At 72.6% G+C, this 225963-nt stretch carries 206 protein-coding genes, 1 tRNA gene and 3 pseudogenes (2 of these 210 cut by a window edge); 120 read left to right on the top strand and 90 right to left on the bottom strand.

What is annotated here, in order from left to right; all coding sequences use genetic code 11:
* From OHT74_RS05885 to OHT74_RS05785, 21 genes are all read right to left on the bottom strand, one after another.
* Window positions 1-1287: the 5' portion of a SulP family inorganic anion transporter gene (locus tag OHT74_RS05885; RefSeq protein WP_328619590.1), read on the bottom strand. The gene continues 519 nt to the left of window position 1, outside the view; only the first 1287 of its 1806 coding nucleotides appear in the window; the start codon lies at window positions 1285-1287; its stop codon lies off the left edge, out of view.
* Between the two features lie 7 nt (window positions 1288-1294).
* On the bottom strand, window positions 1295-4024 hold the full coding sequence (locus tag OHT74_RS05880; protein ID WP_328619589.1) for a cation-translocating P-type ATPase: 2730 nt from the start codon (window positions 4022-4024) through the stop codon (window positions 1295-1297).
* Between the two features lie 63 nt (window positions 4025-4087).
* Window positions 4088-5101 carry a polyphosphate kinase 2 family protein gene (locus OHT74_RS05875; RefSeq protein WP_328619588.1) on the bottom strand — a complete coding sequence of 338 codons (1014 nt, stop codon included), beginning with the start codon at window positions 5099-5101 and terminating at the stop codon, window positions 4088-4090.
* Between the two features lie 34 nt (window positions 5102-5135).
* Window positions 5136-6548, bottom strand: a complete 1413-nt coding sequence (locus OHT74_RS05870; protein WP_328619587.1) for an MFS transporter — start codon at window positions 6546-6548, stop codon at window positions 5136-5138.
* A gap of 137 nt (window positions 6549-6685) precedes the next feature.
* Window positions 6686-8089 (bottom strand): HAMP domain-containing sensor histidine kinase, encoded by a 1404-nt coding sequence (locus OHT74_RS05865; protein ID WP_328619586.1) that lies wholly within the window; start codon window positions 8087-8089, stop codon window positions 6686-6688.
* Window positions 8086-8796, bottom strand: a complete 711-nt coding sequence (locus OHT74_RS05860) for a response regulator transcription factor (RefSeq protein WP_328619585.1) — start codon at window positions 8794-8796, stop codon at window positions 8086-8088. The genes OHT74_RS05865 and OHT74_RS05860 overlap by 4 nt, the downstream gene beginning before the upstream one ends.
* Window positions 8797-8805: 9 nt before the next feature.
* Window positions 8806-9393, bottom strand: a complete 588-nt coding sequence (locus tag OHT74_RS05855) for a hypothetical protein (protein ID WP_328619584.1) — start codon at window positions 9391-9393, stop codon at window positions 8806-8808.
* Between the two features lie 64 nt (window positions 9394-9457).
* On the bottom strand, window positions 9458-10240 hold the full coding sequence (locus OHT74_RS05850; protein WP_266661328.1) for a cytochrome c biogenesis CcdA family protein: 783 nt from the start codon (window positions 10238-10240) through the stop codon (window positions 9458-9460).
* Entirely contained in the window at window positions 10237-10860 is a 624-nt protein-coding gene (locus OHT74_RS05845; protein WP_328619583.1) for a TlpA family protein disulfide reductase, read from the bottom strand. The genes OHT74_RS05850 and OHT74_RS05845 overlap by 4 nt, the downstream gene beginning before the upstream one ends.
* Window positions 10857-11624, bottom strand: a complete 768-nt coding sequence (locus OHT74_RS05840; RefSeq protein ID WP_328619582.1) for a thioredoxin family protein — start codon at window positions 11622-11624, stop codon at window positions 10857-10859. Before OHT74_RS05840 ends, OHT74_RS05845 begins: the two co-directional genes overlap by 4 nt.
* A gap of 336 nt (window positions 11625-11960) precedes the next feature.
* The gene (locus OHT74_RS05835; RefSeq protein WP_328619581.1) at window positions 11961-12509 is read right to left on the bottom strand and encodes a hypothetical protein; all 549 of its coding nucleotides are present in this window, start codon (window positions 12507-12509) and stop codon (window positions 11961-11963) included.
* Window positions 12510-12710: 201 nt separating this feature from the next.
* Window positions 12711-13517: a CAP domain-containing protein gene (locus tag OHT74_RS05830; protein ID WP_328619580.1), complete on the bottom strand. Its 807-nt coding sequence runs from the start codon at window positions 13515-13517 to the stop codon at window positions 12711-12713.
* Between the two features lie 380 nt (window positions 13518-13897).
* On the bottom strand, window positions 13898-14689 hold the full coding sequence (locus OHT74_RS05825; RefSeq protein WP_328619579.1) for an ABC transporter permease: 792 nt from the start codon (window positions 14687-14689) through the stop codon (window positions 13898-13900).
* Window positions 14686-15684: an ATP-binding cassette domain-containing protein gene (locus OHT74_RS05820; protein ID WP_328619578.1), complete on the bottom strand. Its 999-nt coding sequence runs from the start codon at window positions 15682-15684 to the stop codon at window positions 14686-14688. The genes OHT74_RS05825 and OHT74_RS05820 overlap by 4 nt, the downstream gene beginning before the upstream one ends.
* Window positions 15685-15798: 114 nt before the next feature.
* Complete coding sequence (locus OHT74_RS05815) at window positions 15799-16638, bottom strand: DUF4097 family beta strand repeat-containing protein (protein WP_328619577.1); 840 nt, start codon at window positions 16636-16638, stop codon at window positions 15799-15801.
* Between the two features lie 85 nt (window positions 16639-16723).
* Window positions 16724-17266, bottom strand: a complete 543-nt coding sequence (locus OHT74_RS05810; RefSeq protein WP_328619576.1) for a hypothetical protein — start codon at window positions 17264-17266, stop codon at window positions 16724-16726.
* Window positions 17267-17407: 141 nt separating this feature from the next.
* A complete protein-coding gene (locus OHT74_RS05805; RefSeq protein ID WP_266661315.1) occupies window positions 17408-17764 on the bottom strand; it encodes a UBP-type zinc finger domain-containing protein in 357 nt (118 codons plus the stop codon).
* Window positions 17761-19227: an ATP-binding protein gene (locus OHT74_RS05800; RefSeq protein ID WP_443047689.1), complete on the bottom strand. Its 1467-nt coding sequence runs from the start codon at window positions 19225-19227 to the stop codon at window positions 17761-17763. The genes OHT74_RS05805 and OHT74_RS05800 overlap by 4 nt, the downstream gene beginning before the upstream one ends.
* Window positions 19228-19241: 14 nt before the next feature.
* The gene (locus OHT74_RS05795; RefSeq protein WP_266661311.1) at window positions 19242-20918 is read right to left on the bottom strand and encodes an FAD-dependent oxidoreductase; all 1677 of its coding nucleotides are present in this window, start codon (window positions 20916-20918) and stop codon (window positions 19242-19244) included.
* 115 nt (window positions 20919-21033) lie between these two features.
* Window positions 21034-21795, bottom strand: a complete 762-nt coding sequence (locus OHT74_RS05790; RefSeq protein ID WP_266661309.1) for an SDR family NAD(P)-dependent oxidoreductase — start codon at window positions 21793-21795, stop codon at window positions 21034-21036.
* 149 nt (window positions 21796-21944) lie between these two features.
* Window positions 21945-22847 carry an AraC family transcriptional regulator gene (locus tag OHT74_RS05785; protein ID WP_328619575.1) on the bottom strand — a complete coding sequence of 301 codons (903 nt, stop codon included), beginning with the start codon at window positions 22845-22847 and terminating at the stop codon, window positions 21945-21947.
* 273 nt (window positions 22848-23120) lie between these two features.
* Here OHT74_RS05785 and OHT74_RS05780 point away from each other — a divergent pair, with 273 nt between their 5' ends.
* Together OHT74_RS05780 and OHT74_RS05775 are read left to right on the top strand one after the other, a co-directional pair.
* Window positions 23121-25241: a PIG-L family deacetylase gene (locus tag OHT74_RS05780; RefSeq protein ID WP_328619574.1), complete on the top strand. Its 2121-nt coding sequence runs from the start codon at window positions 23121-23123 to the stop codon at window positions 25239-25241.
* A 249-nt stretch (window positions 25242-25490) separates the two neighbouring features.
* Window positions 25491-25925, top strand: a complete 435-nt coding sequence (locus OHT74_RS05775) for a hypothetical protein (protein WP_328619573.1) — start codon at window positions 25491-25493, stop codon at window positions 25923-25925.
* A gap of 30 nt (window positions 25926-25955) precedes the next feature.
* On the opposite strand, the gene OHT74_RS05770 is transcribed toward OHT74_RS05775, so the two are convergent.
* The gene (locus tag OHT74_RS05770) at window positions 25956-27437 is read right to left on the bottom strand and encodes a hypothetical protein (RefSeq protein WP_328619572.1); all 1482 of its coding nucleotides are present in this window, start codon (window positions 27435-27437) and stop codon (window positions 25956-25958) included.
* A 213-nt stretch (window positions 27438-27650) separates the two neighbouring features.
* Between OHT74_RS05770 and OHT74_RS05765 the strand changes: the two genes are divergently transcribed.
* The gene (locus OHT74_RS05765) at window positions 27651-29204 is read left to right on the top strand and encodes a hypothetical protein (RefSeq protein ID WP_328619571.1); all 1554 of its coding nucleotides are present in this window, start codon (window positions 27651-27653) and stop codon (window positions 29202-29204) included.
* Window positions 29205-29339: 135 nt separating this feature from the next.
* Complete coding sequence (locus tag OHT74_RS05760) at window positions 29340-29900, top strand: hypothetical protein (RefSeq protein ID WP_266661297.1); 561 nt, start codon at window positions 29340-29342, stop codon at window positions 29898-29900.
* Here OHT74_RS05760 and OHT74_RS05755 read toward each other — a convergent pair.
* Window positions 29897-30851, bottom strand: a pseudogene (locus OHT74_RS05755) (amidohydrolase family protein). The gene OHT74_RS05760 and the pseudogene OHT74_RS05755 overlap by 4 nt on opposite strands.
* A 320-nt stretch (window positions 30852-31171) precedes the next feature.
* On the bottom strand, window positions 31172-32743 hold the full coding sequence (locus tag OHT74_RS05750; RefSeq protein WP_266661293.1) for an MFS transporter: 1572 nt from the start codon (window positions 32741-32743) through the stop codon (window positions 31172-31174).
* Window positions 32744-32822: 79 nt separating this feature from the next.
* Between OHT74_RS05750 and OHT74_RS05745 the strand changes: the two genes are divergently transcribed.
* The 9 genes from OHT74_RS05745 (at window position 32823) to OHT74_RS05705 (ending at window position 40101) form a co-directional block, all read left to right on the top strand.
* Window positions 32823-32993, top strand: coding sequence for a CopG family transcriptional regulator (locus tag OHT74_RS05745; RefSeq protein ID WP_030301855.1), 171 nt, complete (start codon window positions 32823-32825; stop codon window positions 32991-32993).
* A complete protein-coding gene (locus OHT74_RS05740) occupies window positions 32990-33334 on the top strand; it encodes a VOC family protein (protein WP_053788046.1) in 345 nt (114 codons plus the stop codon). The genes OHT74_RS05745 and OHT74_RS05740 overlap by 4 nt, the downstream gene beginning before the upstream one ends.
* A 245-nt stretch (window positions 33335-33579) precedes the next feature.
* On the top strand, window positions 33580-34683 hold the full coding sequence (locus OHT74_RS05735; protein WP_328619570.1) for an NAD(P)/FAD-dependent oxidoreductase: 1104 nt from the start codon (window positions 33580-33582) through the stop codon (window positions 34681-34683).
* A 299-nt stretch (window positions 34684-34982) separates the two neighbouring features.
* Window positions 34983-35948 (top strand): hypothetical protein, encoded by a 966-nt coding sequence (locus OHT74_RS05730; RefSeq protein WP_266998624.1) that lies wholly within the window; start codon window positions 34983-34985, stop codon window positions 35946-35948.
* Window positions 35941-37068 carry an NAD(P)/FAD-dependent oxidoreductase gene (locus tag OHT74_RS05725; protein WP_328619569.1) on the top strand — a complete coding sequence of 376 codons (1128 nt, stop codon included), beginning with the start codon at window positions 35941-35943 and terminating at the stop codon, window positions 37066-37068. Before OHT74_RS05730 ends, OHT74_RS05725 begins: the two co-directional genes overlap by 8 nt.
* Before the next feature lie 67 nt (window positions 37069-37135).
* A complete protein-coding gene (locus tag OHT74_RS05720) occupies window positions 37136-38173 on the top strand; it encodes a class I SAM-dependent methyltransferase (RefSeq protein ID WP_266661280.1) in 1038 nt (345 codons plus the stop codon).
* Window positions 38170-38550 (top strand): cupin domain-containing protein, encoded by a 381-nt coding sequence (locus OHT74_RS05715; RefSeq protein WP_266661278.1) that lies wholly within the window; start codon window positions 38170-38172, stop codon window positions 38548-38550. The genes OHT74_RS05720 and OHT74_RS05715 overlap by 4 nt, the downstream gene beginning before the upstream one ends.
* A complete protein-coding gene (locus OHT74_RS05710) occupies window positions 38547-39611 on the top strand; it encodes a pyridoxal phosphate-dependent aminotransferase (protein ID WP_328619568.1) in 1065 nt (354 codons plus the stop codon). The genes OHT74_RS05715 and OHT74_RS05710 overlap by 4 nt, the downstream gene beginning before the upstream one ends.
* 22 nt (window positions 39612-39633) lie before the next feature.
* Window positions 39634-40101 (top strand): VOC family protein, encoded by a 468-nt coding sequence (locus tag OHT74_RS05705; protein ID WP_266635560.1) that lies wholly within the window; start codon window positions 39634-39636, stop codon window positions 40099-40101.
* Window positions 40102-40161: 60 nt separating this feature from the next.
* Here the strand turns inward: OHT74_RS05705 and OHT74_RS05700 are convergent, their stop codons facing one another.
* From OHT74_RS05700 to OHT74_RS05685, 4 genes are all read right to left on the bottom strand, one after another.
* On the bottom strand, window positions 40162-41568 hold the full coding sequence (locus tag OHT74_RS05700; RefSeq protein WP_266661274.1) for a M1 family metallopeptidase: 1407 nt from the start codon (window positions 41566-41568) through the stop codon (window positions 40162-40164).
* A gap of 37 nt (window positions 41569-41605) precedes the next feature.
* Entirely contained in the window at window positions 41606-45511 is a 3906-nt protein-coding gene (locus OHT74_RS05695; RefSeq protein ID WP_328619567.1) for a Pls/PosA family non-ribosomal peptide synthetase, read from the bottom strand.
* A 482-nt stretch (window positions 45512-45993) separates the two neighbouring features.
* The gene (locus OHT74_RS05690) at window positions 45994-46590 is read right to left on the bottom strand and encodes a sigma-70 family RNA polymerase sigma factor (protein ID WP_266672506.1); all 597 of its coding nucleotides are present in this window, start codon (window positions 46588-46590) and stop codon (window positions 45994-45996) included.
* A gap of 198 nt (window positions 46591-46788) precedes the next feature.
* Entirely contained in the window at window positions 46789-47565 is a 777-nt protein-coding gene (locus OHT74_RS05685) for a hypothetical protein (RefSeq protein ID WP_328619566.1), read from the bottom strand.
* Between the two features lie 251 nt (window positions 47566-47816).
* Between OHT74_RS05685 and OHT74_RS05680 the strand changes: the two genes are divergently transcribed.
* Window positions 47817-48947: an MFS transporter gene (locus OHT74_RS05680; RefSeq protein ID WP_328623261.1), complete on the top strand. Its 1131-nt coding sequence runs from the start codon at window positions 47817-47819 to the stop codon at window positions 48945-48947.
* A complete protein-coding gene (locus OHT74_RS05675; protein WP_328619565.1) occupies window positions 48944-50053 on the top strand; it encodes a sugar ABC transporter permease in 1110 nt (369 codons plus the stop codon). Before OHT74_RS05680 ends, OHT74_RS05675 begins: the two co-directional genes overlap by 4 nt.
* On the opposite strand, the gene OHT74_RS05670 is transcribed toward OHT74_RS05675, so the two are convergent.
* Entirely contained in the window at window positions 50050-51255 is a 1206-nt protein-coding gene (locus OHT74_RS05670; protein WP_328619564.1) for an acyl-CoA dehydrogenase family protein, read from the bottom strand. The genes OHT74_RS05675 and OHT74_RS05670 overlap by 4 nt on opposite strands.
* Before the next feature lie 151 nt (window positions 51256-51406).
* On the opposite strand from OHT74_RS05670, the gene OHT74_RS05665 reads away from it, so the two are divergent.
* From OHT74_RS05665 to OHT74_RS05655, 3 genes are read left to right on the top strand one after another with little or no spacing between them, the layout of a single operon-like run.
* Window positions 51407-53227, top strand: coding sequence for a CoA transferase (locus OHT74_RS05665; protein WP_328619563.1), 1821 nt, complete (start codon window positions 51407-51409; stop codon window positions 53225-53227).
* Complete coding sequence (locus tag OHT74_RS05660; protein WP_328619562.1) at window positions 53224-54903, top strand: class I adenylate-forming enzyme family protein; 1680 nt, start codon at window positions 53224-53226, stop codon at window positions 54901-54903. The genes OHT74_RS05665 and OHT74_RS05660 overlap by 4 nt, the downstream gene beginning before the upstream one ends.
* Window positions 54904-54954: 51 nt before the next feature.
* Window positions 54955-55698, top strand: coding sequence for a DJ-1/PfpI family protein (locus OHT74_RS05655; RefSeq protein WP_328619561.1), 744 nt, complete (start codon window positions 54955-54957; stop codon window positions 55696-55698).
* Between the two features lie 57 nt (window positions 55699-55755).
* Here the strand turns inward: OHT74_RS05655 and OHT74_RS05650 are convergent, their stop codons facing one another.
* From OHT74_RS05650 to OHT74_RS05635, 4 genes are all read right to left on the bottom strand, one after another.
* Window positions 55756-56559: a metal ABC transporter solute-binding protein, Zn/Mn family gene (locus OHT74_RS05650; protein ID WP_328619560.1), complete on the bottom strand. Its 804-nt coding sequence runs from the start codon at window positions 56557-56559 to the stop codon at window positions 55756-55758.
* The gene (locus OHT74_RS05645) at window positions 56517-57383 is read right to left on the bottom strand and encodes a metal ABC transporter permease (RefSeq protein WP_266661258.1); all 867 of its coding nucleotides are present in this window, start codon (window positions 57381-57383) and stop codon (window positions 56517-56519) included. The genes OHT74_RS05650 and OHT74_RS05645 overlap by 43 nt, the downstream gene beginning before the upstream one ends.
* Window positions 57380-58015 (bottom strand): metal ABC transporter ATP-binding protein, encoded by a 636-nt coding sequence (locus OHT74_RS05640; protein WP_266661256.1) that lies wholly within the window; start codon window positions 58013-58015, stop codon window positions 57380-57382. Before OHT74_RS05640 ends, OHT74_RS05645 begins: the two co-directional genes overlap by 4 nt.
* A gap of 100 nt (window positions 58016-58115) precedes the next feature.
* Entirely contained in the window at window positions 58116-58802 is a 687-nt protein-coding gene (locus tag OHT74_RS05635) for a DUF4389 domain-containing protein (RefSeq protein ID WP_328619559.1), read from the bottom strand.
* A 161-nt stretch (window positions 58803-58963) separates the two neighbouring features.
* On the opposite strand from OHT74_RS05635, the gene OHT74_RS05630 reads away from it, so the two are divergent.
* Both OHT74_RS05630 and OHT74_RS05625 read left to right on the top strand, forming a co-directional pair.
* Window positions 58964-59944 (top strand): GlxA family transcriptional regulator, encoded by a 981-nt coding sequence (locus OHT74_RS05630; RefSeq protein WP_328619558.1) that lies wholly within the window; start codon window positions 58964-58966, stop codon window positions 59942-59944.
* 70 nt (window positions 59945-60014) lie between these two features.
* Window positions 60015-60644: an isochorismatase family protein gene (locus OHT74_RS05625; RefSeq protein WP_328619557.1), complete on the top strand. Its 630-nt coding sequence runs from the start codon at window positions 60015-60017 to the stop codon at window positions 60642-60644.
* A gap of 58 nt (window positions 60645-60702) precedes the next feature.
* On the opposite strand, the gene OHT74_RS05620 is transcribed toward OHT74_RS05625, so the two are convergent.
* Window positions 60703-61179 carry a hypothetical protein gene (locus OHT74_RS05620; RefSeq protein ID WP_328619556.1) on the bottom strand — a complete coding sequence of 159 codons (477 nt, stop codon included), beginning with the start codon at window positions 61177-61179 and terminating at the stop codon, window positions 60703-60705.
* Between the two features lie 38 nt (window positions 61180-61217).
* Window positions 61218-61640 (bottom strand): ALF repeat-containing protein, encoded by a 423-nt coding sequence (locus OHT74_RS05615; protein WP_328619555.1) that lies wholly within the window; start codon window positions 61638-61640, stop codon window positions 61218-61220.
* A 534-nt stretch (window positions 61641-62174) separates the two neighbouring features.
* Between OHT74_RS05615 and OHT74_RS05610 the strand changes: the two genes are divergently transcribed.
* Window positions 62175-62606 (top strand): VOC family protein, encoded by a 432-nt coding sequence (locus OHT74_RS05610; RefSeq protein ID WP_301891303.1) that lies wholly within the window; start codon window positions 62175-62177, stop codon window positions 62604-62606.
* A gap of 71 nt (window positions 62607-62677) precedes the next feature.
* On the opposite strand, the pseudogene OHT74_RS05605 reads toward OHT74_RS05610, so the two are convergent.
* Window positions 62678-63442 (bottom strand): annotated as a pseudogene (locus OHT74_RS05605) (transposase); the annotation flags it as partial.
* A 222-nt stretch (window positions 63443-63664) separates the two neighbouring features.
* On the opposite strand from OHT74_RS05605, the gene OHT74_RS05600 reads away from it, so the two are divergent.
* The 3 genes from OHT74_RS05600 (at window position 63665) to OHT74_RS05590 (ending at window position 65615) form a co-directional block, all read left to right on the top strand.
* Window positions 63665-64129, top strand: a complete 465-nt coding sequence (locus OHT74_RS05600) for a hypothetical protein (protein WP_266661247.1) — start codon at window positions 63665-63667, stop codon at window positions 64127-64129.
* A gap of 164 nt (window positions 64130-64293) precedes the next feature.
* The gene (locus OHT74_RS05595) at window positions 64294-64758 is read left to right on the top strand and encodes a hypothetical protein (RefSeq protein WP_328619554.1); all 465 of its coding nucleotides are present in this window, start codon (window positions 64294-64296) and stop codon (window positions 64756-64758) included.
* Window positions 64755-65615, top strand: a complete 861-nt coding sequence (locus OHT74_RS05590) for a trypsin-like serine protease (protein ID WP_328619553.1) — start codon at window positions 64755-64757, stop codon at window positions 65613-65615. The genes OHT74_RS05595 and OHT74_RS05590 overlap by 4 nt, the downstream gene beginning before the upstream one ends.
* A 230-nt stretch (window positions 65616-65845) precedes the next feature.
* Here OHT74_RS05590 and OHT74_RS05585 read toward each other — a convergent pair whose 3' ends face one another.
* The gene (locus OHT74_RS05585; protein ID WP_266998646.1) at window positions 65846-66196 is read right to left on the bottom strand and encodes a hypothetical protein; all 351 of its coding nucleotides are present in this window, start codon (window positions 66194-66196) and stop codon (window positions 65846-65848) included.
* Window positions 66197-66319: 123 nt separating this feature from the next.
* Between OHT74_RS05585 and OHT74_RS05580 the strand changes: the two genes are divergently transcribed.
* Complete coding sequence (locus tag OHT74_RS05580; RefSeq protein WP_266661243.1) at window positions 66320-67516, top strand: Gfo/Idh/MocA family protein; 1197 nt, start codon at window positions 66320-66322, stop codon at window positions 67514-67516.
* A 115-nt stretch (window positions 67517-67631) separates the two neighbouring features.
* Window positions 67632-68375, top strand: coding sequence for a carbonic anhydrase (locus tag OHT74_RS05575; protein WP_266661241.1), 744 nt, complete (start codon window positions 67632-67634; stop codon window positions 68373-68375).
* 42 nt (window positions 68376-68417) lie between these two features.
* Here OHT74_RS05575 and OHT74_RS05570 read toward each other — a convergent pair whose 3' ends face one another.
* Together OHT74_RS05570 and OHT74_RS05565 are read right to left on the bottom strand one after the other, a co-directional pair.
* Window positions 68418-71117 carry a SpoIIE family protein phosphatase gene (locus OHT74_RS05570; RefSeq protein ID WP_266661239.1) on the bottom strand — a complete coding sequence of 900 codons (2700 nt, stop codon included), beginning with the start codon at window positions 71115-71117 and terminating at the stop codon, window positions 68418-68420.
* A gap of 59 nt (window positions 71118-71176) precedes the next feature.
* The gene (locus OHT74_RS05565; RefSeq protein WP_328619552.1) at window positions 71177-71578 is read right to left on the bottom strand and encodes a J-domain-containing protein; all 402 of its coding nucleotides are present in this window, start codon (window positions 71576-71578) and stop codon (window positions 71177-71179) included.
* Between the two features lie 174 nt (window positions 71579-71752).
* Here OHT74_RS05565 and OHT74_RS05560 point away from each other — a divergent pair, with 174 nt between their 5' ends.
* The 16 genes from OHT74_RS05560 (at window position 71753) to OHT74_RS05485 (ending at window position 90356) form a co-directional block, all read left to right on the top strand.
* Window positions 71753-73114: an MFS transporter gene (locus OHT74_RS05560; protein WP_328619551.1), complete on the top strand. Its 1362-nt coding sequence runs from the start codon at window positions 71753-71755 to the stop codon at window positions 73112-73114.
* A gap of 169 nt (window positions 73115-73283) precedes the next feature.
* The gene (locus OHT74_RS05555; RefSeq protein ID WP_328619550.1) at window positions 73284-74564 is read left to right on the top strand and encodes a lysine N(6)-hydroxylase/L-ornithine N(5)-oxygenase family protein; all 1281 of its coding nucleotides are present in this window, start codon (window positions 73284-73286) and stop codon (window positions 74562-74564) included.
* Complete coding sequence (locus OHT74_RS05550; RefSeq protein WP_328619549.1) at window positions 74564-76099, top strand: class I tRNA ligase family protein; 1536 nt, start codon at window positions 74564-74566, stop codon at window positions 76097-76099. The genes OHT74_RS05555 and OHT74_RS05550 overlap by 1 nt, the downstream gene beginning before the upstream one ends.
* Window positions 76096-77181 carry an NAD(P)/FAD-dependent oxidoreductase gene (locus tag OHT74_RS05545; RefSeq protein WP_328619548.1) on the top strand — a complete coding sequence of 362 codons (1086 nt, stop codon included), beginning with the start codon at window positions 76096-76098 and terminating at the stop codon, window positions 77179-77181. Before OHT74_RS05550 ends, OHT74_RS05545 begins: the two co-directional genes overlap by 4 nt.
* On the top strand, window positions 77178-78488 hold the full coding sequence (locus OHT74_RS05540) for an MFS transporter (RefSeq protein ID WP_328619547.1): 1311 nt from the start codon (window positions 77178-77180) through the stop codon (window positions 78486-78488). The genes OHT74_RS05545 and OHT74_RS05540 overlap by 4 nt, the downstream gene beginning before the upstream one ends.
* Entirely contained in the window at window positions 78485-79762 is a 1278-nt protein-coding gene (locus OHT74_RS05535; RefSeq protein WP_328619546.1) for an ATP-grasp domain-containing protein, read from the top strand. Before OHT74_RS05540 ends, OHT74_RS05535 begins: the two co-directional genes overlap by 4 nt.
* On the top strand, window positions 79759-81045 hold the full coding sequence (locus tag OHT74_RS05530) for a lysine N(6)-hydroxylase/L-ornithine N(5)-oxygenase family protein (protein WP_328619545.1): 1287 nt from the start codon (window positions 79759-79761) through the stop codon (window positions 81043-81045). Before OHT74_RS05535 ends, OHT74_RS05530 begins: the two co-directional genes overlap by 4 nt.
* Entirely contained in the window at window positions 81042-82340 is a 1299-nt protein-coding gene (locus OHT74_RS05525) for an ATP-grasp domain-containing protein (RefSeq protein ID WP_266661218.1), read from the top strand. Before OHT74_RS05530 ends, OHT74_RS05525 begins: the two co-directional genes overlap by 4 nt.
* A gap of 31 nt (window positions 82341-82371) precedes the next feature.
* The gene (locus tag OHT74_RS05520; protein WP_328619544.1) at window positions 82372-83586 is read left to right on the top strand and encodes an acyl-CoA dehydrogenase family protein; all 1215 of its coding nucleotides are present in this window, start codon (window positions 82372-82374) and stop codon (window positions 83584-83586) included.
* Window positions 83587-83607: 21 nt separating this feature from the next.
* Entirely contained in the window at window positions 83608-84819 is a 1212-nt protein-coding gene (locus OHT74_RS05515) for an acyl-CoA dehydrogenase family protein (RefSeq protein ID WP_328619543.1), read from the top strand.
* 40 nt (window positions 84820-84859) lie between these two features.
* Window positions 84860-86581: a tryptophan 2-C-methyltransferase gene (gene tsrT, locus OHT74_RS05510; protein WP_266661212.1), complete on the top strand. Its 1722-nt coding sequence runs from the start codon at window positions 84860-84862 to the stop codon at window positions 86579-86581.
* Between the two features lie 151 nt (window positions 86582-86732).
* Window positions 86733-87500: a response regulator transcription factor gene (locus OHT74_RS05505; RefSeq protein WP_328619542.1), complete on the top strand. Its 768-nt coding sequence runs from the start codon at window positions 86733-86735 to the stop codon at window positions 87498-87500.
* A 170-nt stretch (window positions 87501-87670) separates the two neighbouring features.
* The gene (locus OHT74_RS05500) at window positions 87671-88081 is read left to right on the top strand and encodes a cupin domain-containing protein (RefSeq protein WP_266661208.1); all 411 of its coding nucleotides are present in this window, start codon (window positions 87671-87673) and stop codon (window positions 88079-88081) included.
* Window positions 88078-88401, top strand: a complete 324-nt coding sequence (locus tag OHT74_RS05495) for a hypothetical protein (protein ID WP_266661206.1) — start codon at window positions 88078-88080, stop codon at window positions 88399-88401. Before OHT74_RS05500 ends, OHT74_RS05495 begins: the two co-directional genes overlap by 4 nt.
* Window positions 88398-89771, top strand: coding sequence for an FAD-binding oxidoreductase (locus OHT74_RS05490; RefSeq protein ID WP_328619541.1), 1374 nt, complete (start codon window positions 88398-88400; stop codon window positions 89769-89771). Before OHT74_RS05495 ends, OHT74_RS05490 begins: the two co-directional genes overlap by 4 nt.
* A 75-nt stretch (window positions 89772-89846) precedes the next feature.
* Entirely contained in the window at window positions 89847-90356 is a 510-nt protein-coding gene (locus OHT74_RS05485) for an ATP-binding protein (RefSeq protein ID WP_266661202.1), read from the top strand.
* Here the strand turns inward: OHT74_RS05485 and OHT74_RS05480 are convergent.
* Both OHT74_RS05480 and OHT74_RS05475 read right to left on the bottom strand, forming a co-directional pair.
* Window positions 90295-91128 (bottom strand): RNA polymerase sigma factor SigF, encoded by an 834-nt coding sequence (locus OHT74_RS05480; RefSeq protein WP_266661200.1) that lies wholly within the window; start codon window positions 91126-91128, stop codon window positions 90295-90297. The genes OHT74_RS05485 and OHT74_RS05480 overlap by 62 nt on opposite strands.
* A gap of 121 nt (window positions 91129-91249) precedes the next feature.
* Window positions 91250-92446 carry an AI-2E family transporter gene (locus OHT74_RS05475; RefSeq protein WP_328619540.1) on the bottom strand — a complete coding sequence of 399 codons (1197 nt, stop codon included), beginning with the start codon at window positions 92444-92446 and terminating at the stop codon, window positions 91250-91252.
* A 309-nt stretch (window positions 92447-92755) separates the two neighbouring features.
* Between OHT74_RS05475 and OHT74_RS05470 the strand changes: the two genes are divergently transcribed.
* Window positions 92756-93856, top strand: a complete 1101-nt coding sequence (locus OHT74_RS05470) for a carboxylate-amine ligase (RefSeq protein WP_266998666.1) — start codon at window positions 92756-92758, stop codon at window positions 93854-93856.
* A gap of 137 nt (window positions 93857-93993) precedes the next feature.
* Window positions 93994-94743 carry a VOC family protein gene (locus tag OHT74_RS05465; protein WP_328623260.1) on the top strand — a complete coding sequence of 250 codons (750 nt, stop codon included), beginning with the start codon at window positions 93994-93996 and terminating at the stop codon, window positions 94741-94743.
* A gap of 31 nt (window positions 94744-94774) precedes the next feature.
* On the opposite strand, the gene OHT74_RS05460 is transcribed toward OHT74_RS05465, so the two are convergent.
* On the bottom strand, window positions 94775-95506 hold the full coding sequence (locus tag OHT74_RS05460; RefSeq protein ID WP_328619539.1) for an SDR family NAD(P)-dependent oxidoreductase: 732 nt from the start codon (window positions 95504-95506) through the stop codon (window positions 94775-94777).
* A gap of 146 nt (window positions 95507-95652) precedes the next feature.
* Here OHT74_RS05460 and OHT74_RS05455 point away from each other — a divergent pair, with 146 nt between their 5' ends.
* Window positions 95653-96606 carry a tellurite resistance/C4-dicarboxylate transporter family protein gene (locus tag OHT74_RS05455; RefSeq protein WP_328619538.1) on the top strand — a complete coding sequence of 318 codons (954 nt, stop codon included), beginning with the start codon at window positions 95653-95655 and terminating at the stop codon, window positions 96604-96606.
* On the opposite strand, the gene OHT74_RS05450 is transcribed toward OHT74_RS05455, so the two are convergent.
* A complete protein-coding gene (locus OHT74_RS05450) occupies window positions 96603-97322 on the bottom strand; it encodes a YoaK family protein (protein WP_328619537.1) in 720 nt (239 codons plus the stop codon). The genes OHT74_RS05455 and OHT74_RS05450 overlap by 4 nt on opposite strands.
* On the bottom strand, window positions 97319-98005 hold the full coding sequence (locus OHT74_RS05445) for a response regulator transcription factor (RefSeq protein ID WP_328619536.1): 687 nt from the start codon (window positions 98003-98005) through the stop codon (window positions 97319-97321). The genes OHT74_RS05450 and OHT74_RS05445 overlap by 4 nt, the downstream gene beginning before the upstream one ends.
* A 131-nt stretch (window positions 98006-98136) precedes the next feature.
* On the opposite strand from OHT74_RS05445, the gene OHT74_RS05440 reads away from it, so the two are divergent.
* The 5 genes from OHT74_RS05440 to OHT74_RS05420 all read left to right on the top strand — a co-directional run bounded on the left by OHT74_RS05440 (window position 98137) and on the right by OHT74_RS05420 (window position 102098).
* Entirely contained in the window at window positions 98137-98571 is a 435-nt protein-coding gene (locus OHT74_RS05440) for a VOC family protein (RefSeq protein ID WP_266661181.1), read from the top strand.
* 180 nt (window positions 98572-98751) lie between these two features.
* On the top strand, window positions 98752-99438 hold the full coding sequence (locus OHT74_RS05435) for an epimerase (protein WP_328619535.1): 687 nt from the start codon (window positions 98752-98754) through the stop codon (window positions 99436-99438).
* A 62-nt stretch (window positions 99439-99500) separates the two neighbouring features.
* Entirely contained in the window at window positions 99501-100715 is a 1215-nt protein-coding gene (locus OHT74_RS05430; RefSeq protein WP_328619534.1) for an RNA ligase, read from the top strand.
* Window positions 100716-100718: 3 nt separating this feature from the next.
* Window positions 100719-101651, top strand: a complete 933-nt coding sequence (locus OHT74_RS05425; protein ID WP_328619533.1) for a phosphatase domain-containing protein — start codon at window positions 100719-100721, stop codon at window positions 101649-101651.
* A 66-nt stretch (window positions 101652-101717) separates the two neighbouring features.
* Entirely contained in the window at window positions 101718-102098 is a 381-nt protein-coding gene (locus OHT74_RS05420) for an NTP pyrophosphohydrolase (RefSeq protein ID WP_266661173.1), read from the top strand.
* Between the two features lie 9 nt (window positions 102099-102107).
* On the opposite strand, the gene OHT74_RS05415 is transcribed toward OHT74_RS05420, so the two are convergent.
* Entirely contained in the window at window positions 102108-102788 is a 681-nt protein-coding gene (locus OHT74_RS05415; RefSeq protein WP_328619532.1) for an SH3 domain-containing protein, read from the bottom strand.
* A gap of 313 nt (window positions 102789-103101) precedes the next feature.
* On the opposite strand from OHT74_RS05415, the gene OHT74_RS05410 reads away from it, so the two are divergent.
* Window positions 103102-103335: a DUF397 domain-containing protein gene (locus OHT74_RS05410; RefSeq protein ID WP_266661169.1), complete on the top strand. Its 234-nt coding sequence runs from the start codon at window positions 103102-103104 to the stop codon at window positions 103333-103335.
* Window positions 103336-103421: 86 nt separating this feature from the next.
* Window positions 103422-104354 (top strand): helix-turn-helix domain-containing protein, encoded by a 933-nt coding sequence (locus tag OHT74_RS05405; protein WP_328619531.1) that lies wholly within the window; start codon window positions 103422-103424, stop codon window positions 104352-104354.
* A gap of 40 nt (window positions 104355-104394) precedes the next feature.
* Here the strand turns inward: OHT74_RS05405 and OHT74_RS05400 are convergent, their stop codons facing one another.
* A complete protein-coding gene (locus tag OHT74_RS05400; RefSeq protein WP_266998677.1) occupies window positions 104395-105237 on the bottom strand; it encodes an SAM-dependent methyltransferase in 843 nt (280 codons plus the stop codon).
* A 273-nt stretch (window positions 105238-105510) separates the two neighbouring features.
* On the opposite strand from OHT74_RS05400, the gene OHT74_RS05395 reads away from it, so the two are divergent.
* The 4 genes from OHT74_RS05395 to OHT74_RS05380 all read left to right on the top strand — a co-directional run bounded on the left by OHT74_RS05395 (window position 105511) and on the right by OHT74_RS05380 (window position 111529).
* Window positions 105511-106722 carry a sensor histidine kinase gene (locus tag OHT74_RS05395; protein ID WP_328619530.1) on the top strand — a complete coding sequence of 404 codons (1212 nt, stop codon included), beginning with the start codon at window positions 105511-105513 and terminating at the stop codon, window positions 106720-106722.
* Between the two features lie 13 nt (window positions 106723-106735).
* A complete protein-coding gene (locus OHT74_RS05390; protein WP_328619529.1) occupies window positions 106736-107452 on the top strand; it encodes a response regulator transcription factor in 717 nt (238 codons plus the stop codon).
* 72 nt (window positions 107453-107524) lie between these two features.
* A complete protein-coding gene (locus OHT74_RS05385) occupies window positions 107525-107899 on the top strand; it encodes a YbjQ family protein (RefSeq protein ID WP_266661159.1) in 375 nt (124 codons plus the stop codon).
* A gap of 153 nt (window positions 107900-108052) precedes the next feature.
* Window positions 108053-111529: an endo-alpha-N-acetylgalactosaminidase family protein gene (locus tag OHT74_RS05380; protein ID WP_328619528.1), complete on the top strand. Its 3477-nt coding sequence runs from the start codon at window positions 108053-108055 to the stop codon at window positions 111527-111529.
* On the opposite strand, the gene OHT74_RS05375 is transcribed toward OHT74_RS05380, so the two are convergent.
* The 3 genes from OHT74_RS05375 to OHT74_RS05365 form a co-directional block, all read right to left on the bottom strand.
* The gene (locus OHT74_RS05375; RefSeq protein ID WP_328619527.1) at window positions 111501-113321 is read right to left on the bottom strand and encodes a serine/threonine-protein kinase; all 1821 of its coding nucleotides are present in this window, start codon (window positions 113319-113321) and stop codon (window positions 111501-111503) included. The genes OHT74_RS05380 and OHT74_RS05375 overlap by 29 nt on opposite strands.
* A gap of 67 nt (window positions 113322-113388) precedes the next feature.
* On the bottom strand, window positions 113389-114261 hold the full coding sequence (locus OHT74_RS05370; RefSeq protein WP_328619526.1) for a helix-turn-helix domain-containing protein: 873 nt from the start codon (window positions 114259-114261) through the stop codon (window positions 113389-113391).
* A 52-nt stretch (window positions 114262-114313) separates the two neighbouring features.
* Window positions 114314-115264: an EamA family transporter gene (locus OHT74_RS05365; protein WP_328619525.1), complete on the bottom strand. Its 951-nt coding sequence runs from the start codon at window positions 115262-115264 to the stop codon at window positions 114314-114316.
* Between the two features lie 29 nt (window positions 115265-115293).
* Between OHT74_RS05365 and pdxR the strand changes: the two genes are divergently transcribed.
* The 5 genes from pdxR (at window position 115294) to OHT74_RS05340 (ending at window position 120295) form a co-directional block, all read left to right on the top strand.
* Window positions 115294-116844, top strand: a complete 1551-nt coding sequence (gene pdxR / locus OHT74_RS05360) for a MocR-like pyridoxine biosynthesis transcription factor PdxR (RefSeq protein WP_328619524.1) — start codon at window positions 115294-115296, stop codon at window positions 116842-116844.
* A 69-nt stretch (window positions 116845-116913) separates the two neighbouring features.
* Complete coding sequence (locus OHT74_RS05355) at window positions 116914-118515, top strand: glycosyltransferase family 2 protein (RefSeq protein ID WP_328619523.1); 1602 nt, start codon at window positions 116914-116916, stop codon at window positions 118513-118515.
* A 131-nt stretch (window positions 118516-118646) separates the two neighbouring features.
* On the top strand, window positions 118647-119078 hold the full coding sequence (locus OHT74_RS05350) for an LAETG motif-containing sortase-dependent surface protein (protein ID WP_328619522.1): 432 nt from the start codon (window positions 118647-118649) through the stop codon (window positions 119076-119078).
* 15 nt (window positions 119079-119093) lie between these two features.
* Window positions 119094-119783 carry an RNA polymerase sigma factor gene (locus tag OHT74_RS05345; protein WP_328619521.1) on the top strand — a complete coding sequence of 230 codons (690 nt, stop codon included), beginning with the start codon at window positions 119094-119096 and terminating at the stop codon, window positions 119781-119783.
* The gene (locus OHT74_RS05340) at window positions 119780-120295 is read left to right on the top strand and encodes a hypothetical protein (RefSeq protein ID WP_328619520.1); all 516 of its coding nucleotides are present in this window, start codon (window positions 119780-119782) and stop codon (window positions 120293-120295) included. The genes OHT74_RS05345 and OHT74_RS05340 overlap by 4 nt, the downstream gene beginning before the upstream one ends.
* Here the strand turns inward: OHT74_RS05340 and OHT74_RS05335 are convergent.
* On the bottom strand, window positions 120292-120741 hold the full coding sequence (locus OHT74_RS05335; RefSeq protein ID WP_266661139.1) for a MarR family winged helix-turn-helix transcriptional regulator: 450 nt from the start codon (window positions 120739-120741) through the stop codon (window positions 120292-120294). The two genes, OHT74_RS05340 and OHT74_RS05335, sit on opposite strands and share 4 nt — an antisense overlap.
* A gap of 209 nt (window positions 120742-120950) precedes the next feature.
* Here OHT74_RS05335 and OHT74_RS05330 point away from each other — a divergent pair, with 209 nt between their 5' ends.
* The 4 genes from OHT74_RS05330 (at window position 120951) to OHT74_RS05315 (ending at window position 124913) form a co-directional block, all read left to right on the top strand.
* Window positions 120951-122168: an MFS transporter gene (locus OHT74_RS05330; protein WP_266661137.1), complete on the top strand. Its 1218-nt coding sequence runs from the start codon at window positions 120951-120953 to the stop codon at window positions 122166-122168.
* 64 nt (window positions 122169-122232) lie between these two features.
* Window positions 122233-122670: a GlcG/HbpS family heme-binding protein gene (locus OHT74_RS05325; RefSeq protein ID WP_266998691.1), complete on the top strand. Its 438-nt coding sequence runs from the start codon at window positions 122233-122235 to the stop codon at window positions 122668-122670.
* 84 nt (window positions 122671-122754) lie between these two features.
* A complete protein-coding gene (locus tag OHT74_RS05320; RefSeq protein ID WP_328619519.1) occupies window positions 122755-124422 on the top strand; it encodes a beta-N-acetylhexosaminidase in 1668 nt (555 codons plus the stop codon).
* Window positions 124423-124481: 59 nt separating this feature from the next.
* On the top strand, window positions 124482-124913 hold the full coding sequence (locus OHT74_RS05315) for a GNAT family N-acetyltransferase (RefSeq protein WP_328619518.1): 432 nt from the start codon (window positions 124482-124484) through the stop codon (window positions 124911-124913).
* A 1-nt stretch (window position 124914) separates the two neighbouring features.
* On the opposite strand, the gene OHT74_RS05310 is transcribed toward OHT74_RS05315, so the two are convergent.
* Together OHT74_RS05310 and OHT74_RS05305 are read right to left on the bottom strand one after the other, a co-directional pair.
* The gene (locus OHT74_RS05310; protein WP_328619517.1) at window positions 124915-125217 is read right to left on the bottom strand and encodes a DUF3040 domain-containing protein; all 303 of its coding nucleotides are present in this window, start codon (window positions 125215-125217) and stop codon (window positions 124915-124917) included.
* Window positions 125218-125356: 139 nt separating this feature from the next.
* A complete protein-coding gene (locus tag OHT74_RS05305) occupies window positions 125357-126190 on the bottom strand; it encodes an endonuclease I family protein (RefSeq protein ID WP_266998696.1) in 834 nt (277 codons plus the stop codon).
* Between the two features lie 263 nt (window positions 126191-126453).
* Between OHT74_RS05305 and OHT74_RS05300 the strand changes: the two genes are divergently transcribed.
* The gene (locus tag OHT74_RS05300; RefSeq protein ID WP_266661125.1) at window positions 126454-127020 is read left to right on the top strand and encodes a DJ-1/PfpI family protein; all 567 of its coding nucleotides are present in this window, start codon (window positions 126454-126456) and stop codon (window positions 127018-127020) included.
* A gap of 183 nt (window positions 127021-127203) precedes the next feature.
* The gene (locus OHT74_RS05295; protein WP_328619516.1) at window positions 127204-128160 is read left to right on the top strand and encodes an SMP-30/gluconolactonase/LRE family protein; all 957 of its coding nucleotides are present in this window, start codon (window positions 127204-127206) and stop codon (window positions 128158-128160) included.
* Here OHT74_RS05295 and OHT74_RS05290 read toward each other — a convergent pair.
* Complete coding sequence (locus OHT74_RS05290) at window positions 128144-128959, bottom strand: glutamate ABC transporter substrate-binding protein (RefSeq protein ID WP_266661121.1); 816 nt, start codon at window positions 128957-128959, stop codon at window positions 128144-128146. The two genes, OHT74_RS05295 and OHT74_RS05290, sit on opposite strands and share 17 nt — an antisense overlap.
* Before the next feature lie 471 nt (window positions 128960-129430).
* Here OHT74_RS05290 and OHT74_RS05285 point away from each other — a divergent pair, with 471 nt between their 5' ends.
* Window positions 129431-129988 (top strand): TerD family protein, encoded by a 558-nt coding sequence (locus OHT74_RS05285; protein ID WP_266661119.1) that lies wholly within the window; start codon window positions 129431-129433, stop codon window positions 129986-129988.
* Window positions 129989-130178: 190 nt separating this feature from the next.
* Here the strand turns inward: OHT74_RS05285 and OHT74_RS05280 are convergent, their stop codons facing one another.
* Window positions 130179-130811, bottom strand: coding sequence for a TetR/AcrR family transcriptional regulator (locus tag OHT74_RS05280; RefSeq protein ID WP_328619515.1), 633 nt, complete (start codon window positions 130809-130811; stop codon window positions 130179-130181).
* A 232-nt stretch (window positions 130812-131043) separates the two neighbouring features.
* Here OHT74_RS05280 and OHT74_RS05275 point away from each other — a divergent pair, with 232 nt between their 5' ends.
* The 14 genes from OHT74_RS05275 to OHT74_RS05210 all read left to right on the top strand — a co-directional run bounded on the left by OHT74_RS05275 (window position 131044) and on the right by OHT74_RS05210 (window position 143597).
* Window positions 131044-131904 carry a phosphatase PAP2 family protein gene (locus OHT74_RS05275; protein ID WP_328619514.1) on the top strand — a complete coding sequence of 287 codons (861 nt, stop codon included), beginning with the start codon at window positions 131044-131046 and terminating at the stop codon, window positions 131902-131904.
* Window positions 131901-132800 (top strand): hypothetical protein, encoded by a 900-nt coding sequence (locus OHT74_RS05270; protein ID WP_328619513.1) that lies wholly within the window; start codon window positions 131901-131903, stop codon window positions 132798-132800. The genes OHT74_RS05275 and OHT74_RS05270 overlap by 4 nt, the downstream gene beginning before the upstream one ends.
* Window positions 132801-132805: 5 nt before the next feature.
* Window positions 132806-133123 (top strand): hypothetical protein, encoded by a 318-nt coding sequence (locus OHT74_RS05265; RefSeq protein WP_328619512.1) that lies wholly within the window; start codon window positions 132806-132808, stop codon window positions 133121-133123.
* 86 nt (window positions 133124-133209) lie between these two features.
* Window positions 133210-133476 carry a GlsB/YeaQ/YmgE family stress response membrane protein gene (locus tag OHT74_RS05260; protein WP_266661109.1) on the top strand — a complete coding sequence of 89 codons (267 nt, stop codon included), beginning with the start codon at window positions 133210-133212 and terminating at the stop codon, window positions 133474-133476.
* A 72-nt stretch (window positions 133477-133548) separates the two neighbouring features.
* Entirely contained in the window at window positions 133549-134049 is a 501-nt protein-coding gene (gene rraA, locus OHT74_RS05255; protein ID WP_266998703.1) for a ribonuclease E activity regulator RraA, read from the top strand.
* A gap of 95 nt (window positions 134050-134144) precedes the next feature.
* Window positions 134145-135881 (top strand): peptide-N4-asparagine amidase, encoded by a 1737-nt coding sequence (locus OHT74_RS05250; RefSeq protein ID WP_443047283.1) that lies wholly within the window; start codon window positions 134145-134147, stop codon window positions 135879-135881.
* A gap of 27 nt (window positions 135882-135908) precedes the next feature.
* Window positions 135909-137615, top strand: a complete 1707-nt coding sequence (locus tag OHT74_RS05245) for a serine/threonine-protein kinase (protein ID WP_266661103.1) — start codon at window positions 135909-135911, stop codon at window positions 137613-137615.
* A 66-nt stretch (window positions 137616-137681) separates the two neighbouring features.
* The gene (locus OHT74_RS05240; RefSeq protein WP_328619511.1) at window positions 137682-138596 is read left to right on the top strand and encodes a squalene/phytoene synthase family protein; all 915 of its coding nucleotides are present in this window, start codon (window positions 137682-137684) and stop codon (window positions 138594-138596) included.
* 10 nt (window positions 138597-138606) lie between these two features.
* Window positions 138607-139434 carry a nucleotidyltransferase domain-containing protein gene (locus tag OHT74_RS05235; protein ID WP_328619510.1) on the top strand — a complete coding sequence of 276 codons (828 nt, stop codon included), beginning with the start codon at window positions 138607-138609 and terminating at the stop codon, window positions 139432-139434.
* A gap of 138 nt (window positions 139435-139572) precedes the next feature.
* Window positions 139573-140505, top strand: coding sequence for an ABC transporter ATP-binding protein (locus OHT74_RS05230; RefSeq protein WP_266672498.1), 933 nt, complete (start codon window positions 139573-139575; stop codon window positions 140503-140505).
* The gene (locus tag OHT74_RS05225; RefSeq protein ID WP_266672496.1) at window positions 140505-141227 is read left to right on the top strand and encodes an ABC transporter permease; all 723 of its coding nucleotides are present in this window, start codon (window positions 140505-140507) and stop codon (window positions 141225-141227) included. Before OHT74_RS05230 ends, OHT74_RS05225 begins: the two co-directional genes overlap by 1 nt.
* Before the next feature lie 3 nt (window positions 141228-141230).
* The gene (locus OHT74_RS05220; RefSeq protein WP_443047282.1) at window positions 141231-142523 is read left to right on the top strand and encodes a sensor histidine kinase; all 1293 of its coding nucleotides are present in this window, start codon (window positions 141231-141233) and stop codon (window positions 142521-142523) included.
* Window positions 142520-143125: a response regulator transcription factor gene (locus OHT74_RS05215; protein ID WP_328619509.1), complete on the top strand. Its 606-nt coding sequence runs from the start codon at window positions 142520-142522 to the stop codon at window positions 143123-143125. Before OHT74_RS05220 ends, OHT74_RS05215 begins: the two co-directional genes overlap by 4 nt.
* Window positions 143126-143138: 13 nt before the next feature.
* Window positions 143139-143597, top strand: coding sequence for a 5-carboxymethyl-2-hydroxymuconate Delta-isomerase (locus OHT74_RS05210; RefSeq protein WP_328619508.1), 459 nt, complete (start codon window positions 143139-143141; stop codon window positions 143595-143597).
* 29 nt (window positions 143598-143626) lie between these two features.
* Here the strand turns inward: OHT74_RS05210 and OHT74_RS05205 are convergent, their stop codons facing one another.
* Window positions 143627-144388: a LysM peptidoglycan-binding domain-containing protein gene (locus OHT74_RS05205; protein ID WP_266661093.1), complete on the bottom strand. Its 762-nt coding sequence runs from the start codon at window positions 144386-144388 to the stop codon at window positions 143627-143629.
* A gap of 393 nt (window positions 144389-144781) precedes the next feature.
* Window positions 144782-145684 (bottom strand): dihydrodipicolinate synthase family protein, encoded by a 903-nt coding sequence (locus OHT74_RS05200; RefSeq protein WP_328619507.1) that lies wholly within the window; start codon window positions 145682-145684, stop codon window positions 144782-144784.
* 71 nt (window positions 145685-145755) lie between these two features.
* Here OHT74_RS05200 and OHT74_RS05195 point away from each other — a divergent pair, with 71 nt between their 5' ends.
* The 5 genes from OHT74_RS05195 to OHT74_RS05175 all read left to right on the top strand — a co-directional run bounded on the left by OHT74_RS05195 (window position 145756) and on the right by OHT74_RS05175 (window position 151164).
* On the top strand, window positions 145756-146757 hold the full coding sequence (locus tag OHT74_RS05195; protein WP_328619506.1) for a LysR family transcriptional regulator: 1002 nt from the start codon (window positions 145756-145758) through the stop codon (window positions 146755-146757).
* A 73-nt stretch (window positions 146758-146830) separates the two neighbouring features.
* The gene (locus tag OHT74_RS05190; RefSeq protein ID WP_266661087.1) at window positions 146831-147916 is read left to right on the top strand and encodes an S-(hydroxymethyl)mycothiol dehydrogenase; all 1086 of its coding nucleotides are present in this window, start codon (window positions 146831-146833) and stop codon (window positions 147914-147916) included.
* 239 nt (window positions 147917-148155) lie between these two features.
* A complete protein-coding gene (locus tag OHT74_RS05185) occupies window positions 148156-149466 on the top strand; it encodes an alpha/beta fold hydrolase (RefSeq protein WP_328619505.1) in 1311 nt (436 codons plus the stop codon).
* A 42-nt stretch (window positions 149467-149508) separates the two neighbouring features.
* Window positions 149509-150273 carry a PIG-L deacetylase family protein gene (locus OHT74_RS05180; RefSeq protein ID WP_053789870.1) on the top strand — a complete coding sequence of 255 codons (765 nt, stop codon included), beginning with the start codon at window positions 149509-149511 and terminating at the stop codon, window positions 150271-150273.
* Between the two features lie 57 nt (window positions 150274-150330).
* Window positions 150331-151164, top strand: a complete 834-nt coding sequence (locus OHT74_RS05175) for an enoyl-CoA hydratase/isomerase family protein (protein ID WP_328619504.1) — start codon at window positions 150331-150333, stop codon at window positions 151162-151164.
* Here the strand turns inward: OHT74_RS05175 and OHT74_RS05170 are convergent.
* The 3 genes from OHT74_RS05170 to OHT74_RS05160 are packed head-to-tail and all read right to left on the bottom strand — an operon-like array spanning window position 151151 to window position 154088.
* Window positions 151151-151951, bottom strand: coding sequence for a hypothetical protein (locus tag OHT74_RS05170; RefSeq protein WP_266998714.1), 801 nt, complete (start codon window positions 151949-151951; stop codon window positions 151151-151153). The two genes, OHT74_RS05175 and OHT74_RS05170, sit on opposite strands and share 14 nt — an antisense overlap.
* 36 nt (window positions 151952-151987) lie before the next feature.
* Window positions 151988-152887, bottom strand: coding sequence for an SDR family oxidoreductase (locus OHT74_RS05165; protein ID WP_328619503.1), 900 nt, complete (start codon window positions 152885-152887; stop codon window positions 151988-151990).
* A gap of 49 nt (window positions 152888-152936) precedes the next feature.
* Window positions 152937-154088 carry a hypothetical protein gene (locus tag OHT74_RS05160; protein WP_328619502.1) on the bottom strand — a complete coding sequence of 384 codons (1152 nt, stop codon included), beginning with the start codon at window positions 154086-154088 and terminating at the stop codon, window positions 152937-152939.
* A gap of 211 nt (window positions 154089-154299) precedes the next feature.
* On the opposite strand from OHT74_RS05160, the gene OHT74_RS05155 reads away from it, so the two are divergent.
* The 7 genes from OHT74_RS05155 (at window position 154300) to OHT74_RS05120 (ending at window position 161787) form a co-directional block, all read left to right on the top strand.
* Entirely contained in the window at window positions 154300-155277 is a 978-nt protein-coding gene (locus tag OHT74_RS05155) for an NADPH:quinone oxidoreductase family protein (protein WP_328619501.1), read from the top strand.
* Window positions 155274-156467: an acyl-CoA dehydrogenase family protein gene (locus OHT74_RS05150; protein WP_266661072.1), complete on the top strand. Its 1194-nt coding sequence runs from the start codon at window positions 155274-155276 to the stop codon at window positions 156465-156467. The genes OHT74_RS05155 and OHT74_RS05150 overlap by 4 nt, the downstream gene beginning before the upstream one ends.
* Window positions 156464-157576: an acyl-CoA dehydrogenase family protein gene (locus OHT74_RS05145; RefSeq protein WP_328619500.1), complete on the top strand. Its 1113-nt coding sequence runs from the start codon at window positions 156464-156466 to the stop codon at window positions 157574-157576. Before OHT74_RS05150 ends, OHT74_RS05145 begins: the two co-directional genes overlap by 4 nt.
* Window positions 157577-157741: 165 nt before the next feature.
* Window positions 157742-158974, top strand: coding sequence for an FAD-dependent oxidoreductase (locus OHT74_RS05140; protein WP_266661068.1), 1233 nt, complete (start codon window positions 157742-157744; stop codon window positions 158972-158974).
* A gap of 71 nt (window positions 158975-159045) precedes the next feature.
* A complete protein-coding gene (locus tag OHT74_RS05135) occupies window positions 159046-160287 on the top strand; it encodes a cytochrome P450 family protein (protein ID WP_266661066.1) in 1242 nt (413 codons plus the stop codon).
* A gap of 227 nt (window positions 160288-160514) precedes the next feature.
* On the top strand, window positions 160515-160880 hold the full coding sequence (locus OHT74_RS05125) for a tyrosinase family oxidase copper chaperone (RefSeq protein WP_266661064.1): 366 nt from the start codon (window positions 160515-160517) through the stop codon (window positions 160878-160880).
* A 43-nt stretch (window positions 160881-160923) separates the two neighbouring features.
* Complete coding sequence (locus OHT74_RS05120; RefSeq protein WP_328619499.1) at window positions 160924-161787, top strand: tyrosinase family protein; 864 nt, start codon at window positions 160924-160926, stop codon at window positions 161785-161787.
* A 137-nt stretch (window positions 161788-161924) separates the two neighbouring features.
* Here OHT74_RS05120 and OHT74_RS05115 read toward each other — a convergent pair whose 3' ends face one another.
* Window positions 161925-162203, bottom strand: a complete 279-nt coding sequence (locus OHT74_RS05115; protein WP_266661060.1) for a chaplin — start codon at window positions 162201-162203, stop codon at window positions 161925-161927.
* Between the two features lie 81 nt (window positions 162204-162284).
* A complete protein-coding gene (locus OHT74_RS05110) occupies window positions 162285-162626 on the bottom strand; it encodes a hypothetical protein (protein ID WP_328619498.1) in 342 nt (113 codons plus the stop codon).
* A 178-nt stretch (window positions 162627-162804) separates the two neighbouring features.
* On the opposite strand from OHT74_RS05110, the pseudogene OHT74_RS05105 reads away from it, so the two are divergent.
* Window positions 162805-164259 (top strand): annotated as a pseudogene (locus OHT74_RS05105) (carboxylesterase/lipase family protein).
* On the opposite strand, the gene OHT74_RS05100 reads toward OHT74_RS05105, so the two are convergent.
* On the bottom strand, window positions 164237-165481 hold the full coding sequence (locus OHT74_RS05100; protein ID WP_328619497.1) for an alpha/beta hydrolase: 1245 nt from the start codon (window positions 165479-165481) through the stop codon (window positions 164237-164239). The pseudogene OHT74_RS05105 and the gene OHT74_RS05100 overlap by 23 nt on opposite strands.
* A gap of 259 nt (window positions 165482-165740) precedes the next feature.
* On the opposite strand from OHT74_RS05100, the gene OHT74_RS05095 reads away from it, so the two are divergent.
* From OHT74_RS05095 to OHT74_RS05085, 3 genes are read left to right on the top strand one after another with little or no spacing between them, the layout of a single operon-like run.
* Window positions 165741-166622: an alkaline phosphatase family protein gene (locus tag OHT74_RS05095; protein ID WP_328619496.1), complete on the top strand. Its 882-nt coding sequence runs from the start codon at window positions 165741-165743 to the stop codon at window positions 166620-166622.
* Between the two features lie 2 nt (window positions 166623-166624).
* A complete protein-coding gene (locus tag OHT74_RS05090; protein WP_328619495.1) occupies window positions 166625-167935 on the top strand; it encodes an MFS transporter in 1311 nt (436 codons plus the stop codon).
* A gap of 47 nt (window positions 167936-167982) precedes the next feature.
* The gene (locus OHT74_RS05085; protein WP_328619494.1) at window positions 167983-169011 is read left to right on the top strand and encodes a TolB family protein; all 1029 of its coding nucleotides are present in this window, start codon (window positions 167983-167985) and stop codon (window positions 169009-169011) included.
* 83 nt (window positions 169012-169094) lie between these two features.
* Here the strand turns inward: OHT74_RS05085 and OHT74_RS05080 are convergent, their stop codons facing one another.
* Window positions 169095-169781, bottom strand: a complete 687-nt coding sequence (locus tag OHT74_RS05080) for a GNAT family N-acetyltransferase (protein ID WP_266661044.1) — start codon at window positions 169779-169781, stop codon at window positions 169095-169097.
* Between the two features lie 1024 nt (window positions 169782-170805).
* Here OHT74_RS05080 and OHT74_RS05075 point away from each other — a divergent pair.
* The 4 genes from OHT74_RS05075 to OHT74_RS05060 all read left to right on the top strand — a co-directional run bounded on the left by OHT74_RS05075 (window position 170806) and on the right by OHT74_RS05060 (window position 174629).
* Entirely contained in the window at window positions 170806-171876 is a 1071-nt protein-coding gene (locus tag OHT74_RS05075) for an SIS domain-containing protein (protein WP_328619493.1), read from the top strand.
* Window positions 171877-171911: 35 nt separating this feature from the next.
* Window positions 171912-172460 carry a hypothetical protein gene (locus OHT74_RS05070; RefSeq protein WP_328619492.1) on the top strand — a complete coding sequence of 183 codons (549 nt, stop codon included), beginning with the start codon at window positions 171912-171914 and terminating at the stop codon, window positions 172458-172460.
* Between the two features lies 1 nt (window position 172461).
* A complete protein-coding gene (locus tag OHT74_RS05065) occupies window positions 172462-173136 on the top strand; it encodes a (2Fe-2S)-binding protein (protein ID WP_266661038.1) in 675 nt (224 codons plus the stop codon).
* Between the two features lie 77 nt (window positions 173137-173213).
* Window positions 173214-174629 carry an alpha/beta hydrolase family protein gene (locus tag OHT74_RS05060; RefSeq protein WP_328619491.1) on the top strand — a complete coding sequence of 472 codons (1416 nt, stop codon included), beginning with the start codon at window positions 173214-173216 and terminating at the stop codon, window positions 174627-174629.
* Between the two features lie 76 nt (window positions 174630-174705).
* Here the strand turns inward: OHT74_RS05060 and OHT74_RS05055 are convergent, their stop codons facing one another.
* Both OHT74_RS05055 and OHT74_RS05050 read right to left on the bottom strand, forming a co-directional pair.
* Complete coding sequence (locus OHT74_RS05055; RefSeq protein WP_266672490.1) at window positions 174706-176472, bottom strand: S8 family peptidase; 1767 nt, start codon at window positions 176470-176472, stop codon at window positions 174706-174708.
* A 269-nt stretch (window positions 176473-176741) separates the two neighbouring features.
* Window positions 176742-178100 carry a cation:dicarboxylate symporter family transporter gene (locus OHT74_RS05050; RefSeq protein ID WP_328619490.1) on the bottom strand — a complete coding sequence of 453 codons (1359 nt, stop codon included), beginning with the start codon at window positions 178098-178100 and terminating at the stop codon, window positions 176742-176744.
* 108 nt (window positions 178101-178208) lie between these two features.
* Between OHT74_RS05050 and OHT74_RS05045 the strand changes: the two genes are divergently transcribed.
* Entirely contained in the window at window positions 178209-179813 is a 1605-nt protein-coding gene (locus OHT74_RS05045) for a sensor histidine kinase (protein ID WP_328619489.1), read from the top strand.
* Window positions 179810-180547 (top strand): response regulator, encoded by a 738-nt coding sequence (locus OHT74_RS05040; RefSeq protein ID WP_266661030.1) that lies wholly within the window; start codon window positions 179810-179812, stop codon window positions 180545-180547. The genes OHT74_RS05045 and OHT74_RS05040 overlap by 4 nt, the downstream gene beginning before the upstream one ends.
* On the opposite strand, the gene melC2 is transcribed toward OHT74_RS05040, so the two are convergent.
* Both melC2 and melC1 read right to left on the bottom strand, forming a co-directional pair.
* The gene (melC2, locus tag OHT74_RS05035) at window positions 180499-181350 is read right to left on the bottom strand and encodes a tyrosinase MelC2 (protein ID WP_328619488.1); all 852 of its coding nucleotides are present in this window, start codon (window positions 181348-181350) and stop codon (window positions 180499-180501) included. The genes OHT74_RS05040 and melC2 overlap by 49 nt on opposite strands.
* Window positions 181347-181745 (bottom strand): apotyrosinase chaperone MelC1, encoded by a 399-nt coding sequence (gene melC1, locus OHT74_RS05030; RefSeq protein WP_266661026.1) that lies wholly within the window; start codon window positions 181743-181745, stop codon window positions 181347-181349. The genes melC2 and melC1 overlap by 4 nt, the downstream gene beginning before the upstream one ends.
* A 292-nt stretch (window positions 181746-182037) precedes the next feature.
* On the opposite strand from melC1, the gene OHT74_RS05025 reads away from it, so the two are divergent.
* Window positions 182038-183429, top strand: a complete 1392-nt coding sequence (locus tag OHT74_RS05025) for a glutamate decarboxylase (protein ID WP_328619487.1) — start codon at window positions 182038-182040, stop codon at window positions 183427-183429.
* Here the strand turns inward: OHT74_RS05025 and OHT74_RS05020 are convergent.
* The 5 genes from OHT74_RS05020 to OHT74_RS05000 all read right to left on the bottom strand — a co-directional run bounded on the left by OHT74_RS05020 (window position 183426) and on the right by OHT74_RS05000 (window position 190481).
* Window positions 183426-184649, bottom strand: coding sequence for an NAD(P)/FAD-dependent oxidoreductase (locus tag OHT74_RS05020; RefSeq protein WP_328619486.1), 1224 nt, complete (start codon window positions 184647-184649; stop codon window positions 183426-183428). The two genes, OHT74_RS05025 and OHT74_RS05020, sit on opposite strands and share 4 nt — an antisense overlap.
* A 117-nt stretch (window positions 184650-184766) precedes the next feature.
* Window positions 184767-185639, bottom strand: coding sequence for an RNA polymerase sigma factor SigJ (sigJ, locus tag OHT74_RS05015; protein ID WP_328619485.1), 873 nt, complete (start codon window positions 185637-185639; stop codon window positions 184767-184769).
* Window positions 185640-185737: 98 nt separating this feature from the next.
* Window positions 185738-188242: a DEAD/DEAH box helicase gene (locus tag OHT74_RS05010; protein WP_328619484.1), complete on the bottom strand. Its 2505-nt coding sequence runs from the start codon at window positions 188240-188242 to the stop codon at window positions 185738-185740.
* Window positions 188243-188341: 99 nt separating this feature from the next.
* On the bottom strand, window positions 188342-190117 hold the full coding sequence (locus OHT74_RS05005) for a sigma-70 family RNA polymerase sigma factor (RefSeq protein ID WP_328619483.1): 1776 nt from the start codon (window positions 190115-190117) through the stop codon (window positions 188342-188344).
* A 76-nt stretch (window positions 190118-190193) separates the two neighbouring features.
* Window positions 190194-190481, bottom strand: coding sequence for a hypothetical protein (locus OHT74_RS05000; RefSeq protein WP_328619482.1), 288 nt, complete (start codon window positions 190479-190481; stop codon window positions 190194-190196).
* A gap of 27 nt (window positions 190482-190508) precedes the next feature.
* On the opposite strand from OHT74_RS05000, the gene OHT74_RS04995 reads away from it, so the two are divergent.
* A complete protein-coding gene (locus OHT74_RS04995) occupies window positions 190509-190751 on the top strand; it encodes a hypothetical protein (protein ID WP_323139532.1) in 243 nt (80 codons plus the stop codon).
* A 77-nt stretch (window positions 190752-190828) separates the two neighbouring features.
* Here the strand turns inward: OHT74_RS04995 and OHT74_RS04990 are convergent, their stop codons facing one another.
* Window positions 190829-191626: an IclR family transcriptional regulator gene (locus OHT74_RS04990; protein ID WP_266661014.1), complete on the bottom strand. Its 798-nt coding sequence runs from the start codon at window positions 191624-191626 to the stop codon at window positions 190829-190831.
* 135 nt (window positions 191627-191761) lie between these two features.
* Between OHT74_RS04990 and OHT74_RS04985 the strand changes: the two genes are divergently transcribed.
* Window positions 191762-192400 (top strand): bifunctional 4-hydroxy-2-oxoglutarate aldolase/2-dehydro-3-deoxy-phosphogluconate aldolase, encoded by a 639-nt coding sequence (locus OHT74_RS04985; protein WP_328619481.1) that lies wholly within the window; start codon window positions 191762-191764, stop codon window positions 192398-192400.
* A 2-nt stretch (window positions 192401-192402) separates the two neighbouring features.
* The gene (locus OHT74_RS04980; protein WP_328619480.1) at window positions 192403-193380 is read left to right on the top strand and encodes a PfkB family carbohydrate kinase; all 978 of its coding nucleotides are present in this window, start codon (window positions 192403-192405) and stop codon (window positions 193378-193380) included.
* Here the strand turns inward: OHT74_RS04980 and OHT74_RS04975 are convergent.
* The 3 genes from OHT74_RS04975 to OHT74_RS04965 all read right to left on the bottom strand — a co-directional run bounded on the left by OHT74_RS04975 (window position 193363) and on the right by OHT74_RS04965 (window position 196834).
* Entirely contained in the window at window positions 193363-194247 is an 885-nt protein-coding gene (locus OHT74_RS04975; protein WP_328619479.1) for an aldo/keto reductase, read from the bottom strand. The genes OHT74_RS04980 and OHT74_RS04975 overlap by 18 nt on opposite strands.
* The gene (locus OHT74_RS04970; RefSeq protein ID WP_328619478.1) at window positions 194244-195428 is read right to left on the bottom strand and encodes a serpin family protein; all 1185 of its coding nucleotides are present in this window, start codon (window positions 195426-195428) and stop codon (window positions 194244-194246) included. The genes OHT74_RS04975 and OHT74_RS04970 overlap by 4 nt, the downstream gene beginning before the upstream one ends.
* 77 nt (window positions 195429-195505) lie before the next feature.
* Window positions 195506-196834: a glycoside hydrolase family 18 protein gene (locus OHT74_RS04965; protein ID WP_328619477.1), complete on the bottom strand. Its 1329-nt coding sequence runs from the start codon at window positions 196832-196834 to the stop codon at window positions 195506-195508.
* Between the two features lie 262 nt (window positions 196835-197096).
* Here OHT74_RS04965 and OHT74_RS04960 point away from each other — a divergent pair, with 262 nt between their 5' ends.
* Together OHT74_RS04960 and OHT74_RS04955 are read left to right on the top strand one after the other, a co-directional pair.
* Window positions 197097-197480, top strand: a complete 384-nt coding sequence (locus OHT74_RS04960) for an ankyrin repeat domain-containing protein (RefSeq protein WP_328619476.1) — start codon at window positions 197097-197099, stop codon at window positions 197478-197480.
* 103 nt (window positions 197481-197583) lie between these two features.
* A tRNA-Trp gene (locus OHT74_RS04955) sits at window positions 197584-197657 on the top strand.
* Window positions 197658-197790: 133 nt separating this feature from the next.
* On the opposite strand, the gene OHT74_RS04950 is transcribed toward OHT74_RS04955, so the two are convergent.
* The 6 genes from OHT74_RS04950 to OHT74_RS04925 form a co-directional block, all read right to left on the bottom strand.
* Window positions 197791-198186, bottom strand: a complete 396-nt coding sequence (locus OHT74_RS04950; RefSeq protein ID WP_328619475.1) for a VOC family protein — start codon at window positions 198184-198186, stop codon at window positions 197791-197793.
* Window positions 198187-198309: 123 nt separating this feature from the next.
* The gene (locus OHT74_RS04945; protein ID WP_266660982.1) at window positions 198310-199938 is read right to left on the bottom strand and encodes a N,N-dimethylformamidase beta subunit family domain-containing protein; all 1629 of its coding nucleotides are present in this window, start codon (window positions 199936-199938) and stop codon (window positions 198310-198312) included.
* Between the two features lie 85 nt (window positions 199939-200023).
* The gene (locus OHT74_RS04940; RefSeq protein WP_328619474.1) at window positions 200024-202417 is read right to left on the bottom strand and encodes a polysaccharide lyase 8 family protein; all 2394 of its coding nucleotides are present in this window, start codon (window positions 202415-202417) and stop codon (window positions 200024-200026) included.
* A 78-nt stretch (window positions 202418-202495) separates the two neighbouring features.
* Window positions 202496-203335, bottom strand: coding sequence for a sugar phosphate isomerase/epimerase family protein (locus tag OHT74_RS04935; RefSeq protein WP_266660978.1), 840 nt, complete (start codon window positions 203333-203335; stop codon window positions 202496-202498).
* The gene (locus OHT74_RS04930; RefSeq protein WP_328619473.1) at window positions 203332-204495 is read right to left on the bottom strand and encodes a dihydrodipicolinate synthase family protein; all 1164 of its coding nucleotides are present in this window, start codon (window positions 204493-204495) and stop codon (window positions 203332-203334) included. Before OHT74_RS04930 ends, OHT74_RS04935 begins: the two co-directional genes overlap by 4 nt.
* Window positions 204492-205616 carry a Gfo/Idh/MocA family protein gene (locus OHT74_RS04925; RefSeq protein ID WP_443047688.1) on the bottom strand — a complete coding sequence of 375 codons (1125 nt, stop codon included), beginning with the start codon at window positions 205614-205616 and terminating at the stop codon, window positions 204492-204494. The genes OHT74_RS04930 and OHT74_RS04925 overlap by 4 nt, the downstream gene beginning before the upstream one ends.
* 251 nt (window positions 205617-205867) lie before the next feature.
* Here OHT74_RS04925 and OHT74_RS04920 point away from each other — a divergent pair, with 251 nt between their 5' ends.
* Window positions 205868-206944 (top strand): LacI family DNA-binding transcriptional regulator, encoded by a 1077-nt coding sequence (locus OHT74_RS04920; RefSeq protein ID WP_328619471.1) that lies wholly within the window; start codon window positions 205868-205870, stop codon window positions 206942-206944.
* A complete protein-coding gene (locus OHT74_RS04915; RefSeq protein WP_328619470.1) occupies window positions 206941-207756 on the top strand; it encodes a sugar phosphate isomerase/epimerase family protein in 816 nt (271 codons plus the stop codon). The genes OHT74_RS04920 and OHT74_RS04915 overlap by 4 nt, the downstream gene beginning before the upstream one ends.
* Here the strand turns inward: OHT74_RS04915 and OHT74_RS04910 are convergent.
* From OHT74_RS04910 to OHT74_RS04890, 5 genes are all read right to left on the bottom strand, one after another.
* Window positions 207744-208730 carry a hydroxyacid dehydrogenase gene (locus OHT74_RS04910; protein WP_328623259.1) on the bottom strand — a complete coding sequence of 329 codons (987 nt, stop codon included), beginning with the start codon at window positions 208728-208730 and terminating at the stop codon, window positions 207744-207746. The two genes, OHT74_RS04915 and OHT74_RS04910, sit on opposite strands and share 13 nt — an antisense overlap.
* Window positions 208731-208774: 44 nt before the next feature.
* Window positions 208775-209707, bottom strand: a complete 933-nt coding sequence (locus OHT74_RS04905; protein ID WP_328619469.1) for a carbohydrate ABC transporter permease — start codon at window positions 209705-209707, stop codon at window positions 208775-208777.
* Window positions 209704-210552, bottom strand: coding sequence for a carbohydrate ABC transporter permease (locus OHT74_RS04900; protein WP_328623258.1), 849 nt, complete (start codon window positions 210550-210552; stop codon window positions 209704-209706). Before OHT74_RS04900 ends, OHT74_RS04905 begins: the two co-directional genes overlap by 4 nt.
* Before the next feature lie 191 nt (window positions 210553-210743).
* Window positions 210744-212069 carry an ABC transporter substrate-binding protein gene (locus OHT74_RS04895; protein ID WP_328619468.1) on the bottom strand — a complete coding sequence of 442 codons (1326 nt, stop codon included), beginning with the start codon at window positions 212067-212069 and terminating at the stop codon, window positions 210744-210746.
* 131 nt (window positions 212070-212200) lie between these two features.
* On the bottom strand, window positions 212201-213346 hold the full coding sequence (locus OHT74_RS04890) for a substrate-binding domain-containing protein (RefSeq protein ID WP_328619467.1): 1146 nt from the start codon (window positions 213344-213346) through the stop codon (window positions 212201-212203).
* Between the two features lie 193 nt (window positions 213347-213539).
* Between OHT74_RS04890 and OHT74_RS04885 the strand changes: the two genes are divergently transcribed.
* The 4 genes from OHT74_RS04885 to OHT74_RS04870 all read left to right on the top strand — a co-directional run bounded on the left by OHT74_RS04885 (window position 213540) and on the right by OHT74_RS04870 (window position 218696).
* Complete coding sequence (locus tag OHT74_RS04885) at window positions 213540-215345, top strand: glycoside hydrolase family 35 protein (protein WP_328619466.1); 1806 nt, start codon at window positions 213540-213542, stop codon at window positions 215343-215345.
* An 82-nt stretch (window positions 215346-215427) separates the two neighbouring features.
* Window positions 215428-216468, top strand: coding sequence for a galactose-1-phosphate uridylyltransferase (galT, locus tag OHT74_RS04880; RefSeq protein ID WP_328619465.1), 1041 nt, complete (start codon window positions 215428-215430; stop codon window positions 216466-216468).
* A gap of 14 nt (window positions 216469-216482) precedes the next feature.
* Window positions 216483-217661 carry a galactokinase gene (galK, locus tag OHT74_RS04875; RefSeq protein ID WP_328619464.1) on the top strand — a complete coding sequence of 393 codons (1179 nt, stop codon included), beginning with the start codon at window positions 216483-216485 and terminating at the stop codon, window positions 217659-217661.
* A gap of 93 nt (window positions 217662-217754) precedes the next feature.
* The gene (locus OHT74_RS04870) at window positions 217755-218696 is read left to right on the top strand and encodes an aldo/keto reductase (protein WP_328619463.1); all 942 of its coding nucleotides are present in this window, start codon (window positions 217755-217757) and stop codon (window positions 218694-218696) included.
* A gap of 34 nt (window positions 218697-218730) precedes the next feature.
* Here the strand turns inward: OHT74_RS04870 and OHT74_RS04865 are convergent, their stop codons facing one another.
* The 3 genes from OHT74_RS04865 to OHT74_RS04855 form a co-directional block, all read right to left on the bottom strand.
* Window positions 218731-219360 carry a carbonic anhydrase gene (locus OHT74_RS04865; protein ID WP_266660948.1) on the bottom strand — a complete coding sequence of 210 codons (630 nt, stop codon included), beginning with the start codon at window positions 219358-219360 and terminating at the stop codon, window positions 218731-218733.
* Between the two features lie 244 nt (window positions 219361-219604).
* On the bottom strand, window positions 219605-220483 hold the full coding sequence (locus OHT74_RS04860; RefSeq protein WP_266660946.1) for an ABC transporter permease: 879 nt from the start codon (window positions 220481-220483) through the stop codon (window positions 219605-219607).
* Window positions 220480-223218: an alpha/beta fold hydrolase gene (locus OHT74_RS04855; protein ID WP_328619462.1), complete on the bottom strand. Its 2739-nt coding sequence runs from the start codon at window positions 223216-223218 to the stop codon at window positions 220480-220482. The genes OHT74_RS04860 and OHT74_RS04855 overlap by 4 nt, the downstream gene beginning before the upstream one ends.
* Window positions 223219-223370: 152 nt before the next feature.
* Between OHT74_RS04855 and OHT74_RS04850 the strand changes: the two genes are divergently transcribed.
* The 4 genes from OHT74_RS04850 to OHT74_RS04835 all read left to right on the top strand — a co-directional run.
* Window positions 223371-224897, top strand: a complete 1527-nt coding sequence (locus OHT74_RS04850) for an ATP-dependent DNA ligase (protein ID WP_328619461.1) — start codon at window positions 223371-223373, stop codon at window positions 224895-224897.
* Window positions 224898-224976: 79 nt separating this feature from the next.
* The gene (locus tag OHT74_RS04845) at window positions 224977-225657 is read left to right on the top strand and encodes a helix-turn-helix domain-containing protein (RefSeq protein ID WP_266998768.1); all 681 of its coding nucleotides are present in this window, start codon (window positions 224977-224979) and stop codon (window positions 225655-225657) included.
* 15 nt (window positions 225658-225672) lie between these two features.
* Window positions 225673-225795: a DUF6126 family protein gene (locus OHT74_RS04840; RefSeq protein WP_037635127.1), complete on the top strand. Its 123-nt coding sequence runs from the start codon at window positions 225673-225675 to the stop codon at window positions 225793-225795.
* Window positions 225796-225853: 58 nt separating this feature from the next.
* Window positions 225854-225963, top strand: the 5' portion of a protein-coding gene (locus tag OHT74_RS04835; RefSeq protein WP_266660938.1) for an NAD(P)H-dependent amine dehydrogenase family protein. It continues 973 nt past the right edge of the window; the window shows 110 of its 1083 coding nt (coding positions 1-110); the start codon lies at window positions 225854-225856; its stop codon lies off the right edge, out of view.

Genomic DNA, 225963 nt, shown 5'->3' with positions numbered 1-225963 from the left:
GAAGACGTTGAGGACCGACAGGCCCACGGCGATGGCGATCCCGGGCAGCACGCCGAGCAGGGCCACGCCGGCGAAGGCCGCGAAGCACAGCAGGAACTCCGCCCGGCCCTGCCGCCACAGCCGTACGGCTCCCGGTACGTCGGTCAGGGACAGCGACGCGGTGATGACCACGGCGGCCAGGGCCGGCTGGGGGAGGTTGCGGAACAGGCCCGGAGCCAGCACGAGCATGAGGACGATGAGCACGGCTCCGACGACCCCGGTGAGCTGGCTCCTGGCCCCCGCGCGCTCCGCCACTGCCGTCCGGGACCCGCTGGTGCTGACGGGGAAGCCCTGGAAGAGGGCGGCCGCCAGGTTGGCCGCACCGACGCCCGCCATCTCCTGGTTGCCGCGGACCTCCTGCCCCGTACGGGCTGCGAAGGCGGACGCGTTGGAGATCGTGTCGGCCAGGGACACCAGGGCGATGCCCAGCGCACCGCCGAGCAGCGGCGCGAGGTCGGCGAGCCGCACGTCGGGGATCGTGAACGGCGGGAAGCCCTCGGGCAGGACCCCGACCAGGCCGACGCCGTGCTCGTCCAGGTCGAAGGCGGCTGCCGCGGCGATCGCCAGGACCACCATCACGAGCACCGCGGGGACCTTCGGCAGGAAGCGCTGCAGGACCAGGATCAGGGCGATCCCGCCGAGGCCCACGGCGGCGGCGGCCGGCACCGTCGCCCCGTCGGCGATCTTCTGCACGAGACCGGCACACTCGCCGATCAGGTTGTCCGCCTCGACCTTGAAGCCGAGCAGCTTGGGCAGCTGACCGATCAGGATGGTCAGGGCCAGGCCGTTCATGTAGCCGATCATCGTCGGTTTGGATACCAGGTCGGCGATGAAGCCGAGCTTCGCCACCGAGGCCAGGATCATGATGGCCGCCACCATGACCGCGAGCATCGACGCCAGTGCGACGGCCCGGTCGGGATCCCCGCCGGCGGCCACCAGGGGCAGCACCGTGGCGGCGATCATCGGCCCGAGCGAGGAATCCGGGCCCAGCACCAGGATCCGGGACGGGCCGAACACGGCGTATCCGAGCATGCAGAGGATCGTCGTGTACAGGCCGGTGATGGCCGGCAGGCCCGCCAGCTCCGCGTACGCCATGCCCTGCGGTACCAGCAGCGTGGTCAGGACGATTCCCGCGACCAGGTCCTTGGCGAGCCACTCGCGCCGGTAGGTCGAGGCCGCGCGGATGCCGGGAACCGCCCGGAAGCGGGAGAGCACCCCGTGGCCGTCGCGCCGGGTGGTCACGGGCATGCCTTCCTCAGGCGGCCTTCGACCGGCGGGCCACGAGCTTGCCCAGTTCCCATACGAGCAGGAGCGCGACGGCGGCCAGCAGCGCCCAGCCGAACTGCCGCGCGTCGATGTCGGTCGTCCCGAGGATGCGCTGGAAGCCGTCCATCTGGGTCACCAGCACCGAGAGCACGAACTGGGCCAGGGCGACCCAGTTCATCTGCTTGCTGTCGAACGTCGAGGTCGTGAGCACGGATTGCGTCTCGCTGCGGCATTCGAAGGCGGCGACGATCAGACAGAGCGAGAAGGCCGTGAACGCGATCGACTGGCCCGTCGCGACGCTGTCGTAGCGCGTCCGGCCGAGCTGGATCAGTCCGAGCAGGAGGACGGTGATCGCCAGCCCGCCCAGTCCGACCGTGATGAGTACGGGCCGCGTGAGCACCGATTCCCCGCGCGGACGCGGCCTGCGCCGCATGAGCCCGGCGCTCTCCCGGTCGAAGCCGAGCGCGAAGCCGAAGGAGGCGTTGACGACGAAGTGGATCCACAGAACCTGCGGCGGGGTGAAGGGCTCACCGGCGGCGATGTTGAAGACCGTCGCGCCCAGGAACGTCAACACGAACGTGACCAGCAGGAGCAGTACGAACCGGATGTACTTGGTGAGGTTGTCGTAGATCGTCCGGCCCTGCTCGACGGCGTAGACGATGGTGGCGAAGTTGTCGTCGGAGAGGATCATGCGTCCGGCGTTCTTCGCCACGTCCGTGCCGCTGCCCATGGCGATCCCGATGTCGGCGGCCTTGATGGCGGGAGCGTCGTTGACGCCGTCCCCGGTCATCGCCACGACCTCGCCCTTCTTCTTGAGCGTGTTCGCGAGCAGTACCTTGTGCTCCGGCGCGACCCGCCCCACCACGCCGATCCCCTCGATGCGGGAGAGCTGCTCGTCCTCGCTCATGGCGGCGAAGTCGGCGCCGAGGACGGCCTCGCCGGGGATGCCGATCTGCCGGGCGATCGCCGCCCCGGTGGTGACGTCGTCCCCGGTCACCAGACGGACCCGGATGTGCGCCGCCTGTGCGTCGGCCACCGCGGCCTTGGCCTCCTCACGGGGCGGATCGACCATGCCGACGAGACTGGTCATCCGCAGATCGGTGACGTACGAGAGCAGGTCGCCGTCCGGATCGAAGCCGGCCGGGTCCAGGTCACGGCCGGCCGCGGCCATCACGCGGCGGCCCTCGCCGCCCATCCGCTCGCTCGCCGCCTCGGCCCGGCCGAGCAGTTCGGCGTCCCACGGCACGGTTTCGCCCGCCGCGAGCGCGGTGGCGGCCCGCGCCATCACCGCCGGGGCCGCTCCTTTGACGAAGCAGCGTACGACCTGCCGCCCGGAGGCGTCGGCCGCCGAGTGGAAGGTGGCCATCAGCTTGTACTCGGGGTCGAACGGGAGGGTGGCGAGCCGGGGAAGGGCGTCCCTGGTGGCGTCGGTGTCCAGGCTGGCCTTGTGCGCGAGCACCAGAAGCGCGCCCTCGGTGGGGTCGCCCACCACCTCGCCGCCCACCAGCTTGGCGTCGCTGGCCACCACGTACGGGAGGATCGCGTCCTCGATCTCCGCGGCGGACCGGGCGGACCCGGCGGCGTGGTGGATCTTCCCTTCGAGTCCGTAGCCCGTGCCCGACACGGTGTACCGGTCGGTGGGGCTCAGCACTTCGACGGCGGTCATCTGGTTCATCGTCAGGGTGCCGGTCTTGTCCGAGTTGATCGCCGACGTGAACGCGAGCGTCTCGACCGAGGGCAGTTCCTTCACGATGGCGTGCCGCTTCGCCAGGTTCAGGCTTCCGACGGAAAGGATCGCCTGGGTCACGGTCGGCAGGGCCTCGGGGATGGCGGCGATGGCCAGCGAGACCGCGCTGACGAACAGGACGTCCCAGGCCTGGTCCCTTTGCCGTCCCAGGGCGAACATCACGATCATGGTGAGGCCCGCCGCGCCCGTGATCCACAGGGTCAGCCGGTCGAGCTCCTTGGTGAGCGGCGGCACCTCCTTCTCGGTGGCCGACAGCATTCCGGAGATCTTGCCGAGCTCGGTGTCCGAGCCGGTCGCGGTGACGATCATGACGCCGCTGCCGTGGGTGACCGGCGTGTTCATGAACGCCGTATTGGTCTGGTCGCCCGGCGACAGCCGGCTGCCGGCCAGCGGGCCGGTGTCCTTCGCGGCGGGAACGCTCTCACCGGTGAGCGCCGACTCGTCGATCTGCAGGGCGCTGGCCTCGATGAGACGTCCGTCCGCCGGCACCTGGTCCCCGGCGGAGATGAGCACGACATCGCCGTCGACGAGCCGTTCGGCGGGGATCTCGGCCTCCGTGCCGTCCCTGCGCACCCGCGCCGTCGCCTTCATCATCGACTTCAGCGCGTTCATGGCGCTCTCGGCCTTGCCCTCCTGTCGCAGGCCCACGACCGCGTTCAGCAGCGTCAGGGCGACCAGCAGGATCGCGGTGGTCCACTCCTGGATGACCAGCGAGACGATCGCCGCGGCCACGAGGACGATCTGCATGTAACTGCGGTACTGCGCGAGGAACCGGCGCCACGCCGGAGTCCGCTCCTCCTCGGGCAGCGCGTTCGGGCCGTGCGCGGTCAGGAGTTCCGCGGCCCGCGCCGTGGACAGGCCGACCGCAGGATCGACACCGAACGCCGCCACGACCTGCGCGGGAGAGCGCGTGTACCAGCCGTCCCCGGCAGCCCGGGGCTGTTCTGCCACGGAATCCGACCGCACCGTCATGGTTGTGCCTCCGATCCGGGGCCGCGGACTCATCCGGGCCGGTCGCGCGCCGTACGAGGGTCGCTAGCCGCGCTTCCTTCTCCGCTTCTTCCCGTGACCGTGACCGTGACCGTGACCGTGCCCGTGGGCCTTGGACGCCGACGGGTGCTGAGCGGCGTAGGGATCGGCCGGGGCCCCGGCAGGGGCCTCCCGCTCCAGCCCCCGTTTGGTGACGAGGAGATCCTTGCGGGCCTGCTCCCCCACATCGGGGTACTGCGGATCGATCTCCATCAGGGTGTGCGCGAGGACCGCCGCCGCGCAGATCCGCGCGAACCACTTCCGGTCCGCCGGTACGACGTACCACGGGGCCCAGCGGGTACTCGTGGCGGACAGCATCTCGGAGAACGCGTGCTGGTACTCGTCCCACCGGCGCCGTTCCCGGACATCGGCGGCGGAGAACTTCCAGTTCTTCTCCGGCAGGTCGATCCGCTTCAGGAAGCGGGTGCGCTGTTCCTCTTTCGACAGGTTCAGGAAGATCTTCACCACCTTGAACCCGTTGTCCGTGAGATAGCGCTCCCAGCGGTTGATCTCCCGGTAGCGCCGCTCCCATATGCCCGCGCCGAGCCCGTGCTCGGGGAGCTTCTGCCGGAGGAGGATCTCGGGGTGGACCCGTACGACGAGGACCTCCTCGTAGTGCGAGCGGTTGAAGATGGCGATCTCGCCGCGCGAGGGCAGCCGCTGGGCGTAACGCCACAGGTAGTCGTGGTCGAGTTCCTCGGAGGACGGCACCTTGAAGCTGCTGACCCGTACGCCCTGGGGGTTGACGCCGCTCATGACGTGGCGGATCGTCCCGTCCTTGCCCCCGGCGTCGAGTGCCTGGAGACAGAGCACCACCCCGTACGTGTCCTGGGCGGCCAGCCGCTCCTGGTACTCGGCGAGCAATGACACCCCGGTCTGCAGCAGCTCGACTCCGTCCCGCTTCTTCATGCCGGCCTTGTAGCGGGGGTCGAAGTCCCGCTCCAGGTGCACCTTCGACCCCGGTCGCACCCGTAGCGGCTCGATGAAATCCGCGATGCGTTCGGCTCTCTCGTCCGACATCAGCCGTCACCTCACCTGAGGGTGTCCGTCGTGGTCATTCTCTGCTCGGCCGGGCATGATCGCCCTCCAGGCGCGGTTTTCTGGGAAGGAGTACCGAGGCGGTGAGTCCGGCGAGTCCGATCACGGCCAGTGTGATCATCGCGGCGGCGTAGGCACCGCTGGTCAGGCCGGCGACGAGGATGGTGCCGGCGACTGCCGTGCCGAGGGAGGAGCCGAGGTTCGACACGCTGCGGGAGAGGCCGGATATCTCGCCTTGCCGCTCTTCGGGGAAGCTCGACTGGACGACGTTGACCGAGGGGGTCAGCATCACGCCGAGACCCAGTCCGATCAGCAGGAGTCCGGGGGTGAGGGCCCACGGGTTCGGGGAGCCGCCGGCCATCGCGATCAGGACGACGATGCCGGCGATGGTGACGATGAAGCCGGTGATGATGAGGGTCCGCTGGGGCCGCCGCTCGGCGAGCCGTTCGGCGGCGAGCGACGACGCGAGCAGGCCGACCGTGGCGGCCGTGAAGATGACGCCGGTCTGGATGGCGTCGTAGCCGCGCACGACCTGGAGGTACGTCGCGACGGTGAACGAGGAACCCATCAGCAGCAGCCACTGGACGTTCTGCGTGACGAGGCCCAGGTTGGAGGTGCGGTCGCGGAACAGGCTGGTGGACAGCAGAGGTTCCTTGCCGGCCCGTTCCTTGGCCCGTACGGACCGGAAGAACAAGAAGAGCACGAGGGCGCCCGCGGCGAGCAGGCCGATCATGAGCCAGACGTTGTTGTCGGCCGCGAGGATGCCCATGACGACGAGGATGAGGCCGGCGGCCGAAAGGACCGCTCCGGTGGTGTCGAAGGTGCGCGTCGGGTCGGCCGGCAGCGGGTCCTCGAGGTTCCGGCTCAGCACGATGATCACGACGATGACCAGGGCCTGGAACACGAAGGCCGCACGCCAGCTCAGCCACGAGGTGATGAGCCCGCCGATCAGCGGCCCGGCGGCGGCGCCGATGCCGCCCAGCGCCATGATGACGCCGAAGGCGCGGGCCCGGGAGGTCAGGTCCGTGAAGATGAGCGTGGTGAGGATGTAGACGGGCGGGATGAGCAGCGCCGTTCCGACGCCTTCCAGGATCGAGTTCCCGAGGATCAGTACGCCCAGACCCGGGGCGGCGGCGCTCATCAGGGCGCCGACGCCGTAGACGACGAGGCCGACCAGGAAACAGCGCTTGCGGCCGTAGCGGTCGGTCAGCTTGCCGCCGGGGATCATCAGCGCGGCCATGACCAGGAGGAAGATCGTGATGGCGATCTGCACTCCCTGGACGGTGGTGTCCAGGTCCTCGCTGATGTCGTTGATCATCACGTTCATGTTGGACCCGGCGAAGCTGCAGATGAACTGCGCGAGCGCCAGCGGGGCGAGGATGCGCCGCTGTGCGCTCGACGGCCGCTGCGGGGTTCGTGTGCCGGCCACCGGTATCACCTCCGCACGTCGGTCCGCCGGCCACCGGTCGACCGTGCCTCCGGAGGACACCCACGCTCCAGAGTGCGCCGCATCAGGGCCCGGCGCATGCCGGAGCAGGAAGGGCGTCGGCGATCGGGCGGACTGCGCTACCGTCCGCGCGGGCGGGTGGGGCGGCGGCGGGAGATACGGGGCCTGCGGGCGGACGGGGCCGGTGGGGCCAGGGAGAACGTCACGGTGATGTGCGCGCCTCCCAGGGCGCCGCGGCCGATGCGCATGGAGCCGCCCGTGGCGCTCGCGGCCCGTTGAGCGATGTCGAGACCAAGCCCCGTGGAACCGGTGCTGCTCCCGCGGGAGAGGGCCCGGTCCGGGTCGGGGATGCCCGGTCCGCCGTCCTCCACCACCAGCTCCACGGCCTGTGCCGTGCGTACGACGCGGACGGCGAACGGGGTCCCGGGCGCGGTGTGGCGGAAGATGTTGCCGATCAGCGCGTCCACCACGGCGGCGATGTCGTCGTCGGAGAGGCCGATGGCCGTGGGTTCCTGGGTGAGGTCGAGGGAGCAGGAGCGGTTCTGCTGCTCGGCCAGGACCGTCCAGAAGGCGGTGCGGCGCCGGACGACGTCGGCCGTCTCGCAGCGGGGGCCGGACGCCCCCGCGCCGACGGCGCGACGGTCTCCGGGCGGTTCCGTGCCGAGCAGGCCCTGGGCCATCGGGCCCACGGCGAGCGGGGTGCGCGCTGCCGCGATGATGGCCCGGAGTTCGGCCTCCAGTTCACCGACCGCCGCCTCCACCCTGTCCGACTCCGGTGTGCCGGCCATGCGCTCGGACGCCAGGTGCAGGGCGGTCAGCGGGGTGCGCAGCCGGTGGGACAGGTCGGCGACGAGTTCGCGTTCGACGGCGAGCAGCTCCGTCATCCGGTGGGCCATCGCGTTGAAGGCGACGCCCGCGTCGCGCAGTTCCCTGGGACCCATGGGGTCCACGCGGGTGTCCAGGTCGCCCTGGCCGAGGGCGCGCGATGCCCGCGCGAGCGTCTTCGAGGACCTGACGACCTTGGCGCCGAGGCGGTCGGCGACCAGTACGGAACCGCCGACCAGTCCCACGGCGAGGAAGGCCATGACCGCCCACGACTCCTTGACCCCGCGGGTCAGTTCCGCCTCGGGGACGAAGTTCTCGATGACGGCGACCCGGTCGCCGGGGAGCACCACCGGCTGAAGGCATATCCAGCCGCCCGGGATCGCCTGGGAGATGGACTCACGTGCCTGCTGGGCCCGTTCGAGCAGGTTCGCGGGGGCCTTCGAGCTGCCGAGGGGCCCCGCGTCCGGCAGATGCACGACCAGGTGCTCGGACGCGTCCAGGCTCGCGGCGGACTCCTGCAGGGCGGAGGGATCCGTGGTCAGGGTGAGGACGGGGGCCAGGGCGGCGGCACGCTGCTGGGCCGCGGTGACGCCCTGCTCCTTGACGAGCGACATCACCAGTGCGGCCAGCGGTATGAGGAAGGAGAGGGCGACCATGGAGGTCACGGCGAGCGCCACTCCGGCCAGCGAGCGTCTCAACGCGGTGCCACCAGCTTGATGCCGACGCCCCGGACGGTCAGCAGGTAGCGCGGGGCCGCCGCACGTTCGCCGAGCTTGCGGCGCAGGGACGACAGGTGCACGTCGACGGTCTGGTCGTCCACGTACGGCTCGCGCCAGACCTCGGTCAGCAGCCGGCGTTTGGAGACGACCTGGCCGCAGTGGTGGGCGAGGAACGCCAGGAGGTCGAACTCCCGGCGGGTGAGACGGAGCTCCTGGCCCGCCAGGTACGCGGTGCGCGCGCCCGGGTCCACCGCCAGCTCGCCCACGGTGGTGGGGCGCAGCGGCTCGGTCGCCGCCGCCACCGGTGCACCCGCCGGGGGGACGTGGCTGGTGCGCCGCAGGACGGCGGAGAGGCGCGCGATGAGCTGCCCCCCGGAGAAGGGCTTGACCAGGTAGTCGTCTGCGCCCGCGTTGAGGAGCTTGATGATCTCCCTCTCGTCGTCGCGGGCGGTGGCCACCAGTACGGGTACGGAGGAAATGCCCCGGATCATGCGCAGGGCGTCGCCTCCGTCCAGATCGGGCAGTCCCAGGTCGAGGACCACGGCGTCGACGGGGGCCTGGGTGACCTCTCGCAGCGCGCCGAACCCGTCGGCAGCGCTGCGTACGGCATACCCGTGCTCCGTCAGGACCTCGATCAGTGACTGGCGGATGCTGGGGTCGTCTTCCACGATCAGGACGCTCGGCATGGGGACACCTTAGGGGGCGTCGAACGCCGGGCCGTCGCCGGTGACGCGCAGGTGCACGGGGTGGTCGGACACCGGGATGGTGCAGCCGTCCTGTGTGCTGCAACTCGCATAGCCGAGGAGTACCGTCGCCTCGCCGTCGGTATCGGCGCGGACGGGCAGGGTGGCGGTGACCGGGCCGTCCGGGTAGACGGGGACCGGGGCGTCGACACCGGGCACGCTGATCGACCGTACGTCCGCCGCTGCCGTCAGCTTGCCCTGTGCCTTCAGGGTCCCGGTGACGGCCATCGCGGTCGGCCTGCCCACGCCCTCGATGCCGGTGGGCGGCAGATCGGTGCTGTAGAGGTGGAACCCCTTGGCCTCGGGCGTGAAGACCGCGGTCAGGGTGCCCTGCGAGGCGTGCCAGTCGGACACCGAGAGGGTGACGGTGACCCCGTTCTCGGTGAAGCGCGTCGTGCGCGTCGCGGGTGGCGGGGAGCCGCCGGTGTCCTTGGCGGGCTGCCCGCCGCAGGCCGCGAGTGCGGCAAGGGAGACGAAGGAGAGCAGGGCGGCCGCGACAGGGGCGATCCGGGAAGGCCTTGTATGCGTGGAAAGGTTCATATGCGCCTCTGTGTCACGTGTCGGGGAGAGAAGGGGGCTTTGGCCCTGGGGGCGAACAGCGGCCCTAGAAGGCGGTGGTGGAGTTCGCGCTCCACAACTGCATGCGGTACACCAGGTCGTTCCACACGCCGGTGGCCAGCAGCACGCCGACGAGTACGAGCATGCCTCCGCCGAGCCGCAGGACCGCCGGGTAGTGGCGTTTGACCAGGCCGAAGGCGCCCAGTGCCCGCCGGAAGGCCAGCGCGGCCAGGATGAACGGCAGACCCAGCCCGAGGCAGTAGGCGGCCATCAGCAGGGCTCCGCGGGCCGCGCTCGCCTCGGTCCAGGCCAGCGCCTGGACGGCGGCCAGAGTCGGGCCGATGCACGGGGTCCAGCCGACCGCGAACACCGCACCGAGCAGAGGCGCCCCGGCGAGCCCCAGCGCGGGACGCCGGTGGCTGCGGAACTCCCGCTGTGCGAAGCCCGGCAGGAACCCCATGAAGGACAGCCCCATGAGCACGGTGAAGACCCCGAGCACCTGGGTGACCGCCTCCTGGTGGGCCACGAAGAGACGGCCGGCATGGCCGAACAGGGCGCCTCCGGAGACGAGGACCGCCGTGAAGCCCAGGACGAACAGCAGCGCCCCCGCCGCCATCCGGCTGCGGCGCCCGCCGTGCGCGTCCGCGAGGTCGGCGACCGACAGACTGGTCACGTAGCTGAGGTAGCCCGGTACGAGCGGCAGCACGCAGGGCGAGAGGAAGGAGACGAGCCCCGCGGCGAACGCCACGGGAGCTGCGATCGCAAGGGTTCCGTTCACGAGCGAAGGGGCGTCCGCGGCGGCGAGCGCCCAGTCCGTGGCCGTCGTCATGACTCCTCCTCCACCACGCGCGTGAGCAGGGGCCGCAGCTGTTCCTCTGTGACGGGGCCCCCGATGCCGACGGCGATGCGTCCGCGGCGGTCGATGACGAGGGTCGAGGGAATCGCCTGCGGGTTGAGCAGCGCGGGAGAGAAGCGGAGCAGGAGTTCGCCGGTGGGGTCGTGGAGGCTGGGAAAGCTCAGGCCGTGCGCCCGGACGAAGGACCGGGCCGCGGCCCGGTCCCGGTCCCGGGTGTTGATGCCGACGAACCGGACCCCCTCGTCCCGGGTCTGCCGGCTGAGCCGCTCCAGGTCGTCGGCCTCCGCCCGGCAGGGGCCGCACCAGGAACCCCAGACGTTGAGGACGACGACCTGGCCCCGGAAGTCGGTGAGGCCGACAGGCTGTCCGTCCAGGTCGTCACCGGCCAGTGCGGGCGCCTCCTGCCGGGCACCGGGATCCACGACCGTCGCCCCGGCCGCGGCCCGGACGGCGCTCACCCGCCCGTCCGGCGCCCCGGAGTCCGTACCGCCGACGGCGAGGACACCGCCGACCGCGACCGCGAGGCCGGCCCCGGCGAGGACGACGGCGGATAGCCGCCCATGCCCCGCGACCTGCGGGGCGGGTCGTCTCACGACGCCCACTTGCGCAGGAAGGAGTTGATGCCCTCCGAGGTCAGGGACGGATTGCCGGTGACGTGGGTATCGGTGCGCACCGCGCCGGACGGGGAGACCACGACCAGTACGGGCATCGTGTAGGTCCCGCCCGAGGGGCTGTACTTGCGCAGCAGCGCGGAATTGGCGGAGCTGTTGCCGCCGATGTCCACCTTGACGAGGTGGTACGAGGCCCCCAGGATCGCGGCCGTCTGCGACTGGCCGAACACCTTGTCGGCGGCCTTGCAGTTGCCGCACCAGTTCGCGCCGAAGTCGAGCAGCACCGTCCGCCCGTCCGACTTGGCCGCGCGCAGCGCCGCGTCGATCTGCTTCTGGGCATCGGCCGAACTGTCGTAGCCGGGACCGGGTATCCGGGCCGGTTCGGGCGCGGTGGACGTACGGGGCGGCTTGGCGGGCGTCCCGGCGGGGGCGGCGGAACCGCTCCGGGCGCTCGAGGGAGTCGGCGAGGAGCCGGGCACGGCGGTGGCGGACGCGGTCGGCGAGGCCGACGCGGTCGGCGACGCCTCGGGGGACCCGGTCGCGGACTCCGTCCCCGAGAGGAGGGCCTGCGAGGACTGTCCGGGCGCGGACGGCGCCGCGGATCCGGCGGGCTGGGAGGACGGCCCGCAGGCGGCGGTCAGGCCCGCCGCGACCACGGCCGCGGCAACCAGCGGCAGCCGCGTCCCCAGGGGCGCGGGGGAGCGGCGCGGGGTCGTACGGCGGTCGGCAGGGACGGGTCGGAGCATGTGAGGACGCATGGCGAGGACACCCCAAGGCACGGTTCGGACTGCGGGAGGGCAGAGTGCCCCCTCGGCTCGGTGAAGCCGGCGGCCCGACGGTCCGCCGGGGTGTCACGCCCCGGCGCCGAAGGCCGCTCGGCTGACGCGAGCATAGGACCGCTGCGGGCGGCCGGAAACGTATCGGCGTGATCTTGAGGTTGCCCTAAGGTGCCCTAAGGAACAGCTCACCTTCCGCTTTGCCGGAACCCGGTCCATCAGCCCGTACAACGTGGTGAATTACGCGAAAGGGACCAGAACGGTCCAGTGGTGCGGACCGGCCGGGACGGCTGAGGAGACCGGGCCTCAGAACGACGACTCGCGGACGGTGGCCTTCGCCCCCGGGTCGACCGTCGCCGTGATGACCGATCGGTGGTCGGCGCTGGTGAACGTGACCGTGAGGGTGTCGTCCGCGGTCTGCGAGGTGGTGGCCTTGAAGCCGAGGGCGGGGATCGCGGAGATGAGGCACACGCCCCGGCTCCCGTACCGCACGGTGGCCTTGCCGCCCTGCGAGGGGACGGTGTGCAGGCCCGCGCCGTCCTCGCAGTCGACGGCGGGTTTCGGCGCGGTGGGCCGGGGGGTCTTCGACGAGGCCTTGGCGGGGGTGGGGGCCGCGGAGGAAGGGGAGGGCCGCGGCGACACCGTGGGCGAGGGGCTCGTGGACGCGGTCGGGGACGGCGTGCTCTGGCTCGCTTGCCAGGCCGGCGGCGTTTCGATGACCGTCGGGGCGGACCGCGCGACCGGGGGCGTGTGCCTGGTCGTGCCGACCACGAACTGGACCGTGACGAGTACGGCAGTCACGCTGGTGGCCGTGCACGACAGCCATATGAACAGGTAGCGCGGAATTCGAGGCACGGCCCCATAGTGGCCGACGCTCCGGCCGGCCTGTCACCCCTCCCCCCCCGGAGGAGCGGCCGGGAGACGCACCCTCGCGGGGCAACGCCGACGTCCTCCGCACCCGCGTACGGGGTCGGAGGACGTGGACGCCCGCTCGGCGGCCGGTGGGGGGTTCGTTCGTTCGGCGCCGGTGGGGGTCTGTTCGCAACGCGGGGTCGGCTACCTCGGGGTCCCGAAGTCCTGCGTCCACCACGGGCCGCCGTCGCCCTTGTGGACGCCGATGCCGATCTCCTTGAACGAGCAGTTGAGGATGTTCGCCCGGTGGCCGGAGCTGTTCATCCACGCGTTCATGACCGCGTCGGCGTCGGACTGGCCGCGGGCTATGTTCTCGCCCAGGCCGGACCATGCGTATCCGGCGGCCTCCACCCGGCTGGTCATGGTCGACCCGTCGGGTCCGGTGTGGGACATGACGCCGCTGCGGGCCATCGTGTCGCTGTACGTCCGCGCCGCGGCGCTCAGCTTGGCGTTCGTGGTCAGCGGGCCGCATCCGGCAGCGGCCCGCTCCTTGTTGACCAGGGCCAGAACCGCCGACTCGGAATTGCCGTCGACGGTGCCGGAACCGCCGGAACCGCCGGAGCCACCGGACCCGCCGGACCCACCTGAGCCGCCGCCCGTCGTGGTGGTGGGCTTGCGCGTGGCCTTGCCGGCATCGCCCGGCGCCGACTTGGCCGCAATGCTGCTCTCCGCTGCCCCGGGCTTCGTCGGAGTGGCGGATGCCGCGGCACTGGCGTCGGGGGTCCCGGACGGACTCGGGCTCGCCGTGGCCGAGGCGTCGCCGGTGGGTGTGGGGACGGCAGGGGTGGAGGTTCCCGTCCCGTCACCGTTGCCCGCTGTCGGGGACGCCGTACCGGCCGCGCCGTCGGCCCGCCGGTCCGCGCGCGCATCGCCGCCGGAGTCGGCCACCGCGACGCCGACCGCCACCGCCGCGGCCGCCGCGGTGACGGACAGCACGATGCGCGTACGCACCGTCTTCCTCCGCCGAGCCTCGACGCGGGACGGCGTTTCGGGACCGGGAGTTCGGCTGCGGCTCATGCCGGTAACACCTCACAGGAGAGGGGGAAGAGGGGAGTCCGCTCGAGCGTAGGCCGGTGATCAGCGAAAAGGGCCACCTGGAGGGGTTCTTCAAGTTCCCTTAAGGAAGCCCGCAGGGTCAACACAGGGACGAGCCCGGCATTCCCCCCAACTCGACCGACCCGGCCCGGCGGGGGAGCCGCCGGGCCGGGGGGAGTTCGGGGGGCAGGCTACGAGGTGTTCTTGCGGGGAGGTCTTCGAGGGCGTTCCGTGCTGTTGCGTCAGCTTCTCGCCTTCGACGCGGTAAGGGGGAGACGGGTGGGGTGGAGCCGCGCTCACTGCCCGGCGGTGCGGCCGAAGGCGGAACGTGCCCAGAAGTAGCCGACCAGCGTGAGGCCGGTGCACCAGGCGAGCGCGACGTATCCGCTGTTGCCGATCCCGGTGCCCGTCAGCAGGCCGCGCAGGGTCTCGATGACCGGGGTGAAGGGCTGGTACTCGGCGAACCAGCGCAGCCCCGTCGGCATCGAGTCGGTCGGCACGATGGCGCTGCCGAGGAAGGGCAGGAAGGTCAGCGGCATCGGTGTGTTGCTCGCGGACTCGGGGGTCTTGGCCACCAGTCCGATGCCGGCCGACAGCCAGGTCAGGGCCACGGTGAGCAGAGTGAGGAGGCCGATCGCGGCGAACCACTCGACGGCGGTGGCGTCGGGGCGGAAGCCGATGGCGAGCGCGACGCCGATCACCAGGGCGATGGCGACCAGAGTCTGGATGGCGCTGCCGACGACGTGCCCGGTGAGGAACGCGGCGCGCGAGATCGACATCGTACGGAACCGGTTGACGATGCCCTCGGTCATGTCGACGCAGACGCCGACCGCAGTGGCCACCGCCCCGGCCGTCGCGGCCATGAGGATGATGCCGGGGGCGACGTAGTCGATGTACGTGCCGCCGCCGGTGGGCGCGCCGGAGATTCCGGTGCCGAGGGCGCCGCCGAACGCGTAGTTGAACAGCAGCAGCATCATCACGGGCATGGCGACGACGGAGAGGGTCATCGCGGGGTACCGCAGTGCGCGCTTGAGGTTGCGCCGCAGCATGGTCATCGAGTCGCCGACGGCATACGCAAGGGTGCTCATCGGGCCATCTCCGTAGCGTTGCCGGGGGTGCTGTGACCGGTGAGGGTGAGGAACACGTCGTCGAGGTCCGGCGTGTGCACGGTCAGCGACTCGGCCTGTACCGCCGCTCCGTCCAGGACGTCGAGCACGGCCCGCAGGGTCGGGATGCTTCCGTCGCTCGGGATGCGCAGCGTGAGCTCTTCGGGGTCGCGCGCCGCCGCGCCGAAGTGGCGTGCCGCGGTGTCGAGTTCGCCGGTGGTGGCGAACCGGAGGCGGATGTGCCCGCCGGGGATGAGGCGCTTGAGCTCGTCGGACGTGCCCTCGGCGACCAGCCGGCCCTGGTCGAGGACGGCGATGCGGTCGGCGAGCTGGTCGGCCTCCTCCAGGTACTGCGTGGTGAGGAAGACGGTCACGCCGTCCTCGACGACCAGCCCGCGGATGATCTCCCACATGGTGCGGCGGCTGCGGGGATCGAGCCCGGTGGTCGGTTCGTCGAGGAAGATGATCCGCGGGTCGCAGACCAGGGTCATCGCCAGATCGAGCTTGCGGCGCATGCCGCCGGAGAAGGTTCTGACGGGCTTGCGGGCGGCTTCGGTCAGGTCGAACCGGTGCAGGAGCCCGATGGCGCGCCGCCTGCCCTCGGGGCGGGGCAGATGCCGGAGGTCCGCCATCAGCATCAGGTTCTCCTCGGCGGTGAGCAGGTTGTCGACGGCGGAGAACTGGCCGGTCACGCCGATGGCGGAGCGCACGCCCTCGGGCCGCAGGGCGAGGTCGTGACCGGCGATCCGGGCCTGGCCGGCGTCGGGGGCGACCAGGGTGGAGAGGATCTGGACGGTGGTGGTCTTGCCGGCGCCGTTGGGGCCGAGCAGGGCGAAGACCGTGCCCTCGGGGATGCTCAGGTCGATGCCGTCCAGGACGGCCTTGTCGCCGTACGACTTGCGCAGGCCGTGGGCCGAGATCGCCGGCGCGGAGCTGGTGAGGGCGGTGGGTGCTGTGGGTGCTGTGGGTGTCGTCATGAGGTCACGACTCCTAGAGGTGTGACATGTCAACTGTGAAATGGCGTAGCGGAGTCTCTGGCGGCCTTTCTGCCGGCCGCCAGGAGAGGTGTGAGGGGGAGGAGTGACGAGAGGTCAGGCAGCGCGACGGATCACGACGTCGCCGGCCCCGGTGCGGGCGTGGATCTCGACGGTGGCGTCGGAGGTGCCGGGGCCCTCGGCGGCGCCGAGCGAGTTGCGGACGGTGCCGAACCGGGAGCTGACGTCCAGCCAGGCCGAAGTGGACTGGCGGATGCCGACCTCCAGGTCGCCGACGGCGGTCTGGAGCTGGACCACGCCCCGGGCCACCTCGTCGATGCGGATGCCGCCGTTGGCGGACTTGGCCTCCACGGAGGCGTGTGCGACGCCGACCGTGATGCGGCCGTTGGAGGAGTTGGCCTTCAGGTCACCGGTGATCTCGCCGATCACGGTCTCGCCGTTGCCGTTCTTGACGGTGGCCGTGCCCGCGATCTCCCCGATGTCGATCCGGCCCGCGCCGTAGATCTCGGCGTTGCCGACGGCCCGGTCGATGCCGATGTCCCCGTGGTCCGTGCGCAGGTTCGTGTCGCCCGCCTCGGCGAGCCGGATGTCGCCGAGCGAGATCTTGACCCGGCATTCCCCGAGCGGCCCCTCGCAGGTGTAGTCCGCCATGGGGGAGGTCCCCCGCAGGTGCGAGCCAGCGGGCACTTCGACGGTGACGTCGATCGACCCCTGCCTGCCGAACAGGGACCGCTTCTTGGGCCCCTTCACGGTCAGGACGCCGTTGGAGTAGGTGACCTTGGTCTGCTGCACCGCCCGTACGTCGGCCTCCTCGGCCCCGTTGCTCGGCAGGACCTCGACGACCGTGCTCGTCCGCTTGCTCGCGGTGATCCGTACGTTGCCGACCTCGAACTCGAGGACCGCGGTGATGGGTTCGGGCGTGTCGTAAGAAGGCATGGCTGTCCCGTCCTCTTGGCTCTGGTGGGTGTTGTCGCAGGTGGGAAGTTGGTGCCGGGGCCGGCGGACCCGGCACGGGCCGGGGCTAGCGGACCCAGCCCCGCAGGCTCTGGCCGTGGCGCGGGGCGCGGGTGGCGGGCTGGGCCGCCGGGCCGGCGCCCGGTTCGAGGGCCAGGGACACCGCCCGGACGAGCCAGGCGTTGACCGACAGGCCCTCCTGGCCCGCCGCGTCCTCCACGCGGGCCTTGAGGTGCGCCGGGAGCCGGAAATTGATGCGGGCCGTACCGCCCTCGTCGCCGTCCCCCGCGAATGGCGCCACCGGTGCCACCGATGGCGCCATCGGTGCTGTCATCTGGGCCGCGCCCTCGCCGGGCGCCTCCGGGGCGGGCGCCGCCGTCACCACGAACTCGGGGTCGAGCCCCCGCAGCCGCACGTCCACCGAACCCGGCGCCAGCTCACGGGTGATCTCGTCCGAGGCGGCGGACAGGGCGTTGAGCAGCGTCAGCCGGGCGGCCGACTCCAGAGGTGCGGTCAGCCGCTCGGCCAGGGCGCGGGCTTCGTCCCCGCCAGCGTTCGCGGCGACCGCGAGCTCATGGCGGAGGTGATCGACGTAGGGGGTCAGGTCCATGCAGCCACTTGGCGCCGCGTGGCGTCATGTGGTGCCACGGAGGCGCCGTGGTGACGCAGTCAAGGCGGGCGACGCCCACATCGCGGGTCGTCTCGTGCCGATGTCCGCGACGACGGTCCGCGACGACGGTCCGCCGTACGGTTAGCCGTGCAGCAGTCTCGTCCAGTCCTGCGGAACTCGGCCGGCCGGTCCCGGGACCGACTGGTCCCCAGGGTGGGCGGCCGGCGGCGTCAGCTCGGGCCCGGACTCGTACAGCTCGTTGGTGTCGTAGTCCCAGAACCACTCCTCGCCCGGCTCGAAGCTCTGCACCAGGGGATGACCGGCGGACTTCCAGTGGGCGGTGGCGTGCTGCGCCGGCGAGGAGTCGCAGCAGCCGATGTGGCCGCACTGGGCGCAGCGCCGCAGGTGGAACCACCACCCGCCCACCGCGTCGCAGTCGGCGCAGCCGGTGCCGGTGGGCGGGACGCTCGGGTCGATTCCGTTGATGTCGTCGGTCATGCCGGCTCCTCGGCGGTCTCGGATTCGGGGGAGGGATCGGGGTCGGGGTCCGGGTCGGTCAGCGGCAGCAGCACCTGGAACCGGGTGTCGCCCGGTGCGGACTCGACCTGGAGGCTGCCGTGGTGCTTGTTGACGACGATGCGCCAGGAGATGTCGAGGCCGAGACCGGTGCCCTCGCCGACCGGCTTGGTGGTGAAGAAGGGGTCGAAGATACGGCTGCGGATGTCCGCCGGGATGCCGGGCCCGGTGTCGCGGAACTCCACCAGCAGCCGGTCGCCCTCGCGTGCCGTGCGGACCGTCAGCGTGCCCTCGCCACCCGTGCTCCCGATGGCGAAGACGGCGTTGTCGATGATGTTCGTCCACACCTGGTTGAGCTCCGCCGGATAGGCGGGTACGTCCGGCAGGGAGCGGTCGTAGTCCTTGACCACCCGGACCCCCCGGCCGATCTTGCCGGACAGCATCAGCAGGGTGCTGTCGAGGAGTTCGTGGACGTCGACGACCCGGTGCGGGGCGCGGTCGAGCTGCGAATACTGCTTCGCCGCGTCCACGAGGTGGGAGATGCGGGTGGCGGAGTCATTGATCTCGTCCATCAACAGCTCGGTCTCGACCGTGTAGTTGAGCCAGCCGATGGCACCCGGCAGGATGTCCTCGGCCACGGTCGCCGCGACCTGCTCCAGCCAGTCCGTGTCCAGCCCGGCCTGTACGAAGGTCGGCGCGATCCGCCAGCCCTCCTGGATGCCGTGGTCGTCGAGCCAGTCGGCGAGCTCGTCCTCCCGGTCGGAGGCCTCCATCGGACTCAACACCGGCGCCTTGGCGACCCGTTCGGCGGTGCGCTCCTGGATCTCGATGAGCTCGGCGAGCGCCTCGCGCGAGTAGGGGCCCTGGGCGATGACGGCCAGCTTGTGCCGCATCTTGCCCACCCGTTCCCGCAGCGTCGCGGTGGCTCGTACGGCCGCCGCGGCCGGGTTGTTGAGCTCGTGGGTGAGACCGGCGGACAACGATCCCAGCGCCAGCAGCCGTTCGCGCTGGCCGATGGCCCGCTGCGTGTTCCTCGAACCGAAGAACAGCCCTTCCAGCAGGTGCGCGGCCATCGGGAACCAGTCCCGCATGACGGCCGCGAACGACTCGGCGGGAAGGACGAAGAACCGCGTCGGCTCCGTCACCCGCATCGAATTGTTGTACGTCTGCGGCACCTGGTCGCCCAAGTACGCCTGCATGGCCCCCGCGTACACGCCGCGCTGCGAGGTCCGGCTCACCTCGACGTCGTCGCCGCCGACTCGGCGGGACAGCACGACGGTGCCCTCGACCATCACGTAGAAGCAGGTGGCCGGGTCGCCCTCGGTGTACACCGGGCCGACGTCGAACCGCTCCACGCGCCCCTCGGCGCACAGTCGCCCGAGCTGCTCCGGGGAGAGCTTCTCGAACAGGAACAGCGAGGAGATCTCCTGCGGGCTGCACGGCATGAGCCGGCCGCCGCTCATGACTGCTCCAGGTACCGGTGGACGAGCATCACGGCCATGGCTCCCTCTCCTACGGCGGACGCGACGCGCTTCGCGGACTGGGCGCGCGCGTCGCCCGCCACGAACACGCCGGGGATGTTGGTCTCCAAGTGGTAGGGCGGCCGGTCCAGTTCCCATTCGGCGGGCGGCCGCCCGTCCGCAGTGAGGTCCGGCCCGGCCAGGATGAAGCCGTGCTCGTCGCGCAGCACCGTACCGTCCAGCCAGTCCGTCAGCGGGGCCGCGCCGATGAACACGAACATCCACTGGCAGTCGACGAGTTCGGTCGCACCGCTGTCCACGTCCCGCAGTGTCAGCTGCTCCAGGTGTCCGTCGCCGTGCGCCTCCTCGACGACGGTCCGGGTCCGCACCGTGATGTTCGCCGTCTCCTCGATCTGCTGGATCAGGTAGTACGACATCGACGCCTTCAGGGACTCCCCGCGTACCAGCAGCGTCACCGACTTCGCGCCGCGCGCCAGGTACATCGCCGCCTGCCCGGCGGAGTTGGCGCCGCCCACGATGTACACGTCCTGCCCCTGGCAGGCGGCCGCCTCGGTGAGCGAGGAGCCGTAGTACACCCCGCAGCCGGTCAGGGAATCGCAGCCCGGTGCATGGAGCTGCCGGTACGACACCCCGGTCGCCAGGATGACGCTGTGCGCGGCGACCGCCGAGCCGTCGGAGAAGCGGACGACGCGGGCCGCGCCGTTGACCTCCAGCCCCGTGACCTCGCGCGCCGTGAGGATCTCCGCGCCGAACCGGCCGGCCTGGCGGCGGGCGCGGTCCGTGAGCTGCGCGCCCGAGACTCCGTCGGGGAAGCCGAGGTAGTTCTCGATGCGGGAGCTCTGGCCGGCCTGCCCGCCGGTCGCCGAGCGCTCGACCAGTACGGTACGCAGCCCCTCGGAGGCCCCGTACACCGCCGAGCCGAGCCCGGCCGGTCCGCCGCCGATGACGACGAGGTCGTAGAAATCGGCGGTCGGCGTCGTCGCGAGTCCCACGTGGGCGGCCAGCTCGGCAGCCTCCGGCTCGATCAGCACGGTGCAGTCCGGCGTGACCACCAGGGGCAGCCGCTGCCCGTCCGCCCCGGCGGCCTCCAGCAGCCGCTGTCCCTCGGGCTCGTCGGAGGAGTACCAGCGGTACGGCACCTGGTTGCGGGCCAGGAACTCCCGTACGCGCGAGGAGCCCGCCGACCAGCGGTGCCCGACCACCTTGGTGGCGGGTACCGGCCGGTAGTCGCTGGAGCGCCAGGCCGTGAGCAGGTCGTCCAGGACCGGGTAGAGCTTCTCCTCCGGCGGGTCCCAGGGCTTGAGGAGGTAGTGGTCGAGGTCGACGACGTTGATCGCGTCGATCGCCGCGTTGGTGTCGGCGTACGCGGTCAGCAGCACGCGCCGCGCGCCCGGGTACACGCCGAGGGCCTGTTCGAGGAACTCGATGCCGTTCATCTGCGGCATGCGGTAGTCGGCGAGGATCACCGCCACGAGGTCGCCCCGCAGCTTCAGCTCGTGCAGCGCCTCCAGCGCGGACTCGCCCGACTCGGCGCGCACGATCCGGTACCCGGCGCCGTAGTGGCGCCGCAGGTCACGGGCGATGGCCCGGGAGACCCCCGGGTCGTCGTCCACGGTCAGGATGACGGTCCGCGCTGTGTCGGCGGGCTGTGCCATACGTCTCCACCCCGAGTGCTCTGGGCGGGCAGCCCGGCGAGGCGCCCGCGCCGGTTCCCGCCCATCGTATGTTCGATCGTCCGGGACCGCCCCGGGACGCCGCGGGAATCGGTGATCAGAGGTTCTGTCCTCCGGAGACCTCGATGTTCTGGGCGGTGATCCAGCGGCTTTCCTCGGAGACCAGGGTGGCGATGACCATGCCGATGTCGTCCGGCTCACCGATCCGTCCGAGCGCGAACGTACGCGCCAGCTCCGGGATGATCTCCGGGTGCCGTTCGAAGGCATCGTCGGCGAAGCGGGTGCGGGTGGCGCCGGGAGCGACGGAGTTGACGCGGATGCCCCGCGGGCTGAACTCCTTGGCCATGTAGCGCGTCAGCACGGTCAGGGCGCCCTTCAGCGACGCGTAGACGGAGTACCCGGGCGCGGTCACCGTGGGCAGTGCGGAGTTGCTGGTGGTGTTGACGATGGCACCGCCGTCGGCCATCAGAGGCAGCAGCGTCCGGGTGAGGAAGAAGGGTCCCTTGAGCAGGCCCCGGGTGAGCGTGTCGAAGGACTCCTCGGTGGTGTCCTCGATCATCGACGAGCCCGCGAAGCCGGCGTTGTTCACGAGGTGGTCGAAGGTGTCGCGCTGCCAGGTGGTGCGCAGCGCGTCGACCACGGCGTCGCGGAACGCGGGGAAGCCGGCGGTGTCGGCGATGTCCAGGGGCAGGGCCACGGCGGTGCCGCCCTGCTTCTCGATCTCGGTGACGGCGTCCTGTGCGCCCTGCCGGTTGGAGCTGTAGGTGAGGATGACCCCGGCGCCCCGTTCGGCGATCCGGACGGCCGCGCTCCGGCCGATACCGGAGCTGGCGCCCGTGACCACGGCTACCTGCTGCATGGTGTGCCTCCCGTGCACGCGGTGGAGCACGCAATCTCCACGCGGAATGTGACACATCCAGGCAACCAGCCGGCAGCGCACCGCCGAAAGCAAGATCCTCCCGCGTCCTTGCCCATTCCTGCTGCCCGGGCCTCAGGGCAGGTCGGGCCTCAGGGCAGGGCACCCGCCCGGGCCCGTGCGGAGGGGCCCAGGTGGGCGGCGTCCTGGCTGGGCGGCGTGCCGAACTGCCGGCGGTACTCGCGGCTGAACTGAGACGGGCTCTCGTAGCCGACGAGGATGCTGACCCCCGTCACGTCGGCGGCCCGTGTCGCCAGCATCAGCCGTGCTTCCTGCAGGCGGATCTGCTTCTGGAACTGGATGGGGCTCATCGCCGTCACCGTCTGGAAATTGCGGTGGAACGCGGAGACGCTCATGCCGGCGAGCCGGGCCAGGTCCTCGACGCGGAACGGCTCGGCGTAGTGTTCCCGGATCCATCGCACCGCCCGCGCGACGTGGCTGAGGCTGCTGTCGGCGAGGCCGAGCTGGCGCACGATCTCGCCCTGGTCGCCGGTGATCAGCCGCCACAGGATCTCGCGTTTGACCAGCGGGGCGAGCACTTCCCGGTCGCGGGGCCGGTCCAGCAGGCGCAGCAGCCGGACCACCGCGTCGAGCAGCTCCGGCGGGGCGTCGCTGACGGCGATGGCCGGGAGCGGTCCGCCCGGGACGCGCTCGGCGTCCTGCGACGAGGCCAGGAGCAGATCGGCGACGGCGGAGGGTTCCAGAGCCAGCCCGAACCCGAGGGCGGGCTCCTCCGGGCCGGCCTCGGTGAAGTTGCCGGTGATCGGCAGGTCCACCGACGCGACGAGGTACTGGCCCGCCCGGTACTCGTACACCTGCTCGCCCAGCGCCAGCCGCTTGGTCCCCTGGGCGATGAGGGCCATGACCGTGCCGGACGTCGTCGGCGTGGGCGGGTAGGGGCTCTCGAATTTCGAAACGCGGACACCCTCGATGTCCGTGCTCCAGTCCGGCCGCGCATGCCGGGCGAGCAGCTCGCGGAGTTCGCCAAGGTGCATACACCGATTGCAGCACGCCCGGCCCGGGGTCAGGGCTGCTCGGTACGTGTCCCGGCCAGGGAGCGCGAAAGACCCCATAGGCAACAAAACGGGCAAGTGGTGCATTGTTCGCATTCAACTCGGTTCCGTTCATATGCCTCTTGAGGGTGTGTCAGTCGCAAACCTGCGAGGCATAATCGGCCCCGGTCGTCTCCGGAAGCAGTGGAGCCATCGGGACATCGACCGACCTCCCAGGCGGAATTCCGCACCGGACCGACCCTCAAGGTGCTGTACATGTCCCTGGCCAGCCGCACCCGCATCGCGGCCCTGCTCGCCGCGGTCTCCGTCGGCGTCGCCGGCGTGACGACGTGGGCCTACGGATACGGGACCGACCGACAGCCGGCGGCCCTCGAGGCGGTCGTCAGGCCGAGTGTGACCGAGGGCTCGGCCCTCCAGGTCGTCGCACACCCCGACGACGACCTCTTCTTCATGAACCCCGACCTGAGCCGCTCCATATCGACGGGCATCAAGGTCACCACCGTCTACCTGACCTCCGGCGAGTCCGACGGCAGGAACGAGGCCCACAGCCCACACCTCGAGGACGCCGCGGGGCCCGCCGACCGCGCCGCCTACGCGGAGGCCCGGCAGAACGGCATCCGGGGCGCCTACGCCCAGATGGCCACCGGCGACCGCACCAGCGCCTGGCAGCGGACGTCCGTACCCACCGCCGGCGGGGGCAGCGCCGAGGTGGACGTCCTCGTCGCCAGGCCCGAGGTCAACCTGGTGTGGATGGAGCTCCGCGAGGCCCGCAGCATCTCCGGCGACAATCCGGACAGCCTGCGCGGCCTGTGGGACGGCCGGATACCCGCCCTGGGCGCCCAGCTGACCTCCGGGACGCCGGTCAAGCACGCGTTCTCGTACACCAAGGACCAGGCGATAGCCGCCATCGCGGACGTGTTCGCGCTCTACCGGCCGACGACGATACGGACGCAGGACCCGACCCCCGGCAGGTCGGAAGGCGGCGCCTTCCTCGACCACCAGGACCACATGTACGGCGCCCGCTTCGTCCAGGCCGCCGCCGAACGCTACGCGCAGTCCACGGACCGGCCGCACTTCTCGGTCCAGAACTACATGAGCTACCCGAACAGCTCGCTGCCGCCGACCCTCGACCCGCAGACGGCCGAGGAGAAGCTCGGCTACCTCAAGACCTACGCCTGGATCGACCACGACGACTGGTGCGGCAGCCCCGCGGGCTGCGGCGACCGCAAGACCGCGACCAGGCCCACCGGCGCCGGCTGGAGCCAGACCATCCGCTACAGCCGGGGTGACGGCACCTCCTGGATGACCGAGGGCGTCTCCGGACGGCTCTGGGCCTTCGCCGTGCTGGACAACCGGATGGCGTACTGGTCGCGCAGCGGCCCGCAGGCCTCCTGGCAGGGCCCCCGGTTCCTGCCCGAAGCCGGCCCCGGCACCGGAATCGACGCCGGCGCGACGGCGGTCCGGCTCCCCGACGGCAGGATCGCGGTGTTCGCCACCCGCACCACCCTGGGCACGACCCCCCAGGGCTACGGCCGGGACATCGTGTACGCCGTCCAGACCACGGCCGACGGCGCATTCGGCCCGTGGCAGTCGCTGGGCACCCCGGACACCACCGACAGGTCCGTCACCTCGGCGATCAGCGGACCGGCCGTCGCCGTGGACCCGGCCGGCCGGATGACGGTGTGCGTGCGCGATTCCAGGCGTACGCTCCGCGCCCGGACCCAGACGACCCCGGACGGCGCGTTCGGCGCATGGCAGGCCCTGGGCGGCGCCGGCCTCCTGGGCGATCCGGTCACCGCGACCGACGGCTCGGGGCGGCGGCACGTGTACGCGGCGACGGCCGGCTCCGTACTGGCCTGGGTCCAGCCGACGCCGGGTGCCCCGTTCGGCGGCCCCTTCCCGACCGGGCTGCCGCAGACGACGGGCGTGCTCTCGGTGCGCCCGGAGGGCGACGGGGTCCGGCTGTTCTTCCGCCGGCCCGGCACGGGCTCCGTCGGTACGAGCCTGGCCGCCGCGGGCGGGCCCGCGCCGCAGTTCTCCCCGGTCGCCGCGGCCGGCGGTCTCGGCGGTTACGGCGCAGTGGGCGTCGCGGGCCATCTGCTCGCGGGCCGCGCGGGCGCGGGCACGGTCGGCGTGGCGGGCACGGGCGGTCCGGAGTCCTGGCAGGAGTCCCAGATGCTGTACACGGGGGCCCCGGCAGGCGTGGCCGACGCGGGGGCCGGTACGGCCGTCGCGGCGGCCCTCGGCCTGGACGCCGATCTGCACATCGTGACGACGGTTCCTGCGGCCGGATCCGAGCAGGTGGCCGACCGGACCCCCACCCCGTGGCACCGTGCGGTCCCGCCCCGGACGCTCGCGCAGGCCGGGGGCCGGTAGCGGTGGTGACCTGCGCCGCACCGTGCGCCCGCGGCCCCTGGGCCGCCGGGTGGCAGCGCGTATGGGGGCGGGCGAGGATGGCGGGCAAGGCCACCTCGCCGGGCGGTGGCGGGGATACCACCTCGCCGGCGACGGCAGCCGGACTCTGACCCTCGGGCGATCGGGGCTCCCATGACCCCTCCCTTCCTCTCGTGCCGACGCGCACGCATACGCATACGCGTGCGCCGGGGAGCGGGAACGGTCCGCGCCGTGGCCGCCTTCGCGGCCCTCACGGCCCTCGCGACGGGATGCAGGAACGACACTGCGCCCGCCTGGGAGTACCCGGAGCTCGGCACGACCCTGAGATCGCTTTCCCACCACCTGGACGAGGGCTGCGCCGAGCCGGCTCCTGCGAGCTGCGTGGACGGACTCGACCGGCTCGGCGTGCTGGCGGAGCGGGCCTTCGCCGAGGTCCTCGACCGCAAGCTTCTCGCCGGCGGATACGTGGCTGCGATGAACGACCTGGCCGGAGCGAGGGAGCTCCGCCTCGCCGCCGCGCAGGAGGCCCGGGCACGCCATGATCCGCACTACCTCCCGTTCAGGCATGCGGTGCAGGCGGAGCGGCGCGCGTACCGGCGCCTCCTCGCCGAGCTGGAGAGCCTCCGCACCGCTCCGCCCGCAGGTGACGGGACGGAGCCCGTCTGAGGCGGTGCCCGCAGCGCGTGACGCCAGGACCTACCGGGACCGCAAGGGCGGGGTGGGGAGGGGCTTGCCGTCGAGTGCCACCAGGGCGAGGACGGTGATCGAGCCCGTCCAGGCCAGCGGTGCGACCGACGAGGGCCCGCCCGCTCGGTTCACCTTCTCGGGCAGCTCCCCGAGCGAGTTCCGCTTGGAGAGGACCCAGTCCAGGACCTGCCTCGCCTTCGCCGTCTTCCCCGTCCCGGCCCATGCGAGGGCGAAGAACGAGGTACTGGGCGTCCAGGCGTTCCCGCCCCAGGGCGCCGTCGGATCGTTGCCGGGCGTCAGACCCCCGTTGGGCAGGAGCAGCGCCCTGTGCGTGGTGTCGAGTGCCCGGGGCAGGTCGGCGGGCGCTGCGTTGAAGGGCGGCGCCATGAACGCCACCGCGCTGTCGTGTCCGTGCTGCCCGTCGACGGTGCGCTGGTAGCCGAGGGGAGCGAACCTCTTGGATATCCCGGCCGAGAGCCGCCCGGCGGCAGAGCTCCAGCGCGCCGCATCGTCCGGCCGGTTCACCGCCCGGGCGAGGTCCGCGGAGGCGTTGAGCCCGGCGAGCAGGGGCGCGGCCGTACCGATGTTCGGCGTGGTCGTCATCAGCTCCCAGTAGTCCGGGGAGGCCGGGGGGAGCCCGTCCGCCCCCAGGCAGGCCGCCGCGTGGTCGGCCGCCCTGCGGACCATCGGGTAGAGGGCGGCCAGCCGGGCGTGCCGGCTGGCGCGGGGCGCCGTCTGGTACCACTGCCAAGCGGCCCAGGGGACCCAGCCGTTGGCGTCGAGCTGCCACCGCCTGCCGTCCGGCGGTCCGGAGCCGTCGAGTTTCGTCCGCGCTTCCCAGGTTCCGTCCTTCCGCTGGGTCGCGGCGCTGTAGCGGAGGATCCGGTAGGCCTCGGCGTCATGGCCGGTGTGCGCGAACGCGGCCGAGGCGAAGCTGGAGTCACGCGGCCAGGAGTACATCCAGCCCGGCGTCCACGCCGCCGCCATGGCACCGTTCGGCCGGAGCAGCGCTCGCATGGACAGCAGGGCCCGCTCGGCCCCCGCGCGCTGCGCGGGCGAGCTGCCCGGGACCCGGCCGGCCGCCAGCCAGGCGCGGCTCTGCGCGATCTGCTGCCGGGCCGTCGGATCGTCGAGGGCCACCACGGCCGAAGCCGTCCTGCCGACGGGGAGGTACTTCCACCGGCCGGACGGCAACCGCAGTACGTTGCTCCGCTCGACGTACCGCGCGCCCTGCGCGACGGCCCGTGTGATGCCCTCGGTGGCGGTCGTGTTGGAGAGAAGCCCGGCGGTGGGGGCGGTGAGCACCGACAGGGGCGCGTAGCTGCCCTCGGCATCGCCACGGCTGTGGTGTCCCGGCGGCCTGACCAGGAACACGGGCCGCTCTTCGCCGGTGCGCCGGCCGGCAGGGGCTCCTGCCACGCACACGGGAAGGGCGACGCTCGCGAGGGACGCCGTGACGACCGCCCAGCGAACGAGCCGGACAGCAGGCATCGCCACTCCCTCCGTCGGGATTCCCTGGGTTTCCGCGCGTCTCCGTGCATTTCCGTGCGCGCGGAACTCCGGAATTCCCATCGTGGCCGACCTGTACGGAGCCCGCCACGACACGCCGCCGCTCGGGTGACCGCGGGGCCTCGACACACCTGGCGTCATCGCATGGCGTAACAGCCGTGGCCGGGACGGAGGCCCGCCGCAAAGGATGGGTGAATGAGCACTGCTCCGTTGCTGTCCGAGGGCGAGGGCCGTCGAACGCATTCCTCCGGAGAGGATGGCCGGGGGAGAGGCCGTCGCCCGTTCGTCCGCAGGCTCCTGCTGGGCGCGGGCGGGACCCTCGTGGCGGCGGCCGGGGCCCTGGTCGCCATCGGGTGCTTTCTAGGGCTCTACGTACGGCCCACATCGGACGACTGGTGCGCCGCGTGGAAATCCCGTGATCTGGGAGTCCTCGGCATCACCTCCGACTTCTACACGACCCAGAACGGGCGGATCGCCAATGCCTTCCTGAGCGGCGTCATCTACGGCGACGGGCTCGGCGGAGTCAAGATCCTGCCGACCGTCATCGCCGTCACGTTCACGGTCGGTCTGGTTCTGCTCGGGTGCCAGTTCGTCCGGTTTCTCGGTGGCACACCGCAGATATTGACCCTGTTCGCCTGCTCCTTGGCGATCCAGGCGCACCTCTACTACGCCGGAACGCGCAGTTATCAAGTATTGCTGTGGGCTCCTGCCACCATTTCCCACACCATTCCCAGCGTCGTCGGGGTGTGGGCGCTCCTGCTCGGCATCCGGACCGTTCGCCAACCCCGTGCCGCCGTACGTGCAGGCGGCTTTGCCGCCGCATTCCTCATCGCGTTCGGGCTCGGCACCCTGAGCGAACCGTTCGCCCTCGTCAGCGGTCTGCTCGCGGCCGGAGTCGGCCTGCTGGCGCTGCCCCGCCTCGAACTGGCCCGGACCTGGCACCCGTTCACCTGGTGTGCGCTCTGGTGCTCCGGACTGGTCTGCGGTCTGATCGTGCTCTACACCTCCCCCGGCGCCCGGTGGCGCCGTGCCCAGGAGCCGGACCGGGAGTCCGTGCTCTCCGCGGGCGAACTCAGGGGCACCTTCCAGGACTGGCTGCACATGTGGGACTCCGTCACGGGCCAGTGGGCCTACCTCGGAGCCGCCGCCGTCGGCGTCCTCCTCGGCTGGGGAGCCGGCCTCCGGGCGCCTGCACTCGGGCCGCGCGAGGGGAAATGGCGCCGGCCCACGCCGCGGAAGATGCAGATCGCCGTGTTGCTGCTCCCCGTGCCGGTGGTGGTGCTGGGGTCGTTCGCGGTGGTGCTGGGCCTGCGCAGCGGCTACGGTCCGAGCGGGTGGACGTACGCCCGCACCTGGACGAACTTCCTCGTGCCGATGGAACTGGCGCTGTGCGTCTACGGCGCCCTGCTGGGGGAGTGGGCCGGCCGGTTCCTGGCCCGCCGGCGCGCCTCCACCCCGGTCGTGTCGGCCGGCATCGTGGCCGTGGGCGGCCTGGCGCTGGCCGCGCTGGCCGTACTGGTCCCGAGCGTCCAACAGCTCACCACGGCCACGGTCACCCGTGCCGCGGCCTGGGACGCCCAGAACTCCCGCATCCGGACCGAGGCCGCGCAGGGCGCCACCGATGTCGGATACCGGCCCCTGTACATCGGGAGCCTGGCCGAGCCCTTCTTCACGTCCGATCCCACGCGGGACTGGGTCGCCGCCTGTGTCTCGAAGTGGTACGGCATCGACCGGATCCACCGCCTCTGAGCGGGTGTTCGGCGGAGGCCGGACGGGCAGTGCTCCGGTTCAGGATCAGCCGGCAACCGCCCCGGGGGTACCCGTTGGAGTGATCATCGGGGTGTCCACGTGTCAGGGCACGGCACGGTCACCAAGGATGCGGGCATGCCCCTTTCCCTGTCCCTCTCCCGCCGTGCCCTCCTGCCGTTCGTGGCCGCCGTCGCGCTGCTGGCCACCGCCTCCGCGTCGGTGGCCGGCGCGGCCGAAGCGTGCGGTTCGATCATCACCGCGCCGCTCGCCCGCCCCGTCCCCGCCGACGATCCGTGCCCCAGCACCGACCCCGTCGTGTGCCGCATCCGCGTCCTGCCGATGGACGAGAAGGTCGAGGCCCAGCGGACCCGGATGAGCTACCACGGGCTCCTCGAGGACATGCACCGTACGGAGGCCGACATGCGCGCGGCCGGGGCCACCGACGAGGAGATCGCCCGGGAGCTGGTCGACATGCGCAACCAGGCCAAGGCGATCACCCGGGCCGGCATGACCCCGGAGGAGGTCCGGATCCTGGAGGAGCGGAACATCGCCAAGTACGGCAACCCGCTCGGCCCCACCGCGGACCAGCTCTACGCCAAGTACGGCTCCTGGCAGCAGGTCATCGACGCCTCGATGCGGACCAGTTACGCCGTCGACCGCGAACTCAGCCTCGAGTACCGGCCCTGCCCGGTCTAGGCCGTCTCTTCCGGATCTCGCCTGACCAGGCCGAGCAGGCCGGCCGCATTGGTGTCGAGGATCATCGCGGCCTCCTCCCGGGTGAGCCCGGCGTCGGAGATGTAGTCCACGGCCCGCAGGAAGACCTCCCCGTCCTCGTACGGAAAGTCCGTGCCGAGGACGAGGCGGTCCGCCCCGAAGGTCGCCGCCGCTGCGGCCAGCGCCGGTGCGTGCACGTGGCTGACCGTGTCGTACCAGAGGCGGCCGACGGCCACCGAGGGGAGTTCGGGCGTCCCCGGGGATTCGAACGCCAGATGGTCGTCGAGCCGGCGGGGCAGCAGTGGCAGGGCCCCGCCCAGGTGTGAGGCCAGGATCCGCATGCCCGGATGGCGTGCGGGAATGCCCGCGAGGATCAGGTGCATGAGGGCCACCGTGTCCTCGACCGGCGCTCCGACCATCCAGGTCATGCCGTGCTCGGTGATCAGCGGGCTGCCGGCTCCCTCGCCGGCCGGGTGGATGCACAGGACGGCGCCGCGCCGGTCGAGCTCCTCGTAGACGGGGCGGAAGAGCGCGTCGTCGAGGGTGCGGCCGAGCACGGTCGTGGTCACGCCGGCCCCCACCGCGCCGAGCTGGTCGAAGGCGTGGGCGATCTCGCGCAGCCGCGTCGACGTGGGGGAGGGGCAGCGCGGCGAAGAACCGGAAGCGCCCGGGGTGGCGGGCCACGAGGTCCGCGTACGACTCGTTCGCCGTACGGGCGACCGCCACGGCGTCGGACTCCCCCGCCAGGTGCGGGGACTGCGGTGCCACGGAGAGCACCTGGAGGTCGATGCCCGCCCGGTCCATCAGCGCGAAACGGTGGTCCACATCGGCCTCGGTCGCGTCGGCGCCGATCCCGCGCTGGGTACCCGTGTCAGCCTTTCCCAGCCTTTCGAGGCGGTCGAGGTACTCCGCGGTCCACAGGTGGGCGTGCACGTCGATACGCAGAGGGCTCACCCTTCGATGGAACGCCTCCCGTACGGCACGGGCCAGTCGGGCACCGGGTCGGGGCGACGCCGCCCCATGGATCCGCGGAACCGGGCGGGCCCGTTCCTCCTCTCAGAGGGCGAACACGCAGGAGACGCGGGCGGGCCGCGGCTGGGCCCGTACGGCCCGCGGCCCGCGGCCACTTCCCGGGCCCTTCACGCCGGGCCTGACCCGGCCGCGGCACCTGCCCCGCTCGACGCGTTGACGGGCGGCGCGGCGGCCCGTCAGTGCCGGCGTGCGGGGCCGGGTGCTGACGGGCGCCGTGGTGGTCAGCTCGGTTGCGGGGCCTCCGTGGTCTGGGCCTGGGGCGGCCGGGCCGGCTGGCCGGGGCCGCCCTGGGGGGCGACGAAGTCCTTGCTGCGGATGAGGGCGAACGCCAGGACGCCGCCCACCAGCGCCACGATGCCGCTGACGACCAGCAGGTCGTTCATCGACGTCGCGAAGCCGGCCTGGACCGCGTGCTCCACCTGTCCCCGCAACTCCGCAGGGGCCGAGGCGATCGCCTGCCCGGGAGAGCCCATGCGGATGGAGTCCGCGATCTCGTCGCTCTGCCCCTGCAGTGCGGGGACGCTCGAGAGCCGCTCCCGCAGGGCGTCGTGCAGCGAGGACGTGAACAGCGAGCCGTACACGGCGATGCCGACGGCGATGCCCACCTGCCGGAACGTCTGGTTCACGCCGGAGGCCATTCCGGCGCGCCACACCGGGACGACACCGATCGCGGTCGAGGCCAGCGGCGGGTTGACCATGCCGGCCCCGATGCCCGTGACGATGAACCCCGGGATGAGGTGGGTCCAGTCGGAGTCGGCGGACACGCCCGTCATGAGCAGGAGGCCGATCCCTACGATGACCAGGCCGGGGCCGATCAGCCACCGGGTCGGGACCTTGCTCATGAGGCGGCCTGCCGCCATGGCGGCGACGAGCGTGCAGCCGGAACTGACCAGGAGCCGGGCGCCGGTACCCATCGCGCTGTAGCCGAGGTCGTTCTGCAGGTACAGCACGAGGTAGATGAACATCGCGAACAGCGAGGCGTTCATCGCGAAGGCGGCGATCGAGCCGCCGAGGAAGGTCGGGGTGCGCAGCAGCTTCAGGTCGAACATCGGATCGGACACGCGCGATTCGATCACCGCGAACGCCACGAGGAACACCGCGGCCAGGCCGAAGCAGATCAGCACGCCCTGCTCGCCCCATGCCGTGTCGCTCGCCCTGATCAGGGCGTAGACCAGGCTGAACAGGCCTGCCGTGAGCGGTACGATGCCCAGCCAGTCGATCTTGGAGGCGCGCGGCGGACGGGACTCGTCCACCAGGCGGAGCGTGATGAAGATCGCGGCGATGCCGATCGGCAGGTTCACCAGGAAGATGCCGCGCCAGCTGATGCCGCTGGTGATCACACCGCCGAGAACCGGGCCGAGCGCGGTGGCGACACCCGCGACGGCACCCCAGATGCCGAAGGCCGAGCCCCGCTCCCTGCCCTGGAACGTGCCGGCGAGCAGTGCCAGGGAGGTGGCGAAAAGGATCGCGCCACCGATTCCCTGCACCGCGCGGGACAGGATCAGCATCAGCTGGTCCTGCGCGATGCCGCACAGCAGCGATCCCGCGGTGAAGACCGCCAGTCCGATGACGAACAGGCGCCGCCTGCCGTACAGGTCGGCCAGGGAGCCCGAGGTGAGCAGGAGCGCCGCCAGGCTTAACGCGTAGGCATCCGTCGTCCATTGCAGGCCGCTGAAGCTCGCGTCCAGCGAGTGCTGGATGTCAGGGAGCGCGACCGCGACGATCGTGACGTCCAGCAGCAGCATGAACGTGGCGGCGCACACCACCAGCAGCGTCCACCATTGGCGTTTCATTGTTCGGAGCCCTCCTCGGTTCGTAACTCTTGTTCGATCAGCCCTAGTTGAACGAGCGCACGGATGCTAGCATCCTAGTATGCGTGCAGAAGTAAAGCAGTTCAACGTCTACTTGCCGGTGGAACTCATCCGGCAGATCAAGCACCATGCAATCGAGAACGAGTCGTCGCTCTCGGCCCTGGTCGCCGAGGCGTTGCGCACGTATCTCGCCGTCCACGAGCAGGAACCGCGGAAAGGAAAGCAGGCATGAGCACCGAAGGTGTCGAAGGCGTGTACCTCGAGACCCATAACTGGGGCAAGGCGGCCAAGTTCTTCCAGTCGCTGGGCTACAACGTCGAGTTCGCGACCGAGGAAGGCTCGGGGATGCTCCGCAACGGGGACGGCCCCTACCTGCTGCTCGCCGAGATCCCCGAGGACCAGAAGCCCGACTTCCAGGTCGTTCTGCGGGTGGGGGACGCCGGCGAGTTCGCGGTCGACCCGTCCGTCGAGGTGGTCACGCCGTTCGAGGAGACCCACTACGGAACGCAGGAAATGAAGGTGCGCGACCCCGACGGGCGCGTCTGGAGCCTCCAGGCGCCGCTCAAGAAGTAGGTGCGGGGCAGCTGTCCTCATGTGCCACATGGTCCGCCTCTTCGGCGCAGCAGCCGACGAAGAGGCGGACTGTTCGTCAACTCGGGGGCGGGCAGGCCCGTTGACCTGACAGACCCGCGCGATTTTTCCCCGTACGGCTCCGCATCGGCTTCCATGCTGCACTCCGTCGGCCACACCACCACTCGGCACACTCGGCTGTTCGAATTCCGGGCCGACGCGGGCAGGCCACGTTACGGAGATTGCGGATGTCTGAGCAGAAGAACACGGCGGAATTGCTGGTCATCGGTACCGGGGTGATCGCGATGTCCGTTGCCTACCACTGCGCGGAAGCGGGCGTTGACGTCGTCGTACTGGGACGGGATCAGTCCGGTGCCACTGCGACACAGACCGCCGGCGCATTTCGCACCTATTTTCCCGGGCGCGTGTACGACTCCGAACTGGTCGCGCGCAGCCTGGCCGATTTCCGCTCGTTCGGCGCCACCACGGGCGCCGATCTCGAGGTGACGGAGACCGGGATGCTCGTGGTGGCGGCCACCGCGGACGAGGCGGCCGAGCTGCTGGCGGAGGTGCCCGACCAGCGCGCGGCCGGCGTACAGCTGGAGCTGCTGACCGCGGCGCAGGCCGTCGAGCGCAATCCCTGGCTGGATCCGGCCGGTGTCGAAGCGGCGGTCTGGTGTCCGCAGATGATCCGCCTCAGGGCGGACGAGGTACTCCGGGGCTACACCGAAGGTGCGCAGAAGCACGGCGCGCGCCTGGTCACCGGCGCCACCGTGACCGGGCTGGACGCGTCCACCGGCCACGTCGCCACCACGGCGGGCGATTTCACCGCGCAGGCGATCGTCCTCGCGGACGAGCACGGCAGCGGTGACATCGCCGGGCTGGCCGGCCTCGAGCTCCCGGTGTGGGGCCAGTTCGCCGAGCTGTTCCACACCGACCCGGTCGGCGACGGCGACATCGCATCGCCGTTCACCTTCCACCCCGCGGCCGGACTGAAGACGATGGGGATGGGGCCGTCCTTCCTGGTGGGCCTCGAGCGCTTCTCCCGGCAGCCGGGCATGCGGGACATCTGGCACGAGGCGGCCATGGACGAGGTGGCACAGCGGTACCCGCGCCTGCGTGACGTCGCGCTGCACAGCGCGTGGACCGGAACCCTCGACGTCACGCCCTCCAGGAGCGCCCTCATCGGCAGGGCGGGCGGCCCGCACGAACGGATCCTCTTCGCCACCGGCTTCACCGGCCACGAACTCGGCCAGGCGCCCGCCACTGGCAAGATCATTCGGGACCTGCACCTCGGCCGGCACCCCGGCGTCGACATCACGCCGTTCTCGCTGGCCCGCAACGGGGCGTAACCCGCCCGGACTTCACCCCCGTGCCGTTGCCGGCCCGGGGCCAGCTCATATGGCCGCCGCACTGTCCACAGTGCGGCGGCCATGTGTTTTTCCGGCGCGGCTCCGCGAAATTCTGCATTTCTGGAATCGGAATTCCGAATTCCTCGAATGCGGCGGGCCGCGTGAAGTGACAGACAATTGGCAATATGACAAAAAATCGCCCCCTGTCGAGCGGCTGAATGCTGTTGTTCATATATTCGAATCACGACGGCATCGCGTCCGTCGCTCGTATTCCAACCCCGATTAGAGGTAGGAGCAAAATGCGGCAAATCGAGATCTCCTGGGAGCCGATCGGCGCCAAGGTTCGCGTCACCCTCCTCGAGGGACGCAATGCAGAACTTGTGGAGCCGTTGTGGGCGGCATTGCCGTACACGACCCTTCAGGGGCATGCGCTCGTGGCCGGCGACTGCATGTACCACGTACCGCCGGCGCACGACTTGCTGCACGCGGTTCCGGATTACAAGGTGAATCGCAAGATCCAGCCCAATGGCACGGTGTTCCTTTCCCCCGTGCAGCACCTGACCATCAAGTACGGCGAGCTCACCGAGCCGATGCCGACCTCGCCCATCGGCCACGTCGTGCCGGAGGACGTCGACCTGCTGCCGAAGATCGGTCAGCTGGTCTGGGAATCCGTCCACGGCAACGGTGTGCCCGTGATCGCCCACGTGCGGCGGGTGGACGGGCCGGCCGGCCAGGGCGTGCAGCGGCTCGCTGCCGAGTCCGAGCTGGTCCGCGAGCTGATCGAGAAGATCGCCGCGGAGACCGAGCGGGTGCTGGTCGACCCGACCGACGAACTGGTGGACATCCACGAGGGCAAGTCCCGGGGCACCTCCGGTGCAGGGACGAAGAACTCGGTCCTGACCACCCTCGTCGCCGTGAACGGCGAGACGCGGCCGCTGGGATACGTGAACTACAGCACCCTGGTGCGGGCCGGCCGGAAGATCGACATGCCGTTCCCGTCGCTGATCGAGCTGGCCAAGATCCTGCTGGTGAAGCCCACCGAGTTCCTGGGCTACTGCGGAATGAACACCCTCTGGGACATCACCAAGGAGGTGGTCGCCGCACTCGACGTCATCACCACCCGGGAAGAATTCGTCGCTCTGATGGCCCAGATGGCGACATACGTCAATGCCCTCGGTGCGTGGAATCTGCAGCTGTTCCCGTGGGACCTCACGGGAGACGAGTGGACCTACCGTCCGAACGTTGCGAGGAGCACGAATGTCTGATCAGAAGAACACGGCGGAAATGCTGGTCATCGGCGGAGGGGTGATCGGCACTTCCATCGCCTACCACGCGGCCAAGGCGGGCATCGACGTCGTCCTCGTGGAAAAGAACCAGTTCGGCGCCGCGACCACGTCCCAGACCGCGCGCGCATTCCGTACCTATTTCCCCCGCAAGCCGCACGACTCCGAAATGGCGACGCGCAGCCTCGCCGACTACAAGCAGTTCTCCGAGACCATGGGCGTCGACCTCGGGCTGCAGGACCTGGGCCTGCTGACGATCCTGACCAGCCCGCAGCAGGTGGCCGAGCTGGAAGCGGACCTGGCGGACCACCGGGAGGCCGGAGCGGCCGTCGAAATGGTCACCGCCGCGCGGGCGGTCGAGCTCAACCCCTGGCTGGACCCCGACACGATCGAGGCCGCGGTCTGGAACCCGGCCACCTACCGCATCAAGCCGGAGATGATCGTCCAGGGCTACGTCGAGGGCGCGAAGCAGCAGGGCGCACGACTCTTCTCCAACGTTGCCGTGACCGGGCTGGACAGCGACAGCGGCGTGGTCAGCACGACGGCGGGCGACTTCACCGCCCAGTCGATCGTCATCGCGGCCGGACCGCTGAGCGGCGACGTCGCCAAGCTGGCCGGCCTGGACCTGCCGGTGTGGGGGCAGTTCGCCGAGCTGCTGCACTCCGACGCGATCCGCACGGACCGTGACGTGCACAACCTGCCGTTCACCTTCCACCCCGTGTCCGGGCTGAAGACGATGGGCATGGGCAAGGCCTTCCTCGTCGGCCTGGAGCGCATCTCCAAGCAGGACGGGCTGCGGGACATCTGGTACCAGGCGGCCGTCGACGAGCTGCCGAAGTGGTACCCGGAGCTCGAGGGCGTCAAGCTCTACAGCGCGTGGACCGGAAGCCTGGACGTCACGCCGACGAAGTCGGCCATCATCGGCAAGGGCACCGGCAAGCACGAGCGGATCCTCTTCGCCGCCGGCTTCACCGGCCACGGACTGGCGCAGGCACCCCTCGCCGGCCAGATCATCCGTGACCTCTACCTCGGCCACAACCCGAACGTCGACCTCACCCCGTACTCGCTGGGCATCAACCTGGCCCGGCTCGAGGCCTTCTGACCAGGTCAGTCTCGCGGCGGGCGGTGCCCCCACGGCCCGCCCGCCGCATTCCCGAGAGGTGTAGACGATGCCGCCGGTAGACACATCGACCGCACAATGGCTCGGCGAGGCGCCGACGCCACTGAACCCCGACACCGCTTTCAACGGCTTCATCTGCGCGCACGTGCTGCACGCACTGGAGCGACTTGGGCTGTTCCGCACACTGCAGGACGACGGCTCCGCCGACGTGGCCCCGTTCTGCCGGGAGAACGGCCTGGACGAGGCCGTCTTCCGCTCCCTGATCCGCGCCGCGGAGTCCTTCGGGTACCTGGAGGCGCACGGCGACCGAGTCCGGACGACCCGGACCGGTGAGGAGGCCCGCCAGAAGCTGGGCTTCTTCACCTGGGGCGTCGGCGGATACCACGACGTCTTCGCGAACGCCGCCTCCGTCGCCCGCGGGGAGCGCCGCTTCGGCGTCGACCTCCACCGCGACGAGGGGATGGTGGCCCTCGGCTCGGCGCAGGCGGACTCCGCGCTCATGCGGCACATCCTGGACGAGGAGATCTCCAGGCTCGACTTCACGACGCTCGTCGACCTCGGCGCCGGCGTCAGCGAGCGGGTCTCCCGGCTGGTCAAGGCCCGCCCCGGAAGCCGCGGACTCGGTATCGACATCAGCAAGTCCGCCACCGAGCTCGGGGCCGACACCGTCGACCGGTACGGCCTCAAGGGCACCGTCGAGCCCGTGTGCGCGGACGTACTCGACATCCTGTTCAACGGGCAGCGGATCGACGGCGCCGACGAAGCCGACGTCGTGATGAGCTTCATGTTCCTGCACGACCTGCTCGTCGACCCGACCCGCCGCGACGAGGTGATTCCCCGGCTGCGTGCGGCCTTCCCCAAGGCCAACACGTTCCTGCTCGGCGACACCACGGTGCGCCCGCGCGGCGGCGAGAGCACCCTGCCGGTGTTCTCCAGCGGATTCGAACTGGCCCACGCCCTGATGGGCGTCCCCATCTACACGCGTGAGCAGTACGAGGAACTCTTCGACAAGGGAGGCATGCATCTCCGACGCGCGGTGCCCTTCGGTGCGCCGCACACCTATCTCTTCGTGCTGGAGGCAGCGTGAGCCGCACGGCCACCCCCGAAATCGTCTCCGACCTTCCCATCCCGCTCGCGGTGGCGGGGCACCACCAGCCCGCGCCCTTCTACCTCACGGCGGACATGTTCGGCGGCATGCCGGTGCAGATCGCGGGCGGTGAGCTCAGCACGCTCGTGGACAAGCCGGTGGCCGCACCGCACACCCACGAGGTCGACGAGATCTACTTCCTCGTCTCGCCGCTCCCCGGCCAGGCACGCATCGAGGTCCATCTCGACGGGGTCCTGCACGAACTGACCTCGCCGGCAGTGATGCGCATCCCGGCGGGCAGCGAGCACTGCTTCGTCACCAAGGAAGCAGCGGTGGGGAGTTACTGCTTCGGCATCCTGTTGGGATCCCAGCTGTGAGTGCGCCCGCCCGGCCGGAGCCGAAGGTCTACAACACCAGCGTGCCGGATGCGGACACGATGGTGCGGTTGCACCTGAGCGAGAGCCCCTACGGGGCGAGCCCGGCGGCCGTCACCGCGGCGGCCGGAGCGCTGGATCGGGTCAACCGCTATCCCGCGCCGCAGCGGGAGGGACTCGTCAAGGCCCTCGCCCTGCACTGGGGCGTGGCCGAGGACCAGATCGCCGTGGCCAACGGCAGCGACGAGCTGGTGCTGGCGACCGCGTTGACGCTCGGTGACCTCTCGCGGCCGGGTCTGGTCGCCGCCGGTACGTTCCCCGGCTACCCGGAATCCCTGGAACGCATCGGCCGCGGGGTCGTGGCCCTCCCCCTGCGGGACGGCGCCCTCGACGTCAAGGAGTTCGCGAACGCACTGCCGGAGCACGGCATCGGATACGTGTGCAATCCGCACAACCCGTCCGGAACCGCACTTCCGGAGGAGGCGTACGCCACTCTGATCGACGCGGCGCAGGCCGGCGGGGTGCCGCTGGTCTTCGACGAGGCGTACCAGGAGTTCAGCGACCCGGGCCTGCCCCAGACGAGGGACTTCCTCGACCGGGACGCCCCGGTGGTGGCGCTGCGCACCTTCTCCAAGGCGTACGGGCTGGCGGCCCTGCGGATCGGCTATGCCGTCGGCCGTGCCGATCTCATCGCCGAAGTCCGCCGGACCCTGAACGTCCTTCCGTTCAGCGTCAACCGGGTCGCACAGGCCGGAGCACTGGCCGCACTCGCCGACCAGCAGTTCCTCGGCGAGGTCCGCGAGGGCACCGCGCAGCGGCGTGAGTGGTTCACCGCGGAGCTGGAGCGGCGCGGGCACCGGTACGTCCCGTCGGTGACGAACTTCGTCGCCGTCCGGGTCGACGCCTCCCGGGAGGCGCAGGACGCCCTCGCCAAGGACTACGGGATTCTCGTACGGGACACCGGCTTGTTCGGCTTTCCCGGCCACCTGCGCGTATCGCTCGGCACCGAGGACGAGTTGCGCAGCTTCCTCGACGCACTCGACCAGCTCACCGCACGCAAGTAATCGAAGATCACGGAGGTCAAGAATGGTCAAAGCAATCCCGGACGGGTACGCGGAGCTGACGGCCTACCTGTCCGTCGACGGGGCGAGCGAGGCGATCGCCTTCTACACCGAGGCCTTCGGTGCGAAGGAACTGGCCCGTTCCACCGCTCCGAACGGCAAGATCATGCACGCACAGATCCAGATCGGCGGCACGATCGTGATGCTGTCCGACGAGCTGCGGGAAGCCGGCCTGCTCGGCCCCCACTCCGTCGGCGGTACCCCGGTCACGCTGTACCTGTTCGTCGAGGACGTCGACGCCACCTTCGCCCGTGCCCTGCGGGCCGGGGCGAAGCAGCAGCGAGAAGTCCAGGACCACTTCTTCGGCGACCGGGCGGGGCAGGTCCTCGACCCGTTCGGCCACCGGTGGACGATAGCCACCCACATCGAGGACGTGTCCCCGGACGAGTTCGAGCAGCGCGCCGCGGCGCACATGCGCAAGGCAGCCGGCTGACCGGCAGCAACGGGGCGAACCGGCCCTGCGCCGCAACCGCGGCGCAGGGCCGGACCCGCGTCAGGCGGAGGTCCGGCCGCGGCGCGCGGGCTCGCCGTTCGTGGGCGGGTACGCGGGCTTCGCCGGTGTCGCCAGCCGCGCGGGCGGCGAGGGCAGCGGCGGGAGGGCCGGCTCGTACAGCCAGGCCGAGAACAGGTCTTCCAGCGGCTCGCCCGTATAGCGGGCCACGTGCTGGGTGAAGGCCCCGGTGGTCACCACACCGTGGCGGTGCATGGTGGCCCAGTCGCGCAGCATGCGGAAGAACGCGCCGTCCCCCAGGGCGCAGCGGATCGCGTGCAGGACGAGACCTCCGCGCTGGTACAGACGGTCGTCGAACATCAGCTTGCGGCCCGGGTCGACGAGGCGCAGATCCAGCGCCTGCGAGGCCAGCAGCCGGTGGGCGGCGGCCGCCAGCGCATGCGCGGTGCGGCCGCCGGAGCGCTCCGACCAGAGCCACTCGGCGTACTTCGCGAAGCCTTCGTTCAGCCAGATGTGCCGCCAGTCGGCGATGGTCACGCTGTTGCCGAACCACTGGTGCGCGAGCTCGTGGGCGACGAGGCGCTCCGAACCGCGTCCGCCGTCCACGTGGTTGGCGCCGAACAGGGAGAGCCCCTGGGCTTCCACCGGTACGTCGAGTTCCTCGTCGGCGACGACCACCGCGTACTCGCCGAAGGGATAGGGCCCGAACAGCTCTTCGAACAGCTGCATCATGGCGGGCTGCCGGGCGAAGTCGCGCGAGAACTGCGGCAGCAGGTGCGCCGGTACATGGGCGCTCTGCGGGACACCGCCGAGCCCGGGGTCGCCGAGCAGCACCGTCTGGTACACGCCGATGGACAGCCCGACCAGGTAGCTCGAGGTCGGCGCGGACTGCTCGTACACCCACGTGGTCGTGCTGGCCCTGGTCGTCCTGGTGAGCAGCCGCCCGCCGGCCACCACCGTGTAGGCGGACGGGGTGTTGATCGAGATCTGGTACGAGGCCTTGTCGGCGGGCCGGTCGTTGCACGGGTACCAGGAGGGCGCCCCGACCGGCTGGCTGGCCACCAGCGCGCCGTCGCTCAGCTCCTCCCAGCCGAGACCGCCCCACGGGCTGCGGACCGGCTTCGGGTTGCCCGCCCAGTGCACCTCCACCGTGAACGCGGCGCCGGCGGGCAGCGGCTTGGCCGGCCGGATGCGGAGCTTTCCGCCCCGGTGCGTGTAGTGCGGCGCCCGGCCGTTCACCAGCATCCGGCCTATTTTGAACTCGGCCAGGTTCAGCTGGAACTCGGTGAGCGGCGCCCGCCCGGCGATCGCACTGAGCCGGGCCGTCCCGGCCAGCCGGTTGGGGCCGGGACGGTACTCCAGAGCGAGTTCGTACCGGTGCACGCGGTAACGGGAGTCTCCGTTGTCCGGGAAGTACGGGTCCGATGCCGCTGTTCTCTGGCCGCTCATTGCCGCTTCCGCTCCCTGCGCTGTGCCCGGGCCCTTGTCAGGTCCGCCATGCCTCGATCGGGTTGCCCAGCCAACGCGTGTCGGCGGGGACGGATTCCCCGGCCATCACGAGAGAGGCCGGCCCCAGTGTGCTGTGGGCCCCGACCGTACTTCCGGGCAGGACGATTCCGCCCGGGCCCAGGGTGGCACCCTCGCGGAGGACCACAGTATCCGTCCTCAAGATCCGGTCGTGGAAGAGGTGCGTCTGCAACACGCAGCCACGGTTCACGCTGACCGCATCGCCCAGCACCACCAGGTCCGTCTCGGGCAGCCAGTAGCTCTCGCACCATACGCCCCGGCCGATCCGCGCCCCGAGCCCGCGCAGCCACAGGTTCAGCAGCGGCGTACCCGGCACCGGTCCGGCCAGCCACGGCACGGCCACCACCTCGACGAAGGTGTCGGCCAGCTCGTTGCGCCACACGAAGCTGCTCCACAGCGGGTGCTCGCCCGCCCTGTGCCGGCCCACGAGCAGCCACTTCGCGGCCACGGACACCGCGCCCGCGGCCAGACCGGCGGTCAGCAGGACCACTCCGGACAGCAGCGCGGCCTCCCAGGTGCCGAGCCCGCTCGCCGTGCTCAGCGCGCAGAGCGCCGTCACGGTCAGCACCGCCAGCGCCGCCGAGCAGAACACCGGGACGAGCCGGCAGAGCTCCACCAGCCCGCGCGCCCACAGCAGCCGCGCGGGCGGGTCGTACGTCCGGCTCTGGTCGGCGTCGGCGGCGGACCGCGGCAGCCGGACCGGCGGCAGGCCCAGGTACGAGCTGCCCTTCTTGGCCTTCTTCGGGGTCGCCGACAGCACGCCGACCAGCCCGTCGTCCGGCACGGTGCGGCCCGGCGCGGTCATGCCGGAGTTGCCGAGGAACGCCCGGCGGCCGATCTCGGAGTGGCCGATCCGCATCCAGCCGCCGCCCAGCTCGTAGGGCGCGGTCAGGGTGTCGTCGGCGAGGAACGCGCCTTCGCCGACCGTGGTGAGGCTCGGCAGCGCGAGCACGGTGGACACCTCCGCGCCCCGGCCGATCTTCATGCCGAGCAGCCGCAGCCACACCGGTGTGATCAGCCCGGCGTACAGCGGGAAGAGCGTCTCCCGGGACAGGTCCATCAGCTGGGTGACGGTCCAGGCCTGCCAGCCGACCCGGCTGTGCGTCGGATGGGTCCCGGTGCGCAGCCCGAGGCTGAGCAGACGTACCGAGACCAGCAGGAGCAGCGCGTACGTGAACCCGTACGCGAGCGCCCCGGGCACCACGGCCAGCAGGGCTCCGCGCAGTGCCTCCACCAGCCCGGCGCCGGCGGGCACGAACCGGCTCACCACGAGCAGCGCGGGCACGGTGGCGAGCACGGGCAGGGACGTGAGGCCGAAGCCCGCAGCCCCGTACGCGGCCCGCCAGGGGAGCCCGCGCGGCGGGCGCTCCTTGGGCCAGTTCCGCTTGGCCTTGCCGAGCTTCACGGCGGGCGCCCCGGCCCAGCGCTGCCCGGTCGGAATCTGCCCGACCACGGCGGAGCCGGGCGCCACCTCGGCCCGCTTGCCGACCCGCGCACCCGGGAACAGCATGCTGCGGGTGCCGACCACCGCGCCCGCGCCGACCTTGACCGGGCCGATCTCGAGCCGGTCCCCGTCCAGCCAGTGCCCGCAGAGGTCCACCTCGGACTCCACGGCGCAGCCGCGGCCGAGCTTGAGCATGCCCGTCACCGGCGGCAGCGAGTGCAGGTCCACCTCGGGGCCGATCTTGGCGCCGAGCGCCCGCGCGTACCGCTCCAGCCAGGAGCCGGTGAGCGACGTCGCGCCGACGTACTCGGCCAGCCGCTCGGCCGTCCACAGCCTCAGGTGCACGCTGCCACCGCGCGGGTGGCGCCCCGCCTTCACCCCGCGCAGCAGCAGCCGCGCCCCGCCGGCCGCGATCGCGAGCCGGCCCGGCGGGCTGAAGAGCAGCGCCGCACCGGGGACGACGAACCACCACGAGGCGGTCGGCGCCCACGGATACGCCCCGAACCAGTGCAGTGCGTTGCCGAGCGCCAGCAGCGCCACGCTCCAGCGCAGTCCGACCAGGGTGAACAGCGGCAGCAGCAGGAGCGACTGCACCACTTTGGTCCGCAGCGGAACGGGCGCGACGGTCCGGGCCGCGTCGTCGTCCCGTACGGACTTCTCCAGCCGCCGGGCGAGCTTGCGCAGGGTGGGCTGCTGGTAGATGTCGAGGACGGCCGCCCGCGGGTAGCGGGTGCGCAGCCGGGTGGTGAGCTGCGCGGCGGCGAGGCTGCTGCCGCCGATCGCGAAGAAGTCGTCGGCTGCGCCGGTGACGGTCACCCCGAGGGTCTCGCTCCACTGCTCGGCGAGCCAGGCCTCGGTGCCGTACAGCTGCTCTGCCGGGCCCGTGGTCTCCAGCTCGGGCAGCGGCCAGGGCAGCGCGTCGCGGTCCACCTTCCCGGAGGTGCGGGTCGGCAGCTCGTCGACCCGCGCGAGCAGCGGTACGAGGGCCGCGGGCAGCTCGGCGCGCAGCCGCTCGACGGCCGCCGCGTGGTCCCAGCCCTCCTGGGCGACCAGGTAGCCGACGAGCAGCTGGTTGCCGCTGCGCGCCGTACGGACGGCCGCGGCGGCGCCTGCGACGCCCGGCAGGGCCTGGAGGGCGGCGTCCACCTCGCCCAGCTCGATCCGGCGGCCGCCGAGCTTGATCTGTTCGTCGCCGCGGCCGAGGAAGACCAGCCCCTCGGGTTCCGCGCGCACCAGGTCGCCGCTGCGGTAGGCGCGCTCCCAGCCGAGGGATTCCAGCGGGGCGTACTTCTCGGCGTCCTTCTCGGGGTCGAGGTAGCGGGCCAGGCCGACGCCGCCGATCACGAGCTGGCCGCTGCCGCCCATCGGCACCGGCTCGCCGGACTCGTCGACCACGGCCAGCTCCCAGCCGTTCAGCGGGAGGCCGATCCGGATCGGCTCCTCCCCGGTCAGGAGTGAGGCGCAGGCGACGACGGTGGCCTCGGTGGGACCGTACGTGTTCCAGACCTCGCGGCCCTCGGTGACCAGGCGCTGGGTCAGCTCGGGCGGGCAGGCCTCGCCGCCGAAGATCAGCAGCCGGACCTCGTTGAGGGTCTCCGGCTCCCAGAGCGCGGCCAGGGTCGGCACGGTGGAGACCACGGTGATCTCCTGCTCCATCAGCCAGGGGCCGAGGTCGGCGCCGCTGCGTACCTGGGAGCGCGGGACGGGCACGAGGCAGGCGCCGTAGCGCCAGGCCAGCCACATCTCCTCGCAGGAGGCGTCGAAGGCGACGGACAGGCCGGCCATGACCCGGTCGCCGGGGCCGATCGGCTCCTCGGTGAGGAACAGCGCGGCCTCGGCGTCCACGAACGCGGCGGCGCTGCGGTGGCTGACGGCGACGCCCTTGGGCTTGCCGGTGGAACCGGAGGTGAAGATGATCCATGCGTCGTGCTCGGGGCCTGGCCGCGCGGCGGACACGGCAGCGTCCGCGAGGCCGGTGGCGTCGATGCGCCCTCCGGCGCCGAGCACCGCCCGCACCCCGGCCTCGCCGAAGACCAGCTCGGCCCGCTCGTCCGGGTCCTCGGCATCGACCGGCACGTAGGCGGCGCCGGCGGCGAGCACGGCGAGGATGGCCGTGTACAGCTCGTTGGTTCCGGACGGCACGCGTACGCCGACCCGGTCGCCGAGGCCCACCCCGGCGGCCTCGAGGGCGCGCCGGCGGCGTTCGACCTCCACGGCCAGCGCCCGGTAGGTCAGCCGGGCGGTGCCGTCGTCCAGGGCGAGCTCGTCGGGGCAGGCCCGTACGGAGGCCTCGAAGATGTCCACGAGGGTGCGTGCAGGGGCGGCGGGTCCGGCGCAGAACCGGGCGGATTTGCCGGACTCGTCGTACAGGTCCCCGTCGTCGAGCAGGGTCATCTCACCGCGCTCAGGTGTCGCTGCCATCGGCCCTCGCGTCTCGGTCCCGGAAAAAGGTCCGGGTCGCCGGCGGAGCCCAGGTTTGCCCGGGTTGTTCCGGTCCAGCGCCAAACAACCGGCCAGTCTAGTGCGTCATCAAGGATTTTCCTGCTGAAGCCTTGCGGGTGGCGGAGAACGGACGGTATGGCAGTCGCGCCCGTGACGGTTGCTCCGAGTGACTGGCCGACCCCGGTGCGGGATGCACAGCGGGGAACACAGTCGGGTGGATCGGGCAAGCCGATGTCGGGGGGCGCGGCGGTGGTCCTCGGATGGCTGGCCGGCCTCCTCGTCCTACCTCCAGGGTCGCGCGTACCTGCGACACGTGCAGATCGTGGGCGAGCCGGTGCCCGGGCTGGCGGCCCGGACTCGCCGACCTCCAGCGGCGCGTGTCCGACGAGGTCGTCCGCCGGCTGAAGGGCGGATAGGGGTCAGGGGGGCCGGGACAGGGTCGTTGCCCCGGCCGGTGGCGGTCAGGCGGCCGAAGCCGCGAGAGCCGGTGTTTCGGCGTCCGTGAGGAGCGCCATGAGCGACGTACGGGCGCGGGCCACCCGGGAGCGGATCGTGCCGATCGGGCAGCCGAGGGCCGTCGCCGCCTCGGCGTAGGGGAGCCCCAGGATCTGGGTGAGCACGAAGACGTCACGGCGTTCGGCGGGGATCGTGCCCAGCAGCTCGGCGAGGGCGATTCCGTCCTCGAACCCGGGCAGGCCGCGGGGCTGCGTCCGTTCGGCGGCGGTCTGCCAGTCGTCCCGGTCCGAGATCTTGGGGCGGGCCGCCTTGTGGCGGAGGCTGTCGATGACGGTGCGCCGGGCGATGGACAGCAGCCAGGTGCGGGCGGAGGAGCGGCCCTCGAAGCGGTGCAGGCTGCCGAGGGCGCGCAGGAACGTCTCCTGCGTCAGGTCGTCCGCCGCCTGCGGATCGGCGCTGAGGTACGCCACGTAGCGCCGGACGTCGCGGTGCAGGGCGCGTACGAAGCGGTCCACCGCGTCGGGGTCGCCGTCGCGCGCGGCGAGCGCCAGCAGGGTGGTCGGCTCGTCCGCACCGCCCGTGAGGCGGGCGGGCGCCGTCATCGTCTCGGCGGCGGTCGGACGGGGATGCAGGGCAGGGGTCATCGCCTGATGTCCTTCTGGGAATCCGGGATCCGGAGCCGGCGCCGCACACGCACTGCGTGGCGCGGCGGGCCGGTGAGCGGTACGGCCTGCCGGACGGCAAGGCCGATGACCGAGGCGGGCGGCGCAATCGCGTCGCGCGCGTCGGTGAGCCGGCTGTCAGCTGACAGCGGTCCCGAGGGGCGGACCCCGTGAGGTGATGGCGTGGACGAGCAGGAGCCCGCGCAGGCGGCGCGATCCGGGGCCCCGGCGGGCGCGCAGGCGCGGCCGGTGAGGGGGCGCGGGGAGGCGGAGGGCCGGCCGCAGCGGTACGAGGAGCAGACCGGCCACGGCGCGCAGGACCCGGAATGCGCCCCGCTCCCCGTACGCGAGCCAGAGTCCGCAGAGCAGGGCGGCGAGCAGGTGGGCGGCCAGCATTCCGCCCGGTGACATGGAGCCCATGTCGTGTCCGGCGGACACGGCCATCCGCACCGGCATCCGCACGGGCAACGGCATCTGCATCGGCATCTGCAGGGCCGTGCTGCCGTCGGTCATCGCCTGCGCGGCGTGGTGCGCGTGGCCGGCCGTGTGTACCGGTTCGGCGGCGTGCAGCGGCGAGCCGCCGGCCGGCTCACAGAGCAGGTACCCGGCCCACCGGCGGGCGAGGGAGGTGCCGGCGCCGCCCGGCGCGGACGGCGCAGCGGCCGCCTGGGCCAGTGAGAACCCGGTGTGCAGGGCGGCCTGGACGGCGACCGTCGCCGAGATGACGGCCAGGAGGCCCCGTTCGTACGCGGCGAGGAACCACGCGAGTGCGCCGGTGGCGCCCGAAGCCGCCGCCACGGCCCACCAGGGGACGGCCGTCCCCGTCATGAGGATGTGGGCGAGGGAGGCGAGCAGCACGCAGGTGGCCGCGAACATCGCAGCCCGTACCGCGCGACAACATCGTCCCTGGGTCATGGCGGGCTCATCGTCGCATCCCTCTCAAGGCGGCTACAGAGGGGCGCCGGTAATTGGCATCACCGGACAAAACCATATGTGTCGCACGCCACAACAGGGCCTGGGAACCCGGTCGTTCGCCCTTCCGACTCCTGCCGTGGACCGAAATGACAGGTGTGGGAACGGAGTCTGCAGTGGCAGAACGGACGACCTCGGCGAAGGCGGCCGGGGCAGGGGCGGAGGGCCGCCTGACGGCGCTGCTGACCGGCGCCATGGCCTTCTCGATGCTGCAGCTGTTCCTGCTCGGCGCGCTCGGTCCGCGGCTGGTCGGCGAACTGGGTGTGTCGCCGACCGCCCTCGGCCTGACGACGACGATCGGCTTCGGAGCGGCGGCCGTTCTGTCACCGGTCGGTGGGCGGATGGTGGACCGGACGGGTCCGCGCCGCTCCCTCGTCGTCCTGCTGCTGGTGTCCGCGGCGGCGCTCGGGCTGATCGGCGCCGCGCCCGGGCCGGGGTTCCTCCTCGCCGCCGTCGCGCTGGGCGGACTGCCGCAGGCGCTCGCCAATCCCGCGACCAACAAGGCGATCCTGGCCGCCGTTCCGCCCGCCCGGCGCGGGCCGGTGACCGGGATGAAGCAGTCCGGTGTACAACTGGGCGCGTTCGCCGCCGGATTGCCTCTGGCTGCGCTGGCCGGCGGGATCGGCTGGCGCGGGACGGTGTGGACGGCTTCCGCCGCGGCCGCGCTGGCTGCGCTGTGGGCGCATCGCGTCCTGCCCGCCGATCCGCCGGCGAAGGCGGCGCCGCCGCGCTCGTCGCTGATGCCGCGGGGTGCCATCGCCTGGCTGGCGGTCTTCTCCCTCTTCCTGGGCTGCGGAATCGCCTCGGTCAACACGTACGTGGCACTCTTCGGCGCCCAGCAGCTCGGCATGGGGCCGACGGCGGCCGCAGCCCTGGTGGCGGTGCTCGGCGTCGCGGGCATCGCCGGACGGGTGGGCTGGTCGAAGGCGGCCCGGCCGGGGCGCGCCGAGTGGCTGCCCGGCCTGCTGGCGGCCGGGGCGGTCCTGGCGGCCGGCCTGCTGGCCGCCGCGCTGTACGTACAGCCGCTGGTCTGGGTCGCGGCCGTCGCGGTCGGGGTGTTCGCCGTCTCCGGGAATGCCGTCTCGATGGTGCTGGTGATGCAGCGGGCCGCTGCGGGCCGGGCCGGCCAGGACTCCGCGCTGGTGGCGGCCGGATTCTTCGCCGGGTTCGCGGTCGGGCCGCCGCTCTTCGGAGTGCTGGCCGAAGCGGGCCGGTACGGGCCGGGCTGGCTGCTGGTCGCCGCCGAGTTCGCCGTGGCCGGAGCCGTCGCCACGACCTGGGCCGTACGCGAACGGCGCCGCCCGCGTACGGAGGCCGCGGCGTGAGCCCGGTGAGGGGGGTGCCGGGCGGGCCGGGCCCGGCCGTGATCCGCCGGACACCCCCTGACTGGGCCGGGCGGGCGCTGGCCGACGTCCTCGAGCGGGCAGCCGCCACCCGCACCGAGACCGGCGACCGGTTCCCGCTGTACGCCGACCCGGACACCGGCCGCTGGACGACCACCGGCCGCGGTGCGTGGACCGGCGGCTTCTGGGCCGGGCTGTTGTGGCTGCGGGCCCGGCACACCGGCAACGCGGGGGACCGGGCGGCCGCGGCCGCATGCACCGCACGGCTGGCCGAGTGGGTGGAGGCGGACACCGCCACGCGCGGGCTGATCCTCTGGTACGGGACGGCGCTCGCCGGCGCCGACACCGGGGCGCGGGAACTGCGGACCCGGGCGGCCCGGGCCGCACTGGCCGCGTTCGACACCGAACTCGGGCTGGTGCCCTGGGGGTCGGCCTTCGGCGGCCCCCGGCTGCTGGCCCGGGTGGACGGCGTACCGGGCATGGTGGGGCTGCTCGCCGCCGGGGGCCCGGAGGGCGCACGGGCCGCCGCGTCGCACCTGCACCGGCACCTCGACCTGTGCCTCGGCGGGGGCGGACGGGTCGTACCGGCCTGGGAGTTCGCGGCGGAGGCGGGCTGGCAGGCGTACGAGGAACCGTCGGCCGGCTGGAGCCGGGGCAGCGCGTGGCTGCTGCTGGCCGTGGCCGACGCCCTGCACCGTACCGAGGTCTCCCGCAGCGCCTCGGACCGGCTGGAGGCCGTCGCGGAGCGGCTGGCGGACGTGTGGACGCGGCCCTGCACCCCGCTCGTTCCGCCGGCCGACGAGGCGCGGCCCGCCGGCCCGCTGGACACCTCCGCCGCCGCCATCGCGGCGGTCGCGCTGCTGAAACTCGCCCGCCTGCCGGGCTGCCGGGCCGCGCGGTACGCGTACCGGGCGGCGGCGATCCTGGAGCGCCTGGTGGGCGAGCACCTCACCCGGGGCATGCTGCTGGACGGCTGCTACGACGCCGGCAAGGGCGTCGCTGTCCGGCACGAGCTGGTCTGGGGCGACTTCTTCCTGGCACTCGGGCTGGCGGCACTGACCGGACTGGTCGAGATCCGGGACGTCTAAGGGCCGTCCTCGTGCCTCTCGTACGTACGGAGCACCCGGCGGGCCACCGAGGTGATGTGGAGCTCGTCCGGGCCGTCGAGGATGCGGGCCGCGCGTCCGGTGCGCAGCAGCGCGGGCAGCGGGGTGTCGGGGCCGAGTCCGGCCGCCCCGTGGACCTGGATGGCCGCGTCCGCGACCTGCTGGAGCATGCGGGCCGCGGCGACCTTGGCCAGTCCCACCTCCACGTGTGCGTCCTCGCCCGCGCCGATCTTCGCCGCTGCCTCGTGGACCAGCGGGCGGGTGGTCCGCAGTGCGAGCAGCGCTTCGAACACGTGCTGTTGCACGAGCTGGTGGCCGGCGAGCGGACCGCGGGATCCCGTACGGGAGTTGGCGCGCTCGCACATGAGGTCGAAGGCGCGCCGGGCCTGGCCGAGCCAGCGCAGGCAGCGCAGGGTGCGGCCCAGCTGGAGGCGTTCCGCGGCGATCGCCAGGGCCTGCCCGCGCTTGCCGAGGAGGTGGTCGGCGGGTACGGCGACCCGGTCGAACTCGATCTCCCACTGGCCGGTGGCCCCGAACACGGGCAGTTCGCGTACGACGCGGAAGCCGGGGGAGCCGGTCGGGACCACCAGGAGGGAGAGGCCCTCGCGGTCGCCGGGCTCCCCGTCGGTCCGTGCGAGGACGGTGACCAGATCGGCCCCGGACGCCCCGGAGATGAACCACTTGCGGCCGCTGACGCGCCAGCTGCCGTCCGGCTGTTCCTCGGCGCGCGTCGCCGTACGCAGCGGATCGGTGCCCGGGGTGTCCTGTTCCGTCATGGCGTAGCAGGCGCGCAGATCCCCGGCGGCCAGCAGCCCGGGGTACAGGCCGCGGACCCGGTCGCTGCCGTGCTTCCCGAGCATGGTCGCGTCGAGCAGGGATGCGGAGCCGAGAGCCGCCGGTCCGTGGTCGCTGGCTCCTTCGGCCTCGGCGATGTGGACGTACTGCGCCAGGGGGAGCCCCCGGCCGCCCAGTTCGGCGCCGAGCGGCAGCGCCCACAGGCCCTCTTCCTTCGCCTGCGCCTGCAACTCCCCCAGGACTCCGGCAGCCTGTGGGCCACCCGCGTCGAGTACCGGCTCGCAGGGCATGACCCGGCTCCGGACGAACTCCGCCACCCGGTCCCGCAACTCGGCCTCCTCCGAGGGCGGTTCGGGACGGGCACGACCCGTATCTCCTTGGCTCTGCACCACTTTCCTCCAGCTTGCCGGGAACCCGTGGGAACGACAGTCCGACTGCCTCCCCGAGGAACTGGTCGGGTGCGCACCCTCCCGGGTTCCCGTGTCGCGCACATCCGGGGCGCCGGCCTCCGCCGCGCGCCGGGAGAAGAAGAGGAGAGGCATGGCGTCACCAGCCGTCACCCGTACTGTCCGGCCGCTCGAAGGACTGCACCTCGCCGCCTCGGGTCCGCCCGGACTGACCGGCCTGGTCCTGGAGCACCTCACGCTCCTCGGCGCGAGCACGGGAGCCCGTACGCGAGTCGGCCGGGGAGCCGGCACGAGAGCGGACCCACCCGAGCCGGGCGACGGCGGCACGGCGCGCATCGCCCTGTCCGGCAGGGGGTTCGACCGGCAGGACGCGTCCATGAGCTGGGCGGCGCATCCGGCGAGCGGTATGACGGACGAGGCCACCGTTCAAGCGGCGACCGGCATCATGGCCGTGCACGGGCGCCGCGACGGCGCGCCGCGCGGCCTCGCCGTCGACTACGCCGCCACCGCCACGGGCGTACTCGCCGTGCAGGGGCTGCTCGCCGGGCTGCTGGCCCAGGCCAGGGGCGGCGGGGCAGGCCGGGTGGACACGAGCGCCGACCGGGCCGGGCTGCTGGCGGTCTCCCAGTACCTCGCCGCCGCCGGGGCCGACGAGGGCGAGGCCGCCGAACTCGCCCCCGGCGGACCGCCGTTCACCTCCGCCGAAGGCCTTCTCTTCGAGCTGGAGACGCTGGACCCCGCTGCCTGGGCCGCGTTCTGGCGGGCCCTCAGGGCACCCGTCGAGGCCATCCGGGCGGGGTGGCGGCCGTTCCAGTTCCGCTACGCCACCGCGTGCGCCCCCTTCCCGCGGGTCCTGCACGCCACGGCGCGCGCACACAACTGGCAGCGGATCGAGGCGGCGGCCGCGACCTCGGGCGCCGAAGTCTGCCGGCTGCGGACGCTCGCCGAGCGCGCCGCCGAACACGACGGCGCCGCGCCCTGGTCCCTGGCCCCGTACGGATCCGGCCACCGCCCGCTGGCCGCGCCCCCCGCCGCCGCACGGCCGCTGGCCGGGCTGACCGTGCTCGAGGCAGGCCGCCGGATCCAGGCGCCCCTCGCCGCCCACCTGCTGCGTCTGCTCGGCGCCGATGTCGTACGGATCGAGCCGCCGGGCGGCGACCCGCTGCGCGGCATGCCGCCCGCCTGCTCCGGGATCTCAGCCCGCTGGCTCGCCCTGAACCGGGGCAAGCAGGCCGTGGAGGTGGACATCAAGTCCGCCGCCGACCGGCGCCGGCTGCGCGAGATGGCCGCCGAGGCCGACGTCTTCCTGCACAACTGGGCCCCCGGCAAGGCGGCCGCACTGGGACTCGACTCGGCCGATCTGGCCGCCGTGAACCCCGCCCTCGTCTACGCGTACACCGGCGGCTGGGCGGGCCGGATCCCCGGTGCCCCGATGGGGACGGACTTCATGGTCCAGGCCCGCACCGGCGTCGGCGAAGCCGCACGTCCGCAGGACGAGCCCCCGGCGCCGTCCCTCATGACCCTCCTCGACGTCCTGGGCGGGCTCATGGGAGCCGAGGCCGTACTGGCCGGACTGCTCCTGCGCGAGCGCACCGGAGCGGGCGTCCGCGTCGACTCCTCGCTGCTCGGGGCCGCCGACGCACTCACCGCCCCCGCCCTGCGCCGCGCGCGCCGTGGCGCGGACCCGCGCCGGCCCGCCGGATTCCGCCGCCCGCTGCGCACCGCCGACGGCTGGATCGCCCCCACCGACACCTGTGCGCCCGCGGCCGCCGCGTACGACCTGCGCGAACTGCCGACCGGCGACGCCCTGGCGCAGCTGCGCAGCCACGGCCTGTCCGCGACCGCGGTCACCACCGATCCGGCCGACCTGCACCACGACCCGCGCTTCACCGGCTCGATCAGCCGCGACGCGCACGGTGCCCCCGCCGTTCCCGACCCCTGGAGCTTCGTATGACCGTCGCCCTGCACGACCTGCTGCCCGTCGGCCTCCGCCGCACCTGGGCGGTCGACGGGACCTGCCCCGACCTGGACCTCTACAGCCTGTTCCGGGCCCGGCAGATCGCCGACCTGCACGCCACGGCCGTCATCGATGCCAAGGGCAAGCTCTGCTACACCGCGCTGGACCGCAAGGTGCGCGCTCTCGCCACCGGGCTCGCGGATGTCGGCATACGGCCCGGCGACGTGGTCGGCGTCCAACTCCCGAACGGCCGGGGCGCGGTCATCGCCGAACTGGCCCTCGCCGCCGTCGGCGCGGTGGCCCTCCCCTTCCCCGTCGGCCGGGGCATCCGGGAGGCCGCGTCCCTGCTGCGCAAGGCGGAGGCCGTCGCGGTCGTCGCCGCCGTCGAGCACCGCGGCGACCACCACGCCGCCGGCCTGCGGGCCCTGCTTCCCGCCCTGCCGACGCTGCGCCATGTCATCGCAGCCGGGCGGGTCGGCACCGCACCTGAAGGAACGATTCCGCTGTCCGCGCTGCTGCGCTCCGACCCGGCTGCCTTCGTGCCCGCCCGGCCCGACCCCGACAGCGCCGCCCGCATCCTGGTGTCCTCCGGCTCCGAGGCGGAGCCCAAGATGGTGGCGTACTCCCACAACGCGCTCGCCGGCGGCCGGGGCAACTTCCTCGCCTCGCTCATGCCCGGCGGAACCCCGCCGCGCTGCCTGTTCCTCGTACCGCTGGGGTCCGCGTTCGGGTCCAACGGCACGGCCGTCACGCTCGCCAGGCACGGCGGAACACTGATCCTGCTGGACCACTTCACCCCCGAGGCCGCCCTCGCCGCCGTGCGCGAGCACCGGCCCACGCACGTCCTCGGCGTCCCCACGATGGTCCGCATGATGCTGGACCGGCTGGAACACCCCGAGCCCGACGGGGGTGAACTGCCCCCGCCCACCGCCCTGGTCCTCGGCGGCTCGGCCCTGGACGAGACCACGGCCGAGGACGCCGCCCGCGCCTTCGGCTGCCCGGTCGTCAACCTCTACGGCTCGGCCGACGGCGTCAACTGCCACACCGGACTCGACACCGAGGTCCCGGAGGCCGACGGCACGGGCATCGTGGCCGGCCGGCCCGACCCCCGTGTCGCCGACATCCACATCACCGACCCGGACACGCACGAACAGCTCCCGGACGGCGAGATCGGCGAGATCGTCGCCCGCGGCCCGATGACCCCCATGTGCTACGTCGCAGCCCCGGACCTGGACGCCCGCTACCGCACCCCCGAGGGCTGGGTCCGTACCGGAGACCTCGGCCTGATCGACGAGGACGGCCTCCTGCACCTCGTCGGCCGGCTCAAGGACATCGTCATCCGCGGCGGGGCCAACATCAGCCCCGCGGAGGTCGAGCGGGAGCTCGCCTCCCATCCCCGGGTACGGGACGTGGTGTGCGTCGGCATCCCGGACGAGCTGATGGGCGAACGCCTCGCGGCCTGCGTCGTACCGCGCGGCCCCGAGGCTCCCACCCTCGGCTCGCTGGGCGCGCACCTCACCCGCCGGGGGCTCGAACTGCGCAAGCACCCCGAGCGGCTGCTGGTACTGGCGGAGCTTCCGCTCACGCCGGCCGGCAAGCCCGACCGTACGGCGCTGCGCGAGCGGCTGGCGCAGCAGACGGCCATCGCACCTCCGCTCGCCCACGCGGGCTGACCGAACCGATTCAGCGCAGCGCAGCACAACAGCACAGGACAGGACCGTCAGATGAACCGCAGGAACCTCCTCCGAGCCTCGACCGCGATCGGCGCCGCGGCCACGATGGCGGGCGCCGCCACGGCGCCGGCCGCCGCGGCGCCACCGCGATCCGCCACGAAGGCGGCGGGACCGCTGCGCGTGCACGTCGTCATGTACGACGGAGTGGAGGAGCTCGACTTCGCCGCCCCCTACGAGGTCTTCTCCGCCGCCCGCTTCTTCACGGACCGCGCGGTCGACGTCCGCTACGTCACCACCTCGGGCCCGGGCGTCGTGAACGCCGCCTACGGGACCCGGGTCCAGGTCGAGCACCCCTGGGCTCCGCGCTCGGCGGACGTCATCCTCGTACCGGGCGGCGGATACGGGCGCCAGGACGGCCCCGGAGTGTGGGCCGAGATCCGGGGCGGCACGCTCCCCCGGAACCTGGCCGCGGCGGTGCGCCCCGGCCTCACCGTCAGCGCCGTCTGCACGGGCGCCATGCTGCTGTCCGCCGCCGGCCTGACCAGGAACCGTCCCTGCACCACCCACCACAAGGCACGCCCCGACCTGGAGAAGCAGGGCGGCCTGCTGAAGAACGCCCGTGTGGTGGACGACGGCGACCTGGTCACCGCCGGGGGCATCACCTCCGGCCTGGAGCTCGCCCTGTGGCTCGTACGCCGGGAACTCGGCGCCGACGCGGCGACGGGCGTGGAGGCCATGCTCGAGTACGAGGCCCGCGGCACGGTGTGGACACCGCCCGCGGCCGGGCGCCCGTAAACGCAGGAAGGGGCGGGGAGCAGCTCAGTGCTCCCCGCCCCTCGCATGCGCCCCGGGTCAGGAACCGCCCATGGCCTTCTTCAGCTCGGCCGCCGCGTTGCGGTAGACCGGCAGCAGATCGAGGTCCGTGCCCGGGTAGTTGACGATCTCGACCTGCCGGGCACCCGAGTCGGGCAGGACGGTCCCGGTCGACATGTGGGCGTTGTCCAGGACCAGGGCCGGCTTCTTCCCCGAGAGCTCGGCGAGCTGCGCCGGGGTGACCGCCTCGGGACCGTACGTGCCGACCGCGGTGGCACCGGCCAGCTTCGCGGACCAGCCGGTGAACACCTGGCTGACGACGGCCGGGCTCTTCCCGCCCGGCCAGGAACCCTGGACGTCCTTCGACAGCTTCGCGTACTCGGTGTCGAACGACGCCGACCACTTCGTGGCGGCGTCCTCGGTCCCGAACAGCTTGCCCAGGCGGGCCACTTCGGCCCTGACCTTGTCGGCGTCGTTGTCGAGGTTCACCTCGACCAGCTCGGCCTTCGAGCCGGCCGCCTCCTTGATCTTCGCCGCGTACGGCTCGAAGGGCGCGTAGAGGACGAAGTCGGCCTTGCCGACGGCGGCGAGGTCGGAGGGCTTGGGGTCGTAGTCCGGGGCGTGGTGCACCGACTGGGGCACGATCACCTTGACGTCCTCGGCGCCGGCGGCCTTGGCGAAGGCGCCCTCCCAGGTGGTGGTGACGACGACGACCGGCTTCCCGCCGTGGTGGCCGGGCGGTCCGCCCTTCGAAGCGGTGTCGCCGTTGCCGCAGCCGGTGACGAGGGCCAGTGCCGCGCTCAGTGCGAGGAGGGAAGTGAATCGGACGCGGGTGCGCGCCATGAGCTGATGCTCCGTTCGGGGATGAGATGGACCGCGAGGACGAGCGTCCCGGCGGTGAGGACGAGGACCGGCCCCGGCGGCCAGTCGAGCCGGAGGGCGAGAAGGAAACCGGTCAGGTTCACGGCCACCCCGATGCCGACCGCCCACAGGGTGATGGACCGCAGCGAGCTGCCCAGGCGGCGGGCGGCGAGCGCCGGCAGCAGGGTCAGGGCGTCGACCAGCAGCGCGCCGGTGAGCTTGATCGCCCCGGCGACCGCCACCGCGACCAGGACCAGCAGTACGGCGGTCAGCGCCTGCACCGGGACCCCCGAACACTGGGCCAGCTCCCGGTCGTACAGCAGCAGGGCCACATCGCGCCGCCGCCACCAGAACAGCCCCGGTACGAGGGCCGCCAGCGCGCCGAGCACCACGAGGTCGGCGGTGCCCACGGACAGGATCGAGCCCCACAACAGGGCGAACGCACCGGAGGCGTTGACCCCCGACACGGCCAGGACGAGCAGCGCGGCCGCGATGGCCAGGCTCATCAGCAGGCCCATCGCCCCGGACAGCCCGTCCGGGGTGCGGGCGAGCGGGGCCACCCCCGCCCCGGCCAGGGCGCAGGCGAGGAGCGCGCACAGCATCGGATCGAGCCCGGTCAGCAGCCCGACCGCGATGCCCAGCAGCGCGACGTGCATCATCGCGAAGCGCACCGGCATGATGTCGAGCCCGACGATGACCACGCCGATCACCGGCAGGCCGATCGCCGCCAGCAGCAGGGCGAGGCCCGCCCGCTGTACGGGGAGCAGCTGGAGCAGTTCGCCGAGGTCGGCGCCCGCGAGGATCACGCGACCTCCCGCAGCCGGCCCGCGGCCATCTCCAGTACGCGGTCACAGCGCTCCGCGAGCGCCCGGTCGTGCGTCACGACGACCAGGGTCACCGGCAGAGAGGCCAGTACGTCGGCCGCCTCCTCCTGGCCGCCGAAATCCAGTGCGGCGGTCGGTTCGTCGGCCAGCAGTACCTCGGCCCCCGCGGCCACCGAGCCGATCGCCCGGGCCAGGTACATCCGCTGCAACTGCCCGCCGGACAGCGTGTGCAGCGGCCGGTCGAGCAGCGCGCCGACGCCCAGTTTCCGTGCCGCTTCGGCGGCCTCGGCCGGTGCGCCGCCGCTGGCCAGCAGTTCGTCCCCGAGCAGTGGGAACCGGCCGGCCGCCGGCTTCTGCGGGATCCAGGCGCAGGACCGCCGCCGCCAGGCCCATTCGGCGGCCGATCCGGTGCCGCGGCCGCCGACCAGGATGCTCCCGGACACCTGGCGGTGCAGCCCGAGGACCGCACGCAGCAGCGTGGTCTTGCCCGAGCCGTTGGTCCCGGTCAGCGCGACGCGCTCGCCCGCCGCGATCTCCAGATCCACGTCGGCGACCGCCTCGACCCGGCCGTGTCGGCAGGCGACCCCCCGCATGCGTACGTCCAGCCCGCCCATCCGTCGCCCTCCCGTCGTCCGGTGCCGGGTGGCTCCCCGCACGCGGAGGTGGTCGGACGAAGGCGCGTCCCGGTTCCGGCGGCGACGGAACCGGTTCAGGTCATGGCGATGAGGCAGGGGTCGGGGCCTCGGCCGGCGCGGGTGCCGGGTCGTCGCCGCCCTGGTCGAGCCGGAACGGCGGGTACTCGTCCGTCATGAGCGTGGCGTACGCGGCGACGCGCAGCACCCACCGGTGCAGCCCCACGATCAGGTCGAACACGTCACGCGGGTACTTGGCGGTGAAGGCGAGCACCACGGCCGCGATGATCACCAGCAGCGTGATCAGACCGCCTCCGCCGCACCAGCCGTGGCGCATGCCGCCGGTGAAGATGGCGATGACCAGGTAGTGGGGGATCGCGAAGAGCCACCACTTCACCAGGACCAGCGGCCGGGACAGGCGCTCCGGGTAGGCGATCTCGAGGCGTGCCGGATAGCCGGGCTCGGGGCCGAGGCTGAAGGGCGGGTACCGGTCGGTGGCCAGGGCTCCGTACGCGTAGTACGAGACCCGCCACGACCAGCGGAGCACGCCGACGTTGAAGTCGAACAGGCCGCGCGGGTAGCGCTCGGTGAACAGGATCGCGAAGAAGGCGATCACGCTGACCACGATGAAGGCGATCCACAGGAACAGCAGCACGATGTAGTGCGGGATCGCCAGGATCCACTTGACCAGCCACAGCCAGCGCGACAGCGGGCTGTCCAGATCGGCGCTCACCCTGACCGAGCGATACGAAGAAGCGTTCGCGGACATGATTGCGTCACCGTCCCGTGTCCGGCGTCGTGAACCCCCCGGACCTTGTGCCTCTCCATCATCCGCGCCGCACGGGGCATGCTCCAGTCGGCGTCCGCGGTGTCTGGATGTGACAGACAACCGTCATTGCGGACACCTGCCCGTCCGGCCAGGATGGACGCATGTCCACGCCCCACCGCGTAGTGATCGCGGTTTTCCCCGATGTCGACCTGCTCGACGTCACCGGCCCCGCCGAGGTCTTCGCCCTCGCGAGCCGGGAAGCGGGGCGCCGGCTGTACGACGTACGCCTGGCGGGCCCGGACGGGGGCCAGGTCACCACCTCGGCCGGCGTCCGGCTGGTCACCGACCTCTCCTTCGCCGAGGTCGGCGCCGCGGTGGACACCCTCGTGGTGCCCGGCGCCGTCGAGCCGGGGGAGGACGGACCGGTCGCGCGCGTCGACGACGAGGTGGTCCGGTGGATCGCCGCCACCGCCCCGCACGCCCGGTGCGTGGCATCGGTCTGCGTCGGTGCCCACCTGCTGGCCGCGGCCGGCCTGCTGGACGGGCGCAGGGCCACCACCCACTGGTCCACCGCCGCCCAGCTGGCGGCCGACCACCCGCAGGTCGAGGTCGATCCGGACCCGATCTTCGTCCGGTCGGGGCGGGTGTGGACGGGGGCGGGGATCAGCGCCTGCATGGACCTGACGCTGGCCCTGGTGGCCGAGGACCACGGCGAGGAACTGGCCCTCGCGGTCGCCCGGCAGCTGGTCATGTACCTCAAGCGGCAGGGCGGCCAGAGCCAGTTCAGCGTGCCGCTCAGCCGCCCGGCGGCCTCCCGCCGGGACATCGACGCCCTGCGGGTCTACATCACCGAACACCTCGGCGCGGACCTGTCGGCGGCCGCGCTCGCGGCGCGGATGAGCCTGAGCGAGCGCCATTTCGCCCGTACGTTCCGCAAGGAGCTGGGCACCGGCCCCGCCGCCTACGTGGAGGCCGTACGGGTGGAGGCCGCCCGCCGGCTGCTGGAGACCACCGACCGGCCGCTGGAGCAGGTCGCCGCGGCGGCCGGCCTGGGCTCGGTGGAGACCCTGCACCGCGCCTTCCGCAACCAGATCGCCACGACCCCGGCCGCGTACCGCCGCCGCTTCCGCACCGCCGACTGACTGCTCGGTGCGATGCCGCGCCGTGCCACGGCTTCGCCGTGCCCATTTCCCACGAGAAGGACGCTTCAGCATGTCTGCATCCCCTGCATCCCCTGCATCCACTGCATCCAAGACCCTGCGCGACGTGATCGGCCTGCCCGGCGCGCTGCCCCGCCTGGCCGAGGCCACCCTGGTCATGGTCGACTTCCAGAACACCTACCGCTCCGGCGTGATGGCCCTGGACGGCGCCGAGCAGGCCCTGGCGGCCGGCGCCCGCCTGCTGGCCGCGGCCCGGGCGGCCGGCGCGCCGGTCGTCCACATCGTCAACGACGGCGGCGAGGGGAGCCCGTACGACATCCGGGCCGAGATCGGCGCCATCAGCGCCGAGGTCGCGCCGCGCGAGGGGGAGGCGGTCGTGGTCAAGCAGTTCCCGAACGCCTTCCACGCCACCGAACTGGAGAAGACCCTCCAGCAGCTGGGCGCCGGCCCCGACCTGGTGATCGCCGGGTTCATGACCCACATGTGCGTCACGTTCACCGCCCAGGGCGCCTTCAACCTGGGATACCGCCCGACCGTGGTCGCCGAGGCGACCGCGACGCGCACGCTCACGGCGCCCGACGGCACGCTGATCCCGGCCGCCACCCTCCAGTCGGCAAGCCTCACCACGATCGCCGACCTCTTCGGAACGGTGGCCCCCACGGTCGGCTCCCTCCCGGCCTGACCTGCAACGCAGGAGGGGCCCGGACCAAAAGGTCCGGGCCCCTCCCAGGCGGCGCTGCTCAGTCACGCCTGCTGACTTCGCCGGTTATGACGCATTCCATGTAGACGCTGATCTGCTCTCCCTGGGGAACGAGCAGTACCTTGAACTCGGCCTTCTTCGGTGTGGTGAAGCCCCTGTAGACCTCATACTTCTTGCTCGGGTCGAGTTCGAGCTTGAACTGCTTCATCGAGTCCGCCCCGAAAGGCGGTTTGGTAGGCGAGATGGGCGTGCCGCCGACCTTGCTCTCGCCGGAGGCAGGCCAGTAGACCGGACGCTCGAGATCCACCTGATGATCCGTCAGGTACTGCTTCACGCAGCTTTCGGGAGCCGTGAAGCTCATCGCCAGGTTGATGCCGGGCGCGGATGACTGCCCCGAGAACGTCATGTCCTGGGTCTCGCACGGCGGGAGCTCCAGCCGGAACGCCTTCAGCACTTGTTCGCGGCTCTCCTCGGCACACCCCGTGACGAAGGGGGCCGACAGGGTGGAAGCGACCACGAGAGCCCAGGCCGACCTGGAACGCCGACTCGCCATGACTAACCCACCGTCGTCTCGTAGTGGTCGCCCTTGCTGCCGTGGATCTCGAAGTCACGAGCAAGGCCGAACCCGTGGAGCTCGGCGAAGTGACCGAGACTGATGCCGTAGAGCTCCTCGTCGTAGTCGAAGTTGAGATCGAGGCTGTCCTCGGCGAACTCACCCGAGTTCCACTTGGTGTCGACGTTGATCCGGCAGGTCGTCCCCGGATTCGACAGGAAGTCGTGGACCGCTTCGTTCGACCCCGTCGAGACCTTCTCGGCCCCGGCCTTGGTCTCGTCCCCGCCGGTGCGCCACAGCACGATCACCTGTGCGCGCTCGTTCGGCGGTACGGCGGTGGCCGGAGCGGCGGTCGCCGACGTGGTGCGGAGCAGACCCACTCCCATCGTGAGGGACGACATCCCCACGACCGAGGTGCGGGCCACTGCCCCACCCCTCCGGCGGGGTGCCGGCCTCCCCCAAAATCGTCTGTCTCTTACCAGTACTTCGTCTCCCGGCACATTCCATAATCGCGGTCGGTCGCACCGGACTTCTGCCCGGATGCCGCGATTGATGCACCGGCCATGCTCCCACCCGTGGATGGACGGAAGTGACCGGAGAGGGTTAGTCGGAACGCTGCCGAAATGTGGAATGTATTCGTCCGGAAGCCTGCAACCAGCTTGCCGCTCAGGCAAGTTGCTCTGAGTCTGAGCCTTCTTCAACTTTCTTGCGCTAGCCCGGGTTCGAGTCCTGTTAACCACCTCACACACCCTCAGCCAAGGGCTGTCCCGTAACTGATCTTTGGCACGAGAGTGGTCGGCTGAGATCGGATCCGGGGTCCCACCCTTTGGAAGAGGCGCCGACCTCGGTTCACCCCTGTGACCGCACGACACAGCAGCGGATGGCAGGGGCCGTCCTCCCGGCAACATGTGGATCCACCCGCCCGGGGAGATGAGCAGGGCCCCTGTTATCGTGCGCCGATGTCAACGATCAAGCAGTTCCAAGTGACCTTCGACTGCGCGGAACCTGCGCGCCTCGCCGCCTTCTGGTGCGAGGTGCTGGGGTACGTCGTACCGACAGTCCCGGAGGGCTTTGCCACGTGGGAGGAGTACCACCACTCGCTGCCGCCTGAGGACGAGGTCTACTTCGCGTGCGCTGATCCCTCGGGTGTGGGCCCGCGCGTGCTCTTCCAGCGAGTTCCCGAAGGCAAGGCCGTCAAGAACCGGGTGCATCTTGATGTGCGGGTCGGCACAGGGCTCGTGGGTGACGAGCGCCTGGCCACACTCGAGGCCGAATGCGCACGGCTGATGGCGCTCGGCGCGAAACACGTGCTGACGCAGCGCGCCGATGGCGTCAACGAGTCGTGCATCACGATGCAGGACATCGAGGGCAACGAGTTCTGCCTCGCCTGATTCTCCCCTGAGACTGCGAGGGGGGAGCCGTCTCCCGGGGACCTCTCAGGTCTCGTATGCGGCAGAAGCTGTCCCGTGAGAGCGAGGTTGTGCAGTCGGGCGATGCCGAGCATGGCGTGTCGGACCCCGTCGCCCTTGAGACGGCAGTCGCGGAGGATCTTCCAGGTCTTCATGCGGGCGAAGACGTGCTCGACGCGGGCCCGGACCTGTTTGTGCGAGCGATTGTGCTCGCGCTTCCAGCCCGGCAACTCTTCGCCCGGGGTGCGGCGGTGGGGCATGAGGAGGCCGGTGCCCGGATAGCCGCCGTCGGCCATCGTGAGGGTCCTGCCCACGGCGGCCTTCGCGCCAGACTCCTCCCATGCCCGGCAGTCGTTGCGATTGCCGGGCAAAGGCTCACCGACCACAACGACCAGGCGGTTATCCGCGTCAATGACGACCTGGTGGTTGGTGGAGTACCGGTAGTTCTTTGACTGTTCAGCGATGCTGTGGTCCCGGGTAGGCGCCAGGGTGCCGTCGACTACCAGCACGGTGTCCTTGGCGAACCGGCGCCGAGGCTGGAATGCGATGAGCGGGCCGAGCTGGTCGATGATGCGGTCGGCCGCCGACTTCGAGATGCCAAACAATGGGGCGAGTTGGCGCATCGTCAGGTTCGTGCGCCAGTAAGCGACTACCAACAGCACCCGGTCCTCCAGCGGCAGACCCCACGGCCGCCCCTGGCCCGGGGAGCTGGCGCCCTCGCGGCGAAGCGCGGTCACCAACTTGCCGAAGACGCGCGGGCTCAGCCCGGTAAACGGGGCTATCCAGGACGGTTCCGACGCCGTGATCTCGCCTGACACGATCAAGATCATTGCAGGGCGAGATCACTTACGGGACAACCCTTAGGTAATGCGGGGTCAACTGATGCAAAGGCCATCGCCGTTCCGGACCGCAGCAGTGCGACAGGTGTGGCTGGCGTGGCAACTAGGGGGGAACGACGGGGATCCTGGTTCGCAGCCGGGCGGCCGACCGCAGGCAGTCGCCTGTCTCCCCGTCTCGTGAACATGTGAAAGAGGAAGCTGATGAAGCTTTCTCCTGCCGTGCTGCTTGCCGGCGCCCTTGTCGGAGTCGTCGCGACGGCCGGTGTCGCCGTTGCCGTGGACGGGCGGGCTGGTGCCGCCACCGCCCAGACGGCGGCCGCCGATCTCCCGCCCTCCGCGGTGGAGGACTTCCAGTACCCGCAGTCGGAGGCCGAGGCGGCATTCAAGGCGGGCGGAGTCAAGCTGAAGAGCGGTGACGGACACATCGTCTACATCGCGTGCAGCACCGAGCCCGACCCCGGCCACATCGAGGTCTACAGCAACTCCGGGCCGAACAAGCCGTTCTGCTTTCGGGTCACCGGTGCGGGCGGCTCGCTGGTCCTGACGACCGTCGAGGAGGCCAAGGTCTCCTTCGACGTCGCCAAGAACGAGTGGGCCAGCGTCGGCAAGACCTTGGACCCGCAGAAGCGCGACCACGCACTCGTGGCACTCAGCGCCTCCAAGTAGTCCACCAGCGCGTCGCGAAGGAACGCACCCACACTCGTGGTCACGCCGAATGCTGCCGGTGGCCAGCAGATCGCCGTGGCCGCCGTCGGCACGTCGACGTATCTGGACGTCATGGCAACGGACGGCGGTCTCCACCTGACGGTCGGAGACTACGCCGCAGGCGCGTGGTCGTCGCAGTGGAGCCGCGTCGCCGGCGCCGGCATGACCTCGCTGACCAGTGCACGGTCGACAACGTGGTCCGCGTGTTCGGGATCGGCCCCGGCGGCAAGGTCTTCGGAAAGGACTTCAACCCGGGTACCGGCCGGTGGAACAACTGGACCGAGGTGCCCGGCGGCGCCCCGGGCGCGAAGGCTCTGACCGCGTCCGGGACCGGCAGGACGGTACACCTGCAGATCATCGGGTCCCACCAGACCATGTACCCGATCGACGGCAACTACGCCACGGGGCAGTGGTCGCCGTGGGCCGGGCTGGGCGGTACCGGCCTGACCGCGCTGACCAGCACCGCGGCCAACAACGTCGTGCACGTCTACGCCACCGGTGACGGAGGCCGCGTCCTCGGCATCGACGCCGCTGGAATGCGTCCATTGGAATGCGTCCATTTCGCGCACCGGCCGCCGGGGTCCTGGTGAGCGCCACCGCGGTCGTCGCCGGTCTCGTGTCGGGCAGCGCCGCGCAGGCCGTGGTCGGCACGCCGGCCGCTGACGGCCAGTACCCGTACACCGCCCAGCTCGCCGTCGGAGAGGGTGCCGGCAGCCGGGCCTGCACCGCCACGCTGATCGACCAGTGGTGGGTCGCGACCGCTGCGAGCTGTTTCGCGGACAATCCCCAGCAGCCGGGCCCGCAGGCCGCGGGAAAGCCCTCTGCCAAGGCGACCGTGATGCTCTCCGGCGGTCGGCGCACCGAGGTCACGGAGATCGCCCCGCGTTCGGACCGTGACCTGGTCCTGGCGCGTCTGGCCGTCCCGGCGATCGGCGCGGCCACCGCCAAGCTCGCCACGGCTGCCCCGGCCACGGGCGGCGAGTTCACCGTGGCCGGCTTCGGGCGCACCAAGACGGCCTGGGTCTTCGGCGCGACCACGGTGGACGCCACCAGCGTGGGCATCACCGGCAAGGGCACCGACTCGCTCTGCAAGGGCGACACCGGTGCCCCGGTCCTGAATGCAACGGGTGCGCTGGCCGCGGTTGCCGGCCGGTCCTGGCAGGGCGGATGCTTCGGCACCGACGCAGCCGAGACCCGTACGGGCGCCGTCGCGGTCCGCGTCGACGACCTCGGTGCCTGGATCGGCCGGACCACCGCTCCCCGCCGGGCGGCGGCCAACGAGGCCGGGGGCAACGAGCGCATCCGCTGGGCCGACTTCGACGGCGACGGCAAGGCCGACTGCTTCCTGGTGAAGCCCGACGGGCAGGTCGACCTCTACCTCAACCTGGCGGCGACGTCGTCCCCAAGGACGGCTGGAAGGTCGTCGGCCGGATCGCGACCGGTCTGACGACCGACCACACCAAGGTCCAGTTCGTCGATTTCAACGCCGACACGCACGCCGACTACCTGCTCGCCGGCCCCGGCGGCAGCGCTTCCGTCTTCGCCTGGAACGGCGGCGACCCGGGCAGCGGCTGGATCGGCCTCGGCAAGGTCGCCAGCGGGACCTGACCGGGCAGCGGGACCTTCCGCAAGGACAGAGGCCGGGCGCGGACCGTATGAGGGCGCCCGGCCCCGGGGTCAGTGGATGACGCTGAAGCTGCGCCAGGGGAGGCTGACCGGGGCCGTCACATTCGAGAGCGTGGTGCCCACGTAGATGCCGTCCGCCCCGTCGGCCTTCTTGCAGTCCAGCGTCCGGTACAGGACGACATCGACGAGGGTGTTGTTCTCGACGTGGCTGGCGCCCGCCGGGAGGGCGATCTTGTGGCATCCCGTCACCGGCGTGTTGGAGTAGCTCAGCTCGACCGGCGAGTCGTGGCCGCGGAAGGTGAGCATGCCGACGGTGCTCCGGCCCAGGCCCGAACAGGCGGTGGCGGTCAGCAGCAGTGCTGCGGCCGCGGTGATGACGCCGATACGCCGGCTGTGGGACATGGCGCGGTCCTCGTCTGTGCGGTGGTGACTGGCCTTGCCCACAGCCTGCCCCGGCGGCGCGCGGGCGGCATCCGGTGCTCGGCCGGGCGGATGAACGCTGCCGGGACGGGAAGGGAGTCGGCCATGACTGACCTTCGCATCGGCGTCCTCGGATTCGGGCTGCGCGGCAGCATCGCGCGCACGGCACACCGCCCCGGCCGCGGGTCGGCGGTCACCGCGGTCGCGGACCCCGATCCGCGGGCCCGGGCGGATGCCGCCGCGGCCTTCCCGGGCGCTTACGTCACCGCCGGCCACCGGGCGGTGATCGAGGACCCCGAGGTCGACGCCGTCCTCGTGCTGACCCCCGACCACACCCACGCCGACCTGGCCTGTCAGGCACTCGTCGCCCGCAAGCCGGTCTTCGTCGAGAAGCCGCTCGACATCTCCGTGGACCGCTGCGACGAGCTCCTGCGCACCGCCCGCGAGACGGGTACCCGCCTGTACGTCGGGCACAACATGCGGCACATGCCCGTGGTGCGGACGATGCGCGCGTTGATCGCGGCCGGCGAGATCGGCCGGGTCAGGACGGTCTGGGTCCGGCACTTCGTGGGCTACGGCGGCGACTGGTACTTCAAGGACTGGCACGCCGAGCGCCGCTGCACCACCGGCCTGCTGCTCCAGAAGGCCGCGCACGACATCGACGTCCTGCACTGGCTGGCCGGCGCCTACACGGACGACGTCCAGGCGATGGGCGACCTGATGGTCTACGGGGACAACCCGCACCGCCGAGCGCCCGGCGAACCCAAGGGCGACGACTGGTACACCGAGCACGGGCACTGGCCCCCGCACACCCAGCGCGGGCTCAACCCGGTCATCGACGTCGAGGACGTCTCGCTGCTCAACCTCCGCCTCGCCAACGGCGTGCTCGCCGCCTACCAGCAGTGCCACTTCAGCCCCGACTACTGGCGCAACTACACCGTCATCGGGGATGCCGGCCGCCTGGAGAACTTCGGCGACGGCCCGGGCGCCGAGGTCCGGGTCTGGAACACCCGGCGCTCCGGATACCGGGCCGAGCCGGACGCCTCCCACACCGTCCCGGACGCGGCGGCCGCGGGCGGGCACGGCGGCGCCGACCCGCTCCTGATCGACGAGTTCCTGCACTTCGTGCGCCACGGGGGAGCCACGGACACCTCGCCGGTCGCCGCCCGGATGGCGGTCGCCGTGGGCTGCCTGGCGACCGAATCCCTGCGGGCCGGGGGCACGCCCCGGCGGGTGCCGCCGCTCGACCCGGACCTGGTGGCGTACTTCGACCGTGGCCAGCGGCCCGCCGAGCACCGGTGAACGGCCCGGAGACGCTCGCCGGCCCAGGCGGTGTCCGGCGGAATTTGTCCAAGAGTTCCCCAAGGGCGGGCCTGCCTCCGGCCCCCGGGCCCGCAGGGCCCTAGTTTGGGCCCGCATGAGCGCCCTTGCTGAGCGATACCGGGCCGACGGGACTCCCGGGCGGCGCGGACTCGTGCGGGGCGCCCTGACCGGTGCCGTGGCCCTGTGCGCCGGGCTGGCGTCCGGGGCCGGCTCCACGGCGGGCGGCGCCCGCACCGGTCTGCACGGCCCGCGGCCCGAAACGCCCGAGGCGGCGCTGCGCGCGCTGTCGGCCGGCAACATCCGCTGGCGGACGTTCCACGAGCGGCATCCCGACGCCACCCGGACCGTACGGCAGGCGCTGGTCGGGGGACAGCACCCGTTCGCCGTCATCCTGGGCTGCGTCGACTCCCGTGTGCCGCCGGAGCTGGTCTTCGACCAGGGGCTCGGCGATCTGATGACCGTACGGTCGGCCGGTGAGGTCCTGGACGACGCGGTGCTCGGAAGCATCGCGTTCGGGGTCGTGGAGCTGGCGATCCCGCTGGTCGTGGTGCTCGGCCACCAGTCCTGCGGGGCCGTGACCGCCGCGGTCCGCGCCGCCGAGGGACTGGAGCGGCTGCCCGGACACCTGCGCTACCTGGCGCAGCAGATCCGTCCGGCCGTCGACCGCAGCCTGCGCCGGGAGGCCCGTGTCGATGCGGCGGTCACCGAGAACGTACGGCTCGTACGCTCCCGGCTGGCGGCGGAGCCCGATCTGGCCGCCCGGGTCACGGCCGGGAAGCTGGCCGTGGTCGGCGCCCGCTACGAACTCACCACCCAGCGGGTGCGCCGGATCCGCTGAGGCACGCACCTCGCGGACCTCACCCGAGGCCGGCAGGGGGGTTCAGGTCTCCTCGGGTTCCGGCAGGGGCTGCTCGGACCAGATGACCTTGCCCTCCGGGGTGTACCGGGCCCCCCAGCGGCGGCTGATCTGGGCCACCAGGAAGAGGCCGCGGCCCCCCTCGTCCGTGGTCTTCGCGTAATGCAGCCGCGGCGAGCTGCTGCTGCCGTCGAAGACCTCGCAGGTCAGTACCCGGTCGTGCAGGAGCCGTACGCGGACCGGCTCGGCGCCGTGCCGGATCGCGTTGGTGATGAGCTCGCTGAGCACCAGTTCCGTGCCGAAGGCCAGCTCCGACAGGCCCCATTCCTCCAGCTTCTCCACGGCGAGGGCCCGCATGGTTCCGACCGCGCTCGGCTCGAACGGCACCTCCCATTCGGCGATGCGGTCCGCCGACAGCGCCGACGTCCGCGCGACCAGCAGCGCCACGTCGTCGCGCGGGCGCACCGGCAGCAGCTCCGCGAGGACCGCCCGGCAGGTTTCCTCGGGCTTGCGGTCCGCGTGGGCCAGGGCCGAGCGGAGCAGTGCGAGCCCCTCGTCGATGTCGCGGGTGCGCTCCTCGATCAGCCCGTCGGTGTACAGCACCAGCTGGGTGCCCTCGCTCAGGTCCAGCTCCGCCGACTCGAAGGGGAACCCGCCGAGCCCCAGCGGCGCGCCGGCGGGCAGCTCCGGGATCTCCACCGTGCCGTCCGGGCGCACCACCGCCGGCGGCATGTGACCCGCCCGGGCCACCGTGCAGCGCTGCGTCACCGCGTCGTACACGGCGTACAGGCAGGTGGCTCCGATCAGGCCGCCTTCGCCGCCGCCGCCCTCCACGCTCTGGTCGATGTACTGGACGAGGTCGTCGAGGCGGGCGAGGAGCTCGTCGGGAGGCAGGTCCAGGGACGAGAAGTTCAGTACGGCCGTACGCAGCCGGCCCATGGCCGCGGCGGCGTGCAGACCGTGCCCGACGACGTCGCCGACGACGAGGGCGACGCGGCTGCCGGGGAGCGGGATCACGTCGAACCAGTCGCCGCCCACCCCCGACTGCGCGGGCAGGTAGTAGTGCGCGACCTCCACGGCGCTCTGCTCGGGCAGGTCGCGCGGGAGGAGGCTGCGCTGGAGCGTCTCGGCCAGGGCGTGCTCCCGGGTGTAGCGGCGCGCGTTGTCGATGCTGACCCCGGCCCGGGCGACGAGCTCCTCCGCCAGCGACACGTCCTCCTCGTCGAACGGCTCCCTCTCCGCGCGCCAGAAATTGACCACGCCGAGAGCGACCCCGCGGGCCTTGAGCGGCGCCGTGATCAGGGAGTGGACGCCGTAGTCGATGATGGCCTGCGCCCGGGGCGGGTCCTGGGCGTGCCAGCCCGGTGCGTCGGTCAGATCGGTCACCACCTCGGCCCGGCCGCTGTTGAGCCCGCGTGCCTGCGGCGTCGAGGGCAGGAAGTCGATCAGCCTGCCCTTCGGGTAGAGCGGGACGTCGTCCCGGATGCCGCTGACCCCGGTGCGGCGCAGGTCGGCCGCCACGGCGGTGGGCTCGTCGCCGAGGAGCACGGGCTCCGCCAGGTCGACGGTCACGAAGTCCGCGAACCGGGGTACGGCGACGTCCGCGAGCTCCTGGGCCGTCTTCTTCACGTCCAGGGTGGTGCCGACGCCGACGCCCGCGTCGTACAGCAGCCTGAGTCGTTTGCGGGCCGCCTCGGCGCGGGTGCTGAGCACCTGCATCTCGGTGGAGTCCCGGATGGTGACCGCCGTGCCCTCGGGCCTGCCGCGGGGCCGGGTCGGGCGCTGGTTGATGACCAGCAGCCGGTCCCCGGCCTCGTGCACCTCGTCGGTGGCCACCCGGCCGGACAGCAGGAGGTCGGCCATCTGCCGGTCGAGCCCCGACAGCTCCCGGATGTGCTGCCCCTCGGCGTCCGCCGGGAGCCTGAGCAGACGTTTCGCCTCGTCGTTGGCGAGGAGGAGCCGGCCGCCGCCGTCGGTGATCAGCACCCCCTCGCGTACGGAGTGCAGCACCGCGTCGTGGTGCTCGTACATCCGGGTCATCTCGAGGGGGCCGAGCCCGCGGGTCTGGCGGCGCAGGCGGCGGCTGATCAGCGCCGCGCCGGCCGTGGCCAGGGCGAGGGCCGCCGCGGTGGTGCCCAGGATGACGGGGAGCTGCCGGTCGACCACTCCGGTGACGTTCTTCACCGTGAGGCCGGCCGAAACGAGGGCCACGACCGGGCCGCCGTCCTTGTAGGGATCGGCGAACACGGGGACCACGGCCTGGATCTCCTGGCCCAGGGGTCCCTTCACGCTCTCGGTGTACACCTGGCCGGCCAGTGAGGGCGCGATGGTGCCCACGAACTGTTTGCCGATGCGGTCGGGGAGCGGATGGGTGTAGCGGACCCCCTGGTCGTTCATCACGACGATGAAGTCCACTCCGGCATCCTTGCGCGTCACCTCGGTGAGCGGCTGGAGGATCTTGGAGGGATCGGGGGTGAGGAGCGCCTGGCGCAGTCCGAGCGAATGGGCGAAGGTCTGCGCGACCGCCACGGAGCGGGTCCGGGCCTCCCGGTCCACGTCGTGCCGGGACTGGAGTACGAGGGCCAGTACCGCCCCGGCGGCGAGCAGCACCACGATCGCCACCTGAAGGACGAATACCTGTCGGGCGACGCTGCGCGGGCGCTTTTTGCTCAGTGACCGCACCGACGTCCCCGGCACGGGTTGCAAGGATGGGTCACGAACCATTTGTAGCACTGTCGGTGGTCCGCAGCCGGGAGAGCCGCGAGCACCGTCCGGGCGCGCCGTCAGTCGGTCCGGCTCTCCCGCCGGGTCCTGAGCACCTCGTCGACGTCGAATTCGGTGAGCCGGAGGGGCGGCCCCGGGGGCGGCATGCGCAGGGCCGCGCGGATCTTCTCGTTGATCCCGGCGAGGACGGCCCGTGCCTGGCGCTCCGAGGGAGCCGCCCGGGCCGCCTCCAGGGCGTCCTCGGCCTCCTTGCGCAGCGCGAGCGCCGGCGGCAGGGCCGCGAACCCCTCGCGGTGCATCTTGTCCCGGATCCACCACAGCTCGTCGTACGGGGCGTCGATCGAGGCCAGCGGCTTGCCGTAGCCCGGCAGCTTCTCGAACTCGCCGCGCTCGGCGGCCTCCCTGATCTGCCGGTCCACCCAGGACTCGAAACTGACGCCCGGTGGCTTGCGCTCGGTCACGGTTCCCTCCTCGGCAGCCTCTGCGGATCAGCGTATCGCCGGGCGGGCCGCGGGCGCCGGGACGTCGGCCGGTATCACCGAAAAAATTATCTTGACGTCAAGATTGACCTCGGGCAGGCTGCCGCAAGGTATCTCGACATCGAGATACTTTGGCGGGGGATGCGGAGGCCCGGGATGATCCGGCGGTGCGGTGCGGGGAACCTGAAGGACCGGCGGGGCGGAGCCGGACTGCTGGCGCAGTTGCGCCGACCGCCCGGCGGCCGGGACGCCCGCACCATGCTGTTCGCCCAGCTGCTGGACCGCACCGGGACCGGGGTCTGGGCCGCCTCCTGCGTCCTCTTCTTCACCTTCGTGGTCGGCCTGGACGCCCGGCAGCTGGGCCTGCTCCTGGGCGCGGCCGGTGTGGCGGGCATCGCGGGCTCCCCGCTGGCCGGCCACTTGGCCGAACGCTTCCCCGTACGCACGCTGCTGATCGGCAGTCACCTGCTGCGCCTCGGGACGGTCTGCGCAATGCTCGTGATCACCCGCTTCGAGGTGCTGCTGCTCGTGGTCGCCGTCACCTCCCTCGCCGAGCGGGCGGCCAAGATGCTGGAGATGCTCTTCGCCACGCGGGCGGCGGGCGAGCAGCGCGCCACGTACCAGGCGCTGTCGCGCAGCACGGCGAACGCCGGCTACGCGCTCGGCGCGGGCATCGCCGCCATCGGTCTCGCCGTCGGCACCCGCGAGGCGTACCACGTCCTGATCCTGGGCAACGCGCTGTCGTTCCTCGCGGCCGCGGCGCTGGTGTGGTGCACCCGGGAGCAGGACGGGCACGGCCCCGGCCCCGGGAGCGCCCGGGCGGCCGCGGGGACCGGGGACGAGGCCGCGGCGGGCCCGACGGCCACCGCGAACCCGTGGCGGGACCGCGGCTACCTCCGGTTCGTCCTCCTGGACATCCCGATGTGCCTGGACGACTCGATCCTGGGGGTCGGGCTGCCGCTGTGGCTGGTCGACCACACCGACGCGCCGCACGCCGTGGTGCCCGCCTTCCTCTTCCTCAACACCGTGCTCGTCGTGGTCCTGCAGCTGACCGTGTCGGCGAGGGTCCGGCGGCCGCGCCAGGCCGCCGGAGCGGTCGGGCTGTACGGGCTGGCGACGCTCGCATGCTGCACGCTCCTTGCCCTCACCCCCGAACACGGGGCCTGGGCCGCCTCGATCACCCTGCTGGCCGCGGCCGTGCTGGTCACCGCGGCGGAGCTGATCCGCTCGGTGACCTCCTGGGAGCTGGCCGTCTCCCTCGCGCCGCAGGAGGCGAGGGCCTCGTACCTGGGGGTGGCGGGCATGTCCCAGTCCATCCAGAAGTCCGCCGGGCCGCTGCTGCTGACCGGCGCCGTGATGGCGGCCGGGCCGGCGGGCTGGCTCGTGCTCGGGGCGGCGGTGGCAGGGCTGTCCGTCGTCCAGCGGCGGGCCAGCCTGCGGCGGCTGGACGCCCTGCAGGCCGCAGCCCCGGCCGGCTCCCGCACCACGGCAGGGAACGGCTCGGCGGCGGTGTCCTGACGCGCCGGGCCCCTCCGCTTTCCCCGGATCCCCGGTTGACGGGACCCCGTCTTCCCCGTCCCAGATTCCCCAGTCGACGGGACAAGTTCCCCTATCTCTCGGGAACGGCAGAAATCTAGCCTCGCTACTGCCTGTCCGCGACTGGGATCACTGTGATCGAGGGGGAAGTGTGACTGTTCGGGAGGTCGGTGTTCTGGCGATCGGCGCGGGTCCGGCGAATCTGGCGCTGGCGGTGGCCATCGAGGAGTCGGGTTCGGCCGAATTGGCGGACGGAACGCTGCTGTTGGAGCAGAGCCCGGACGTCACATGGCAGCGTGATCTGCTGATGCCGTGGGCGCGCAGTCAGGTGTCGTTCCTGAAGGACCTGGTGACGTTGCGGAATCCGTCGAGCAGGTTCACGTTCCTCAATTTCCTGCACGAGCAGGGGCGGTTGGACGAGTTCGTGAACCTGGGGACGTTCCACCCGTTCCGGTGGGAGTTCTCGGACTATCTGCAGTGGGTCGCGAAGTCGCTGGAGCGGGTCGAGATCCGTTACGGGGCACGGGCGGCGCAGGTGGATCCGGTGTGCGGGCCGGACGGGGCCGTTTCCGGGTGGAGCGTGCTGCTGACGGACGGGGACGAGATCCGCTGCCGGGACCTCGTCGTCGGCGGCGGCCGCGACCCGCGCGTACCGGAAGTGTTTTCCGGTCTTCCGGACGACCGGCTGATCCACAGTGCGCAGTACCGGACGCGGATCGCGAGGATTCCACGGGACGAGGCGGTCCGGGCGGTGGTCATCGGCGGGGCGCAGAGTGCGGCGGAGATGTTCTACGCGCTGCACGAAAATCTGCCGCAGAGTCAAGTGACGATGCTGGTGCGGTCGATCGGCCTGCAGACCTACCAGACCAGCAAATTCGTGAACGAGTTGTTCTTCCCTTCCTTCGTGGACGATTTCTACGAAAGTCCGGCGGAAGTCAGGGCGCAGCTGCTCGACGAAATGCGCTTCACGAATTACGCCGGTCTGGCACCGCCGTTCCTCGACGAGCTGTACACGATGCTCTACCGGCAGAAGACGCTCGGCCCGCAGCGCTCCGAAGTACGGGCGATGACCGAGGTCGTCGGGGCCCGGCTCGAGGACGGCGAAGTGGTCCTGGACCTGCGGGACCGGATGAGCGGGAAGACGGAGCCCTTGCACTGCGACCTCGTCCTCCTCGGCACCGGCTACGACCCCCGCAAGCCCGCCCTCGTACGGGAACTGGCGGCCCGCGTCGGGATCGACGAGGTCGCGGTCAGCCGCGCCCACCGGGTGGAACTCGGTGAGTCGGCCTGGGGCGCCGTCTACCTCCAGGGCGTCAACGAGGAGACCCACGGCATCGCCGACTCCCTCATCAGCGTCCTCGCACACCGCTCCCAGGACATCCTCACCGACCTGCTCTCCCGCCGCGCCGGCGCCGAATCCAGGAGCGACTGATGCAGCGGACACTGGTGATCGCCCCCGGCCCGACCGCGAACGGCGATCTGCACCTGGGCCACCTGGCCGGCCCGTTCCTCGCCGCCGACGTCTGCGCGAGGTACGCCCGCGCCGCGGGCCACGACGTGCTGTTCGGCTCGGGCGTGCACTTCACGCAGAACTACATCGTGACCACCGCCCGCAGACTGGGCGTACCGCCCGAAGAGCTGCGCGTCCGGTCGGCCGGGCAGGTGGAGCAGACCCTCGCGGCCATGGGCATCCGGCCGGACGGGTTCGTCCGGTTCGGCGACCGGTACGTCAAAACCGTCCGGACCTTCTTCGAGCGCCTGCACAGCAGCGGGGCACTCCGGCTGCAAGGCGTCACGTTCCCGTACGCACCCCGCACCGGCGAGTACCTCACCGACGCCTACGTCCGCGGCGGCTGCCCGGTGTGCCTCGCCGACGGGTGCGCCGGTCTCTGCGAGAACTGCGGGCACTGGATCGCATCCGGCGACCTGATCGACCCGCGCTCCACCCTGCACCCCGAGGACCCGGTCGAACTGCGCGAGCAGCAGGTCCTGGTGCTGCCGCTCGAAGACCACCGCGAGGCGCTCGTCACCTACTTCACCCGGCAGGCCGCGACGATGCGCCCGCGGCTGGCGCAGATGATCGAGGAGATCCTCGCCGGGCCGCTCCCGGACTATCCCGTAACCCTGCCCATCGCGTGGGGCATCCCCGCACCCTTCCCGGAGGTCGCGGACCAGGTGATCTACGCGGATGCCGAGACCATCGCGTGGAGCATGCACTGCACCGCGCTCGCCGCCGAGGAGCGCGGCGAAGTGCTCGCGGCCGACGACGAGTTGTGGTTCTCCGAGACCGGCAACAAGGTCGTGTACTTCTTCGGGTCGGACGCCGGCTTCGCCTTCGCGGTCGTCGGGGCGGCCATGCTGGAGGCGCTGGGCGGCTACACCCTGCCCGAGCACTTCGTCACCAACGAGTTCTACGAGCTGGACCACGACAAGTTCTCGACCAGCCGCGGCCATGTCGTATCGGGCCGGGAGCTGGCCGCCGAGGTGCCCAGGGACGTCATCCGCTTCTACCTCGCCGCGACCAGCCCCGACTTCCAGCGCACCAACTTCACGCGCGAGGCACTGGACCGGGTGACCGGCGAACGGCTCGTCCAGCCGTGGAACCGGGTCGCGGAGAAAGCCGGCAGCTGGGCCGGCCGGGGTCCGTTACCGGTGTCCGGGCGGTCCCGGGAGGCGGCGGCGCGCCTCCTGGAACGCTTCGCCGCCGCCTACGACGTCCGCCGCTTCAACCTGACCGCGGCTGCGTTCACCCTGTCCGAGCAGCTGGCACGGCTGGACCGGTGGGAGGTGGGGCCGGCCGACGCCGGCGACTTCTGCCACGAGGTCGACGTGTTCCTGCGCTGCGCGGCGCCGCTGCTGATCGACCTGGCCGGGGCGGCCCTCCCCGACGGCGCGATCCCCGCCGGGCCGAACGCCACGGAGTTCACCCCCGTACGGCTGCCGCGCCTGGCGGAGCCGGGGCGGTGAAGGCGGCGCCTTCCGTCCGGCAGCCCGCGGCCGGGGCCGTGGTCGTGGTCGTCGGAGCCGGCGTCACCGGGCTGCTGACCGCCGTGGAGTGTGCGCTCGCCGGCCACCGCGTGACCGTGCTGGACCGGGGCCCGATCCCCAACCCGCACGCCAGCTCCTTCGACCAGCACCGGGTCATCCGCACCTTCAGCCCGGACGACCCGGACGCCACCCGGCGGATGACCGCCGCCCACCGCCGCTGGCAGGACCTCGAGACGCTGCTCGGAACCCGCTTCCACCGCAGGGTCGGAGTGGTCACCGCCCGGCCCCGGGAACGCCTCGACGCGCTGGCCGCATCGGCCGCCGAGGCGGGGGTCCCCGTACGGACGGTGGAACCGGAGACGCTGCCGCACCTGGAGTTCCCGCCGGACTCGGCAGGGCTCCTGGAGGTGGACGGCGGGGTGCTGCTCGCGGAGCGGGTCCTGCACGCCGCCGCCCGCCGGCTCGACGCGCATCCGGCGGTGACCTTGCGTCCGTACACCGCGGTGACCGGGATCGACACGGACTCCGGGAAGGTCCGGCTCGCCGGCGGCGAGCGGCTGGGCGCCGATCTGGTCCTGGTCGCCGCCGGCCCGTGGACACGCGACCTGGTCGGGCCGCCGGTCGTCCTGCATCGCCAGACCATGGTCTACCTGCATCCGCCGGCCGACGCGGCGCGGTGGTGGGAACACGCACCCGCGGCCGGCGGGCTCGGCGCGGACGGCCGGGCCTGGGCGGTGCCGCCCGGGGACGGCACGCTCCTGAAGATCAGCTCCGACGCGGTCTGCCGCACGGTGGACACCATCGCGGACTGCGCCGCCGAGGACCAGGAGCCCTGGGCCGAGCGGCTCGCCGCGGCGGCGCCGCTGACGGGCCTGCACCGCTACACCGTGGCCGCCGTGAAGCCCTGCCACTACGCGGCCGACGTGGACACCGGCGGCGCGCTGCTCGCCCGCGTGGGTCCCGCCGTCTGGTCGCGGGCGGCGTGCGGCGGATCCGGATTCAGTGCGGCCCCGCTCGTCGCGGACCGCATCGTCGATGTCTTGAGGGAAGGGGCGGCATGACGGAGGATGCTCCGGTCCGGGTGTTCGACGCGCTGAAGGCGACTCCGACACCGGTCCGATATCTCCTCGGCGGCGTACTGGTCAACCAACTCGGTGCGTTCGTCCAGACGTTCCTCGTGCTGTACCTGACCTTCCGCGGCGCATCGGTCGGCGTGGCGGGGCTCTCGCTCGTCGCGTACAGCATCGGTTCGATCTTCGGCACGATGCTGGGCGCCGAGATCACCCACCGGTTCGGCCCGCGGGCCACCATCATGGCGGCGATGGGGGCATCGGCTCCGCTGGTGGCGTCGATCTCCTGGCTGAGCGGGCCGGGGACGCTGTGGGCGCTGCTGGTCGTGGTCGGGCTCGCGGGCCTGTTCACCCAGGCGTACCGGCCAGCGGCCGCCGTGATGCTGAGCGACCTGATGCCGGAGCGGTACCAGGTCATGGCGTTCTCGATGATGCGGATCGCGCTGAACATCGGCGCCGCCTTGGCCCCGCTGATCGCCGCGGTGGTCATTCTGGTCGACTGGGACCTGCTGTTCTGGATCGACGGCGCGACCGCTCTGGTCTACGCCCTGCTGGCGTTCGCCCTGCTCCCGAGGAAGGCCGTGGAGGCGGAGCCGGAAGCCGGGACCGCGGACGCGGCCGAACCCGGAGCCGCGGGGTCCGGACAGGCCACCGACGGCCGTTCGGCGTACGCCACGATGGTCCGCGACCGGAAGTACCTGCTCTACCTGGGCGCCATCCTGCTCGGCTCGCTCACCTACGCGCAGGGCCACATCGCCCTGCCGCTGGAGCTCGCCGCGGACGACTACCCGACCAGCTTCTACAGCACCGTGCTCACGGTGTCCTCCGTCGTACTGATCACCTGCGAGCTCAAGATCACGGCTTACCTCAGCAGGCTGCCGAAGCACGTACGGGTGATCACCGGCCACCTGGTGGAGGCCGTCGGCCTCGCCGTCTACGGGCTGACCTCCCGGTCCGGTGCGTTCACCATCACCGGTGCGGTGCTGGTGGTCTGCGGGATCATGATCGCCGCGCCGAGCATGTTCGCCCACCCGGCGACGTTCCCCGCGGCGGTCAAGGCCCGCTACATCGGCACCATGCAGGCCGTGGGCGGAGCGGCCTCGGCGCTCGCGCCACTGTTCGGCGTCTTCCTCTGGACCAGGCTCGGCGGCGGATTCTGGCTGCTGTGCGGCGTCGTGACCGCCCTGGCCGGACTGCTCGCCCTGGCCGGTGTGAAACAGCCGCCCGAGCCCTCCCCTGCGAAGGACGAGGCGGCCGGCACCGAAGGAAAGCCCGAAGTCGTCGGAGGCACGTCATGAACGAGCAGCAGCCCGGCCCGGCCGCCGGGCCGGTCCTGATCGTCGGGTTCGTCGGCGTCACGCTCGCCGCCATCGGGGAGTTCCAGCCGGACGACTCGGTGATCTACATCGAGGAGCCCGACGTCGTCCGCAAGCGGCACGTGCACGAGCAGCTCGACGGCGTGGCGTTCGTCCGCGGCCTGATCGAGTGGGAGTACCACCTCGCGGGCAAGGCCGACGAGTTCCACAACGCCCACCCCGACCTCGCTCCCGTCGCGGTCGTCCCGGCGATCGAGTACGCGACCCCGTTCGCCGCGCGCCTCGCGGAGCGCTACGGCCTGCCCGGCGCCGGCCTCGGAGCCGCCCGGATCCTCCGCGACAAGGCCCTGCTGCGGCAGGTCAGCGCCGCGGCCGGGATCGCCAACCCGGCCAGTGTCCGCGTCGACGGGGCCGCCGGCGTACGGGACTTCCTGCGCAGCCAGGGCGGCCCCGTCGTGCTCAAGCCCGCCAACCGCCAGGCCGCCGTGGGCACCCGGGTGATCCACGACCCGGCCGAGGTCGAGCAGGCCTGGGCGGACTGCCTGGTCCAGGACGAGGGCGTCTTCGTGCCCGACCGGCCCATGGAAGTGTCCATGCTCGCCGAACAGTACGTCGACGGCCCCGAGTTCAGCGTCGAGATGCTCGTACGCGACGGGCGCCCGCTGTTCGTCAACGTCACCGGCAAGCAGCTCTTCCCCGGGCCGCACCCGGTGGAGATGGCGCACACCGTCCCGGCGGACATCCCCGAGGAACTCGCTGAGGTACTCGGCGCGCAGACGGAGCGCGTCGTCGGAGCCGTCGGCTTCCGCGACGGGATCGTGCACTGCGAATGGATCGTCTCGGACGGTGTCCCGTACCTCGTGGAATGCGCGGGCCGGCTCGCCGGCGGCGGCATCGTCGACACCATCCAACTCGCCTACCCCGTACAGCTCATGCGCAGCTACTACGCGGTGATGAAGGGAGAGGAGCCGCCGGCCGAACTGCCCCGGCGGGCCAAGGGCGGAGCGGCCGTACGGTTCCTGGCCACCGGGGCGGGCCGGGTCACGGCCGTGCACGGCATCGAGGACGCCCGGCAGGTCGACGGGGTGTTCCTGGTCGCGGTCACCGCCGAGCCGGGCGACCGGTTCACGGGGCTGCGCCACTCCTGGGACCGCGCCGGGATCGTCATGGCCACCGCGGACAGCTCCGCCGAGGCACTGCGGCGGGCCGAGGCCGCCGTGGCCGCAGTCCGGATCGACATCGAGGGGGAAGCATGACGGTACGGGAGGTCGGTGTCCTGGCGATCGGCGCCGGTCCGGCGAATCTGGCGCTCGCGGTGGCCATCGAAGAATCGGGCTCGGCCGAACTGGCCGACGGAACCCTGCTGCTGGAGCAGAGCCCGGACGTCAAATGGCAGCGCGACCTGCTGATGCCGTGGGCGCGCAGCCAGGTGTCCTTCCTGAAGGACCTGGTGACGCTGCGCAACCCGTCCAGCAGGTTCACGTTCCTCAACTTCCTGCACGAACAGGGGCGGTTGGACGAGTTCGTCAACCTGGGAACCTTCCACCCGTTCCGGTGGGAGTTCTCCGACTACCTCCAATGGGTCGCCACCTCGCTGCAGCGGGTCCGGATCCAGTACGGGGCCCGCGCCGTGCAGGTCGACCCCGTCGTGGAAGCGGACGGCTCTGTCTCCGGGTGGAGCGTGCTGCTGACGGACGGGGATGTGATCCGCTGCCGGGACCTCGTCGTCGGCGGAGGCCGCGACCCGCGGGTGCCGGACGTCTTCGCCGGCCTGCCGGCCGACCGGCTGATCCACAGCGCCCAGTACCGGACCCGGATCGGGCTGCTCCCCAAGGACGAACCGCTGCGCGCCGTGGTGGTCGGCGGGGCCCAGAGCGCCGCGGAGATGTTCTACGCGCTGCACGAGAACCTTCCGCAGAGCCGCGTGACCATGGTCGTACGCTCGGTCGGGCTGCAGAACTACCAGACGAGCAAATTCGTGAACGAGCGGTTCTTCCCCTCGTTCGTGGACGAGTTCTACGACAGCCCTGCGGAGGTCCGGGCGCAGGTCCTGGACGAGATGCGGCTGACGAACTACGCAGGTCTGGCACCGCCGTTCCTCGACGAGCTGTACACGATGCTCTACCGGCAGAAGGCCCTCGGCCCGCAGCGCTCCGAGGTCCGCGCGATGACCGAGGTCGTGGGCGCCCGGCTCGAGGACGGGGACGTCGTACTCGACCTGCGGGACCGGATGAGCGGCAAGACCGAGCCCCTGCGCTGCGACCTCGTCCTCCTCGGAACCGGCTACGACCCCCGCAAGCCCGCCCTCGTACGGGAACTGGCGGCCCGCGTCGGCATCGACGAGGTCGCGGTCAGCCGCGCCCACCGGGTCGAGCTCGGCGAGTCGGCTTGGGGCGCCGTCTACCTCCAGGGCGTCAACGAGGAGACCCACGGCATCGCCGACTCCCTCATCAGCGTCCTCGCACACCGCTCGCACGACATCCTCACCGACCTGCTCGCCCGCCGCGCCGCCGCCACCGCAGCCGGGAGCGGCCGATGACCACCGACAGGGGAGCCCTGCTGGTCGTCGGCAGCGGGCTGAAGGTGTACCGCGAGTACCTCGTCGCGCCGATCCGGCGCCGTGCCCGCGCGGCCGGCCTGGACATGGTGTTGCTCAACAACCTCAACCCCACCTGGCAGCACGAGTACTTCGACGAGATCATCGTCGCCAACGTCTTCGACTCCGAGGCGATGGGCGCGGCGGCACGCGAGGTCGCCGCACGCCGCCGCATCGTCGGCCTGATGTGCTGGGACGAGCCGCTGGTCCTGGACGCCGGGCTCCTCGCCGCCGAGTTCGGTGTGCCGGGGCTGTCCGTGCCCGGCGTACGCGGCTGCCGGGACAAGCAGCTCACCCGGGCCGAGCTCACCGCGGCGGGCCTGTACCAGCCGGGGTTCGAGCTGACCACCACCGTGGAGCAGGCCAGGGTGGCCGCCGGGCGGATCGGCTATCCCGTCGTGATCAAGCCGCGCGCGATGGGCGCCAGCATCGGCGTCGTGTTCGCGGCCGACGAGACCGAGCTGGAAGCCGCGTTCCGCATCGCCCTGTCCGCGAGCGAGGTCGACCCGGGCCCGTACCGGGCGAGCGCCATCGTCGAGGGGTACGCGCCCGGGCCGGAGATCAGCGTCGACGGCGCCGTGCACAAGGGCGAGTACCTGCCGATGTTCGTGGCCCGCAAACACAGCAGCGACCAGCCGTACTTCGAGGAGGTCGGGCACCTCGTCGACGCGGCCGACCCGCTGATGGCGGACCACGAGCTGATGCGCACCCTGGCCCGGGCGCACCAGGTGCTCGGCATCGAGGACGGCATCACCCACAGCGAGGTCCGGCTGACCGGCCGCGGGCCGCTGATCATCGAGATCAACGGCCGGCTGGGCGGGGACCTGATCCCCTTCCTCGGCAGGACCGCCACCGGCATCGAGCCCGGCGAGGTGCTGTTCGACGTGGCCACGGGGCAGCGGCCGGACACCCGGCCCACCCGGAGGGCCGTCGCCGGCATCCGGTTCGGCTACCCGGAACGGGACTGCCTGCTGCGATCGGTCGCCGTACCGGCCGAGGCCCCGGGCCTGGTCGCCGCCGCGCCGATGGCCGAGCCCGGCACCACCCTGCGGCTGCCCCCGGGCGGCTACCTGGCACGCCACTCCTTCGTGGTGTGCGAGGCCGACGACACGCAGACCTGCCTGGAACGGCTGGAAGCGGCCGCCGCGCTCGTCGCACTGGACGCCGAACCGATCGGCCCCCCGGATCCGGACGCGCCGTTCGAGATGCCGGCCGGCCTGCTCGACGTGGACGAATGACCGGCACGTACCACCACTTGAGGGGGAACGCATGAGTACGACCCGGAACCCGGGCACCGAAGCACCCACCACCGCGGCCGAGATCCTGGAGCGGGCCAAGGCACTGGCTCCGCGGCTGCGGGAGCGGTCGGCGGAGATCGAACAGGCCCGGCAACTCCCGGCGGACGTCGTGGACATGCTGCGCGACACCGGGGTGTTCCGGATGTGCTTCGGGCCCGAGTGGGGCGGCCCCGAGCTGACATCGATGCAGCAGGCCGAGGTCGTGGAGACGCTGGCCCACGGGGATGCCTCGGCCGGCTGGTGCGCGGCGATCGGCGCGATGACCGGGGCGATCAGCAACTTCCTGGACCCCGCCGTGGTCAAGGAAGTGTTCCCCAGCCTGGACATGATCACCGCCGGGCTGATCGCGCCGGCCGGGCATGCAGAGCGCGTTCCCGGCGGCTTCCGGCTGACCGGCCGGTGGTCGTTCGGCAGCGGGATCACCCACGCCGACTGGGTGACCTCGGGTGCGTTCATCTACCAGGACGGCAAGCCGTGGGCGAGCCCGGACGGAAGCAACGCGCACGCGTCGCGCCAGTTCCTGGTGCCGGCCCACGAGGTGGGGGTCGTCGGGAACTGGGACACCACCGGCCTGTGCGGCAGCGGGAGCAGCGACTACACGATCACCGACGTGTTCGTGCCCGAGGAGCACACCTACACCTTCTACAAGGTACGGGGCCGCACGGACACCCCGATCGCCCAGCCGGACTCCTTCATGCGCAGCCTGTGCGCGGTGCCGCTCGGGGTGGCCAGGGCCGCCCTGGACCACGCCCGGGAGACCGCGCTGACCCGGGTGGACAAGATGACCGACACCCCGTGGGCGGACACGTTCCGCGTGCAGGTCACCCTCGCCGAGTGCGAGGCGGAGTTCAACGCCGCCCGCAGCGGCGTCTACAGCAGCTCGCAGCGGCACTGGGACGTACTGGCGGGCGGCGGCACGCTGGACGATCTCACCGCCACCGAGCGGGCCGCGTCCTCGCTCGCCTGGGTGCACGCCTTCCGCACCTCGCGGGCGATCGTGAACCGGCTCTACGACCTGCTCCAGGCCTGGTCGATCAACAGGTCCTCGCCGATGGACCGCTGGATGCGCGACACCGCGACCATGTGCCAGCACGTCGCCGCCTCGGACCTGATCCTCGAGTCCGGCGGCGCCTACCTGCTGGGCCGGCCGCCCAAGTTCCGGATGAGCCTCGGCATCGTCAAGTAGGGCCAAGTGAAAGGCGATCACATGACCATGACCCGGACCCCGGGGGCCGAGGTCCCCGCCACCGCGGCGGAGCTCCTCGCCCGTGCGAAGGAGCTGGCGCCGCTGCTGCGGGAGCGGTCGGCGGAGATCGAAGAGGCGCGGCGGCTGCCGGCGGACGTGGTGGACATGCTGCGCGACGCCGGGGTGTTCCGGATGGCCTTCGGCCGTGAGCTGGGCGGCCTCGCGCTGACCACGGTGGAGCAGACGCAGGTCGTCGAGACGCTCGCGCACGGGGACGCTTCCGCGGCCTGGTGCGCGGTGATGGGCGCGAGCAGCGGCATCTTCAGCGCCTTCCTCGACGAGACGGTGGCCAAGGAGATCTTCCCGACCCCGGACACGATCATGGCCGGGCTGCTGCAGCCGACGGGTCGCGCCGAGCGGGTCCCCGGCGGTTTCCGGCTCTCCGGCCGCTGGTCGTTCGGCAGCGGGATCACCCATTGCGACTGGGTGACCTCGGGTGCGTTCGTCTACGAGGACGGCAAGCCGTACGCGAGCCCGGACGGCAGCAATCCGCACGAGTCGCGGCAGTTCCTGGTGCCCCGGGCCCAGGTGGAGGTCATCGACAACTGGCACACCATGGGCATGCGCGGCACCGGCAGTTGCGACTACATGATGGCCGATGTCTTCGTCCCCGAGGAGCACACGTACAGCTTCGGCAAGGTACGCGGCCGGCCAGGCCCGCTCGCCCAGCCGGACGCGTTCACGCGCAGCATGTGCGGCGTGGCGCTCGGGGTGGCCCGGGCCGCGCTGGACCACGCGCGGGAGATCGCCCGGACCCGGGTCGACCGGATGACCGGGGTGGCGTGGAAGGACCACTTCCGGGCCCAGGTCACGCTCGCCGAGTGCGAGGCGGACTTCCTCGCCACCCGGGGCGCGGTGTACGGGAGCCAGCGCCGGCAGTGGGAGGTGCTGGCCGCCGGGGGCACCCTGGACGACCTCACTCCCGAGGAGCGCGCCGCGTCGCCGCTCGCCTGGGTGCACGCCTTCCGCACCTCGCGGTCGATCGTCAGCCGGCTCTTCGACCTGCTCCAGACCTGGTCGATCCACCAGTCGTCGCCGATGGACCGCTGGATGCGCGACACCACCACCATGTGCCAGCACGCCACCGCCCAGGACCGCATTCTCCAGTCGGCCGGAGCCCATCTGCTGGGCGGGAAACCCGAGTTCGGGATCTGCCTCGGCATCGTCAGATAACGCAATTCGCCTGCGTGCAGGCCAGGGGGGAGAAAGTCCGATGGGCCGAGGCCTGGTGCTTTTGGTCAATCCCAACAAGGTGCACCCACCGATCGCGCCCTATGCGCTCGATGTGCTCACGACCTCGTTGGAGGCCGCCGACTTCGAGGTCGAGGTGGTGGACCTCACGTTCCACCGGGAGGACTGGAAGTCCTGCCTCTCCGAATACTTCGGAGCGCGCAGTCCCGTCCTGGTCGGTGTCACCATCCGCAACACCGACACCGTCTACGCCTTCGAGCAGCGCCCCTTCATCGGGGAGCACAAGGAGATCATCACCGAGATCAAGCGCCTGACGGACGCGCCGATCGTCGGCGGCGGCATCGGCTTCTCCTCCATGCCCTTCGCGCTGGTCGACTACTTCGGCATCGACTTCGGCGTCAAGGGCCCCGGCGAGCAGATCATCTGCGATCTCGCCGACGCGCTGGTCACCGGACGCGACACGGACACGGTGTCCGGTCTGCTGTGCAACACGGGGGAGGGGGTCGTCCGGATACCGCCGCCGGCGCTCTCCCTGACGCCCCGTCGCGCCGTGGCACCGCGGCCCGCCGGGCAGTTCGAGGACCGCGTGTGGCAGGTGGACCAGGCCGGTACGTACCTGCGCCGCTCCGGCTCGCCGCACAAGGTGGACAACCTGCTCTACTACCAGCGCGGCGGGCTGGCCGGCATCCTCACCAAGAACGGCTGCACCTACCGCTGCTCGCACTGCGTCGAACCGGACGCGAAGGGCATCAGGTTCGGCCGGCGCGACGTCGCCGCCGTGGTCGACGAGATGCAGTCCCTCGCCGCGCAGGGAATCCTCGACCAGCACACCACCGACAGCGAGTTCAACCTGTCCATAACCCACGCGAAGCAGCTGCTGCGCGAGATCGTCCGGCGCAGACACGCCGACCCCGGCAATCCGCTGAACGAGCTGCGGCTGTGGGTCTACTGCCAGCCTTCGCCGTTCGACGAGGAGTTCGCCGAGCTGCTCGCGGCCGCGGGCTGCCGCGGGGTGAACGTCGGCTCCGACCACGTACGGGCGGACATGCTGCGCGGCTGGAAGGTCACCGAGAAGGGCACCACGTACTACTCCTTCGCCGACACCGAGAAACTGGTCCGGCTCTGCCACGCCAACGGCATGATGACCATGGTCGAGGCGCTGTTCGGAATGCCGGGCGAGACACCGCAGACCATGCGCGAATGCGTCGAGGCGTTCATGGCACTGGACGCCACCGTGACCGGGTTCTCGCTGGGGCTGCGGCTCTTCCCCCACACACCGCTCGGCATCGCGATGGCCGAGCAGTGCGACGGGGTGCGGACGGTGCCCGGACTGCAGTCGAATACGGCCACCGAGCCGATCGTGCTGAAGCCGCTGGCCCGGTGCTCGGGCCCGGTCGAGTACGAGCGGCAGTTCATGTTCGACGAGTCCGGCAACTTCCGGCTCGTCTGTTACTTCTCGCCGGATCTTCTCGAGGACGCCGAAACGGTCAAGGACCCCTCCGGACGGTGGAGCCGGTCCGTGGAACTGCTCTGGGAGCTCGTCGACCCCTCCGACCACCACCGGGTCATGCTGCCGACGCTGGCCGGCTCGAGCGAGCACGACAACAACTACGCGGACAATCCGTTCCTGACGAGTCTCAGCGGACTCGGATACACCGGAGCATTCTGGGCGCATTGGCGAGACCGAGAGGCAATTCTTCGTCAGGCGCAAGAGGTAGGAATGGCAGAGTCCGCAGAAAACTGACATGGCCGGATGTGAATGTCGCTACCGACACGGTGATCGCGCCGCGCGGATATCCCCCTGACCGTTGCGGTAAGACTGGCCAGTGCACCATTCTGGTAACGGCCGGTCGGCCTGGGCCGCCGTAAAAGATCGATTCGGGGGGAAGGTAGAAATGCATCAGACGGCAAACATCAAGGGGCTGCTCTGGCCGCTCTCGTCACAGGGTGAGGCGCAAAGGGAGTTCACGGGCCGACGGCCCGACGGTGATCTCGCGGTCGTCGCCAGACCTCTCGCCACCGTCACCGTCGTGCTCGCCGACGCGCAGCCTGCGATTCGCCACGGAGTCCGTTCCGTCCTGGAACGGTCCGGAGGGATATCCGTGGTCGGCGAGGCCGCCACGGCGGACGAGGTGATCGCGGAGACCTCCCGCTGCCGGCCACGCGTCCTCGTGGTCGACCCGCTCATGGACGAACGGGCCGGTATGCGGGTGATATCCGAAGTGCTGAGATTATGGCCCGAAACGGGCATCCTCGTCTTCAGCTCGGTTGACGACGACCGGGTCATCACCGCCGCGCTCCAGGCCGGTGCGCGCGGCTATCTGTTCAAGCGGGCCGACGCGGACCAGATCCTGCGCGGTATTCAAGCCGTTGCGGCCGGTGAGGGAATCGTCGACAAATCGATCGCCAACCGGCTCGGAGCCCTGATGTGCCCGGCGTCGACCGGGCAGTATTACTACCCCTTCCCGCAGTTGACCAACCGGGAGCGGGACGTTCTGGAACGTATCGCCGCGGGCAAGTCGAATGCCGCCATTGCCCGTGAGCTCGTGCTCGCATCGAAGACCATCAGCAACCGCGTCTCCACGATATTCGGAAAACTCGGCGTGGCCGATCGGTCCCAAGCCATCGTGCTGGCCCGCGACGCCGGTCTGGGGCACGGCTGATCCATCGATATCACCGCATGCGGCAGCGTGCGGCAGATTCCCTTTCGGCAAGGGAACAATTCCCCTGTCGAAAGGGAGCCGCCTTCTTCTAGCCTGATCGACGTCGCCCGCCGCCGGAATGCCGCAACGCCGCAACGCCGCAATGCAAAGACGTCGAACGGAGCGGAACGTTGACCGACCAAGAACAGCCCGACGTGGAGATCCGCACAGCGGAGCCGGACCACCTGCTCCGGGAACACGGCCTGGACCTCAAGCTGCTGTACCCCTGGCCGGGGCTGGAGGCGCCGTTCCGCGGGGCATGGTGCGTTCTGCGCCCCGGCGACGTGTCGGAGGCGCACGCCCACCACGAACGCGAGATGTTCATCGCCATGTCCGGCCGCGCCGAGGTGGTCTGCAACGGCCGCCGGCGGGAGCTCGCAGCGGGGGACATCGCGCTCATGAGGGGCGGAGCCGAGCACCACATCGTCAACGAGCACGACACGGACTTCTCCTACTACGCGATCTGGTGGGGCCGGAGCATGTCGGCCGAGTTCCTCGCCGGGCAGCCTGCGCAGAACACCGAACCGGACACGGCCACGTGATCGACTACGACGGCCGCAGGTTCCGCAAACCGCAGGGCGACGTCCGCACCGTCGCCGTCTACCACCAGCAGGGTGACCTGGTCTGGGGAGAGGTCGTCGGCGGCGAGGTGCGGCGCGGGTGGACCGTCGGCACCTGCACGCCGGACGGCACCCTGTCCATGGGCTACACCCTCGTGTTCGCGACCGGCGAGGTGGTCTGCGGGCGCACGGTCAACACACCCGAGGTGGCCGAGGACGGCCGCCTGCGGCTCCGTGAGGTCTGGGAACGCTACGGCCCGCACGCCGCGACGGGGATCTCCTACATCGAGGAGGTGCAGTGAGCGCATCCGAGGCGGACTGGCAGCGTCTGGAGAAGATGGTGGCGGGCCGCGTACTGCGGCCCGGCGATGCCGGTTTCCGCGAGTCCAGCACCCCGTTCAACACCCGCTACGCCTCGACCACGCCGAACGGCGTCGTGTCCGCTGCGAGCCACGGCGACGTACGGCACGCCATCGAGTGGGCCCGCGACACGGGCGTCGGCCTGGTCGCCCGCAGCGGCGGCCACAGCTACGCGGGCCACTCCGTCAACACCGGCCTCGTCCTCGACCTCAGCGCACTGGACACCGTCGTCGCCGACGGCTCCACCGGGCTCGTCACGGCCGCCGGCGGGGCCCGCATGGCCGACGTCTACGCGGCGGTCCAGCCCCATGGGATGGCGTTCGCGCTGGGCAACGGCGCCTCGGTCGGCATCGCCGGCCTCACGCTCGGCGGCGGCTCCTCCTCCACCTCGCGCAAGCTCGGACTCACCGCGGACGCCCTCGTCCGGACCACCCTCATGACCGCCGAAGGCGAGGTGCTGACCTGCGACGCCCAGGAGAACCCGGACCTGTACTGGGCCTGCCGCGGCGGCGGAGGCGGGAACTTCGGCATCAATCTGTCCTTCACCTTCCAGGCCACCGCGGTGCCCGACGTCTCCACCTGCCTGCTGCTGTGGGACGGGGCCGACGCCCCCGCGGCCTTCGCGGCGGTGCAGGAGGCCGCCCGGCACGCACCGGACGAGTTCTCGGTCCGCCTGGGCGTCGCCGCCGCCGGCGGCAGCCACCCCGTGGTGTCGGCCGTCGGACTCCACCTCGGCCCAGCGAGCGAACTGCGGGAGCTGCTCGCCCCGGTCCTCGCGTCGACCCGGCCCGTACGCGAGGACATCGCCGACCGCACGTTCTGGGAAGCCAAGGACTACCTGCTGCACGAGACCTCCGCCGGGGCGTTCGCCGTACGGACGAACTTCGCCGCCGAGCCGCTGCCCCCCGAGGCCGTGGCCGCCGTCATGTCCCGGCTCGCCGGTCGGCCGGGCAGTGGCAACCCGGACGGCTGTGGCCTGGCCCTGTACACCTGGGGCGGCGCGATCAACCGGGTGGCCCCGGCCGACACCGCATTCGTCCACCGCGACGCACAGTTCCTCGTCAGCATGGACACGTCCTGGACCGAGCAGGACGGTCCGGACACCGTGGCGGCGAACCTGCGCTGGCTCGCCGGTCTGCAGGAAGAGGTCGCGCCGTACGCGGGCGAGGGCGCGTACCAGAACTTCATCGACCCGGACCTGCCGGACTGGCGCACCGCCTACTACGGCGCCAACTATCCGCGGCTCGTGGAGATCAAGAAGCGCGTGGACCCGGACGGCTTCTTCACCTTCGGACAGGGCATCGGATCGTGACGGGACCGTGCCGGTCCCGTCGGTAGCCGTGCGCATCCTGCGCATCTTCTGTACCGGCCTGGGTAGGCGGCTTCCATGAGCGAGGAGACCCGCACGCTGCTTCTCGGTGGCGGGACGCACGGAGCCGTCACCCGGTCGCGCGACTTCACGCGCCACGCGCTCGCCGAGTGGCGCTTGATCACCGACGAGCCCGCCGACGGGCCCGGCGCGCAGCACCCGTACGACCCGGACCGGCAGGAGGCCGCCGAGGACGTCCTCCTGCTGGTCTCCGAGCTGGTGAGCAACGCCTGCATCCACGGCGGCGGCCCCCGCGCGCTGGTGCTGCGCCGCAGCGCCGCGCGGCTGCGGATAGAGGTCGGCGACGGGAGCCCCGAGCACCCCCGTCGCCTGCGGCCGGCCGATCCCGCCCGGCCGGGCGGGCACGGTCTGCTCGTCCTGGAGCGGCTCGCCCGGAGCTGGGGCTGGGAGCCCTACGCCGACGGGCAGGTCGGCAAGACGGTGTGGGCGGAAGTCCAGGTGCCGCTCACGCCCCCGGTGGCCCGTCCTCGAGGAGGCCCGACCGCAGAGCGGTCAGCGTCCGGTTGAGCAGCCGCGAGACGTGCATCTGCGACAGCCCCAGCCGCTCGCCGATCTCGGACTGCGTCAGCCCGTGGCCGAAGCGCAGCGACAGCAGGGTGCGCTCCCGCGCGGGCAGTTCGGCCAGCATCGGCTTGAGCGACTCCAGACACTCGATCGTGTCGTACGCCACCTCCTCCTCCCCGAGCGAGGGCCGGTCGGCGTACGCGTTGCGGTCGCCGTCCTCCTGCACCGGCGCGTCCAGCGAGCGCGCGGAGTACGCGTGCGCCGCCTTCTGCCCCTCCACGAGCTCCTCGGGCGTGACGTGCAGCCGGCCGGCCAGCTCGGCGTCCGTGGGCTCGCGGCCGAGGTCCTGCTCCAGTGCGTCGTGCGCCTTGGCGGCGTCGATCCGCAGCTCCTGGAGCCGCCTGGGCACTTTGACGGCCCAGCTCGTGTCGCGGAAGAACCGCTTGATCTCGCCGACGATGGTCGGCATCGCGAAGGTGGTGAACTCCACCCCGCGCTCCGGGTCGAACCGGTTGATGGCCTTGATCAGGCCGATCGTGCCGACCTGGACGATGTCCTCCATCGGCTCGCTCCGGCCGCGGAACCGGCGGGCGGCGAATTTCACCAGGCTCAGGTTGAGCTCGACGAGGGTGTTGCGCACATAGGAATACTCGGCGCTGCCCTCGTCGAGGGCACGCAGCCGGTGGAACAGCGCCCCCGACAGCGTCCGGGCTTCACCGGTGCCCACACTCAGCGTGTCCTGCGGAATGCTTTCGGTGATGTCTGCGTACGCCATGTCGGCTCCTCCGACGGGTGGTCGCGCCGCAGGGTGCTGCGGCACGGCCGTCTCGTGAGCTGTCCTTCCAGATATACCCCCGTCCGGGTGAAATGAAGCCGCGCATTCTGGAAACCGCAGCTCAGAGCCCTGCCTCCGGGGAGCGCAGGGCCTGGCGCACCGACCAGACGACCGAGACCAGAGGCACCGCCACCACCGCGCCCAGCACGCCCGCGGCGATGGCCCCCGCGACCACCGACAAAGCCACGACGACCGGGTGCAGCCGCACCGCCCAGCTCATCAGCATCGGGTGCAGCACATGCCCCTCGATCTGCCCGATGATCACGATCAGGCAGACCACCAGGGCCGCGACCAGCGGCCCCTTGGCGGCCAGCGCGACCACCACGGCCACGGCGAGGGCGACCGGCGAGCCGATCAGCGGGACGAACGCGGCGAAGAACTCCAGCAGCGCGAGCGGCACCGCCAGCGGCACGCCCAAGGCGTAGAGCGCGATCCCCACCAGGATCGCGTTGGTCGCGGCGACGAGCACGATGCCGTGGGTGTATCCGGTGAACGTGCGCCACGCGGCCCGGCCGGCGACCGAGATGCGCTGCTGCGCGCCCTGCGGGAACTGGGAGCACAGCCAGCGCCACTGCCTGTCACCCGAGTAGATGAAGAAGACCGAGCAGAACAGTGACAGGGCCACCACGGTCAGGGCCGCCACCAGCCGCCCGGCGCCGGTCACGGCCGTGCTGAGCAGGGTCGCGCGATGGCTGGAGAGGTAGTCGCCGATCCGGTCCCGCAGATCGCCCAGCGCATGCGGGCTCAGCCGCAGGGGCGGCCGCTCCAGCAGGGGCTCCAGCCGGTCCAGCCCCGCCCGGAACTCCGCCACCAGCGAGTTCCACTCCGCCGCCACCGTCTCGCCGACGAACGCGAGCGCGCCCAGCCCGAGCACGATGCTGCCGACGAGTGCGCAGGCCACGGCGAGGGAGCGGGGAATCCACCGGGCCAGCAGATCGGCCACCGGGCGCAGCAGCGCGGTGGCGACCAGGCCGAGGAAGACGGCCACGCCGACCTCGTGGAACCGCCCCAGCACGATGAACACCGTGTACACGACCGCGCCCACCACGAGCAGCCGCCAGGAGTAGGCCGCGGCCGTCCGCAGCAGCGGCGACACGGAGGACGCGTACGGCCTGATGGCGGGCCTCCCGCCCGGGCGGCGGCCGCGGGCGCGGGCGCGGCGGACGGCCACCCGGCCGCGCGGGCCCTCCGTACGCTGCCCCTCCGTACGCGCCCCGGCCGGGCGGGACTCCGGCCGCCCTGCGGATCGCCTGGTCATCTACCGCCTCTGCCGGTGGCCCGATGGGTGCATTTCCCTGTGAACTGCCACGCTGGATCCGGTACCCCACACACCCGGAGTCAGATTCGCCCGAAGGAACCGCCGAATGCCGCGGCCCGCGGCAGGGTCCGCCTCTCTTGCTTGAGGAGCTCCCCGCGGGGCAGGAGCAGGGCCCGCGGGGAGCGCGGGCGGACGGGCACCGACCGTGCCGGGGCCTTGAACCCGAGGAGGTGAAGCGGGTGCGCATCGCTCTTCCGACGGCGTCCACAGGCGCCGAGGAGCCCGAACAGAGCAGGAGTCCGGCGCGACATGATCACGGTCGGGGTTGAGGAAGAGTACGTCCTGCTGGATCCCGTCACCCATCTGCCCGTGGCCCTGGCGGAGGAGGTGCGGGCCGCGGCGGGTCTCGTGTCATGGGTGGGCGAGGGCGAGGTGCAGAACGAGCTGCTCCAGGCCCAGGTCGAGGTGGCCACACCCGTATGCACGGACCTGGACGAGGTTGCGGGCCACCTGCTGCGGCTGCGGCACGCGGTCGGCTCCGCCGCCGAGGAGTACGGCTGCCGCCTCGCCAGCTCCGCAGCGGCGCCCCTGCGCGACGCGGTGCCGGTCCCGGTCACCCAGAAGCCGCGGTACCTCAAGATGCGGGACGAGGCCTGCCGGCTGGTCGACGAGCAGCTGATCAACGGCATGCACGTGCACGTGGCGGTGCCCGACCGGGAGATGGGCGTGGCGGCCCTGAACCGGCTGCGCGTCTGGCTTCCGACGCTGCTGGCCATGTCGTCGAACTCGCCGCTGTGGGACGGGTGCGACACCGGATTCGCGAGCTGGCGCACGATCGTCTTCGGCCGCTGGCCGGTCAGCGGCCCGACACCCTTCTTCCGCACGCTCGCCGACTACGAGGAGCGCATCGAGGCGCTGCTGGACGCGGGGCTGATCGCCGACCGGGGCCAGCTCTACTGGCAGGCCAGGCTGTCCGAGCGCTACCCCACGCTGGAGGTGCGCTGCCTGGACGTGCAGCTGGAGGCCAGCGACGCGGTGCTGCTCACCGGGATCGTCCGTGCGCTGGTCAGCACCGCGATCGCCGAGGAGAAGGCCGGAGTCGCACCCCCCGAGTGTTCGCACGAGCTGCTCCAGGCGGCCATGTGGCATGCGGCCCGGCACGGCCTGGACAGCACTCTCATGGACCCGCAGGGCCACCGGCGCAGCGCCGGCGACGTGCTGTGGCTGCTCATGCGGCACATCACGCCCGCCCTGGAGGAGGCCGGGGACCAGCGCGAGGTGGGCTCCCTGCTGCACCGGCTCCTCCAGCAGGGCACGCCCGCGGACCGGCAGCGCCGGGCCCTCGCGGACGGGGGCATGGCGGCCCTCGCCGACCTGATCACGGGGCAGGGCGCCGTGGCCGGGGGCTGACCACTGCCGGGGCCGCCACCTCGCCGACGTGCGGGGCCGCCGCCCGGACGCGAGGATGAGCGGGGACGAAGGACGGAGCGTGAGTGGTGGAGATTTCTACGAGGGAGGTCTTCGGCGCCCCGTGCTGGGTCAGCCTGATGGCCCGCGATCTCCAGGGAACCCAGCAGTTCTACGGTGCGGTCCTCGGCTGGAAATTCCGCCCCGCCCGGCTCGGCGAGGGGTGGACGGTCGCCGAGCTGGACGGGCTGCCGGTCGCCGGGATCGGGACGCTGACCGCGGACCTGGCGGTCGCCGTGGCGTGGACGCCGTACTTCGCGGTCGACGACGCCGATGTGACCGCGGACCGCATCCGCGAGCGCAGCGGAACCGTCGCCGTCGGTCCGGTCTCCTTCCCGTCCGGCGGCCGCGGCGCGCTGGTCGCCGACCGGGACGGCGCGGTCTTCGGCATCTGGGCCGGCGGGGTGTCGGCCGACTGGCGCGTGGGCCACGGCCCGGCGCCCGCCTGGCTGGAGCTGCGGACGAGGGACGCCTTCGAGGCGGCGATCTTCTACGGCGAGGTACTGGAATGGGCGACCGGCCGTCCCGGCTGCTGCGAGGTCTCCTACGAGAACGACCAGGTCGTCCTGCGGCAGGCGGGCGAGCCCGTCGCCCGCCTGGACGGCGGGATCACCGAGGCCGCGGCGCACGCACCGGAGACCAGGCCCCGCTGGCACGTCTACTTCCGCGTCCCGGACCTCGACGAGGCCATCGAGGCGGCCACCGCCGCCGGCGGGACCACCCTGTCGACCGTCGTCTCGAGCGCCACCGACCGCTGGGTCACCCTGCGCGACCCCGAAGGGGCGATGTTCACCCTCACGGCCGCCCGCGAGGAGCCCGGGACGGCCTGAGCACGCGCGGTGGGGCGAGCCCGGCAGCGGGTCAGACCTGGGCGGCTCCGCCGTCCACGAACAGTTCGATGCCGGTGATGTAGCTGCTCTCCTCCGAGGCGAGGAACAGCGCCGCCGCGGCCACTTCCTCCGGGCGGCCGGTCCGGCCCAGCGGCACCCCGGACGTCACCTCCTCCAGGATGGCGGCGGGCGCCCGCGCCAGCGCGGGCGTGTCGATCGGACCGGGGCTGAGCGCGTTCACCCGGATCCCGCGCCCCGCGAGCTCCAGCGCCAGGCTGCGCGCCATCGACCGTACGGCCGCCTTCGTGGCTCCGTAGATGCCGAACCGGGTGGACCCCGCCGAGCCCGCCGTCGAGCCGAGCAGGATGACCGAACCGCGCTCCCCGAACAGCGGCAGCGCCCGCTGCACGGTGAAGAAGGTCCCGCGGAAGTTCAGGTCCGAGACGGTGTCGAACTGCTCCTCGGTGAACTCGGCGACGCCGCCCGCCTTCCCGCCGCCCGCGTTGGCCACCAGGACGTCGATCGCCCGGCCTTCGGCTGCGACCGCCGCGAACAGCCGGTCGAGGTCCGCCGCCTTGGTGACGTCACCCGGCACCCCGACGGCGCCGCTCCCCAACTGCTCCACTGCCGAGGCGAGTTCGGCCTCGCGTCGCCCGGAAACGAACACCCGGGCACCCTCCCGTACGAACCGGTGCGCCGTCGCCAGTCCGATGCCGGCCGACCCGCCCGTGATCACCGCGACCTTGCCGTCGAGCTGTCCCATGAGCGCAGAGAGTCCGGCAGCCGCCCGGGGAAGTCAAGGGCCGCGCGGCCCGCAGGCGGGCCGGATTCCCCCCGGCCCGCGCGGCTCGGTGGGCCCAATGGCCCACCGCGCTCGCGGGCCGCTGCCGGGCGGTGTCCGCTGGCAGGGTGAAGCAGGCGTTCCCCCTGCCCGGCCGCCGATGGTGGACGGGACTGCCCCCGGCCGCGGGCGCCGCCGTCCTGGCCGCCGGCATCCTCTCCGTCGGCCTGCACCTGATCGGGTCCGAGGTGCTCTCCCTGGCGGCGCTGGTCGTCGCCGCCGCGCTGTGGCTCGTACTCGCCGCCGATTTCACCGCCCGGCTCGTGGGCGACCGGGGCCGCTTCCGGGCCGAGGCGGACACCCCGGCAGCCCTGACGGCCGTGGCCGCCACGACCGTGCTCGGATGCCGGTTCTCCCTGCTGGGGTGGCAGGGCCTCGCCGCCGCCCTGCTGGTGCTGGCGGCGGCGCTGTGGCCCTGGCTGCTGCTCGCCGTCGTACGGCACCGGAAGCGCCGGATGCCGGGGTCCGCCTTCCTCGTCTGCGTGGCCACCCAGGGGCTCGCCGTCCTGGCGGCGATCCTGGCCGCCGCCGTCCACCGTGACTGGCTCGCCCGGGCCGCACTGGCGGCCTTCTGCCTCGGCCTGCTGCTGTACGCGGTGGCCCTCGTCCACTTCGACTTCCGCGAGGTGGTGCGGGGCGCGGGCGACCACTGGGTGGCCGGCGGCGCACTGGCCATCTCGGCGCTGGCGGGATCGAAGCTCACGGCCTCACCCGTATGGACCGGTTCGGCGCACACGGCGCTGCGTACGGCCACGCTGGTGACGCTCGCCCTGTCCCTCGGCTGGTACGCGCTCCTCCTCGCCGCCGAGCTGCGCTACTGGCGGCCGCACTACGACGTCCGGCGCTGGGCGACCGTCTTCCCGCTCGGCATGACGGCCACCGCCTGCCTCTCGGCGGCGGACCCCACCGGGGTGGGATGGCTGAGCCCGCTGGGCGAGGTCCTGCTCTGGATCGCCGTGGGCGCATGGCTGCTGACCTTCGCGGCCCTCGTCGCCGGCCACTCCGGGACCCGGCAGCGCTAAGGAGCGTCGGGGCCGGCCCGCCCGGAAGCCGTTACGGCGCCCGCCACCGCGATCCAGAGGAGCAGGGCCACCGCCAGCGCCAGCGCCCAGCGGGATCCGTGGTGGAGCGTCAGCAGCCCGCCCGCCAGGGCCCCGCAGAACAGCACCGCCACCGACACGAGCCGGCGTACGGCGGTCCGGTCCCACGGCTCGGCGGCCAGGCCCGTCAGCGTCCGGGTGACGACGGTGGTGGTCAGGTCGGGCACGGCCAGCCGGAGCACGACGGCGTTCTGCAGGCCCATGCCGAGCGCGAGCAGCCCCACCACCGGCAGCGGCCCGCCCCCACCCGCCGTCAGCGCGAGCGCCCCGGCCACGAGTACGGCCTGCACCGCCACCAGCGGCGCGAACATCCGCACCGGCTCCCGGCCGCGGCGCAGCCGGCCGGCGGCCGTCGCACCGGCCAGGAAGGCGGCGAGCGCCAGCAGGGAGGCCGTGGCCGACAGTTCACGGTCCCCGGCGAGCGCGAAGCCGAGGAAGACCACGTTGCCGGTCATGTTGGCGACGAAGACGTGGTCGAGCCCGAGGAAACTCACCGCGTCGACCACCCCGCTCACGAACGTCAGCGCGACCAGCAGCGTCGGCAGCACCCCGTGCGGCCCGCTCCCGCCCTCCGGCCCCGGCGGGAACAGCAGCGCGGCCAGTGGCCGCAGGAACCCGCACCGGGCGGCGGCCCTCACCGCGGCGGACCCTCCGCCTCCGGGCCGGCGGTATGGGCCAGGAGCGCGAGCTGCAGCCGGTTCGCGGCGTCCAGCTCGGCCAGCATCCGGCCGACCAGGTCCTTCACCGTGTCCTCGGCCAGCCGCAGCCGCTCGCCGATCTCCCGGTTCGCCAGCCCCTCGGCGACCAGGCCCAGCACCTTCGCCTCCCGCGCCGACAGGACGTCCAGCCGCTCCCGCGCCTGCCGGCGCTGCGCCGCGGCCGGGGTACGCAGGCCGTCCAGGACGTCACGCAGCACCGGCGAGGACATCGCGGCATCGCCCTCCTGCACCGCGCGCAGGGCGGCGAGCAGTTCCTCGCGGGGGGCGTCCTTGGGGAGGAAGGCGTCCGCGCCGAGGGCCAGGGCCTGCTCCACGTCCGCGTCGAGCCCGAGGCCCGTCGTGACGACGATGTGCGGGGCGGCACCGGAATCGGGTCTGCGCAGCGCCGCCGTCGCCTCCAGCCCGTTCATCCGCGGCATGTGGATGTCCAGCAGCAGGATGTCCGGCAGGTGCGCCCGTACGGCCTCGACGGCCTCGTGCCCGTCGGCGGCCTCGGCCACCACACGGAATTCGCCGGTCGACTCGACGGACGTCCGCAGCCCCCTGCGCACCACGGGCTCGTCGTCGGCGACGACCACCCGCCCCACGTGGCCGAATTCCATGCGCGAACCCCGTTCGGAAAGGGACGTCCGGCAGAAACCGTACCCGCCGCAGGAGCGGCATCGACCGAACGACCCGGGCCGAGGAGACTTGCCGCGTGGCGACTGTCAGAGGCCGTCAGTAGGGTCCCCTCATGGCATACACGTTCCAGGTGACCATCGATTCCGCCGACCCGCACCCCCTCGCCGACTGGTGGGCCGACGCCCTCGGCTGGGAAGTGGAGCCGACCGACGAAGAGTTCATCCGCAAGATGGTCGCCGCAGGCCAGGCCACCGAGGACGACACCACCACCCACCGGGGAGCCCTCGTCTGGAAGGTCGGTGCCGCCATCCGCCACCCCGAAGGGATCGAGCGCGCCCCCCGAGTCCTCTTCCAGCTCGTCCCCGAGCCGAAGACGGCCAAGAACCGGGTCCACCTGGACGTCCGTACCGGCTCCGACAACCCGCAGGAAGTCGTGGAGCGCCTGATCGCCAAAGGCGCCCGGCACCTGCACGAGGGCCGCCAGGGCCCCTACACCTGGACCACACTCGCCGATCCGGAAGGCAATGAGCTCTGCGTCTCGCACTAGTGCTGTGACCGGCAAGGTCCACCGGGTCGCGATGCCCTGCACGGCACCTCGCGGCGTTGTCGGACCGCGCAAGTACGTCCAGTACGAGCCGCGGCCCTACGCCTTGCGATGCACCGCACCGGACGCCGCGCCCCGGCAAACCTTTCCGGCCACAGCACTAGAGGGCCCTAGGCTGCGCACGTGAACGTCATCCTCTTCGGCGGAACCGGAATGCTCGGCCGGGGTGTTCTGCGTGAGTGCCTGCGCGACGACACCGTCACGGCCGTCCTGTCCGTCGGCCGCACCCCGCTCGGCGTCTCCCACCCCAAGCTGCGCGAGCGCATCCAGGACGACCCGTCGGACCTCTCCGCACCGGACCTGGACCTGGCCTCGTACGACGCCTGCTTCTTCTGCCTCGGCGTCTCCGCCGTCGGCATGAAGGAGCAGGACTACCGCCGCATCACGCACGACCTCACCCTCGCCGCGGCCCGTCCGCTCGGCGCCGCCAACCCACGGCTGACCTTCGCCTACGTCTCCGGGGAGGGCACGGACAGCACCGAGCAGAGCCGTTCCATGTGGGCCCGCGTGAAGGGGGAGACGGAGAACGACCTGCTCCAGCTGCCGTTCCAGGCCTACATGTTCCGCCCCGGCCTCGTGCAGCCCGTACGCGGCGTGCCCTCCAAGACCCTCCTCTACCGCGCCGCCTACCTGGTCACCGCGCCGCTCTTCCCGCTGCTCCGCCGCGTCGCGCCGAACCTCGTCACCACCACCGAGGCGCTCGGCCGCGCGATGATCAACGTCGCGAGGCCCGGAGCCGACGTCCGCACCCGCATCCTGCGGCCCCAGGACATCAACCGCCTGGCCCAGAGCCCTCCGGACCAGCGATAATTCAGTACCGGGCACATCCTCCCGCACGTGAGAATGAACCATCTCGAACCGGGAGGAACCCCATGGGCCACAACCAGGCCTACCCGACGCTGCACGACCTGCTGCCGCAGCAGGAGCTGGCGGCTGCCATCGACGCAGGGCACGTCACCCGCAAGTCGCACCCCGAACTGCCGCTGTCCATCTACACGTACACGCGGACGGCACAGTACGGGCGCGTCTGGAACCAGGTGACCACGCGCTGCCGCGGACTCGTCGCCGACGACTCCACCGGCGCGATCGTCGCCCTGCCGCTGCCGAAGTTCTTCAACGTCGGCGAGCACGAGTCCGGCCAGCCGTACGCACCGGCCCTGCCCGACGAGCCGTTCGAGGTGTACGACAAGGTCGACGGCAGCCTCGCCGTGGTCTTCCACTACGCGGGCAGCTGGCGCGTCGCGTCCAAGGGATCCTTCATCAGCGCCCAGGCCACCTGGGGCGGGCGCCACCTCGACGCCCGTGACACCTCGGCACTCGTCCCCGGCGTGACCTACCTCGCGGAGATCCTGTACCCGCAGAACCGTATCGTCGTCGACTACGGCGACCGCCGGGATCTGGTGCTCCTCGCCGCGTTCGCCCTGGACGGCACCGAGGTCCCGCTCGCCGAGGCCGCGGTCCACTGGCAGGGGATCGGATCCGTCGTCACGGTGTGGCCCGCCATGCCGCTCGCCGAGCTGCTGGCGCTGGCCGAGTCGAACACGCTGCCCGGCGGGGAGAGCGCCGCCGGCACCGACGCCGAGGGATTCGTGCTGCGGTTCGCCTCCGGCGTGCGCGCGAAGGCCAAACTGTCCGAGTACGTACGCCTCCACAAGCTGGTCACCGGCGTCACCGAGCGGGACATCTGGCGCAGCCACGGCATCGAGCGGTTCGCCGGCCTGCCCGTCAAGGAGCTGGCGCAGGGCCTGCACTGCACCGTCGCCGACATCGAGGCCGCGGGCGGCAAGCCGATCGACGCGCTGCTGGAGCAGGTGCCGGACGAGTTCGACACCTGGGTGCGCGAGGTGGTCACCCGCCTCGAGGACGCGGCGGCGCAGCGCGAGCGCGCCATCGACGAGGCGTTCGCACAGCTCGCCCCGCTGGCGGGCGACCGGGGCGCGTTCGCGCGCGCCGTGCGGGCCCTGCCCGACCGCCGGATCCGCCCCGCGATGTTCCTGCGCCTGGACAACCGGTCCACCGAGCTCGTCGTATGGCGGGACGTGCGGCCGGAACCGTCCGACCCCTTCACCACCGATGAGGAGAACTGACCAGTGTCCGAAGACCCCGCACGCCCCGTCGTCCATGTCATGACGGGGTTGCCGGCCTCGGGGAAGACGACGGCCGCGCGCGCCCTGCAGGCCGAGGCCGCGGGCCGGATGCGCCGCGTCAACCTGGACGACCTGCGGGCCATGCTCGACCTGCCCGACCCGGAGCGCGGCCGCTCGTACCGGCACGAGCAGACGGTCCTGGCCGTCCAGGACGCGGCGGTGCGCGCGGCCGTCGACGACGGCTTCGACGTGGTCGTCGACAACACCCACCTGACCTCCCGCATCCCCAAGCGGCTCAAGGCGGCGGTCGCCGGACGGGCCACCTTCGTCGTGCACGACTTCACCGACGTGCCGGTGGAGGAGTGCCTGCGCCGGGACGCCGCGCGGGAGCGGCCGGTCGGCGAGGAGATCATCCGGATACTCAACGACAAGCACATGAGCGCCAAGCGGGGCGGCTGGCGGCTCACCGCGGAGTGGCTGAACGACCAGCCCACCGTCGAGCCGTACGTGGCCGACCCGGCGCTGCCCTCGGCGGTGATGTGCGACATCGACGGGACGCTCGCGCTGACCGGCGACCGCAGCCCGTACGACTTCTCGCGCTGCGAGATCGACGCGCTCAACGAGCCGGTGCGGTACGCGCTGGACGCCTTCCGGCGCGCCGACGGCGACACCATCGTGCTGCTGTCCGGGCGCGGTGAGGAGAACCGGCCTCAGACGGAGGCGTGGCTGGAGCGGCACGAGGTGCCGTACGACGAGCTGTGGATGCGCCCCCTCGGGGACACGCGCCGCGACGACGTGGTGAAGGCGGAGCTGTTCGACGCGCACGTGCGGCACCGCTTCGCGGTACGGGTGTCGCTGGACGACCGGGACCGGGTGGTTGCGGTCTGGCGCCGGATGGGCCTGCCCACCTGGCAGGTCAACTACGGCGACTTCTAGGCGCCGGCGGGCACGGGCGGGCACGGGCGGCGCAGGCAGCTGCCCGTGCCCGCTCATACTGGGGCCATGAGCGTGTTGATCGTGGACGCCGCGAACGTCGTCGGTTCCGTACCGGACGGCTGGTGGCGGGACCGGCGGGGCGCGGCCGAGCGGCTGCGCGACCGCCTCGCGGAGCGGGACCCGGCCGCGGGCGGGGCAATCGAGGGGATCGGGGCGATCGAGGAGATCGTCCTCGTCGTCGAGGGCGCCGCCCGCGGCGTCGAGTCCGTGCCCGGAGTACGGGTGGACTCGGCGCCGGGGAGTGGTGACGACCGGATCGTCGAACTGGCCGCCTCCTTCGCGGAGCGCGGCTGTGTCGTGGTCACGGCGGACCGGGAACTGCGCGAGCGGGTCCGGGCGTACGGGGCGGAGTGTGTGGGGCCGCGTACCGTACGCCCGGCGGGCTGACCGGAAGGGTCAGTCGCACCACTTCACGTGGTCCAGGTTCTTGACGTAACGGGCGGTGATCCAGGCCTGCTTGTGCTCCTTGCGGTTCTTGTGCTCCTTGCGGTCCTTGCGGTTCTTGTCCTTGCGGTTCTTGTGCTCCTTGCCGTCCTTGTGGTCCTTGTCGGCCAGCCCGTTGCGCAGGTCGTCCCCGTCCCGCCCGTCCTGCTCACCGCGACCGCTGTCCTCATCGCTACCGCTGTCTTCATCGCTACCGCTGTCTTCATCGCTACCGCTGTCTTCATCGCGACCGCTGTCCTCATCGCGACCGCCGTCTTCATCGCGCCCGTCCTGCTCTTTGTGGTCCTCCTTGATGTGCAGGCGGTACCAGATGTTGTTGCCGTCGATCGTCTCGCCGTACGTCTTGCACACGATGGCGACCTTGTGGTCCGGCTTCACGTGGCCCACGACGTCGGCACGGGTGTTCGGCTTGCTGCGGATCTTGAGCGGGCCCCGCGAGATGATCTTGCCGACGGTGTATTTCTTGTCGTTGTAGGTGCCGGACTGATCGTTCTCCGGCTCGAGAAGGACGGCCTCGTGCGACGGTGTGTCGTACGTCGGGCCCACGTCCGCGGCGGCGGCGCCCGCGCCGACGAAGCCGAGCACCAGGCTTCCGGCGGTGAGAGCGAGGACGGTCCTGGTGGGCTTCTGCATGTGCAGGCTCCTCTACGAAGACATCCGCCCGGCCGCGGTCTGCCGCGGGCCGGGGCGGCAACCAGTCGGTCGCCACGGTCGACTATGGCGAGACCGGGTCGTACCGACCCGGTGACGCACCGTCGTTTCGCCCGAAATGGTCAATAAGTTCCCCTTGGGCCCCGGTCGGACCCTCGCGATGCCGCTCAGCCGAGGCACCCGTTCGAGGGACTCCGGTGTCCCCTACATCTGGCTAGCATTTCTGTCAGTGCTCGTCGTGCGGTCCCACACGGGTTCGCACGGTCGCGCGCGTCCGACGAGGAGGGATCCGATCATGCAGATCGACAATGGCGTGGTGGCGAGCGAGATTCCCGGCGCGGTATGGGTCAAGAGCAGTGCCAGCGTGGGCAACGGCAACTGCGTGGAGGTCGCCGCCCTGGCGGGTGGCGCCGTGGCGATGCGGAACTCGCGCTTCCCCGACGGTCCCGCCCTGGTGTTCACTACCGCCGAGATCGAGGCGTTCATCGACGGCGCCAAACATGCGGAATTCGATCATCTGACCGGATGACACCTCAAGCCGAGGCCACGGCTTGAGGGGCAGGGGGAGGCGGCCCATGCTGTGACGGACCATCGCCGCAGTCATAGGGAGTTCTGATGCCCGCCCTCCCTGAGCCGCTGCCCGAGCCCGTCGCTCCCGTCCTGCCGATGGGAAACGATCCGGCCCGGGCGGCGGCCGACCGCTTGCTGGGACAGGAACTGCGCAGGTGCCGCGAGGCCCGCGGCCTGACCCTGCGCCAGGTCGCACCGGTCATCCGCGGATCCGTGTCGAAGATCAGCCGGCTGGAGCGCGGCGAGAGCCCGCCGAAACCGCGCGACGTAAGGGATCTCGCCCGGTACTACGGCGTCGACGCCGAAGAGCTGCGGGCGATCGAACGGCTCCTGGAACACGCGCAGGACTCCGAGTGGTACGAGCAGTTCAGCGACGTCACCCCCGATTTCCTCAGGCGCCTGATCCAGCTGGAGGGCGACTCCGAGGAGATCTGCGTCTACGAGAACCTCGTCGTCCCCGGCATCCTCCAGACCCGCGACTACGCCCGGTTCATGGTCCGGGCGGTCATGCCCGGCGCCGACCCGGACGAGGTCGAACGGGTCGTCGAGCTGCGCACGGAACGGCAGCTGCGGCTGATGGACAGCCCGCTGCCCCGGGTGACCGCCCTGCTCGAGGAAGGCGTACTGCACCGCCGCTGCGGGAACGCGGCCGTGATGCACGAACAGCTGAACCACCTGCTGCGCGCCGGCGACACCGACAAGGTGAGCATTCGCATCCTCAGGATGACCCGTGAGTACGGAGCCACACCGCCCTACCCGATCACGCACCTGAAGTTCCGCGACGGGGAGCACGCCGAGCTGGCGTACGTGGAGCACATCAACGGCGCGAACTACGTGACGAGGCCGCGGGCCCTCGACGACTACCGCAACGCCCTGAGCAACCTGCGGAACGCGGCGGCCTCCAAGGACGAGAGCGTCGAGCTGATCCTCGAGGCGAAGCGCCAGTTCGGCGACGGAAGCGAAGGCAGCGCCGGCTAGGCCGCGTCCCCACGCCGTCAGGGGAGCCGGCCGGCCGGTCTCAGAGGCGCCCGACCCCGCCCCACTCCACCCAGTCCCGCGGCCGGTTCCCCGGGGGCGGCGGCGGGGTGTCGGGCCGCCAGTCGACCACGTCGACGAGCCCGGGCCCGAGGACGTCCAGCCCGTCGAAGTACCGGCGCACCTCATGGGTCTCCCGTACCCGGCCCCAGGTGCCGTGCGTGGTCACGTCCATGAGTCGCGTCACGTCGCTGCGGACGACCGGATCGTCGCTGACGAGCTGGCAGATCACCATGAAACTGCCCGGCGGCAACTGCGCGGCGGTGTTCCGTACGACTGCTGCCGGATCGTTCTCGTCGTCCGTGTCCCGCAGGCAGTGCAGCACGGAGACGAACAGGGCCGCGATGGGCCGGTCCCAGTCCAGGAAGCGGTCGGTGTCCCGCCGGATCTCCCGGGTCAGCCGCAGGTCCTTGGACAGGACGAGCGTGCGGCCGTCCTCGTGCAGGGTGGTCTGGGCGTGCGCCAGGACCATGGGGTCGTTGTCGATGTACGCGACCTTGCAGCCGGGATCGGCCCGCTGCGCCACCTCGTGCACGTTGTCCTGCGTGGGCAGACCGGAGCCGTGGTCGAGGAACTGCCGGATCCCGTACTCCTCGACCAGGATGCGCACGACGCGCCGCAGGAACGCCCGGTTGTTGCGGGCCAGGAGCTGGGTGCTGGGGGCGATCTCCAGCAGCCGGGCGCAGGCCTCGCGGTCGCTCGCGTAGTTCTCCACCCCGCCCAGCAGCCAGTCGTACATCCGGGCGACGCTCGGGGTGTGCATGTCGATGAGGGGGGTCTGCGGGTGTGCGGGCGGGTGTCCCGACGGGTTCTGCGGCGACTCCATGGGCGCTGTCCCTCCGGCTGAGGTGACCGCCCATGGTAGGCAGTCGGCCGCGGGCCGGCCACCACCCGTACAGACGTACGCGCGGCCGTGCCCGCCCCCGAACGGGCACGGCCGCGCGGCGGGGCCCCGGGGGGCAGGGCCGGTGCCGGCTTGGTCCGGCTCAGGGAAATCTACGCGCGGGGTCCGCCGGGCTCGCCCATCCACAGGGTGAAATCCGCCTACCCCGTTGGGGGGTCACCCTGTACAACCAAGGGTGTACTCAGGGGGGTTGACGTGCAGGTGTCCGCACATCCGGCGATGGTCCGGCTCCGCGCCGCGCTGCCGGCCGTCGGCGAGATCGTGTACGCCATGGGCTCGCTCTGGATCTCGGCCACCATGCTCCGCAACTGGCCCGACCCCAACGGCTACTGGCGGGACACCGACGCACTGGCCTACGCCCTGCTCGCCGCGGTCTACCTGCCGCTCGTGCTCCGCCGCCGCTTCCCGGTCGCCGTCCTGATCAGCACCGCGCTCTGCACCGGCTGCTACTTCACCCTCGGCTACTACCACGCCGTCGCCGTGTGCGGCCTCGCGCTCGCGCTGTACACCGTCGCCTCCCTCCGCGAGCGGCGAGTTTCGGCCAGATGCGCGGTCGGTGCCCTGCTCGTCCTGCTCTGGGGGACCCGGCTCGCCGAACCGGGCATCGGCCCGCTCAGCGTCGGCTTCGTCACCGTGACCACCATCGTCTGCTGGGTGACCGGCGACGGCGCCCGGCGGCTGCGCGAGCTCACCCGGCAACTGCGCCGGGAACAGGAGGAGAAGGCCCGGCGGGCCGTCATGGAGGAGCGCATCCAGATCGCCCGCGAGCTGCACGACGTCATCGCCCACCACGTCTCGGTGGTCTCCGTCCAGAGCGGCCTCGCCGGATACGTGTTCGCCTCAGACCCGCCGACCGCCCGCCGGGCCCTGGACATCATCGGGGACAGCGCCCACGAGGCCCTGGCGGAGATGCGCCGGATGCTCCTCGTACTCCGTGAGGACGGCCGCGCGCCCGCCGAGCAGGATCCGCCCCGGGTGTCCGGGCTCGGGCGCCTCGACGAACTGGTCAAGCGGGTCGCCGAAGCCGGCGTGCCCGTAGACGTCCGGATCACGGGGACGGCGTACGCGCTGCCGCCCGGGATCGACCTGTGCGCGTACCGCGTCGTCCAGGAGGCGCTCACCAATGTGATCAAGCACGCCCCGGCCGCACACACCACCGTCCACGTGCACTACGCGCAGGATGAGGTCTCGGTACGCGTCAAGGACGACGGAAGCGGCCGCACGGAGGCCCGCGGGGTGCATGTTTCGGCCGCCGCCCCGGGATCCGCCGGTCAGGGCTTGATCGGCATGCGCGAGCGGGCCACGATCTACCACGGCACGGTGACCGCCGAACCTGCACCGGAAGGCGGCTTCGAGGTCAGACTCCGGGTCCCCGTCCCCCGGGCCGCCACCGGCGCCCACGCCTAGGAAAGAGGCGGTCATGCTGCGTGTGCTCGTCGTCGACGACCAGTTCCTGATCCGGTCCGGGCTGTGCGCGCTCCTGGGCGCCGCGCCCGGCATCGAGGTCGTCGGTGAGGCGGCGGGCGGCGAGGAGGCCGTCCGGCTCGCCGCCGAGACGCGGCCCGACGTCATCCTGATGGACATCCGGATGCCGGGCACCGACGGCATCGCCGCCACCGAGCGGATCCTCGCCGAGGCGGGGGCCGATGCCGATGCACCGGCCGGGGCCGGCGCCGGTGCCGGCCCCGGCGCCGGGGCTGAGCCGGCGCGGCCCAAAGTGCTCGTGCTCACCACATTCGACTCCGACGCGTACGTCTTCCGGGCCCTGCAGGTCGGGGCGAGCGGCTTCCTGCTGAAGGACACCCCGCCCGAACGGCTACTCACCGCCATCGCCACCGTCCACGCGGGCGAGATGCTGTTCAGCCCCCACGCGCTGCAGGGGATCATCGCCGCGTACGCCGCCCCGGTCGCCCGGGACCCGCATCCCGGCCTGGCCGCCCTGACCCCGCGCGAGCGCGAGGTGCTCGGCCTGGTCGGAGCGGGCCTGTCCAACACCGACATCGCCGAGCGGCTCGTCCTCAGCGCCGCCACCGTCAAGACGCATGTACACCGCTGCATGAGCAAGCTCGGCGTGTCCAGCCGCGCCCAGGCCGTGGTCCTGGCCCACGAGTCCGGCCTCGTCGCCCGCCTGCCCTGACCCCGGTTCCCGACGGCCGGAACGGGCCCCCTCCGGATGCGCGGGCCCGGGCCCGCCGCCACAGTGGGTCCCATGGGTATCGATGACTACAGCGGCGGCCCGGGGGCCCAGCAGACCGGCGTCCTGGTCGTGACGACGAACGACGTCCCCGGCTACCGGGTCGAGCAGGTCATCGGTGAGGTCTTCGGCCTCACCGTCCGCTCCCGCCACCTCGGCAGCCAGATCGGCGCAGGCCTGAAGTCGATGATCGGCGGTGAACTCAAGGGCCTGACCAAGACCCTGGTGGAGACCCGCAACCAGGCCATGGAGCGGCTCATCGAGGCAGCGAAGGCCCGCGGCGCGAACGCGGTCCTGATGATGCGCTTCGACGTGACCGACGCCTCCGACGTCGGGACCGAGGTGTGTGCGTACGGGACGGCCGTCGTGATCACCCCCGCCTCCACCTGATCCCCTCATCCGCCACGTAAGTCCAGGACGGGGCTCTGCTTTGTCCATGGGCCTGTGGCGGTGCGGTCCGCAAGCTGACAGGTCAGTGAGCGGACCGCGGGCCTCCGGGCCGTGCGGTCTTCCGCCAAGGAAGCGCCGACTCCCGGAGGCCCGATGCGTACCCCCTTCCGGCCGACCGCAGCAGCCGCGGTCGCCGGTCTCCTCGCCACCCTGGTCGTCTCCGTGCCCGGGCCCGCCGCCGCGGCGGCCGCCGCCCCCCTGACGATCAGCTCGAGCGAGCTGTCCGTCGCCGTGGACAGCGGCTTCCCCCGGGTCGTCAGCTACACCCGGCGGGCCACCGGGGACGTGCTGAACGGCAACGAGGACGCCCTCTCCGCGATCGTCGTCAACGGGACCGCCTACACCCCCGCCGTGACCTCCGCCCCGTCCGTCTCCGCCGTGGACTACGCGTTGTCCTTCTCCGGGGTGACCATCAGATCCCGGCTCTCGGTGACCGGTTCGGTCGTCGAGTTCAAGGTCACCGCGATCGAGGACACCCCCGCCCTGCGCGTTCGCAGCTTCGCGATCCCCGACCACAACCTCGTCAGCGTCCGCAGCGACCAGCCCGGCGCCGCGCTGGCCACGGCGAACATGCACACCGCCACCACCGGCACCGGGGACACCTTCACACCCGTCACCGCGAGCACCCCCGTGGACCCCGCCGCGACGACCGTGATGTACGGGCTCGCCAACACGGCCGAGCTCGCCGCGGCCGTCGATTCCAACTCCCTCTACGACACCCCCTCCGGCGGCACCGCCCGGGAGAACGGCCGGATCAGCAAGCGGGTCACCGACAAGGGGGCCTACCGTCGCGCCGGCCTGTGGAGCGGAGCCTGGCTCTACCGGGCCGCGGGCGCCGCCGACACCGACACCGAGCCGCTCCCGTACGCGCGGATCGCGATCACCGGGGACCGCAACGGTGACGCGACCGTCGACTGGCAGGACGCCGCCGTCGCCTACCGCGACATCTGGACCCCGCCCACCGGGTGGCAGCAGACCGCCGACCGGGTCGTGCAGCGCATCCCCTTCAACTTCGCCTCCCAGGCCACGCACCCCTTCGCCGAGACCCTCGACGAAACCAAGCGCGTCAGCCTCGCCACCGACGGCCTCGGCCAGTTCGTCCTCCTCAAGGGGTACGCCTCCGAGGGCCACGACTCCGCACACATGGACTACAAGAACATCGGCGCCAAGCTGGGCGGCGCCATCGACCTGAACGCCCTCACCACCGCCGGCCACGCCTACAACGCAGACTTCGGCGTCCACATCAACGCCACCGAGGAGTACCCGGTCTCCGCGACCTTCGACCCGGCCCGTCAGAGCGGCGGACTCGGCTGGGACTGGCTCGACCAGTCGTACTACGTGGACACGCGGAAGGACGGCCAGTCCGGCGAGCGGCTGAAGCGGCTCCAGGACCTCAAGACGGCCGCGCCCGGGCTCGACTTCCTCTACGTGGACGTCTGGTACGGGGACGGGTACGTGTCACGCAAACTCCAGCGTGAGATCGGCGGCCTCGGCTTCCAGCTCGCCACCGAGTTCCCCAACACCCTGACCGAGCAGTCCCTCTGGCACCACTGGGCGGCCGACGTGAACTACGGCGGCAGCGATCTCAAGGGCATCAACTCCACCATCGCCCGGTTCGTCGCCAACCACGCCAAGGACGACTGGATCGCCGGAAACCCGCTGCTCGGCGGGGCCGAACTGGCCGCGTACGAGGGCTGGCAGGGCAAGAAGGACCACACCGCCTTCCTGAACACCACCTTCGCCGTCAACCTGCCGACCAAGTACCTCCAGGAATCCCCGATCGTGAAGTGGACGGCCAACTCGGTCACCCTCGCGAACGGCACCACCGCCACCACTGCCGGCAACACCCGGAAGATCACCACCGGCGGGCGCACCGTGCTCAGCGGCGGCAGCTACCTGCTCCCGCGCGACGGAAAGCTCTACCACTGGAACGACAAAGGGGGCTCCACGACCTGGACCCTGCCCGCAGGCTGGTCCGCGCCCAAGCTCTACCAGCTGACCGACACCGGTCGCCGGCTGGTCGGCGACCTCCCCGTCACCGGCGGCCGGATCACGGTCAACGCCACCGCGAAGACCGCCTACGTCGTCACCAACGACGCCGCGCCCGCCCAGGCCGACCCGAAGTGGGGCGAGGGCACCCCGGTCGAGGACCCCTCCTTCTACGCGGGCAACCTCGACGCCTGGACCGTCACCGGGACCGGCGCCGCCGTCGCCCGCAACGCCCAGGGCCAGAACGAGCTCACCTTCGCCGCCGGGACCGCCCCCGCCGTCTCCCAGCAGCTCACGGGCCTGACGCCCGGCACCTACGCCGCCTCCGTCTGGGTCTCCACACCGGCCGGCCGGGCCGCCACTCTCGACGTCACGCCCGCAGGGGGCAGTGCGGCCTCCGTGTACGCCGACTCCTCGCCCCTGACGAACAACCTGGGCGGCAGCGAGAAGAACGGCACCAGGATGCAGCGCATGAAGGTGCTCTTCGACGTCCCGGCAGGCCAGTCCGCCGCTACCCTGAAGCTCTCCGCCGCGGCCGGATCCGGCACCGTCCACCTGGACGACGTACGCGTGGTCCGCTCCGCCCGCACCCCGCTCGGCGGCCACACCTTCGCCGAGGACTTCGAGAACGCCGACGCCGGCTGGGGCCCCTTCGCCTTCGGCGGCGCAGGCGGTTCCGCCACCGACCCGCGCACCCACCTGGCTCAGCGCAACGCCCCGTACACGCAGGCAGGGTGGAACGGGAAGCTCGTCGACGACGTGATCGGCGGGCAGAACTCCCTCAAGTCGCACGAGGAGCGCACCGGGCTCGTCTACCGCACCCTGCCCCAGACGCTGCGGCTGACGCCGGGGCACGCGTACAAGGCCGCCTTCCACTACGAGAGCGGCTTCAGCGGGGACTACCGTTTCATCACCGGCTCCGGCAGCACCGAGACCGCCACCGCGCTGGACCAGGCCCGTACGCCCACCGCCTTCAGCACCACCTTCACCGCCGGGGCCGACGCCTGGATCGGCGTGCGGAAGGTGACCCCGGAGGACTCGCACAACGAGGCCGACCTGGTCCTCGACGACCTGACCGTGGACGACCTCGGGCCGGTCGGCGGCGGTGAACTCCTGGTGCCGCAAGGGCAGATGAGCGTCCAGGCCGTCGACAGCGAGGAGACCGCCGGCGAGAACGGCGCCGCCGCCAACGCCCTGGACGGCGACGCCTCCACCATCTGGCACACGCAGTGGTACGCGGCCACCGCGCCGATGCCGCACGAGATCACCCTGGACCTCGGGGCCTCGTACGACGTCTCGGCCCTCCACTGCCTGCCCCGGCAGACACAGAGCAACGGCCGCATCGCCGACTACCAGGTGTTCACCTCCACGGACGGGGCGAACTGGGGGACGGCGGCAGCCGCCGGGACCTTCCCGAACACGACGGCCCGGCAGGACGTCACGTTCACGCCCCGCACCGCGCGCTATGTGAGGCTCAAGGCCACGAGCGAGGTGGCCGGCAACCCGTGGAGCTCGGTCGCGGAACTCAACGTCGGTTACCGGCTCCCGTCGGCTACCGCTTCCAGAGGGTCACTTCGGTGAGGTACGTCGGGACCTTGTACTGCGTGTCGGTCGAGTCTTCGACCGTGACGATCTTGACCATGGCGAGGTTGCCCTTGGAGGTGACGGTGCACAGCAGGTCGCCCGCGACGATGGCGCGGTCCGCGCCGATGAGGTCCGCCTCCCGCAGCCGGTCGGGCATCGGGTTGGTGGCTGCCCCGGTCTCGCACTGTTCGGGGGTGGGACCCTTGCTCTTGCCGAACGAGGTCGAGAGCTGGACGTCCGAGTAGCCCATGTCCAGCTCCCGGTCGCTCCCGCTGATCTCTCCGGTCAGAAGGCCGGCCACCTTGGGGAAGTCGAGGTCGACGTCGTTGACCTTGCCGAACTCCCTGGGCGCCAGGAGCTTCAGCGGCTTGTCCTTGTACACCACGGTGTAGGTGCGGCCGGAGGGTGAGGCGGAGGCGGAGGCCGAGGGGCTCGGGCTGCCGGACTGCGCCGCCGGCGCCGCTGCCTCCTTGGGGGCGTCTGCCGTCTTCCCCTTGTCCCCGCCCGCGGTCTGCCGGGTGCCGTCGTCCTCGCTGCGCGTGAGGTACCAGGTGCCGCCGGCGGCGAGGGCGAGTACCAGGACGCCCGCGCCGACGACCAGGGGCATCCGGCTGCGCGCGGGGGCGGAGGCGGGGGCCGCCGCCGGTGCGCCGTAGGCAGGGGTGGGGCCGGGGGCGGTGGGCGCGCCGTACACCGGGGGCTGCGGGCTGCCCGCCGGGCCCTGGGTCGGCGCGTACGCCACCGGGACCGGTCCGGACGCCTGCGTGGGCGCGTACGCGGGCTGCGCGGGCTCGGGGGTCCGGGTCGGCGCGTACGCCGGCGGGGGCGGGGCCTGCGCCGGAGACTGCACCGGGGCCGGCGCCTGCGCCTGTGCCTGCGCCGACTGCTCGCGCCGCGCGATCTCCGCGGTCAGCGGCGCGGGCAGCCAGCCGTCGAAGTCGCGCAGGTCCCGCCCCGCCGTCTGGCTGCACCACTCGGCGAGCTCGGTCGGCCGGGGCCGCTTGTCGGCGTCGGAGTGCAGGCAGCGCTCCAGCAGCTGGCGCAGCGGGTCCGGGTAGCCGCTGAGATCCGGAGCCTGCTGGGGGGTGTTGGCTATCGCGGCGGCGATCGAGAGTCCCGCGCCGTCGCCGTACGGGTGGCGGCCGGTGGCCACGACCGCGGCGATCAGACCCAGCGCGAACACGTCGGTCGCCGAGGTGACCGTCCGGCCGAGGGCGTGCTCGGGAGACATGTACTGCGGCGTCCCGATGAACCCGCCGCTGCGCGTGAGTTGGGTGGTGTCGGTGGCCCGCGCGATGCCGAAGTCGATGACCCAGGGGCCGTTCGAGCCGAGCAGGATGTTGCTCGGCTTGAGGTCGCGGTGCACCACCGAGGCGGCGTGGATGGAGTGCAGGGCCTGCGCCGTGCAGCCGATCAGCTGGAAGACCGCGGGCAGCGGCAGGGGTCCGTGGGTCGCAAGGGCGTCGTCGAGCGCCAGGCCCGGCACGAACGCGGTGGCCAGCCAAGGCTGTTCACCGCTGGTGTCGTGGTCGAGGACCGGCACGATGTGGTAGCCCTGCACGCGGCGGGCCGCCTGCACCTCGCGCTCGAAGCGGACCCGGAAGTCCTGCTCCTGGGCGAACTCACGGCGGATGACTTTCAGGGCGACCGGCTGGTTCCCGCGGGTCCGGGAGAGGTAAACGGAACCCATGCCGCCTTCGCCGATCTTCGCGAGCAGCCGGTAACCGGCTATCTCCTGCGGATCGTCCGGCCCGAGCGGTCTCAGTACGGCTTGGTCGGTGTTGGACATGTGGAATCCCCCTAGATGATCACAGGGTTGAGATCCTAACGGGGGTGCCGTCCATGATCGCACCGTGTCAGCGGACCGGGCCCCGTACCGACTGCTGGGCGCGGAAGCGGACCGGAGCCATGCCCACCCGGCGGCTGAACAGCCTGCTGAAATACGCCGGATCGTCGTAACCGACCCGCCGGGCGACCCCGGCGACCGGCAGGTCGGTCCGGGCCAGGAGCTCCTTCGCCCGGCTCAGCCTGATCCCCAGGAGGTACTCCTTGACCCCCTCGCCGGTGCTGCGCCGTACGGCCCCGCGCAGTTCGGGCAGCGGTATCCCGAGCCGGGCCGCGTGCTCGGCCACCGATATGGGCAGCAGCGCGTCCCGGGCCAGGGCGTCCATCACCGCGTCCCCGTGCCGGGACACCTCGGCGCGGGCGTAGCGCAGCGCCACGAGCAGTCCGTGCACGGCCGCGGCGGCCTCCACCTCCAGCAGCGGGCCGCCGCGCCGGGCCGCCCGGACGATCCCGTCGACCACGTGCCGCACCCCCTCCGTGCCGCTCAGCGGCACCAACGGGCGGTCCGGGGTGACGTAGCCGAGGTCGGTGTACGCCTCCACACTGCGGCCCGCGAAGTCCACGAAGCACTCGTCCCAGCCGGTCTGCGGATCGGGGCCGTAGTGGTGCTCCACCCCCGGCACCAGCCAGAGCAGTGCGGGCGCGGACACCGGCTGCGGCGGGCGCCCGCCGTGGCTGAACCAGCCCTGCCCCCGGGTGACGACGACGGCGACGTGGTGGTCCAGGGCCCGCGGTCCGACCACCGGCAGCAGGCCCTGCTGGATCCCGACGCCGAGACAGACCAGGCCGAGCCGCCGGTGGTTGGCGGTGGGGGAGAAGTACCGCATCCAGCTGCTGTACGGGGGGCTGCTGGAGGGGACACTGGGGTGCGGGGGCGTCGGCATCTGCGGATTGTGATCCACCAGGCCCGGGGCTCTCAAGGGGAGGTGGGCGCTCTCAAGGGGATGCGGGCGCCCGGTCCTTCGGCTGCCGCGACTCCTTCCACCGTCGCGTCTCCTTCCGTACGGGCGGCCCCGGCTGCGGGTTCCGGAGCCCGACCGCCAGTCCGGCGACCACCACGACCAGGCCGATCCACACCGGCAGGCCCGGCATCCCGCCGCCCGAGAGTGCGCCGATGGCGGCTGCGGCAAGGGGCGCGACCCCGGTCAGCAGCCCGGCCCGGCCGGCGCCGACGGCGGCCACCGTGCGGTACCAGAGGAGGAACGCCACCGCGGTCACCATGACGGCGAGGTACCCGGCGGCCGCCCACTGGGCCGGACCGATGGCCGACAGATCGGCGGGGTGCTCGGTGAGCAGCGTCAGCACCCCCAGCATCACGGCCCCCAGCCATACCGCGTGCACCGACACCCCCCACGGGCCGTGCCGCCGCAGCACCGGTACGGCGAGCAGGGTGAAAGCGGCCTCGCAGGCGAGTGCGAGCGCTGCCCAGGCCACCCCGGCGGCGTCCGTCCGGCCGGTGCCCTCCACGAGGACGGCCCCGGCCACCACCACGGGGGCGGCGAGCAGGATCCGGCGGCTGGGACTGCGGCCCTCCAGCAGCGGGCCGAGCACCCCGAGGAGGACCGGTACGGAGGCCACCGCGACGGCGATCACGGCCGGTTCGGCATGCGCGACGCCGCGTACGACGGCGACGTTGAACAGCACGAGCCCGGTGGCCGCGATCCCGGCCAGCCACAGCCACTCCCGGCCGCGCGGCCGCAGGACCGGCACCCGGGCGGCCCGGGCGAACACGAGCAGGAGCAGGGTGGCGGCCGCGTAGCGGACGGCTTGCGTGGCGAACAGGGGGGCGTGGACCAGGGAACGGGAGACGGTGACGCTGCTGCCGACCAGCACCATGCCGATGGTGCCGGGGGCGAGGTCGCGCAGCGCGCCGGGGGAGGTGTTCATACGGCCCAGGCTCTGCCAGCATTGGACCCATGGACAGTGCCGAAGAGCATCGATCCAAGGGGTCCAAAAGGACCGAGGCCGTCAGCGGCTCGGACTTCCTGCAGCTCGACATCGGCCAGGCGCCACCGGGCGGCCGTACCGAGTGGCTGACGGCCCGCATCCGCGCCGCCATCGCCGACGGCACGCTGCCGGTGGGCAGCAGGCTCCCCGCGGGCCGCGTGCTCGCGGCGGAGCTCGGCGTCTCCCGCGGGCTGGTCACCGAGGCCTACCAGCGACTGACGGACGCCGGCCAGGTGCTCGGCCGCGGCCGCTCGGGCACGATCGTGGTCGCCGCGCCGCCGACCACGACGGACCTGCGCGCCCCGGATCCGTCCGCCCCGACGGGGCCGGCCGGGCAGCCCGGACCGCTCCGTCCCGGCGGATCGCAGCATCCGGCCGGGCCGTTCGTCCCGGCCGTGCCGAGCGCGCCGGTCGTCGATGCCCTGCGGGGCGTGCCCTGCCGGATCGACCTCTCGCCGGGGGTGCCCGACCTCACCGCCTTCCCGCGTACGGCCTGGCTCCAGGCCGAGCGCCGCGTCCTGGCCGGGCTCACCGCCGCCGACTTCGGCTACGGCAACCCGCAGGGCACGCCCGCCCTCCGGGCGGCGGTCACCGGCTGGCTGGCCCGCAACCGCGGGATCCGCGCCGACCCCGACGAGGTCGTCGTCGTCGCGGGCGTCGCCCAGGCGCTGGGCCTGCTGGCGCAGGTGCTGCGCGAGGACGGCGTACGGCGGGTCGCGGTGGAGGACCCCGGCTCGCTCGGAGCACGGCAGCAGCTGGAGTACGGGCGGCTGGAGACGGTGCCCGTACCGGTGGACGGGAGCGGGCTCGACACCGCCGCGCTCCGGGCGAGCGGAGCCGGGGTGGTGCTGCTGACCCCGGCACACCAGTTCCCGACCGGGGTCGTGCTCGACGGGGAGCGCCGCCGGGAACTGCTCGGCTGGGCGGCGGCCGGGGGACTGGTCATCGAGGACGACTACGACGCCGAGCACCGCTACGACCGCGCACCGGTCCCCGCCCTGCGCGCCCTGCTCCCCGAGGGGGTCTGCTACGCCGGGAGCGTGTCCAAACTGCTCGCCCCCGCGCTGCGCCTCGGCTGGCTGCTGGTCCCGCCGCGCCTGCGTGACGCGGTGGTCGCCGCGAAACGCTACGCCGACCTCGGCAATCCGGTCCTCGCCCAGCTGGTGCTGGCCCGGCTGATGGATTCGGGCGAGCTGGAGCGACACCTGCGCTTCGTCCGGCGACGCCACCGCCGCCGGCGCGACGCCATGCTCCGGGCCATCGCCGCGCACCTGCCGGGCGCCCGGGTCCACGGAGCGGCGGCGGGCCTGCACCTGATGGTCACCTTCGACGGCGCGGCCTTCGACGACACCGCCCTCGCGGCGGCGGCCCTGGCCCTCGGGGTCAAGGCGCACCCGCTGTCCTGGCACCGCATCCGGCCGGGTTCCCCGGGGCTGGTCCTCGGCTATGCGGCGGGCCCGCCGGGCGAGCTGGAGGAGGGGATCGCCCTCCTCGGCCGGTCCCTGGCCCGGCTCCGCTGAACACCGCGCGCTTCCGGCCACGGCATACCCCCTCGGGAGCCGCCGAAGCGGAACTTTATGCTCGGGTGCATGCACCACGCGTCCGCCCCCGACATATCCGTGATCATCGCCGTCTACAACGCGATGCCTTACCTGAACGAGTGCCTCGACTCGGTGCTCGGGCAGACCCTGGGGGCCGACCGCCTGGAGGTCGTCGCGGTCGACGACGGTTCCACCGACGGCAGCGGCGCCGAACTCGACCGCTACGCCGCCCGGTACCCGCAGCTGCGCGTCCTGCACCAGCCGAACTCCGGCGGCCCCGGTGGGCCCCGCAACCGGGCCCTGGACCTGGCCCGCGGCCGGTACGTCTTCGTCCTCGACGCCGATGACTACCTGGGCCCCGAGGCACTCGAGCGGCTGCTGGACATGGCCGAGTCCCAGGGCAGCGACGTCGTGCTCGCCAAGCAGGTCGGACTCGGCCGGACGGTATCGGACAAGGCCCACCGGCACGCCGAGGAGGCCGACCTCTACACCTCGGAGGTCTACCGCTCGCTCCACTCGGCCAAGCTGATACGCCGCCAGGTCATCGAGGACGCGCACCTGCGCTACCCGGACGACCTCTGGTACGGCGAGGACCAGGTCTTCGTGACGGGGGTGTTCCTGGCCGCCGGGAAGATCTCGGTCGTCGGCGACTACGACTGCTACTTCCTGCGGCTGCGTGACGACGGGCAGAACATCACCGCCCGCGCCCGTACCGCGGGCGAGACGGTGGTGCACATCGAGCGCGTCATGGCCCTGGTGGCCGAGCGGGTGCAGGACCCGGTGGGACGGCGCCGCATGCTCGGCCGGCACTTCCGCAGCCTGCTGCGCACGGCGCTGCGGCCGGCCGCCCTGGCCCGCCACGAGAACCCCGGCTTCACGGCCGAGGTGTACGAGCGGGCCCGGGCGCTGGTGCAGACGTACTGGAAGCCGGACATGGGCGGCGAACTGCCGCGGATCGACTGGATCCGGCTCTACGCGTTCGCCTGCGGCCCGCTGCCCGCCTTCGAGCAGCTGATGGAGTACGACCCGGCGAAGGAGCCGACGCCGCAGGAGATCGTCGACAACGGCCGCGTCTACCGCTGCTACCCGCTGTTCCGGGACCCGGCGGCGGGCTTGCCGGACGTGCTCTTCGACGTGACCGAGAACCTCAAGACGCTGCACCGGCTGGCGTCACTGACCTGGCAGGGCGGCCGCGTACGGCTGACCGGCCACGCGTACATCCAGACGCTCGGGACCGGCCGCATGGAGAGCGAGCTCGTACTGCGGGCGCGGGAGACGGGCAGCGAGCACCTCGTGGCGGTCCAGGCCCGCCCCGCGCCGGAGCTCACGGAGCTGGACCCGGAGCTGACGATGGCCGGCTTCCTGGCGGAGCTCGACCTGACCACGGTGGCCGGGGGCGGGCCGATCCCGCCGGGAACCTGGGACTGCTTCCTGAACGTCCGGGCCGACGGGGTCACGCGCACCGTCCGGCTGGGCCGCCGGCACGCGCCGGAGCTGGACCGGACCGCCCGCCGGGCCAAGGTCGTCGCCCGGGACCCGGGCGGCGCCACCGAACTCGCGGCCGCCGCCTTCTTCACCGCGTACGGGAACCTGAGCTTCGAGGTGGTCCGCAGGATCCCGCTGCCCACGGCCCCGCTGCCCACGCCCTGACAGAAGTCTTTCGCAGGAAAGTTTTTTGCAATCGGCGGCAACCTCGTGGCGGGTCGCGCGTCGTGCGGGGGTGAAGGGCGGCATTCCGCGTCCTCGCACCGACCGTGACCCGACCGTGGAGAACCACTGTGATGAACCTGAAGCGCGTCCCCCTGACCGTCCGCCGGGCGGCCGTCACCGCTGCCGCCGCCGGGGCGGTCCTCGCGCTCGCCGGACCCGCCTTCGCCGCACAGGGGGCCTCGGCCACCCCGTCGCCCGCCCCCAGCGCGCCGTCGAGCGCGATGCCGAGCGCCGCGCCCAGCCCCTCGCGCAGCGTCCCGCCGACGGTGGCGCCGAGCGCCCGGCCGACGCCGTCGCGCAGCGTTCCGCCGTCCTCCGCGCCGAGCGTGCTGCCCACGGCCCAGCCCAGCGCGGTGCCCACGGCGGCCCCTTCGCCGGCCGGGGACGAGCTCGCGCACACCGGCTCCTCCGCCACCACCGCCGCCATCGGAGCCGGGGCCGCCACGCTCATCGCCGCCGGCGCCGGCACCCTCTACGCCGTACGCCGCCGCGCCAACGGCTGAGAACCCGGGAAACCCGTGCTGCACCTCGTTCAACCCGCACCGTCCGCACGCCCCTTCACGCTCGGCCCCGGCCGGGCGTGGCGGGGCTTGTGGACGTTCGTGCTGCGCCGCGAGCGCGCCAACCCGCCGACGCAAGCGCAGCCGTACGATCCCGGGTACCGGGGGACCCGGCCCGGGTCGGCGTACGACACCGCCCTGCGCGGGGATGCGCCGCAGACGCAGCCCACCGTCTCCGAGCTCTACCACGCACACCGGCTGCGCATGGTCCGGCTGGCCGTGCTGCTCGTCGACGACCTGGCCACCGCCGAGGACGTGGTCCAGGACGCCTTCACGGCCCTGTACCGGCGTCACGGGGAGCAGATCAGCGAGGTCGACAACGCGCTCGGCTATCTGCGCACCGCCGTCGTCAACACCTCCCGGTCCGTGCTGCGCCGCAGACGCACGGCCCGCGCGTGGACCCCGCCCGCGGCGGCCGACATCCCGTCCGCGGAGGACCACGTCGTCCTCGACGAGGCACACCGCGAGGTCCTCGCCGCACTCGGCCGGCTGACCCCGCGCCGCCGGCAGGTCCTCGTACTGCGCTACTGGGCCGAGCTCAGCGAGGCGGAGATAGCGACCACCCTCGGGATCAGCCGGGGCGCGGTGAAGTCGAACGCGAGCCGCGCCCTGGACGCGCTGGAACGGATTCTGGAGGGACGGATATGACGCACGGCGAACGCCCAATCGAACGCAGGCTGCGCCAGGCCCTCGACGCCCGCGCCGGCGGGATCACCGTCCGCGAGCTGCGCCCCGCGGATCCGCCGGGCCCGCATCTGCGCCGGCTGCCGGCAGCGCGGCTGCGGCTGAGCATGCGCCGGTTCGCGCTGCCGCTGGCCGGACTGGCCGCGGCTGCCGCCGCCGTGGCCGGGTACCTCGTACTGGCCCCGGACTCCGCCCCGCCCCGCCCGGTGCCGCCGGCCTCGCCGCCCGAGATCACCGGACCGGGGCCGACACCGGATTCCCGTACGGGCACGGGTGCTCCGCACCCCTCGGTGGCGCCGTCCCCGCTGCCCTCCAGGGCCCCCGGGACCCGCTCGGCGCGGCCGCCCGAGCCGACGCCGACCCCGTCGGGTGCGCGTTCGGCCTCGCCGTCGAGGTCCGTTCCCCCGTCCGCCGTGCCGTCGTCCACCCCGGTGTCGTCCTCACCGCCCCCGAGCGCGGGACCCTCCAAGAGCTAGGCGGTGTTCTCCACCGCCGCGACGAGCGGGGCGAGTTCCGGGTTGCGCGCGGCCTCGTCCAGGGCCTCGCGCAGCGCCGTGTCGTTGGTCGGCCGGGCGGCGGCCAGCAGGGTCAGGCCGGCCTCGCTCACGTCGGTGTAGATGCCCCGCCGGTCCGTGTCGCAGATGTAGCGGTTCAGCAGCCCGCGGTCCTCGAGCCGGGTGACCAGGCGGGTCGTCGCGCTCTGGCTGAGCACCACCGAGTCGGCCACCTGGTGCATCCGCAGGTGGCCGCCCGGGCCGCTGTGCTGTCGGCTCAGTACGTCCAGCAGCGAGTACTCGCGCACGCTCAGGCCGTGTCCGGCCTGCAGGGCCCGCTCGATGTGCGCCTCGATCCGCCCGTGCAGGAGGGAGAGGGCGCACCAGCCCTGGGCGAGGCCCGTCAGTGCGCTGTCGGTGGCCGTCATGGGCTGCTCCTTCGAACCGTGTCCCCGTTGCGCGGTTTCCCTGTGTCCCCACAGGTGCCCTTCCAGGATAGGCCACTGCCGCAATAGCCCGCGCTTGCAAATATCCCGCGTCTGCAATTAATGTGGACGCACGTAAGCGGCGACGGCAAGTGTCGCGACAGGGTCACCGCACCACCGCTCCACCATCTCCCCCCTTGAAGGGCACCCTCATGCCTCTTGCACTCCTCGCCCTGGCCATCGGGGCCTTCGGGATCGGCACCACCGAATTCGTGATCATGGGCCTGCTCCCCGAGGTCGCCGCCGGCTACGGCGTCTCGATCCCCACCGCCGGCTTCCTGGTCACCGGATACGCACTCGGCGTCGTCCTCGGCGCCCCGCTCATGACCGTCCTCGGCACCCGCATCCCCCGCAAGCGCATGCTGATGCTGCTCATGGGCCTGTTCATCGCGGGCAACGTGCTCTCCGCGCTCGCCCCCGCCTTCGGCGTCATGCTCGCCGGACGTGTCGTCGCCTCCCTCGCCCACGGCGCCTTCTTCGGCATCGGCTCGGTGGTCGCCGCCGGGCTCGTCGCCCCCGAGAAGAAGGCCGGCGCGATCGCCATGATGTTCACCGGCCTGACCGTGGCCAACGTCGTCGGCGTCCCGCTCGGCACCCTCGTCGGCCAGACCCTCGGCTGGCGCGTCACCTTCCTGATCGTCGCCGCCCTCGGCGTCCTCGGCCTGCTCGGCATCGTCAAGCTGGTCCCCGAACTGCCCCGGCCCGAGGACGTCCGGATCCGCCACGAGCTGGCCGCCTTCCGCAACGTCCAGGTGCTGCTCGCCATGGCGATGACCGTCCTCGGGTTCGGCGGCGTCTTCGCCGCGATCACCTACATCACGCCGATGATGACCGACGTCGCCGGCTTCGCCGACACCTCCGTGACCTGGCTCCTCGTCCTGTTCGGCCTCGGCATGGTCGCCGGCAACCTCATCGGCGGCCGGTTCGCCGACCGCGCCCTGATGCCGATGCTCTACGTGTCCCTGGGCGCCCTGGCCGTCGTCCTGGCCGTCTTCACCCTCACCGCCCACACCAAGATCGGCGCCGCCGCCACCATCGTGCTGATCGGGGCGCTGGGCTTCGCGACCGTGCCGCCGCTGCAGAAGCGGGTCCTCGACCAGGCCGCCGGAGCCCCCACCCTGGCCTCCGCCGTCAACATCGGTGCCTTCAACCTCGGCAACGCGCTCGCCGCCTGGCTCGGCGGGCTCGTCATCGCCGCCGGGCTCGGCTGGACCGCCCCGAACTGGGTCGGCGCCGCCCTGGCCGCCTCCGCCCTGGTCCTCGCCCTCGTCTCCGGCGCGCTGGAGCGGCGTACGGCCTCCGGCCCGGGCGGCAGCCGGGTCGTCGGGGCCGGAGCCCCGGCCGCCGTACCCCTCCCCGCCCACCACTGATCCACCACACCTCGTACGACGCGTACCGCTCGTACGATCGCACCACGATTCAGGAGCACCCCGCATGTCCAGCGCCACCACCCCCGCCCGTACCGCCGTCGCCCCGCTGACCACCGAGGACGCCGAACTCCTCGTCTCCGCCGCCCGCAGCGCCGCCGAGCGGGCCGGGGCCACGGTCAGCGTCACCGTCCTCGACGCCGGCGGCCACCTGCTCGCCTTCCGCCGCGACGACCGCGCCGTACTGATCTCCGGCGAGACCAGCACCCGCAAGGCCTTCACCGCCCTCCAGCTCGACGCCCCGACCGCCGACCTCGTCGACGCCGTCCGGCCGGGCGGGCTGTTCCACACCCTGCCCACCGCCCTCGACCGGCCGCTGCTGTTCATCGCGGGCGGGCTGCCCGTCCACCGCGACGGCCGGCTCATCGGCGCCATCGGCGTGGGCGGTGGCGCCCCCGACCAGGACCACGCCTTCGCCGCGGCCGCCCTCGACGCGCTGGTCTGACGCTCCCGCCCCGGCTTGCGGGCCGCGCGCCCGGGTCGCGCGCCCGGGTCCCCCGTGCCACGTTGGTACGGGGGACAGGGGTGCATGATGCGACAGTCCAGGCAGATCCGGTCCAGGCAGCTCGGCAGAGGCCACGTCATCGCGACGGCAGCCGTCGCCGCGTTGGTCTCCCTTGCCGTCCCCGGCTGCACGGCCGCCTCCGACGAGGCCCGCAGCCCCGGCGGCGCCAGCACCACGGGCTCCGCCGCCGCCACCGCCACCACCTTCGCGCCGGCCACCTCGGCCCCCGCCCCCTCGCCGACGCCCTCGTACGCCCTGTCCACCGCCCCGCGCACCATCCCGGCCGTGCGGGAGCACATCCCGGCCCGCGGCCCCGGATGGAAACCGGCCGCCGCTGCGCGGGTCGTCGTACCGCCGGGGAACGCAGCCGCCCTCACCGACGAGGGCAAGCTGCTCGCCGGTGAACTGCACATGGGCTTCGCCGAGACCGCAGATGCGCGTGCCGGCGACGTGGAACTCGCCCTCGGCGCCAAGAACTCCGGACCGCCCGAGTCGTACACGCTCACCGTCCAGGGCGGCCGGGTCCGGGTCACCGGCCCGGACGAGGCCGGGGTCTTCTACGGCACCCGCACCCTCAAACAGGCGGTGAAGTCCGCCGGTTCGGCCCCCGAGGGCACCGTGCGCGACGGCCCGGCCAAGCCCCAGCGCGGCCTGAACCTCGACATAGCCCGCAAGAACTTCACCGTGGGCTGGATCGAGGACCAACTGCGCCGGATGGCCGACCTCAAGCTCAACCAGCTCGGCCTGCACTTCTCCGACGACCAGGCCTTCCGGATCCAGTCCGACACCCACCCCGAGATCGTTTCCACGCCCCACCTCACCAAGGCCGAGGTCCGGCAGATCATCGCCCTCGCCGCCCGCCTCCACATCACGGTCGTGCCCGAGCTCGACTCGCCCGGGCACCTCGGCGCCGTGCTGCGCGCCCACCCCGCCCTCCAACTGCGGGACGTACAAGGCAGAGCCGTCAAGGGCGCCGTGGACATATCCGACCCGGCCTCGGCCAAGCTGATCGACGAACTGCTCCGCGAATACCTGCCGTTGTTCCCCGGCGGGCTGTGGCACCTGGGCGCCGACGAGTACCAGGCACTGGTCTACCGCGACCCGCAGGCCTCCTTCCCGCAGCTCGCGCGGGCGGCGCAGCAGCGGTACGGGCCCTCGGCGCGCGTCCAGGACCTGGCCGAGGGCTGGCTGAACGACCGCGCGGACGTGGTGCGTCCGGCGGGCAAGGTGCCCAAGGCGTGGAACGACGGCTTCTTCACCGGAGGCGTGGTCCAGGCGGCCAAGGACATCCAGGTCGAGTACTGGACGGGCAAGGAGCTCGGGGCCCGGCCGCCGCTGGAGTACCTGCGCGAGGGCCGCAAGCTGGTCAACCTGAACGACGAGTACCTCTACTACGTGCTCGGCCAGCCGAACCAGTTCACCTACCCCACCGGCAAGCGGATCTACGAGCAGTGGACCCCGCTCGTGCTGCGCGGCACGACCCCCGTGCCCGCCCGGTACGCGGCGCAGATCCTCGGCGCCAGGCTCGCCGTGTGGGCCGACCTGGCCGGCGCCCAGACCCAGGCCCAGGTCGCCGAGGGGATCCGGCTGCCTCTGGCGGCGCTGTCCCAGAAGGTCTGGGACGCCCGCCCGCCGCAGCCCCCCTGGGCCGGCTTCAAGGCACTCGCCGACCGGCTCCAGCCGCCGGGGTGAGCCGTTCATCCGCCCATATTCGCTGGCCCGAACGCCGTACGCCTTGTTTGGATGCCGGCATGAACAGTGACCTGCCGGACGGCTACGAGTTGTCCACCGACCCCGCCCGGCTCGACGTCGCGCTGATCCACCGCTGGCTGTCGCAGGACGCCTACTGGGCACTCGGCCGGAGCAGGGAGAAGCAGGACCAGGCCATCGCGGGCTCCCTGAACTTCGGCGTCTACGACACCGCCTCGGGCGCCCAGCTCGGCTACGCCCGCGTCGTCACCGACCGGGCCACCTTCGCCTGGCTGTGCGACGTCTACATCGACCCCGCCGTACGGGGCAAGGGGCTGGGTACGGGCCTGGCCGCCGCGGTCCGCGACCACCTGGCCCCGTACGGTCTGCGCCGGGTGCTGCTCGCCACCGCGGACGCCCACGCCGTCTACGCCAAGGCGGGATTCGCGCCCATGGCGCAGCCGGAGAAGTGGATGGTCTTCGGCGAGCAGTGAGCTACGGGCGGCCCGTGCGCTGCCAGCGGCGGCGGATCCACTGGCCGACCAGGGGCAGGGCCAGGACCGCGGTCAGGGTCCAGGCCGCGGCGAAACCCCAGATCAGCGGTAGTGAGACGGTGACCGAGGCCGCGACCAGCAGGGCCAGCGTCACCGCACCGAGAAGGCAGGCGGCCAGGGTGCGGTGACGCGGACGTGTGTGCGCGGAGCGCAGGATCCGGACGAGGGAGCGGTCACCCTTGAGATCGGCTTCGATCGCCGAGAGGGCGCGCCGCTCGCGGTCGGACAGTCCGGCTCCGTCCATGACGACCTCCATCGGCTGGCGTCGCCGGGCGGCGCGCGCCGCAGCCTCTGGCCTGCGCATACCCGACCTGGCGCGGCCCAACCCTCGGAGGCCGCCACCCGGCCGGGCGGCGGCCTCCGGGCCGGGGTTCAGGGCGGAGTCACCAGATGGAGTTGACCCACTCCGGGTGGTCGATGAACGGGTTCCGGTTGTGCTGGAAGGTGTCGAATATGACCTGGTTGCGGCGCTGCTCGAAGGCGTCCGGCGGGTCCTGCTGGTTCCACTGCTTCAGCAGGCTGATGCGGCCGAAGAGCGGGGCGGTGCCGTTGTTGACCTTGTCGTTCATCTCGAGGTCCGCGAAGCCGTCGCCGCCGTCGTAGCGCACGGCCATGTAGAGCAGCATGCGTGCGACATCGCCCTTGACCGCGTCGCGCGGCTCGAAGGAGTCGGAGTCGGTGAAGCTGCCGGGGGCCTCCGAGACCGGGCTGCCGCCCATGTCGAAGTCCTTGTTGCCGCGCGTGCTGTTGACCGTGACGTCCTCGGGGCGCAGGTGGTGCAGGTCGGTGCCCGGGCCGGTCGCGGTGCCGAAGTCGCCGTGGCTCTTGGCCCAGACGTGCTCGCGGTTCCAGTCGTTGACCCCGCCGCCGTTGGTGGACTTGGACTGGGAGCGGCCCGAGTAGACGAGGATGACGTTGTTCGGGTTCGCCGGGTCCTGGTCGGTCACCTTCAGGGCGTTCCACACGCCGTCGTAGGTCACCTTGGACTGGGTCTTGATGATGTTGTGGAGCGCGGTCTTCAGCGCGGCTCCGGTCTTGCCCTCGGCGGCCGCGTAGTACGAGTCGACCGAGGTCGCGGTGGTGGTGGCGGTGGTGGCAGCCGCGTCGGCGTGGGGAGCCGCCGTCCGCTGCGAGCCGGCCGACGCAGTGGCCGGAATGAGGACCAGGGCCGCTACGGCGAGCCCGGCAACCCAGGGGGTGCGTGGGGAGATTCTCATGGTGTGGGGGATACCTCTTCGCAGGCACCGCCCCCGCCATGGCAGTTGGCGGGGCATCAGGTGGCAGAGCAGAGGTTCACATTGTCATGTGCCTTACAGGTAAAATCCATGTGTCGGAAGGCTGGATTCTGCCCCTGATGGCCGCTGGGCCGAACGGGTGAGGACCTCTTGGCAGGACGTGCCGCTGCGGGCACGGTGGCGGGGGCCCCGGCCGGGGCCGCGCGGACCGTGCACACCGTGCACACCCCTACCGGGAGCAGCCCATGGCAGCGAAGATCCTCATCGTGACCGGCGACGCGGCGGAGTCGTTGGAGGTCCTCTACCCGTACCAGCGCCTGCGCGAGGAGGGGTACGAGGTGCACATCGCGGCGCCGGCGGTCAAGAAACTGCGGTTCGTGGTGCACGACTTCGAGGAGGGCTTCGACACGTACACCGAGAAGCCCGGCTACACCTGGCCCGCCGACGTGGCGTTCGCCGACGTGGTTCCCGAGGAGTACGCGGCCTTGGTCGTCCCGGGCGGCCGGGCGCCGGAGTACCTGCGCAACGATCCCGAGGTGCGGCGGATCCTGGCCGCCTTCACCGGCTCCGACAAGCCGATCGCCCAGATCTGCCACGGCCCGCTGATCACGGCCGCGAGCGGCGGGCTGGACGGCCGCCGGGTGACCGCGTACCCGGCGCTGGCACTCGACATGAAGGCCGCGGGGGCGGTGTACGAGGACTCCGAGGCCGTGGTCGACGGCACCCTGGTCTCGTCGCGCGCCTGGCCCGACCACTCCGCCTGGATGCGGGAGTTCCTGAAGGTGCTTCGCGCCAAGGCGCCGCTGGCCTGACGTTCGCAGAGGGACGGTGAAGGGGAGGCTCCCGTGAAGGGGAGGCTCCCCATTCCCTTGTGAAAGGTCCGGGTCCGGGACTGACGGGGCGGCTGTGGTGTGCTGAGGTGGCAGGGTCAACCGATGTTGTTCAACGTGTGCTGTTCGCACGGCAGTTGGTGCGGCAGTTGAAAGGACACCACCGTGACTGGACCCTTGGGCCGGCGCAGCTTTCTCGGCGCGGCCGCAGCCCTCGGCGGCGCCGCGCTCGTGGGGCCGCTCGCACCGCTCGCCCAGGCCCTGCCCACCGCGTCCCGGCCGGACGCCCTTCCCACCCCGCCCGGGTTCCAGCCCGAGGGCATCGCCGTCTCGCCGGGCGGGCTCGCGTACACGGGGTCGCTGATCGACGGTGCGATCTACCGCGTGGACCTCGCCACCGGGGCCGGGCGGATCCTGACCGGGGGGCAGGGCCCGGGCGCGATGTCCGTCGGGCTCAAGCTCGACGGGCACGGCCGGCTGCTCGTCGCGGGGGGTGGGGACGGCCGGATCCGCGTCGTGCACGCCGGGGACGGCCGGGTGCTGGCCACCCACCAGGCGGCCACCGGGACCACCTTCGTCAACGACGTCGTCGTCGGCTGCGGCGGAGCCTGGTTCACCGACTCCTTCAACGACGTGCTGTACTTCCTGCCCGCCGGCTCAGGCTCCGGCCAGGCCCCGCGAGCCGTGGCGCTCACCGGTGACTGGGTCCCGACCCCGCCCGGCGGCCAGGTCTGGGGCTCCAACGGCATCGAGCGGACCCCGGACGGCCGGGCGCTGCTGGTGGTCAACGACAACGCGCAGGCACTGTTCCGCGTCGACCCGCGCACCGGCGCCGCCGCCAGGGTCCCGCTCGACGGGGGATCGGTGGCCAACGGCGACGGGCTGGTGGTGCACGGCCGCACGCTGTACGTCGTCCGCAACTGGGACTACGCCGTCGACGTGTTCACGCTCAGCGCGGACGGCCGCCGGGGCCGGTTCGTCAAGCGGATCACCGATCCGCGCTTCGACGAGCCCACGACGGCGGCGGTCCACGGCGGACGCCTCTACGTGGTGAACGCCGCCTTCGACTCCGACTGGTCGAATCCGGCCACCGCGTCGACGATCGTCAGCTGCCCGTCGTGATCACGGGGGCGGGCTCGTTCCGGTAGTTGGCAGAGCCGAAGTTCTTCTTCACCGCCGCGTCCCAGGACCCGTCCTGGACCATCTTCTTCAGGGCGGCGTTGATCTTGCCCTGGAGCTCCTTGTCGCCCTTCTTGACACCGATGCCGTAGCTCTCGTTGCTCAGGCTCAGCCCGACCAGCTTGAACTTGCCCACGTTGGCCTTCTGCGCGGCGTACCCGGCCAGAATGGAGTTGTCGGTGGTCAGGGCGTCGACCACGCCGTCCTGGAGCGCGATGACGCAGTCCGAGTAGCCGTCTTGCTCCAGGACGCTCGCCTTGGGGGCCAGCTTCTCCTTGACGTTCTGCGCCGAGGTGGAGCCGGTGACCGAGCAGAGCTTCTTGTTGTTGAGGTCCTCGGCCTTGGTGATCGTGGTGTCGTCGGCACGGACCATCAGGTCCTGGTGCGCGAGGAAGTAGGGGCCGGCGAAGTCGACCTTCTCCTTGCGCTTGTCGTTGATCGAGTAGCTGGCCGCGACGAACTTGACCTCGTTGTACTGGAGCAGCAGCTCGCGGTCGGAGCTGTCGACCTTCTTGAACTCGATCTGCTCGGGCTTGTAGCCCAGCTCCTTGGCGATGTACGTCGAGACGTCCACGTCGAAGCCGGAGAAGATCCCGCCCGGCTCGCGCAGCCCGACACCCGGCTGGTCGAACTTGATGCCGATGGAGAGGTTCCCCTTGGGGCCGCTGTCACCGCCGCACGCCGTGGCGGTCAGGGCGAGGCCGATCACTGCGGCCAAAGCACCGGCCTGGGGAACCTTCATGCTGCACTCTTTCCTCGGGAACGCGGGACCCGCTGCGGGATCGCCGGCAGCGGGTGGAACCGCGGGTTCGTAAGAAGCGTCAAGACGCGTGTACGAGGAAGCTAGGAAGACGGTGGGCGCGCTGTCACTGGAATTGAGCAAAGCTTGAGGTAACGATCCGGTGTGACCGGCGTTTCTGTGGCACATTGCGCTTCGAACGGGATAAACGGGGCCGGGCGCGGTACGGCGATCGGAGCTGGCCGGTCGCGGAGAGTAACCGACTCGGGGAGCGCTCTTTTCGAACAGGTGATCGATTTTTGCTCTGTGGGTGTGTGCTCTCCCGCAGCCGATCGGGACGTGCGCGCGGACGGCCGCGTCGACGACGCCGAGCGAACCGGCCCAACTGGCTGGGAACGTACGCTCGTCCGGACCGGCAGGGCCGCGGCATGACAGCATGGCCGGGCAACGCCCGGCAAGCGGAGGGGGAGTTCGGTGAGCACGTCGACGGCGAGCGGAGTACGCAAGAGCCTGGCCAAGGTGGAGATCGCCCTGCGGTGGGATCCGAGCCCCTCGGGCACACCCGCCCACGACCTGGACATCATCGCGGCGGTGTACGGCGCCGCGGACCCGCACGGGGAGCCGGTCCACCTCGTGCACTTCGGCAGCCGTTCCCCCGACGGCACGATCACGCTGAACCGCGACAGCCACACCGGTCAGGGCTTCGGGTTCGACGAGGTCATGACCCTCGAGCTGAACCGGATGGCGCCCGCGTTGGGGCGTGTCGTGGTGGGCGTGGTCATACAGGGGACCGGGCCGCGCGGCGCCCGTACGAAGACCTTCGCGGCCATAGGCGGTACGGGGGTCCGGATCCGGGAGGGCTACACCGATCTCGCGGTGACCGATTTCGCAGGGGTCCCGGCCGCCACCGCGGCCACGGTCGCGGAGTTCAACCGCGACGCCTCGGGGGTCTGGTCGCTGGACGCCGCCGTACGGGGCTTCGACGCCGATCCGGAGGAGTTCGCCCGGGTCATGGGCGCCCTGCGCTCCTGATGCAACGCGTTGCCGCGAGGCCTTGACGCGGGGCCCTGCGCGAGGCCTTGACGTGGGGCCGCACAGACCGGGCGGTGGTCACTCCCTCGAGTGAGTGGCCACCGCCCCGTCCGGGTGGCGCGCTGCCGCCGTCCCCACGAGGCAGCGCGGGCGGGTCGCCGTCAGGTCATCGTGACGGCGGCCCACCGGTTCAGGGGGCCGGAGCCCGGTTCCGGTCCGGGAGGGGGATCGGGGCCAGGCCCAGGGCGGGCAACAGGGCCCCGTCGACGAACCGGACCAGGTAGTCGGCGTCGGCGTAGCGCCCCTCCAGCACCGGCCGGATCCGCAGCACGCCCATCAGCTGGGCCGGCAGGAACTCCAGGGCCGGGTGCTCCGCCGCGATCTCGCCGCGCGCCACGGCCCGCGCCACCATCGCGTCGAACGCGGCCAGCTCCGGCTCGACCAGCGCCTCGCGCAGGGCCGCCTGCAGCTCCTCGTCGCTGAGCACGGCGTGCCCGAGGGCCTGGGTGAGGCGGGTGTCGCGGCCCGAGTTGCCGGCCGCGATCCGGGCCGCCTCGCGCAGGTCGCCGGCGAGCGTGCCGGTGTCCACCGCGACCAGCGTGCCCTGCCGGTTCGCGCGCAGGGCGGCCGCGACCAGCTGGGGCTTGGTCTTCCACTGCCGGTAGAGCGTCGACTTCCCGCAGCAGGCCCGGGCGGCGACGCCCTCCATGGTCAGGGCCTCGTACCCGTGCTCGCGCAGCTGGTCCAGGACGGCGTCGTAGAACTCCTGCACCCGCTCCGGGGTGATCTTGGAGCGGCGCGCGGCGGGCGGCGTCGACGTCATGGTGAGCGGCTCTCCTCGGGGGCTCCGCGGCAGTTGGTTCCGTAAGGAAAGTGTACGGGAACGCGAGCGTATCGGTACACCAGCGTATCGATACGCGAATGTATCGATACACTGGCGTGTCGATGTGCACGCGACCGCCTCCGGCCGCCGCACACCGGCGCACCCAGCGCGCGACCAACCGCACCATCCGTGTTCAAGCGGCGCGCGAGTACAGGAAGAGAGAGTTGGGGGAATGAGCTCCCACACGACACCTGGCGGGCCGGCCGACGGCCCGGGAACCGGGCAGCGGCGACGCCTCATACGTGAGCTGTTGCTCGTCGCGGGCCTGTTCGCCGTCTACAAGGCGGGCCGGATGCTCTCCACGGACCGCACCGACGAGGCCTTCCGCAACGCCGGCCGGATCTGGGACATCGAGCGCACCCTGCACCTGCCCGGCGAGGGCACGATCCAGCGGCTGCTCCTCCACGGGGACGCCCTCGTGCACACCGCGAACACGTACTACGCGGCCGTGCACTTCCCGGCGACCGCCGTCTTCCTGATCTGGCTGTACCTGCGCAGACCCGGCCACTACCTGTGGGCCCGGCGCGTACTCGCCGTCCTCACCGGCGCCGCCCTCGCGCTGCACCTCGCCTTCCCGCTCGCACCGCCGCGGATGCTCGAAGCCGCGCACCTGGTGGACACCGGGCTGGTCTACGGGCCCTCCGTCTACCGGGCCGCGCCCGCCGCCGACACCATGGCCAACCAGTTCGCCGCGATGCCCTCGCTGCACTTCGGGTGGGCGCTGATGCTGGCGCTCGGCATGATCGCCGCCACCCGGTCCCGCTGGCGCGTGCTGTGGCTGCTGCACCCGCTGCTGACGCTGCTCGTGGTCGTCGGCACCGCCAACCACTACTGGCTCGACGCGATCGTCGCCACCGTGCTGCTCGGCGGGGCGCTGCTGGTCGTCCCGCGCCCGCAGGCGCGTACCGGCTCGCTGCCCGTCGTACGGCACCTGCCGCGCCCGCGGAACGCCGTGGGGGCCGGTTCCGAGGTCGTCGGGGCCGGTTCCGAGGTCGTGGGGGCCGGTTCCGAGGTCGTGGGGGTCGGCCGATGAACGCCACCGTCCTCGCCGTCGCACTCTGCCTCGCCTCCGCCGTGGCCTACGCCTCCGCCGCCGTGGCCCAGGAGCGGCTCGCCCGGGCCGCCGTCGCGCGCAGCGCCGGTGCCCTGTTCGGGAACGGGGCCTGGTGGTGGTCGGCCGGGCTGAACGCCGGCGCCGCGCTGCTGCACGCGGCCGCCCTGCGCTACGGCCCGCTCACCCTGGTCCAGCCGCTCGGCGCGCTCACCCTCGTCGCCGCCGTCCCGCTCGGCGCCCGCGGAGCCGGCCGCCGGGTCGCGAACACCGAATGGCGGGGCACCCTGGCCACCGTCGTCGGGCTCGGCCTGCTGCTGCTCCCGGCCTCCGGACCGGCCCCCGACGACACCCTCACCCTGGCCGAGGCGCTCGCCGTGTCCGGGGCGACCGCCTTCGCGATCGTGGCGCTGACCGCACGCCGGGACGTGAGCTCGGGGCTGCGGCACGCGACGGCGTCCGGGCTGGCCTCCGCCGTGGCCTCCGCCCTGACCCAGACGGTGGCCGTCGCCGGCGGCCGAGGCGGGGCCCTGCTCAGCGTGCGGGTCGTCTCCGTGGCCCTGCTCGTCGTGGTGTTCGCGGTCGGCGGGATGCTGCTGTCGCAGCGGGCCTACCGGGGCGGGCTCGGGGCGCCGCTCGCCGTCGTGAACCTGGCCAACCCCCTCGCCGCGGCCGCCATCGGCATGGTCCTGCTCGGCGAACGCCTCCAGGGCGGCGCAATGGGGCTCCTGTTCGCCACGGCCGGCGCGCTCGCTGCGGCGCGCGGCGTACTGCTGCTGACGCGGACGGCCCCGAGCGCGGCGCCGGTTCCCGCACCCGCACCTGCACCTGCACCCGCGCCGGCAGCCGCCGTGTCGATCACGCGTGTGCCAGCATGACGGGTATGGCTGACGGATCGTTCCTCTCGCTCTGGTCCAAGAACTCGGTACTGTCCATCGGTTCGGTCGGCTCGGTGCTCTCCATCGGCTCCGCCGGCAGCGTGCTGTCGGTCGGGTCCGTGGGCTCCGTGCTCTCGATCGGCTCCGCGGGGTCCTGGCTGAGCTCGGGCTCCGTGCTCAGCGCGCTGTCGAGCCGCTCCGTGCTCTCCTTCCGGTCCACCCGGGCGGTGCTCGGAAGGGGGCCCCGCGCCGGGCTCGCGGCCGCCGCGGTGGCGTCGGCGGCAGCCGCCGGGGTCGCGCTCGTACGGACCCGCCGCAGCTGAGAACCGTTTCGCCGGTGTTCGCGTCCTCCCCCGTGAACGCGAACACGCACGGAACACGCACGCACGACGAAGCGGAGTGAACACACATGGGGATCGTCAGCTGGATCGTCCTGGGACTGCTGGCCGGCGTCATAGCCAAGGTCCTGCTGCCCGGCCGCGACCCCGGCGGCCTGATCGGGACCACCCTCATCGGCATCGCCGGAGCCTTCGTCGGAGGCTGGCTCTCCGCGAAGTTCCTGGACAAGCCGATCGCCAACGAGTTCTACGACCCGGCCACCTGGGGCTCCGCGATCGCGGGCTCGCTGGTCCTGCTCATCGGCTACCGGATCCTGTTCGGCAACTCCCGCGACTGAGCGGCGCCGGGAGCACTGCCTAGGCTGGGGCCGCACGGCGCGACGTACGAGCTGCGAGGAGCCCCGAGTCACATGAGCGTCACTCCCGACACCCCCATCACGCCCGTCCCCACGAGCGATCTGTACGACGAGCACGGCGAGGGCCTGGCCATCTGCACCACCCCGTTCCGCCAGTTCGGCGGGCGCCGGCTCTTCGCGGGCCCGGTGCGGACCGTCACCTGCCACGAGGACAACGCGCTGCTGCGCGAGCTGGTCAACTCCCCGGGCGGGGGCGCGGTCCTCGTCGTGGACGGCGGCGGATCCCTGCGCACGGCCCTCACCGGAGACCTCATCGCCGGAGCGGCGCAGCACAACGGCTGGGCGGGCCTGATCATCAACGGCGCGGTCCGCGACAGCGTGGCCCTGGGCGGACTCGACCTCGGCATCAAGGCGCTGGGCACGGTCCCCCGCAAGAGCGGCAAGACGGGCGCGGGCACGGTGGACGAGCCGGTCACGATCGGCGAAGTCACCTTCCGTCCGGGAGACACGGTCCACGCGGATGACGACGGCACGGTCATCCTCCGCACCTCGTAGGCCGCCGCCGTACGCGGGACCCAGGGGCGAGATCCGGCCAGGGTCGGGCGGGAGCCCTGGTGTCCACCCGGTCGGGCGGGATTCACTGCGGGGCCATGAGACGACACAGGATCATGGGCCTGCTCGGCGCGCTCGCGCTCGCCGCGGGCACCCTGGCCGGCACCGCGGGACCCGCGGCCGCGGCCGACACCACCGCGCGCGCGGGCGGGGCCCACCGCGCCACCGAAGCGGTCCCGGGTGACCTGGCGGTCCCGGCGGTCCCGGCGGCCGGATCGGCCGCGCCCCGGCCCGGCGGCGGCGCCGAGCCGCCCCCCGAGTTCGGGACCGACTGGCACGACCCCCTCACCGCCGCCCCGCCCGTCGCCCGCCCCGCGACCCGGTCCTGCGAGGTGACCGTCGCCGAGGCACAGTTCCGCGACTACACGCCCTACCTGGGGAACTACACACCCCCGGCCGCATGCGGCAGCGGGGCCTGGGCCAAAGTCGTCCTGCGCCTCGACGGCAAGGTCAAGGGCCGCCAGTACGACCGCCTCGGCCACCTCTCCCTCGGCGGCGTCGAAATCCTGCGCACCTCCACCCCCGAGCCCTCGCCCGACGGCATCACCTGGTCCGTCGAGAAGGACGTCACCCGGTACCGCGACACCCTCAGCCGGCCGCAGCCCGTCGAGATGCTGATCGGCAACGTCGTCAACGACACCTACACCGGCGTCATCGACGTCAAGGTCACCCTCACCTTCTACGCCGCCGACCACGACCGGCACATCCCCGCCCCCGACACCCCCGACCGCGTCCTCCCGCTCACCACCCCCTCCGTCACCACCCCGCGCAACACCGAGCGGCTCCTCGCCGAGGTGTACGCCACCGGCTCCGGCGGCGGCTGCGAGGAGTACTGGTACATGACCACCCCCGACGCCGCCCCGTACTCCTGCAAGGCCGCCGACGGCCCGTACCGCGAGGTCCGGATCTCCGTGGACGGGCAGCTCGCCGGCATCGCGGCCCCCTTCCCGACCGTGTGGACCGGCGGCTGGTCGAACCCCTTCCTCTGGTACGTCACCCCCGCGCCCCGCGCCTTCGACGTCCAGCCGGTCGTCTACGACCTCACCCCGTACGCCGCCCTCCTCAACGACGGCCGCCCGCACCGGATCGAGGTGTCCGTCGCCGGCGTCCCGGCCGGGCAGAGCGGCTGGAGCACCCCGACGAACCTCCTCCTGTGGCAGGACGAGGGCCGTACGGTCGTCACCGGCTCCCTCACCCGGCACGAGGAGGGCGAGCCGGCCGGCTCCACCCGCTGGACGCCCGCCACGCCCGGTGCGCAACACCGCCTCGACACCGAGGGCGGCCACCGCCTCACCGTCGCCGGCCGCCTCGACACCTCCCACGGCCGGGTCACCACCACCGTCACCCGCGCCGTCCACAACACCTCCGTGCACCGCTGGACGGACGGCGAGAACCAGGACGCCCTGACCGCCACCTGGACCGACGAGGAGAGCGTCACCCGCGGGCCCACCACCGTCCGCACCGCACGCACGTACACGATGGACGGCGAGACCACCCTCGGCTCCGGCGACCGGCTGCGCACCGTCATCGCACTCGGCGACCGCGCCGAGACGACCACCCTGCACGGCGGCCGGACCGTGGACCGGACCCGGCTCGACGACCGGTACACGGGCGACGCCTCCTACACGGCGAACGTCCCGCGCGAGCAGCGGCACGCGGTCGGCACCAGCTCCGAGCGCTACCAGCTGTACGGGTCGGAGGCCGGGCACGGCTGCTACGACCGCACGCTGGCCACCGCCCAGGGCACGGTGACGGTGGACCGCCGACGCTGCTGACACCGGCGGCGCCTACGATGACCGGCCATGGACATGAGTGAGGCCGGCAGACAGCTGGTCGACGGCCGCTTCGAACTGATCGCGCCCCTGGGCGCCGGCGGTATGGGCACGGTGTGGCGCGCCCGCGACATCGCACTGCACCGCGACGTCGCCCTCAAAGAGGTGCGCCCGCCGGACCCGGCGACCGCCGCCGCCCAGCCCGGACTCACCGTCCAGCTGCGCGAACGCGCCATCCGCGAGGCACGGGCGCTCGCCCGGCTCGCGCACCCGCACGTGGTGACGATCCACCACATCGTCGAGCCCGCGGCCGGCACGGACGGGCACCCGTGGATCGTGATGGAGCTGGTCAAGGGCGGCTCCCTGCACGACAGGCTCGAGTCGGGGCCGATGCCGGTCGCCGACGTGCTGAGGATCGGCCTCGACGTGCTGTCCGCGCTGCGGGCCGCACACGCCGAGGGGGTGCTCCACCGCGATGTGAAGCCGGCCAACGTGCTGCTGCGCCCCGACGGCTCGGCCGTGCTGACCGACTTCGGCATCGCCGCCCTGCACGGCTCGACCGCCCTCACCTCCACCGGCGTACTGATCGGCTCGCCGGAGTACATCGCCCCGGAGCGGGCACGCGGCGAGGAAGGCCTGGCGGCCTCCGACCTGTGGTCGCTCGGCATGCTGCTCTACGTGGCCGCGGAGGGGGCCCATCCGCTGCGCCGGGCCACCACCCTGGCCACCGTCGTCGCCGTGCTCGACGAGCCGATCCCGGCTCCGGTGCGCTCCGGCCCGCTGGGGCCCGTACTGGAACGGCTGCTCGTACGGGACCTGTCTGTACGGCCCGACGCGGCGCAGCTGGAACAACTGCTCCGGGATGCGAGCACTGCTCTCGGCGGCGGTGCCTCGCCGGTCGCGTCGCCGACGGTCCTGGGCCAGTACGGGCCGCCGACCCCGCAGCCGGGGATCGGCATCGGCCTCGCCCAGACCCGGCCCGCGCAGCCGCAGATTCCGCAGCCCTACGCGCCGGCGGCGCCGTTCACCCCCGGGGGCGGGTCCCCGTACTCGGTCACCGCGCCCGTCCCGGCGCCACACGCCCCGCGCCGCCGCCCGGTGCTGCTCGGCGGCCTCCTCGCACTGGTCCTGGCGGGCGGCGTGATCGGGCTCGTCAAGTGGATGCCCGACGGCGAAGGCGGCAGCGGCGCCGCGAAGGGAGGTGACACCGTTGCCAGTACGGGCCCCTCCACCGCCTCCAGCCCCAAGCCGAGCCTCCCCAAATCGGTCGGCAGCCCGGTCGCCGCCCCCAAGGGCAGCCTGCTCACCCCCGCCAACGTGCGCACCGCGCTCGAGGCCCTCAAGCAGAAGTCCGGCACGACCCAGTTCGTGGAGATGACGGTCTACGAGGAGTACGTGCTCGCCTCCATCCCCACCGGCCCCGGAGCCAAGACCTACGACCGCTACCAGTACCGCGACGGCGAGGCGAAGCGCACCGGACCCGGCGGCACCGTCAAGGCGGACGAGCCGCTGATCGACATGGCGGCCGTCAACTGGGACGCCCTGCCCGGCCTCCTCGACAAGGCCAAGCAGGAGCTCGGCGTGGCCAACCCGACCTCCCGCTACGTCATCGTCGAGCCCTGGATCCTCGATCCGGCCTCGCTGTCCATGCGGCCCTACCTCAGCGACGAGTACGGGCAGGGCGGCTACGTCTACGCCGACACCCAGGGCAACGTGAAGAAGGTCTACCGCTCCTGACATCGTGTACCCGTACGCACGCCGCAGCTGCGTACGGCCCTTCACGGTTCGAGGAGTACGACCACCATGCCCAGCTGGCGCACCACCCTGACGGCGGCCGGTATCTCGGACCCCCGGCTGCGCGACGACTACACGAGCGTCGCCCGCCGGGTCCTGCGCCGCGAGCCGGCCCCGTACCTGACGCTGCGCCTGCTCGCAGCGCCGCCGCTGGTGCCCTGGCTGACGGCGGGGGTGGGCTTCATGAACCTGGTCGACGACGTGGCCGAGACCGGCACCCTGCAGGAACGATCCGTCGGTCTGGCCGCACTCGCCGGGCAGGTGGAGGCGGCCCTGAAGACCGGCGACAGCCCCGACCCGCTGCTGCGTGCCTACGCGCACGCCGTCACATCCCGCGGCCTGCCCGAACACTGGGTCTCCCGGTTCCTGGCGGGCGCCGCCACCGCCGAGGCCTGCTTCGACGGCTTCGAGACCGACGACGACTTCCAGGCCTACCTCGACGCCTACGCCTGGCCCGGGGTGCTCGTGTTCACCGGGCTCCAGTACCAGGGCGGCCCCGACGAGGAACAGGCCGCCGGATGGCGGCGGTTCGTCGACGCCGCCCAGCGGGTCGACTTCCTCGCCGACCTCGCCGGAGACCTCGCGGAGGGCCGGCTCTGCCTCCCGCGGGCCCGCCTCGCCGAGCACTCCGTCACCCGGGCCGACCTCGAACAGGCCCGCGACACCCCGGCCGTACGCGCGCTCCTCGCCGCCGAAACCCGGCTCGCCCGGCTCGCCCTGGACGCCACCGACGGCATCCTCGACCTGGTCGAGCCGGGCCTGCGCCCGGTGATCGCCACCATGTCGGAGCTGATGGGGCACCAGCTGACCGCCGTGGAACGGGCCGGCGTCCGGGCCCTGCGCAAGGACGTCGGATACGGCCTGGCGGCCCCAGTCCGCACCCTGATCCGCGCCCGCGCCCGCCGGCCGCGTACGTGTGACTAGCATGATCACCGTGCCCTCGCCGTCCCTGCCCCCCGAGGTCCGCCGCTCGGCCGGTGCCTACCTGGAAGCGGCCGACCGGGCGGCACCCGGCCTCGTCGAGGGGCTGTACCTGCACGGCTCGCTCACGTACGGGGACTACCGCCCGGGACGCAGCGACATCGACTTCGTCGCGGTGCTGAGCGGGCGCCCGGCCGGCCACGTCGTCCAGCGCCTCGGCGAGGCCCTCGCCGAGCTCGGCCGCCACCACCCGCGCCCGTACTTCGACGGACTCCACGTCACCCGCGCCGATCTGACCGGTCCGCCGGCCGACTGCCCGGACGTACCGTGCATCGGGGAATGGGAGTTCCAGCCCGTCGGCCGCTTCGGCGTCAATGCCGTGACCTGGCACGAACTCGCCCGGGGCGCGATCACCCTGCGCGGTCCCCGGCTCGGGCCCGGCGACGTGTGGGCCGACGAAACGGCGCTGCGCGCGTACTCCTACGGCAACCTCCGCGACTACTGGCGGCCGGCACTCGCGAAACTGCGCGCCGGAGAAGGGACCGTCGCGGCCGGGCCGACGGAGCGGGCACAAGGGCTGACGGAGTGGTTCGTGCTGGGCGTCGCCCGGCTGCACCACCTGCTGGCCACCGGCCGGCTCACGTCCAAGGGGGGCGCCGGCCGGCACGCCCTGACCGCCTTCGACACGGAGTGGCGCCCGATCGTGAACGAAGCCCTCCGCATCCGGAACGGAGCCGGCACCTCCGCACCCGGCTACGACACCGACCCGGCCGCACGGGTGCGCGACACCATCGCGTTCGTCGAGATGGCCATCGAGGCCGGCCTCCGGCTGGGCCCGTAGGCCCCCAGCTCGCGGCCGCCGGGCCAGGACATTTGTACCGGTGGGGTCCGTACATGCGGATCTGCCGGGGGACCCCGCCCGGTCCATAGCGTGGTGGGCATGACGCAGACGATGCCCACCACACAGACGACGCGGCCGATGCAGACCGCGAAGCCGCCGAACGACGAGCCCGCCATCCGGTTCCGGCACGCCGCCAAGTCCTTCGGTCCCGTCCACGCCGTCGCGGGCATCGACCTCGACGTCCGGCGCGGCGAGACGGTCGCCCTGCTCGGCCGCAACGGCGCCGGGAAGTCCACCGCCATCAGCCTGCTGCTCGGCCTGAACGAGCCCGACGCCGGCAGCGTACGGCTCTTCGGGCAGACCCCCGCGCAGGCGGTCCGGAGCGGCCGGGTGGGCGCGATGCTCCAGGAGGGGCGCGCCGTACCGCGGATCACCGTGCGCGAGCTCATCGGCTTCGTGGCCCGGACCTACCCGGCCCCCCTGCCCGTCGCCGAGGCGCTCGAGCTCGCCGGGCTCACCGACCTCGCCGGCCGCCGCATCGACCGGCTCTCCGGCGGCCAGGCCCAGCGCGTCCGCTTCGCCGTCGCCCTCGCCGGCAACCCGGAGCTGATCGTGCTCGACGAGCCGACCGCCGCCCTCGACGTAGAGGCCCGCCGCGCCTTCTGGGATTCCATGCGCGGCTATGCCCGGCGCGGCAACACCGTCCTGTTCTCCACGCACTACCTGGAGGAGGCCGACGCCCACGCCGACCGGATCGTGGTCGTCGACCGCGGGCGGATCGTCGCCGACGGCACGGGGGAGCAGCTGCGGCGCGCCGCCGGCGGGTCGCTGGTCTCCGTCGACCTGGCCGGGCGCCCCACCGAGGGCCTCGGCGAACTGCCCGGGGTGGTCTCCGTAGAGGTACGGGGAGACCGTGCGCGGCTGCGTACGGAGGACCCGGACGCGACGGTCGTCGCCCTCGCCGGGCTCGGCGCCATCCGCGGGATCGAGGTCACCGCGCCCTCGCTCGACGACGCCTTCCTCGCCCTCACCGACACCGCCTGCACCGCTTCCACGGGGAGTGCCCGATGATCACCGCCTACGTCCGCCTCGAAGTCCGCCGTACCCTGCGCGACACCGGCTTCGTCGTCTTCGGCATCGGCATGCCGGTGCTGATGTACCTGCTCTTCACCAACCTCGGCACCGACGCCGGCGCCGGCGAGTGGAAGACGGCCTCCATGGTGGCCATGGCCGCCTACGGGGCCCTGGGCGCAGCCCTTTCGACCGGGAACGGCGTTGCCGAGGACAAGGGCATCGGCTGGCTGCGCCAGCTGCGGGTCACCCCGATGACCCCGCGCCAGGTGGTGGCCGGCCGGGCCCTGACCGGCTCGGTGATCGTGCTGCCGGCCATCGCGGCCGTACTCGCGGCCGGGGCGTTCGTCAACGGAGTCCGGCTCGAGGCCTGGCAGTGGGCCGCCGTGGCCCTCGTCCTGTGGCTCGGCGCGCTCCCGTTCACCCTGCTCGGCATCGGCAACGGCTACCGGCTCACCGCCCAGAGCACCGGCGTGGTCAACGTCGGGTGCAGCCTCGCCCTTTCCGTCGTCGGCGGACTCTGGTTCCCGGTCGAGCTGTTCCCGGACTGGCTGCGCTCCCTCTCCGGCTTCACCCCCACGCGCCGCTTCGCCGAGATCGGCCAGTCCCTCGCCGCCGGCGCCGCCCCCGGCCTGGGCGCGGTCGCCGTACTCGCGGCATGGGCCCTGCTGTTCGGCTCGTACGCGGTGTTCTCGTACCGTCGGTCCGCGAGGACGGTGTAACGCATGAAGCAGGGGACGGGAATGAAGACGCACGGCAGGCCGGGGGCCGAGGAGGACTGGAAGGCCGACTGGGCGGCCCGCAAGGCCGAATGGCGGGCGCGGGTGAAGAGGCGCAAGGAGTGCGGGGAGGCACCCGACCACGGCCGCGGCCCGATGCGCCCGGCCAATGCCTTCACGCTGCTGCCGTGGCTGCTGCTCGGCATGGGCGCCATCTCCAACGTGATCAAGGGGGAGACCCCCAACCCGTGGATCGGCGCCCTCGGCCTGCTGGTCTTCAACTCCCTCTACATCACCCTGGTGTTCCGCGCCTTCGACCGGCGGGCGCGGGAGGCCGCCAGCACCCGCTGGTGCCTCGCCGCCCTGGGCGCGGTCACCTGCGGCCTCGCCCTCGCGTACGGGGGTAACTGGCTGCTGTTCTTCCCGCTGTGGGGCCTGGCCACCGGCGCGGTGGTCCGGGGCCGCATTCTCGGCCCGGTGATGTTCGCCGTCACCGCCCTCGCCGGGGCGATCGCGGGACTGGACGAGGGCTGGGACACCCTTGGCATCGCCTACGGGACGCTCGTGTCCGGCATGGTCACCGCGGCCATCCTCGCCCTGTCCGAGACGGTCAAGGAACTGCGCGAGACACGGCAGGAGCTGGCCCGGGCCGCCGTGGACCAGGAACGGCTGCGCTTCTCCCGCGATCTGCACGACCTGCTCGGCCACACCCTCTCCGTGATCGTCGTGAAATCGGAGGCGGCCCGCCGGATCGCCCCCCGCGACATGGACGCGGCCCTCGCCCAGGTCGCCGACATCGAGTCCGTCGGGCGCCAGGCGCTCACCGAGATCCGCGAGGCCGTCACCGGCTACCGCGAGGCCAGCCTCGCGGCCGAACTCGACCGGGCCCGCGGCGCGCTGACCGCCGCCGGGATCGAGCCCGTCGTACGGCAGTCCGGGCCCCCGCTGCCCCCGCAGGCGGCTGCCCTGCTCGGCTGGGTGGTCCGCGAGGCCGCCACCAACGCGATCCGGCACAGCGGCGCGACCACCTGCGAGATCGAGGTACGGAGCTCGGCGGAACGGGTCAGCCTGGTGATCACCGACGACGGGAACGGCGTAGGCTCGACCCCGCCGGGCAGCGGCCTGACCGGCCTGACCGAACGACTCGCCGCGGCGGGTGGCACCCTCGTCGGCGGCCCGGCCCCGGGCCCGGGCCGCGGCTTCCGGGTCACCGCCGAACTTCCGGTGGAGCCGGCCGGACCGGAAGGCGGGGGGAGCGCAGAGCACCCGGAGATTCCGGAGAACGAGGAGAGTCGATGATCAAGGTCCTGCTCGCGGAGGACCAGGGCATGATGCGCGGAGCGCTGGCCCTGCTGCTCGGCCTGGAGGAGGACATCGAGGTCGTGGCGCAGGTCGGCGCCGGGGACGAGATCGTGCCCGCAGCGATCGCGAAGCGGCCGGACGTGGCCCTGCTCGACATCGAACTCCCGGGGCTCAGCGGGCTCGACGCCGCCGCCGAGCTGCGCACGCGCTGCCCCGACTGCCGGGTGCTGATCCTGACCACCTTCGGGCGCCCCGGCTATCTGCGCCGGGCGATGGAGGCGGGGGCCGCCGGGTTCCTGGTCAAGGACGGGCCGGTGGAGGAACTGGCCGCCGCGGTACGCCGGGTGCTGGCCGGGGAAACCGTGATCGACCCCTCGCTCGCGGCCGCCGCGCTCAGCGCCGGCCCGAATCCGCTGACCGGGCGCGAGGTCGACGTACTGAACGCCGCGGTCGACGGGGCCACCGTGGCCGACATCGCGGCCCGGGTCCACCTGTCCGAGTCGACGGTACGGAACTACCTGTCCTCGGCCATCGGCAAGACCGGCACCCGCAACCGCATGGAGGCCGTCCGAGCGGCCCGCCGCCAGGGCTGGCTCTGACGGCGCGGACGGGATGGCGGAGACTGGCGTCAACGCCGGAGACCCGAAGTTGGAGCGCCTGATGCCGCAGATCACCGTGGACTACTCCGCGTCCCTGTCCGACGCCTTCGACCGGCGCGGGTTCGCGGGTGCCCTGCACCCGCTGACTGCGCGGATCGCCGACACCCCCGTCGACACCTGCAAGACCCGCTTCCGGCGCGCCGAGGAGACCTTCGTGGCCGACGGAGCGCCGGAACACGCCCTCGTCCATGTCGAGCTGGCCCTGCTGCCGGGCCGTACGGACGAGGTGAAAGCGGAGTTGAGCCGGGCCGTGCTCGAACTGGTCCGCACGTACACGGGCTCCGCCCCGGGAGCGGTCGTGCACTGGTCCGTGGACGTGACCGAGCTGGGGGCGGCGTACCGCAAGTCCGTGGGGGACGCGGCGGATGCGGGGGCCGCCGGGGCGGGGGCCGCCGGGGCCGCGGGGGTCTGAAGCGGGGCGGCCCCTGCCCTGCTGCCGGGTCAGTACGGGCCGTTGACGTTGTCGATCGAGCCGTAGCGGGCTGCCGCGTAGTTGCAGGCGGCCGTGATGTTGGCGACCGGGTCGTACGAGTCCATGGACGTGCCGGGCACGTGGTAGGCCCGGAAAGTCGGGTCGATGACCTGGAGCAGGCCCTTGGAGGGGATGCCGGCCGCGGCGTTGGAGTCCCAGTTGTTGATGGCCAGCGGGTTGCCGGAGGACTCGCGCATCACGTTGCGGTGAATTCCGTTGTAGCTGCCCGGGATTCCGCGCTGGGCCATGATGTCCAGCGACTGCCGGATCCAGCCGTCGAGGTTGTTCGCGTACGTGGTGCCGGTCTTGGCCGCAGCGGTCGTCGCCTTCGCCGCGGTCGCCTTGGCGACGGCCGCCTTCGCCGCCGCGCCGATGCTCAGCTTGAGCCCGGGGCGAATGATCGAGGGGTTGGTGCCGATGGCGTTCCGGTTGGTTTCGTAGAGGGCCTGCCAGCCGCCGCTCACCGAATGCTCGACGGCGATCTTCGAAAGGGTGTCGCCCACGGTCACCGAATAGGTCAGGGGAGCGGCCGCCTTTTCCACCGCCGGCTTGACGGCGGGCAGTGTGGCGGTCGTCGCGGCGGGCGCCGAGGCCGGCTGCGTCACGGCCGCCCCGGCCGTGGTCGCGCTGATGAGCGGCAGGGCGAGGGCAGCGCCGCCGGTACCGGCGAAGGCCAGCTTGCGGGCGATCGGGCGCTGCTTCGGCCGACGGTGCTTTCCGAGTCCGGGCATGGCGGAATTCCTCACGTGCGGGGTGCGGGGGATCCCTGGCGGCGACCGGTTTAGGAAGCTGCCCGCTGGGAACGACGTGACCGTAAGCGAGCCCGCCGGGCCGGAACAAGGCTTGAATTCCACCGGGTGATCGACTTCCCCGTTCCGGGGTCGGAAATGACCTTGGGAGCACCTTCCGGGAATGACGAAATTCCTTTCCGGGAAAAGGGAATAGTCGCCTCCGAATAAATGATGTTGTCCCTATTCGAGTGACTCACATCACGGGCTCCCGAAGCCCTTCGGGGAAACGGACAAGTCGCCCGCACTCATGCCCGATTCGGGCATCTCGCCCGTTGTTTGTGAATCGCCCACAGTGGGCCCTTCCCGGCATGCCCGTCATGGTCCCGGGGGCTGCTAGAGCTCCGCCAGCTCCGCCAGCCGCGCCAGCGTCGCCGACACCGCCTCCTCGCCCGCCGGCAGCAGGGGGAGCCGTACGTCGGGCGTGGGGATCCGGCCCCGGGCGTGGAGCACCGCCTTGACCACCGCCGGATTGGGCTCGGCGAAGAGCGCCGCCGACAACCGGGCCAGGCCGTGGCCCAGGGTGCGCGCCCGCGGCACGTCGCCGGCCTGCCAGGCCGCCATCAGCTCCGCGTACCGCGCCGTCGCCAGGTGCGCCGAGGCCAGGATCCCGCCCGTCGCGCCCAGCGCCAGCAGCGGCGACAGGTACACGTCGTCGCCCGCCAGCACCGCGAACCCGTCCGGCAGCCCGCCGAGCAGCGTCACCGCGTCCTCGCCGATGCCGCCGCCGGCGTACTTCATCCCGGCCACCCCGGGCAGCTCCCCGAGTGCCCGCAGCGCGACCGCGTCCAGCGGCTGCCCGGTCCGGTACGGGATGTGGTAGACGACCAGCGGTACGGGGCTCACCTCGGCCAGCCGCGCGAAATGCGCCAGCACCCCCGCCGCCGCGGGCCGCACGAACGACGGCACCGTCACCAGCGCCGCCCGCACCTCTGGCCACCTCGCCAGTCGGCCGAGCGCCGCCTCGGCGGCCCGGGTGCCGCTCGCCCCGGCGCCCACGGTCAGCATCGCGCCCCGCTCCCGGCAGACCCGGGCGCAGACGTCGGTGACGAGGTCGCGCTCCGCCTCGTCGAGGGCGGCGGGCTCGCCGGTGGTGCCGAGGGCGACGATCCCGGTGGCGCCCTCGTCGAGCACCGTGTGGGCGAGTGTCTCCAGGGCGTCGGCGGCGACGTCCCCGGCGCGTGTGAAGGGGGTGACGAGCGGTACGTGAATCCCGTGGAGGGAGAGGTCCTGTGCCATGCCCACGAGCTTCATCTGCCCGGAGCATCAAATCCAGTTCGCGTTTCTTACCCGAAGCGTAAGCTGAGCCGATGCTCGACGTACGACGCCTGCGCCTGCTGCGCGAACTCGCCCGCCGCGGGACCATCGCCGCCGTGGCCGAAGCCCTCGCCTTCAGCCCTTCGGCGGTGTCCCAGCAACTCGGAGTCCTCGAACGCGAGGCGGGCCTGCCGCTGCTCGAGCGCACCGGCCGCCGGGTCCGGCTCACGCCCGCCGGGCAGAACCTGGTCCGGCACGCCGAGGCCGTCCTGGAGCGGCTCGAACAGGCCGACGCCGAACTCGCCGAGGCGCGCAGCGGCCTGGCCGGCGCCCTGCGCATCGGGGCCTTCCCCACCGCCATCCGGGCCATCGTCCCGGCCGCCCTGGTCACACTGGCCCGGCGCCATCCGGGGCTGGAGCCGATGGTGTCGGAGACCGACCCGGCGGCGGTCGCGCACGCGCTGCGCGCCGGAGACCTGGACGTGGCCCTGATCCACGAGTACGACTTCGTCCCCGCGCAGAAGGAGCCGGGGCTCGCCACGGAACCGCTGTACCGGGAGGCGATGTACCTGGCCGCCCCGAAGGGAACGACGGGGGACGCCGTCACCGCCGAGCGGGACCTCGGCCAGGACGCCGGCGAGCGCGCCGACCGGAGCCCCGACCGGATCCCCCGTCAGGGCCCCGACCAGGGTTCCGTGCTGCGGGCCCACGCCGACGCTCCCTGGATCACCGCCACCCCCGGGACCCTCTGCCACGCCATGGCCCTGCGGGCCTGCCAGGCCGCCGGCTTCACGCCGCGGATCCGCCACCAGGTCGACGAGTTCCCCACCGTGCTCGCCCTGGTCGCGGCCGGCCAGGGCGTCGCGGTGGTCCCGCAGCTCGGCGTCATGGGGCCCGCCGACCCGGCCGTCTCGCTCACACGTCTCCTGATGGAGCGGCGCACCAAGGTCGCCTTCCGCAGCGGCGCCGCCGCCCACCCGGCCGTGGCCGCCTTCGCGGCGGCACTACGCGCCGCCGTGCCACCGGAACTCGCCACTCCGACTTCCGCGGCGTGACACAACTCCCCTCCGCCGCCGCGTCCGTGTACGTTCGTTGATCCAGACAGATCCGACCAGAGCGGGGTACGACGTGACGCATCGCGTACGAGGGGTCATCGCCCGGAGCAAGGGCGCACCGGTGGAGACGACGACGATCCTCGTGCCCGACCCCGGGCCCGGCGAGGCCCTGGTCAAGGTGCAGGCCTGCGGGGTCTGCCACACCGACCTCCACTACCGCGAGGGCGGCATCAACGACGAGTTCCCGTTCCTGCTCGGCCACGAGGCCGCCGGGATCGTCGAATCCGTCGGCCCGGACGTCACCTCCGTCGCGCCCGGCGACTTCGTGATCCTCAACTGGCGTGCGGTCTGCGGCACCTGCCGGGCCTGCAAGCGCGGCCGGCCCTGGTACTGCTTCGACACGCACAACGCCACGCAGCCCATGACCCTCGAGGACGGCACGCCGCTCTCCCCGGCGCTCGGCATCGGCGCGTTCGCCGAGAAGACCCTGGTCGCGGCCGGTCAGTGCACCAAGGTCGACCCGGCCGCCGCGCCGGCCGCCGCCGGACTCCTCGGCTGCGGGGTGATGGCCGGCCTCGGAGCCGCCCTGAACACCGGCAACGTCGGACGGGGCGACTCCGTCGCCGTCATCGGCTGCGGGGGAGTGGGCAACGCGGCCGTCGCCGGCGCCCGCCTCGCCGGCGCGGGCCGGATCATCGCCGTCGACCTCGACGACCGGAAGCTGGAGTGGGCGCGGGGCCTCGGCGCCACCCACACCGTCAACGGCCGTACGGAGGACGTGGTCAAGGCCATCCAGGGGCTCACCGGCGGAAACGGGGCCGACGTCGTCATCGACGCCGTGGGCCGCCCCGAGACCTACCAGCAGGCCTTCTACGCCCGCGACCTGGCAGGCACCGTGGTCCTGGTCGGCGTGCCGACGCCGGAGATGAAGCTCGAACTGCCGCTCCTCGACGTCTTCGGCCGCGGCGGCGCCCTCAAGTCCTCCTGGTACGGGGACTGCCTGCCCGAGCGGGACTTCCCCCTCCTCATCGACCTCTACCTCCAGGGCCGCCTCGACCTCGACGCCTTCGTGTCCGAGACCATCCCGCTCGACGGGGTCGAAGCCGCCTTCGCACGGATGGAGCGGGGCGAGGTCCTCCGCTCGGTGGTCGAGTTCTAGACCCCGCCCGGCACCCGCCCGGCCCTGCATCGATGCGACCCGGTCCGGCCCCGACCTCCCTGCACCGGGGCCGGGCCGGCCGGTCCCGTCGGCGGATCGCAAAGACCCCGCGGTTCTCGGCCGGTGCAGCCGCCGGTAAGGTGCTAGGCGGCCGGTGGGTCCGTACTGCACTCGGCGGCCGCCAGACCCGTGACCCGGTCGCGATCCGCCCGGGGCAGCCGCACACCCAGGGGCCGTTCGTGACCGTCGACCGCAGCTACCGCCAGCCCGGTGCCGTCCTCACCGACCACCGGTTCACCGTCCCGCTCGACCACACACGCCCGGACGGCGAGCGCATCGAGCTGTACGCCCGCGAGGCCGTCGCCACCGGCAAGGATCCCGAGACCCTGCCCTGGCTGCTCTACCTGGAGGGCGGCCCCGGCTTCGGCGCCCGCCGCTTCGTCGGCCGGCAGGCCTGGCTGGAGCGGGCGCTCACCGAGTACCGCGTCCTCCTGCTCGACCAGCGCGGCACCGGCCGCTCCACCCCCGCCAACCGGCAGACCCTGCCCCTGCGCGGCACTCCCGCCCAGCAGGCCGAGTACCTCGCCCACTTCCGCGCCGACTCCATCGTGCGCGACGCCGAGGTCATCCGCCCCGGCCTGACCGGCGGCGCGCCCTGGACCGTGCTCGGGCAGAGCTTCGGCGGCTTCTGCACCACCCACTATCTCTCCACCGCCCCCGAGGGCCTGACCGCCGCCCTGATCACCGGTGGCCTCCCGTCCCTGACCGCCACCGCCGACGAGGTGTACGAAGCCGCGTACCCCCGCATCGAGCGGAAGAACCTGGCCCACTACGCCCGCTACCCGATGGACGTCGAGCGCGCCCGCCGCATCGCCGCCCACCTCGTGGAGCGCCCGGCCGAACTCCCCGGCGGCTACCGCCTCACCGCCGCGGCGTTCCAGTCCCTCGGCATCCTGCTCGGCACCGGCGACGGAAGCCACCAGCTGCACTATCTCCTCGAGGACGCCTTCGTCCCGACCTCGGCGGGCCCCGCCCTGTCCGACGCCTTCCTGGAGGGCGTCCACGGACTGCTCTCCTTCGCCGCGCACCCCCTCTACGCCCTGCTCCACGAGCCCATCTACGCCCAAGTCCCGGCCGCGCCCACCGCTTGGGCCGCGGAACGGGTCCGCGCGGGCCACCCCGGCTTCGACGCCGAGAAGACCCTCGCGGGCGACGGGCCCCTGCTCTTCACCGGCGAGACCATCCACCCCTGGCACTTCACCGCCGACCCCGCGCTGGCCCCGTTGCGCGAGACCGCCGAACTGCTGGCCGCCCGTACCGGCTGGCAGCCCCTGTACGACCCGGCCCGACTCGCCGCCAACGAGGTGCCGGTGGCCGCCGCGATCTACCACGACGACATGTACGTGGACACCGCGCACTCCCTGCAGACCGCCCGGGCGATCCGGGGCCTGCGCACCTGGGTGACGGACGAGTTCGAGCACGACGGCGTACGCGCCGGCGGCCCCCGCGTCCTCGACCACCTGCTGGCCCTCGTACGCGACGAGGTCTAGAACGCCGCTTCCGGTGCGCGGGGTGCGGTTATTGTGCGACTCATGACCGAACAACTGGATCAGCCCGCGCCCCTGGAGCCCATGCCCACCGACTGGCAGCGCGCCCTCGCGGTGGTCGCCCACCCCGACGATCTGGAGTACGGCGGCGCTGCGGCGATCGCCGACTGGACGGACGGCGGCCGCGAGGTCGTCTACCTCCTGGCCACGCGCGGCGAGGCCGGCATCGACACGATTCCGCCCGAGGAGTGCGCCCCGCTGCGCGAGGCCGAGCAGCGCGCGAGCGCCGCCGTCGTCGGGGTCTCCACCGTGGAGTTCCTCGACTACCGTGACGGCATCGTCGAGTACGGCCTCGACCTGCGCCGGGACATCGCGGCCGCCATCCGCCGGCACCGCCCCGAACTGCTCATCACCCTCAACCACCGCGACACCTGGGGCGGCCAGGGCGGCGGGGGCTACTGGAACACCCCCGACCACAAGGCCGTCGGCCGGGCCACCCTGGACGCCGCCGCCGACGCGGGCAACCGGTGGATCTTCCCGGAGCTCCTCTCCGAGCAGGGCCTGGAGCCCTGGAACGGGGTGCGCTGGGTCGCGGTCGCCGGGTCCTCGACGCCGACGCACGCGGCGGATGCCGGCCCCGGCCTGGAACGCTCCATCAAGTCGCTGATGGAGCACAAGGCGTACATCGAGGTGCTCACCGACCAGGACCCGGAGGAGTACTGCCGGAACTTCCTCACCGGCTTCGCCCAGCAGGCGTCGGTGCGCTTCGGCGGCCGCCCGGCGGTGACGTTCGAGGTCTTCTCGCGCTGAGCCCCCGCCCCCTAAACTGACGGTTCATCAGTTATCGGCGGGGGGCAGGTCGGCTCGGTGATCGACACCATCGGCAACGACATCGCGGAGGGTGAGGAGCGCATCCGGCTGGAGGTCGCGGACGGGATCGCGGTCCTCACCCTCTGCCGCCCGGACCGGCTCAACGGCTGGAGCTGGGAGTCCACCCGCCAGCTGGGCCTGCTCGCGGACCGGATCCGCTTCGATCCTGCCGTACGGGTGGTCCTGCTGCGCGCCGAGGGCCGGGCTTTCTGCGCGGGCATCGACGTGACCTCCCCCGGCGGCGACATCACGGGCGCGACGGCCGCCGAGCGGACCCGCAACTACTACGAGGGCATCCGCTGGGTCCACGAGCGCTTCGCCGTGCTCTCCCGGCTCCCACAGCCGGTGGTGGCCGCCGTGCAGGGCTACTGCCTCGGCTTCGGCTTCGAACTGGCCCTGATGGCCGACCTCCGCGTCGCCGCCGAGGACGCCGTCTTCGCCCTGCCGGAGGCGCAGCTCGGCGTGGCGGTGGACGCGGGCGGCGATCTGCGGATCGCCCGCGAGGCGGGCGCCGGCTGGGCCAAGTTCCTGGCGCTGACCGGCCGCCGCGTCGACGCCGCGACGGCGCACCGCCTGAACCTGGTCCAACTGCTCGTCCCCCCGGCCGAGCTGGACACCACGGCCCGCGCACTGGCGGCCGAGATCGCGGCCAACGCCCCGCTCGCCGTCCAGGGCATCAAGCGCGCGATCGACGCCTACGCGGACGCCGGCCTCGCCCCGGCCCTCGACCACGTCGCGATGACCGCGGCCCTCACCCTCACTTCCGAGGACTGCCGCGAGGGCTACACGGCCAAGGCGGCCCGCCGCCCGCCCCAGTTCAGCGGAGGCTGAACACGGGCCGGGTCGAGAACTCCTCGAACATCCCCTCGCCGTCCGGTCCGTACGCGAACTCGGCCATGGACGGGTTGCGGTTGGCCGTGGCCAGCGGCAGCCACGCGAGCAGGTCGCCGTATCCGCCGCAGACGGCCTCGCCGCCGTCACCGCCGTGCACCGCGGTCGGGTCGCTGCTCAGCTCCGTGCCGTAGCTGTCGTACGCGATGTGCAGCCCGAAGGCGTTCGGCTCGTGCCGCAGGCCGCCGTCGCCCCCGTACGAGGGCTCGTCCAGGGGGCATTCGTTCCCCCACCGGAACAGGGTGCCCGCCCCGGCGCCGCACGCGTGCTCCCACTCGTCGGCGCTCGGCATCCGCAGCCCGCGCGCCGCAAGTACGTCCGGCATCGCGTCCGGGCGCTCGGTCAGCGTCTCGTCCTCCACAGCCATGAGCACGGTGGCCACTGTCGCGGTACGGACCGGGCTGAGCACCTCGGCGAGATAGGGCTTCAGGTCGAGCTCGTACCCGTACCCCTCGTCCGCGCTCTCCGCGTAGTCCGCGCTCTGCGCCGGCGTCGGCACCCAGGCGTCCAGATCGAACCCCAGCCGCACCGGCCCGCCGGGTATGAGGGCGAACTCCTGCCCCTGGCGCTCGATGCGTACGCGGTGCAGCGGCCCGCCCAGGTGCAGGGCGGTGTCGAGCAGCACCACCCGGCCGCCCGCCTGCGCGGCGGCCTCGTGGGCGATGCGCCCGGCGGCGGCCGGGTCGAGCGAACGCCAGTGGTCAAGGGTCAGATCGGCGAGAGACATGACCGGATCCTCGCACCGGCCACCGACAGCCGGGGCTCAGGGGGTGAACGGGCCGCGGCCCAGTTGGGTGCGGATCGGGATCACCTCGGGGTTGACCAGGGCGCGGCGCTGCCAGTTCGCGCCGTCGACCACCAGCGTGTGGCCGGTGATGAACCGGGCGAAGGGGGAGGCCAGGAAGGTGGCGGCCCAGCCGAGTTCGCGCGGGGCGCCGACACGCAGGGCGGGCTGGCGGGAGTCCAACGCGTCGGGTGCGGCATGCTCCAGCCCGCCGCGGATGTCCTCGGTCATGTCGGCGTGCGGGAACAGGCCGGGGACGAGGCCGTTGACCTGGATACCGTACGGACCCCACTCGACGGCGAGCGTCTCGACCAGGTTTTTCACCCCGGCCTTGGCGGCCGCGCTGTGGGCGAAGCCCGGTCCGCCGGTCCAGGCGTACGAGGCGCCGATGTTGACGATGGAGCCGGGTGTCGCGGCCGCGAGGTGGCGGCGGCCGAACTCGCGGGTCGTGAACCAGGTGCCGGTCAGGGTGGTGTCGACCACTGCCCGCCAGGCGCCCGGCGTCAGGTCCTCCGCCGGGCAGGGGAAATTGGCGGCAGCGTTGTTGACGAGGACGTCCGGCAGGCCGAGGGCCGCCTCCGCCGCGTCGAAAACCTCCGCGATCCGCTCCGGGTCCCGGATGTCGCAGAGTGCGGACGTCACCCGGCCCGCGCCGGGGACGGCCGCCAACTCCTCCTGCGCCGCCTTGAGCTGCCCGGCGCGCCGGCTCGCGATCACCAGGTCCGCGCCGAGCCGCGCGAACTCGGCGGCGATGGCCTTGCCCAGCCCGGTCCCGCCGCCCGTCACGAGGACCACCTGCCCGCCGTACGTACCGGGGGGCAGTGCGGCCGTGCCGAGCGGCGGGGGCGCGGGCAGCCCGCGCGGGATCTCGTCCGTCATGGGGCATCGATAGCGCGCGGGCGCCGAGATCACCATGCCCGGGACGGGATCAACTGTTCGGCGCGTACGCCTGCTTGCTCGCGCAGGTCCAGATCACGGCGCTGCCCGCGCCGGCTTCCCGGTCGCTCACACTGCCGCCGACCCGGTCGTCGTCGGTGGCGGCGAAGGCACGGCTGAGCGGCTTGGCGCCCGGGGCGCCCGCCGGGAAGGGGAGCGCCTTCGGGGTCCCCTGGCCGGGCCAGTAGACGGCCTGGAAGTAGCTGGGCCAGCTCTCCTCGAAGGTGGTGGCGGTGCCGACGGCCACGTTCGTGGCCGGGCTGCTGCCGTTGAACTCCAGGTGGCCGAAGCCGGCCAGCCGCCCCGGGTCGGTGGGCAGCGCGTCGTACGGTTTCTTCCAGACGGCCGGGGTCAGCCGCGGGTCGTTGCGGTAGTAGTAGTCCTCCAGGCCGACCACGCGGCCGCGGTCGTCGATGTCCCGGCCGATCGTGGAGAACGAGTAGTGGTAGCCGTTCCAGACCTGGAGGCTGTACGGCGGGTAGCCGCCCCCGGCGGGCCACACGACCGGGAAGGTCTTGGTGACCTCGATGTCGTTCTCGGCGTCGAAGTAGGAGCCGCTGGCGGTGCCGACGATGTCGCCGCGCTTGTTGATGCCGCTCAGTGAGACGACCTTGGTGCCGGGGATCGCGTCGGCGGGAACCGGCAGTTCGCGCACGGCCGTGCCGTTCACCCACTCCTTGGCGACGCCGTTGTCCACGGCGACGACCCGGCCCGACTCGTTGACGTCGATGTCCACGGCGAGGCCTTCGGCGACGGGCGTGGTCAGCGCCTCGGAGGCCGCGGCGCCCTTCTGGTGGGTGAAGGTGACCCTGGCGTGGTCCGCGTTGCGGGTGGCCGTGCCCACCATCAGGCCCTTGGCGCTGACGGCCTTGACGCTGCCCCGGTCGAAGCCGGCGGGCAGCGGGACGGCGTGGACCGTGTGTTCGGCGCCCGTCCAGTAGGCGGGCCGGTCGCCGCTCTCGCCGACCACGAGCCCGCCGCTGCCGAACCCGGCCACGGTGCCCACGCTCGCCCCCGGCAGGGCGGGCAGCAGCTCGATGGCCGGGGTGCAGGCCGCCGGAACGGCCGCGGCGGCCGGTCCGGCGGTGGTGACGAGGCCCGCCAGAACGATGGCGGCTCCGGCCGTGGACATGCTGCTTCTCATGTGGTGGTCCCCCCTGGACAGGTGCTGTTCCCCGTTGAGTCATGACGCGTGCACGCCACATGTTGCCTGATGGTGGGGTGGAAGTGGCCGGAATGACGCGTGTCGATTCGGTCCGGACGGTTGTCGGCCGCGCTGACGGTTCACAGAGGGGCAAGCGACCGCTTAGTATGCCCGCGGAGTGTGGTTCCTCGACGGCGGCTGGAGGCCCCGGATGCAGGCATGGCGAGTACATACCCCCGGCGAACCCCGAGAGGCCCTGCGCCTCGAAGAGATTCCCGAACCGGTACCCGGCGAGGGCGAGGTGCGGCTGCAGGTGCTCGCGGCGAACCTCAACTTCCCCGACGCGCTGCTCGTCCGCGGCCAGTACCAGATCCGCCCGCCGCTGCCGTTCACCCCCGGCGTCGAGATCTGCGGCCTCACCGACGACGGCCGCCGCGTCATCGCCACCCCGAGCCTGCCCCACGGCGGCTTCGCCGAGTACGTGATCGCGGCCGAGCGGGCCCTGCTCCCGGCACCCGAGAGCCTGAACGACGCCGAGGCCGCGGCCCTGCACATCGGCTACCAGACCGGCTGGTTCGGCCTGCACCGCCGGGCACGCCTGCAAGCCGGCGAGACCCTGCTCGTGCACGCCGCCGCCGGCGGGGTCGGCAGCGCCGCCGTCCAGCTCGGCAAGGCCGCCGGGGCCACCGTCATCGGGGTCGTCGGAGGCAAGGCCAAGGTGCGTACCGCCGAGGAACTCGGGTGCGACCTGGTGATCGACCGTACGACCGAGGACGTCGTCTCCCGGGTGAAGGAATTCACCGGCGGGCGCGGGGCCGACGTGGTCTACGACCCCGTCGGCGGTGACTCGTACACCGCCTCCGCCAAGTGCGTGGCCTTCGAGGGCCGGATCGTCGTCGTCGGCTTCGCGAGCGGCAACATCCCCGCCCCCGCCCTGAACCACGCCCTCGTCAAGAACTACTCGATCCTGGGCCTCCACTGGGGCCTCTACGCGGCCAAGGACCCGGCCGCGATCCTGGCCTGCCACACCGAACTCACCCGCCTCGCCTCCGAAGGCGCCATCAAACCCCTGATCAGCGAACTCGTCGCACTCCCCGCCGTCGCCGACGCCGTGCAGCGCCTCGCCGACGGCACCACCACCGGCCGGGTCGTCCTGGCCATGCCCCGGCAGCCGGGTGTGTCCCGATGACCGCGATCACCGCCGACCACCTGCTCACACGCGTCCGGGGCCTGCTCGCCGCGCACCCACCCGCCGACACCGACCGCGCCGAGTTCCTGCGCGCCCGCTTCGACGCCGGCCTCGCCTGGGTCCACTACCCCGAGGGCCTCGGCGGACTCGGCGCGCCCCGCTCCCTCCAGGCCGTCGTCGACGCCGAACTCGAGGCGGCCGGCGCCCCCGACAACGACCCGCGCCGGATCGGCATCGGCCTCGGCATGGCCGCCCCCACGATCCTCGCGTACGGCACCGACGAGCAGAAGCGGCGCTTCCTGCGCCCCCTGTGGGTCGGGGAGGAGGTCTGGTGCCAGCTCTTCAGCGAGCCCGGCGCCGGCTCCGACCTCGCCGCGCTCGGCACCCGTGCGGTCCGCGAGACGGGCTCCGGCGACTGGATCGTGGACGGCCAGAAGGTGTGGACCTCCAGCGCCCACACCGCCCGCTGGGCCATCCTGATCGCCCGCACCGACCCGGCGCTGCCCAAGCACCAGGGCATCACCTACTTCCTCTGCGATATGCACGCCCCGGGCGTCGAGGTCCGGCCGCTGCGCCAGATCACCGGCGAGGCCGAGTTCAACGAGGTCTTCCTGACCGGCGTCCGGATCCCCGACAGCCAGCGGCTCGGCGCCGTCGGCCAGGGCTGGGCGGTCGCCCGCACCACCCTGATGAACGAGCGCGTCTCCATCGGAGGCATGCGGCTCCCCCGCGAGGGCGGCATGATCGCGCCCGTCGCCGCGGCCTGGCGCGAGCGGCCCGCGCTGCGGACCCACGCACTGCACCAGCGGCTGCTCCAGCTGTGGGTCCAGGCCGAGGTCGCCCGGCTCACCGCCGAGCGGCTGCGCCAGCAGCTCGCCGCCGGGCAGCCCGGTCCCGAGGGATCCGGCATGAAGCTCACCTTCGCCCGCCTCAACCAGGAGATCAGCGGCCTGGAGGTGGAACTCCTCGGCGAGGAGGGCCTGCTGTACGAGGACTGGACGATGCGCCGGCCCGAGCTCGTCGACTTCACCGGCCGCGACGCCGGCTACCGCTACCTGCGCGCCAAGGGCAACAGCATCGAGGGCGGCACCAGCGAAATCCTCCTCAACATCGTCGCCGAACGCGTCCTCGGCCTGCCCGCCGAGCCGCGCGACGACAAGGACCTCGCCTGGAAGGACCTGGCCCGATGAGCGACGCCTTCGACCTGCTGTACTCCGAGACGGAGGAAGAGCTCCGGTCCGCCGTACGGGCACTGCTCGCCGACCGGTGCACACCGGCGGACGTGCTCGCCCGGGCGGAGACCGGCCGGCCGCACGGCCCGGAGCTGTGGCACACGCTCGCCGCGGAGATCGGCACCGCCGGGCTGCTCGTACCGGAGAAGCTCGGCGGCCAGGGCGCGGGCCACCGGGAGGCGGCCGTGGTCCTGGAGGAGCTGGGGCGGGCCGTGGCGCCGGTGCCGTACCTGACGAGCGCGGTGCTCGCCACGGAGATCCTGCTCGGGCTCGGCTGCGACACGCCGGAAGTGGCGCGACTGCTCGGGGAGTTGGCCGCGGGCCGGCAGGTGTGCGTACCGGCGCTGCCGCTGACGCAGGCCCCGGGTGCGCCGCTGCCGGGCGCCGTACGGGACACCGGGGGCGGGATCCTGACGGGCACCGTCACCTCGGTGGCGGACGCGGTGGCCGCCGATGTGCTGCTGGTCCTCGCGGACACAGGGCTGTACGCGGTCCCGGCCACCGAGGTCGCGCTGACCTCGGCGGTCCCGCTGGACCTGACCCGCCCGCTCGCAACGGTGACGCTGGAGCGGGCCGCGGGGACCCGCCTCGCGGACCCGGCGACGGCCCGTGCGGCGGTCGCCGGAGCACTGCTCTCGGGGGCCGGACTCCTGGCCTCCGAGCAGGTCGGGCTCGCGGAGTGGTGCCTGACGGAGACGGTGCGGCACGTGCGCGGCCGCCACCAGTTCAACCGGCCGGTCGGCTCCTTCCAGGCGCTGAAGCACCGCCTGGCGCAGCTCTGGCTGGACGTGGCCTCGGCCCGGGCGGCGGCCCGCGCCGCGGCGGACGCGCTGGCCGGCGGAGCCCCCGACGCCCCGCTCACGGTGGCGGTCGCCCAGGCGCACTGCTCCGGGGTCGCGGTCCGCGCGGCCGAGGAGTGCGTACAGCTGCACGGCGGCATCGGCATGACGTGGGAGCACCCGGCGCACCTGTACCTGAAGCGCGCCAAGGCCGATTCGCTGGCCCTGGGCACCCCCGGCCACCACCACGCCCTCGTGGCGGACTTCGCCGAACTCCCGTCTCCTTAGGGCCGTTCTCGCCGGGCGATCGGGTTCGTACCGCGGCCGGGTGGGGAGGGATGCGGGGCGGTGACAGCGCCTCACGGCGCGTCGCCGTCGCTACCGTCCCGGCCCCCGCGGGTGCGGTATACGTCCTGTGGGGCTTGCCCGATGCCGGCGAAGGGAGTGGTTGCCGTGGAACATACGGCCTGCTGTGTGGTGGGAGGCGGGCCCGCCGGGATGGTGCTGGCCCTGCTGCTGGCCCGGGCCGGGGTGGAGGTGACCGTCCTGGAGAAACACGGCGACTTCCTGCGCGACTTCCGCGGCGACACCGTGCACCCGTCCACCCTGTCGCTGCTGGACGACATCGGCCTCGCCGAACGGTTCGCCCGACTCCCGCAGCGGCGGGTGACCTCGGTGCAGCTGCCCATCGGGCCGGACCGGTCCCTCGTCACGGTCGGGAACATCGGGGCGCTGCACGGCAAGTACAACTACATCGCGATGGTTCCGCAGTGGGACCTGCTCGACCTGCTCGCCGACGAGGCCGGCAAGGAGCCGTCCTTCCGGCTGCGCATGGACACCGAGGCGACGTCCTTCCTGATGGAGCGGGGCCGGGTCGCGGGCGTGCGGTACCGCACCGCGGACGGCGCCGCCGGCGAGCTCAGGGCCACGCTGACCGTGGCCTGTGACGGCCGCGGATCCTTCGCCAGGGTCTTGCCCGAGCTCGGCCTGGAGAGCTTCCCGTGCCCGATGGACGCCTGGTGGTTCCGGCTGCCGCGCCACGAGGACGACCCCAGCGGCCTCGTGGGAGGCCTGGGCGAGCGGTTCTTCAGCGCGCTCATCGACCGCGGCGACTACTGGCAGATCGCGGGGCTCATCCCCAAGGGGACCGATGCCGAACGCCGCGCCGAGGGCGTGGACCGCTTCATGGCCCAGTTCACGCAGGCCGTCCCCTGGCTGGCCGACCGGGCGCACTCCGTCACCTCGTGGGACGAGGTCAAGCTGCTCGACGTACGGCTGGACCGGCTGCGCCGCTGGCACCGGCCGGGACTGCTGTGCATCGGCGACGCCGCCCATGCCATGTCGCCGGTCTTCGGCATCGGCATCAACCTCGCGGTGCAGGACGCGGTGGCTGCCGCCCGCTACCTCGTGGGCCCGTTGCGCGAGGGCGCCGTGGGGCTGCAGGACGTCCGCCGCGTACAGCGCCGCCGCATGCCCACGACCGTCGCGACCCAGCGCCTCCAACGTCTGGCGCACACCCAGGTCATCGAGCCGCTGCTGGACGGCCGCACCGCGTTCGGCCATCCCCAGCGGGCCAAACGGCTGACCGAGCTCGTCACCGACTCGCGGTGGCTGAACCGGGTGCCGGCTTACTTCATCGGGTACGGGGCGCTGCGCGAGCGGCCCCCGAAGGAATCGCTCCGCTGAAACGGCATCCCAGATACCGGTACATATACGCTCATTCTCCGTAGAGAGGACGATCCACTTCGGGAGGCAACATGAGCGAGCAGCCGGTTCTTCTGCCCTATGCCGACCCGGCCTTCGTCGCGGACCCGTTCCCGCTGTACCGGCAACTGCGCGAGGACGGCCCCGTGCGCCGCACCGTCATCGCGGGCGGCCTGGAGGCCTGGCTCGTCACCCGCTACGAAGACGGACTCGCGGCCCTGTCCGACTCCCGCCTCAGCAGCGACGTACGCGACGCCTCGGACACCCGCATCCTGCGCCAGCTGCCCGCAACGGAGCGCGAGTCGATGCTGAGCAACATGCTCCGCAGCGACCCGCCCGACCACACCCGCCTGCGCCGGCTGGTCTCCAAGGCGTTCACCGCCCACCGCGTGGCCGGGATGCGGCCGCGGATCCAGGCGATCACCGACCGGCTGCTGGACGCGGTCGTCCCGGCCGGCCACGCCGAGCTCGTCGCCGACTTCGCGCTGCCGCTCCCGGTCGCGGTGATCAGCGAACTGCTCGGGGTGCCGGTGGACGAGCGGCACGAATTCCAGCACTGGACGGACCGCCTGATCAGGCGGGGCCCGGAGCTGCCGGATCCCGCCGTGGTGAACGAGGCATGGCAGCACATGCGCGCGTACGTCACCGAGCTCATCCGGGACAAACGGGCACACCCCGGCGACGACCTGCTCAGCGCCCTCGTCACCGCCCGCGACGCGGAACAACAGCTGACCGAGGACGAGCTGGTCGCCATGGTGTTCCTGCTGCTGGCCGCCGGATACATCACCACGGTCAACCTGATCGGCGGCGGCATCGCCATGCTGCTCGCCCACCCCGGCCAGCTCGACCTGCTGCGCTCCGACCCGGAACTGCTGCCGGGCGCGATCGAGGAGTTCCTGCGCTACGACGGCCCGGTCAGCCCCGGCATCGCCCGGTTCGCGCGCGAGGACGTCGAGATCGCGGGCGTGACCATCCCGCGCGGCGCGACCGTGCTGATCGGCTCCGCCGTCGCCGACCGCGACCCGGCGCGGTTCCCGGACCCCGACCGGCTGGACATCACCCGGCAGGACAACGCCCACCTCGCGTTCGGGCACGGCATCCACTACTGCCTGGGCGCTCCACTGGCCCGGCTGGAGGGGCAGATCGCCATCGGTACCGCCCTGCGCCGGCTCCCCGGCCTCGCCCTCGCGGTGGCGCCGGACGAGATCCGCTGGCGCCCCGGCGGACTGCGCGGTCCCCAGAGCCTGCCGGTGACGTTCACCCCCGGCGGCCAGGACCGGTCCCGGGGAACGTAGTTCCGCGACGCGCCGACCCTCGACACCGAGACCGGCAGCGGGGCCGAGCGGGTCTACCGTTCCGCCGGGTGGACCGAGGCCGGCACCATCCCCGACTACGCCACCGACCCGGCCGGCCGTCTGCACCCCACCACCCTCTTCTACAAGCACCCTGAGCAGCCGAGGTGACCTCGCCCGCCGCGCTGCGTTAGACCCCGTAGCGCGGACCACCGAGCGAGGGAGACCGCATGTACGCCACACCCGCCTCCGCAGCACCGTCCCGCCGCACGTTCCTTCGTACGGCCTTCACCGCGGCGGTGCTCGCCGGCACTGCCGCGGCTTTGGCACCCGTACTGCGTGCCCGCCGCCCCCGGCAGACCCTCACCCCGGCGCCCCTCACCGAGGAGACGTACCGCGGCCGGCACATCGCCGTAGACCTCGCCGGGGTCCGCATCGACGGCCGCCCCCTGCACGTCATGCGCCGTGCCGACGGCAGCTACCTCAGCGGGATCAACCACTTCCAGTCCTTCGACACCCCGCTGGAACTGGCCCGCGCCGCCGTCGACGAACTCGGCACCAACCAGCTGGCGCTCGCAGCCCCGCACCACGGCTGACGGACGGACGGGACAGCGCAGGACGGAACGGGAGGAGCCCCGCATGTACACCCGGCAGAATCAGAAGAACCTGACCAGCGCCCAGAAGAAGCGGTTCACGGCGGCCGTGCTGGAGCTCAAGCGCAACGGCACGTACGACCAACTCGTGCGCACCCACGGCAAGTACTTCGTGCCCGACAAGGACAGCAAGCTCCGCGTCGGGCACATGTCCCCGTCCTTCTTCCCCTGGCACCGGCGCTACCTGCTCCAGTTCGAGCGGCTGCTCCAGGACGTCGACCCGGGCGTCTCGGTCCCGTACTGGGACTGGACCACGGACAGCAGCCCGGTCTCCTCCCTCTGGGCCGAGGACTTCCTCGGCGGCACCGGCCGCGAGAGCGACCGCCGGGTGATGACCGGCCCGTTCGCCTACGAGAAGGGGAACTGGGAGATCACCGTGGGCATCAGCGAGGCCCGCTTCCTCACCCGCAACCTCGGCCGGCCGCAGAACCCGATCGCCCTGCCCACCGCGGCAGAGCTCCAGTGGGCGCTCGACGACCCGACGTACGACACCTCGCCCTGGGACTCCACGGCGCAGGGCGGCGGCTTCCGCAACAAACTGGAGGGCTGGGCCGCGCCGAAGAGCGAGCGCTGGCGCAACCACAACAAGGTGCACCAGTGGATCGGCGGCCACATGACGGGCGGTACGGCCCCCAACGACCCGGTGTTCTGGCTGCACCACGCCTTCGTGGACCTGCTCTGGGACCGCTGGCAGCTGAAGCACTCGGTCTCCGGCTACCTGCCCGCGGCCCCGCTTGAACTGGGCGACCTCCAGCGCGGCCGGGTGATCTCCCTCGACGAGCCGATGCCGCCGTGGAACATCACGCCGCGCGACATGCTCAGCCACCAGGGCATCTACCGCTACGAATGAGAGGCCGGCCGTTCAGCCGGACGGCGGGGCGAAAGATGCTTCAGCCGGACGGCGGAACGGAAGAAGGGCCCCCGCCGTACGGCGGGGGCCCTCAGCCCTCGGTCCAACCGGTCAAGCCGGCCGACAGGCGCAGGCGGTCAGCCGCCGTAGCCCTCGGTGTGGTGCTTGTCGCCGCCCGACGCGTTGACGCAGGTGTTTCCGAACGCCGGGTTCAGCAGGGCGATCACGTTCACGGTGTTGCCGCAGACGTTGACCGGGACGTGGACCGGAACCTGGAGCAGGTTGCCCGACAGGACACCGGGGGAGCCGACCGCCGCACCGTGCGCTCCGGCATCGGCGACGGCCAGACCGGCACCGGCGGCCAGGGCGCTACCGGCAACAGCGGTGACGGCGACTGCCTTCGCGATACGCGACATCAAGATCTCCTCGTGAGATTGGGGTGCCACAGCGGAGCTGCGGTATTTGACATGGCATACAACGCAGCGGGAGCCCAGCGGTCACGGCCGCTGGGCCTTACTGATGAAGGAAAATCGCACGGAGGCGAAGAACGGCTCGATCTGGCCGCCGGCACCCGGCTGCAGGACCGCCACGACGTCACCCGTGCAGCCCTGCCCGCGGTAGAGGGTCGCGGTGCTGCCCGTCGCGTTGGTGACGGCCTTCTGACCGCCGCCCTTGGCCCCGACGCAGCCCTGCGGGTCGGTCAGCCCGTGGACCCTGTCGTCCTGGCCGACGTACTGGAAGCCGGGCCCGGCGGCCTGCGCCGCGCCCGCGGCCACGATCAGGAGCAGGGGGACCGCGCCGGCCCGGGCCAAGCCGCGGACGCCGGGGTGGATACGCATGGATCGCATGCCCGGTCCAACCCGGCCCGCCCCCGGCCGGGTCACGCCTTGTCACCCGTCGCAGGCCTGTGCGACCGTGCCCGGGGGACGCGGAACAGCGGATTCACCGGATTCACCGGATTCACGAGATTCACCGGGATTCACGGGATTCACCGGAGTCGGCGGAGGAGCGGAAACGATGAGCACAGCGGGCGGCAGCGGCCGGCCCCGGGTCAGGACCGGGTACGGCATGGTCGAGGGCCGGAGCGGGCCGGACGGCATCGCCGCCTTCCGGGGCATCCCGTACGCCGCCCCGCCCGTCGGCGCCCTCCGCTTCGCCGCGCCCGCACCCCCGGCCGCCTGGGACGGCGTACGCGACGCCGGCGCCTTCGGGCCCACCGCGCCCAAGGTGCCCTACCCGCCGAAGTTCGCCGCGCTGCTGCCCGACCCGGAGGTCCCCGGGGACGACTGCCTGAACCTCAACGTGTGGACCCCGGCCCCGGCCCCCGGAGCCCGGCTGCCGGTCATGGTGTGGCTGCACGGCGGGGCGCTCACCCGCGGCTCCTCGGCCGTCCCCGTCTACGACGGCTCCGCCTTCGCCCGCGACGGGGTGGTGCTCGTCTCCGTCAACTACCGCCTCGGCGTCCTCGGCTACGGGCTCTTCCCCGACGCCCCCGCCAACCGCGGCCTGCTCGACCAGATCGCCGCCCTGACCTGGGTGCGGGAGAACATCGAGGCCTTCGGCGGGGACCCCGGCCGCGTCACCGTCTTCGGCGAGTCCGCCGGAGCCATCAGCGTCGGCGCCCTGCTCGGCGCCCCGCGTGCCGCCGGGCTCTTCGCGCAGGCCGCCCTGCAGAGCGGCGCCCCCGAGGTGCTGCCCCGTGAGAAGGTGCGCGCCATGGTCCGGCGGATGGCCTCCCTCCTGAAGGTGCCCGCGACCGCGGAGGCCTTCGCCGCCACCGCCCTGCCCGACCTGCTCGCCGCGCAGGGCGCCGTGCTGCGCCGCTCCGGCCCGCTGGTCGCAGGCCCCGCGTTCGGCCTGGTCACCGACCCGGACACGCTCCCCGGCGACCCGCTCGAGGCCGCGGCGGCGACGTAGGTACCGCTGCTGCTGGGCTGGACCACCGAGGAGTACCGGCTCTGGCTCGCCCCCACCGGCGCGCTCCGGCTGATGGACCGGTTCGGTCCGCTCACCGTGGCCCTGGCCCGCGCCCGCAGCGGCAAGGACCGGGCCGCCGTACGGGCGCTGCGCGCCGCACTGCCCGGGGCGGGCCCGGCCGAGCTCGCGGGCCAGTTGCTGACCGACCGGCTGCTGCGCGACCCGCTGCGCCGGCTCGCCGGGGCGCGGCGGACCGCCTCGAGCTTCCTGTACGAGTTCGGCTGGTCGTCCGGCGTTCCGGGGCTCGGTTCCTGCCACGCGCTGGAGCTGGGCTTCGTGTTCGACACGCTCGACGTGCCGGAGGCCTCCTGGCTGGCCGGGCCGGACGCCCCGCAGGAGCTGGCCGACCGGATGCACGCGGCCTGGGTGCGCTTCGCCGTGACCGGGAACCCGGGCTGGGCGCCCTGGGACGGCAACGGCCCGCCGATGGTGTTCGGCGGGCCGCAGCGCGTGGAGTCGGTCGAACCGGCGGTTACTCCACCGGTCCTTCCATGACCTTGCTGATGAACTGGATCGGACCCTCGCCCATGTTCGGTACGTAGGTCTTGGCGTTGTGCTGGCCGCCGGGGATGACCCTCAGGCTGGTGTGGATCGGCCCCTTGCCGTACGTCGCGACGAACTTCTGCACATCGGGCAACGTCTTCTTGTTGTTCTCGTTGTCGCCGACCTGGAAGGCGAGGTAGACGTCCGGAGCGCCCTTCTTGTCGATCATGGCCTTCGCCAGCAACTCCGGGTTGTTCTCGGCCTTCTCCTTCTCGTGGCCCTTCCACAGCGAGGAGTCGGGCACGATGTCCGGGCCGGAGCAGATCGCGGCCTTGAACTTGTCCGGGTGCTTGAGCACGGCCTTCAGGCTCGCGAAGCCGCCGGTGGAGGAGCCCATGTAGGCCCAGCCGTCACGGGACTTGACGGTGCGGAAGTTCGCCTTGATCAGGTCCGGGACGTCCTCGGTCAGCCAGGTTCCCATCTTGGGCTGGTCGGGGATGTCGGAGCCGTCCCAGTAGATGCCCTTGTCGTCCGGGCCCGGGTTCAGCACCGGCATGGCGAGGATGAACGGCTTGCTCTTGCCCTCGGCGTACCACTTGCTGATGCTGGTCTGGAGCCCCAGGTCGGTGCCCATCCAGTAGTTGTTCGGGTAGCCGGCGCCGCCGGGCAGGGCGATCATGACCGGGAAGCCGCTCTTGGCGAACTTCGGGTCGTTGTACTCCTTGGGCGCCCAGACCCACACCTTGCCCTTGAAGCCCGACTTCTTGCCGTCCAGCGTGGTGACGGCCACGTGCGTGCCGTCGGCCAGGGTCATCGAGTTCTTGAACTCGGACTTCGGCCCGGTGGGCATCAGGGCCTTGGAGTTGGCCGCCTGCTTCGCAGTGCCGTCGGCGCCGCCCGCCTGACCGCCGCCCGCGGCCGGCTGGCCGAAGGAGATGTCCTTGCCCTTGTCGGTGAAGGGGGGTATCTCGAAGTGGTACATCACCCCGGCGGCTATGCCGGCGAGCGCGAGGACGGAGACACCCGCGATCAGCCAGCGCCTGCCCCGGCGCGGCCGGCGCCGGTCGTCCTCGGGGCCCTCCGGCCCGCCGTAAGGCGGCTGCGGTGGCCCGTACGGGGGCTCGTGGTGCTGTTGGGGTTCGTACGGCTGCGCGTACGAAGTGCCGTAGGGCTGCTGCTGGTACTGCCCTTCCGACCGGTACGGCTGGTGCTGTCCGTCGGGTGAGTACGACATGTGCGGTTGCTCTCCGGCTGGTGCTGCCCCGTCGGGGGGTGGTCTCTTCTGTTCGAAGGATGAGCCTACGTGCTCCGTGGTTCCCCTTTTTCCCTGCTCTTGGGTTGACCGAGGGCTGGGCGTTGCCTAACACCCGCCAGGCCACCGGAGTTCCCGGTCTGTTCGCCGCACGTCCCTGGCCCATGCACATGCCTCTGGGTATGGTGCGTCCGCGCCGCCCCCAGAACCCCCCTGCCCGGAGGTATTTTCCGTGTTTGGCATGACCTCGTCACGGTCCCGCCGCAAGACCGCCCTCGCCACCGCCTTCGGCCTCACCGCCGCCGGTACGGCCCTGTGGGCCGGCATCGGCTCCGCCCAGCCCGCGCACGCGGCCGGCCTGCCGGCCCCCGACCACGTCGTCGTCGTGGTCTTCGAGAACCACGCCTACAACCAGGTCATCGGCAGCTCCAGCGCCCCGTACATCAACTCCCTCAAGAGCGGGGGCGCCAACCTCACGCAGTCGTTCGGCATCACCCACCCCAGCCAGCCCAACTACCTCCAGCTGTTCTCCGGCTCGAACCAGGGCGTCACCGGCGACAGCTGCTACACGCCGGGCTTCAGCTCCGCGCCCAACCTGGCCTCCGAGCTGCTGGCCGCCGGCAAGACCTGGGCCAGCTACAACGAGACCCTCCCCAGCCAGGGCTCCACCACGTGCAGCAGCGGCAAGTACGCCCGCAAGCACAACCCCTGGTTCGCCTTCTCCAACGTGCCCACCAGCACCGCGAAGACCATGACCCAGTTCCCGACGGACTACACCACCCTCCCCAAGGTGTCCTTCGTCGTCCCGAACCTGTGCAACGACATGCACGACTGCTCCGTCGGCACCGGCGACACCTGGCTCAAGAACAACCTCAAGGCCTACGCCGACTGGGCCAAGACCCACAACAGCCTGCTCGTCGTCACCTTCGACGAGGACAACCGGCTCGCCGGCAACAAGATCCCGACCGTCCTCTACGGCCAGCCCGTCACCCCCGGCAGCACGTCGGGCACCACGTACAACCACTACGACGTGCTGCGCACCCTGGAGGGCCTGGCCGGCCTGACCACCCACGCCGGGAACGCGGCCACCGCCAAGGACATCACGGGTATCTGGGCCTCCTGACCATGTACGTTGCGGACAGTCGCGGTACTCCCGCGCCCGCCGTGACCCCCGAGCCGCAGGCCGTCGCCCCGGGCACCAGCCCGGGGCGGCGCGCCGCGCTCGCCCCCACGGTGCTCGCCCTCGGCACGGTCAGCCTGATCACCGACGTCTCCTCCGAGATGGTCACTGCCGTGCTCCCCCTCTACCTCGTCGCCGGCCTCGGCCTCTCCCCACTCGGCTTCGGGCTGCTCGACGGGCTCTACAACGGCATCAGCGCGCTGGTCCGGCTCACCGGAGGCCACCTCGGCGACCGCTTCGGCCGCCACAAGGCCCTCGCCGGCCTCGGCTACGGCCTCTCGGCCCTGTGCAAACCGCTGCTCCTGCTCGCGCACACCCTGCCCGCGATCGGCGCGGTGCTCGCCCTCGACCGCACCGGCAAGGGCCTGCGCACCGCCCCGCGCGACGCGCTGATCTCCCTCTCCGCCGCCCCCGAGGACCGCGGCCGGGCCTTCGGGGTCCACCGGGCCATGGACACCGCCGGCGCCCTGATCGGGCCGATCCTCGCCTTCCTGATCCTGCGCGGCGCAGCCGACGGCTACGACGCCGTCTTCACGGTCAGCGCCTGCGTCGCCGCCCTCGGCGTGCTCGTGCTCGTCCTCTTCGTCCCGGGCCGCCGCACCGCACCAGCGCCCGGCGCGGAGCCCGTCTCGCTGCGCGCCGCCCTCGGGCTGCTGGGCCGCCGGGACCTGCGCCGGATCAGCCTGTGCGCGCTGCTGCTCGGGCTGTGCACCGTCAGCGACGCCTTCGTCTTCCTGCTGCTCCAGCGCGCCACCGGGATCGCCGACCGCTGGTTCGCGCTGCTGCCGCTGGGTACCGCCGCCGCGTTCTTCCTGCTCGCGCTGCCGCTCGGCCGGCTCGCCGACCGGATCGGCCGCTGGCGCGTCTTCCTCGGCGGCCACCTCGCGCTGCTCCTCGCGTACGGCCTCCTGCTCACCGGTGGGGCGGGCCACGCCCATGACACGGCCCTCCCGTACGCCGTGCTCCTGCTGCACGGCGGCTTCTACGCGGCCACCGACGGCGTCCTGATGGCCGCGGCCGCCGGAGCCGTGCCCGAGGAGCACCGCGGCGGCGGCCTCGCCCTCGTCCAGACCGGCCAGGCCCTCGCCCGCTTCGCCGCCTCGCTGGGCTTCGGCGCCGCCTGGACCGTCTGGGGCGCCCGCCCCGCCCTCGCGGTCGCCGCCGTGCTGCTGGCCGCTGCGGCCGGCGTATGCGCTCTGCTGCGCCCCGCGGATGCGATGGCCGCCGAGTCCGCCGCCGGGGCGCGCGCCGGCTGAGTGCGCTCGGCCGCCCCCGAATTCCCCCACATCCCCGAAAGGCCCCCATGACCCTCCAACGCCGGATCCTGATCCTCGTCTCCGCCGTCGTACTGCTCGCCGCGGTGGGGGTGCTCGCCGTCGTACGGGCCTCCTCCCGGGCCGAGGAGAAGAACCAGACCCAGGCGGGCGGCCCGCAGATCAGCCGCGGCGAGGTGTCGCTGGCCCCGGACGGGGCCGAGCGGCGGATCGTGTTCCGGAACATGGCGTGGGGCCCGCACCGCGACGAGCTCGCCACCGTCCCCGCCACCGCACCCCAGGGCCCGCGTACCGCCTCCGGCGTGAGCTGCCTGCGTTTCCACTCGGCGGCCGGCACCGGGATCTGCCTCCAGGCCGACAAGGGCGGGGTCCAGGAGAGCTACCGGGCCGTCGTCCTCGACGCCCGCCTCAAGGAGATCTCCGCACACCCGCTGGCCGGGATCCCCACCCGCGCCCGGGTCTCGCCCGGCGGACACCTCGTCGCCTGGACGGTCTTCGTCGGAGGGGACTCGTACGCCGGGACGAACTTCTCCACCCGCACCTCGCTGCTCGACCTGCGCACGGGCAAGCTCGACGCCTCGCTGGAGGACTTCGCGATCCGCAAGGACGGCAAGGCGTACCGCAACGCCGACGTCAACTTCTGGGGCGTGACCTTCGCCGCCGACGAGCGGACCTTCTACGCGACGCTCGCCACCGGCGGCCAGACCCACCTGGTCCGCGGCGACCTGGCCGAACGCACCGTGACGACGCTGCGCGAGAACCTGGAATGCCCGTCGCTGTCGCCCGACGGCACCCGGCTGGTGTTCAAGAAGCGGGTGCCCGGCCTGTCGCCCGACGCCCCGTGGCGGCTGTACGCCCTGGACCTGGCCTCGATGCAGGAGACCCCGCTCGCGGAGGAGCGCAGCGTGGACGACCAGGTGGTGTGGACGGACGACAAGACGGTCGTCTACTCCCTGCCCGGCGACTTCGGCGCCGACCTGTACGCCGTACCGGCCGACGGCAGCGGCGCTGCCACCCCGCTGATGGCCTCGGCCCTCGCCCCGGCCTTCCTCGGCTGACGCCGTAAGGAAGGGCCGGGGCGGGGGCCGCTGCAGGGACCCCTGCGCCGATGTACAGGACCGTTACGCCGAATGCAGGACCGTTACGCCGGGATCAGCGTCTTGCGTCGCCGCTTGCGCTGAGCTCCCGCGGACAGCCTCAGCTCGATGATCGACCGCACGGCCGGCCACTCCTCGTCGAGGATCGAGTAGAAGGCGGTACTGCGCACGGCACCGTCGAGTCCCCGCGAATGGGCCCGGCGGACCCCCTCGCAGGTGAACCCGAGCCGCTCCATCGCCGCGCGCGAGCGCCCGTTGCGGGCGTCGGCGCGCAGCGAGATGCGGCGGACGCCCCAGGTCTCGAAGGCGTGGCGGAGCATGAGCAGCTTGGCCTCGGTGTTGATGCCCGTCCCCTGGGCGCCCGGGGACAGCCAGGTATTGCCGATCTCGGCGGCATCGGGGATCGCCGTCGCCGGATCACCGAACGGGACGCCCGGCACCGCGGGCCACACCAGGGGTCCCTGCCAATAGTCGAGTTCCAGGAACCGGGTCGAACCGACGACCCGGCCGTCGGTGGCTCTGACCACCGCGAAGGGGAGCGATCGACCCGCCGCCTGATCTGCGAGGGCGCGGTCGATGTACTCGTGGGACGCCTGCACCCCATGGGGTACGGGGGTGAAGGCGTAAGTCGTACGATCCTCGGCCCCGGCCATGGCCAAGGCCTCGGTGTGGTGGGGGGCGAGGGGCTCGAGCCGCACGGTGCGGCCGGCGAGGAGTACGGGTACGGGCACGGAGCCTTCGGTCCTTCTGGGCGGTGGGGTGGTTGCACAGTGTGCGCTCCTGACGTCGCCCCCCGTGCAAAACACGAGTGAAAGGCAACGGGCTGTCAGGTGAACGCGAGTGGCTCAATGTAGCCCCTAAATCTCCTCTCATGAACCCCCAAATTGGCAACGTCGCGGCCATCTTTTTCGATGGCTTTGGTCCCCGGCCCGGAGCACCCGTAATCCTGATCCGCGGACATCCGTTCCACCACACGGCGAGGGCCCCCCGGACGGCGGTCCCGACGGCCTCCGGATGCCTTACAAACAACCTCTGACCTGCGAGGATGTGAGGATGCCGGGACGTGCCCGCCAAAGGCCCCGACCGTCGGCCGGGCGGATGATCTCGGGCCCCTCGCCGACCGCCGGGACATCGAACGGACGGCCGTCGGTGATGTGTCCGCGGGCGGGTGCCGGGGCCGTGCGGGGCAGTGCCTGGGGGCATACGTGAAGTGGCCCGGCGGATAGGGGTCGGATTGGATCGATCTGTTGGGCCATCTGGCTGGTCCGGCGGTCGGGTGACGATAAGGCCGTCGGAGACGGCGCCTACTACGTGTGGTCGGCCCGCTACTCCACCAGGGTGGTCGGTCTCCCGCCCGCCCGCCCTCCAGCCCGCCCGGATCGGCCTCGGGCTGACGCTCGCGTGGGCGATCGGCTCGGTCGCGGGCGTTCCGCTGCCGGGGCGGTTCACCGGGGGACCGAGCCCGCGGGGGCCGTCGTAGGGGCGCAGCAGCCGCAGGCGGCGGCGGTCCGGCCGGGGGCGGTCGTCAACTTCGGGGGCGCGGGTAATCCTTGGCTTCATCGCGTCGGGCCGCGCCTTCGCTCCGGTCGCCCGCGGCCTCTTCCGCTGGGCGTTCGCGACGTCCGGCCCGGCGACTGCGGGCCGGGAGCGCGCGCAGCACTCGGCCGCCGGCGCCCGATCCCGCCGCCTGCCCCTTACCGTCCCAACACACCGTTGCCGCAGAGAGCTTCACGGAAAGACGAGACACCCCCCACCATGTCCGGATCCCGCATCACCTTCCTCGAGGGCCAGGCCGGCCAGGGCGCCGCCCTCGCCCGGATCGCCGACCGCGTCCGCAGCCAGCTGGCCTCCCCGGAGCGCGCCGCGCTGCGCGCCGCCCGGCGCCCCCTGTTCACCGGCATCGGCGCCTCGTACGCCGCCCTCGCCGTCCCCGTACAGCAGTTGCGGAAGGCCGGGGTCGTCACCCAGCGCGTCCTGTCCAGCGAGATCGAGACCGGCACCGCCGGCTTCGACACCGACTGCCTGATCGCCGTCTCCCAGGGCGGCCGCAGCCGCGAGACCATCGCCGCCTGCCGGTCCGCCGCCGCCCCCGGCATCACGAGGACCGCGCTGCTCAACGTCTTACCGTCGCGGCTCGGCGAGCTCGCCGACCTCACCGTGGGCCTCGGCAACGAGCCCGACTCGCACGCCTCGACCATCGGCTACACCGGCACGGTCGTCGCCCTCGACCTGATCGCCGGGGCCATCGCGGGCCGCACGCAGGACCCCTGGGACGACATCGCCGAGCAGACCGCCGCAGTCCACCGGCGGGCCGCCGAGGTGGTCGCGGGCCTGCGCGAGCGCGGCGCCCGCTGCATCGCCTCCGACGCGGTGGCGGCCGGGGCCTCGTGCGCCTCGGCAGAGGAGGGTGCGCTGCTGCTGCGCGAGGTGGTCCGGATGACCGCGGCCGCCTCGGCGACCCGCAACTACCTGCACGGGGAGATGGAGTCGGCGGGCAACACCCTCCACCTCGTCTTCGGCGACGGCCGCGAGATCGAGCTGGCCCGCTCGCTGGCCGGCAGCGGGCACCTCACGCTGCTGCTGACGACGGCCCGGGTCGAGCCGGCGGACAGCCTGTCGGTGATCCGCCTGCCCGAGGTCCCGGACGCAGTGCGCGTGGTGCTGGAGACGGTGGTCCTGCAGGAGCTGGTGGCCCGGCTCAGTGCCGAACGGGGCGTACCGATCGAGTCGTTCGTCTTCGCCCACGACGACACGAAGTGGCCCGACCCCAGGGCTGCTGCGGGGAACGCCCGGCCTCCGGCGCCGGTCGCCCCGTGCAGGCCGTGAGCCGCCGGACCGTAGCCACCTGAGATCATCCGTGCATGGACTTCGTGACGGAACTGGCCCGCTTTGCGGCCACGGGGAGGCTCGGTGCCTTCCACGTCGGCGCGCACCTGCACGACCTGGTCGCCGCGCACGGCGAGCCGGACTGCTCGTGGCCGGTGTACAAGGGGCGGCGGTGGCCGCACTGGTTCCATCACGGGAGCCTGGAGAACGTGTACTGCCGGTGCCGTCAGCTGCGCTCGATGAGCGTGGACACCTGGCGTGACGCGCTGGAGATCCCGGGCCCCGGCGAGGGGGAGTCGTACCGCGGACCGGTGTCCGTCACCGAGTCGCGGCTCACCGCGGCGCTCGCCGACGCCGGGGTCGCCTGGCGCACCGAGTGGTCCGAGCGGCTGCCCGAGCAGCGGACCCTCTACGCGGAGCCCGTGCCGCAGACCATGGTGGGCTTCGTCTTCGTGGCCCGCTGCTGTGACACGGAACCGATCGCGGAGGACTGGCTGCTGCACACGGTCTCCTCGTACGACCTGGACCACCGGGAGTGCCCGGGGGCCGACCCTGCTCTGCCCGACGACGGATACGGAGCCTGAGGTGGAGGACGTACTGCGCCGGCTGGCCGCCGTCGGGCCCTTCTTCGCCGTGCCGTACGGGAAGGAGCCGCCCGGGGACGGTTTCCGGCCGCTCGGCGAGCTCTACGGGGCACAACTCGAGCCGTACGTCGCCGAGGTGGGGCGGCGGATCCGGAGCGGGCCCGGCCGGGTCGCGGCGTCGACCGCGCAGTTCGGGATCGCCTCGCGGCTGTGGTCGCTGGGCCTGGGCTGCGCCGCGCTGGCCGGGCGGATCCCGGACCTGGGAGCCGAGCGGGTGTGGTGGCGGCTCCCCGCGGCGGGGTCGCTGGAGCTGTGGCTGCCCGAGCCCGCTGCGGGAGCGCTGCCGGCCGGGGCGCTCGGGGAGAGCGTGCTCGGCAACCTGGGTGCCCTGGACGCGCGCCTGCGGGAGCGGTACGGGGTGTCGCCCAAGGTGCTGCGCGGGAACGCCGCGTCGGGACTGGTCGGGGCGCTGCGGGTGCTGATCGACCGGGTCCCGGGCGGCCCGGCGGTGTCCTTGGCCGCGGAGCTGCTGGCCGAGGGCGGGGCGCTCGGCGGGACGGGCACCTTCATCCACGAAGAGGGGCTCGGGGTGGCCTTCGTACGGCGCAGCTGCTGCCTCTACTACCAGGTGCCCGGCGGCGGACTCTGCGGGGACTGCGTGCTGCGGACCAGGTAGCCCGGACAGGGCCGTTCGGAGCAGCCGCGGGTGTGGCGGGCGCCGGTCCGGCGGGGCCGCCTCCTACGGTCCCTGCCATGACGCAAGCTCGCACACCGCAGCCGCAGCCCCGGTCGGAGCCCCCCTCGGTGCTGTCCCGGCGCGCCGCCCTGACCGGACTCGCCGCAGGCGCCGGAGCCCTCGCCGTCGGCGGGACCGCCGGCTGTGCGGGGGCCACGCCCCGGGCAGCTGCGGCAGCCCCGGATCCCTCGCCGGGAGCCATGAAGCTGTTCGACGACCCCGGGTACAACTTCGCCGGGCTCCTCGCGCTCGGCGCGGCCGGCATGCGCGCCTCCGAGGTGGGCGAGGTGCTCACCGCCGTCAACGCCATCAACACCGCCGGGCTGTCCGCGCAGACCTTCACCGACACCTTCCGCGCCTGGGGCGACCGGCTCGCCGCACCCCCGGCGGCCGGCCGGCACGGCGGAGAAACCCCCTCGCAGACCCGCCGGTTCCGCTCGCTCCGGGCCGCGCAGTACTACGCCCAGGCCCTGTTCTACGTCCTCGGCACCCGCAGCCCCGGCGACGAGAAGGCGGTCTACCTGGCGGGCCGAGGGGCCTGGGACACCTTCACCCGGCTCTGCTCCCCGGCCGCCGTCCGCGCGCAGGTCCCGTACGCGAAGACCCGCCTGCCGGTGTGGTTCTTCCGGCCCGACGGCGGGGACGAGCCCCGTCCGACCGTCATCCTCACCAACGGCAGCGACGGGCAGAACCTGGACATGTGGACCTACGGCGTCGCGGCCGCCCTCGGGCGGGGCTGGAACGCCCTCGTCTACGATGGCCCGGGCCAGGGCCAGCTGCTGTTCGTCGAGGAGATCCCGTTCACCACCCGGTGGGAGCAGGTGGTGGCCCCGCTCGTCGACTGGCTCGACGCCCGCAAGGACGTGGACAGCAGCCGGATCGCGATCACCGGCCTCAGCATGGGCGGCAATCTCGTCGCCCGCGCCGCGGCCTTCGAACGCCGGCTCGCGGCCGTGGTGTGCATGCCCGGAGTGCCGAACCCCTGGCTCGGCTTCGACAAGGAGATCCGCGACATCGTCACCGCCGACAAGGCGGAGACCAACCGCGTCTGGAACGAGGACGTCGTCCCCGAACTCACCCCGGAACTCGCCACCACGGTCAAGAAGCGCTTCGAGATCTTCTCGCGGGAGGCACTGCGCGAGGCCCGCGCCGGCCGGGTGTTCAAGGACCTCTGGACCCCGGCCCAGGTCGCCATCGGGCTGGACATCACAAAAGTCGTACCGCAGATCAAGGCGCCGACGCTGGTCCTCGACTACGACTTCGAGCAGTTCTACCCCGGCCAGCCCCGGCAGATGTACGACCTGCTGCGCTCGAAGCGCGAGTACGTGAAACTGACGGAGGCCACCGGAGCGCAGTTGCACTGCTCCCCGATGGCCCCGCAGCAGCACTGCGACGTCGTCTTCGACTGGCTCGCCGACGTCCTGCAGCGTTAGGGGGTGTCCGGTGGATCATGGCCGGGCATCCGACCCCGATCCGCCGGACACCCCTATTGCTTCAGCTCGACGGCCCTCAGAACGTGAGGTTCCAGGCGTCGATCTTGCCGGTGTCCGCGTTGGCGTTGTCGTTCACACGGAGCTTCCAGAGGCCGTTGGCCACCTCGGAGGAGGCGTTGACGGTGAAGCTCTGGACGATGTTGTCCGTACCGCCACCGGCCCGGTTGCTCAGGGTGTAGACGGTGCCGTCCGGGGCCACCAGGTCGACCTTGAGGTCACCGATGTAGGTGTGCTTGATGTCCACGCCCACCTTGAGGGTGGCCGGCGCGTTGCCGGTCACCCCGCTGACGGTGATGGGGCTCTCCACGGTGGCGTTGTCGTTGATCGCGAAGTCGCCGAGGTTCTCGAAGTACTTCCCGGGCGGCGGGGTGGACCCGACCGCCTTCAGCGCGTCGACCTGGCCCTCGCCGAAGAACGAGTTGTTGGCCGCGGTCCCGGTGCAGCGGTTGTCCGACGGGCAGGCGATGTCGTTGGCCTGCGTGGCCAGCTTGTCGCGCAGCTGCGCCGGGGTGATGCCGGGGTTGGTGCTGGCGAGCAGCGCCGCCACGCCCACCACGTGCGGGGTGGCCATCGACGTGCCGCTCTTGCTGCCGTACTTGCCGCCCGGCACGGTGGAGTAGACGTCGCTGCCCGGGGCCGCCACGTCGATGACGCCCGAGCCGAAGTTCGAGAACGAGGCCTTCGTGGTGCCCGTGCCGTTCGCCGCGACCGTGACGACGCCCGGGAGCTCGGTCGGGATGTCGAGGCAGGCGTTGGTGATGGTGCGGGTGACCGGCGTCGAGTCGTTCGGGCTCGCGGAGTCGGTCGTCTTGTGGGCGAGGTCGTAGTTCTCGTTGCCCGCCGCGGCGACCTGGAGGGAGCCCTTGCCCTCCGCGTACTCCTGGGCGCGCTTGACGCCCTCGATGATGGCGGCCTGGTCGATGTTGTCCGGGCAGTTGAACTGCCACGGGTCCGTGTAGTAGCTGTTGTTGGTGACCTTGAAGCCGTGGTCACCGGCCCACACGAAGCCGCAGATGGTGTTCTCGGCGAAGAAGAACGAGTTGCCCGGCTCGGCGACGCGGACCGCGGAGATCTTCACGCCCGGGGCCACGCCGACGACGCCCTTGCCGTTCTTGGCGGCCGCGATGGTGCCCGCGACGTGGGTGCCGTGGCTGTCCACGTCCCGCCAGGCGCCCGTACGGGTGTCGGGCTTGCCGTACGCGCAGGAGACGGAGTCGGCCGCATTGAAGTTCGGCGCCAGGTCCTGGTGCTGGTCGTCCACACCGGTGTCCAGGATGCCGACCTTGACGGAGGCGGAGCCGGTGGTGACGGCCCAGGCCTGGTCGGCCTTGATCTGGCTCATGTCGGCGCGGACGGGTTCGCCGGCCGGGGTCGTCGACTGCGCCGGGTTGGCGGGCAGCGCCGGGTTGTAGGCGTCGGCCGGAACGTCCGAGGTACGGGTGGCCCCGACCTGCTGGACCCCGCTGACCCCGCGCATCGCCGTGGCGAAGCCGGCGGAGGAGGAGTGGGCGACGATCACGCCGATGGCGTCGAAGTTCGAGAAGACGGTGCCGCCGTTGGCAGCGACGGCGGAACGCACCGCCGAGCTGTCACCGGGGGCGGTGATCACCAGGTAGGCGCGGGTGCCGGCAACCCAGGTCGCACTCTGGGAGGTCGGCGCCGCGGCCGCAGCCTTGGCGGGGGCGGACGGGGCGGACTGGCCGGACGGGGAGACCGGGGCGGTGCCGGCGAGTGCGGCGGGTGCCCCGAAGGCGAGTGCTGCGCCGAGCGTGGCGGCGAGCACGAGAGTGCGTCGAGGTCGGCTGGATATGTGGGGTATCAATGCGTCCTCCGAAGACGGCCCGGTGGTGCTCATGGCACCTACCGGGCCGTACGAAACGAGTGGTGGACGCAAGATGTCAGACGCGTGCCCCGGTATGGAAGTACCTTTTACCGCAGGACACTTCACAGCCCCATGGCCGAAAATCGACCATGGGGCTACGTGAGGGCCGACCGGGCTGGGCACCGTGGGGGCGAGCCCTGCCCGGCCGGCCCCTGACGGGGCGCTGCCGGTTACGCCGGCACGCCCTCCTTGGTGTCGGCCGGCGACTGGCCGGGCACGGTGGGGAGCTCCGTGCCGTGGCCGTCGTCGACCAGCGTGGTCTCGTCGAACTCCAGGCGTCCCGCGAGGACTTCGGTGGCGCGCTCGCGGTCGAACTCCTTGGTCCAGGTGCCGATGAGCACCGTCGCCACCGCGTTGCCCGCGAAGTTCGTCAGCGCCCGGGCCTCGCTCATGAAGCGGTCGATGCCCACGATCAGCCCGACACCGTCGACGAGTTCCGGCCGGTGCGACTGGAGCCCGCCCGCCAGCGTCGCGAGTCCCGCGCCGGTCACGCCCGCCGCGCCCTTCGAGGCCACGATCATGAACAGCAGCAGCGAGATCTGCTCGCCGATCGCCAGCGGCTTGCCCGTCGCTTCCGCGATGAACAGCGAGGACATCGTCAGGTAGATCGCGGTCCCGTCCAGGTTGAACGAGTAGCCCGTCGGCACCGTGATGCCGACGACCGGCTTGGAGACGCCCAGGTGCTCCATCTTCGCGATCAGCCGGGGCAGCGCCGACTCCGAGGAGGAGGTGGAGAGGATCAGCAGGAACTCGCGGCCCAGGTAGCGCAGCAGCGAGAAGACGTTGATCCCGGTGCACACCCGCAGCAGGGTCCCGAGGACCACGAACACGAAGAGCAGACAGGTCGTGTAGAAGCCGATCATGATGACGGCGAGCGACTTCAGGGCGTCGATCCCGGTCGCACCGACCACCGCCGCGATGGCGCCGAACGCGCCCACCGGCGCCGCCCACATGATCATCGCCAGTACCCGGAAGACCAGCTTCTGCACATGTCCGATCCCGCGCAGCAGCGGCTCGCCCGCCGTGCCCATGGCCTGGAGCGCGAACCCGCACAGCAGCGCCACGAGCAGCGTCTGGAGCACCTGGCCCCCGGTGAACGCGGAGACCAGGGTGGTCGGGATGATCCCCAGCAGGAACTCGGGCGTGGTCTGCGCCCCGCCCGCCTTGGCCTGCGCCTCTCCCGCGTGCTTGACGGCCTCCGTCAGGTGCAGTCCGCTGCCCGGCTCGAGCAGGTTCCCGACGAGGAGCCCGATGGCCAGCGCCACCGTGGACATGATCATGAAGTAGCCGAGGGCGAGGCCGCCCACGGCGCCGACCTTCGCGGCCTTGCGCACCGACCCGATGCCCAGCACGATCGTGCAGAAGATCACGGGCGAGATCATCATCTTGATGAGGTTCACGAAGCCGGTGCCCAGCGGCTTGAGCTCCACGGCCGTGTCCGGTGCGGCGAAGCCGACGGCGATGCCGAGAAGCACCGCGGCGATCACCGCGATGTACAGATAATGGGTCTTGTCGCGTCTGCCGGCCACGGCTCGCCTCCTGGTGGTGAATACGTCCCGGGAGGACCATCGCCCGAGGCTGTGACCCCGGTCACCCTTGCGTTCATTGAGTTCATGGCCGGGTGCACACTGAACGCCATGTTCCGGTTCCCTCGACCCCCGCGCAGCCTCGCCGGCCAGCTCTTCGCCATGCAGGTGCTGCTGGTCGCCGTGGTCGTCGCCGGCTGCGCGGTCTTCGCGTACGCCACCGCCCGTGGGCAGGCCGAGGAGTCCGCCCGGCGCCAGGCGGGGGCCGTGGCCCGCGCGGTCGCCGACTCCCCGTCCGTCCGCGAGGCGGTACGCGGCGCCGCACAGGGTGGCGACCCCTCGGCCGCGCTCCAGCCCTACGCCGAGCGGGTCCGCGTCGACTCCGGGGTGGACTTCGTGACGATCATGGCCCCGGACGGGCGGCGCTGGACCCACCCCGACCCCCGCCGCATCGGCGAACCCTTCATGGGGAACACCGCCCCCGCCCTGCGCGGCGAGACCTTCAGCGAGACCTACACCGGCACCCTCGGGCCCTCCATCCGCGTGGTCACCCCGCTCATGGACGACGGCAAGGTCGTCGGCATGGTCAGCTCCGGCATCACCGTCCGTGCGATCAGCGCCCGGCTCGCCGAACAGCTCTCCGTCCTCGCCTGGGTCGCGGCCGGCGCGCTCGCCCTCGGCGGACTCGGCACGTACATCGTCAACGCCCGGCTGCGCCGGCACACGCACGGGATGAACGCGGCCGAGCTCAGCCGGATGTACGACTACCACCAGGCCGCCCTGCACGGGGTCCGCGAGGGCCTGCTGATGCTCGACGGCCAGCGCCGGATCACCCTGATCAACGACGCCGGGCGCGAACTGCTCGGCCTGCAGGGGGACGTCAGGGGCACCGGCGCCGCCGACCTCGGTCTGCCCGCACCGCTCACCGGCGCCCTGCTCGCCGACCGGCCCCGGGTGGACGAGGTGCACCTGACCACGGACCGGGTGCTGGTCCTCAACAGCTCGCCCGTCGCGGGCGGCGGCCGCCGCGGCACCGTGGTCACCCTGCGCGACCACACCGAACTCCAGTCGCTCACCGGAGAGTTGGATCAGGAGCGGGGATTCACCGAGGCGCTGCGGTCCCAGGCCCACGAGGCGGCCAACCGGCTGCACACCGTGGTCTCCCTCATCGAACTCGGCCGCGCGGACGAGGCAGTGGAATTCGCCACCGCCGAACTGGAACTGGCCCAGGCCCTCACCGACCAAGTGGTCACCGGCGTCGGAGAACCCGTCCTGGTGGCGCTGCTGCTGGGCAAGGCCGCCCAGGCGCACGAGCGGGGCGTCGAGCTGGTCCTCACCCCCGACAGCCGCGCCGTCGACGGCCGGACCGGAACCGTCCCGGCCCGGGACCTCGTCACCGTGCTCGGCAACCTCCTCGACAACGCCGTCGACGCCCTCACCGGCGTCCCCGCCGCCAGGATCGCGGTCACCGTCCGGCCCGAGGAGGACGCACTGCTGCTCCGCGTCACCGACAACGGACCCGGCCTGCCCACGGGCGCCGCGGCCGATGTGTTCCTGCGCGGCTGGTCGGGCAAGGGAGAGGGGCGCGGCCTCGGCCTCGCCCTGGTCCGCCAGGTGGCCCACCGGCACGGAGGCAGCGCGATCGCCGCCGAAGGGCCGGACGGCGGAGCCGAGTTCACCGTACGACTGCCCGTGCGAAGGGAGCCGACGCCATGAGCGACGCACGCGACGCACGTGAGGCGCCCGCGATATCCGGGGTGCGGGTACTGGTGGTCGAGGACGACCCCGTCGCCGCCGACGCGCACGCCCTGTACGTCGGGCGGGTGCCCGGCTTCACCGCCGTCGGCGCCGTCCACTCGCTCGCCGAGGCCACCCGGGTCCTGGAGCGGACCCGGGTCGACCTGCTGCTTCTCGACCTCACCCTGCCCGACGGGCACGGGCTGCGCTTCGCCCGCCGGCTGCGGGCGTCCGGTCATCCCGTGGACGTGATCGTGGTGACCTCGGCGCGGGACCTGGCCGTGGTCCGCGAGAGCGTCTCGCTCGGCGTGGTCCAGTACGTACTGAAGCCGTTCGCCTTCCCGACACTGCGCGAACGGCTGCTGCGCTACGCCGAGTTCCGCGCGACGGCGGGGGAGGCGGCCGGCCAGGACGATGTGGACCGGGCGCTCGCCGCCCTGCGCGCCCCGGGCCCCGCCGAGCTCCCGAAAGGGCTCAGCGCGCCGACCCTGGACCGGGTCGGCGCGCTGCTGCGGGCGGCGCCCGAGGGGCTGACCGCCGCGGGGGCGGCCGAGGCGGCCGGGATCTCCCGGATCACCGCCCGCCGCTACCTGGAGCACCTGGTGGACACCGGGCGGGCGGACCGCACCCCCCGGTACGGCCAGGTCGGCCGCCCCGAACTGCACTACCGCTGGCTGGCGGCGGCCGGGACCGGCTCGGTGTCGAAGGTGTAGAACTTCCGGTGGTCCAGCATGTCCGCCGGGGTCACGTCGTTCCACGGCCGCATGGTGTCGTGCAGGTCGACGACGTTCGTGGTGCCCGCGGCCGGCAGGTACGTAGACTTCGGGTTGCGGGCCTGCCATTCGGCCCACAGCTTGTCGACGAAGGCGTGGTGCATCCAGAACACCGGGTCGTTGGGGGAGACGCCGGTGCCCATCTGGCCGCCGACCCACACGTGCACCCGGTTGTGGAGGTTGGCGCCGCGCCAGCCCTCCAGGTGGTTGCGGAAACCGTTCGAGGAGCTGTTCCAGGGGGCCATGTCGTACACCGGCATGTTGAGCACGGCGTCCACCTCGGCCTTCGTCGGCAGCTCGGCCACTCCCGCGCCGAGCGCCCGGCGCAGGTACGCGCGCCCGTCCACCCGCACGTTTATCGGCCACTTGCCGTTGGCGGACGCGAACGGCCCGTCGAGGACCTGTCCGTCGCGCGCCCGGCCGGTGCCGCCCAGGAAGTCGGCGGCCCAGAGGGAGGAGCGGGTGGTGCGGTCCGCGCTCCAGTCCCAGTAAGGGAGCGAAACCTTCGGGTCCACTTTCTGCAGCTCGGCCTCGAACTCCAGCAGAAAGCGGCGGTGCCAGGGCAGGAACGAGGGCGAGCGGTGGCCGACCCGGTCGCCCGAGTCCGTGTCGGCCATGATGAACCCGTTGTGGGTCGTGACGAACCGGTCGTAGGTACCGGTGCGCTTGAGCTCGAGCAGCGCACTGGTGAAGGCGCGCTTCTCCTCGGCGGTGAGGGCGGCCTGGTTCTTGCGGACGGTCATGCCGTGCCTCCCATGGGCGCGAACGGGGCGAGGACGGCGCCCTGCAGCTCGCGCACGGCGGCGCGGGCGAGCGAGGCCGGATCGGCGAAGGTCTCGTAGTGGTTGACCACGCTGATCCAGGTGCCGTCGGCGTTGCGCATGACGTGCAGTTCGCGGCCGTCTATCCGGACGGTCGCCAGTCCGTCGTGGCCGCCCCCGTGGTGGCCGCCGTGGTGGCCGCCCCCGCCCGGGGTGATCTGTATGCGGCGGCCCTGGTACACCTCGTCGACCGTGCCGGTGGGTAGGGAGGCGCGGGAGTCGGTGGCGGCTGCGTGCGCGGTGGCGCCGGCGATGCCGAGGACGGTGAGAGCGCCGGCAGTGGTGCCCAAGGCCTGCCGGCGGGTGATCTTGTTCATGGGCCGAGAAGTATCAGGACGGCAAAGGTCGTTGACCGGTATCCGGACATGCGTGGATAAGTTGCCCATAGAACCAGTTGGTCGATCTTCCCGTCCGAACGGGCTTCGGCGGCTCGGACGGGAAGATCTTCGAACAGAAGCCTACTCGACAGTAAGTTGTCCTGTCGCGCGCGGCCCCTATGGAGGGGGTCACACCGCGGAGTCGGCTGGAAGCTCTCGGTGGTGGCGCCCGAATCCTCCGCCGAGGGGGTCGAAGCCGCCTTTGTGATGATCAGTCACCTATAGTCCGGATATGGCTCTTCATGAGACGAAAGACGTACCCGCCCGTGACGCCGACACGGACGTGTTCACGTCCGCGCTGAGCGGCCAGATCCTCCCCAAGCACCGGATGCCCGACGATCACTCGCCCACCGAGGTGGTCTACGAGCTGCTCAGCAACGAGCTCCTCCTCGACGGCAACGCGGCCCAGAACCTGGCCACCTTCTGCACCACCTGGTCCGACGACGGCGTGCACCGGCTGATGAACCAGTGCCTCGACAAGAACATGATCGACAAGGACGAGTACCCGCAGACCGCCGAGATCGAGGCCCGCTGCGTCAACATCCTGGCCGACCTGTGGAACGCACCGGCCGGCGGTGCGGCCACCGGCTGCTCCACCACCGGATCCAGCGAGGCCGCCATGCTCGGCGGCCTCGCCCTCAAATTCCGCTGGCGCACCCGCCGCCAGGCCCAGGGCCTCCCCACCGACCGGCCCAACCTGGTGTGCGGGCCCGTCCAGATCTGCTGGGAGAAGTTCGCCCGCTACTTCGACGTCGAACTGCGCCCGGTCCCTCTCGAACCCGACGCCACCGGCCTGCGCCCCCATCAGCTCGCCGAGTACGTCGACGAGAACACCATCGGCGTCGTCGCCATCGTCGGCGTCACCTACACCTGCGACTACGAGCCCGTCGCCGATATCGCCGCCGAACTCGACCGGATCCAGGCCGAGCACGGCTGGGACATCCCGGTCCACGTGGACGGGGCCAGCGGCGGCTTCGTCGCCCCCTTCCTCCACCCCGACGTGGTGTGGGACTTCCGGCTGCCGCGCGTCGCGTCCGTCAACACCTCCGGGCACAAGTACGGGCTCGCGCCCCTCGGCGTCGGCTGGATCGTGTGGCGCACCGCCGACCTGCTGCCCAAGGAGCTCGTCTTCGACGTGGACTACCTCGGCGGCGACATGCCGACCTTCGCCCTCAACTTCTCCCGCCCCGGCGGCGAGGTCATCGCCCAGTACTACCTGTTCCTCAGGCTCGGCCGCGCCGGTTACAAGCGCGTCCACGAGGCCTGCGTCGCCACCGCCCAGTACCTGGCCGGGGAGATCGCCGCCATGGGCCCGTTCACCCTGCTCTACGACGGCCTCGGCGGCCTCCCCGCCGTCTCCTACCGGCTCACCGACCAGGCCGCGGCCGGGTTCACCCTCTACGACCTCTCCGACCGGCTGCGGATGCGCGGCTGGCAGGTGCCCTCGTACCCGCTGCCGGCCGGCCGCGACGACACCGTCATCCAGCGCGTGCTGATCCGGCACGGCGTGACCCGCGACCAGATCGCCCTGCTCGTCGAGGACCTGCGCCAGGCGGTGGACCACCTCACCGCCACACCCCCGCCGGTCCCGGCGACCGAACCCCGCTCCGGGTTCCATCACTAGCCTCCGCTCGGGCTCGATGCGGGGCGGTTGCGGCTGCCGCCGCGGGTCCACATCGCGCGCGCGGGGATCACGTACCGCCGTGACATGCGGAACGCGGGGAGCGGGCTGCTGCTGACGGACTCCTTGTACGCCACGGCGGCCCGCCCCGTGAGGTACCAGCGGCGCGGGGTGTCGTCGCCGTGGGTGAACTGGATGACCGCGTCCAGGCGGCCGAGGCTGACCGGCTGGTGGACGTACCCGAACCGGAACGGCCGGGGCTCGCGGCCGGCCAGCCGCCGGGAGATGGCGTCGGCGGCGTACACGGCCGTGGGGATGCCGCTCTGGCACGTGCCGTGCACGACCCCGTACGCCTGGCCGACGGCGGCGGCGTCGCCCACCGCGTACACCGACGGGTGGGAGACCGAGCGCAGGGTGGGGTCGGTGACGATCCGGCCCCGGCTGTCGGTGGTCAGGCCCGCGTCGGCGGCCAGTGCGGGCACCCGTACGCCGGTGGTCCACACGACCGCGTCGGCGGGGACGTACCCGCCCCCGGCCAGCGCCACACCGTCCGGCAGGACCTTGACGACCTCCGCGCCGGTGCGCACCCGCACGCAGAGCCGCTCCAGCACCCGCTCCAGGTAGCCCCGGGCGCGCTCGCCGAGCATGGCCGCGGGGACGTCCCGGCTGAGCAGTTCGACCCGCAGGCCCGGCCAGGACTCGGCGATCTCGGCAGCCGTCTCCACCCCGGTGAGCCCGCCGCCGCACACCGCGACCGTGCCGCCCACGGCGGCGATCGCCGGCAGTCTCCCGGCCAGCTCGAGGGCCGCTGCGGCGTCGTCGAAGGTGTACGCGTGGGTGTCGGCGCCCGGGACGGCGCCGGTGTCGCAGACGCTGCCGGTCGCGTGGACCAGCGTGTCGTACGCCAGTACGCGGCTGCCGTCGGCGGTCTCGACCGCGACCTCGCGGCGGTCGGCGCGGATTGCGGTCGCCCGGCCCTGCACGAACTCGACGCCGGTGCCGGCGAGCAGGTCCGCGATCCGGTGGTCGGCCAGCTGCTGGCCCGTGGCGAGCTGGTGCAGCCGCAGCCGCTCGGTGAACCGGCCGGAGGGGTTGACCAGGGTGACCCGGCCACCGCTGCGGCGGGTGCGGCGAGCGGTGCGGATCGCGGCCATCAGGCCCGTGTAGCCGCCGCCGAGGACCAGTACGCGGTGGGGCGTGCCGGGGTTCGAGGGGGTGGTCATGGCTGACCTCCTGGTGAGGCTCCGCCGGGGGCCGTGCCGCCCCGGCATGTCACCCCACGGACGAGACGGCACCGCCGCCGCGTGACGCGGACCCGATGTGCCCCGCGTCACACCCGCTCAGGCGGCTCGCATCCCGGTCAGCTTCTCCGGGTTCGCGATCAGGTGGATGGTGTCCACGGCACCGTCCACCAGGTGCAGCACCAGTACGGTGACCGGAATCCCGGCCGAATACGCGACGATGCCCGGCCCGCCGTTGACCTCGACCAGCTCGATGCCGAGCTGCTCCGGCAGCCGCCGGGTGAATGTGGCGAACGCATGCGCCACCAGCTCCGCGCCCTGGATCGCCTTGCGCGGCGCGGGGGCCAGGCCGCCGCCGTCGCTGACCAGGGTGACGCCCGGCGCCAGCACCTCCAGCATCGACGCGACGTCGCCGCCCGAGCTGGCCTCCAGGAACCGCTGCGTCACGCGGCGGCGCACCGCCAGGTCCGTGTCGTAGCGGGTCCGCCGGTCCTCCACGTGCGCCCGGGCCCGGCGGGCGGTCTGGCGTACCGCGGCCTCGTCGCGGCCGACGATGTCGCCGATCTCCGCGTACGCGTACCCGAACGCCTCGCGCAGGACGAACACGGCCCGCTCCAGCGGCGACAGCGACTCCAGGATCAGCAGCATCGCGGTGGACACGGTGTCCGCCAGGGCCACGTCGTCCGCGACGTCCGGGCCGGTCAGGAGCGGCTCGGGCAGCCACGGCCCCACGTACGACTCCCGGCGGGCCCGGGCGCTGCGCAGCCGGTCGATGGCCAGCCGGGTGGTCACCCGGACCAGATAGCCCTCGGCATCGGCGACCTGCTCCGCGTTCACCCGGCTCCAGCGCAGCCAGGCCTCCTGGACGACGTCCTCGGCGTCGGCGGCCCGGCCCAGGACGCGGTACGCGACCGCATGGAGCAGACCCCGGTGCTCGTGGAAGACGCGATGCGCCTCGCTCTCCGCCGTCACAGCCGAAGCCTCTCCCTGTCCCTGTCCCTGTCCGTGCCCGTGTCGGTCCCGGGCACCCGGCGCATCCTAGCCAGCCACATCCCCCGGCCGGGCGCCGCTCAGGCGGACGCCGGCCAGCGCATGCCGAGTGCGTCGAGGGCCGCGACGCGGTCCGGGGCGAGGGCCGACGCGCGCGAGCGCTGGTTGGCGATCCACGCGCCCAGCTGCAACTCCCGGCCGCCGACCCGTTCCACGTGCTTGCGGGGGACCCGGAGGTGCTGCTCGCGGGTGTGGAACTGGCGGGCCGCGGCCAGGTGTTCCGCCCATTTCTCGGCCTGCGTGCGCCGCGGCTGCGGGCGCTCGGCGGCGCTCGCCCCGGTCACGCCCAGCGTGTGCTCCAGCAGCCAGCGCTGCGCCCAGGTCAGCTGCTCCCAGGCCAGCCGCTGGGTACGGACCCACCGGCCCAGGTCCTCGCCCTGTACGACCACCTCGCCCGGGGTGAGCGGCAGTCGGCCGCCCGCGTCCAGGTGGACGCGGGTCAGGTGGAAGGCGCGCTGCCAGGAGATCTCCCAGGCCGGGCACCAGGACGCGTCGATGGCCTCCAGGGCCTCCCGGCGTTCCCCGGGCAGGGCGCCGGGGCCCTCGCGGCGGGCGGCGGCCCGCTGGTTCTTGACCCACACCCCGACCGGCGCGCCGCGCCAGGTGGCCTCCACGGGCGGCAGCAGGTGGCCGTGTTCCGCCGCCCAGCCGCGGGCCGCCGCGAGGCCCTCCTCGAAGGCCACGTCGAAGTGGCTCCACACCATGCCGAGTTCGTCGAGCTGTGCGACGCGCTCCCGGCCGAGGGCGCCCCGGCGGTGGGTGCGCCGCACGTCCGCGATCCACTGGCCGAGCGGGAACCGGGCCAGCCCGGGCGGCCAGGCCTCGGCGGCCGGATGCGTGCCGGGCAGGGCCGCCGTAGCGGGCGGGGTCCGGGGCGTCTTCGGCGCCTTCGGGACCTTGAAGCTGAACGGCACCCGCAGATCCCCGGCCCTGGCCGCGTAGATCCGGGCGGCCTCCACCCCGCGCCGCCAGTGCTCGCGCTCCGGATGCAGCACGCGCAGCCGGATGAACGTCGCCAGCAGCGCCGGATCCCGGGGTGTCGAGAAGCTCAGCAGGGCCTGCGCCCCGGTCCGCATGCCGGCGCCCGTCACGCCCTCGGTCGCGGATTCCGCCCGCGGCCGGCTCGGCGCCTGCGGCTGCGCCAGCGATTCGACGAGCCGGGTGTCGTGCGCCCGCAGCGCCTCCAGCAGCCGCGCGAGGTCCCCGTACGAGCGCGAGGTCAGCATCGACTCGGGCGTCTCGCCCGGCCCCAGCAGCACCGGGACGACCAGCGAAGCGACCTTGCCCTCGCCGGGGTGAATGCGCAGAGCCCGCCCGACGGCCTGGACCAGGTCCGGCATGGACCCCCGTACGTCGGCCCAGAAGACGGAATCGCACTCCTTCGTGTCCACGCCCTCGCCCAGCACCCGGACACTGCCGAGGAAGGCCTTGTCGGCGACGCCGTCCGCCGCGAACGCGTCCAGCACCCGCCGCCGGTGCGCCGCCGTGTGCTGCCCGCACAGCCAGTCCGCCCAGACGGTACGGGGATACGCCGGCTCCGGCGTGTCACGCGCGTCCCGCAGCCGCTGCGCCACCGCCGGCAGCCCGGCCGCGAAGGCCTCGGCCTCCCTGGTCAGGTGGTGGAAGACCAGGGTCCGCCGGAACCCCTGGTCGGCGGCGGCCTTGATCAGTGCCGCCTGCAGGGCCGCCAGCCGCGCCCCGCGCACGGCGTCCGAGCGCCCGTCGGCGCCCAGCAGCACCGCCGCCTGGAACCCCGGATCGCTGACGTCCACGCACACCACCCGGTACGGGGCGCAGATGCCGCGGTCGATGGCCTCCGCGAGGGACAGGGTGTGGCAGCGCGCGCCGAAGGGGCCGTCGGGGTCGTCCTCCATGGACGCGACGAGATCGCCCCGCCCGCGGCCGCCGTCCTCGGGCTGTGCGGACTCTTCTCCCTCCTCCGGCTCCGCGCCGTCCTGCCAGACCCGCGGCGTGGCCGTCATGTACAGCCGCCGGACGGAGGGGATCCGGATGTTGTCGTGGACCACGGCCCACGGTTTGCCGATCCGACCGGACGTACGGTGCGCCTCGTCGACCACGACCAGGTCCCAGCCCGGCAGTCCGGCGAGGTGGGCGCGCTCGATCGTGCCGAGGCCCAGCGACGCGTACGTGGCGAACACCGTCAGCCGGTCCGCCGACGGGCCCGCCCGGCGGGCCAGTTCGGCCGGATCGGTGGTGGCCGGTACGCCCGCGTCCTCGGCGCGCAGCGAGCACACGGCGAGGGCGCGCCCGGTCCGGCCGCCCTCCCGCCACGCCGTCACCGTCTGTACGAGCAGGTCCAGCGAGGGCACGAGGACCAGCACCCGCCCGGCCCGCAGCTCCTCGGCGGAGCGCACGGCGACCAGGGACTTCCCGGAGCCGGTGGCCATGATCACCTGGGTCCGCAGCCCGGTCCCGGGCACCCGGCCGCCGGCCGGCAGCTCGAGCGCCCGGAGTACGGCGTCGACGGCCTCGCGCTGGTGCGGCCGGAGCTCTTTCTTCGCCATGTGCCGTACTCCGTCTGCTCTGATCAGCCTCTTCGGCTCCAGTCCCCATCCTGCACGAAATTTGAAGCATTCGGGGCCTGCTCGAGCGGAGCGTCCGGGTCACATCTTGGCGCCGAAGTTCTGCGTCCACCAAGGGCCGCCCGGGCCCGTGTGGATGCCGACGCCGATGTCCTTGAAGGAGCAGTTGAGGATGTTGGCGCGGTGGCCCGGGCTCTTCATCCAGGAGTCCATGACCGAGGCCGCGGTCTGCTGGCCCTTCGCGATGTTCTCCCCGTACGTCGACCAGCGGTACCCGGAGGCCGTCGTGCGCTTCCCCGGGTCGGCGCCGTCGGGGTTGGTGTGCGCGAAGAAGTCCCGGGCCGCCATGTCGTCGGAGTGCCCCTGGGCGGCCGCCCGCAGCTGCGAGTCCTCCTTCAGGGGGCCGCAGCCGGCCGCCGCACGCTCGGAGTTGACCAGTGCGATGACCTGGCCCGCGACCCCTGCCGGGGCGGGCGCCGGAGCCGGCGCGGGCGGGCGCGGCGCCGGCGCCTTGGACTTGGTCGGCGACGGGCTCGGACTCGGGCTCTCGGCGGACGGGCTCGGCGAGGCGGAGGCCGACGGCGAGGGGGAGGCGGACGCGGAGGGCGAGGCCGAATCCGAGGGGGACGCCGAGCCGGCGTCGGGCGCCGACAGCGCGGAGAGCGGGGCGGCGGGCGCGGCGCCGGTCTCCTTGTCGTCCGAGCCGGGGAAGCCGCCGAGGTAGGCGAGCCCGCCGCCCGCGACGCACGCGGCGAGCACGGCGCCGCCGACCGCGCGGCGGCGGCCCTGCCGGCGTTTGCGCAGGACGCTGCGGCCGCCGCCGGGGGCGGCGTCCGGTATGCCGCCCTGACCGGAGACGGTGGGGGTGAGCTGGGTCGCGGCGTCGGAGAAGTCCGTCCCGTCGAATCCCGTGCTGCCGAAGTTCGTGCCGCCGAAGTCCGTTCCGTCGAATCCCGTTCCGTCGAATCCCGTGCCCGTGCCCGTCCCCGGGTCGCCGGGGCCGCCCGCCTGGGCGCCCGCGCCGCCGTCGTACGCGTACGCCGCGCCCGCCGGGACGATGCCGCCCGCCGCGGCAGCCCGTACGCCGGCCAGCAGGGCCACCGAGACCGGGACCAGGGCCAGACCCGCCAGCAGCCCCTCCGCCGGGAGCAGTCCGCTCCACAGTCCTGCGCACCGTACGCACTCGCGCGCGTGCCGGGCTATTCGCTTGCGCCACAGCGTCGACGGCACCCCGTCCCAGGCGGCCGTCACCCCACGCAGACCCTCGCACGGGGGCTGCGTGCCCAGCGCCCGCTCGACCACCCGGGCCGACTCCAGCTGCGCCTTCATCCGCTGCACCCGTACCGCCGTGTGCTGCGGGGACAGTTCGAGGGCCGCGGCCACCTCGGCACGGGTCAGCTCTCCGGCGCACTCCAGCCACCACAGCGACAGCAGCGCCCGGTCGTCGGTCTCCAGCCAGCGGGTGGCGCGGGCCGTCTCCCGCTGCTGGCCTTCGAGCTGGAGCCGCAGGACGGTCAGGTCCACGAAGTCGGCGCCCGGGTCGGCCAGCTCCCAGGCCGCCTCGAGTCCGCTCTCGCCGGGGGCGCTGTGCCGCGCCTGCCAGTGCGCCCGCACCCGGTTCATGGCGATCGCGACCAGCCAGGACCGGAAACTCTCGTCCGACCGCAGGGTGCCCAGCCCGTCGAGCGCCCGCAGCATCGTGTCCTGCACCACGTCGTCCACGTCGACGGAGCCGTTCAGGGCGCGCCCGACGATGTTGTAGACGAGCGGCAGGTAGGTGCCGACCAGCTCGTCCTGCGCGCGGGCATCGCCCGCGCGGGCGGCTGCCACCAGCGCTGCCGTGTGCTGTGTAGTCATGTGAGGTTCCCTGTCCGTACCGGCGGTCGATGATGCCCGATACCTGGGAGACCGTCGAGCGCGGCCCGGATAACGGTTATCCGGAAGAAGAACCTGAAGAACTTTCCGGAGCCTGCGGAGGATAGCGCCGCGCCGAGGCGTCCACCTGGGCGAGCCGCCGCATGGCCACCAGCATGGCGTCCCCCAGTACGGTGCCCACCACCACCCGCTCCACGAGTTCCTCCGGTCGCTGCCGGCCGGCCACGAAGGCTAGGTCGGCGGAGGCGACCAGCTCCGCGGCTGCCGCGAACTCGTCCAGGTGGCCGATGTAGTCCTCGTGCCCGACCGACAGGACGGAGCCCATCGCGGCGGTGAGGGCCTCCACACGGGGGTGCGGCCGCGCCTCGTAGTGGTGGCGGGGTTCGGGTACGCCGGGGTGGTCGGGCTGACGACCTGGCAGGCCCTGCGCGGGCAGGCACTGACCTCGCCCGACGCGCTGACGCTGGGCGCCGCCGGGGCGCTGGCCGCAGCGGTGGCCGTGGCGGCGGCGGTGGTCCTGCCGGCAGGGGCCGCGCGGGGCCGGGGCGGTTCGGGCGGAGCCGGCGGCCCGGGCGATCGGCCCGAGGCTCTGGCCGGTTCCGGGCTCCGCGGCTGAGCGCACACCGGGCCGACCGGTGAGGGGTCCCGCGTCCGTGTCCGGGCGTGGGACCCCTCCCGTGTCCGGACCTTGCTCTACAGCAGCGGAGCCAGCGCCTCCGTGGCCGAGCGCAGGGCCGGCGCGTACGCCTCGATCTCCTCGCGGGAGACGAGGAAGGTGACCGTGGTGACGCTGACCCCGCCGACCGGCCGGCCTGCCGGGCCGGGGATCGCGGCGCCGATGCACCGGATCGTCGGCTCGTTCTCCTCGTCGTCCACGGCGAAGCCCCGGGCCCGTACCGCCTCCAGCTCCGCCAGCAGCGCCGCCGGGCCGGTCAGCGTCCGCGGCGTGCGGCGCGGCAGCCCCGCGCCCGCGATCAGCGCCCGCACCTCCTCCTCGGGCAGGTCCGCCAGGATGGCCTTGCCGATGGCGGTGCTGTGCAGCGGCATCCGCATCCCTACCCGGGAGGCCGTCTGGAAGGGCTGGTCGCTCTCCAGCTTCCGGATGTAGGTGAGCGTCTCCCCGCTGTGCAGGGCGAGGTGGACCGTCTGGCCGGTGGCCTCGCGCAGCTCGCCGAGGATCCGCCCGATGCTCTGCGGCTCGCTGCCACTGACCAGGGCGGACAGTCCGCGCAGCCGGGGGCCCACCCCGTACCGCGATTCGCTTTCGGGGCGTACGAAGCCCTGCTCGATCAGCGAGGCGAGGATGCGGAAGGTGCTCGACTTCGGCACGGCTGCGGCCGCCACCACATCGGTGAGCCGGTGCGGCCCGCCGGGCGCTGCCACGGCCTCCAGGATCCGCATCGACTTCTCCAGCGCCGTGCCGGCCGCCGAGGTCCGGCCACCGCGCGCGGGGCCCCCGGCCTCGTCCGTCGTGTCCCCGTCGTCGGGCATGCGCTCTCCAAAGGCAGGGCGGGTGGGGGTAGGGTCTGCGAGAAGCGTTCCGGTACACGGTACAGCGTGCCATTACGTGGAACAACTGTCCTGCGTGGACGGCAACTGCTGCCGGGAACAGATGGAGGGGTCCCTTTGTCCTGCCACCCGTACGACGCCATGGCCGCCCAGTGCCTGCTGCCGGTGCTGCGCAACGCCGACGCGGAAGAAGCCGTCCACCGGACCACCACCCTGCTGGCCGCCGGCTGCCGCACGGTCGAGCTGACCACCTCGACCCCCGGCTGGGCCGAGGCCGTCGCCCGGACCGCCCCGCTCGCCGACGCGTACGACCGGCCCGCCCTGATCGGCGTCGGCACCGTGACCACCGCGACCGAGGCCGAGACCGCCCTCGACGCGGGTGCGGCCTTCCTGATCTCCCCCTACCCGGCCCCCGAGGTCCGCGCCGTCGCCGCACGCCGCCGGGCGGTTTTCGTCGAGGGCGGCTTCACCCCGGGCGAGATCGCCTCCGCCGTCCGGTCCGCGGGCGCCGCCAAGGTGTTCCCGGCGCACGTCGGCGGCCCCCGGTTCATCCGCTCCCTCAAGGCGGTCCTGCCCGAGGCACTGTTCATCCCGACCGGCGGCATCCGGCTCGGCGAGATCCCGGAATGGCTCGCGGCCGGGGCGGCCGCCGTCGGCATCGGCAGCGGCCTGCCCGACGCTCCGGGTGAACTGGCCGCCGTCTTCGCCGGGCTGGCCCGGCCGTGCTGCTCCGGCTGCTCCGGCGCGGGGCGCTGAGCATGGCGCCCGCGCCCCGTACCGGCTACGACGTACTCGTCCTCGGCGAGGTCCTCGTCGAGATCCACGCCGACAGCGCCCTCAACGAAGCCGCCGACGGCACCGGGGCCCGGATCTCCTACTCCGGCGACGCCCTCAACGCGGCAGCCGCCGCCGCGGCCGCCGGGGCACGGACGGCCCTGCTCGCCGTCGTCGGCGACGACGAGCTCAGCGTCCCGCTGCTGCACCGCGCGGCCGAGCTCGGCGTGGACGTCTCCCACGTACGCCGCGCCCCGCGCCCCAACGGCGCCTACCTGCTCGGCTCCGACACCGAGGGCGACCGGGCCTTCGTCTACTGGCGCACCCACAGCGCCGGTTCCACCCTCTCCACCCGGCACATCGAGTCCTGGCGGGACCTGCTGACCGGCGCGAGGGCCCTGGTCACCAGCGGTATCACCGGCGCACTGTCCCCGAGCAGCCGCGACGCGGTGGTGGCCGCCGCCGAGGCCGTGCACGACGCCGGCGGGCACGTCACGTACGACGCCAACTTCCGTCCCCGCCTGACCGGTCGGGCCGACGCACGGGAGCTGCTCGGCCGGATCGCCCCGCTGACCGGGCTGCTCAAGACCTCCTGTCCGGCCGATGCGCAGGCCCTGGTCGGCACCGGCGATCCGCGCACCGCCGCCGCCCGCTACCGGGCCCTCGGCGCCCGTACGGTCGTCGTCACCGCGGGCGCCGACCGGCTGCTGCTCGACGACGGCACGCGGGCGGAACACCATCCCGTACCCGTCAACCCGGCTCCGGTCGACGCGACCGGAGCCGGGGACTGCTTCACCGGCACCGCCACGGCCCGGCTCGCCCTGGGTGACCGCCTCGCCGACGCCGTCGCGTACGGCATGGCGGCTGCCTCCCTGTCGGTGTCCGGCCGCGGCGGCACGGGCCACGTCCCCGCGTTCCCCGAAACGGCAGCCCTGGCCGCCGCCTCAGGCGGCTTCGAGTAGCGCGATCTCCTCCGGGGACAGCCGCAGCGCCCCGGTGGCGATGTTCTCGACCAGGTGGTCGGGGTTCCCGGTGCCCGGGATGGCCAGGACGTGCGGGCCGCGGTTCAGGGTCCAGGCGAGCCGCAGCTGCGCCGCCGACACGCCGTGGGCCTTGGCCACGGTCCGTACCTGCTCGGCCTCCTCCGCGACCACCCCGGCCTCCTTGCCCGCGCCGGCGATCGCGAAGAACGGCACGAAGGCGACGCCCTGCTGCCCGCATGCGTCGAGGAAGGCGTGGTCCTCGGCCGGGGAGCCGATCCCGTACGGGTTCTGCACGCACACGACCGGCGCGATGGCCTGTGCTTCGGCGAGGTGGTCGGGCCGTACGTTGGACACGCCGAGGTGGCGGACGAGCCCGGCCGTACGCAGCTCGGCGAGGGCGCCGAAGTGCTCGGCGATCGAACCGGTCGTCTCGCGGCGCGGTACACGCAGGTTGACCACGTCGAGGTGGTCCCGGCCCAGCTGGCGCAGGTTCTCCTCGACCTGCCCGCGCAGCTGCTCGGGGGTGGCCCACCACCACTCGCCGGCGGAGTCCCGGCCCGGACCCACCTTGGTGGTGATGACGAGGTCGTCGGCGTACGGGGCCAAGGCCCGGTTGATCAGCTCGTTGGCGGAGCGCAGCGGAGAGAAGTAGAAGGCAGCGGTGTCGATGTGGTTCACGCCGAGCTCGACGGCCCGGCGCAGTACGGAAGTCACCCGTTCACGGTCGCTGGGGGAGCCGTCGGCGAGCTGCGTCAGGCGCATGGCGCCGAAGCCGATGCGGCGGACGGTGAGGTCACCGAGCCGCCATGTGCCGGATGCTGCCGCGGTGATCGTTTCGGAGGTCATGGGCTGAGGTTAACCGGCTCGGCGACCCAGCCCGCGGCGAGCACCAGGCGGGAGGTGCGGTGGACGGCGAGGAAGCCGAAGGGCCGGTGGAAGGCGACCCCGGCATGGCGGACCCGGTACCGGTAGCGGGGGGCGGCGCAGCCCGCGGCCGAACCGACAGCGGTCACGGCCGCGGCTTCGAAGCCCTCGGCGTGGAAGCGGGCCATCGCCGACTGGCGGGCCGAGTTGACGGCCAGCGGGTCGGAGCTGATGCCGGGGAAATGCCCGGAGCGGGTGTCCACAGCGGTGTGCAGGCCGAACAGCCGGGCGTGGTCGAGGAGATCGTGGTCCGCGCTGACATCGAAAGCCACCGTCTCGACCCACAGGCGGGGTTCACGATCGGGCGACCGGACCGTCCCGATGCGCAGCCCCGGCCCCGGGTTTCCCTCGGGAAGCAGGCTCGCGCCCGTCGACGGCACGGCCCGGGTGACGACGGCGGCGCCGGCGGCGAGCACCTCCCCCGGGCGGGCGGCGGGCTCGCCCAGCACCAGGTGGACGTCCACCCCGCCGTCGCCGACCACTTCGAGCAGCGTCACCGGGCCGGTCGGCGAGTGCGCCACCCGGGCGCGGTCCAGGAGACAGGTGCTGCGGTACAGCGCGAGCGCCGACCGCCCGGCCCACGGGCCCTCGGACAGATCGACGGCTCCGGTTCGGAAGGGCTGGATCCACTTCAGCCGCAGCGCGAGCGCCGAGGCGAGGACCAGCAAGGTGTCCCTCTCGATGGAGAGGGGCATCCGCTCGATCAGCCCGCCGGTCCGGTCCGCCGCCCACCCGTCGAGGGCCTTGCGGTCGGTGTCCTCGTCGCCGGTCAGGGTGGAGCGGGCGCCGTCTGGCAGTCCGGCCAGCCAGGGTTCGTGCAGGGGCAGGTCCGCCTTGGCCCACAGCCCGGTGGCCGCCTGGAGGCCTCGTACGCCGGCCAGATCGGCCAGCAGCTCCCGGGCGGTCGCGGCCGCGGACCCGGCGGATATGCCGAGGGCTTCGGCGAGTTCGGCGCGGGCCGGGCCGCCCGCGCCGTCGGCGAGGAACGCCAGCAGGGGCCAGATCCCGGCTGCCGTGAGGACGGTGCCCTTGCCGCCGGTCACCGCCTGCCGGGCCCAGCGCGTGGTGAGTCGGTTGACCGCCCGTACCGTCGTGTTCCTCATGCCGGGGAGCGTACGTGGTGGGGCGCCGCCGGGCCGGGTCGTTTTCCGCGGCCCGGCGGCGCCGGTCTTCTGGCCGGTCAGCGGCCGTGCAGGCCCCGGTCGACGGCCGTCATCAGCTCGCCGTCGGCGGTGTCCGCGTCCAGCGACCAGAACATCGCGCCGCCCAGGCCGTTCTCGCGGACGTACTCGGCCTTGTTCCGCAGCACCTGCGGGTCGTCGTACGTCCACAGGGTGCTGCCGTCGAACAGCCAGGCGTGGCCGCCGCGCCGGTCGCGGTAGACCTGGTACGTGCCCGAATCGGCGAGCTTCTTCAGCGCCTTGTAGTCCTCGTACCCGGCCGCCCAGGTCGCCGGGGCCGGGCCCGTCGCCGGCTGCCCCATGCCGTCCCCGCCGCCGCTGACACCGGTCCAGCCCTGCCCGTAGAACGGCATGCCCATCACCAGCTTGTGCGCCGGCGCCCCGCGGTGGCGCCAGGCCTCCACCGTGCCGTCCACGCTGAAGTCGCCGCGGGCGTGGAGCGCGGACTGCTGGGCGGTGGTGGGCTCGCCGGAGACGTGGAAGTCGTAGCCCTGGAGGGTCACGAAGTCGAGGTCGCGCATGATGCGGCGGACGTCGAAGCCTGCGTCGATCTTGGCGGGGGCGGTCGGGACGAAGGCGGTCAGCTCGTACTTCTCCCTCCTCTTCTGGCTGCGCGCGTACGCATCGAGCTGTGTACGGAACTCCTTGACCAGCGCCGTGAAGTTCTGCTTGTCCTCCGGCCGGAACTTGGTGTCCGTGTCACCCTCCGAGCCGGGCCATTCCCAGTCGAGGTCGATCCCGTCGAAGACGCCGGCCGCCGCGCCGGCGCCGCCGCGGGCGCCGTCCTGCGGCAGATTGCCCTTGATGTAGAGGTCGATGCAGGACTGTACGAGGGCCTTGCGGGAGGCCGGGGTGAGCGCGGCGTCCGAGAAGTGCGTGGACCAGCTCCAACCGCCCAGCGAGAGCAGGACCTTGAGGCCCGGGTGCTTGGCCTTGAGCTCGCGCAGCTGGTTGAAGTTCCCGGCGAGCGGCTGCCCGGCGCTGTCGGCGACCCCGTCGACGGAATTCGCGGCGTCGAGCGGGCGTGCGTAGTCGGCCCAGGCGTCGGCCTCACCCGGCATGTTCCCGGTGAAGCACTTGCCCTCCGCGCTGATGTTGCCGAAGGCGTAGTTGATGTGGGTGAGCTTGCCGGCGGTGCCGCTCGTCTCGAGGTCCTGGACCTGGAAGTCCCGTCCGTAGACGCCCCATTGGGTGAAGTACCCGACCCGCTTGTACGAGCGGTCGTGACCGCTGTCGCCTTGCGCGGCGGCGGCAGACGGTGCGAGGGCGGTGAGCAGGGAGAGCGAACAGGCGGCGACGGCCAGCCTGCCGGGCATGCTGCGGCGCATGGGCTTCCTTTGCGGATGCGGGAGCGGTGCGGGGACGCGTGCGCGGTGCATGCCGGAAACTATTGGTCTGGACCAGAGCGGTCAAGGGGGCGTCCGAAACTCGGGCCGGCAGGCCTCAGGAGAGGCTCCAGTGGCCGACGTCGTCGGCGAGGCCGGAGTTCAGCGCGAACTGGACCGCGGCGAGGGCGGCGTCGCTCGGCAGCCGGAAGGTGACACATCGCGACCGACTGGCCCGGGCATCGTCCTGTGACGGCGGGACGACGTGGAGGCGGTCGACGCCCTCGTAGCGGCCGGCTCCGACATCGGGGCGCCGGGCGCGGTCGTCGGCGGTGGAACCCCGCTCGCGGATGCCTGCGCCTTCGGACAGTGGCGGGCCGCCCGCCGACTGCTCGAACTCGGGGCCCGCCCCGACCTCCAGGAGGCCGCCGCCCTCGGACTGCTCGACCGCGTCACGGAGTTCCTCGCAGCCGGCGTCCCGCCCGCCGAAGAGCTCACCAGCGCTTTCTGGTCGGCCTGCCACGGAGGTCAACTCCCCGCCGCCCAGTACCTCCTGTCTCACCGGGTGGACGTCGACTGGATCGGGTACGGCGGCATGACCCCGCTGGATATCGCTCTGACCAGCGAAAACGAGTCCCTGATCGACTGACTTCGAACGGTTGGCGCCCACACGCGGGCCGAACTTCCACCCGCATGACCCATAAATTCATTTGGATCTTCGCTGCGCTCCGTGTCAGAGTTGGTCTCACCGAAGGGGTGTAGCTCAGCTGGTCAGAGCGCTGGTCTCCAAAACCAGATGTCGCAGGTTCGAATCCTGCCGCCCCTGCAAGCAGTACGCGCCGTCGGGCCCGTCCCCTCCACAGGGGCCGGGCCCGACGGCGTTTCACCAGCGGGAGCGTGCGCGGCCGCCTGGCCGCGGACCCGCAGGCCATGCGGCGCATGACCGCCTGATCAGGTGGCTAGGCCGTGGGCTCCGCGTAGCCGTACGGGCGGGTGATGATCTCCATGCCGTGGCCCGACGGGTCGAGGAAGTAGACGCCGCGGCCGCCGTCGTTGTGGTTGATCTCGCCGGGCTGCTTCATGTGCGGGTCGGCGAAGTACGGGACCCCGCCTGCCCGGATCTTCCCGAACGACACGTCGAATTCCTCCTCGGAGACGAGGAACGCGTAGTGCTGGATCGTGATGGACTCGGCCGGGGCCGTCGCGAAGTCGAGGGTGACGCCGTTGGCGGTTTCGACGGGGATGAACGGGCCCCACTCGGTCCCGACCACGAGGCCGAGGATGTCCGCCAGGAACTCGGCGGCCTCCCGGTTGTTCCGGGAGTGGACGATCGTGTGGTTGAGCTGTACTGACATGAGTGAATGCCTCCGCAAGGCACATCACGGGCACCTCCATGTCTCACCCGGTCGGTGACCGACACGCGATGCCGTGATCACGATCCTAAACACCACTTCCGGGTCGAGTCCACCGCATTCCGGTCATGGCGAACCCCCGTACACGGCTTTCACGTTGTCCTGGGCGGGATGCGTCCGCCCCGCCGGGCCCGCTGCGAACGCCCGCAGCAGGTTCTCCGTCACCCGGGTGGTCAGCGCGCCCGCCGTCGCGTCGAGGCCGTGGTTGGCCCCGCTGCGGCCGTCGCCCGTGGCGTCCAGAGCCTCCACCCAGCGCATGGTCCCGGTCGCGAACACGGCCGCGCCGCTCGGCACCGTGTAGTACGCCGTGTCCTGGTGGCTGGGCCGGCCCTCGCACACCACGGGGGAGTGGGCCAGGATCTCGATCGGCCGGGGCGTCGGGAAACCGGTGTTGACCTTGTCGTACTCCACCCCCACCAGGTGCGCGAAGCGGTCGCCCGCTTTGACGCCGGTGCCCTCGAACAGCCAGTGGCCGGGGTGGGTCACGACGTACGGGGCGTCCACCGGGTAGCCGTCGTAGATCACACCGAGCAGCGAGCTCTCCGGGTCGGCGCCGGGCGCCGAGCGGAAGTCGACGGTGGCCGGGTGGCCCCGCTTGAATCCGGGGTCCTGGTCGTAGGAGGACTTGTAGCAGACCACCGTACGGTCCGGCCCGAGATCGGTGGGCTCCAGCCGGATCCGGCGGAAGCAGCAGTTCGCCCCCAGGATCGCGATGTTGGTCCCGGCGTCCCGGGCGGCGGTGAAGTGGGCCCGCTGCTCGGGCGACCAGTACTCGTCGTGGCCGAGGGAGAGCACCGCCGCGGCCCCTTCCAGCAGCCGCTTCTCCCGCGCCACGTCGGTGGTCGTCGCGTAGGCCAGGGGGATGCCGAGCCGTTCGGCGAGGGCGAGGAGCGGGGCCTCGTACACGAGGAACAGGCCCGCGCCGTCGTCGTACTCGTACGGCCGGTCGAACGTGACGGAGAGGGAGCGCGACGCGTAGCCGCCGCTGGGTCCGTCGTAGCTGCCGTACCCGCCCCACCGGTTGTACGCCTGCCAGGTCGCCACCGCGTTCACCACGACCGTACGGCCGGCGCTCGCCGCCGAGCGCACGGTGACCGGGACGAAGCGCTGGCCCTCGCCGCTCTGTGCGTCGAGCCGCAGCAGGTAGCAGCCCTCCGGCCAGTCCTTCGTGTCGACGGTGGTGGTGCGGGGCCAGCGGGTGCGGACCATCCGGGTCGCGGAATCCACCGTGTGCTCGGGCCGGCGTACGCCGGGCAGGGCCTCGGACCGCCACACCAGCCGGGCCCGGGCGCCGCCGTACCAGCCCATCCGGTAGGCGGAGACGGTGAACCGGGGCGCGGTGGTGGACACGTGCAGGCCGAAGGACTCGCCCGGCAGGACGCTGACCTTGTCGGCGAAGCCCTCGATGGCCCGGGCCGGGCCGGCCTTGGTCACATGCCAGTCGCCGTTCCCGGGCCTGGCGTTCTCGGCCTTGACGTCGAAACCGGCCGGCCCGCCCTTGCCGCCCGGTCCGCCGGGCGTGGCCCCCTTGTCCTTGCCTGCGGCCCCGCCGTCCGCCCCCTCGGCGGCCCCGTTCGCGCAGCCCGCCACGGCCCCGAGCCCGGCGGCGGTCGCAGCCCCCGTCGCGATCGCGAGGAACCGCCGCCTGCCCGCGCCGTCGCCGTTCCCGGCCCCGGCTATGTGCTCCTGATCCATGGAGGGCACGCTATGTCATGCTTGACGCCCCTCTGCTACCCGCCCGGCCGTCCTCCCCGACGGTCCGCCCCGTGCCTCTCCCGGCTCACCCCAGCCGCACCACCACCTGCTGGACCGCCCCCGCGGCCGCGGTGAGATCCCCGAAGCCGAGCCGCAACTGCGCGCCGGTGACCTCCGAGACCAGGCTCGGCGGCCGCGTCAGCACCGCGGTGACGGGGCGGTTCCAGACCAGGGTCAGCGAGGTCAGCGCGCGGGCGGGGTCCGAGACGCACACCGCGGCCGTTCCGTCCGGTCTCTCCCGCACCGTCACCGAACAGGGTGCTGCCGCCTCCAGCGGGCCGGCCGACCCGGCCTGCCAGAAGTTGACCCCGGTGAAGCCCAGCGTGGGCACCGAGACGCCCTGGGCCGTCTCGGAGTTGGCGAGTACGGACAGCCACCCCGGAGTGGCGGCCCGGGCGGCTGTCCGGGCCACCGTCGCCCCCGGCATCACCTGGTGGACGTACCCGGCGCCGGCCGGGTCCTTGCCGTGGTCGTACCAGAGGGTGAGGTAGCGCCGGGTCAGGGCCGTGGTGGATCCGCCACGGTTGACGTCGCTCCACCGGCCGGTGCGCGCCTCCCGCAGGGCCTTGAACGACCCCGGGCCCGACATCACGTACCCGCCGAAGCCGGCGAGATGCGCCCAGCCGGGGGAGGGGAAGGCCGCCGACCAGCCGAGGGCGGTCGGCAGGACCGTGCCGCCCACGGTCAGGGCATGCGTGCCCGTGGCGCCGAGATTGCGGTTGTCGACCACCGTCTCGACCGCGGCCCCGTCCGAGCAGCGGATCCCGGCCCCCAGACAGACGATGGTGTCGTCGAGGAAGAACCAGGATGTGCGAGCCGTGAGCGTGCTGCCCAGACCCCGCAGGTGCTGGCCCAGCGAGGCGAACTCCCCGTCGGTCGTACCGCCCACCCAGGCCGCGTCGGGCCGGGATGCTCCCCAGTCACCGCCGGCCCCGTCGGCGAGCACCTTCCGCGACACGGTGGTCCCCGGCAGCCGGTACGGGTCCACCGTGGGCCAGAAGGCGTCCGAGTACTGGCCGTTGCCGTACGTGGCTCCCCACCAGGAGAGCATCCCGCTCCCGGTGTGCCAGCCGCGCAGGTTCTCCCCGTTGCCCGTCTCGTAGTAGGCGATCCGCTTCGAGGCCATGGACAGCGAGGCCGCCCAGCCGGGCCGCCGGTGCGTGGCCCGGTCCATGGATGCGAACAGCCGGTGCCCGACCGGCTCGGGCAGTGCCGTGACCGACGCGTCGGACTCGACGTCCGCCAGCCGGGCGAGGGAGGACAGCGCGAGCGCCGTGTCCGCGAGCGGGGGACTGTAGTAGTCCCGGGCCGTCCACCCCTTCACCAGCCCGCGCCAGCGCGCCCGCTCGGTGGTGCTCGCGCCCTCCGCGAGGAGCAGGATCGCGGCGAGCACCGCATGCCCCCGGGCATGGTCGTCCTGCTGGACCTGCCGTGGGTCGGCGACCAGCAGACCCCGGCTCACCGCCCGACCCGATACGGCGTCCATGACCAGCCCGTTGAACAGGAACGGCGCCCAGGCCCGCTCCACCGCGTCGAACGCGATCTGCGCCCCGGGATCCGTGACCTGCCACGCAGTGCCCTTCAGCAGAGCGAACAGCATCCCCAGCCCGCCGAGCAGCACCGCCCCGTACGTCCCCGTGTACGGCACCCAGGTGTGCTGGACGAACGACCCGTCCCGGTAGAGCCCGTCGCCTGCGGTGACGTACGGGAACACCGGCGCGAGCGCGTCCCGGGCCAGGGCGATCTTCGCCGAGTCCCCGCCGACCACGCCGCGCAGCGCCAGCACCCGGCACAGGTCCACACGGTTCGCCCCCGTACTGGTCCCGGTGTACGAGCCGACGGCCGAGTCCGGGACGAAGTGGTCGACGGCCGCGCAGAAGTCGGCGAGTGGGGCGGCCGGCAACGTCTCGTACAGCAGTACGCACAGGTCCAGCAGGGCCTGCGGGGCGCCGATCTGCCAGCAGTACCAGTTGCCGTACCGCACCTGGCCGGCGTGGTACACGTCCGCGTGCAGATGGTCCAGCCCGGTCAGCAGAGCCGTGCGCAGCGCACCGTCCCCGGTGAGCCCGGTCCCGGGCCGGACGTAGGCCTCGGCCATGGTCCGCAGCCTGTAGTAGCTCTGCATCATCATCTCGGGGTCGCTGCCGTACCCCAGGTCGGGCCAGAGCGAGCCGGTCGCCGGAGCCATGGCGGAGCGCCAGCCGCCGGCCAGGGCGCCGAGATCGGCCAGTCTCGAACGGAACGGCTCGGCCGCGGCCGGGATGTCACCGCCCAGGAAAAGACCGCGCCACACCGCCCTCATCGCGTCGTGGACCTCGCCCGCCGGCGCAGCCCCCGCCCGCGCGGCGGGTGCTCCCAGCAGGAGCGCACCCCCGCCCGCGGCGGAGAGGAAGGCGCGCCGACTCCACACGTCTGTCATCGCTTGCTCCTGGTCCGATCCCGTACCGATGTCCGTACCGGCCCCCGCCGGCCCGTTCCTTGCCCCACCCGGCCTGCCTCACGCCACGTGCTCGCGGTAGCGGTCGATCACCTCCCTCAGCACCTCGGAGCCGTCCCGTGCCCACAGCCCCGGATGGAAGATCTCCACCTCCACCGGGCCCCGGTAGCCGGCCTCGTCCGCCAGCTCCCGGAACGCCCGCAGATCGATGCACCCGTCGCCCAGCTGCCCCCGGCCCAGCAGCACCCCCTCGGGGAGCGGGGTCACCCAGTCGGCGACCTGGACCGACACGATGCGCCCGCCCGTTCCCGCCCGGCGCAGGTCAGCCGGCAGCCGCTCGTCCCACCACAGGTGGTACGCATCGGCGACCACCCCCACCTGCCGCGCCGGGAACTGCTCGGCGATGTCCAGCGCCTGGCCGAGGGTGGAGACCACACAGCGGTCCGAGGCGAACATCGGATGCAGGGGCTCGATCCCCAGCCGTATCCCGTGCGCGGCGGCCCACGGGGCCAGTTCGCCCAGGATGTCGGCGATCCGCCGCCGCGCACCCACCAGGTCCCGGTCGCCGTCGGGCAGGCCCCCCGAGACCAGGACCAGTGCGTCGGCGCCCAGTTCGGCCGCCTCCTCCACGGCCCGCCGGTTGTCCTCGAGGGCCGCCGCCCGCCCCGCCGGATCGGCGGCGGTGAAGAACCCGCCGCGGCACAGTGAGCTGACGCGCAGCCCGGCCCCGGCGACCAGCTTCGCCGTCTCGCGCAGCCCGAACTCCCGGACCGGATCCCGCCACAGCCCGACCGCGCCCACCCCGGCCTCTGCGCACCCGGCGACCAGCTCGGGCATCGACCACTGCCGGACCGTCTCCTGGTTGAGGCTGAACCGGGCCGGGGCCGGCCCCCGGCTCATGACGCCACCCCGTACACCCCGAGGAGCTGCCGCATCCGCGCCTCGGCGAGCTCCGGATCGGGGAACAGACCCAGCAGATCGGCCTGTTCGTACGCGGTGGCCAGATGGGGGAGCGGCCGGGCCGACTGCAGCCCGCCCAGCATCGTGAAGTGCTCCTGGTACCCCGCGAGCCAGGCCAGCAGCACCACCCCCGTCTTGTAGTAGCGGGTCGGCGGGGCGAACAGGTGCCGGGACAGCGCCACCGTCGGATCCAGCAGCTCCCGGAACCCCGCAGGATCGTCCCGGTCCAGGGCGAGCGCAGCACGGGCGGCCAGCGGGGCGATCGGGTCGAAGATGCCCAGCAGCGCATCACTCGCCAGATCTCCGGCCCCCTCCCCGGCGATCAGTTCGGGATAGTGGTAGTCGTCGCCCGTGTAGCAGCGGACGCCGGGCGGGAGTCTGCGCCGGATGTCCCGCTCCCGCTCCGCGTCCAGCAGCGAGACCTTGACCCCGTCCACCTTCTCCGGGCAGTCGGCGATGATCTTCAGGAGCACCTCGGTGGCCGCAACGAGATCGGCGTGGCCCCAGTACCCGGCCAGCTCCGGGTCGAACATCGGGCCGAGCCAGTGCAGTACGACCGGCCGGGCGCTCTGCCGCAGCAGTCTCCCGTACACCTCCAGGTAGTCCTCCGGGCCCCGCGCTGCCGCCGCCAGCGCGCGTGAGGCCATCAGCACGGCCCCCGCCCCGCAGGCCTCGATGTGCGCGAGCTGTTCCTCGTACGCGGCGGTGATCGCGGCCGGCGAGTGCCCGCCGCCCGGAGGGAGCTGGTCGGTGCCCGCGCCGCAGACGATCCGGCCGCCCACCGCCCGGGCCTCGGCGGCCGACCGGCGGATCAGCTCCGCCGCGGCCGGCCAGTCCAGGCCCATCCCGCGCTGCGCCGTGTCCATGGCCTCCGCGACCCCGAGTCCCTGCGCCCACAGCCGGTGCCGGAAGGCCAGCGTCGCTTCCCAGTCCACCACCGGACCGGCCTGCGCCGGGGCGGCGAGGGGATCCGCGACCACATGCGCGGCCGCATAGAACCTGCGGCTGCGCGCCGGACCGCAGACCAGCGGCGCGAGCGGATCGGTACGCGGCCGGTGCAGGCGGTACCCGCCTTCCGCCGAGGGCAGCCGGATGCTCACAGGACCACCTCCGGCACTGGCAGCCGCCGGCCCTCCGCCGAGGACCGCAGCCCCAGCTCGGCGAGCTGCACCCCGCGCGCACCGGCCAGCAGGTCCCACTGCCAGGGCTCGTCGAGTACGACATGGCGCAGGAACAGCTCCCACTGCGCCTTGAAGCCGTTGTCGAAGGGGGCGTTGTCCGGGACCTCCTGCCACTGGGCGCGGAACGCCTCCGTCTGCGGCAGATCGGGATTCCACACCGGCTTGGGCGTCGCCCCGCGGTGCTGGATGCGGCAGCCGCGCAGCCCGGCGACCGCCGACCCGTGCGTCCCGTCCACCTGGAACTCCACCAGCTCGTCACGGTGGACCCGTACCGCCCAGGAGGAGTTGATCTGCGCGACGGCACCGCCGTCGAGCTCGAAGACGGCGTACGCGGCGTCGTCCGCCGTCGCCTCGTACGGTTTGCCCTCCTCGTCCCAGCGGCGGCCGATGTGCGTACGGGCCAGGGCCTGCACCGTGCGGACCCGGCCGAACAGCTCGTGCAGCAGGTACTCCCAGTGCGGGAACATGTCGGCGACGATGCCCCCGCCGTCCTGCGCCCGGTAGTTCCAGGACGGCCGCTGGGCCGGCTGCCAGTCGCCCTCGAAGACCCAGTACCCGAACTCCCCGCGCACGGACAGGATCTCGCCGAAGAAGCCGCCCTCGATCAGCCGCTTCAGTTTCAGCAGCCCCGGCAGGAACAGCTTGTCCTGGACCACACCGTGCTTGACCCCGGCCGCCGAGGCCAGGCGGGCCAGCTCCAGCGAGGACGCGAAGGTCAGGGCGGTCGGCTTCTCGCAGTACACGTGCTTGCCCGCCGCCACGGCCTGCCGGACCGCGGCCTCGCGCGCGCCGGTGACCTGGGCGTCGAAGTAGATCTCGACCTCGGGATCGGCCAGCACGGCCGCCAGGTCCGTGCTGACGTGCTCCAGTCCGTGCTCCTCGGCGATGGCCCGCAGCGCCGGCTCCCGGCGCCCGACCAGTACCGGCTCGGGCCACAGCACCCTGCCGTCACCCAGATCCAGCCCGCCCTGCTCGCGCAGGGCGAGCAGCGAGCGGACCAGATGCTGGCGGTATCCCATCCGCCCGGTCACGCCGTTCATGGCGATCTTGATCGTCCTGCGCTCCACGGTGTCCCCTCCTTCGTGCCGGCTCTTGGTCTTCTTCGCGTTCGCTCGTGCGTCATGCTGGAAAGCCCGATAGAAAGCGCTTTCACTCTCATCAGGCTAGGGCCGGGAATCCTGGGCGCGCAACACTCATTCGGGTGATGGAAAGCGCTTTCTGAATCGAGGAGTCTAGGAGGGGCACACACCGGATGAGACGATGACCCGGGACGAGCAGGAGGGGGTGCAGGATGGCGGTGACTCTCGCCGAGGTGGCGGCGCACGCAGGTGTATCGCCCGCGACGGTCTCGCGGGTGCTCAACGGCGGATACCCGGTGGCCGGGGGCACCCGGACCCGCGTGGAACAAGCAGTAGAAGATCTCGGCTACGTGGCCAACGGCCCCGCCCGCGCCCTCGCGGCCGCCACCTCCGACCTGGTCGGCGTCCTCGTCCACGACGTCGCGGACAGTTTCTTCGGCATCCTCGCCGGATCCCTGCAGAGCGCCCTCGCGCCGACCGGCCGGGCGGACGCCCGCCGGCTCGCCGTCGTCTGCAACACCGAGGGCGCCCCCGCAGCCGAACTCGCCTACCTCACCCTGCTGGAAGGGCAGCGGGCCGGCGGGGTCGTCCTGACCGGCGGCGCCGTGGAGGAGCCCGGGCACACCGCCGCGCTCACCTCCCGCATCACCCGGATGGCGGGCACCGGCGCTCCCGTCGTCCTGTGCGGTCGGCCCCCGCTGCCCGTACCCGCCGCACTGCCCGTGGCCACCGTCATGTTCGACGACCGGGGAGGCGCCTTCCGCCTCGCCGAGCACCTGCTGACACTCGGCCACCGGCGCATCGCGTACGTGGCCGGCCCGCCGGGGCTGAGCACCACCCGGGAGCGGCTCGGCGGACACCGCGAGGCACTGCGGCGCCACGATCCCGGTCTGCCCGCAGCCTGCGACCCGCTCACCGTGCACGCCGGCTTCGAGCGCTCCGCCGGCTACGACGCCACCCGCGAACTGCTGCGTCGCGGAGAGCCCTTCACGGCCGTCGCCGCGGCCAACGACACCGTCGCCACCGGCGTGGCCGCGGCCCTGCGCGAGGCCGGACTGCGCATCCCCGAGGACGTCTCCGTCGCCGGCTTCGACGACCTCCCCTTCTGCGTGGACACCGCCCCCGCGCTCACCACCGTCCGGGTGCCGCTGCGCGAGGCGGGCATACTCGCCGCCCAGCTGGTCACCGGCCGCAGACCGCTGCCCCCGGGCGGCATCACCACCCTGCCCACCGAGCTCATGGTGCGCGGATCCACCGCGCCGCCCCCGCCGGACGGGAGCCGGCCGTGAGGTACGCCTTCTCGACGCTCGGCCTGCCCGGCACGCCGCTCGGCCGGAGCGCCGCCCTCGCCGCCGCCCACGGCTACGACGGCCTCGAACTGCGCGCCCACCCCGAGGAGCCCCTGCACCCCGACAGCCCGCCCGCCGACCGTGCGGCGGGTCTGCGCACCCTCAGAGCCGCCGGAGTCGGCGTCCTCGGGGTCGCGGGCTACACCCGGGTGGCCGCCCCCGGAGCGGACGACCCGGTCCTCGCCGAACTGCACGGCCTGGTCCGGCTCGCCGCCGACCTCGAAGCCCCCTACGTCCGGGTGTTCCCCGGCGGAGCCGAGCAGTCTGCGGCCGTCGCCGATGCGCACGCGGTACGCCGGCTGGCCGCCGCCGCACCGTTCGCCGAGCGGCACGGAGTGCGGATCCTGCTCGAGACGCACGACTCGCACCGGACCGGAGCGGCCGCCGGGCGGGTGCTGGACCGGGTCGGGCATTGCGGCGCGGGCGCGCTGTGGGACGTACTGCACACCTGGCTCGGGGGCGAGTCCCCGGACGAGACGCGGCGGGCCCTGGCCCGGCACCTGGGCTACGTACAGGTGAAGGACGTGGCGTCGGCGCAGGAGCTCACCCCCCTCGGGCTCGGCGCCGGAGCGCTGCCGCTCGCCGAGGCGGTGGCCGCCGTACCGCCGGACGGCTGGCTCTGCTGGGAGTACGAGAAGCGCTGGTATCCCGGCGCCGCCGAGCTGCCGGGGCAGCTGGCGCGGGGCCGGGAGTACCTGGAGAGCCTGGTGGCGACGGCGACGGCGACGGCGACGGCGCCTCAGGCCGAGTAGGCGAGCCGCCCGCGGTCGACGGCGTAGCGGAAGCCCAGGCCCATGGCGTACCGCTCCAGTTCCTCGACCGCCATTGCGGCCAGCCGGTCCAGCTCCCCGCCCAGCGAGCCCGCCACATGCGGGGTGAGCAGCACGTTCGGGAGGTTGTACAGCGGGGAGCCGGTGGGCAGCACCTCGGGCTCGGTGTGGTCGAGTACGGCGTGCAGCCGTCCCGCGACCAGCTCCTCGGTCAGCGCCACGGTGTCGACGAGCGAGCCCCGCGCGGTGTTGACGAGCGTCGCGCCGTCCGGCATCAGCGCCAGCCGGGCGGCGTCCAGCAGATGGCGGGTCTGGGGGACCGCGGGAGCGTGCAGGCTCACCACGTCGCTGCGGCGCAGCAGTTCGTCGAGCGCGCAGCACTCGCCGCCCAGCGCGGCGAGCTCGGCCGGGTCGGCGTACGGATCGTGGACGAGTACCCGCAGGTCGAAGGGGCGCAGCAGCTCCATGACGCGCCGGCCGATGAGCGAGGCGCCGACGATGCCGACGGTGCGGTGGTAGTTGCCGACGGCCGGGTAGCGGCGCAGCAGGTCGATCGGGCCGCGCGCCGCCCGGTAGGCGTGGGCGGATTCCAGGACCCGCTTGTTGGCGAACAGGATCGCGGCGAGCGTGTACTCGGCGACCGGCACGGCATTGGCGGCGGCTGCGCTGGAGACCAGCAGCCCGCGCTCCCAGCAGGCCTCCGTGACATGGTGTTTGACGCTGCCGGCGGCATGCACCACGGCGCGCAGCCGCGGCATCCGGTCCAGCGCCTCGGCGTCGAGCGGCGGACAGCCCCAGCCGGTGAACAGCACCTCGGCCTCTGCGAGGCGGCGGTGGAGCTCGGGCTCGTCGTGGTCGAAGCCGGTCAGCAGCAGATCGGCGTCCACATCGGCGACCCGGACGAGCGCGGGCAGCATCCGGCCGCTGAGGACGGCGGCCCGGGTGCCGGGGCTCATGGCGAGCACCGTGGCGGGGCGCCGCCGGGGGAGGAGGCGGTGGGTCACTTGACGGCTCCTGCGGTGAGACCCGAGCGCCAGAACCGCTGCAGCCCGAGGAAGGCCAGTACGAGCGGGACGACGGCGACGAGTGAACCGGTGATCACCAGGGGATAGAGCTCGGGCTGCTGGTAGACGCTGCGGTTCCACATGAACAGGCCCAGACTGACGGGGTAGAGCCGCTCGTCGTTCAGCATGGTCAGCGCGCCGTAGAAGTTGTTCCAGATCGCCGTGAAGGTGAACAGGAAGATGGTCACAAACCCTGGCCACAGCATCGGGAACGACACGTGCGCGAACAGTCGTAGTTCACCCGCGCCGTCGACGCGGGCGGCCGCCAGCACCTCGTCGGGGACGTAGCCCTCGGCGAACACCCGGGCCAGGTACACCCCGAAGGGGTTGACCAGGGCGGGCACGAGGTAGGCCCAGTACGTGTTCACGGCGCCGGCGGCCGAGGCCATCAGGTACAGCGGCAGCTGGAGCACGGTGGCGGGGACCAGGATCCCGGCGAGGACGACGCCGAAGAGCTTCTCCTTGTGCCGGAACTCGTAAGCGTGGAAGGCGTAGCCGCAGGCCACGCTGACGAGGGCCGAGAGGGTGGAGCCGACGACGGTGTAGAGCAGGCTGTTGGCGAGCCAGCGGCCGAAGATGCCGTCGTTGTACATGAAGACCTCGCCGAGGTTGGTGAGGAGGCTGAAGTCCCCCAGGGCGTAGGGGTCGGTGGCGAAGAGGTCGCGGCGGTTCTTGGTGGCGGCCAGGACCAGCCAGGCGAGGGGCATCAGGGTGTAGGCCGCGACGAGGAGGAGCACGGCGTTCACGGCGGTACGGGAGAGCAGGGCGCTCCTCGGCGCGAGGCGGGTCGGGGCCGGGCCGAGGGCAGCGGCGGGGGCAGGGCCGCGGGCCGGGCGCGCGGCCTCGGCCGGGGCGAGCGAGGCGGTCATGCGGACCTCCAGCGGTTGCCGAGCTTCGTGACGACGTAGGAGGCGGCGCCGGCGACCAGGGCGAGGAGCAGCGCGCTCGCGGCCGCCAGCCCGTAGTCGTGGCCCTTGAACGCGGCGCTGAAGATGTACATGGTCGGGGACCAGGACTCGCCCATCTCGGTGGCCCGGAGCTGGAGCAACTGCGGGGCGTCGAAGAGCTGGACGGCGCCGACGCAGGTGAACAGGACGGTCAGCACGAGGGTGGGCCGGATGCTCGGCACCTTGACCTGGAAGGCGGTGCGGATGGCTCCGGCGCCGTCCATGGTGGCGGCCTCGAGGGTCTCGCGGGGGATGGCCTGGAACCCGGCGTAGAAGATGATCATGTTGTAGCCCATCCACTGCCAGGCCGAGATGTTGACCACCGACAGCAGGGCCTCGTCGCGGCCGAAGAAGTTCCAGGAGATCCCGGCCGAGTCCAGGACGTCGAGGACGGGGCTGAGGCCGGGCGTGTAGAGGTAGAGCCAGATCATCGCGGCGATCAGGCCGGGGACGGCGTGCGGCAGGTAGAAGGCGATCTGGAAGAACCGCCGGGCACGGGCGAGGGCGGAGTCCAGGAGCAGGGCGAGGACCAGGGCGCCGCCGACCATGACGGGGATGTAGAGCAGGCAGTAGACGGCGACGTGGCGGAACGAGGCCAGGAAGAGGGGATCGGACAGGGCCTTGGTGTAGTTCCCGATTCCGCTGAAGACCTCCCGGGCTCCGCCGAATCCGAGGCCGGACTGCTCCTCGCGGAAGAGGCTGAGCCAGGCGGCGTACCCGATGGGGGCGAGGGTCACGACGGCGAAGAGGAGGAAGAAGGGGGCCATGAACCAGGCGGCCGCACCAGCGCCGGTACCTCCGATGGTTCGACCGGGGTCGGGTGGCTGCGCCGGGCGGGATGCGGCTGCCGGTCGGGGCGCCTGTGCGGGCAGGCCGACGCCGCGGCCTCCGGCGGTTCGGCCGACGTCGGCCTGGGCGGTCGCTTCCGGGGGCTCGGGCCGGGTCTCGGGGGTGGGCATCAGCCGGCCAGGCCCAGGCCGCGGTCCTTGATGGCCTTCTCGGCGGCCGACTGGCCCTCGCCGAGGGCCTTGACCAGGTCCGGGCCGGCCGCGTTCTGCGCCGAGTTGACCTGGAGGTGGACCGGGCCCCACGTCCAGCCCGGCACGATGGTGGCCGCCGCCGCGCCGGCCAGGCCGTACGGGTCCTGCCCCTCGAAGTACGTCGTGTCGAACAGCTTCGCGGCCTCGGCCCGCATCTCGGCATTGGCCGGCAGGGCGCTGCTCGGCGACTTCAGCGAGCTGAGCCGGGCCTTGATCGCCTCCGGGTCGGTGGTGACCCACGTGATGAACTCCGCCGCCGCCTTGGTCCGCTTGCTGCCCTTCGGCACGATGTACGAGGTGCCGCCGTACATGCCGGTGGCGGGCTTGCCGTCCCAGGTCGGGAGCGGGGCGATGCCCCACTTCCCCTTGAGGTCCGGGTAGTTCGCGAGGAAGGTGCCCGCGGTCCAGGCTGCACCGATGACGGTCGCGACCTGCCCGGACGAACGTTCCTTCGCCTCGCCCTCGCCCCACAGCGGGGTCTTCGAGGCCACCCCCGATGCCATCAGGCCGTTCCAGTACTCCGCCACCTTCTTCGAGGCGGGGTCGTTGATCGCGACCTTCCACTTGTCGCCCTCGGTGCCGTACCACCGGGCGCCCGCCTGCCAGGAGAGGCCGGCCAGCACCGCCGGGTCGCCGCCGCCGAAGTTGGTGATCTTCACCGAAGGGTCGGCCCGGTTGATCTTCTCCGCGGCCGCCTTGTACTCGTCCCACGTCTTCGGAACGGCCACCCCGTGCTTCTCGAAGATGTCCTTCCGGTAGAAGAGTTCGAGCGGGGTGACGTCGAACGGCACGGCCCATGTCTTGCCGCCCAGCTTCACCAGTGACTGCACCGCCTCGGGGAACTTCTCGGAGACGAGTTTCCCGGACGTCGCGCTCAGGTCCTCCAGATTGCCGCCGCTCGCGAACTCCGGGAGCGCCGAGTAGTCCATCGTCGCGATGTCCGGCGCGTTGCCGCCCTTGACCGCGTTGGCCAGCTTGGCCGCCCCGTCGGGCCCGCCCGGCACCGCCGAGAACTGCACCTGGATGTTCGGGTGCGTCTTGTTGAAGGCGTCCGCCGTCTGCTGCGCACCCGCGGACGAGGACCAGTACGTGACGGTGACCGGCTGCTCCGGCGAGCCGCCGGCCGCCCCGGCCGCGCCCGGCTCCGTCTCCCCGCCGCACGCGGTGGCGAGCAGGGCGAGCGAGGCGACCGAGGTGGTCAGGACGAATCGGGGCATGCGGAAGGAACGGAAGCTGCGCGACATGGAGTGACTCCTACGGACGACCGCAGACGGCGGATGGAGAACGCGGCCCATCTTTTGTGCGAACATGCACACCGTCAAGAGCGAATGCGCAACTCGATCAAAATGATCGCTCCGAGAGTCGCTCCCGTTCCTTATGAGCGGATCGTCAGCCGGGGGAGCAGCTCCAGATGCTGCCGCGACCCCGCCTGCTGCCCCGCCCCCGCCCCCGCCCCCTGCCCCTCGCCCACCGCCGTCAGCCGGTCCAGCAGCAGCCCCGCCGCCCGCGCCCCCACCTCGTGCTTGGCCGGCGCCACCGCCGAGAGCGGTACGTCGGCCAGCCCCGCCACCTCGTCGTCGTACGTGATCACCGCGAGGTCCTCCGGCACCCGGACCCCACGCGCCTGGAGCCTCGGGATCAGCATGATCGCGTCGGTGTCGCTGTGGATCAGGGCCGCGGTCACCCCGTCCGCCGTCACCGCCTCGCACAGGTAGTCCAGCGTCCGGGCGAACAGGTCCGCGTCCGAGAGCGGGCCCGGCCCCGCCGCCGGCCACGGCGGCGCCGGCTCCAGTCCGAGCGCGGCCACCGCCGCCTCGTACCCGGCCCGCAGCCGCGGCGTCGTCGGCGTCGCACGGCTGGCCAGCGCGATCCGCCGGTGGCCCCGTTCCACCAGGTGCTGCACCGCCGTCGCAGCGCCGTACGCATGGTCGGAGGCCACCCGGTCCAGGGCCGCGGCCGGATGTCCGGGCGGGGCCCACCGCTCCACCAGCACCGTCGGAACCGGCAGCTCCGCCGTCCACGCCCCCTCCCCGGGGCCGGGCGAACCGGCATCCCAGTTCGGGGTGAGCAGCAGCCCGTCCGCCCCGGTGGACAGCAGCCGTTCGGCCTGCGTCCGGTCCTCGCCGGGCAGGTACCGGGTCAGGCCCACGGTCAGCCGCGCGCCCCGCGCCTCGATCACCTCGCGGGCTCCGCGTACGACCTCCGCGTAGTAGTACTCCGTGGTCGGCACCACCATCCCGATGACCAGCCCCTCGGCCCCCGCCGGGGCAGGCGACCGGCTCCCGCCCGGCCCGGGGGCCGGCACCGGGCCCGCCGAAGCGCCCGGCCGCCCGGCCTCCACCCGGCTGATCACCCCGTGCATCCGGTGGATCTCGCCCCGGGCCGCCATCGCCTCGATGTCGCGCCGCAGGGTGACCGGCGAGACGCCGAGCTCCTGCGCCAGATCCGCCACGCGCACGCTGCCCCGGGCCCGCACGAGCGCGAGCACCTGCGCCTGGCGCTGGTCCACATGTGGTCTCAAGGTTTCCCTGCCCCCTGCGGTCTTCCGACGGCGTCCGTCCCGGTATCCGTGTCTGCATCGCCATCATAGAGAACCGAACCGATCGTTTCGATCGTTTCCGCTCAACCGGTCATTGACGGCGTGGACGGTGCGTTCATATATTCGGCGGCGTCCGGCACCTCACGGCATCACGACCTCTCTCGGGAGTCAGCGCATGCTCACGTACGACCAGGACGGATTCCGGCGCGCGGGCCGCCCCCACCGCATCGTCTCGGGGGCCCTGCACTACTTCCGGGTCCATCCCGACCTGTGGGAGGACCGGCTGCGGCGGCTGCGCGCCCTGGGTGCCAACACCGTGGACACGTACGTCCCCTGGAACTTCCACGAGACCGCCCCCGGCAAGGCGGACTTCACCGGACCGCGCGACCTCGGCCGCTTCCTGCGCACCGCCCAGGACCTCGGCCTCGACGCCGTCGTCCGCCCCGGCCCGTACATCTGCGCCGAATGGGACTTCGGCGGCCTCCCCGCCCGGCTCCTCGCCGTAGACGGCCTCCACCTGCGCTGCTCCGACCCCCGCTTCGAGGCCGAGGTAGACGGCTGGTTCGACCTCGTCGCCCCCGAGCTGCTGCCGCTGCTCGCGAGCCGCCGCGGTCCGGTCGTCGCCGTACAGATCGAGAACGAGTACGGCTCGTACGGCAACGACACCCGCTACCGCGCCCATGTGGAACAGGCCCTGGTCGAACGCGGAGTGGACTGCCTCCTGTTCACCGCCGACGGCCCCGAGGACGCCATGCTCCAGGGCGGCATGCTCCCGGGCCGGCTCGCCACCGCCACCTTCGGCGCCCGGCCCGCCGAACGCCTCGCCCACCTGCGCCGCTACCAGCGGACCGGCCCGCTCGCCGCCATGGAGTTCTGGATCGGCTGGTTCGACCACTGGGGCGAGGACCACCACGTCCGTGCCGTCGAGGACGCGGCGCAGTCCCTCGACGAACTCCTGGCCACCGGCGCCTCCGTCAACCTCTACATGGCCCACGGCGGCACCAACTTCGGCTTCTGGGCGGGCGCCAACCACACCGGGTCCCGGCCCGGCGAACCCGGCTACCAGCCCACCGTCACCAGCTACGACTACGACGCCCCGATCGGCGAGGCCGGCGAACTCACCCCCAAGTTCCACGCGTTCCGCGAGGTCATCGGCAAGTACGTGCCGCTGCCCGACGGGCCGCTGCCCGAACCGCCGCCCCGTATCACCCCGGCCCTCGCGGTCCCCGCCGGCACCGCTCCGCTCCTGGACCACCTCGACCTGCTGGGCGGGGAGCCCGTACTGCGCCCCGCGCCCGAGTCCATGGAGAAGCTCGGCCAGGCCCACGGCATGATCCACTACCGCACCACCGTCACCGGCCCGCGCCCCGCCATGCCCGTCCGGATCGACGGCCTCGGCGACCGGGCGTACGTGTTCGCCGACGGGGAGCCCCTCGGCGTCCTCGACCGCAACCGGCCGGACGAGGGCCTCGACCTGCCCGTCGGCGAGGCGGGGGTCGTCCTCGACGTCCTCGTCCGCGCCCAGGGCCGGGTCAACTACGGCCCGCTCCTCGACGACCGCAAGGGCATCTGGCGCGGTGTCCGCCATGGCCACCAGCAGCTGTTCGAGTGGGAGATCCGGACGCTCCCGCTCACCGACCCGACCGGCCTGGACTGGCCGCCCGACACACCCGGCACACCCGACACCCCCGAAGCGGGCCGCCCGGCCTTCCACCGCTTCACCCACACCATCCCGGACGCCCCCGCCGACGGATTCGTCGACGTCTCGGGCTGGGGCACCGGCCTCGTCTGGCTGAACGGCTTCCTCCTCGGCCACTACGACACCCCGCGCGGACCGCAGCGCACCCTGTACGCCCCCGCGCCCCTGTGGCGGAGCGGCCGGAACGAGATCGTCCTCCTCGAGCTGGAGCGCCCCGGCGCCGATCTGCCGCTGCGCGACCGCCCCGACCTCGGCCGCCCCACCGTCGTCACCCTCGAATGAACCCCGGCGAACCCCGCGAACCCCGCGAACCGCGAGGAACCCGGCGAAGTCCGGTGACCATCCCTTGAGAGAAGCTCTCCCCGTGAAGCGAACGAGCACCCGCCTGGCCGACGGCCGCGAGATCCTGTACTACGACGCCGACGACGGCGCGGCCCGCGCCGTCCCCGACACCCGCCCCCTCGACGCGTCCGCCACCTCCTCCGAGGTACGCCGCGACCCGTTGCTCGGCGACGCCGTCGTCATCGCCTCCCACCGCCAGGGGCGCACCTACCTCCCACCCGCCGACGCCTGCCCGCTGTGCCCCTCCACCGAGGGACGCGCGAGCGAGATCCCGGCCCCCGACTACGACGTGGTCGTCTTCGAGAACCGCTTCCCCTCCCTCGCCGGCGACACCGGCCGCTGCGAGGTCATCTGCTTCACCCCCGACCACCTGACCTCCTTCGCCGAGCTCGACGAGGAGCGCGCCGCGCTGGTCCTGGCCGCCTGGACCGACCGCACCGCCGAGCTCTCCGCCCACCACGGGGTCCGGCAGATCTACTGCTTCGAGAACCGCGGCACCGAGATCGGCGTGACCCTCGCGCACCCGCACGGCCAGATCTACGCCTTCCCCTTCATCACCCCGCGCACCACCCGCATGCTCGCCACCGTCTCCGCCCACCGTGCCCGCACCGGCGGCAACCTCTTCGAGGAGGTGCTCGCCGCCGAACGCGCCGAGGGCACCCGCGTGGTCCTCGCAGGGGAGCACTGGACCGCCTTCGTGCCCTACGCCGCGCGCTGGCCGTACGAGGTCCACCTCTATCCGCACCGCCGCACCGCCGACCTGACCACGCTGGACGACGCGGCCCGCGCCGAGTTCCCCCGCCTCTACCTGGAGCTGCTGCGCCGCTTCGACCGGCTGTTCGGGACACCCGGGCCCACCCCGTACATCTCCGCCTGGCACCAGGCGCCGACCTCCGGTGAGGGCCGGGCCGACTTCGCGCTCCACCTGGAGCTCTTCACGGTCCGCCGCACCGCTGACAAGCTCAAGTACCTGGCGGGAACCGAATCCGGGATGGAGGCCTACATGAACGACGTCCGGCCCGAGGACGCGGCCGCGCGGCTGCGCGAGGTGGCGAGCCGATGAGGGGCGGCGAGCCGATGAACAGTGGCGAGCCGATGAACCAGGCCGCCGCGGACGGGTTCCGCCGGCTGTACGGGTCCCCGCCCGAGGGAGTCTGGGCGGCTCCCGGCCGGGTCAACCTCATCGGCGAACACACCGACTACAACGACGGCTTCGCCCTGCCCTTCGCGCTCCCGCAGCGCACGCAGGTCGCCGCCGCCCGGCGCGCCGACGGGGTCCTCCGGCTCCACTCCGCCGACGTCCCCTCCGGCGTGGTCACGGTCCGCCCCGCCGACCTCGACCCGGCCCGCCCGCCCACCGGCGCCGCAGGCTGGGCCGCGTACCCGGCCGGGGTGCTGTGGGCCCTGCTGGACGCCGGCCTTCCGGTCGGCGGCGCGGAGCTGCACATCCGCTCCGACGTGCCCACCGGCGCCGGGCTGTCCTCCTCCGCCGCCCTGGAGGTGGCCACCGTCCTGGCACTCACCGACCTGTACGGGATCCCGCTCACCGGGACCGAACTGGCCGCGCTCGCCCGCCGTGCCGAGAACGCCTACGTCGGCGTGCCCTGCGGGGTGATGGACCAGACGGCCTCGGCCTGCGCCACCGAGGGCCACGCCCTCCACCTGGACACCCGCACCCTCGAACAGCGGCACATCCCCTTCGACTGCGCGGCGGCAGGCCTCCGCCTCCTGGTCATCGACACCCGGGTCAAGCACGACCTGGCCGACGGGGCCTACGCCGAGCGCCTCGCCTCCTGCCACGGGGCGGCCGCCGAGCTCGGGCTGCCCGCCCTGCGCGACCTCCCGTACGAGGAGCTGGAGCAGGCCCTGGCCCGCCTCGGCGACCCGGTCCGGCGCAAACGGGTCCGGCACGTCGTCACCGAGAACGAACGGGTCGTACGGGTGGAGGAACTGCTGCGCGCCGGACGGCTGCGGGAGGCGGGCCCGCTCCTGACCGAGGGCCACGCCTCGCTGCGGGACGACTACGAGGTGTCCTGCGCCGAGCTCGACCTGGCGGTCGCCACCGCCGACGCGGCGGGCGCGTACGGGGCCCGGATGACCGGCGGCGGCTTCGGCGGCTCCGCCCTGGCCCTGATCGACGCGGACGCCGAGCCGGCCGTGACCCGGGCGGTCACGGAGGCCTTCGTCGCGGCCGGGTTCAAGCCGCCGCGCATCACGGCGGCGGAGCCGTCCGCAGGGGCGGGCCGGACGGTGTGACGAGGGAGGAAGGGCAGCTTCCGCCGAACCGGCGTGCCTAGACTGATCACTTGGTTCGATCATGTGCCGTACGAATGCGGAGGAACGAAACGCATGCGCTACATCCCGCTGGGCAGTTCAGGTCTTCAGGTCTCCGCCGTCGGGCTCGGCTGCAACAACTTCGGCGGCCGCCTCGACGCCCAGGCGACCCGCGCCGTCGTCGACGCCGCGCTCGACGCGGGGATCACCCTCCTCGACACCGCCGACATCTACGGCGGCCGAGGCGGCTCCGAGCGCCACCTCGGACAGGCCCTCAAGGGCCGCCGCGACCAGGTCGTCCTCGCCACCAAGTTCGGCTACGCGGGCATGGACATGGAGTACGGGCCCGCCGCCGGATCCCGCGGCGGCCGCGCCTACATCCGGCGGGCCGTCGAGGAGTCCCTGCGCCGTCTGGACACCGACCACATCGACCTCTACCAGCTGCACAGCCCCGACCCGGCCACCCCCGTGGCCGAAACCCTGGCCGCGCTCACCGAGCTGGTCGCCGAGGGCAAGATCCGCTACATCGGCCACTCCAACTTCAGCGGCTGGCAGCTCGCCGAAGCCGCCCACGTCGCCCGCGAGACGGGCGCGGCCCCGTTCGTGTCGGCGCAGAACGAATGGTCGCTGCTCCAGCGGAACGCGGAGGCCGAGCTGGTCCCGGCCGCCGTGCACTACGGCCTCGGCGTGCTCCCGTACTTCCCGCTCGCCAACGGCCTGCTGACCGGCAAGATCCGCCGGGGTGCCCCGGTGCCGGCCGGCTCCCGCCTGGAGGGGCGCGACGCGTACCTCACCGAAGGGCGGCTCGACTCGGTCGAGGCGCTGGCCGCCGTCGCCGACAAGCACGGCCGCAGCGTCCTCGAGCTCGCCATCGGCTGGCTCTCCGCCCAGCCGGGCTGCTCCTCCGTCATCGCGGGCGCCACCTCCCCCGAGCAGGTGAGGGCCAACGCGGCCGTCGCCGACCGCCCGCTGGAACCCGAACTGCTGGCGGAGATCGACGCGATCGCGGGGGCGTGAGCCGCGGCGCGGCGCAGCGTTTCGGCGGGGCGGCTCAGGCAGGCGCACCCGTCAGGACCTCCACCTTGCCGGTGTCCAGCGAGTAGTAGGCGCCGACGACGGCCAGGGCGCCCTTCTTCACGAGGGGCCCCAGGTCGGCGTTGGTCCGCAGATCGTCCGCGGTCACCTTGATCTGGTGGTGGGTCATGGTGTCGACGGGGTCGGCGCCGGGGTTCTTCGCCGTCAGCTCGTACGCGGGCACCATGGCCTTGGCGATGGCCTGCAGATTGCCGGGCAGCGGCGTGCCGCCCTTCAGTGACTTGTACGCGGCCTCGACCGCGCCGCAGCGCTGATGCCCGAGCACGACGACCAGCGGAGTGCCGCCCGTCATGGGCCCGTACTCGACGGAACCGGTCACGACCGGGCCGACCGCCTGCCCGCCCGTACGCAGGACGTACAGATCGCCGAGCCCGGTGTCGAAGATCAGCTCGGGCGCCACCCGGGAGTCGATGCACGACAGGACCACGCCGAAGGGGTCCTGCGCCTCGGCGACGAGCTCGCGCCGCTCGGGATCGCGGTCGGGGTGTTCGAGGTTTCCGCTCACCCAGCGCTTGTTGCCTTCCATCAGGCGGGCGAACGCGGCCTGGGGGGTGGCCGGCCGCGGCGGCGGGGCTGCGGTCGCCACCCGCGGCGCCCTGGGGGGCGAGCATCCCGAGAGCACGGCGGCCGCAGCCGCGAGGCCACCGGTCAGCAGGGCCCTGCGAGCCGGAAGTCCTGGTGTGTGCATCGGTGGTACCCCTCGGTGCCGCGCAGACGCGTCCGTACGTCGTGACGACCGCGATTGTTCAGCGCGCCGGGGGCGCCCGGACGGCAGGCGCACGCGGGCGCGCACCCCATTGCCACGGACGGCCCACACACGGGGCGACGGCTCAGGACACGATGTCCTTGCGGGCGAACCCGCGGAACGCGAGCGCGAACAGCACCAGCGCGTACGCCACCGACACCGCCGTCCCCTTGACCATCCCGCCCCACTCCAGCTGAGGCTGCAGCGCGTCCGCCCACGCGAACTGCCAGTGCGCGGGCAGGAACTCCCGCCACGATCCGAGCGCCGTCACCGCGTCCAGCACGTTGCCGACGATCGTCAGGCCGACCGCCCCGCCCACCGCCCCCAGCGGCGCGTCCGTCCGGGTCGACAGCCAGAACGCCAGCCCGGCCGTGACCAGCTGTGACACGAAGACGAAGGCCACCACCAGGGCGAGGCGCGGCACGGTGTCCGCGGCCGCCAACGAGCCGCCGGTGGGCAGCTTCAGCGGTCCCCACCCGTACGCGGCCGTGCCCGCCGCCAGCGCCACCACCGGCAGCAGGACCATCGCCGCCAGGCTGAAGCCCAGCGCCACCACCAGTTTGCTCCACAGCAGCCGGGCCCTCGGCACCGGCGAGGCCAGCAGGTAGCGCAGCGAGGACCAGCTGGCCTCCGAGGCCACCGTGTCCCCGCAGAACAGCGCCACCGGCACCACCAGCAGGAAGCCGGCCGACACGAACAGGCAGGTGGCCGCGAAGTTCGCGCCCGAGGCCGTCGCCGTGTCGATGAGCGTGATCCGGCCGTCCCCGCCGCCCCGGCCGCCGTCCTGCCCGCCGCCCACCGCGAACGCGATGATCATGACGAACGGGAGGGCGGCCAGTACCCCGGCCATCACCAGCGTCCGCCGTCGGCGCCACTGGCGCAGCGCCTCCACGCGCAGCGGCAGCGTACGGCTCGCCCGGTAGCCGGGCGCAACCTCTGTCACGGTCTCCGTCACGGCGCTCACGCCGCACCTCCGATCAGGGTGAGGAACGCGTCCTCGAGCCGGCGGTGCGGCCCCACTGCGGAGACCGGCACCTCCAGCCGTACCAGCTCGGCGATCAGCCCGGCGGCCGTCGCTCCCTCAAGCCGTACCAGCAGCCCGTCGTCGGCCGCCGCCACGGAACCCACTCCCTCCAGTGCGGCCACCTTCCCCACGACCACTTCGTCCACCGGCTCGGCCAGCGTCACCAGCAGCACGTCCCCGCCACCCGTGATCTCCGCGACCTCGCCCGCCTGTACGAGCCGTCCGCGGTCCATGACCACCAGGTGGGTGCACGACTGCTCGACCTCCGACAGCAGATGGCTGGAGACGATGACCGTCCGCCCGCCCGCCGCGTACCGGATCATCACGTCCCGCATCTCCCGGATCTGCGGCGGGTCCAGACCGTTCGTCGGCTCGTCGAGGATCAGCAGGTCCGGCATCCCGAGCATGGCCTGCGCGATCGCGAGCCGCTGCCGCATGCCCTGCGAGTACGTACGCACCGCACGCTCCAGCGCACCGCCCAGGCCCGCGATCTCCAGAGCCTCCGCCATGTGCGCGTCCCCGGCCGGGCGGCCGGTGGCCTGCCAGTACAGCTCCAGGTTGGCCCGCCCCGACAGGTGCGGTAGGAAACCGGCCCCCTCGACGAACGCCCCGACCCGCGACAGCACCGGAGCCCCGGCCCGTACCGCGTGTCCGAACACCCGGATCTCCCCGGCGTCCGGCGAGATCAGCCCCATCAGCATCCGCAGCGTGGTCGTCTTGCCGGCGCCGTTGGGCCCGAGCAGGCCCAGGACCTGCCCCTTCTCCACCCGGAACGAAAGGTCCCGCACCGCGTACCGGTCCTGTGCGCCTGCGTACCGCTTCGTCAGACCGGTGATTTCAAGCGGTACGCCGGCCAGCGCGGGGTCGGGCTGCGGTCCCCCGCCCCGCGCTCCCGCACCCTCCCGGCCGGTCCTCCGGATCCCCAGCAGCGCCGCGGCCAGCAGCGCAGCCCCCAGCGGCAGCCCCCAGGTCCACGCGGGCAGCCCCGCCGAGGCCGTCCGCACCCCGTCGGCCACCGGAACGGCCAGGGCGCCCTGCGCCGTGACCGTATAGGTGGCCGGCGCGGCCGGGGACGCATAGCCGAGGTCGGTGGCGGCGACGACGAGCCGCAGCCGGTGCCCGGCCTCCACGGCGTGGTCGACGGCGGGGAGTCGCAGCTCCACCATCGCCCCCTGCTGCGCGTTCTCCACCCGCACCGGGGCGACCAGCTGGCTCGGCAGCACCGCCTGGCGCCCGTCGGGCCCGACGTCGTACAGCTTGCCGAAAAGGACGGCCGAACCGTCCGCAGCCGTCGACCTCACGCCGAGGGTGACGGTCGGCGTCCCGGTGATCCGTACCTCTTCGGTCAGCGGCTGCGACTCGAACCGGGCGTTCTGCCCGGGGAAGTCCAGCGAAAGCCCGGCTCCGAACGCGGCGAGCTGCCCGCCGATCCCCGGCAGGGAGGACAGTGCGGGTGGGGCGCCTCCCGCCGGATTGGCGAAGCTCTGCTCCCGGCCGCTCAGGGCGAACTCCCGGGGACCGGACGTCAGCCCCGGATAGCGCTCGCCGCTCGCGCCGCGCAACTGGACCGCCCCGTCGGTGGAGGAGATGCCGCCGGAGCGCGAGACCCGGAAGAGCGGGCCGGTGTCCGCGCCCCGGTCGTCCTTCAGGTAGCGGTCGAACCAGGCGGCCACCCGGGCCTCGACCCGGCCGGACTCGCGCATGCCGCCGTCGTGCCCGCCGGCCGCCCAGTCCACGGAGACGGGCGCACCGTTCGCCGCGATCGCCTTCGCCAAGGCGTCGGCCTGGTCCAGCGGGAAGAGGGAGTCCTCCTGCCCCTGCACGATCAGGGTCGGCACCTTGATCCGGTCGCCGACCGCCGACGGGCTGCGCCGCTCCAGCAGGGCGCGGGCCTCGGCGTCGGGCTTCCCGGCCACCGCGACCCGCTCGTACATGGCGCACAGCTCGGGCTGGAACCGCCCGCAGGCGGTGGCAGTCTCAAAGGAGCCGGGGGCGGCTGCCGCCCCGGGGCTGCCCGTCGCCGGCGCCCCGGGCTGCATCCCGTCGGCCGAACCGGTGGTGAAGAACAGCCCCGCCCACAGCTTCTTGAACACGCCCTGCGGGAAGAGGGAGTCCGCCAGGTTCCAGTACGTGATCTGCGGGGCGATCGCGTCGATCCGCCGGTCGTATCCGGCGGCGAGCAGCGAGATCGCCCCGCCGTACGAGGCCCCGGCGACGCCGACGCGCGGATCGCCGTTCCCGTCGAGCCGCACCTCGGGCTGCTGCGCGAGCCAGTCGACGAGCCGCGACACGTCCTTGACCTCGTGCTCGGGGTCGTTCAGCCCGATCTGCCCGCCGGAGCGGCCGAAGCCGCGGGCCGACCAGGTCAGGACGGCGTACCCGTCCCGGGCCAGCTGCTCGGCCTGCGCGCGGACATCGTCCTTGCTGCCGCCGAAACCGTGCCCGAGGAGCACGGCGGGGCGCTTGCCCCCGCCGCCGGCCGTGAAGTACGAGGTGTCGATCCCGGCGCCGGGCATCTCCACCGTCCGGTCCTGGCGGTGCACGGGGGGCGCCCCGCCGGACGCGGCGGCGGTCCACGTACCGGCCCCCGCGACGACGGCGAGCGCGGCGGCGCCCGCGAGCAGGCGGCTTCGGCGGCGCCGTGGCAGCCGGAGCTTCGGCGATCGGAGCTTCATACGGGAACCCTAGACGCCGGGCCGTCGGGCCCTGAGCGCCTCAGGGCTTAACCGCCCACCTCCTCGAGGAGTACACGGGCAGCCCGGCATACCGCACCTGCGGTACCCGGACCCGACCTGCGCCGTACGCCGGGCGGCGGGAGGATGACGGCATGCTGCTCGCCGAGGTCGCGCGCGTGTCCCGGGAGGTCGCCGAGACCTCCGCCCGGTCCCGGAAGACCGCCCTGCTCGCGGAGCTCTTCGCCGCGGCGCCCCCCGAGGAGGCCGGCCTGGTCATCTCGTACCTCGCCGGGCGGCTCCCACAAGGCCGGCCCGGGATCGGCTGGCGCACGCTCGGCCGGGAGGTCGAACCCGCCGCCGAGCCCACGCTGACCGTCACCGCCGTCGACGCGGCGGTGACCGAGTTCGCGGGCGTGGCGGGCGCGGGCTCGCAGGCCGAGCGACGCCGGATCCTCGAAGCCCTGCTCGGCGCGGCCACCGGGCCCGAGCAGCGGTTCCTGCGCAGCCTGCTCTCCGGCGAGGTCTGCCAGGGCGCCCTCGACGCGGTCGCGCTGGAAGGGGTCGCGGCGGCCGCCGGGGTGCCGGCCGCCGAGCTGCGCCGGGCCGTGATGCTCGACGGTTCGCTGCCCCGGGTGGCCGCGGCGGCGCTGGCCGACGGTGCGGCGGCCCTGCGCGGGGTCACCCTGCGCGTCGGGCAGCCCGTACAGCCGATGCTGGCGAACACCGCCAAGTCGGTGGCCGAGGCCTTGGCCGCGCTCGGACCGTGCGCGGTGGAGGAGAAGCTCGACGGGATCCGCGTGCAAGTGCACCGGGACGGGGACGACGTACGGGTGTACACGCGCTCCCTGGACGAGATCACCGACCGCCTGCCGGAGGTGGCGCAGCGGGCGCGGGCGCTGCCGGGGGAGCGGTTCATCCTCGACGGCGAGGTGATCGGGCAGACGCCGGACGGCCGGCCGGTGCCCTTCCAGGAGGTCGCGAGCCGAGTCGGATCGCGGGTCGACGTCGAGACCGCGCGGCGGACGCTGCCCGTCGTCCCGTACTTCTTCGACGTGCTGGCGGCGGGGGACCGAGTACTCCTCGACCTCCCGGTGCGCGAGCGGTACGCGGCGCTCGCCGCCCTCGTGCCGGAGGATTCCCGGGTCCGCCGGCTCGTCGTCGAGGACCCGCAGGAGCAAGGGGCCGCCGCCGAGGAGTTCTGGGCCGAGACCCTGCGCCGCGGCCACGAGGGGGTCATGGTCAAGGCCCTCGACTCGACCTACGCGGCCGGGCGGCGCGGCAAACACTGGCTCAAGGTGAAACCGGTGCACACCCTCGACCTCGTGGTGCTCGCCGTCGAATGGGGGCACGGCCGGCGCACCGGACTGCTGTCGAACCTGCACCTCGGGGCCCGGGCCGCCGACGGCACGTACGCCATGCTCGGCAAGACCTTCAAGGGGCTCACCGACGAGATGCTGCGCTGGCAGACCGGCCGGCTGCGGGAGCTGGCGGTGGAGGACGACGGCTTCACCGTGCGGGTGCGGCCCGAACTGGTCGTGGAGATCGCGTACGACGGCCTCCAGCGCTCCCCGCGCTACCCGGCCGGGGTCGCCCTGCGCTTCGCGCGGGTCCTGCGGCACCGCCCGGACAAGAGCGCGGCGCAGGCGGACACGGTGGAGACGGTGCTCGGCGGAGGATGACGGGGGACGGCCCGTACCGCCTTTTGCCTCAGAGGTAAGGGAAATTGCCACGCAGGCAGGATTCTGGCTCAATCGGGGTATGACATCCGGTCCTGCCCCCGGCCCCGAAGGCCCCGAGCGTCCCGACGAAGAGGTCGGCCCCGACCTCGGCGCCGGCGCCGACGAGCTGCCCTCCGTGGCTCCCCAGCTGCGTGAGCTGCGGCGCCGCGCCGGGCTCACGCTGGAGGCCGCCGCCGCGCGGGCCCGGCTCTCGCCCGCGCACCTGTCCCGGCTGGAGACCGGGCGGCGCCAGCCCTCGCTGCCGCTGCTGCTGGGACTCGCCCGCACCTACGGTACGACGGTCTCGGAACTGCTCGGCGAGACCCCCGCCGTCGCCGATCCCATCGTACGGGCGGGTGGTCCGGGCGCCCGCGAGGCCGACGGGTGGACGTACTGGCAGGCAGGCGGCTCCGGCCGCGGGATGCAGGCGCTGCGCGTGCACGTCCCCCACGGCCGAAGCCAGGGCGAGCTGGTCCGCGTCCACCCCGGCGAGGAATGGCTGTACGTCCTCAAGGGGCGGCTGCGGCTGCACCTGGCGGAAGCCGAATACCTGCTGGAGCCCGGGGACAGCGCGCACTTCGACTCGCTGACCCCGCACCGGATCGGCGCGGCCACCGCGGGCGGCGCAGACCTGCTGTTCGTCCACACCCTGCTGCAGAGCAGCCTCGCCGGGCTGTGCCTCGGCGGCGGTGCCGGCAGCGGCACCGCACACCACCTCTAGCCCAGGAGCCCCACCATGAACATCCAGTCCAAGTTCCCGCGCGGTCTGGTGATTCGGCTGATCGCCTACTTGTTCGTCGGCCACCTCTTCGCCTTCTTCGTCTACCTCCTCTTCGTCCTGGGCGGCCAGAACCAGTAACCGAAGGCAGGGGCCCGCGACTCTGGAAACGTGCAGGTCCTGTCGCTACCCTCCGCGCATGATTTCCACGGTTGTCTGGGGTACCGGCAACGTCGGCCGTTTGGCCATCCGTGCCGTAGAGGCCCATCCGGCGCTGAAACTGGCCGCCGTCATCGTCCACCATCCCGA

The sequence above is a fragment of the Streptomyces sp. NBC_00354 genome, assembly GCF_036106915.1.
Lineage (GTDB): Bacteria > Actinomycetota > Actinomycetes > Streptomycetales > Streptomycetaceae > Streptomyces.
Note: the sequence above shows the minus strand (reverse complement) of the source record. Positions and strands in the feature narration are given on the sequence as shown.

What these genes read in the sequence shown, in the direction of transcription:
- OHT74_RS05880 (WP_328619589.1), bottom strand. Translation starts at nt 4,024, where the DNA reads ATGACGGTGCGGTCGGATTCCGTGGCAGAACAGCCCCGGGCTGCCGGG.
- OHT74_RS05875 (WP_328619588.1), bottom strand. Translation starts at nt 5,101, where the DNA reads ATGTCGGACGAGAGAGCCGAACGCATCGCGGATTTCATCGAGCCGCTA.
- OHT74_RS05860 (WP_328619585.1), bottom strand. Translation starts at nt 8,796, where the DNA reads ATGCCGAGCGTCCTGATCGTGGAAGACGACCCCAGCATCCGCCAGTCA.
- OHT74_RS05855 (WP_328619584.1), bottom strand. Translation starts at nt 9,393, where the DNA reads ATGAACCTTTCCACGCATACAAGGCCTTCCCGGATCGCCCCTGTCGCG.
- OHT74_RS05850 (WP_266661328.1), bottom strand. Translation starts at nt 10,240, where the DNA reads ATGACGACGGCCACGGACTGGGCGCTCGCCGCCGCGGACGCCCCTTCG.
- OHT74_RS05840 (WP_328619582.1), bottom strand. Translation starts at nt 11,624, where the DNA reads ATGCTCCGACCCGTCCCTGCCGACCGCCGTACGACCCCGCGCCGCTCC.
- OHT74_RS05825 (WP_328619579.1), bottom strand. Translation starts at nt 14,689, where the DNA reads ATGAGCACCCTTGCGTATGCCGTCGGCGACTCGATGACCATGCTGCGG.
- OHT74_RS05820 (WP_328619578.1), bottom strand. Translation starts at nt 15,684, where the DNA reads ATGACGACACCCACAGCACCCACAGCACCCACCGCCCTCACCAGCTCC.
- OHT74_RS05815 (WP_328619577.1), bottom strand. Translation starts at nt 16,638, where the DNA reads ATGCCTTCTTACGACACGCCCGAACCCATCACCGCGGTCCTCGAGTTC.
- OHT74_RS05810 (WP_328619576.1), bottom strand. Translation starts at nt 17,266, where the DNA reads ATGGACCTGACCCCCTACGTCGATCACCTCCGCCATGAGCTCGCGGTC.
- OHT74_RS05805 (WP_266661315.1), bottom strand. Translation starts at nt 17,764, where the DNA reads ATGACCGACGACATCAACGGAATCGACCCGAGCGTCCCGCCCACCGGC.
- OHT74_RS05800 (WP_443047689.1), bottom strand. Translation starts at nt 19,227, where the DNA reads ATGCCGTGCAGCCCGCAGGAGATCTCCTCGCTGTTCCTGTTCGAGAAG.
- OHT74_RS05795 (WP_266661311.1), bottom strand. Translation starts at nt 20,918, where the DNA reads ATGGCACAGCCCGCCGACACAGCGCGGACCGTCATCCTGACCGTGGAC.
- OHT74_RS05790 (WP_266661309.1), bottom strand. Translation starts at nt 21,795, where the DNA reads ATGCAGCAGGTAGCCGTGGTCACGGGCGCCAGCTCCGGTATCGGCCGG.
- OHT74_RS05785 (WP_328619575.1), bottom strand. Translation starts at nt 22,847, where the DNA reads ATGCACCTTGGCGAACTCCGCGAGCTGCTCGCCCGGCATGCGCGGCCG.
- OHT74_RS05780 (WP_328619574.1), top strand. Translation starts at nt 23,121, where the DNA reads ATGTCCCTGGCCAGCCGCACCCGCATCGCGGCCCTGCTCGCCGCGGTC.
- OHT74_RS05770 (WP_328619572.1), bottom strand. Translation starts at nt 27,437, where the DNA reads ATGCCTGCTGTCCGGCTCGTTCGCTGGGCGGTCGTCACGGCGTCCCTC.
- OHT74_RS05765 (WP_328619571.1), top strand. Translation starts at nt 27,651, where the DNA reads ATGAGCACTGCTCCGTTGCTGTCCGAGGGCGAGGGCCGTCGAACGCAT.
- OHT74_RS05760 (WP_266661297.1), top strand. Translation starts at nt 29,340, where the DNA reads ATGCCCCTTTCCCTGTCCCTCTCCCGCCGTGCCCTCCTGCCGTTCGTG.
- OHT74_RS05750 (WP_266661293.1), bottom strand. Translation starts at nt 32,743, where the DNA reads ATGAAACGCCAATGGTGGACGCTGCTGGTGGTGTGCGCCGCCACGTTC.
- OHT74_RS05745 (WP_030301855.1), top strand. Translation starts at nt 32,823, where the DNA reads ATGCGTGCAGAAGTAAAGCAGTTCAACGTCTACTTGCCGGTGGAACTC.
- OHT74_RS05740 (WP_053788046.1), top strand. Translation starts at nt 32,990, where the DNA reads ATGAGCACCGAAGGTGTCGAAGGCGTGTACCTCGAGACCCATAACTGG.
- OHT74_RS05735 (WP_328619570.1), top strand. Translation starts at nt 33,580, where the DNA reads ATGTCTGAGCAGAAGAACACGGCGGAATTGCTGGTCATCGGTACCGGG.
- OHT74_RS05730 (WP_266998624.1), top strand. Translation starts at nt 34,983, where the DNA reads ATGCGGCAAATCGAGATCTCCTGGGAGCCGATCGGCGCCAAGGTTCGC.
- OHT74_RS05725 (WP_328619569.1), top strand. Translation starts at nt 35,941, where the DNA reads ATGTCTGATCAGAAGAACACGGCGGAAATGCTGGTCATCGGCGGAGGG.
- OHT74_RS05720 (WP_266661280.1), top strand. Translation starts at nt 37,136, where the DNA reads ATGCCGCCGGTAGACACATCGACCGCACAATGGCTCGGCGAGGCGCCG.
- OHT74_RS05705 (WP_266635560.1), top strand. Translation starts at nt 39,634, where the DNA reads ATGGTCAAAGCAATCCCGGACGGGTACGCGGAGCTGACGGCCTACCTG.
- OHT74_RS05700 (WP_266661274.1), bottom strand. Translation starts at nt 41,568, where the DNA reads ATGAGCGGCCAGAGAACAGCGGCATCGGACCCGTACTTCCCGGACAAC.
- OHT74_RS05695 (WP_328619567.1), bottom strand. Translation starts at nt 45,511, where the DNA reads ATGGCAGCGACACCTGAGCGCGGTGAGATGACCCTGCTCGACGACGGG.
- OHT74_RS05690 (WP_266672506.1), bottom strand. Translation starts at nt 46,590, where the DNA reads ATGACGGCGCCCGCCCGCCTCACGGGCGGTGCGGACGAGCCGACCACC.
- OHT74_RS05685 (WP_328619566.1), bottom strand. Translation starts at nt 47,565, where the DNA reads ATGACCCAGGGACGATGTTGTCGCGCGGTACGGGCTGCGATGTTCGCG.
- OHT74_RS05680 (WP_328623261.1), top strand. Translation starts at nt 47,817, where the DNA reads ATGGCCTTCTCGATGCTGCAGCTGTTCCTGCTCGGCGCGCTCGGTCCG.
- OHT74_RS05665 (WP_328619563.1), top strand. Translation starts at nt 51,407, where the DNA reads ATGGCGTCACCAGCCGTCACCCGTACTGTCCGGCCGCTCGAAGGACTG.
- OHT74_RS05660 (WP_328619562.1), top strand. Translation starts at nt 53,224, where the DNA reads ATGACCGTCGCCCTGCACGACCTGCTGCCCGTCGGCCTCCGCCGCACC.
- OHT74_RS05655 (WP_328619561.1), top strand. Translation starts at nt 54,955, where the DNA reads ATGAACCGCAGGAACCTCCTCCGAGCCTCGACCGCGATCGGCGCCGCG.
- OHT74_RS05650 (WP_328619560.1), bottom strand. Translation starts at nt 56,559, where the DNA reads ATGGCGCGCACCCGCGTCCGATTCACTTCCCTCCTCGCACTGAGCGCG.
- OHT74_RS05640 (WP_266661256.1), bottom strand. Translation starts at nt 58,015, where the DNA reads ATGGGCGGGCTGGACGTACGCATGCGGGGGGTCGCCTGCCGACACGGC.
- OHT74_RS05635 (WP_328619559.1), bottom strand. Translation starts at nt 58,802, where the DNA reads ATGTCCGCGAACGCTTCTTCGTATCGCTCGGTCAGGGTGAGCGCCGAT.
- OHT74_RS05630 (WP_328619558.1), top strand. Translation starts at nt 58,964, where the DNA reads ATGTCCACGCCCCACCGCGTAGTGATCGCGGTTTTCCCCGATGTCGAC.
- OHT74_RS05625 (WP_328619557.1), top strand. Translation starts at nt 60,015, where the DNA reads ATGTCTGCATCCCCTGCATCCCCTGCATCCACTGCATCCAAGACCCTG.
- OHT74_RS05610 (WP_301891303.1), top strand. Translation starts at nt 62,175, where the DNA reads ATGTCAACGATCAAGCAGTTCCAAGTGACCTTCGACTGCGCGGAACCT.
- OHT74_RS05600 (WP_266661247.1), top strand. Translation starts at nt 63,665, where the DNA reads ATGAAGCTTTCTCCTGCCGTGCTGCTTGCCGGCGCCCTTGTCGGAGTC.
- OHT74_RS05585 (WP_266998646.1), bottom strand. Translation starts at nt 66,196, where the DNA reads ATGTCCCACAGCCGGCGTATCGGCGTCATCACCGCGGCCGCAGCACTG.
- OHT74_RS05580 (WP_266661243.1), top strand. Translation starts at nt 66,320, where the DNA reads ATGACTGACCTTCGCATCGGCGTCCTCGGATTCGGGCTGCGCGGCAGC.
- OHT74_RS05575 (WP_266661241.1), top strand. Translation starts at nt 67,632, where the DNA reads ATGAGCGCCCTTGCTGAGCGATACCGGGCCGACGGGACTCCCGGGCGG.
- OHT74_RS05570 (WP_266661239.1), bottom strand. Translation starts at nt 71,117, where the DNA reads ATGGTTCGTGACCCATCCTTGCAACCCGTGCCGGGGACGTCGGTGCGG.
- OHT74_RS05560 (WP_328619551.1), top strand. Translation starts at nt 71,753, where the DNA reads ATGATCCGGCGGTGCGGTGCGGGGAACCTGAAGGACCGGCGGGGCGGA.
- OHT74_RS05550 (WP_328619549.1), top strand. Translation starts at nt 74,564, where the DNA reads ATGCAGCGGACACTGGTGATCGCCCCCGGCCCGACCGCGAACGGCGAT.
- OHT74_RS05540 (WP_328619547.1), top strand. Translation starts at nt 77,178, where the DNA reads ATGACGGAGGATGCTCCGGTCCGGGTGTTCGACGCGCTGAAGGCGACT.
- OHT74_RS05535 (WP_328619546.1), top strand. Translation starts at nt 78,485, where the DNA reads ATGAACGAGCAGCAGCCCGGCCCGGCCGCCGGGCCGGTCCTGATCGTC.
- OHT74_RS05530 (WP_328619545.1), top strand. Translation starts at nt 79,759, where the DNA reads ATGACGGTACGGGAGGTCGGTGTCCTGGCGATCGGCGCCGGTCCGGCG.
- OHT74_RS05525 (WP_266661218.1), top strand. Translation starts at nt 81,042, where the DNA reads ATGACCACCGACAGGGGAGCCCTGCTGGTCGTCGGCAGCGGGCTGAAG.
- OHT74_RS05520 (WP_328619544.1), top strand. Translation starts at nt 82,372, where the DNA reads ATGAGTACGACCCGGAACCCGGGCACCGAAGCACCCACCACCGCGGCC.
- OHT74_RS05515 (WP_328619543.1), top strand. Translation starts at nt 83,608, where the DNA reads ATGACCATGACCCGGACCCCGGGGGCCGAGGTCCCCGCCACCGCGGCG.
- tsrT (WP_266661212.1), top strand. Translation starts at nt 84,860, where the DNA reads ATGGGCCGAGGCCTGGTGCTTTTGGTCAATCCCAACAAGGTGCACCCA.
- OHT74_RS05505 (WP_328619542.1), top strand. Translation starts at nt 86,733, where the DNA reads ATGCATCAGACGGCAAACATCAAGGGGCTGCTCTGGCCGCTCTCGTCA.
- OHT74_RS05485 (WP_266661202.1), top strand. Translation starts at nt 89,847, where the DNA reads ATGAGCGAGGAGACCCGCACGCTGCTTCTCGGTGGCGGGACGCACGGA.
- OHT74_RS05480 (WP_266661200.1), bottom strand. Translation starts at nt 91,128, where the DNA reads ATGGCGTACGCAGACATCACCGAAAGCATTCCGCAGGACACGCTGAGT.
- OHT74_RS05475 (WP_328619540.1), bottom strand. Translation starts at nt 92,446, where the DNA reads ATGACCAGGCGATCCGCAGGGCGGCCGGAGTCCCGCCCGGCCGGGGCG.
- OHT74_RS05470 (WP_266998666.1), top strand. Translation starts at nt 92,756, where the DNA reads ATGATCACGGTCGGGGTTGAGGAAGAGTACGTCCTGCTGGATCCCGTC.
- OHT74_RS05465 (WP_328623260.1), top strand. Translation starts at nt 93,994, where the DNA reads ATGGCCCGCGATCTCCAGGGAACCCAGCAGTTCTACGGTGCGGTCCTC.
- OHT74_RS05460 (WP_328619539.1), bottom strand. Translation starts at nt 95,506, where the DNA reads ATGGGACAGCTCGACGGCAAGGTCGCGGTGATCACGGGCGGGTCGGCC.
- OHT74_RS05445 (WP_328619536.1), bottom strand. Translation starts at nt 98,005, where the DNA reads ATGGAATTCGGCCACGTGGGGCGGGTGGTCGTCGCCGACGACGAGCCC.
- OHT74_RS05440 (WP_266661181.1), top strand. Translation starts at nt 98,137, where the DNA reads ATGGCATACACGTTCCAGGTGACCATCGATTCCGCCGACCCGCACCCC.
- OHT74_RS05430 (WP_328619534.1), top strand. Translation starts at nt 99,501, where the DNA reads ATGGGCCACAACCAGGCCTACCCGACGCTGCACGACCTGCTGCCGCAG.
- OHT74_RS05420 (WP_266661173.1), top strand. Translation starts at nt 101,718, where the DNA reads ATGAGCGTGTTGATCGTGGACGCCGCGAACGTCGTCGGTTCCGTACCG.
- OHT74_RS05415 (WP_328619532.1), bottom strand. Translation starts at nt 102,788, where the DNA reads ATGCAGAAGCCCACCAGGACCGTCCTCGCTCTCACCGCCGGAAGCCTG.
- OHT74_RS05410 (WP_266661169.1), top strand. Translation starts at nt 103,102, where the DNA reads ATGCAGATCGACAATGGCGTGGTGGCGAGCGAGATTCCCGGCGCGGTA.
- OHT74_RS05405 (WP_328619531.1), top strand. Translation starts at nt 103,422, where the DNA reads ATGCCCGCCCTCCCTGAGCCGCTGCCCGAGCCCGTCGCTCCCGTCCTG.
- OHT74_RS05400 (WP_266998677.1), bottom strand. Translation starts at nt 105,237, where the DNA reads ATGGAGTCGCCGCAGAACCCGTCGGGACACCCGCCCGCACACCCGCAG.
- OHT74_RS05390 (WP_328619529.1), top strand. Translation starts at nt 106,736, where the DNA reads ATGCTGCGTGTGCTCGTCGTCGACGACCAGTTCCTGATCCGGTCCGGG.
- OHT74_RS05385 (WP_266661159.1), top strand. Translation starts at nt 107,525, where the DNA reads ATGGGTATCGATGACTACAGCGGCGGCCCGGGGGCCCAGCAGACCGGC.
- OHT74_RS05380 (WP_328619528.1), top strand. Translation starts at nt 108,053, where the DNA reads ATGCGTACCCCCTTCCGGCCGACCGCAGCAGCCGCGGTCGCCGGTCTC.
- OHT74_RS05375 (WP_328619527.1), bottom strand. Translation starts at nt 113,321, where the DNA reads ATGTCCAACACCGACCAAGCCGTACTGAGACCGCTCGGGCCGGACGAT.
- OHT74_RS05370 (WP_328619526.1), bottom strand. Translation starts at nt 114,261, where the DNA reads ATGCCGACGCCCCCGCACCCCAGTGTCCCCTCCAGCAGCCCCCCGTAC.
- OHT74_RS05365 (WP_328619525.1), bottom strand. Translation starts at nt 115,264, where the DNA reads ATGAACACCTCCCCCGGCGCGCTGCGCGACCTCGCCCCCGGCACCATC.
- pdxR (WP_328619524.1), top strand. Translation starts at nt 115,294, where the DNA reads ATGGACAGTGCCGAAGAGCATCGATCCAAGGGGTCCAAAAGGACCGAG.
- OHT74_RS05355 (WP_328619523.1), top strand. Translation starts at nt 116,914, where the DNA reads ATGCACCACGCGTCCGCCCCCGACATATCCGTGATCATCGCCGTCTAC.
- OHT74_RS05350 (WP_328619522.1), top strand. Translation starts at nt 118,647, where the DNA reads ATGAACCTGAAGCGCGTCCCCCTGACCGTCCGCCGGGCGGCCGTCACC.
- OHT74_RS05340 (WP_328619520.1), top strand. Translation starts at nt 119,780, where the DNA reads ATGACGCACGGCGAACGCCCAATCGAACGCAGGCTGCGCCAGGCCCTC.
- OHT74_RS05335 (WP_266661139.1), bottom strand. Translation starts at nt 120,741, where the DNA reads ATGACGGCCACCGACAGCGCACTGACGGGCCTCGCCCAGGGCTGGTGC.
- OHT74_RS05330 (WP_266661137.1), top strand. Translation starts at nt 120,951, where the DNA reads ATGCCTCTTGCACTCCTCGCCCTGGCCATCGGGGCCTTCGGGATCGGC.
- OHT74_RS05325 (WP_266998691.1), top strand. Translation starts at nt 122,233, where the DNA reads ATGTCCAGCGCCACCACCCCCGCCCGTACCGCCGTCGCCCCGCTGACC.
- OHT74_RS05320 (WP_328619519.1), top strand. Translation starts at nt 122,755, where the DNA reads ATGATGCGACAGTCCAGGCAGATCCGGTCCAGGCAGCTCGGCAGAGGC.
- OHT74_RS05315 (WP_328619518.1), top strand. Translation starts at nt 124,482, where the DNA reads ATGAACAGTGACCTGCCGGACGGCTACGAGTTGTCCACCGACCCCGCC.
- OHT74_RS05310 (WP_328619517.1), bottom strand. Translation starts at nt 125,217, where the DNA reads ATGGACGGAGCCGGACTGTCCGACCGCGAGCGGCGCGCCCTCTCGGCG.
- OHT74_RS05305 (WP_266998696.1), bottom strand. Translation starts at nt 126,190, where the DNA reads ATGAGAATCTCCCCACGCACCCCCTGGGTTGCCGGGCTCGCCGTAGCG.
- OHT74_RS05300 (WP_266661125.1), top strand. Translation starts at nt 126,454, where the DNA reads ATGGCAGCGAAGATCCTCATCGTGACCGGCGACGCGGCGGAGTCGTTG.
- OHT74_RS05290 (WP_266661121.1), bottom strand. Translation starts at nt 128,959, where the DNA reads ATGAAGGTTCCCCAGGCCGGTGCTTTGGCCGCAGTGATCGGCCTCGCC.
- OHT74_RS05280 (WP_328619515.1), bottom strand. Translation starts at nt 130,811, where the DNA reads ATGACGTCGACGCCGCCCGCCGCGCGCCGCTCCAAGATCACCCCGGAG.
- OHT74_RS05275 (WP_328619514.1), top strand. Translation starts at nt 131,044, where the DNA reads ATGAGCTCCCACACGACACCTGGCGGGCCGGCCGACGGCCCGGGAACC.
- OHT74_RS05270 (WP_328619513.1), top strand. Translation starts at nt 131,901, where the DNA reads ATGAACGCCACCGTCCTCGCCGTCGCACTCTGCCTCGCCTCCGCCGTG.
- OHT74_RS05265 (WP_328619512.1), top strand. Translation starts at nt 132,806, where the DNA reads ATGGCTGACGGATCGTTCCTCTCGCTCTGGTCCAAGAACTCGGTACTG.
- OHT74_RS05260 (WP_266661109.1), top strand. Translation starts at nt 133,210, where the DNA reads ATGGGGATCGTCAGCTGGATCGTCCTGGGACTGCTGGCCGGCGTCATA.
- rraA (WP_266998703.1), top strand. Translation starts at nt 133,549, where the DNA reads ATGAGCGTCACTCCCGACACCCCCATCACGCCCGTCCCCACGAGCGAT.
- OHT74_RS05250 (WP_443047283.1), top strand. Translation starts at nt 134,145, where the DNA reads ATGAGACGACACAGGATCATGGGCCTGCTCGGCGCGCTCGCGCTCGCC.
- OHT74_RS05245 (WP_266661103.1), top strand. Translation starts at nt 135,909, where the DNA reads ATGGACATGAGTGAGGCCGGCAGACAGCTGGTCGACGGCCGCTTCGAA.
- OHT74_RS05240 (WP_328619511.1), top strand. Translation starts at nt 137,682, where the DNA reads ATGCCCAGCTGGCGCACCACCCTGACGGCGGCCGGTATCTCGGACCCC.
- OHT74_RS05230 (WP_266672498.1), top strand. Translation starts at nt 139,573, where the DNA reads ATGCAGACCGCGAAGCCGCCGAACGACGAGCCCGCCATCCGGTTCCGG.
- OHT74_RS05220 (WP_443047282.1), top strand. Translation starts at nt 141,231, where the DNA reads ATGAAGCAGGGGACGGGAATGAAGACGCACGGCAGGCCGGGGGCCGAG.
- OHT74_RS05215 (WP_328619509.1), top strand. Translation starts at nt 142,520, where the DNA reads ATGATCAAGGTCCTGCTCGCGGAGGACCAGGGCATGATGCGCGGAGCG.
- OHT74_RS05210 (WP_328619508.1), top strand. Translation starts at nt 143,139, where the DNA reads ATGGCGGAGACTGGCGTCAACGCCGGAGACCCGAAGTTGGAGCGCCTG.
- OHT74_RS05205 (WP_266661093.1), bottom strand. Translation starts at nt 144,388, where the DNA reads ATGCCCGGACTCGGAAAGCACCGTCGGCCGAAGCAGCGCCCGATCGCC.
- OHT74_RS05200 (WP_328619507.1), bottom strand. Translation starts at nt 145,684, where the DNA reads ATGGCACAGGACCTCTCCCTCCACGGGATTCACGTACCGCTCGTCACC.
- OHT74_RS05195 (WP_328619506.1), top strand. Translation starts at nt 145,756, where the DNA reads ATGCTCGACGTACGACGCCTGCGCCTGCTGCGCGAACTCGCCCGCCGC.
- OHT74_RS05180 (WP_053789870.1), top strand. Translation starts at nt 149,509, where the DNA reads ATGACCGAACAACTGGATCAGCCCGCGCCCCTGGAGCCCATGCCCACC.
- OHT74_RS05170 (WP_266998714.1), bottom strand. Translation starts at nt 151,951, where the DNA reads ATGTCTCTCGCCGATCTGACCCTTGACCACTGGCGTTCGCTCGACCCG.
- OHT74_RS05165 (WP_328619503.1), bottom strand. Translation starts at nt 152,887, where the DNA reads ATGACGGACGAGATCCCGCGCGGGCTGCCCGCGCCCCCGCCGCTCGGC.
- OHT74_RS05160 (WP_328619502.1), bottom strand. Translation starts at nt 154,088, where the DNA reads ATGAGAAGCAGCATGTCCACGGCCGGAGCCGCCATCGTTCTGGCGGGC.
- OHT74_RS05155 (WP_328619501.1), top strand. Translation starts at nt 154,300, where the DNA reads ATGCAGGCATGGCGAGTACATACCCCCGGCGAACCCCGAGAGGCCCTG.
- OHT74_RS05150 (WP_266661072.1), top strand. Translation starts at nt 155,274, where the DNA reads ATGACCGCGATCACCGCCGACCACCTGCTCACACGCGTCCGGGGCCTG.
- OHT74_RS05145 (WP_328619500.1), top strand. Translation starts at nt 156,464, where the DNA reads ATGAGCGACGCCTTCGACCTGCTGTACTCCGAGACGGAGGAAGAGCTC.
- OHT74_RS05135 (WP_266661066.1), top strand. Translation starts at nt 159,046, where the DNA reads ATGAGCGAGCAGCCGGTTCTTCTGCCCTATGCCGACCCGGCCTTCGTC.
- OHT74_RS05125 (WP_266661064.1), top strand. Translation starts at nt 160,515, where the DNA reads ATGTACGCCACACCCGCCTCCGCAGCACCGTCCCGCCGCACGTTCCTT.
- OHT74_RS05120 (WP_328619499.1), top strand. Translation starts at nt 160,924, where the DNA reads ATGTACACCCGGCAGAATCAGAAGAACCTGACCAGCGCCCAGAAGAAG.
- OHT74_RS05115 (WP_266661060.1), bottom strand. Translation starts at nt 162,203, where the DNA reads ATGTCGCGTATCGCGAAGGCAGTCGCCGTCACCGCTGTTGCCGGTAGC.
- OHT74_RS05110 (WP_328619498.1), bottom strand. Translation starts at nt 162,626, where the DNA reads ATGCGTATCCACCCCGGCGTCCGCGGCTTGGCCCGGGCCGGCGCGGTC.
- OHT74_RS05100 (WP_328619497.1), bottom strand. Translation starts at nt 165,481, where the DNA reads ATGTCGTACTCACCCGACGGACAGCACCAGCCGTACCGGTCGGAAGGG.
- OHT74_RS05095 (WP_328619496.1), top strand. Translation starts at nt 165,741, where the DNA reads ATGACCTCGTCACGGTCCCGCCGCAAGACCGCCCTCGCCACCGCCTTC.
- OHT74_RS05090 (WP_328619495.1), top strand. Translation starts at nt 166,625, where the DNA reads ATGTACGTTGCGGACAGTCGCGGTACTCCCGCGCCCGCCGTGACCCCC.
- OHT74_RS05085 (WP_328619494.1), top strand. Translation starts at nt 167,983, where the DNA reads ATGACCCTCCAACGCCGGATCCTGATCCTCGTCTCCGCCGTCGTACTG.
- OHT74_RS05075 (WP_328619493.1), top strand. Translation starts at nt 170,806, where the DNA reads ATGTCCGGATCCCGCATCACCTTCCTCGAGGGCCAGGCCGGCCAGGGC.
- OHT74_RS05070 (WP_328619492.1), top strand. Translation starts at nt 171,912, where the DNA reads ATGGACTTCGTGACGGAACTGGCCCGCTTTGCGGCCACGGGGAGGCTC.
- OHT74_RS05060 (WP_328619491.1), top strand. Translation starts at nt 173,214, where the DNA reads ATGACGCAAGCTCGCACACCGCAGCCGCAGCCCCGGTCGGAGCCCCCC.
- OHT74_RS05045 (WP_328619489.1), top strand. Translation starts at nt 178,209, where the DNA reads ATGTTCCGGTTCCCTCGACCCCCGCGCAGCCTCGCCGGCCAGCTCTTC.
- OHT74_RS05040 (WP_266661030.1), top strand. Translation starts at nt 179,810, where the DNA reads ATGAGCGACGCACGCGACGCACGTGAGGCGCCCGCGATATCCGGGGTG.
- melC2 (WP_328619488.1), bottom strand. Translation starts at nt 181,350, where the DNA reads ATGACCGTCCGCAAGAACCAGGCCGCCCTCACCGCCGAGGAGAAGCGC.
- melC1 (WP_266661026.1), bottom strand. Translation starts at nt 181,745, where the DNA reads ATGAACAAGATCACCCGCCGGCAGGCCTTGGGCACCACTGCCGGCGCT.
- OHT74_RS05025 (WP_328619487.1), top strand. Translation starts at nt 182,038, where the DNA reads ATGGCTCTTCATGAGACGAAAGACGTACCCGCCCGTGACGCCGACACG.
- OHT74_RS05020 (WP_328619486.1), bottom strand. Translation starts at nt 184,649, where the DNA reads ATGACCACCCCCTCGAACCCCGGCACGCCCCACCGCGTACTGGTCCTC.
- OHT74_RS05010 (WP_328619484.1), bottom strand. Translation starts at nt 188,242, where the DNA reads ATGGCGAAGAAAGAGCTCCGGCCGCACCAGCGCGAGGCCGTCGACGCC.
- OHT74_RS05005 (WP_328619483.1), bottom strand. Translation starts at nt 190,117, where the DNA reads ATGACTACACAGCACACGGCAGCGCTGGTGGCAGCCGCCCGCGCGGGC.
- OHT74_RS04990 (WP_266661014.1), bottom strand. Translation starts at nt 191,626, where the DNA reads ATGCCCGACGACGGGGACACGACGGACGAGGCCGGGGGCCCCGCGCGC.
- OHT74_RS04980 (WP_328619480.1), top strand. Translation starts at nt 192,403, where the DNA reads ATGGCGCCCGCGCCCCGTACCGGCTACGACGTACTCGTCCTCGGCGAG.
- OHT74_RS04975 (WP_328619479.1), bottom strand. Translation starts at nt 194,247, where the DNA reads ATGACCTCCGAAACGATCACCGCGGCAGCATCCGGCACATGGCGGCTC.
- OHT74_RS04970 (WP_328619478.1), bottom strand. Translation starts at nt 195,428, where the DNA reads ATGAGGAACACGACGGTACGGGCGGTCAACCGACTCACCACGCGCTGG.
- OHT74_RS04965 (WP_328619477.1), bottom strand. Translation starts at nt 196,834, where the DNA reads ATGCGCCGCAGCATGCCCGGCAGGCTGGCCGTCGCCGCCTGTTCGCTC.
- OHT74_RS04950 (WP_328619475.1), bottom strand. Translation starts at nt 198,186, where the DNA reads ATGTCAGTACAGCTCAACCACACGATCGTCCACTCCCGGAACAACCGG.
- OHT74_RS04945 (WP_266660982.1), bottom strand. Translation starts at nt 199,938, where the DNA reads ATGGATCAGGAGCACATAGCCGGGGCCGGGAACGGCGACGGCGCGGGC.
- OHT74_RS04940 (WP_328619474.1), bottom strand. Translation starts at nt 202,417, where the DNA reads ATGACAGACGTGTGGAGTCGGCGCGCCTTCCTCTCCGCCGCGGGCGGG.
- OHT74_RS04935 (WP_266660978.1), bottom strand. Translation starts at nt 203,335, where the DNA reads ATGAGCCGGGGGCCGGCCCCGGCCCGGTTCAGCCTCAACCAGGAGACG.
- OHT74_RS04925 (WP_443047688.1), bottom strand. Translation starts at nt 205,616, where the DNA reads ATGAACGGCGTGACCGGGCGGATGGGATACCGCCAGCATCTGGTCCGC.
- OHT74_RS04920 (WP_328619471.1), top strand. Translation starts at nt 205,868, where the DNA reads ATGGCGGTGACTCTCGCCGAGGTGGCGGCGCACGCAGGTGTATCGCCC.
- OHT74_RS04910 (WP_328623259.1), bottom strand. Translation starts at nt 208,730, where the DNA reads ATGAGCCCCGGCACCCGGGCCGCCGTCCTCAGCGGCCGGATGCTGCCC.
- OHT74_RS04905 (WP_328619469.1), bottom strand. Translation starts at nt 209,707, where the DNA reads ATGACCGCCTCGCTCGCCCCGGCCGAGGCCGCGCGCCCGGCCCGCGGC.
- OHT74_RS04900 (WP_328623258.1), bottom strand. Translation starts at nt 210,552, where the DNA reads ATGGCCCCCTTCTTCCTCCTCTTCGCCGTCGTGACCCTCGCCCCCATC.
- OHT74_RS04895 (WP_328619468.1), bottom strand. Translation starts at nt 212,069, where the DNA reads ATGTCGCGCAGCTTCCGTTCCTTCCGCATGCCCCGATTCGTCCTGACC.
- OHT74_RS04885 (WP_328619466.1), top strand. Translation starts at nt 213,540, where the DNA reads ATGCTCACGTACGACCAGGACGGATTCCGGCGCGCGGGCCGCCCCCAC.
- galK (WP_328619464.1), top strand. Translation starts at nt 216,483, where the DNA reads ATGAACAGTGGCGAGCCGATGAACCAGGCCGCCGCGGACGGGTTCCGC.
- OHT74_RS04870 (WP_328619463.1), top strand. Translation starts at nt 217,755, where the DNA reads ATGCGCTACATCCCGCTGGGCAGTTCAGGTCTTCAGGTCTCCGCCGTC.
- OHT74_RS04855 (WP_328619462.1), bottom strand. Translation starts at nt 223,218, where the DNA reads ATGAAGCTCCGATCGCCGAAGCTCCGGCTGCCACGGCGCCGCCGAAGC.
- OHT74_RS04850 (WP_328619461.1), top strand. Translation starts at nt 223,371, where the DNA reads ATGCTGCTCGCCGAGGTCGCGCGCGTGTCCCGGGAGGTCGCCGAGACC.
- OHT74_RS04845 (WP_266998768.1), top strand. Translation starts at nt 224,977, where the DNA reads ATGACATCCGGTCCTGCCCCCGGCCCCGAAGGCCCCGAGCGTCCCGAC.
- OHT74_RS04840 (WP_037635127.1), top strand. Translation starts at nt 225,673, where the DNA reads ATGAACATCCAGTCCAAGTTCCCGCGCGGTCTGGTGATTCGGCTGATC.